General features: G+C 65.1%; 230 protein-coding genes and 1 pseudogene (2 of these 231 cut by a window edge). 117 read left to right on the plus strand and 114 right to left on the minus strand.

Features of this window, described 5'->3' with window-relative positions:
• On the minus strand, nt 1-291 hold the start of the coding sequence (locus QA635_RS23910) for a septal ring lytic transglycosylase RlpA family protein (protein WP_283061759.1). The gene continues 291 nt to the left of window position 1, outside the view; 291 of the gene's 582 nt are visible here — the first part of the coding sequence; it begins with the start codon at nt 289-291; its stop codon lies beyond the left edge, outside the window.
• A 582-nt stretch (nt 292-873) separates the two neighbouring features.
• Here QA635_RS23910 and QA635_RS23915 point away from each other — a divergent pair.
• Nucleotides 874-1,749, plus strand: coding sequence for a hypothetical protein (locus tag QA635_RS23915; RefSeq protein WP_283061760.1), 876 nt, complete (start codon nt 874-876; stop codon nt 1,747-1,749).
• 74 nt (nt 1,750-1,823) lie between these two features.
• Here the strand turns inward: QA635_RS23915 and QA635_RS23920 are convergent, their stop codons facing one another.
• A complete protein-coding gene (locus tag QA635_RS23920; protein WP_016843930.1) occupies nt 1,824-2,453 on the minus strand; it encodes a L,D-transpeptidase in 630 nt (209 codons plus the stop codon).
• Between the two features lie 174 nt (nt 2,454-2,627).
• On the opposite strand from QA635_RS23920, the gene QA635_RS23925 reads away from it, so the two are divergent.
• Nucleotides 2,628-3,011, plus strand: a complete 384-nt coding sequence (locus QA635_RS23925) for a hypothetical protein (protein WP_016843931.1) — start codon at nt 2,628-2,630, stop codon at nt 3,009-3,011.
• Nucleotides 3,012-3,094: 83 nt separating this feature from the next.
• On the opposite strand, the gene QA635_RS23930 is transcribed toward QA635_RS23925, so the two are convergent.
• Nucleotides 3,095-3,877, minus strand: a complete 783-nt coding sequence (locus tag QA635_RS23930; protein WP_283061761.1) for an SDR family NAD(P)-dependent oxidoreductase — start codon at nt 3,875-3,877, stop codon at nt 3,095-3,097.
• 34 nt (nt 3,878-3,911) lie between these two features.
• On the minus strand, nt 3,912-4,502 hold the full coding sequence (locus tag QA635_RS23935; protein WP_283061762.1) for an NADPH-dependent FMN reductase: 591 nt from the start codon (nt 4,500-4,502) through the stop codon (nt 3,912-3,914).
• Nucleotides 4,503-4,691: 189 nt separating this feature from the next.
• Here QA635_RS23935 and QA635_RS23940 point away from each other — a divergent pair, with 189 nt between their 5' ends.
• Entirely contained in the window at nt 4,692-4,943 is a 252-nt protein-coding gene (locus QA635_RS23940) for a hypothetical protein (protein ID WP_283061763.1), read from the plus strand.
• Between the two features lie 165 nt (nt 4,944-5,108).
• Nucleotides 5,109-7,190: a methyl-accepting chemotaxis protein gene (locus QA635_RS23945; protein WP_283061764.1), complete on the plus strand. Its 2,082-nt coding sequence runs from the start codon at nt 5,109-5,111 to the stop codon at nt 7,188-7,190.
• A 149-nt stretch (nt 7,191-7,339) separates the two neighbouring features.
• Here QA635_RS23945 and QA635_RS23950 read toward each other — a convergent pair whose 3' ends face one another.
• Together QA635_RS23950 and QA635_RS23955 are read right to left on the minus strand one after the other, a co-directional pair.
• Nucleotides 7,340-8,503: an acyl-CoA dehydrogenase family protein gene (locus QA635_RS23950; protein ID WP_092086311.1), complete on the minus strand. Its 1,164-nt coding sequence runs from the start codon at nt 8,501-8,503 to the stop codon at nt 7,340-7,342.
• A 235-nt stretch (nt 8,504-8,738) separates the two neighbouring features.
• Complete coding sequence (locus QA635_RS23955; protein WP_092086314.1) at nt 8,739-9,416, minus strand: nitroreductase; 678 nt, start codon at nt 9,414-9,416, stop codon at nt 8,739-8,741.
• 149 nt (nt 9,417-9,565) lie between these two features.
• Between QA635_RS23955 and QA635_RS23960 the strand changes: the two genes are divergently transcribed.
• Nucleotides 9,566-9,814: a hypothetical protein gene (locus tag QA635_RS23960; RefSeq protein WP_021079659.1), complete on the plus strand. Its 249-nt coding sequence runs from the start codon at nt 9,566-9,568 to the stop codon at nt 9,812-9,814.
• A gap of 125 nt (nt 9,815-9,939) precedes the next feature.
• On the opposite strand, the gene QA635_RS23965 is transcribed toward QA635_RS23960, so the two are convergent.
• Both QA635_RS23965 and QA635_RS41580 read right to left on the minus strand, forming a co-directional pair.
• Complete coding sequence (locus QA635_RS23965) at nt 9,940-10,185, minus strand: PilZ domain-containing protein (protein WP_026192700.1); 246 nt, start codon at nt 10,183-10,185, stop codon at nt 9,940-9,942.
• Between the two features lie 70 nt (nt 10,186-10,255).
• On the minus strand, nt 10,256-10,876 hold the full coding sequence (locus QA635_RS41580; protein ID WP_341850382.1) for a helix-turn-helix domain-containing protein: 621 nt from the start codon (nt 10,874-10,876) through the stop codon (nt 10,256-10,258).
• Nucleotides 10,877-10,888: 12 nt separating this feature from the next.
• Between QA635_RS41580 and QA635_RS41585 the strand changes: the two genes are divergently transcribed.
• The 4 genes from QA635_RS41585 to QA635_RS23985 all read left to right on the plus strand — a co-directional run bounded on the left by QA635_RS41585 (nt 10,889) and on the right by QA635_RS23985 (nt 13,199).
• Entirely contained in the window at nt 10,889-11,212 is a 324-nt protein-coding gene (locus tag QA635_RS41585; RefSeq protein ID WP_341850383.1) for a hypothetical protein, read from the plus strand.
• Between the two features lie 471 nt (nt 11,213-11,683).
• Nucleotides 11,684-12,646 (plus strand): DUF2336 domain-containing protein, encoded by a 963-nt coding sequence (locus QA635_RS23975; protein WP_283061766.1) that lies wholly within the window; start codon nt 11,684-11,686, stop codon nt 12,644-12,646.
• 8 nt (nt 12,647-12,654) lie between these two features.
• A complete protein-coding gene (locus QA635_RS23980) occupies nt 12,655-12,957 on the plus strand; it encodes a PilZ domain-containing protein (protein ID WP_028332307.1) in 303 nt (100 codons plus the stop codon).
• A 50-nt stretch (nt 12,958-13,007) separates the two neighbouring features.
• Nucleotides 13,008-13,199, plus strand: a complete 192-nt coding sequence (locus tag QA635_RS23985) for a hypothetical protein (RefSeq protein ID WP_283061767.1) — start codon at nt 13,008-13,010, stop codon at nt 13,197-13,199.
• A gap of 25 nt (nt 13,200-13,224) precedes the next feature.
• Here QA635_RS23985 and QA635_RS23990 read toward each other — a convergent pair whose 3' ends face one another.
• Nucleotides 13,225-14,100: an MBL fold metallo-hydrolase gene (locus QA635_RS23990; RefSeq protein WP_283061768.1), complete on the minus strand. Its 876-nt coding sequence runs from the start codon at nt 14,098-14,100 to the stop codon at nt 13,225-13,227.
• Between the two features lie 110 nt (nt 14,101-14,210).
• Here QA635_RS23990 and QA635_RS23995 point away from each other — a divergent pair, with 110 nt between their 5' ends.
• The 4 genes from QA635_RS23995 (at nt 14,211) to QA635_RS24010 (ending at nt 17,513) form a co-directional block, all read left to right on the plus strand.
• Nucleotides 14,211-15,119, plus strand: a complete 909-nt coding sequence (locus QA635_RS23995; protein WP_283061769.1) for a dienelactone hydrolase family protein — start codon at nt 14,211-14,213, stop codon at nt 15,117-15,119.
• Nucleotides 15,120-15,184: 65 nt separating this feature from the next.
• The gene (locus tag QA635_RS24000) at nt 15,185-16,159 is read left to right on the plus strand and encodes a glycerophosphodiester phosphodiesterase family protein (protein WP_283061770.1); all 975 of its coding nucleotides are present in this window, start codon (nt 15,185-15,187) and stop codon (nt 16,157-16,159) included.
• A 76-nt stretch (nt 16,160-16,235) separates the two neighbouring features.
• Nucleotides 16,236-16,868 carry a DapH/DapD/GlmU-related protein gene (locus QA635_RS24005; protein ID WP_225163032.1) on the plus strand — a complete coding sequence of 211 codons (633 nt, stop codon included), beginning with the start codon at nt 16,236-16,238 and terminating at the stop codon, nt 16,866-16,868.
• Nucleotides 16,869-16,976: 108 nt separating this feature from the next.
• A complete protein-coding gene (locus QA635_RS24010) occupies nt 16,977-17,513 on the plus strand; it encodes an REP-associated tyrosine transposase (protein WP_283061771.1) in 537 nt (178 codons plus the stop codon).
• Nucleotides 17,514-17,569: 56 nt separating this feature from the next.
• Here the strand turns inward: QA635_RS24010 and QA635_RS24015 are convergent, their stop codons facing one another.
• On the minus strand, nt 17,570-19,192 hold the full coding sequence (locus tag QA635_RS24015; protein WP_283061772.1) for an ABC-F family ATP-binding cassette domain-containing protein: 1,623 nt from the start codon (nt 19,190-19,192) through the stop codon (nt 17,570-17,572).
• 159 nt (nt 19,193-19,351) lie between these two features.
• On the opposite strand from QA635_RS24015, the gene QA635_RS24020 reads away from it, so the two are divergent.
• Nucleotides 19,352-19,795, plus strand: coding sequence for a DMT family transporter (locus tag QA635_RS24020; RefSeq protein WP_016843015.1), 444 nt, complete (start codon nt 19,352-19,354; stop codon nt 19,793-19,795).
• A 10-nt stretch (nt 19,796-19,805) separates the two neighbouring features.
• Here QA635_RS24020 and QA635_RS24025 read toward each other — a convergent pair whose 3' ends face one another.
• Entirely contained in the window at nt 19,806-20,510 is a 705-nt protein-coding gene (locus QA635_RS24025) for a GrlR family regulatory protein (RefSeq protein ID WP_283061773.1), read from the minus strand.
• 285 nt (nt 20,511-20,795) lie between these two features.
• Here QA635_RS24025 and QA635_RS24030 point away from each other — a divergent pair, with 285 nt between their 5' ends.
• From QA635_RS24030 to QA635_RS24045, 4 genes are all read left to right on the plus strand, one after another.
• The gene (locus tag QA635_RS24030) at nt 20,796-21,887 is read left to right on the plus strand and encodes a hypothetical protein (RefSeq protein ID WP_283061774.1); all 1,092 of its coding nucleotides are present in this window, start codon (nt 20,796-20,798) and stop codon (nt 21,885-21,887) included.
• 145 nt (nt 21,888-22,032) lie between these two features.
• A complete protein-coding gene (locus QA635_RS24035; protein ID WP_283071783.1) occupies nt 22,033-24,807 on the plus strand; it encodes a xanthine dehydrogenase family protein molybdopterin-binding subunit in 2,775 nt (924 codons plus the stop codon).
• The gene (locus QA635_RS24040; RefSeq protein WP_283061775.1) at nt 24,804-25,328 is read left to right on the plus strand and encodes a (2Fe-2S)-binding protein; all 525 of its coding nucleotides are present in this window, start codon (nt 24,804-24,806) and stop codon (nt 25,326-25,328) included. The genes QA635_RS24035 and QA635_RS24040 overlap by 4 nt, the downstream gene beginning before the upstream one ends.
• Nucleotides 25,329-25,339: 11 nt before the next feature.
• Nucleotides 25,340-25,969 carry an Isoquinoline 1-oxidoreductase subunit gene (locus QA635_RS24045; protein ID WP_283061776.1) on the plus strand — a complete coding sequence of 210 codons (630 nt, stop codon included), beginning with the start codon at nt 25,340-25,342 and terminating at the stop codon, nt 25,967-25,969.
• Nucleotides 25,970-25,991: 22 nt separating this feature from the next.
• Here QA635_RS24045 and QA635_RS24050 read toward each other — a convergent pair whose 3' ends face one another.
• From QA635_RS24050 to QA635_RS24070, 5 genes are all read right to left on the minus strand, one after another.
• On the minus strand, nt 25,992-26,141 hold the full coding sequence (locus QA635_RS24050) for a hypothetical protein (protein WP_092086355.1): 150 nt from the start codon (nt 26,139-26,141) through the stop codon (nt 25,992-25,994).
• Nucleotides 26,142-26,204: 63 nt separating this feature from the next.
• Nucleotides 26,205-27,026, minus strand: coding sequence for a tetratricopeptide repeat protein (locus QA635_RS24055; RefSeq protein ID WP_283061777.1), 822 nt, complete (start codon nt 27,024-27,026; stop codon nt 26,205-26,207).
• 32 nt (nt 27,027-27,058) lie between these two features.
• Nucleotides 27,059-27,745: a substrate-binding domain-containing protein gene (locus QA635_RS24060; RefSeq protein WP_283061778.1), complete on the minus strand. Its 687-nt coding sequence runs from the start codon at nt 27,743-27,745 to the stop codon at nt 27,059-27,061.
• A 5-nt stretch (nt 27,746-27,750) separates the two neighbouring features.
• Nucleotides 27,751-28,455: a hypothetical protein gene (locus tag QA635_RS24065; protein WP_283061779.1), complete on the minus strand. Its 705-nt coding sequence runs from the start codon at nt 28,453-28,455 to the stop codon at nt 27,751-27,753.
• Nucleotides 28,456-28,653: 198 nt separating this feature from the next.
• The gene (locus QA635_RS24070; RefSeq protein ID WP_024581543.1) at nt 28,654-29,688 is read right to left on the minus strand and encodes a glutamine synthetase beta-grasp domain-containing protein; all 1,035 of its coding nucleotides are present in this window, start codon (nt 29,686-29,688) and stop codon (nt 28,654-28,656) included.
• Between the two features lie 539 nt (nt 29,689-30,227).
• Here QA635_RS24070 and QA635_RS24075 point away from each other — a divergent pair.
• Nucleotides 30,228-30,440: a DUF2735 domain-containing protein gene (locus QA635_RS24075; protein WP_283061780.1), complete on the plus strand. Its 213-nt coding sequence runs from the start codon at nt 30,228-30,230 to the stop codon at nt 30,438-30,440.
• A gap of 90 nt (nt 30,441-30,530) precedes the next feature.
• On the opposite strand, the gene QA635_RS24080 is transcribed toward QA635_RS24075, so the two are convergent.
• Complete coding sequence (locus QA635_RS24080; RefSeq protein WP_028332324.1) at nt 30,531-30,842, minus strand: MliC family protein; 312 nt, start codon at nt 30,840-30,842, stop codon at nt 30,531-30,533.
• An 85-nt stretch (nt 30,843-30,927) separates the two neighbouring features.
• On the opposite strand from QA635_RS24080, the gene QA635_RS24085 reads away from it, so the two are divergent.
• Nucleotides 30,928-31,671, plus strand: coding sequence for a tyrosine-protein phosphatase (locus QA635_RS24085; protein WP_283061781.1), 744 nt, complete (start codon nt 30,928-30,930; stop codon nt 31,669-31,671).
• A gap of 72 nt (nt 31,672-31,743) precedes the next feature.
• On the opposite strand, the gene QA635_RS24090 is transcribed toward QA635_RS24085, so the two are convergent.
• A complete protein-coding gene (locus QA635_RS24090; protein ID WP_035634033.1) occupies nt 31,744-31,950 on the minus strand; it encodes a hypothetical protein in 207 nt (68 codons plus the stop codon).
• Between the two features lie 134 nt (nt 31,951-32,084).
• A complete protein-coding gene (locus QA635_RS24095) occupies nt 32,085-32,774 on the minus strand; it encodes an SGNH/GDSL hydrolase family protein (RefSeq protein ID WP_253608883.1) in 690 nt (229 codons plus the stop codon).
• A 125-nt stretch (nt 32,775-32,899) separates the two neighbouring features.
• Between QA635_RS24095 and fabG (QA635_RS24100) the strand changes: the two genes are divergently transcribed.
• The gene (gene fabG / locus QA635_RS24100) at nt 32,900-33,580 is read left to right on the plus strand and encodes a 3-oxoacyl-ACP reductase FabG (protein WP_028332327.1); all 681 of its coding nucleotides are present in this window, start codon (nt 32,900-32,902) and stop codon (nt 33,578-33,580) included.
• Here the strand turns inward: fabG (QA635_RS24100) and QA635_RS24105 are convergent.
• Nucleotides 33,577-33,921 (minus strand): hypothetical protein, encoded by a 345-nt coding sequence (locus tag QA635_RS24105; RefSeq protein ID WP_283061782.1) that lies wholly within the window; start codon nt 33,919-33,921, stop codon nt 33,577-33,579. The genes fabG (QA635_RS24100) and QA635_RS24105 overlap by 4 nt on opposite strands.
• A 134-nt stretch (nt 33,922-34,055) precedes the next feature.
• Here QA635_RS24105 and QA635_RS24110 point away from each other — a divergent pair, with 134 nt between their 5' ends.
• The 3 genes from QA635_RS24110 (at nt 34,056) to QA635_RS24120 (ending at nt 35,543) form a co-directional block, all read left to right on the plus strand.
• The gene (locus QA635_RS24110) at nt 34,056-34,739 is read left to right on the plus strand and encodes a DUF2161 domain-containing phosphodiesterase (RefSeq protein WP_283061783.1); all 684 of its coding nucleotides are present in this window, start codon (nt 34,056-34,058) and stop codon (nt 34,737-34,739) included.
• A 106-nt stretch (nt 34,740-34,845) separates the two neighbouring features.
• Entirely contained in the window at nt 34,846-35,145 is a 300-nt protein-coding gene (locus QA635_RS24115) for a putative quinol monooxygenase (RefSeq protein WP_283061784.1), read from the plus strand.
• A gap of 89 nt (nt 35,146-35,234) precedes the next feature.
• Nucleotides 35,235-35,543: a hypothetical protein gene (locus QA635_RS24120; protein WP_016843036.1), complete on the plus strand. Its 309-nt coding sequence runs from the start codon at nt 35,235-35,237 to the stop codon at nt 35,541-35,543.
• Nucleotides 35,544-35,679: 136 nt separating this feature from the next.
• On the opposite strand, the gene QA635_RS24125 is transcribed toward QA635_RS24120, so the two are convergent.
• Nucleotides 35,680-36,303, minus strand: coding sequence for a GNAT family N-acetyltransferase (locus QA635_RS24125; RefSeq protein WP_283061785.1), 624 nt, complete (start codon nt 36,301-36,303; stop codon nt 35,680-35,682).
• 140 nt (nt 36,304-36,443) lie between these two features.
• Entirely contained in the window at nt 36,444-36,842 is a 399-nt protein-coding gene (locus QA635_RS24130) for a PaaI family thioesterase (protein WP_283061786.1), read from the minus strand.
• A 149-nt stretch (nt 36,843-36,991) separates the two neighbouring features.
• Between QA635_RS24130 and QA635_RS24135 the strand changes: the two genes are divergently transcribed.
• Complete coding sequence (locus tag QA635_RS24135) at nt 36,992-37,780, plus strand: cobalamin-binding protein (RefSeq protein ID WP_283061787.1); 789 nt, start codon at nt 36,992-36,994, stop codon at nt 37,778-37,780.
• Between the two features lie 105 nt (nt 37,781-37,885).
• On the opposite strand, the gene QA635_RS24140 is transcribed toward QA635_RS24135, so the two are convergent.
• On the minus strand, nt 37,886-39,163 hold the full coding sequence (locus QA635_RS24140) for an ArgE/DapE family deacylase (RefSeq protein WP_283061788.1): 1,278 nt from the start codon (nt 39,161-39,163) through the stop codon (nt 37,886-37,888).
• A gap of 54 nt (nt 39,164-39,217) precedes the next feature.
• Complete coding sequence (locus tag QA635_RS24145) at nt 39,218-39,910, minus strand: pyridoxamine 5'-phosphate oxidase family protein (RefSeq protein WP_425249204.1); 693 nt, start codon at nt 39,908-39,910, stop codon at nt 39,218-39,220.
• A 105-nt stretch (nt 39,911-40,015) separates the two neighbouring features.
• Between QA635_RS24145 and pdxR the strand changes: the two genes are divergently transcribed.
• The 3 genes from pdxR to QA635_RS24160 are packed head-to-tail and all read left to right on the plus strand — an operon-like array spanning nt 40,016 to nt 41,983.
• The gene (pdxR, locus tag QA635_RS24150) at nt 40,016-41,530 is read left to right on the plus strand and encodes a MocR-like pyridoxine biosynthesis transcription factor PdxR (protein WP_283061789.1); all 1,515 of its coding nucleotides are present in this window, start codon (nt 40,016-40,018) and stop codon (nt 41,528-41,530) included.
• Between the two features lie 46 nt (nt 41,531-41,576).
• The gene (locus QA635_RS24155; protein WP_016843044.1) at nt 41,577-41,726 is read left to right on the plus strand and encodes a hypothetical protein; all 150 of its coding nucleotides are present in this window, start codon (nt 41,577-41,579) and stop codon (nt 41,724-41,726) included.
• 11 nt (nt 41,727-41,737) lie between these two features.
• On the plus strand, nt 41,738-41,983 hold the full coding sequence (locus tag QA635_RS24160; protein WP_425249049.1) for a DUF6719 family protein: 246 nt from the start codon (nt 41,738-41,740) through the stop codon (nt 41,981-41,983).
• Between the two features lie 51 nt (nt 41,984-42,034).
• Here QA635_RS24160 and QA635_RS24165 read toward each other — a convergent pair whose 3' ends face one another.
• Nucleotides 42,035-42,442 carry a hypothetical protein gene (locus QA635_RS24165; RefSeq protein ID WP_283061790.1) on the minus strand — a complete coding sequence of 136 codons (408 nt, stop codon included), beginning with the start codon at nt 42,440-42,442 and terminating at the stop codon, nt 42,035-42,037.
• A 41-nt stretch (nt 42,443-42,483) separates the two neighbouring features.
• Nucleotides 42,484-42,864 carry a hypothetical protein gene (locus QA635_RS24170; protein ID WP_283061791.1) on the minus strand — a complete coding sequence of 127 codons (381 nt, stop codon included), beginning with the start codon at nt 42,862-42,864 and terminating at the stop codon, nt 42,484-42,486.
• A 212-nt stretch (nt 42,865-43,076) separates the two neighbouring features.
• On the opposite strand from QA635_RS24170, the gene QA635_RS24175 reads away from it, so the two are divergent.
• Nucleotides 43,077-43,301, plus strand: a complete 225-nt coding sequence (locus QA635_RS24175) for a hypothetical protein (protein WP_076832039.1) — start codon at nt 43,077-43,079, stop codon at nt 43,299-43,301.
• Nucleotides 43,302-43,344: 43 nt separating this feature from the next.
• On the opposite strand, the gene QA635_RS24180 is transcribed toward QA635_RS24175, so the two are convergent.
• Nucleotides 43,345-43,902 (minus strand): CreA family protein, encoded by a 558-nt coding sequence (locus QA635_RS24180; RefSeq protein WP_283061792.1) that lies wholly within the window; start codon nt 43,900-43,902, stop codon nt 43,345-43,347.
• A gap of 223 nt (nt 43,903-44,125) precedes the next feature.
• On the opposite strand from QA635_RS24180, the gene QA635_RS24185 reads away from it, so the two are divergent.
• From QA635_RS24185 to QA635_RS24200, 4 genes are all read left to right on the plus strand, one after another.
• On the plus strand, nt 44,126-45,856 hold the full coding sequence (locus tag QA635_RS24185; RefSeq protein ID WP_283061793.1) for a L,D-transpeptidase: 1,731 nt from the start codon (nt 44,126-44,128) through the stop codon (nt 45,854-45,856).
• Between the two features lie 107 nt (nt 45,857-45,963).
• Complete coding sequence (locus tag QA635_RS24190; protein ID WP_283061794.1) at nt 45,964-46,533, plus strand: glutathione peroxidase; 570 nt, start codon at nt 45,964-45,966, stop codon at nt 46,531-46,533.
• Nucleotides 46,534-46,704: 171 nt separating this feature from the next.
• Nucleotides 46,705-47,706: a polysaccharide deacetylase family protein gene (locus QA635_RS24195; protein ID WP_283061795.1), complete on the plus strand. Its 1,002-nt coding sequence runs from the start codon at nt 46,705-46,707 to the stop codon at nt 47,704-47,706.
• 17 nt (nt 47,707-47,723) lie between these two features.
• Nucleotides 47,724-48,281, plus strand: a complete 558-nt coding sequence (locus QA635_RS24200) for a dihydrofolate reductase family protein (RefSeq protein ID WP_283061796.1) — start codon at nt 47,724-47,726, stop codon at nt 48,279-48,281.
• A gap of 115 nt (nt 48,282-48,396) precedes the next feature.
• Here QA635_RS24200 and QA635_RS24205 read toward each other — a convergent pair whose 3' ends face one another.
• Entirely contained in the window at nt 48,397-48,849 is a 453-nt protein-coding gene (locus tag QA635_RS24205; protein ID WP_283061797.1) for a DoxX family protein, read from the minus strand.
• Between the two features lie 156 nt (nt 48,850-49,005).
• Entirely contained in the window at nt 49,006-51,315 is a 2,310-nt protein-coding gene (locus QA635_RS24210; RefSeq protein ID WP_057019906.1) for an NADP-dependent malic enzyme, read from the minus strand.
• 232 nt (nt 51,316-51,547) lie between these two features.
• Here QA635_RS24210 and QA635_RS24215 point away from each other — a divergent pair, with 232 nt between their 5' ends.
• A complete protein-coding gene (locus QA635_RS24215; protein ID WP_283061798.1) occupies nt 51,548-53,539 on the plus strand; it encodes a hypothetical protein in 1,992 nt (663 codons plus the stop codon).
• Nucleotides 53,540-53,656: 117 nt separating this feature from the next.
• On the opposite strand, the gene aspS is transcribed toward QA635_RS24215, so the two are convergent.
• Nucleotides 53,657-55,432, minus strand: coding sequence for an aspartate--tRNA ligase (aspS, locus tag QA635_RS24220; RefSeq protein ID WP_283061799.1), 1,776 nt, complete (start codon nt 55,430-55,432; stop codon nt 53,657-53,659).
• A gap of 200 nt (nt 55,433-55,632) precedes the next feature.
• Between aspS and QA635_RS24225 the strand changes: the two genes are divergently transcribed.
• Nucleotides 55,633-57,105, plus strand: coding sequence for a protein adenylyltransferase SelO (locus QA635_RS24225; RefSeq protein ID WP_283061800.1), 1,473 nt, complete (start codon nt 55,633-55,635; stop codon nt 57,103-57,105).
• A 15-nt stretch (nt 57,106-57,120) separates the two neighbouring features.
• Here QA635_RS24225 and QA635_RS24230 read toward each other — a convergent pair whose 3' ends face one another.
• Nucleotides 57,121-58,110 carry a zinc-dependent alcohol dehydrogenase family protein gene (locus QA635_RS24230; protein WP_283061801.1) on the minus strand — a complete coding sequence of 330 codons (990 nt, stop codon included), beginning with the start codon at nt 58,108-58,110 and terminating at the stop codon, nt 57,121-57,123.
• Nucleotides 58,111-58,211: 101 nt separating this feature from the next.
• Between QA635_RS24230 and QA635_RS24235 the strand changes: the two genes are divergently transcribed.
• The 6 genes from QA635_RS24235 (at nt 58,212) to QA635_RS24260 (ending at nt 63,543) form a co-directional block, all read left to right on the plus strand.
• Entirely contained in the window at nt 58,212-59,111 is a 900-nt protein-coding gene (locus QA635_RS24235) for a LysR family transcriptional regulator (RefSeq protein WP_076832014.1), read from the plus strand.
• A gap of 116 nt (nt 59,112-59,227) precedes the next feature.
• Nucleotides 59,228-59,431 (plus strand): hypothetical protein, encoded by a 204-nt coding sequence (locus QA635_RS24240; protein ID WP_076832011.1) that lies wholly within the window; start codon nt 59,228-59,230, stop codon nt 59,429-59,431.
• 36 nt (nt 59,432-59,467) lie between these two features.
• Nucleotides 59,468-59,962, plus strand: a complete 495-nt coding sequence (locus tag QA635_RS24245) for a YciE/YciF ferroxidase family protein (RefSeq protein ID WP_225159060.1) — start codon at nt 59,468-59,470, stop codon at nt 59,960-59,962.
• A 280-nt stretch (nt 59,963-60,242) separates the two neighbouring features.
• Nucleotides 60,243-60,764 carry an OsmC family protein gene (locus tag QA635_RS24250; RefSeq protein ID WP_057019900.1) on the plus strand — a complete coding sequence of 174 codons (522 nt, stop codon included), beginning with the start codon at nt 60,243-60,245 and terminating at the stop codon, nt 60,762-60,764.
• A 336-nt stretch (nt 60,765-61,100) separates the two neighbouring features.
• Nucleotides 61,101-62,324, plus strand: coding sequence for a chromate efflux transporter (gene chrA, locus QA635_RS24255; protein WP_283061802.1), 1,224 nt, complete (start codon nt 61,101-61,103; stop codon nt 62,322-62,324).
• Nucleotides 62,325-62,394: 70 nt separating this feature from the next.
• The gene (locus QA635_RS24260; RefSeq protein WP_283061803.1) at nt 62,395-63,543 is read left to right on the plus strand and encodes an acyltransferase family protein; all 1,149 of its coding nucleotides are present in this window, start codon (nt 62,395-62,397) and stop codon (nt 63,541-63,543) included.
• Nucleotides 63,544-63,695: 152 nt separating this feature from the next.
• Here the strand turns inward: QA635_RS24260 and QA635_RS24265 are convergent, their stop codons facing one another.
• Nucleotides 63,696-67,163 (minus strand): ATP-binding protein, encoded by a 3,468-nt coding sequence (locus tag QA635_RS24265; protein WP_283061804.1) that lies wholly within the window; start codon nt 67,161-67,163, stop codon nt 63,696-63,698.
• A 414-nt stretch (nt 67,164-67,577) separates the two neighbouring features.
• Nucleotides 67,578-68,276 carry a GNAT family protein gene (locus QA635_RS24270; RefSeq protein WP_283061805.1) on the minus strand — a complete coding sequence of 233 codons (699 nt, stop codon included), beginning with the start codon at nt 68,274-68,276 and terminating at the stop codon, nt 67,578-67,580.
• Nucleotides 68,277-69,020: 744 nt separating this feature from the next.
• Between QA635_RS24270 and rnd the strand changes: the two genes are divergently transcribed.
• Nucleotides 69,021-70,169 carry a ribonuclease D gene (gene rnd, locus QA635_RS24275; protein ID WP_283061806.1) on the plus strand — a complete coding sequence of 383 codons (1,149 nt, stop codon included), beginning with the start codon at nt 69,021-69,023 and terminating at the stop codon, nt 70,167-70,169.
• 356 nt (nt 70,170-70,525) lie between these two features.
• Nucleotides 70,526-70,729 carry a cold-shock protein gene (locus QA635_RS24280; protein WP_016847412.1) on the plus strand — a complete coding sequence of 68 codons (204 nt, stop codon included), beginning with the start codon at nt 70,526-70,528 and terminating at the stop codon, nt 70,727-70,729.
• Between the two features lie 77 nt (nt 70,730-70,806).
• Here the strand turns inward: QA635_RS24280 and purN are convergent, their stop codons facing one another.
• The gene (purN, locus tag QA635_RS24285) at nt 70,807-71,457 is read right to left on the minus strand and encodes a phosphoribosylglycinamide formyltransferase (protein ID WP_225159066.1); all 651 of its coding nucleotides are present in this window, start codon (nt 71,455-71,457) and stop codon (nt 70,807-70,809) included.
• Nucleotides 71,454-72,527 (minus strand): phosphoribosylformylglycinamidine cyclo-ligase, encoded by a 1,074-nt coding sequence (gene purM / locus QA635_RS24290; RefSeq protein WP_141340454.1) that lies wholly within the window; start codon nt 72,525-72,527, stop codon nt 71,454-71,456. The genes purN and purM overlap by 4 nt, the downstream gene beginning before the upstream one ends.
• A gap of 160 nt (nt 72,528-72,687) precedes the next feature.
• On the opposite strand from purM, the gene QA635_RS24295 reads away from it, so the two are divergent.
• From QA635_RS24295 to ppx, 4 genes are all read left to right on the plus strand, one after another.
• Entirely contained in the window at nt 72,688-73,230 is a 543-nt protein-coding gene (locus QA635_RS24295; protein WP_016847415.1) for a CDP-alcohol phosphatidyltransferase family protein, read from the plus strand.
• An 88-nt stretch (nt 73,231-73,318) separates the two neighbouring features.
• On the plus strand, nt 73,319-73,996 hold the full coding sequence (locus QA635_RS24300; RefSeq protein WP_028332359.1) for a P-loop NTPase family protein: 678 nt from the start codon (nt 73,319-73,321) through the stop codon (nt 73,994-73,996).
• A gap of 132 nt (nt 73,997-74,128) precedes the next feature.
• A complete protein-coding gene (locus QA635_RS24305) occupies nt 74,129-76,333 on the plus strand; it encodes an RNA degradosome polyphosphate kinase (RefSeq protein ID WP_092086447.1) in 2,205 nt (734 codons plus the stop codon).
• 12 nt (nt 76,334-76,345) lie between these two features.
• Complete coding sequence (gene ppx, locus QA635_RS24310; protein ID WP_057019891.1) at nt 76,346-77,848, plus strand: exopolyphosphatase; 1,503 nt, start codon at nt 76,346-76,348, stop codon at nt 77,846-77,848.
• Between the two features lie 3 nt (nt 77,849-77,851).
• Here ppx and QA635_RS24315 read toward each other — a convergent pair whose 3' ends face one another.
• Nucleotides 77,852-78,691: a TerC family protein gene (locus tag QA635_RS24315; RefSeq protein ID WP_057019890.1), complete on the minus strand. Its 840-nt coding sequence runs from the start codon at nt 78,689-78,691 to the stop codon at nt 77,852-77,854.
• A 112-nt stretch (nt 78,692-78,803) separates the two neighbouring features.
• Nucleotides 78,804-79,226: a nucleoside-diphosphate kinase gene (gene ndk, locus QA635_RS24320; RefSeq protein WP_016847423.1), complete on the minus strand. Its 423-nt coding sequence runs from the start codon at nt 79,224-79,226 to the stop codon at nt 78,804-78,806.
• Between the two features lie 347 nt (nt 79,227-79,573).
• Here ndk and QA635_RS24325 point away from each other — a divergent pair, with 347 nt between their 5' ends.
• The 3 genes from QA635_RS24325 to QA635_RS24335 all read left to right on the plus strand — a co-directional run bounded on the left by QA635_RS24325 (nt 79,574) and on the right by QA635_RS24335 (nt 82,200).
• Nucleotides 79,574-79,837 carry a hypothetical protein gene (locus QA635_RS24325; RefSeq protein WP_018271306.1) on the plus strand — a complete coding sequence of 88 codons (264 nt, stop codon included), beginning with the start codon at nt 79,574-79,576 and terminating at the stop codon, nt 79,835-79,837.
• A 222-nt stretch (nt 79,838-80,059) separates the two neighbouring features.
• Complete coding sequence (locus QA635_RS24330; protein WP_225159071.1) at nt 80,060-80,230, plus strand: hypothetical protein; 171 nt, start codon at nt 80,060-80,062, stop codon at nt 80,228-80,230.
• Between the two features lie 107 nt (nt 80,231-80,337).
• Entirely contained in the window at nt 80,338-82,200 is a 1,863-nt protein-coding gene (locus QA635_RS24335; RefSeq protein WP_283061807.1) for an ABC-F family ATP-binding cassette domain-containing protein, read from the plus strand.
• 267 nt (nt 82,201-82,467) lie between these two features.
• On the opposite strand, the gene QA635_RS24340 is transcribed toward QA635_RS24335, so the two are convergent.
• The 3 genes from QA635_RS24340 to QA635_RS24350 all read right to left on the minus strand — a co-directional run bounded on the left by QA635_RS24340 (nt 82,468) and on the right by QA635_RS24350 (nt 85,094).
• Nucleotides 82,468-83,022, minus strand: coding sequence for a hypothetical protein (locus QA635_RS24340; protein ID WP_083715152.1), 555 nt, complete (start codon nt 83,020-83,022; stop codon nt 82,468-82,470).
• 101 nt (nt 83,023-83,123) lie between these two features.
• The gene (locus QA635_RS24345; RefSeq protein WP_057019887.1) at nt 83,124-83,576 is read right to left on the minus strand and encodes a DNA polymerase III subunit chi; all 453 of its coding nucleotides are present in this window, start codon (nt 83,574-83,576) and stop codon (nt 83,124-83,126) included.
• Nucleotides 83,577-83,591: 15 nt separating this feature from the next.
• Nucleotides 83,592-85,094, minus strand: a complete 1,503-nt coding sequence (locus QA635_RS24350; RefSeq protein WP_283061808.1) for a leucyl aminopeptidase — start codon at nt 85,092-85,094, stop codon at nt 83,592-83,594.
• 370 nt (nt 85,095-85,464) lie between these two features.
• Here QA635_RS24350 and lptF point away from each other — a divergent pair, with 370 nt between their 5' ends.
• From lptF to QA635_RS24390, 8 genes are all read left to right on the plus strand, one after another.
• Nucleotides 85,465-86,631 (plus strand): LPS export ABC transporter permease LptF, encoded by a 1,167-nt coding sequence (lptF, locus tag QA635_RS24355; protein WP_016847429.1) that lies wholly within the window; start codon nt 85,465-85,467, stop codon nt 86,629-86,631.
• Nucleotides 86,628-87,725, plus strand: coding sequence for an LPS export ABC transporter permease LptG (lptG, locus tag QA635_RS24360; protein ID WP_028335173.1), 1,098 nt, complete (start codon nt 86,628-86,630; stop codon nt 87,723-87,725). Before lptF ends, lptG begins: the two co-directional genes overlap by 4 nt.
• 77 nt (nt 87,726-87,802) lie before the next feature.
• Nucleotides 87,803-90,220: an LPS-assembly protein LptD gene (locus tag QA635_RS24365; RefSeq protein ID WP_225159076.1), complete on the plus strand. Its 2,418-nt coding sequence runs from the start codon at nt 87,803-87,805 to the stop codon at nt 90,218-90,220.
• Nucleotides 90,221-90,307: 87 nt separating this feature from the next.
• The gene (locus tag QA635_RS24370; protein WP_092088232.1) at nt 90,308-91,255 is read left to right on the plus strand and encodes a SurA N-terminal domain-containing protein; all 948 of its coding nucleotides are present in this window, start codon (nt 90,308-90,310) and stop codon (nt 91,253-91,255) included.
• Nucleotides 91,256-91,272: 17 nt separating this feature from the next.
• The gene (pdxA, locus tag QA635_RS24375; protein ID WP_283061809.1) at nt 91,273-92,274 is read left to right on the plus strand and encodes a 4-hydroxythreonine-4-phosphate dehydrogenase PdxA; all 1,002 of its coding nucleotides are present in this window, start codon (nt 91,273-91,275) and stop codon (nt 92,272-92,274) included.
• The gene (rsmA, locus tag QA635_RS24380; RefSeq protein WP_283061810.1) at nt 92,275-93,129 is read left to right on the plus strand and encodes a 16S rRNA (adenine(1518)-N(6)/adenine(1519)-N(6))-dimethyltransferase RsmA; all 855 of its coding nucleotides are present in this window, start codon (nt 92,275-92,277) and stop codon (nt 93,127-93,129) included. It abuts the gene before it with no gap.
• Between the two features lie 19 nt (nt 93,130-93,148).
• A complete protein-coding gene (locus tag QA635_RS24385) occupies nt 93,149-94,207 on the plus strand; it encodes an alcohol dehydrogenase (protein WP_283061811.1) in 1,059 nt (352 codons plus the stop codon).
• A gap of 201 nt (nt 94,208-94,408) precedes the next feature.
• Nucleotides 94,409-95,725 carry a caspase family protein gene (locus tag QA635_RS24390; protein WP_283071787.1) on the plus strand — a complete coding sequence of 439 codons (1,317 nt, stop codon included), beginning with the start codon at nt 94,409-94,411 and terminating at the stop codon, nt 95,723-95,725.
• Nucleotides 95,726-95,771: 46 nt separating this feature from the next.
• Here QA635_RS24390 and QA635_RS24395 read toward each other — a convergent pair whose 3' ends face one another.
• Complete coding sequence (locus QA635_RS24395; protein ID WP_283061812.1) at nt 95,772-96,320, minus strand: hypothetical protein; 549 nt, start codon at nt 96,318-96,320, stop codon at nt 95,772-95,774.
• 117 nt (nt 96,321-96,437) lie between these two features.
• Between QA635_RS24395 and QA635_RS24400 the strand changes: the two genes are divergently transcribed.
• A complete protein-coding gene (locus tag QA635_RS24400; protein WP_283061813.1) occupies nt 96,438-97,565 on the plus strand; it encodes a hypothetical protein in 1,128 nt (375 codons plus the stop codon).
• Between the two features lie 59 nt (nt 97,566-97,624).
• Here the strand turns inward: QA635_RS24400 and gmk are convergent, their stop codons facing one another.
• The 9 genes from gmk to QA635_RS24445 all read right to left on the minus strand — a co-directional run bounded on the left by gmk (nt 97,625) and on the right by QA635_RS24445 (nt 106,468).
• Nucleotides 97,625-98,278 carry a guanylate kinase gene (gene gmk, locus QA635_RS24405; protein ID WP_283071789.1) on the minus strand — a complete coding sequence of 218 codons (654 nt, stop codon included), beginning with the start codon at nt 98,276-98,278 and terminating at the stop codon, nt 97,625-97,627.
• A 3-nt stretch (nt 98,279-98,281) separates the two neighbouring features.
• Entirely contained in the window at nt 98,282-99,169 is an 888-nt protein-coding gene (locus QA635_RS24410; RefSeq protein ID WP_283061814.1) for a YicC/YloC family endoribonuclease, read from the minus strand.
• Nucleotides 99,170-99,383: 214 nt separating this feature from the next.
• The gene (gene mltG / locus QA635_RS24415; protein ID WP_016844279.1) at nt 99,384-100,634 is read right to left on the minus strand and encodes an endolytic transglycosylase MltG; all 1,251 of its coding nucleotides are present in this window, start codon (nt 100,632-100,634) and stop codon (nt 99,384-99,386) included.
• 226 nt (nt 100,635-100,860) lie between these two features.
• Complete coding sequence (gene fabF / locus QA635_RS24420) at nt 100,861-102,126, minus strand: beta-ketoacyl-ACP synthase II (RefSeq protein WP_057019881.1); 1,266 nt, start codon at nt 102,124-102,126, stop codon at nt 100,861-100,863.
• A gap of 96 nt (nt 102,127-102,222) precedes the next feature.
• Nucleotides 102,223-102,462 carry an acyl carrier protein gene (locus QA635_RS24425; protein ID WP_002716125.1) on the minus strand — a complete coding sequence of 80 codons (240 nt, stop codon included), beginning with the start codon at nt 102,460-102,462 and terminating at the stop codon, nt 102,223-102,225.
• 289 nt (nt 102,463-102,751) lie between these two features.
• A complete protein-coding gene (fabG, locus tag QA635_RS24430) occupies nt 102,752-103,489 on the minus strand; it encodes a 3-oxoacyl-[acyl-carrier-protein] reductase (RefSeq protein ID WP_076831958.1) in 738 nt (245 codons plus the stop codon).
• Nucleotides 103,490-103,510: 21 nt separating this feature from the next.
• Nucleotides 103,511-104,464, minus strand: a complete 954-nt coding sequence (gene fabD / locus QA635_RS24435; protein ID WP_141343069.1) for an ACP S-malonyltransferase — start codon at nt 104,462-104,464, stop codon at nt 103,511-103,513.
• A gap of 265 nt (nt 104,465-104,729) precedes the next feature.
• Entirely contained in the window at nt 104,730-105,755 is a 1,026-nt protein-coding gene (locus QA635_RS24440; protein ID WP_092088248.1) for a fatty acid desaturase family protein, read from the minus strand.
• Nucleotides 105,752-106,468 (minus strand): TetR/AcrR family transcriptional regulator C-terminal domain-containing protein, encoded by a 717-nt coding sequence (locus QA635_RS24445; protein WP_283061815.1) that lies wholly within the window; start codon nt 106,466-106,468, stop codon nt 105,752-105,754. Before QA635_RS24445 ends, QA635_RS24440 begins: the two co-directional genes overlap by 4 nt.
• A gap of 338 nt (nt 106,469-106,806) precedes the next feature.
• Here QA635_RS24445 and rpsF point away from each other — a divergent pair, with 338 nt between their 5' ends.
• From rpsF to rplI, 4 genes are all read left to right on the plus strand, one after another.
• The gene (rpsF, locus tag QA635_RS24450; RefSeq protein WP_163155312.1) at nt 106,807-107,274 is read left to right on the plus strand and encodes a 30S ribosomal protein S6; all 468 of its coding nucleotides are present in this window, start codon (nt 106,807-106,809) and stop codon (nt 107,272-107,274) included.
• A 6-nt stretch (nt 107,275-107,280) separates the two neighbouring features.
• Nucleotides 107,281-107,520, plus strand: a complete 240-nt coding sequence (rpsR, locus tag QA635_RS24455; RefSeq protein WP_016844287.1) for a 30S ribosomal protein S18 — start codon at nt 107,281-107,283, stop codon at nt 107,518-107,520.
• A gap of 126 nt (nt 107,521-107,646) precedes the next feature.
• The gene (locus tag QA635_RS24460; RefSeq protein WP_283061816.1) at nt 107,647-108,615 is read left to right on the plus strand and encodes a DUF2232 domain-containing protein; all 969 of its coding nucleotides are present in this window, start codon (nt 107,647-107,649) and stop codon (nt 108,613-108,615) included.
• A 51-nt stretch (nt 108,616-108,666) separates the two neighbouring features.
• On the plus strand, nt 108,667-109,269 hold the full coding sequence (gene rplI / locus QA635_RS24465) for a 50S ribosomal protein L9 (protein ID WP_283061817.1): 603 nt from the start codon (nt 108,667-108,669) through the stop codon (nt 109,267-109,269).
• 48 nt (nt 109,270-109,317) lie between these two features.
• Here rplI and QA635_RS24470 read toward each other — a convergent pair whose 3' ends face one another.
• The 3 genes from QA635_RS24470 to QA635_RS24480 all read right to left on the minus strand — a co-directional run bounded on the left by QA635_RS24470 (nt 109,318) and on the right by QA635_RS24480 (nt 111,451).
• Nucleotides 109,318-109,779, minus strand: a complete 462-nt coding sequence (locus QA635_RS24470; RefSeq protein WP_283061818.1) for a PaaI family thioesterase — start codon at nt 109,777-109,779, stop codon at nt 109,318-109,320.
• Complete coding sequence (locus QA635_RS24475) at nt 109,776-110,381, minus strand: TetR/AcrR family transcriptional regulator (protein WP_283061819.1); 606 nt, start codon at nt 110,379-110,381, stop codon at nt 109,776-109,778. The genes QA635_RS24470 and QA635_RS24475 overlap by 4 nt, the downstream gene beginning before the upstream one ends.
• 89 nt (nt 110,382-110,470) lie before the next feature.
• Complete coding sequence (locus QA635_RS24480; RefSeq protein ID WP_283061820.1) at nt 110,471-111,451, minus strand: hypothetical protein; 981 nt, start codon at nt 111,449-111,451, stop codon at nt 110,471-110,473.
• 258 nt (nt 111,452-111,709) lie between these two features.
• Between QA635_RS24480 and QA635_RS24485 the strand changes: the two genes are divergently transcribed.
• Nucleotides 111,710-112,963, plus strand: a complete 1,254-nt coding sequence (locus QA635_RS24485) for a cyclopropane fatty acid synthase (protein WP_283061821.1) — start codon at nt 111,710-111,712, stop codon at nt 112,961-112,963.
• Between the two features lie 20 nt (nt 112,964-112,983).
• Here QA635_RS24485 and QA635_RS24490 read toward each other — a convergent pair whose 3' ends face one another.
• A complete protein-coding gene (locus QA635_RS24490) occupies nt 112,984-113,154 on the minus strand; it encodes a hypothetical protein (RefSeq protein ID WP_194295401.1) in 171 nt (56 codons plus the stop codon).
• 184 nt (nt 113,155-113,338) lie between these two features.
• Between QA635_RS24490 and QA635_RS24495 the strand changes: the two genes are divergently transcribed.
• The 13 genes from QA635_RS24495 (at nt 113,339) to QA635_RS24555 (ending at nt 127,615) form a co-directional block, all read left to right on the plus strand.
• Nucleotides 113,339-113,461, plus strand: a complete 123-nt coding sequence (locus tag QA635_RS24495) for a hypothetical protein (RefSeq protein WP_256520498.1) — start codon at nt 113,339-113,341, stop codon at nt 113,459-113,461.
• 292 nt (nt 113,462-113,753) lie between these two features.
• Nucleotides 113,754-115,256, plus strand: a complete 1,503-nt coding sequence (locus QA635_RS24500) for a replicative DNA helicase (RefSeq protein ID WP_057019871.1) — start codon at nt 113,754-113,756, stop codon at nt 115,254-115,256.
• Between the two features lie 49 nt (nt 115,257-115,305).
• The gene (alr, locus tag QA635_RS24505; RefSeq protein WP_283061822.1) at nt 115,306-116,610 is read left to right on the plus strand and encodes an alanine racemase; all 1,305 of its coding nucleotides are present in this window, start codon (nt 115,306-115,308) and stop codon (nt 116,608-116,610) included.
• Nucleotides 116,611-116,640: 30 nt separating this feature from the next.
• Nucleotides 116,641-117,411: an exodeoxyribonuclease III gene (locus QA635_RS24510; RefSeq protein WP_283061823.1), complete on the plus strand. Its 771-nt coding sequence runs from the start codon at nt 116,641-116,643 to the stop codon at nt 117,409-117,411.
• Nucleotides 117,412-117,770: 359 nt separating this feature from the next.
• A complete protein-coding gene (locus QA635_RS24515) occupies nt 117,771-118,496 on the plus strand; it encodes a sulfite exporter TauE/SafE family protein (RefSeq protein WP_283061824.1) in 726 nt (241 codons plus the stop codon).
• A 452-nt stretch (nt 118,497-118,948) separates the two neighbouring features.
• Entirely contained in the window at nt 118,949-119,236 is a 288-nt protein-coding gene (locus QA635_RS24520) for a hypothetical protein (RefSeq protein WP_283061825.1), read from the plus strand.
• Between the two features lie 174 nt (nt 119,237-119,410).
• Entirely contained in the window at nt 119,411-120,025 is a 615-nt protein-coding gene (locus tag QA635_RS24525; protein WP_283061826.1) for a hypothetical protein, read from the plus strand.
• A 96-nt stretch (nt 120,026-120,121) separates the two neighbouring features.
• Nucleotides 120,122-121,612 (plus strand): DNA repair protein RadA, encoded by a 1,491-nt coding sequence (gene radA / locus QA635_RS24530; protein ID WP_283061827.1) that lies wholly within the window; start codon nt 120,122-120,124, stop codon nt 121,610-121,612.
• A gap of 204 nt (nt 121,613-121,816) precedes the next feature.
• Nucleotides 121,817-122,452: a CvpA family protein gene (locus QA635_RS24535; RefSeq protein WP_283061828.1), complete on the plus strand. Its 636-nt coding sequence runs from the start codon at nt 121,817-121,819 to the stop codon at nt 122,450-122,452.
• A 34-nt stretch (nt 122,453-122,486) separates the two neighbouring features.
• Nucleotides 122,487-124,013 carry an amidophosphoribosyltransferase gene (gene purF / locus QA635_RS24540; protein ID WP_283071791.1) on the plus strand — a complete coding sequence of 509 codons (1,527 nt, stop codon included), beginning with the start codon at nt 122,487-122,489 and terminating at the stop codon, nt 124,011-124,013.
• A 152-nt stretch (nt 124,014-124,165) separates the two neighbouring features.
• The gene (locus QA635_RS24545; RefSeq protein ID WP_283061829.1) at nt 124,166-124,906 is read left to right on the plus strand and encodes an SDR family NAD(P)-dependent oxidoreductase; all 741 of its coding nucleotides are present in this window, start codon (nt 124,166-124,168) and stop codon (nt 124,904-124,906) included.
• A gap of 193 nt (nt 124,907-125,099) precedes the next feature.
• Nucleotides 125,100-126,239, plus strand: a complete 1,140-nt coding sequence (locus QA635_RS24550) for an NHL repeat-containing protein (RefSeq protein WP_283061830.1) — start codon at nt 125,100-125,102, stop codon at nt 126,237-126,239.
• 149 nt (nt 126,240-126,388) lie between these two features.
• Nucleotides 126,389-127,615, plus strand: coding sequence for an ABC transporter substrate-binding protein (locus QA635_RS24555; protein ID WP_028335143.1), 1,227 nt, complete (start codon nt 126,389-126,391; stop codon nt 127,613-127,615).
• Between the two features lie 123 nt (nt 127,616-127,738).
• Here the strand turns inward: QA635_RS24555 and QA635_RS24560 are convergent, their stop codons facing one another.
• The 4 genes from QA635_RS24560 to QA635_RS24575 all read right to left on the minus strand — a co-directional run bounded on the left by QA635_RS24560 (nt 127,739) and on the right by QA635_RS24575 (nt 130,506).
• Complete coding sequence (locus tag QA635_RS24560; protein ID WP_283061831.1) at nt 127,739-128,308, minus strand: DUF2147 domain-containing protein; 570 nt, start codon at nt 128,306-128,308, stop codon at nt 127,739-127,741.
• Between the two features lie 51 nt (nt 128,309-128,359).
• On the minus strand, nt 128,360-129,022 hold the full coding sequence (locus QA635_RS24565) for a DUF3313 domain-containing protein (RefSeq protein WP_283061832.1): 663 nt from the start codon (nt 129,020-129,022) through the stop codon (nt 128,360-128,362).
• Nucleotides 129,023-129,413: 391 nt separating this feature from the next.
• Nucleotides 129,414-130,088, minus strand: coding sequence for a TetR/AcrR family transcriptional regulator (locus QA635_RS24570; RefSeq protein WP_283061833.1), 675 nt, complete (start codon nt 130,086-130,088; stop codon nt 129,414-129,416).
• Between the two features lie 157 nt (nt 130,089-130,245).
• Complete coding sequence (locus QA635_RS24575) at nt 130,246-130,506, minus strand: hypothetical protein (RefSeq protein WP_159109494.1); 261 nt, start codon at nt 130,504-130,506, stop codon at nt 130,246-130,248.
• 194 nt (nt 130,507-130,700) lie between these two features.
• On the opposite strand from QA635_RS24575, the gene QA635_RS24580 reads away from it, so the two are divergent.
• On the plus strand, nt 130,701-131,093 hold the full coding sequence (locus tag QA635_RS24580) for a nuclear transport factor 2 family protein (RefSeq protein ID WP_283061837.1): 393 nt from the start codon (nt 130,701-130,703) through the stop codon (nt 131,091-131,093).
• Nucleotides 131,094-131,130: 37 nt separating this feature from the next.
• Here the strand turns inward: QA635_RS24580 and QA635_RS24585 are convergent, their stop codons facing one another.
• The 9 genes from QA635_RS24585 to QA635_RS24625 all read right to left on the minus strand — a co-directional run bounded on the left by QA635_RS24585 (nt 131,131) and on the right by QA635_RS24625 (nt 139,809).
• Nucleotides 131,131-132,378, minus strand: coding sequence for an MFS transporter (locus QA635_RS24585; RefSeq protein ID WP_283061838.1), 1,248 nt, complete (start codon nt 132,376-132,378; stop codon nt 131,131-131,133).
• On the minus strand, nt 132,375-133,757 hold the full coding sequence (gene der, locus QA635_RS24590; protein WP_283061839.1) for a ribosome biogenesis GTPase Der: 1,383 nt from the start codon (nt 133,755-133,757) through the stop codon (nt 132,375-132,377). Before der ends, QA635_RS24585 begins: the two co-directional genes overlap by 4 nt.
• Before the next feature lie 51 nt (nt 133,758-133,808).
• Nucleotides 133,809-134,366, minus strand: a complete 558-nt coding sequence (locus QA635_RS24595; RefSeq protein ID WP_225159102.1) for a hypothetical protein — start codon at nt 134,364-134,366, stop codon at nt 133,809-133,811.
• Nucleotides 134,367-134,399: 33 nt separating this feature from the next.
• Nucleotides 134,400-135,056, minus strand: a complete 657-nt coding sequence (locus QA635_RS24600) for a tetratricopeptide repeat protein (RefSeq protein ID WP_057019854.1) — start codon at nt 135,054-135,056, stop codon at nt 134,400-134,402.
• Nucleotides 135,057-135,324: 268 nt separating this feature from the next.
• The gene (locus tag QA635_RS24605) at nt 135,325-136,923 is read right to left on the minus strand and encodes a class I adenylate-forming enzyme family protein (protein ID WP_283061841.1); all 1,599 of its coding nucleotides are present in this window, start codon (nt 136,921-136,923) and stop codon (nt 135,325-135,327) included.
• A gap of 10 nt (nt 136,924-136,933) precedes the next feature.
• Nucleotides 136,934-137,755, minus strand: a complete 822-nt coding sequence (panB, locus tag QA635_RS24610; RefSeq protein WP_016839889.1) for a 3-methyl-2-oxobutanoate hydroxymethyltransferase — start codon at nt 137,753-137,755, stop codon at nt 136,934-136,936.
• A 2-nt stretch (nt 137,756-137,757) separates the two neighbouring features.
• Complete coding sequence (locus QA635_RS24615; protein ID WP_092088328.1) at nt 137,758-138,342, minus strand: NnrU family protein; 585 nt, start codon at nt 138,340-138,342, stop codon at nt 137,758-137,760.
• 70 nt (nt 138,343-138,412) lie between these two features.
• Complete coding sequence (locus QA635_RS24620; protein ID WP_225159105.1) at nt 138,413-139,024, minus strand: hypothetical protein; 612 nt, start codon at nt 139,022-139,024, stop codon at nt 138,413-138,415.
• Between the two features lie 98 nt (nt 139,025-139,122).
• Complete coding sequence (locus tag QA635_RS24625; protein WP_283061843.1) at nt 139,123-139,809, minus strand: TetR/AcrR family transcriptional regulator; 687 nt, start codon at nt 139,807-139,809, stop codon at nt 139,123-139,125.
• 86 nt (nt 139,810-139,895) lie between these two features.
• On the opposite strand from QA635_RS24625, the gene QA635_RS24630 reads away from it, so the two are divergent.
• Nucleotides 139,896-141,041: an FAD-dependent oxidoreductase gene (locus QA635_RS24630; protein WP_283061845.1), complete on the plus strand. Its 1,146-nt coding sequence runs from the start codon at nt 139,896-139,898 to the stop codon at nt 141,039-141,041.
• Nucleotides 141,042-141,101: 60 nt separating this feature from the next.
• Here QA635_RS24630 and QA635_RS24635 read toward each other — a convergent pair whose 3' ends face one another.
• Complete coding sequence (locus tag QA635_RS24635) at nt 141,102-142,721, minus strand: peptide chain release factor 3 (protein ID WP_283061846.1); 1,620 nt, start codon at nt 142,719-142,721, stop codon at nt 141,102-141,104.
• Nucleotides 142,722-142,874: 153 nt separating this feature from the next.
• Between QA635_RS24635 and sugE the strand changes: the two genes are divergently transcribed.
• On the plus strand, nt 142,875-143,189 hold the full coding sequence (gene sugE / locus QA635_RS24640; RefSeq protein WP_283061848.1) for a quaternary ammonium compound efflux SMR transporter SugE: 315 nt from the start codon (nt 142,875-142,877) through the stop codon (nt 143,187-143,189).
• Between the two features lie 60 nt (nt 143,190-143,249).
• Here sugE and QA635_RS24645 read toward each other — a convergent pair whose 3' ends face one another.
• From QA635_RS24645 to QA635_RS24675, 7 genes are all read right to left on the minus strand, one after another.
• Nucleotides 143,250-144,254: an inorganic phosphate transporter gene (locus QA635_RS24645; RefSeq protein ID WP_092088304.1), complete on the minus strand. Its 1,005-nt coding sequence runs from the start codon at nt 144,252-144,254 to the stop codon at nt 143,250-143,252.
• Nucleotides 144,255-144,353: 99 nt separating this feature from the next.
• Nucleotides 144,354-144,998: a DUF47 domain-containing protein gene (locus QA635_RS24650; protein WP_092088306.1), complete on the minus strand. Its 645-nt coding sequence runs from the start codon at nt 144,996-144,998 to the stop codon at nt 144,354-144,356.
• 145 nt (nt 144,999-145,143) lie between these two features.
• Nucleotides 145,144-146,112: a branched-chain amino acid ABC transporter permease gene (locus QA635_RS24655; protein ID WP_057019845.1), complete on the minus strand. Its 969-nt coding sequence runs from the start codon at nt 146,110-146,112 to the stop codon at nt 145,144-145,146.
• 1 nt (nt 146,113) lies between these two features.
• Nucleotides 146,114-146,977 (minus strand): branched-chain amino acid ABC transporter permease, encoded by an 864-nt coding sequence (locus tag QA635_RS24660; RefSeq protein WP_016839880.1) that lies wholly within the window; start codon nt 146,975-146,977, stop codon nt 146,114-146,116.
• Nucleotides 146,978-147,041: 64 nt separating this feature from the next.
• A complete protein-coding gene (locus tag QA635_RS24665) occupies nt 147,042-148,271 on the minus strand; it encodes an ABC transporter substrate-binding protein (protein WP_057019844.1) in 1,230 nt (409 codons plus the stop codon).
• A gap of 40 nt (nt 148,272-148,311) precedes the next feature.
• Complete coding sequence (locus tag QA635_RS24670; RefSeq protein ID WP_016839878.1) at nt 148,312-149,055, minus strand: ABC transporter ATP-binding protein; 744 nt, start codon at nt 149,053-149,055, stop codon at nt 148,312-148,314.
• Complete coding sequence (locus QA635_RS24675) at nt 149,048-149,803, minus strand: ABC transporter ATP-binding protein (protein WP_016839877.1); 756 nt, start codon at nt 149,801-149,803, stop codon at nt 149,048-149,050. The genes QA635_RS24670 and QA635_RS24675 overlap by 8 nt, the downstream gene beginning before the upstream one ends.
• A gap of 339 nt (nt 149,804-150,142) precedes the next feature.
• On the opposite strand from QA635_RS24675, the gene QA635_RS24680 reads away from it, so the two are divergent.
• Both QA635_RS24680 and QA635_RS24685 read left to right on the plus strand, forming a co-directional pair.
• The gene (locus tag QA635_RS24680) at nt 150,143-150,304 is read left to right on the plus strand and encodes a hypothetical protein (protein WP_283061851.1); all 162 of its coding nucleotides are present in this window, start codon (nt 150,143-150,145) and stop codon (nt 150,302-150,304) included.
• Nucleotides 150,305-150,307: 3 nt separating this feature from the next.
• Entirely contained in the window at nt 150,308-150,925 is a 618-nt protein-coding gene (locus tag QA635_RS24685; RefSeq protein ID WP_283061853.1) for a hypothetical protein, read from the plus strand.
• Between the two features lie 45 nt (nt 150,926-150,970).
• Here QA635_RS24685 and QA635_RS24690 read toward each other — a convergent pair whose 3' ends face one another.
• From QA635_RS24690 to QA635_RS24700, 3 genes are all read right to left on the minus strand, one after another.
• A complete protein-coding gene (locus QA635_RS24690) occupies nt 150,971-151,339 on the minus strand; it encodes an ArsC family reductase (protein ID WP_141713431.1) in 369 nt (122 codons plus the stop codon).
• Nucleotides 151,340-151,673: 334 nt separating this feature from the next.
• Nucleotides 151,674-152,183, minus strand: a complete 510-nt coding sequence (locus tag QA635_RS24695; RefSeq protein WP_283061855.1) for a cytochrome P460 family protein — start codon at nt 152,181-152,183, stop codon at nt 151,674-151,676.
• A gap of 76 nt (nt 152,184-152,259) precedes the next feature.
• Complete coding sequence (locus QA635_RS24700) at nt 152,260-153,300, minus strand: alpha/beta fold hydrolase (protein ID WP_283061856.1); 1,041 nt, start codon at nt 153,298-153,300, stop codon at nt 152,260-152,262.
• A 163-nt stretch (nt 153,301-153,463) separates the two neighbouring features.
• Here QA635_RS24700 and QA635_RS24705 point away from each other — a divergent pair, with 163 nt between their 5' ends.
• Nucleotides 153,464-155,017, plus strand: a complete 1,554-nt coding sequence (locus QA635_RS24705; RefSeq protein WP_283061858.1) for a winged helix-turn-helix domain-containing protein — start codon at nt 153,464-153,466, stop codon at nt 155,015-155,017.
• Between the two features lie 37 nt (nt 155,018-155,054).
• On the opposite strand, the gene QA635_RS24710 is transcribed toward QA635_RS24705, so the two are convergent.
• The 5 genes from QA635_RS24710 to QA635_RS24730 form a co-directional block, all read right to left on the minus strand.
• Nucleotides 155,055-155,819: an SDR family NAD(P)-dependent oxidoreductase gene (locus tag QA635_RS24710; protein WP_283061859.1), complete on the minus strand. Its 765-nt coding sequence runs from the start codon at nt 155,817-155,819 to the stop codon at nt 155,055-155,057.
• Between the two features lie 331 nt (nt 155,820-156,150).
• Complete coding sequence (locus QA635_RS24715; RefSeq protein WP_283071706.1) at nt 156,151-157,395, minus strand: IS4 family transposase; 1,245 nt, start codon at nt 157,393-157,395, stop codon at nt 156,151-156,153.
• Nucleotides 157,396-157,836: 441 nt separating this feature from the next.
• On the minus strand, nt 157,837-158,232 hold the full coding sequence (locus QA635_RS24720) for a (R)-mandelonitrile lyase (protein WP_225159202.1): 396 nt from the start codon (nt 158,230-158,232) through the stop codon (nt 157,837-157,839).
• 110 nt (nt 158,233-158,342) lie between these two features.
• Nucleotides 158,343-159,134: a carboxymuconolactone decarboxylase family protein gene (locus tag QA635_RS24725; RefSeq protein WP_283061860.1), complete on the minus strand. Its 792-nt coding sequence runs from the start codon at nt 159,132-159,134 to the stop codon at nt 158,343-158,345.
• Nucleotides 159,135-159,218: 84 nt separating this feature from the next.
• Nucleotides 159,219-159,986: an SDR family oxidoreductase gene (locus QA635_RS24730; protein WP_283061861.1), complete on the minus strand. Its 768-nt coding sequence runs from the start codon at nt 159,984-159,986 to the stop codon at nt 159,219-159,221.
• A 235-nt stretch (nt 159,987-160,221) separates the two neighbouring features.
• Between QA635_RS24730 and QA635_RS24735 the strand changes: the two genes are divergently transcribed.
• Entirely contained in the window at nt 160,222-161,118 is an 897-nt protein-coding gene (locus QA635_RS24735; protein ID WP_283061863.1) for a LysR family transcriptional regulator, read from the plus strand.
• A gap of 158 nt (nt 161,119-161,276) precedes the next feature.
• Here QA635_RS24735 and QA635_RS24740 read toward each other — a convergent pair whose 3' ends face one another.
• Together QA635_RS24740 and QA635_RS24745 are read right to left on the minus strand one after the other, a co-directional pair.
• Entirely contained in the window at nt 161,277-161,921 is a 645-nt protein-coding gene (locus QA635_RS24740; protein ID WP_283061865.1) for a glutathione S-transferase family protein, read from the minus strand.
• 346 nt (nt 161,922-162,267) lie between these two features.
• Nucleotides 162,268-163,596, minus strand: a complete 1,329-nt coding sequence (locus tag QA635_RS24745; protein ID WP_283061866.1) for a dicarboxylate/amino acid:cation symporter — start codon at nt 163,594-163,596, stop codon at nt 162,268-162,270.
• 140 nt (nt 163,597-163,736) lie between these two features.
• On the opposite strand from QA635_RS24745, the gene QA635_RS24750 reads away from it, so the two are divergent.
• Both QA635_RS24750 and QA635_RS24755 read left to right on the plus strand, forming a co-directional pair.
• On the plus strand, nt 163,737-163,895 hold the full coding sequence (locus QA635_RS24750; RefSeq protein ID WP_016842788.1) for a DUF5993 family protein: 159 nt from the start codon (nt 163,737-163,739) through the stop codon (nt 163,893-163,895).
• 8 nt (nt 163,896-163,903) lie between these two features.
• Nucleotides 163,904-164,449, plus strand: coding sequence for a disulfide bond formation protein B (locus QA635_RS24755; protein WP_283061867.1), 546 nt, complete (start codon nt 163,904-163,906; stop codon nt 164,447-164,449).
• A gap of 5 nt (nt 164,450-164,454) precedes the next feature.
• Here the strand turns inward: QA635_RS24755 and QA635_RS24760 are convergent, their stop codons facing one another.
• On the minus strand, nt 164,455-165,159 hold the full coding sequence (locus tag QA635_RS24760; protein WP_283061869.1) for a glutathione S-transferase family protein: 705 nt from the start codon (nt 165,157-165,159) through the stop codon (nt 164,455-164,457).
• 94 nt (nt 165,160-165,253) lie between these two features.
• Between QA635_RS24760 and QA635_RS24765 the strand changes: the two genes are divergently transcribed.
• Nucleotides 165,254-166,135 (plus strand): SDR family oxidoreductase, encoded by an 882-nt coding sequence (locus tag QA635_RS24765; protein WP_283061871.1) that lies wholly within the window; start codon nt 165,254-165,256, stop codon nt 166,133-166,135.
• 32 nt (nt 166,136-166,167) lie between these two features.
• On the opposite strand, the gene QA635_RS24770 is transcribed toward QA635_RS24765, so the two are convergent.
• Nucleotides 166,168-166,512: a Lin0512 family protein gene (locus QA635_RS24770; protein WP_076831854.1), complete on the minus strand. Its 345-nt coding sequence runs from the start codon at nt 166,510-166,512 to the stop codon at nt 166,168-166,170.
• 62 nt (nt 166,513-166,574) lie between these two features.
• A complete protein-coding gene (locus QA635_RS24775) occupies nt 166,575-167,798 on the minus strand; it encodes an MFS transporter (RefSeq protein WP_283061874.1) in 1,224 nt (407 codons plus the stop codon).
• A gap of 96 nt (nt 167,799-167,894) precedes the next feature.
• Here QA635_RS24775 and QA635_RS24780 point away from each other — a divergent pair, with 96 nt between their 5' ends.
• Nucleotides 167,895-168,836: a LysR family transcriptional regulator gene (locus QA635_RS24780; protein WP_283061875.1), complete on the plus strand. Its 942-nt coding sequence runs from the start codon at nt 167,895-167,897 to the stop codon at nt 168,834-168,836.
• Nucleotides 168,837-168,884: 48 nt separating this feature from the next.
• Here the strand turns inward: QA635_RS24780 and QA635_RS24785 are convergent, their stop codons facing one another.
• The 5 genes from QA635_RS24785 to QA635_RS24805 form a co-directional block, all read right to left on the minus strand.
• Nucleotides 168,885-169,589 carry a PA1136 family autoinducer-binding transcriptional regulator gene (locus QA635_RS24785; RefSeq protein WP_283061876.1) on the minus strand — a complete coding sequence of 235 codons (705 nt, stop codon included), beginning with the start codon at nt 169,587-169,589 and terminating at the stop codon, nt 168,885-168,887.
• Nucleotides 169,590-169,745: 156 nt separating this feature from the next.
• Complete coding sequence (gene hchA / locus QA635_RS24790) at nt 169,746-170,621, minus strand: glyoxalase III HchA (RefSeq protein WP_283061882.1); 876 nt, start codon at nt 170,619-170,621, stop codon at nt 169,746-169,748.
• A gap of 101 nt (nt 170,622-170,722) precedes the next feature.
• The gene (locus QA635_RS24795) at nt 170,723-171,418 is read right to left on the minus strand and encodes a GNAT family N-acetyltransferase (protein WP_283061883.1); all 696 of its coding nucleotides are present in this window, start codon (nt 171,416-171,418) and stop codon (nt 170,723-170,725) included.
• 123 nt (nt 171,419-171,541) lie between these two features.
• Nucleotides 171,542-172,186 (minus strand): O-methyltransferase, encoded by a 645-nt coding sequence (locus QA635_RS24800; protein ID WP_283061884.1) that lies wholly within the window; start codon nt 172,184-172,186, stop codon nt 171,542-171,544.
• Nucleotides 172,187-172,209: 23 nt separating this feature from the next.
• Nucleotides 172,210-172,842 carry a PadR family transcriptional regulator gene (locus QA635_RS24805; RefSeq protein ID WP_283061885.1) on the minus strand — a complete coding sequence of 211 codons (633 nt, stop codon included), beginning with the start codon at nt 172,840-172,842 and terminating at the stop codon, nt 172,210-172,212.
• A gap of 184 nt (nt 172,843-173,026) precedes the next feature.
• Here QA635_RS24805 and QA635_RS24810 point away from each other — a divergent pair, with 184 nt between their 5' ends.
• Complete coding sequence (locus tag QA635_RS24810) at nt 173,027-173,380, plus strand: MmcQ/YjbR family DNA-binding protein (protein ID WP_253608966.1); 354 nt, start codon at nt 173,027-173,029, stop codon at nt 173,378-173,380.
• Between the two features lie 21 nt (nt 173,381-173,401).
• On the opposite strand, the gene QA635_RS24815 is transcribed toward QA635_RS24810, so the two are convergent.
• Both QA635_RS24815 and QA635_RS24820 read right to left on the minus strand, forming a co-directional pair.
• Nucleotides 173,402-173,968, minus strand: coding sequence for a hypothetical protein (locus tag QA635_RS24815; protein ID WP_018271230.1), 567 nt, complete (start codon nt 173,966-173,968; stop codon nt 173,402-173,404).
• A 90-nt stretch (nt 173,969-174,058) separates the two neighbouring features.
• A complete protein-coding gene (locus QA635_RS24820; protein ID WP_283061886.1) occupies nt 174,059-175,024 on the minus strand; it encodes a GlxA family transcriptional regulator in 966 nt (321 codons plus the stop codon).
• Between the two features lie 205 nt (nt 175,025-175,229).
• Between QA635_RS24820 and QA635_RS24825 the strand changes: the two genes are divergently transcribed.
• Complete coding sequence (locus tag QA635_RS24825) at nt 175,230-175,871, plus strand: HD domain-containing protein (RefSeq protein ID WP_283061887.1); 642 nt, start codon at nt 175,230-175,232, stop codon at nt 175,869-175,871.
• 7 nt (nt 175,872-175,878) lie between these two features.
• Here QA635_RS24825 and QA635_RS24830 read toward each other — a convergent pair whose 3' ends face one another.
• Nucleotides 175,879-176,337, minus strand: coding sequence for an SRPBCC family protein (locus QA635_RS24830; RefSeq protein WP_028344737.1), 459 nt, complete (start codon nt 176,335-176,337; stop codon nt 175,879-175,881).
• A gap of 77 nt (nt 176,338-176,414) precedes the next feature.
• Between QA635_RS24830 and QA635_RS24835 the strand changes: the two genes are divergently transcribed.
• Entirely contained in the window at nt 176,415-177,506 is a 1,092-nt protein-coding gene (locus tag QA635_RS24835) for an adenylate/guanylate cyclase domain-containing protein (protein ID WP_283061888.1), read from the plus strand.
• 5 nt (nt 177,507-177,511) lie between these two features.
• On the opposite strand, the gene QA635_RS24840 is transcribed toward QA635_RS24835, so the two are convergent.
• Complete coding sequence (locus tag QA635_RS24840; protein WP_283061889.1) at nt 177,512-177,760, minus strand: hypothetical protein; 249 nt, start codon at nt 177,758-177,760, stop codon at nt 177,512-177,514.
• 92 nt (nt 177,761-177,852) lie between these two features.
• On the opposite strand from QA635_RS24840, the gene QA635_RS24845 reads away from it, so the two are divergent.
• Entirely contained in the window at nt 177,853-179,073 is a 1,221-nt protein-coding gene (locus QA635_RS24845; RefSeq protein ID WP_283061890.1) for a helix-turn-helix domain-containing protein, read from the plus strand.
• 133 nt (nt 179,074-179,206) lie between these two features.
• Nucleotides 179,207-179,854 carry a Vgb family protein gene (locus QA635_RS24850; RefSeq protein ID WP_092089832.1) on the plus strand — a complete coding sequence of 216 codons (648 nt, stop codon included), beginning with the start codon at nt 179,207-179,209 and terminating at the stop codon, nt 179,852-179,854.
• Between the two features lie 28 nt (nt 179,855-179,882).
• Here the strand turns inward: QA635_RS24850 and QA635_RS24855 are convergent, their stop codons facing one another.
• On the minus strand, nt 179,883-181,100 hold the full coding sequence (locus tag QA635_RS24855; protein ID WP_283061891.1) for an MFS transporter: 1,218 nt from the start codon (nt 181,098-181,100) through the stop codon (nt 179,883-179,885).
• Between the two features lie 132 nt (nt 181,101-181,232).
• Nucleotides 181,233-182,399: a substrate-binding protein gene (locus QA635_RS24860; protein ID WP_283061892.1), complete on the minus strand. Its 1,167-nt coding sequence runs from the start codon at nt 182,397-182,399 to the stop codon at nt 181,233-181,235.
• 228 nt (nt 182,400-182,627) lie between these two features.
• Between QA635_RS24860 and QA635_RS24865 the strand changes: the two genes are divergently transcribed.
• Complete coding sequence (locus tag QA635_RS24865; RefSeq protein ID WP_283071793.1) at nt 182,628-183,179, plus strand: AAA family ATPase; 552 nt, start codon at nt 182,628-182,630, stop codon at nt 183,177-183,179.
• Nucleotides 183,180-183,187: 8 nt separating this feature from the next.
• Here the strand turns inward: QA635_RS24865 and QA635_RS24870 are convergent, their stop codons facing one another.
• Together QA635_RS24870 and bamA are read right to left on the minus strand one after the other, a co-directional pair.
• Nucleotides 183,188-183,739, minus strand: coding sequence for a carboxymuconolactone decarboxylase family protein (locus QA635_RS24870; RefSeq protein ID WP_283061893.1), 552 nt, complete (start codon nt 183,737-183,739; stop codon nt 183,188-183,190).
• A 136-nt stretch (nt 183,740-183,875) separates the two neighbouring features.
• Complete coding sequence (gene bamA, locus QA635_RS24875) at nt 183,876-186,386, minus strand: outer membrane protein assembly factor BamA (protein ID WP_283061894.1); 2,511 nt, start codon at nt 186,384-186,386, stop codon at nt 183,876-183,878.
• Between the two features lie 42 nt (nt 186,387-186,428).
• Between bamA and QA635_RS24880 the strand changes: the two genes are divergently transcribed.
• Genes QA635_RS24880 through QA635_RS24890 form a run of 3 tightly spaced genes read left to right on the plus strand, consistent with a single transcriptional unit; the run spans nt 186,429 to nt 188,733 of the window.
• Nucleotides 186,429-186,650 carry a hypothetical protein gene (locus QA635_RS24880; protein ID WP_283061895.1) on the plus strand — a complete coding sequence of 74 codons (222 nt, stop codon included), beginning with the start codon at nt 186,429-186,431 and terminating at the stop codon, nt 186,648-186,650.
• A 20-nt stretch (nt 186,651-186,670) separates the two neighbouring features.
• Entirely contained in the window at nt 186,671-187,393 is a 723-nt protein-coding gene (locus QA635_RS24885) for a response regulator (RefSeq protein ID WP_229159687.1), read from the plus strand.
• Nucleotides 187,390-188,733, plus strand: a complete 1,344-nt coding sequence (locus QA635_RS24890; protein WP_283061896.1) for an ATP-binding protein — start codon at nt 187,390-187,392, stop codon at nt 188,731-188,733. The genes QA635_RS24885 and QA635_RS24890 overlap by 4 nt, the downstream gene beginning before the upstream one ends.
• Before the next feature lie 114 nt (nt 188,734-188,847).
• On the opposite strand, the gene QA635_RS24895 is transcribed toward QA635_RS24890, so the two are convergent.
• On the minus strand, nt 188,848-189,315 hold the full coding sequence (locus QA635_RS24895; RefSeq protein ID WP_283061897.1) for a MarR family winged helix-turn-helix transcriptional regulator: 468 nt from the start codon (nt 189,313-189,315) through the stop codon (nt 188,848-188,850).
• A gap of 148 nt (nt 189,316-189,463) precedes the next feature.
• Between QA635_RS24895 and QA635_RS24900 the strand changes: the two genes are divergently transcribed.
• Entirely contained in the window at nt 189,464-189,865 is a 402-nt protein-coding gene (locus QA635_RS24900; protein ID WP_057019809.1) for an Ohr family peroxiredoxin, read from the plus strand.
• Between the two features lie 96 nt (nt 189,866-189,961).
• Nucleotides 189,962-190,366 (plus strand): cupin domain-containing protein, encoded by a 405-nt coding sequence (locus QA635_RS24905; RefSeq protein ID WP_283071794.1) that lies wholly within the window; start codon nt 189,962-189,964, stop codon nt 190,364-190,366.
• A gap of 51 nt (nt 190,367-190,417) precedes the next feature.
• On the opposite strand, the gene QA635_RS24910 is transcribed toward QA635_RS24905, so the two are convergent.
• Entirely contained in the window at nt 190,418-191,935 is a 1,518-nt protein-coding gene (locus QA635_RS24910; protein ID WP_283061898.1) for an MFS transporter, read from the minus strand.
• Between the two features lie 214 nt (nt 191,936-192,149).
• Here QA635_RS24910 and QA635_RS24915 point away from each other — a divergent pair, with 214 nt between their 5' ends.
• Nucleotides 192,150-193,058 (plus strand): LysR family transcriptional regulator, encoded by a 909-nt coding sequence (locus tag QA635_RS24915; RefSeq protein ID WP_283061899.1) that lies wholly within the window; start codon nt 192,150-192,152, stop codon nt 193,056-193,058.
• A 181-nt stretch (nt 193,059-193,239) separates the two neighbouring features.
• On the opposite strand, the gene QA635_RS24920 is transcribed toward QA635_RS24915, so the two are convergent.
• Nucleotides 193,240-194,151 (minus strand): LysR family transcriptional regulator, encoded by a 912-nt coding sequence (locus tag QA635_RS24920; protein ID WP_283061900.1) that lies wholly within the window; start codon nt 194,149-194,151, stop codon nt 193,240-193,242.
• A gap of 125 nt (nt 194,152-194,276) precedes the next feature.
• Here QA635_RS24920 and QA635_RS24925 point away from each other — a divergent pair, with 125 nt between their 5' ends.
• Nucleotides 194,277-195,716, plus strand: a complete 1,440-nt coding sequence (locus QA635_RS24925) for an MFS transporter (RefSeq protein WP_283061901.1) — start codon at nt 194,277-194,279, stop codon at nt 195,714-195,716.
• A gap of 20 nt (nt 195,717-195,736) precedes the next feature.
• Here QA635_RS24925 and QA635_RS24930 read toward each other — a convergent pair whose 3' ends face one another.
• Both QA635_RS24930 and QA635_RS24935 read right to left on the minus strand, forming a co-directional pair.
• Entirely contained in the window at nt 195,737-196,927 is a 1,191-nt protein-coding gene (locus tag QA635_RS24930; RefSeq protein WP_283061902.1) for an MFS transporter, read from the minus strand.
• Complete coding sequence (locus QA635_RS24935; protein WP_283061903.1) at nt 196,924-197,706, minus strand: GNAT family N-acetyltransferase; 783 nt, start codon at nt 197,704-197,706, stop codon at nt 196,924-196,926. Before QA635_RS24935 ends, QA635_RS24930 begins: the two co-directional genes overlap by 4 nt.
• A gap of 103 nt (nt 197,707-197,809) precedes the next feature.
• Here QA635_RS24935 and QA635_RS24940 point away from each other — a divergent pair, with 103 nt between their 5' ends.
• Nucleotides 197,810-198,709, plus strand: coding sequence for a LysR family transcriptional regulator (locus tag QA635_RS24940; protein ID WP_229159697.1), 900 nt, complete (start codon nt 197,810-197,812; stop codon nt 198,707-198,709).
• Between the two features lie 129 nt (nt 198,710-198,838).
• Here the strand turns inward: QA635_RS24940 and QA635_RS24945 are convergent, their stop codons facing one another.
• Nucleotides 198,839-199,636: a DUF899 domain-containing protein gene (locus QA635_RS24945; RefSeq protein WP_283061904.1), complete on the minus strand. Its 798-nt coding sequence runs from the start codon at nt 199,634-199,636 to the stop codon at nt 198,839-198,841.
• Nucleotides 199,637-199,853: 217 nt separating this feature from the next.
• On the opposite strand from QA635_RS24945, the gene QA635_RS24950 reads away from it, so the two are divergent.
• The 6 genes from QA635_RS24950 to QA635_RS24975 all read left to right on the plus strand — a co-directional run bounded on the left by QA635_RS24950 (nt 199,854) and on the right by QA635_RS24975 (nt 205,646).
• On the plus strand, nt 199,854-200,363 hold the full coding sequence (locus tag QA635_RS24950) for a MarR family winged helix-turn-helix transcriptional regulator (RefSeq protein WP_225159149.1): 510 nt from the start codon (nt 199,854-199,856) through the stop codon (nt 200,361-200,363).
• Entirely contained in the window at nt 200,360-201,220 is an 861-nt protein-coding gene (locus tag QA635_RS24955; RefSeq protein WP_283061905.1) for a DMT family transporter, read from the plus strand. Before QA635_RS24950 ends, QA635_RS24955 begins: the two co-directional genes overlap by 4 nt.
• A gap of 165 nt (nt 201,221-201,385) precedes the next feature.
• Nucleotides 201,386-203,482: a YncE family protein gene (locus QA635_RS24960; protein WP_283061906.1), complete on the plus strand. Its 2,097-nt coding sequence runs from the start codon at nt 201,386-201,388 to the stop codon at nt 203,480-203,482.
• A 91-nt stretch (nt 203,483-203,573) separates the two neighbouring features.
• Nucleotides 203,574-204,041 (plus strand): carboxymuconolactone decarboxylase family protein, encoded by a 468-nt coding sequence (locus tag QA635_RS24965; RefSeq protein WP_283061907.1) that lies wholly within the window; start codon nt 203,574-203,576, stop codon nt 204,039-204,041.
• Between the two features lie 165 nt (nt 204,042-204,206).
• Nucleotides 204,207-205,079: a bifunctional helix-turn-helix transcriptional regulator/GNAT family N-acetyltransferase gene (locus QA635_RS24970; protein WP_283061908.1), complete on the plus strand. Its 873-nt coding sequence runs from the start codon at nt 204,207-204,209 to the stop codon at nt 205,077-205,079.
• Between the two features lie 69 nt (nt 205,080-205,148).
• Nucleotides 205,149-205,646, plus strand: a complete 498-nt coding sequence (locus QA635_RS24975; RefSeq protein ID WP_283061909.1) for a peptide deformylase — start codon at nt 205,149-205,151, stop codon at nt 205,644-205,646.
• 125 nt (nt 205,647-205,771) lie between these two features.
• On the opposite strand, the gene QA635_RS24980 is transcribed toward QA635_RS24975, so the two are convergent.
• A complete protein-coding gene (locus QA635_RS24980; RefSeq protein WP_283061910.1) occupies nt 205,772-207,028 on the minus strand; it encodes a serine hydrolase domain-containing protein in 1,257 nt (418 codons plus the stop codon).
• A 188-nt stretch (nt 207,029-207,216) separates the two neighbouring features.
• Nucleotides 207,217-207,690 (minus strand): VOC family protein, encoded by a 474-nt coding sequence (locus tag QA635_RS24985; protein WP_283061911.1) that lies wholly within the window; start codon nt 207,688-207,690, stop codon nt 207,217-207,219.
• Nucleotides 207,691-208,120: 430 nt separating this feature from the next.
• On the opposite strand from QA635_RS24985, the gene QA635_RS24990 reads away from it, so the two are divergent.
• Complete coding sequence (locus QA635_RS24990; RefSeq protein ID WP_283061912.1) at nt 208,121-208,774, plus strand: glutathione S-transferase family protein; 654 nt, start codon at nt 208,121-208,123, stop codon at nt 208,772-208,774.
• Between the two features lie 78 nt (nt 208,775-208,852).
• On the opposite strand, the gene QA635_RS24995 is transcribed toward QA635_RS24990, so the two are convergent.
• The gene (locus QA635_RS24995; RefSeq protein WP_283061913.1) at nt 208,853-210,028 is read right to left on the minus strand and encodes a serine hydrolase domain-containing protein; all 1,176 of its coding nucleotides are present in this window, start codon (nt 210,026-210,028) and stop codon (nt 208,853-208,855) included.
• 412 nt (nt 210,029-210,440) lie between these two features.
• On the opposite strand from QA635_RS24995, the pseudogene QA635_RS41800 reads away from it, so the two are divergent.
• From QA635_RS41800 to QA635_RS25010, 3 genes and pseudogenes are all read left to right on the plus strand, one after another.
• Nucleotides 210,441-210,494: pseudogene (locus tag QA635_RS41800) on the plus strand (hypothetical protein); the annotation flags it as partial.
• Nucleotides 210,495-210,655: 161 nt separating this feature from the next.
• Nucleotides 210,656-211,555: an FAD-binding oxidoreductase gene (locus QA635_RS25005; protein ID WP_283071795.1), complete on the plus strand. Its 900-nt coding sequence runs from the start codon at nt 210,656-210,658 to the stop codon at nt 211,553-211,555.
• 394 nt (nt 211,556-211,949) lie between these two features.
• Nucleotides 211,950-212,186 carry a hypothetical protein gene (locus tag QA635_RS25010; protein WP_253608999.1) on the plus strand — a complete coding sequence of 79 codons (237 nt, stop codon included), beginning with the start codon at nt 211,950-211,952 and terminating at the stop codon, nt 212,184-212,186.
• A gap of 281 nt (nt 212,187-212,467) precedes the next feature.
• Here the strand turns inward: QA635_RS25010 and QA635_RS25015 are convergent, their stop codons facing one another.
• Entirely contained in the window at nt 212,468-213,364 is an 897-nt protein-coding gene (locus tag QA635_RS25015) for a LysR family transcriptional regulator (RefSeq protein WP_283061914.1), read from the minus strand.
• A 316-nt stretch (nt 213,365-213,680) separates the two neighbouring features.
• Here QA635_RS25015 and QA635_RS25020 point away from each other — a divergent pair, with 316 nt between their 5' ends.
• Nucleotides 213,681-214,415 carry an SDR family NAD(P)-dependent oxidoreductase gene (locus tag QA635_RS25020; protein ID WP_283061915.1) on the plus strand — a complete coding sequence of 245 codons (735 nt, stop codon included), beginning with the start codon at nt 213,681-213,683 and terminating at the stop codon, nt 214,413-214,415.
• Between the two features lie 36 nt (nt 214,416-214,451).
• Nucleotides 214,452-215,051: an NADPH-dependent F420 reductase gene (locus tag QA635_RS25025; protein ID WP_283061916.1), complete on the plus strand. Its 600-nt coding sequence runs from the start codon at nt 214,452-214,454 to the stop codon at nt 215,049-215,051.
• A 171-nt stretch (nt 215,052-215,222) separates the two neighbouring features.
• Here QA635_RS25025 and QA635_RS25030 read toward each other — a convergent pair whose 3' ends face one another.
• Nucleotides 215,223-215,876, minus strand: a complete 654-nt coding sequence (locus tag QA635_RS25030; RefSeq protein ID WP_283071796.1) for a glutathione S-transferase — start codon at nt 215,874-215,876, stop codon at nt 215,223-215,225.
• 107 nt (nt 215,877-215,983) lie between these two features.
• On the opposite strand from QA635_RS25030, the gene QA635_RS25035 reads away from it, so the two are divergent.
• Entirely contained in the window at nt 215,984-216,547 is a 564-nt protein-coding gene (locus tag QA635_RS25035) for a TetR/AcrR family transcriptional regulator (protein WP_283061917.1), read from the plus strand.
• Between the two features lie 1,008 nt (nt 216,548-217,555).
• On the opposite strand, the gene QA635_RS25040 is transcribed toward QA635_RS25035, so the two are convergent.
• Both QA635_RS25040 and guaA read right to left on the minus strand, forming a co-directional pair.
• Nucleotides 217,556-221,569, minus strand: coding sequence for an NACHT domain-containing protein (locus QA635_RS25040; protein WP_283061918.1), 4,014 nt, complete (start codon nt 221,567-221,569; stop codon nt 217,556-217,558).
• A gap of 71 nt (nt 221,570-221,640) precedes the next feature.
• Nucleotides 221,641-223,254, minus strand: a complete 1,614-nt coding sequence (gene guaA, locus QA635_RS25045; RefSeq protein ID WP_283061919.1) for a glutamine-hydrolyzing GMP synthase — start codon at nt 223,252-223,254, stop codon at nt 221,641-221,643.
• A gap of 137 nt (nt 223,255-223,391) precedes the next feature.
• Here guaA and QA635_RS25050 point away from each other — a divergent pair, with 137 nt between their 5' ends.
• A complete protein-coding gene (locus tag QA635_RS25050) occupies nt 223,392-223,763 on the plus strand; it encodes a nuclear transport factor 2 family protein (protein WP_283061920.1) in 372 nt (123 codons plus the stop codon).
• A 188-nt stretch (nt 223,764-223,951) separates the two neighbouring features.
• Nucleotides 223,952-224,240: the 5' portion of a DHCW motif cupin fold protein gene (locus QA635_RS25055; protein ID WP_283061921.1), read on the plus strand. Its footprint extends 44 nt past the window's final position; the window shows 289 of its 333 coding nt (coding positions 1-289); the start codon lies at nt 223,952-223,954; its stop codon lies off the right edge, out of view.

Genomic DNA, 224,240 nt, shown 5'->3' on the forward strand with positions numbered 1-224,240 from the left:
GCCGGTCCTGCGCGAGGCATACGGCGTATGCTTGCGCGCCGTGGCGACACGTGTGCGTGTCGCAGATGACGCAGCCCGCGTCGGTTCGATCGACGCAGGCCGGCTCGCGAGCGCCTGTGAGCGCTGGCTGACAACGGAGGACTGCGCGCACGCCGCGAGCGATGCCGCGCCGATCATCACGGCAAGCAGCCGGAGCGGCTTTCGGGCATGCGCAAACGGAATCGGGGCCGCAGCACCATGCGCGCTGCATTTGACGCCGACGTACGAGTTGACTGCATCGTCGCGTGACATGTTGCACCCCCAACTTGCGCCCCCAGCCCAAGCCGAAAATCCAACGGCCTATCAGCCGAATCCAATCGGGGCGGAACGGTGGCGGAGCGCGGTCAGACCTGCCACACGCGATGCGATTTCCCCTCAGATGTGGTGGATGCGCCACACAACCCGGACGCTTCACCCGGAAATGCCGGCTTGAAGCGCCGCACTCGGGCCGTGGATGGCCACGCCCCCTCGCCCCCGGGTTTCGGTTCCCCAAACTCCCCAACCTCTCCACCCTCTCGCCTTGCTTTGGTCAAACCGGACTGGAGTCGTGGGGACAGGGTCAGGGGTCAATACAGAGCGTAAATTTGCCGGCCGCCCATTTGCGGTTGACCTTGGAATGAAACGGGGACCGCCATGCAATCGACACTGAAAGACGCAGATCCACACGATATTTTCGCGATCGAACCGAGCTTCGCTCCGGTACGTCCGGACAACGCCGCAGCGCCAGCCGGAAGGGCAGCGCCGGGGCAACGCGAGCCCTATTTCGGCTCAAGCCTCGCGCCTACGTCCACACCCCCGGTCGCGGCCGTCGCCTCGGTGCCGCCGGTCACGCCAATGTCAGTGGCGGCCGAGCCGGCCTATAGCGCGCCAAGCCATGACGGCCGACTGGACGACATCAGATTGGACCGCGCGCCGCGCCCCACCAGCAAATGGGCGATCCGCGCCTTCTGGTTCTGCTTCGCGATCGCTGGCGCCATGGGCACCGCGGCGTGGCAGCACTACGGCGATCGCGCCAAGCAGATCGCCGCCGAGTGGGCGCCCCAGATCGCTGCACTGACTTCGCTGATCCCAGGCAAGGCAGCCTCCGCCTCGGATCAGGCGAGTGCGCTGCCAGCACCGGCGGCGACAACCGATCAGGCGGCGGCTGAAGCTGCACCGGCCACTCCGCCACAGGACGTCGCCACGGCCGTGCCCGCCGCAGCAGCGCCGGCGCCCGCCCCTGTCGCGGCCCCGGCTGCCACAGCAGCACCGGTTGCGCCCGCTACCGCGGCGGCACCAGCCGCAGCGGCACCCGACCAGACGCAATTGCTGCAATCGATGGCGCGCGATCTCACGTCGATGGGACAGCAGATCGAGCAGTTGAAGACCAGCATTGATCAGCTCAAGGCCGGCCAGGATCAGTTGGCACAGCGCGTTGCGAAGACGACCGAGACCAGGGCCGTCGAGCCGCGGCCGGTCGCTCCGCCGCGCCCGCGCGCCGCGGTCACGCCGCAGGCGGCGCCGCATGCCGCCGTTGCGCCGCCACCGGTGCGCCGGCCGGCGCAGGCCTATATCCCGCCGCCTCCACCGCCTGCATCAGCAGCACCGCTGCCGGCTCCCGCCGCCGCCCCGCAGGCGGTTGCGGCACCGCGGCCGGTGCAGCAGCAGTCCTCGGTTGTTGACGCGGATGATGGCGGCCCGGTGGTTCGGCCGCCGATGCCGCTGCGCTGAGCCTGACCGACCGGTAAAAAAGCGTGCGGCCGATCGCGATGACGCGATCGGCCGCAATACGCTTCGTATTCGAATTAGGCGCTCTGTCCCGGCGGCAACACAACCACGGTGGCACCCGGCTTGACCCGCTGATAGAGGTCGATCACGTCACCATTGGTCATGCGAATGCAGCCCGACGAGATCGCCTGCCCGATATATTCGGGCTGGTTGGTGCCATGGATGCGATACAGCGTGTCCTTGTTGCCCTGGTAGAGGTAGATGCCGCGGGCGCCGAGCGGATTGGCCGGTCCACCGGCGACACGCTTCGGATACGGCCCGAGCCGCTCCTGGATATCCTGGGTCGGAACCCAATCCGGCCATTCGGCCAGGCGGCCGACGGTGGCGACGCCGGAGAAGGCCATCGCCTCCTCGCCGACGGCGACGCCGTAACGGATCGCCTTGCCGCCGGGCAGCACGTAATAGAGGTAGCGCGCATCGGTATCGACCAGGATCGAGCCCGGCTGCTCCCGACGGGTGTACTCGACAATGTGCCGCTGGAACTGCTGCGGGATCTTGGCATCCGCATAGGGCGGATGCGCCAGCAATTGCCGATCGCGCGACGTCATCGCGACATCCGTCGCCGGCGACAGCGTCGCCTGCATGCAGCCGCCAAGCGCAAGCGATCCTACCAGCACCGCAGCAAGCCCCAACTTTGACACGATCATTCTCCCCTGCGTCAACTTGTGCCACATGCTGCCGAAATCGTGCTCAAATCGTGGCAGCGAGGTTGGAACACGTCTGTTTGATCGGTTCTTTCCGTGAGTGTGTCCTGGCGGTTGCACTCGGTTCCCTTGGACGCTAGCCTCGCAAAAAACGTCCAAAACCTCCGGAGGAAATTCATGCGTTACGCTCTGCTGATCGGCGGCCTGATTGTCGCAGCAACCCCTGCCCATGCCGATCCGCGCGCGGCCTATGTCACGATGGTGCTGCAGGCCTTTGCCGCCAAGGTCGAGTGCCCCGGTACCGATCTGGTCTATCAGGACCTCGTGCAGCGGGCGCAGGACATGCATCTGCCCGACGGGACCACCGAGAAGGTGCGCAAGGCGATCGCCTTCATGCATACCGGCGGCAAGATGGGCGAGAAGCAGGCCGACGACCTGATGACGGAAGTTGCGATCGCAACCCAGACCACCGACCTCGATCAGCGCCGCGCCGGCAGCATGACGACCTGGTGCCAGGACCAGAAGACTCGGCTCGCGGGTTACATCAGGACGAAGGAATAGAAAGCGTTTTCGAGCGAAGCCTGTCCCGCATTTGATGCGGGATGGGCCGGTTCGCGTGAAGAAAACGCGTCAGACAAGAATCCTCAATCGAGCTCCGGCGGCGCGAACCAGTTGGTCAGCGACAGGCCGCCATCGACCACGATCGACGCCCCGGTGACGTAACCGGAGAGCTTGTGCGAGAGCACGGCAAGCGCCATCGGCGCGAGATCGTCCGCCTGGCCAAGCCGTCCGAGCGGAATGTGCTTTGCCAGCGCGGGATCGGCGACGAAGCCGCCGGCCGCGATCGCGCCGGGCACCAGCGCATTGACGCGGATGCCATAGCGGCCCCAGCTCTTGGCAAGCTCCTTCACCAGCATCGCCATGCCGGCCTTCGCGGTCGAGTAGTGCGGCAGGTTGCGCGGCGTGCCGGCATGCAGCGAGGTGAGCAGCAGGAACGAGCCCGGCGTCTTCGATGCGATCAGCCTGCGCGCCAGTTCACGCGACAAATGAAAGCCGGCATCGAGATTGACCGCATGCATCTGCCGCCAGGTCTCTTCGTCGACGGCCATCGCATGATCGGCTTCGCGGCGCGGCGGCGAAGCACTGTGGACGAAATGGGTCACCTGTCCGAGCGAGGCTTGCGCATGCGCCAGCAGGGCGTCGCACGCCGCGCGCTGCGCGAGATCGCCGACCCAGCCGACCGCGAGTTCGGGACGCGGCGCGGCCTTGATCGCCGCCAGAACCCTGTCCTCATGCAGATCGGCAAACACCGTCCGCACACCTTCGCCGACCAGGGCCTGCGCGATGGCGCGGCCGATGCCGTTGCCCGCGCCGGTCACCAGGGCTGTCTCCCGCGCGGGATCGAACGGCGATGTGAAGAGGCTCATGATCGCGAAACTCCCGGGATTGGCAGACCTGCGCTCAGTATGGCGGCGCCTTGCGCGCCCGCTGTGCCTTGGCGGCTTCGATCCACCAGGAAAAATCCTCGGCAAAGCGCGGAAAGGCGCGTTCGAGCGCCTTGCCGCCTTCGCCGATCGGCTTGCCCTCGGCCGACAGCGTCTGCGCGATCGGCCCCGCACCGATCGTGCTCGATACCACCACCATGCCCATCTCGGACAGCGTGCCGTGCCAGGCGGTCGCGGCGCGCACGCCGGCGAACCGCCCGGCCGAATAGCTTGCGATCGCCGCGGGACGCCAGAACCATTCCTCAAGGAAATGGTCAGTCAGGTTCTTCAGCCCGGGCTGGATGCCCCAATTGTATTCGCCGGTGATGAACAGGAAGCCGTCGGCGTCGCGGATTTTTCCGGCGAGCGTTTCGAGCACGGCCGGTGCCTGCCCCTTGGGATGTTCCTTGTACATCCGGTCGAGCATCGGCAGGCCGACCTCCTTGGCATCGATCAACTCGACATCGTCGCCGCGGGCGCGAAGGCCGTCGACGACGAAGTGTGCCAGCCGGATGCCCATGCGATCCGAGCGGTAGGAGCCGTAGAACACGAGAATGCGGTGGGTCATGACAAGCCGATCCTAGCACGGTGCGGCAACAGCGTCCTGCGGCGCGGCGCGCCGCCGCGCACAAGTGTTAACCGGCATTCCGGCTCGCTTCGCCGGCATTAAGCAATTCGTCGCAGGCCCTTCGCCGTGGCCAAAAATCGCCAGATTTGTTTTCTGGATATGTTTTCGCTTCGAGAAGGAGGAACCGACATGCGGATCGCAAAGCTGGTTTTCGCAGGCTCGCTCGCAGCCATCGCTGCCGTTGCTACGCCTGCGCTGGCGAAGAGTACCGAGCGGCAGAAGGCCGACGACAAATCCACGACCACCACCTCGTCCGGCTGCCAGGCCTATCAGCAGGCCGCCGATGGCACCTGGAACCAGCTCCCCTGCGGCGAAGCGGGCTCGAACGGCGCCACCCAGCACCGCCCCGCGGCCAAGGGCGCTGACGACGACGAGCACTGACGTGTCACGCCTGCCGCCCCACGCGGCCGGGGCGATGCGGCGCCTTCGACTTTCGGACCAAACTGCCGGGACCGTTGTGGCGGCTCCCGCATCATAAACCCAAGCTTAATGCACGCCCGCTACGGTTGAGGCCTCCCCTCTCTCGTCAACAATGGCGCGCATCCCATGAAAATCGGTACTCTCCTGACGGCCGCGATCGTCTCATTGTCCGCGGTCGGTGGCGGACTGGCGGCCTATGTCGCGGTGACCAAGTACCAGACCATGGACAAGGTCTCGACCGCGCAAAGCCGGCTCGAAATCGTCCGCGCCGTCGGCGACATCCCGCGCTACATGAACTCCGAGCGCGGCATGTCCACCAACCTCTTGTTCAGCACTGGCGCGATCGAGCAGAAGCAGATCGCCGATCTCGACAAGCTGCGCAAGCTGACCGACGGCGCGCTCGCCAAGGTCAATCAGGTCCGCGCCACGCTGCCCGGCTCGCTCGACGACGGCGAAGCGGTTGCGAGCGCGATCGATGCACTGAAGGCCAAGTTCGCCGCGCTCCGCGATGCGATCGAGAAGGCGATCGCAGGTCCGGTCGACGCCCGCCGTCCGGCGGCAACCAAGATCGTCGCCGACAACTCCGTCTTCAACGCCGGCGTCACCGTGCTGCTCGATGAGCAGGTGCGGCGCCTCGCCGGCCTTGACGGCAACGCCTACCGTCAGGCCAGCTACGCCAATGTCGCCTGGACGCTGCGCGACACTGGCGGCCTCAATGCCAGCCTGCACAAGGCGCTGGTCGGCGCCAAGCGCGTCGCGACCGAACAGGAAAAGCTGGAGCTGTTCCGCAGCACCGGCCGCACCGAGCAGATCCTCTCGACGCTGCAGGAGTTGCACAACAATCCGGCGACATCAGCCAATGTCCTGACGGCGCTGGGCAAGATGCAGGCCGACTATGTCGAGCGTTTCGGCAAGGCCCTGAAGCTCGCCAAGGAGGGCGCGATCTCCGGCAAGTATGAGCAGGACGTCGAGACCTACTATGCCGAGTCCCAGATCGGCCTCGCCTCCATCATCACGGTGCGCGACGCATTCTACGAGAATGCCGAGCAAGGCCTTGCGGGCGCCTATTCGTCGGCACGCTTCAGCTTCGTGGTGGCGCTGATCGGGCTGCTCGCGGTCGTCGCCGTCAGCGCCGGCCTGATCGTCATGGTCCGCCGCCGCATCCTCAACCCGATCGCGGCCCTCACCGGCCGGATGTCGCGTCTTGCCGCGGGCGAAGTTGCCGAGACGATCCCGGGCGCCGCGCGCAAGGACGAGATCGGCGCGATGGCCGCCGCCGTGCAGGTGTTCAAGGACAACAAGATCGAAGCCGATCGCCTCGCTGCCGAGAAGGAAGCCGAGAACGACGTCAAGATGCGCCGCGCCCGCGTGCTCGACGACCTGACCCGCGCCTTCGAAGCCAAGGTCACCGAGCTGGTCGGCGGGTTGTCCGCGGCATCCTCGGTGATGGAGGAGACGGCGCAATCGATGTCGGCCACCGCCGCCGCCACCAACCGCCAGGCCGCCGTCGTCGCCGCGGCGTCCGATCAGACCTCGACCAACGTGCAGACGGTGGCGAGCGCCACCGAGGAGCTGACCTCCTCGATTTCGGAGATCGCCCGCCAGGTCGCGACCTCGACCGAGATCGCTGCGCGGGCGGTCGACCATGCCCGGCGCACCGGCGACACCGCGCGCTCGCTGGCCGATGGCGCGCAGAAGATCGGCGACGTCGTGACGCTGATCCAGAGCATCGCCGCACAGACCAATCTGCTCGCGCTCAACGCCACCATCGAGGCGGCCCGCGCCGGCGAGGCCGGCCGCGGCTTTGCCGTGGTCGCGTCCGAGGTGAAGTCGCTGGCCGGCCAGACCGCGAAGGCAACCACGGAGATCTCCGAACAGATCACCGCGATCCAGACCGCGAGCGACGAGACCGTGACGGCGATCCGCAGCGTCATCGACGTCATCACCGAGATCGACCAGATCGGCACCGCGATCGCCGCTGCGATCGAGGAACAGGGCTCGGCGACCAAGGAGATCTCACGCAGTGTTCAGGAAGCCGCGCGCGGCACCCAGGAGGTCAATTCCAACATCTCCGGCGTGCAGCGCGCCGCGGACGACACCGGCGGCGCCGCGAACCAGGTGCTCGGCGCAGCCGAACAGCTCTCGACGCAGTCCAAGGACCTCGCCGGCCAGGTCAATCGCTTCCTGTCCGACGTGCGGGCGGCATAACCGAGAGCACGTGGTGACCACGTGGCAGGTTTTCTCCTCGTCATTGCGAGGAGCGACAGCGACGAAGCAATCCATGTCTCCACTGCGGCACGATGGATTGCTTCGCTTGCGCTCGCAATGACGGGTTTGCCTGAGGGCCGCGCGCCCTGCTAGCCGCCGCGCAGGCCGAGCACGCGGCGGGCGATCGCCTGGCGATGGACCTCGCTCGGGCCTTCGTAGACCCGCATCAGGCGCGCCTTCTGCCACAGCGCGTTGAGCGGCAATTCCAGCGTCACGCCGAGCGCGCCGAGCGTCTGCATGGCGTGGTCGCAGGCGTCATAGGCCATCTCGGTCGCGAACACCTTGATCATCGAGGCCTCGTGGCGGATGTCCTCGCCGCGGTCGGTCTTGTCGGCAGCCTCGCGCACCATCAGCCGGCACGCATGCATGCGCGTGGAGATATCGGCGATCCACCACTGGATCGCCTGGCGCTCGGCGAGCTTGACGCCGAAGGTCTCGCGCTGCCTGGCGTGCTCGCACATCATGTCGAGCGCACGCTTGGTGATGCCGACGCAGGTCGATCCCATCTCGAGCCGCCGCGTCCGCAGTCGCAGCTGCATCGGCGCGTAGCCCTTGCCGACCTCGCCCAGCACGGAGTCCTTCGGGATGCGGCAATCCTCGAACACGATCTCATAGGTCGAGCCGCCGCCGACCATCGGAATCTCGCGCTCGATGATGAAGCCCGCCGTGCCCTTCTCGACGATGAAGGAGGTGATGCCGCCCTGGCGCTGGTCGTTGCCGACCCGCGCCATCACGATGATGAAGTCGGCGGCGCGCGCATTGCTGATCCAGATCTTGCGGCCGTTGAGCACCCACTGTTCGCCTTCGAGCACCGCGCGCGTCTTCATGCCCGCGGGATCGCCGCCGGCGCCGGGCTCGGAGATCGCGATCGCCGAGGCCATCCGGCCCTCGATATAGGGCTGCAGATATTTCTTCTTCTGCGCGTCGGTACCGACCGCCTGCAGCATGCGCAGGTTCGGCGAGTCGGGCGGCAGCACGAACGGCACGCAGCTGCGGCCGAGTTCTTCGTGCACCGCAGCCATCGTGCGCGTCGGCAGGTCGTGGCCACCGAGATCCTCGGGCGCATCGAGGCCCCAGAGGCCGAGCTCCTTCGAGACGTCGCGCAGCCGCTTGCGCTGTTCCGACGTGAGCTCGGGGTGATCGCTGCCGGGCAGCTTCGATTTCAGATAGTGCGGCTCGAGCGGGATCAGTTCGCGATCGACGAATCTCGCGACGGTCTCGCGGATCATGGCTGTCTGTTCATCGTCGCTCATCTGGGATTCCTCGCCTGCGCTGTTGTGCTTCAAAAAACCAGTAGCGCATTTTTTATCGGCGGGAATAGCGGAAACGCGCAGCCGCACTCACGCTCGCGCGATGGTTTCACGGCGCGGAATTCAATATCCCGCGGCGTGGTCGATGCGTGCGCAAATGCACCGGACACGCCCGTGCATCGCGCAACCGAGCGTGCCGCACGAGGTTGTTGCCCCTGAGCAAGCGAACGACGCGGCGCTAATCGGCAAAGCCGACGTAGCGGACAAAATCGTTGTTGGCCTCGCGGTCGGAGCGCACCGCATTGGCGGCAAAGCCGTCGTCGGGATAGCCCATCGCGACGCAGGTCATGATCACCTCGTCTTCCGGGATGTCGGCGACCTCGCGCACGATGTCGGAGCGCATGATGCCCTGGCCGTTGATCACGCTGCCAAGGCCGCGATCCCAGGCTGCCAGCACGATGCCGTAGCAGAGCGCGCCGAGATCGAAATGGCAGACCGCGCCCGGATCGAGGATCCGGTCGTAGGTCAGGACCAGCGACACCGGGGCATCGAATTGGCGGAAGCCGCGCAGCACCCAGTCCTGCCGCATCGGCTTGTCGTCGCGGGCAATGCCCATCGCGCCGAACAGCTTCTTGGCGATGTCGACCTGGCGGCCGCGATGCACGCCCTGGTACTCGCCGTGGCTGACGATGTCGCGCTTCACCTTGGCACCGGCGACCATCTCTTCCATGTTGCGGCGGCGCACTTCCTCCAGCGGCGCCCCGGTCAGGACGTGGACGTGCCAGGGCTGGGTGTTCATCGAGGACGGTGCGCGCTTGGCCACCTCGATGATCTCCTCGACCGTTGCCCGCGACACCGGCTGCTTCTTGAACCCGCGCACGCTTTTGCGTGACTGTACCAGCGTCTCGAATTCCATTCCGCGCTTCCCCGATTTTGTTCCGCGCTGCACGCGGATTTCCTTGATCTGATCGGGGTATTTTATCGACAAAATCGGCCATGGGAACTTGATCGGGCCAAGAATCCCGTATCCAATCCGGCCACTGGTTTGGTTTAGGGAGAACCCAGATGAAGCGGATTTTCTTGGCGGCCGTGATCGCGACCTTTGCCGCCGGTTCGGCATTTGCACAGGACGCCTCCTGCGAGACGAAAGCCGTCGGCAAGGATGGCAAGCCGCTGGCCGGCGCGGCCAAGACCTCGTTCATGAAGAAGTGCACGACGGATGCCTGCGAGACCAAGGCGGTCGGCTCCGACGGCAAGAAGCTCGCCGGCGCGGCCAAAACCTCGTTCATGAAGAAGTGCCAGAGCGGCGCCTGAGCCCCTCGCCGACGCCTTTTCACCCGTCATCGGGACAGACTTCAATCGGGACAAACCATCGGGTCGCGCAGGGCGCGGCCCGAACGGCTATTGGCCGGTGAATCGCCCCTGATCGGCGGGCGCCCTCAGAACGAGACGCCGACCCGCACGCCCCTGCTCCAGACCCGCCGGCAACGCTTCCTGGTGTTGCCGTGAAACATTTCGAAACGTTCCGGCAACTGGATCGGCTTGGCAAACTCCAGGCAGGCCCCGCCGGCCGAATAATCCACCAGCCGGCATTCGATCAGCGGCGCCTTCGGTTCAAGCTGGAGCTTGACCACGCTGGACACGCATCCGCTCGGACGAACACGCGCAAATCTCCGGGGATGCATCAGGCCGCCTCTGGTGAAATCGTACCCACAGGCTCGTCGGCGGCCGTTAAGATTCCGTTCAGATCGATGGTTACGAACCGTGTCCGCGGGACGGATCGGCGCGGGTGGCGCCCGGACGGCGCGAGGCGGCCAGCGTCTCCGACGGCGCTTCCCCGAACTGCGACCGATAGCTGCGCGAGAAATCGCTTAAATGCCAAAATCCGTAGGCCAGCGCGCACGTCTTGACGCTGGGCGCACCGGCCAACAGTTGCTGGCGCACCAGCCAGAGCCGGCGCAACCGCAGATAGCGATGCAGGCTGACGCCCCGGTAGCGCTGGATAGCGTCATGCAGCGTGCGCACCGACACGCCGATCTGCCTGGCGAGTTCGCCGCTGTAGATCGGGTGCGCCACGTCGCCTGCCAGAATTGCGCGCGCGTCGTTGAAGACCTTGAACTGGCGCGTCGTGTTGGCCCGCGTCGTCCACTTGGCCGGCACGATCTCGGCGAAGGCGTTGTCGATCGCCGCAAGCAGCGTCTCCTTGATCGACTCGCCGCTAGCGAACGGGGCATCCTCGGTCGGCTGCGAGGTCACGAGCAGGATGTGCCTTACCACTTCACGCAGCCGATCCTGCGCGCGTTGAGAAATTTCGTGAATGCTGAAATGAAGACCCGCCTGCGGCCAGCCGCGGTCGACAATCTCCGGCGTGAACATCACCGAGGCATATTGGCGGGGCGTCTGCTCCACCGACGAGTAGAACGCGCCGCCGCCACCGAGCACAATGACCGCGCGATCGCGCTCGACGCCGTTGAAGCGGATCGGGACTCCGTCATCCATCGTGAAGCCGACCGCGGTGGTGTGCGGCGCAAGCTGCGCGTCGACGATCCGCGGAAAGGACTGCGTGTAGTTGAGCTCGCATCCCGGCAAACTCAGGATGACCTGCTCGGCCGAAATCTTCCGCGCAAGTGGCGTGAAATCAACATCCAGATTTCGGATCGAACTCCGGAATGCATCAACATCGTCAAAACGAAAGACTCTCGGCACCGGTAATGGCGCCGTCAAATGACCGCTCCCGTGAAATGCTCTTGAAAAATTGCGCGCGACGCGGCGCCTTGCGCGCCGGCCGCATCAATAAATTCCATGCACAAAATGCGAATCGTCCAATAGGTTCAATCAGGAAAAATGCGGTCCGTTCGTCGCACCGGACAATCCGCCAATGTAACGCGGCTGCCGAATTTCGATAGTCTTTAGCGGGATATCCACCGCCGCGATCGGCCCTCCCCATCAATTTCTATACCCCTATTAAAGATTCGAGGAGCAGATTGGCATCGGGAACGATGATGTTCCTCGTCGCGGACCATTTTAGAGACCGCAATGACAGTCATTGCCTCGCCCGATCTTATTGCCAAACTCGACCATGTCTTGAAAGCTGGCTCGCCCGACCTCCGCACGCGCATGCTGCAGGAGGTGGCCGGGTTGTTTCTCGAAGACGCTCACCGCCTCAGCGCGCACCACGTCGAGATGTTCGACGGCATCCTGGTTCGCCTGACCGAGAGCGTCGAACTGCGGACCCTGACCACGCTCAGCCGCTCGCTTGCCGATTTGCGCCTGGTGCCGCGGGAACTCGCGCGCCGCCTGGCCAACCACGACGACGCCGACGTCGCCGCTCCGATCTTGCGCAAATGCGAATGCCTCCCCGATGCCGACCTGATCGACATCGCCTGGATGCGGGCCGAGGGACACCTCTGCGCGATCGCAGGACGCAAGGCCGTCAATGCGGAGCTCACGGACATTCTCCTGATGCGAGGCGACAGCAGCGTGCTTCGAGTCCTCGCGCGCAATCCCGGCGCTGATCTGACCAGCGCGGGCCTCGCCATGATGGTCGATGCCGCCGAGCGCGACGACGACATCGCCGACGCGCTGATATCGCGCAGCGACCTGCCCCACCGCGTTCTTGTCGACCTCGTGATGCGATCAACGCCGCGCCAACAGGCCGGGCTGCTCAAACGCGCACGCCCCGACATTCAGGACGCGATCCGCGCTGCGATCGATGCCAGCGCAGCCCGCGCCTCCGCAACCCCACCAGCCACAATCGACTATGCGGAGGCGCGGGCCACCGTGCTGGCCTTGAACAGAACCGGGCAGTTGAACGATTCCAGCGTCAACCGTTTCGCGATCAGGCGAGAGGTCCGCAACGTCGTTGCGGCGCTGGCGCAGCTCGCAACCGTTCCGATCGAGACGATCGCACCGCTGATGGAAGCCGCCGACATCAGCGGGCTCGTGATCGCCTGCCGCGCATCGCGACTGAGCTGGAACACGACGGCTGCCATCGTCAGCTACCGGAAGGCCGGGCTGACGGTTGCACCCGATGAGCTGCAGCGCGCACGGGACATGTTTGAAGGACTGGCGCTATCCAACGCGCAGCGCACGATCCGGTTTGGTTCGCTTAGCGAGCTGACCGCGAAGCGCTCCCAGGCAGTGTGAGTGATGCAATGACGTATGGTGACCGCAGGGCGGAACGCGTGAGGCTCGAGACGCGCTATCCCGTCAACCTCATGGGTGTCGACGGCACGTGGCGGCGGAGTTGCATCCTGCTCGACGTCTCGCAGAGCGGGGCCCGGCTCGAGGTCGACGGAACGCTCGATGTGCTGAAGGCCCAGGAGTTCTTCCTGGTGCTGTCCTCGCGTGGACTGGCCTTCCGCCGCTGCGAACTGGTTCGCGTCGACGGCGCCGAGATCGGCGTGAGGTTCATCGAAGAGAGACGGCGAAAGGGACGCCCGGTCATTCCAAGGTGAGGATTGCCAAATGTGGATTGGCGCAACCGGCCCGAAGGGAAGTTGACGACATGACCGTGCAGAGAGCGACCAACATCACGGTATCGACCGCCTCCGCCGCACCGTTGCGCGGGACCATCGAGATCGACTGCGCCGGCACCGTCGCGACGTTTGCGATCGACGAGGAAATGGCGCATCGCCTGTGCGCCGATCTGGAACGGTTCCTGACCCAGGTCCCGCGCCGGACCCGCGCAGCGCGGTGACCTTGAGCTGCCGACTGTCGCGCGCCTACTCCCGCTTGAAGCGATAGTCGAAGCGATCGCCATCCGCCTTGATCAGGCCGACCGTCGGGGCCGGAAAATGGATCGGCAGGATCAACGTGTCGGTCTCGGCAACGGAGGCAAAGAATTTCCGCCGCGATAGTGCCGACTGCTTCGGGTCCCAATCGGGCTTGGCCGACCATTCCGGTTCGCGGCACTGGATCGCATGGTGCATCAGGTCGCCCGCGACCACCGCGCGCTGCCCCTTCGAGAAGATATTGACGCAGCAATGGCAGGGCGAATGGCCGGGGGTCGGCGTCAGCGTCACGGTGTCGTCGAGCGCGTAGTCGTCGTCGACCAGGAGCGCCTGCCCGGCTTCGACGATCGGCAAGCAATTGTCGCGAAACACCGTGCCGGGCGGATTGGCTCCCTTGGCGTTCTCGGCCTCCCAGGCCGCATACTCGCCCTTGTGGAAGACGTATTTGGCGTTCGGGAAGGTCGGCACCCAGCGCCCGTCGCGCAGGGTGGTGTTCCAGCCGGTATGATCGATATGCAGATGGGTGCAGAACACGTAGTCGATCTGCTCATAGGAGATGCCGAGCGCGAACAGCTCGTTGCGCCAGCGCTCCTTGCCCGGGAAGTCGAACGGCGGCGGGTGCCCCTTGTCCTCGCCGGTGCAGGTATCGACCAGGATGGTGTAGCGCGGCGTCCGCACCACGAAGGTCTGATAGGTGATCACCATCATGCCGCGCGCGGCGTCGAAGACCTCCGGCTCCATGGTCTTCAGATGATGCTTGAACACATCGTCGTCATAGGTCGGGAAGAAATCCTGCGGCCGCCGCCACGGTCCTTCGCGCTCGATCACCGCATCGATCGTGATGTCGCCGATCCTGATCTGCTTCATGGTTGTTTCGCTCCCGGTTTTTTGTAAAGCGTAGCGGGCGGCACTTCGCCTCACAAGCCGAGCGCCGTGCAGCACGCCATGCGGCTTTGCATTGCTGGAGGGAAACAACCATGCCGCAATTCATCCGAAATCCTGCTCATGCTGCGGGAATGACCCATCGCGCGATTCCGATCGTCCTCCTGATGCTCGCGACATTGCCGACAGCCTCGGCAGCCGCGCCCGACACCGTTTTCTTTTCGAGCGCCGACGGCAAGACCGAGATCGTCGGCTACCTGTTCAGGCCGCAAACGCCGGGTCCGCACCCCGCGATCGTGCTGCTGCACGGCCGCGGCGGGCCCTATTCGATCAACGTCAACAGGGACTGCACGCTGGTGTCGCGGACCAATCCGTCGGCGGCCTGCAATGCCGGCAGCCTGTCCAAGCGCCACGCGATGTGGGGACAGTATTGGGCCGACCACGGCTATTTCGCGCTGCTGCCGGACAGTTTTGGGCCGCGCCGCAAGGCGCACGGCTTCGGCCGCTTCACGCATGACGATCCTGATCGCACCGACGTCAATGAAAAGACCGTGCGGCCGCTCGACGCCGAGGGTGCGCTGAGCTGGCTGCGCAGTCAGAACGAGATCAGCGGCAACCGCATCTTCCTGCAGGGATGGTCGAACGGCGGCAGCACCGCGCTGAACGTGATGCAGCGGCAAGGCGCGACGTCGGGCTATCGCGCCGCGCTCGTGTTCTATCCGGGCTGCGGGCCGGCCGCGCTGCTGGCGCAGACGCTCAGGTCGGCAGCACCGATCACGATGTTGCTCGGCACGGACGACGAGGAAGTATCGCCCGACCGCTGCCGAGACGTCGCCAGCCGCTCCGTTGCTGCCGGCAGCAAGATCGACGTCGTGGTTTATCCGGGTGCCACCCACGATTTCGACGATCCCGGCCGTCGCCGCCAGTCGAATCCCGTCAACAGCGCGGCACTCCAGGACGCGATGGTGCGGGCGATTGCCGCAGTGGACGGCTTGAAGGATTAGGCCGCCGCAAATCGACCAGAAAGCCCCCCTACCCGGGCCGGCGATCCAGCAAGGAACCGAGTCGCTTGGGCAGGAAACTGAAATACGCGGCAGCGGCGATCGTTGCCGTCGCCGCCGCAATCTACCTCAACAACACGAGCCTTCTCGCAACGCATGCCGACGGCAAGCCGGTGCTGCTCGCCCATCGCGGCATGGCGCAGCGTTTCGACGAGCGCGACCTCAAAAACGACACCTGCACCGCGGCGCGCATGCTGCCGCCGACCCACGACTATCTCGAGAACACGATCCGCTCGATGCGGGCGAGCTTCGATCGCGGCGCCGATATCGTCGAGCTCGACGTCCATCCGACGACCGACGGCGAGTTCGCGGTGTTTCACGACTGGACCGTCGATTGCCGCACCGACGGCCAGGGCGTCACCCGCGAGCAGCCGATGGCGCGGCTGAAGATGCTCGATATCGGCTTTGGCTACACCGCCGATGGCGGCAAGACCTTCCCGTTCCGCGGCAAGGGCATCGGCCTGATGCCGTCGCTGGACGAGGTGCTGAAGACGTTTCCGGATCGCCGGCTCTTGATCAACGTCAAGAGCCGTGATCCCGCCGAGGGCGAGAAGCTCGCAACGGTCTTGAGCCGGCTCCCCGCCGAACGGCGCAGGCTGATCATGGTCTATGGCGGCGACGAGCCGATCGAGACGATCCGGCGGCTTTCGCCGGAGACCCGGACCATTTCGCGCGCGGCGCTCAAGAGTTGCCTCGTCCGCTATATCGGCTATGGCTGGACCGGCATCGTGCCCGATGCCTGCCGCAACGCCATCGTGCTGGTGCCGATCAACTACGCGCCCTGGCTCTGGGGATGGCCGGACCGCTTCCTCAGCCGCATGGCCGCGGCCAACAGCGGGGTCTTCGTGCTCGGGCCTTATCAGGGCGGCGAATTCTCGACCGGGGTCGACGATGCCGATCTGTTCCGCCGCCTGCCCGAAAGCTATTCCGGGGGGATCTGGACCAACGAGATCGAGACCATCGCCCGCCTCGCCGGGCGTTAGATCCGGCCTCCTCCTGTCATCTCTCCGTCATAGAAATTGTGCGACTGAAGCGGCTCGTCGCATCGAGGACAACGCTATGAACGCACCGAGCCTGACTCGCCCCAAGATCGCCGAAACCGTCATCGAGCCGACGGTCAAGCTGCGCGAGGTCAAGGTCGGACGTTGCTGCGAGGTGCTCGGCGACACCGCGATCGAATACACCGAGCTTGGCGACTACTCCTATCTCGGCAGCGGCTGCATCGTCGCCGACGCCGTGATCGGCCGCTTCTGCGCGATCGCGGCGCAGGTCCGGATCGGCGCGCCCAATCATCCGCTCGAGCGCCCCTCCCAGCATCGCTTCACCTACTGCCCGGAATACTACACGGCCACAGCCGAGCGCGATCATGACTTCTTCAGGAACCGACGCGCGGATCGCGTCGTGATCGGTAACGACGTCTGGATCGGCCACGGCGTGATCGTGTTGCCCGGCGTCTCCGTCGGAGACGGCGCGGTGCTGGCGGCCGGCGCCGTGGTCTCGCGCGATGTCGCACCCTACACCATCGTCGGCGGCGTGCCGGCCCGGCCGATCAAGGAGCGGTTCAACCGCAAGATCGCCGCCGAGCTGTCGCAGATCGCCTGGTGGAACTGGCCGGCTGAAACCATCTGGGAGCGCCTGCCCGAATTCCAGTCCGGCGATGTCGAGGCGTTTTGCGCGCGGTGGCGGGCTTGAGCACAGGACTGACCCGGATTTCGCTTCGCTTCATCCGGGCTGCGGGATAGAGCCGTTTGACTTCGTAGCCCGGATGGAGCGAAGCGAAATCCGGGGTAAGCTAGCCGCATGGTACAATATCGGCGTAACTTCATACCCGGCGGCACGTTCTTCTTCACGGTCACATTGGAAGATCGGACTTCGTCGCTACTGGTCGAGCAAGTCGGGCTGTTGCGCGATGCCTTTCGCGCATCGCGCGCCAAAAAGCCGTTCACGCTGGATGCCATCGTGATCCTGCCAGATCACCTGCATACGGTCATGACGCTACCACCCGGCGACAGCGACTTCCCGGATCGCTGGCGGCAGATCAAGAGTCACTTCACGCGCGCCGTTGTTGCCGCCGGCGTGCCGCTCTCGGTAAACCACCGCGGCGAGTACCCGCTTTGGCAGAGACGGTTTTGGGAACACACCATCCGCAATGAACGCGATCTCGAACGTTGCGTCGACTACGTCCATTACAATCCGACCAAACACCGCCTCGTTTCCTCGCCTGTCGACTGGCAACACACGTCTCTTCACCGATATGTCCGGGATAGGATATTGCCGGCTGATTGGGGCGGTGGCGGAGCTATGGATAACGACGACTTCGGCGAGCGGAAGGACTGACCCGGATTTCGCTTCGCTTCATCCGGGCTACGAAGTGGACGGGGTAATCGCGAACGCTAGCTCCGCAGTCCCGGCGCTTCCTGGCCGGTACGCGCGACATATTCAGTGTAGCCGCCGCCATATTGATGGATGCCGTCAGGGGTCAGCTCGAGCACGCGGTTGGAAAGCGCGGCGAGGAAGTGCCGGTCGTGCGAGACGAACAGCATCGTGCCCTCGAACTCGGAGAGCGCATTGATCAGCATCTCCTTGGTGGCGAGATCGAGATGGTTGGTCGGCTCGTCCAGCACCAGGAAGTTCGGCGGATCGAACAGCATCTTGGCCATCACCAGCCGCGCCTTCTCGCCGCCCGAGAGCACCCGGCACTTCTTCTCGACGTCGTCGCCGGAGAAGCCGAAGCAGCCGGCGAGCGCGCGAAGGCTGCCCTGCCCGGCCTGCGGAAACGCGTCCTCCAGCGACTGGAACACGGTGCGCTCGCCGTCGAGCAGGTCCATCGCATGCTGGGCGAAATAGCCCATCTTGACGCTGCCGCCGACCGCGACCGCGCCGTCGTCGGGCTCGGTTGAACCGGCGACCAGCTTCAGGAGCGTCGACTTGCCGGCACCGTTGATGCCCATCACGCACCAGCGCTCCTTGCGACGGATCATGAAGTCGAGGCCGTCATAAATGCGCTTGCTGCCATAGGCCTTGTGGACTTTCTTCAGGCTGACGACGTCCTCGCCGGAGCGCGGTGCCGGCTGGAATTCGAACGCCACGGTCTGCCGCCGCCGCGGCGGCTCGACCCGCTCGATCTTGTCGAGCTTCTTCACCCGGCTCTGCACCTGGGCTGCGTGCGAGGCGCGCGCCTTGAAGCGCTCGATAAACTTGATCTCCTTGGCGAGCATCGCCTGCTGCCGCTCGAACTGCGCCTGCTGCTGCTTGTCGGAGAGCGCGCGCTGCTGTTCGTAGAACTCGTAATTGCCGGAATAGGTGGTGAGCTGGCCGGCGTCGATCTCGACCACCTTGTTGATGATCCGGTTGATGAACTCGCGGTCATGCGAGGTCATCAGCAACGCGCCCTCATAGCCTTTCAGGAACTGCTCGAGCCAGATCAGGCTTTCGAGATCGAGATGGTTGCTCGGCTCGTCGAGCAGCATGACGTCCGGACGCATCAAGAGGATGCGCGCCAGCGCCACCCGCATCTTCCAGCCGCCGGAGAGTTTGCCGACGTCGCCGTCCATCATCTCCTGGCTGAAGCCGAGACCCGCCAGCGCCTCGCGCGCGCGGCCGTCGAGCGCATAGCCGTCGAGCTCCTCGAACTGATGCTGCACCTCGCCATAGCGCGCGATGATATCGTCCATCTCGTCGGCCTTGTCGGGGTCGGCCATCGCGGCCTCGAGTTCCCTGAGCTCGGCCGCGACCACGCTGACGGGTCCTGCCCCATCCATCACCTCGGCGACCGCGCTGCGGCCGGACATCTCGCCGACATCCTGGCTGAAATAGCCAATCGAAATGCCGCGATCGAGCGAGACCTGGCCCTCGTCCGGGATTTCCCGGCCCGAGATCATCCGGAACAGCGTGGTCTTGCCGGCGCCGTTCGGCCCGACGAGGCCGATCTTCTCGCCCTTCTGGAGCGCCGCGGAGGCTTCGATGAAGAGGATCTGGTGGCCGACTTGCTTGGAGACGTTATCGAGGCGGATCATGCTCTGATACTGGCGAACTGGGGGTTTGCGGCCTCTTATTCGATCTGGGACGTGGGTGGAAGCCCATTCCGCAGGTTCGTGCCGCGTTTCGTGCATGCCACGATCGTTGCCAATCGAATATGACATGAAGCGGTTCGACGATCGGTTTTGGGGCATCTTATGCAAGTCTGGTTTCTCTATCTGCTCGCGCTCGGCGCCGGCATTTGCGTTGCCGTTCAGCAGGTCCTGAACGGCAATCTCAGGTCCGCCCTCAACTCGCCGGCCTGGGCCGGGCTCGTCAGCTATCTCGGCGGGCTCGTGACGATGGCGGTCGTGCTGGTCGCGACGCGCGAGCCGGTGCCGTCCTGGAAGCTGGTGACGGCGGTGCCATGGTGGGCCTGGAGCGGCGGCGTCCTCGGCGGCATCTTCATCCTGCTGATGATCCTGCTGCTGCCGCCGCTCGGCGCCGCGACCCTGCTGGCACTGGTGGTTGCGGGTCAAATGCTCGCGGGCATCGCGATGGACCATTTTGGCCTGTTCGGGCTGGCGCAGCACCCGGTGTCGGTTTCACGGCTGGCCGGCATCGCGCTGATCATCGGCGGCGTGCTTCTGATCAAGGATTGACGGGCTCTCGTCAGGCGCGGCGCATCAGCCGCAATTCGGCGGACAGGCGAAGGCTGCGCTTGCCGGCCAGCGCGATGCCTTCGAGCTCGGCACCGTCCGCACCGCACGAACCGGCAAAGCCGATGCCGACTTCATAACCGCCGAACACCGGGTACTCGCCCTTCGCCGGCGTATGCTCCTGGTTGACGATCTCGCCTCGCCAGCGGCCATCCGCTGACGAATACGAACCGAGATAGTAGAAGAACGCATCGCCGCCGAGGATGCGGCCGTCCATCAGCAGCATGACCCCGGTGAGCCCGGCATCGACACCGTCGAGCGCGCGCAGATGGATCGAGTACAGTCCGTTGACGATGCCGCCGGGACCGACCGCGCCGCGCGGCGGCAAGGCCTCGTCGTCGAGCGGCGCCAAATTCGCCCAGAACACGCCGTCCGGCATGGCGTCGGCCTTGCCCTCGAGCAGGATGGTGGAACCCTCGCTCCTGCCGCGCACCTTGATGACGGTGACGTCGACGCCCATCAGCGGCTTGTAGTTCGGATCGTCATTGTGGCGCTCGGTGATCACCTCGGCGGCGATCTCGCCTTCCGTCACCTGATAGGTGCCGAGATGGGCAAAGGCCGAATTGCCGCCCAGCATCTTGCCGTCATGCATGCACATGATGCTGCGGCCGAATGCGCCGTTGATGCCGTACTCGACCTTGTAAAGTCCGTTGAGCACGCAAAAATCCAAAAAATAAAATTGATTCTGTTCGCCACATAGCACCAGGCCGAACGCCGCACCATTGCGTCTTTTGGCGCAGGCAAGCCCGCAATGTCCGGGTGTGGACAGCAGCCGATTCGTCGCTTAGCTGTAGGCACCGCCCGCGTCGTGCTGCGTCACGCGGGATCCGGTCTGCCGGTTCTCTACTCTCCCAGTTCATTGTGTCCAAGCATTTGCGCATTCCGCCAATGGTCGCGCGGCCGCACCCGGCCTCGACACAGGCGAGGCTTCGAGGAGCATCACATGATCAATCGCTTTGGTCTGGCCGCCGCGCTGGCGCTGCTGCTCGGCAGCAGCGGCACAGCCCTGGCCCAGTCGCTGCCCGACTATATGGGGCCGATCTCCGGTAAGACCTCATCAACTCCGGCCGACGTCGCGACCAAGGACGTGCTCGCGCTCAACACCGGCATGTTCGAGCTCTATGGCGATGCGGCGCGGATCTTCCAGAAGAACATCCTCGACAAACACCCCGTGATCCTCGGCCTGTTCTCCGGCGCCGGCGGCCGCCTGATCCTGTACCGGCCGGGCAAGCCGCCGACCGAAGCGCCGCAGGTGCCGATCGTCTATCAGCTGCTCAAGTCGGTCGGCCACAGCACGATGGCGTTGGCCGAGGTGGTCGGCCCCTATGTCAACAATCCCGACGACAAGGCGTGGCGCGGGTCGATGCAGGCCTATCGCAGCCGGATGCAGTCGGCGCTCGACGGGCTCGATGCCACACCGATGCAGGCGGACTGGCGCGACAACAACCGTGCCATCCTCAAGAACAACATCGCCTTCATGGATGAATGCCTCACCGCCGGCGCGATCCCCTTCGCGACGCTCGAGGCGTTCGGCAAGAAGCAGGCGCCGCTGCTCGCCAGGAACGTCGCCTGGGCCGCACAGACCCAGGTCGCGCACTGGATGACGGTCATGGCCGACTGGAAATCCCAGCTCGGCGCCGACTGGGACAAGACCTACGGCGCGAGCAACACGATCTATGTGGCGCGGCAGAACAACGTGATCTTCAGCGTGCTGGCGCAGTTCTTCGGGCCTGACGCCATCAACAGCCGCCTGATGCTGATCGAGACGATCTCCTTCACCACCACGCCGTCGGACATGCTGGAGTCGCTGACCCGGATCATCGCGGACCGCTCGGTCGGCGCGCTGTTCTTCGGCAGCTATCACCTGATGGACTATGAGCTGATGGGGGGCGACGCGCGCGAGGCGATCATCGCCGAGACCAAGAAGCGCGGCATGACTGCCTTCCTGCCGCCGCTGGTGCCGTTCGGTTCCAAGCAGTGGCCGACGCTGATCACGCCGGGTCCGGGACCGGCCACCATCGCCGACCTGAAGTGAGACCAAAGCTACAAGTGAGGCAGCTACGACCTATTGCGGCGTTGCGGTTGCGCTCGCTTTGCCGCAATACTTTCGCGTGTATTGCACCAATTGTTAAACCCCGGCGCGATATGCCGTCGTCGAGGTGTCGATGAAAGATCAGACCATGCGGCCTTCGCGACGCGATTTCGTGAAGTGGTTGTCGGCAGGCGGCATCTCGGTCAGCCTGTCGCATCTGGCGCTGGCGAAGGAACCGGCTTTCGCGACCCGCGAGACGCTGCCCGGCCGCGGCCATTTCAACCCGGCGGAAAAGGGCGCCGGCCGTGTCGACGGCGTCGCCAAGGTCACTGGCGCAAAACTCTACGCGTCCGACTTCCGCGCCGCCGACATGCCGGGCTGGCCCGCGACCACCGCGCACGCCATCCTGGTCCGAGCCGATGACGCGACGCATGTCTATGCCGGCATGGACCTCGCCCGTCTCGATGGTCCGGCAAAGCCGTCGGTTATCGTAACCGCTGCCGATCTCGACCGGATCGGCACGCGGGTCCCGGAGTTCTACACCGGCGACCTGTTCTGCCCGGTCGGCAAGACGCCGCTCTATCTCGGACAACCGGTCGCGCTGTTGATCTTCGAGCAGTTCGACGCCTTCGACCGCGCGCGCCTCGCGCTCCGCGACGGCGGCTTCGTCAAATTCGGCGACGAGACCGGGCCGGTCATCCTGCCGAACTACGGCGCGTATCGCTTCACGCGCGTGGCGGGCGCCTCGCCTGACGCGCCCGACGTCTATTCGCCGATCCAGGCCGGTTGGGTTTCGCCGAGCCGCATCCAGAACGCGGCGCTGCCGGTCTGGCTGCCGCTCGCCAAGGAGACCAAGGCCGACTACGCCAAGGCCGCAACCCATGGCGAAGCGATCCGCGCCCAACTCGCCAAGGACGATCCGACACAGCTCGTGCTCGACCGCGAGTTCGAGACCCAGTCGGTCGATCCGATGTTCCTGGAACCGGAGAGCGGGCTCGCCTGGTACAGCGACAACAGCGGCAATCTCGAACTGGTGCTCGGCGTGCAGTCGCCCTATGAGGCGACCGAGTCGATCGCCTTCATGCTCGGCAAGGCTCGCCCGCCGTTCCGGCCCTCGCACATCAACGCGCAGTTCGCCCATGTCGGCGGCGGCTTCGGCGGCCGCGACCATACCCCGTTCGTGCTTTACGTGGCGCTGGCGGCGATGTTCTTCCCGGGCCGGCCGGTGCGGCTGGCGCAGGACCGCTACCAGCAATTCCAGGGCGGCATCAAACGCCACCCGATCAAGATGCGCTCGCGGATCGGCATCGATCGCGCCACCGGCAAGATCACGGCATTTGCCGCCGATCATGTGCTCGACGGCGGCGGGCTCGCCAACTTCTCCGCCAATGTCGCGGTCGTCGCCGCGACCGCTGCGATCGGCATCTACGACATCCCGAAAGTCGACGTCACCACCGTGGCGCTGCATTCGCGCGGCGTGACCGCGGGCTCGATGCGCGGCTACGGCACGCTACAGACCATGACCGCGCTCGAAGTCCTGATCGACGAGGCGGCGAGCGAGCTCAAGGTCGATCCGATCGTGTTCCGGCGCAACAATGCGCTGAAGCAGAACGGCCGGACCATGACCGGCAATCCCTACATCGTATCGGTGCGCACGCCTGACATCCTCGACAAGCTCGAGAAGCATCCGATCTGGCAACAGCGCGCTGGCTTCAAGCAGAAGGCGCCGGAAGGACGGCTGGTCGGCACCGGCGTCGCCTGCGTCACCAAGGATTACGGTTCGGGCGCGGATTGCTCGCTCGGCCGGGTCGAGATCGATCCCGACGGACGGATCGCGATCCACTGCGACCATGTCGAGATGGGTAATGGCGTCGGCACCGCGCTCGCCAACCGGGTCGCGAGTCATCTCGGCGCCGTCGCCGATGAGGTCGCGGTCTCCCGGGTCGACAGCTATGACGCGCTTGGCCTCGTTACCTCGGGCGATCCCTACACGATGGATCAGAAGACCCAGGATATCGCCGAGAGGAACCCGCGCTGGGTGCCCGCGATCAGCTCGGCGACCAGCGCGTCGATCGGCGCCCATGTCGGCACGCACTCGTCGGCCGAGGCGGCCCGCGTCATCTTCCGCTTCGGCCTGTGGCCGGCGGCGCTCGAGCTCTGGCACATCGCCAAGGCCGATCCCCGCGCCCGCCAATGGGACAAGGCGCGCTGGAAGGATGGCCAGCTGGTGCTCGACGATCTCGCGCCGCTGCCCTTGCCGAAGCTCGCCGCGACCGCGCATGCGCGCGGCTTCGTCACCGGCGCCATCGCGCATAGCTTCTCGCGCTGGGCCTGGTCGCGCGCCCGCTTCCCTCTGGTCGGCGAACAGTATCGCGCCGAGATCGACGCGCTCGCTGTTCGTCGTGGCCGGAGCCAATTCGAGCGGATCGACCGAACAAGCGTTAAATTCCCGCCGACCGACAACAACCGGATCGGCACCGCCTACACCTCGATGTGCGGCACGCTGGTCCGCATCGAGATCGAGCGCGCGACCGGAATCCTGCGCATCGCGAAGGCCTACAGCGTGTTCGAATGCGGCCAGGCGCTGGTGCCTGAAGTGGTGCTCGGCCAGTCGCATGGCGGGTTCGCGATGGGCGTCGGCTACGCCCTGCTGGAAACCCTGCCGCCGTTCGAAGGCGGGCCCGGCAACGGGCAGTGGAATCTCGGCCAGTACCTGATCGCGCGCGGCTCCGACCTGCCGCTGCACGATCTCGAGATCGAGATGCTGCCGCCGCTGACGCCGGACGAGCCGCCGAAGGGCATGGCCGAGGTGGTGATGATCCCGATCGTGCCGGCGCTGCTCAACGCCATCAACGATGCCACCGGCCACCGCTTCCGCTCACTGCCGGTGACAACGAGCCTGCTCAAGGGAGCGCTGGCGTGACGACGCTCAACCTTACCATCAACGGCCAAAAGCACGGCCCGATCGAGGTCCGCGACGACCTCTCGATGAACGATTTCCTTCGGGAAATGCTCGGGATGACCGGCACCAAGTTCGGCTGCGGCGCCGCGCAATGCCTGAGCTGCGCCGTCATCATCGATAATCCCGACGGCACGAGCTACACCACCCCGACCTGCGTGGTGCCGGCCGCGAATTTCGACGGCAAGGCGATCCGCACCGTCGAGGGCCACACCAGGGACGGCGAACTCTCGGCGTTGCAGCGCGCCTTCATCGACCACTTCGCGTTCCAGTGCGGCTATTGCACCGCCGGCTTCCTCAACGAAGGCCAGGTGCTGCTCGAACGGCTGGCGAAAACGCCGGTGGCGCGGGACCAGCTCGAGAGCGTCATTGCGGAGGCGCTCGACGGCCATCTGTGCCGCTGCACCGGCTACATCAAGTATCACCAGGCGGTGCGCGACGTGATCCTCGCCGATTCCAAACGCTATCTGACCGCCAGCAAGTGAGCGCGCGAGCAATGCCATCGGAAACGCGGTTTCGGATCGTTGCGGTGCTGACGGCGCTCGCGACCAGCCTGTGCGCGGGCTACGCGGCGTCGGAAAGCGCGAGCCACGCCCTCGCCTCGCCGGAAAGCTTTGCCGGCATCGAGAATGTCGAGCAACGCTCGGCGGCGATCTTCACCGAGCTCGGCAAGGTTCTGACGCATCCGCGCTGCACCAATTGCCATCCCGCCGGCGACAGCCCGCGGCAGGGCGACACCGGCCGCATGCATCAGCCGCCGGTGACCCGCGGTGCGGACGGCCACGGCAAGGACGCCATGCGCTGCTCGATCTGTCACCAGCACGCCAATTTCGACCCCGGTCGGGTGCCGGGCCACCCGGAATGGCACCTTGCGCCGCGCGAGATGGCATGGGCCGGCAAGACCGTCGGCGAGATTTGCGCGCAAATCCGCGACCCGGCACGCAATGGCGGCCGCAAGGTCGAGGAGCTGATCGAGCATATGATCGAGCATATCGGCAAGGACACGCTGGTGGGCTGGGCCTGGCATCCCGGCTTCGGCCGCGCACCGGCACCGGGCACGCAGGCGCAGGCCGGCGCGCTGGTCGAGGCCTGGGTGAAGACCGGCGCGGCCTGCCCAGCGCCTTAAGTCGCGCAACGTCCGAACTAGACTAGTGGCGCTTGAAATACTGCACGTCGCGCTCGTGCTTCTCCGCTGCCGCGCGCGACTTGAAGGTGCCGAGATTGCGGCGCTTGCCGGTCTTCGGATTGACCTTGCGGGAATAGAGCCGGTACTCGCCGGAACTTAGTTTGCGGATCATCGCAGCACCTCGCCAATGCCTTTCGCATGTCAACGACATGCCGCGGCGAGCGTTCCAGTTCGGTTAGAAGCAGAGATTGGTCACGGGATTGCCGCGCTTGTCCTTGATGACATAGGGACAGCGGGCCCGCTCCAGCGCCTTCTTGGCATCCTCGTCGCCGAGCGCCGCCGCCCGCTCGTAATAAGCTTTCGCGGCATCGCTGTCCTTCGGCCCGCCGCGACCGGCCTGTGCGAAGGCGCCCATCCGCTCCAGCGCGCCCGGATGGTTCTGCGCAGCGGCCTTCTCGAACAGCGCCCGCGCACCGACATCGTCCTGCGCGCCGCCCTTGCCTTCGGCCAGCATCATGCCGAGCTGGTACTGCGCTTCGGCATTGGTCTCGGCGGACTTGGCAAGCAATTCGCGCGCGCGTGCCGGATCAGCTGCCGCGCCGCCGCCGCCGAGCGCGGCGAGATTGCTGACGCCGCGCGCATTGCCGGCCTGCGCCGCGCGCTCGAACAATTTGCGGGCCTGCGCCTCGTCTTTGGCAACGCCGGTGCCGTTGCCGTAGAGCACGCCGAGTTCGACCATCGCCGAGGTCGAGCCCTTGTCGGCCGCCTTGCGCCAGGCGGCGACTGCTTCCGCGGTCTGCCGGTTGGCAGCATAGGCCCGGCCGAGCTGGTACATCGCCCGGCGCGACGATCTTGCGGCCACCGCGCAGTACTTGATCGCGGTCGCGATGTCGGCCGATGCGACGTCGGGCACGCCCTTCACGTCGGCCGGCTTGTCGGGATCGGTGGGATCGGCGGCAAGCCGGTCGCACAGCACGAGGTCGGCCGATTGCGCATGGGCAAGCACGGGCGCGGCCAGCGCCACAGCGAAGACAATCGCGTGAAGTGGTTTGAACATGACCAGCAGGTTGCGTCGCGGTGCGGGCGAATTCAAGGCTCGAGCCCGGTCTCGCGCAGCACCGGCGCGACATCGGCCGACGACAGATAGCGCAGCAGATGATCGGCGGCCGCCGCGCGCTGCGACGCTGCCATGCGGCCGGCGGAGAACACCGCCGGGGTCTGCAAATCCAGCGGAATCGGCCCGACGACCTCGATGCCCTGGATCTGCTTCAACTCGCTGATCTGCTGGATTGCGAGGTCGGCGTCGCCGGTGACGAGCTTCTCCGCGGTGAAGCCGCTCGGAATGATCACCGCCCGCGCGTTGATCGCCTCCACAATGCCGAGACGCGCGATCAGCTGCGCGAACAGGATGCCGCTGGCGCCGAGCCGCGAATAGGCCACCGCCCGCGCACCGAGCAGCGCCGCACGCAGCGCGGCTTCAGTCGCGATGTCGGGATGCGCCGCCCCCGCCTTCACCGCGACGCCGACATGGGAACGCGCAAGATCCACTGCGCTCTCCCGCGCAACGCGGCCCTCGCCGATCATCTCATCGAGGCCTTCGCGGGTCAGGATCACGAGGTCGGCGCCCTCGCCGCCGCGCAGGCGTTCGAGCAGCGCCAGCGTCGGCGCAAAATCGGCGTCGATCGCAACGCCGCTCGCCGCCTGATAGGCAGCGGCAAGCCGCGCGACCGCGCCCTTCAACGCCAGTGTCGAAAGAACACGAACCGAATTGCTCATATGGCCTATGCCCGCCGCATCAACTTGAGCGCGGCCGTGAGGCGCAGGCTGCGCTTGCCGGCAAGCGCGGTCGCCTCCAGCACGGCGCCCTCGGCGTCGCAGGTGCCGGCAAAGCCGATGCCGACCTCGTGGCCGCCGAAGATCGGATTCTCGCCCATCGCCGAAGTGTGCTCCTGATTGAGGATCTGGCCCTTCCAGCGGCCTTTCTCGGAAGTGTAGGTGCCGAGATAGTAGAAGAAGGCGTCGCCGCCAAGGATGCGGCCGTTGTTCAGCAGCATCACGCCGGTGAGGCCGCCGTCGACCCCGTCGAGCACGCGGATGTGGATCGAATAGAGCCCGTTGATGACGCCGCCCTCGCCGACCCCGCCGGCGAGCGGGATGTCCCCCTCGGTGATCGGCGTCATCACCGACTGGAACGGCACGCCGGGCAACTCCTTCAGCTCGCCCTTGAAGCGATAGAGGTCGCCGTCCGGCCGGCCTTTGGCAATCAGCGTGGCGTCATCGGTACCGGCCATCGCGCGGTAGTTCGGATCGGGGTTGTGGCGGACGGTCTGGATCTCGACTGCGACCTCGTCGCCGGCTTTCTCGTAGGTGCCGATATGGGCGAACGCCGAATTGCCGCCCAGCATCTTGCCATCGCCGACATACATCACGCTGCGGCCGACGGCGCCGCCGAGTTCGAACCGGACTTTGTAAAACCCCTCAAACAAGCGCCGCGTCCCCGGCAGCCAAGATGCACCCGTTATCTAGCGCGGTTCATAACGCAGCGAAACCGGTTTCGGCGGAACGCCGCCTGCAAAGGGTATCGCTAAATAGCGAAGGTCCGCCAAGGCTGTCGCCCTGGCGGACCCGATTTGCGGTACCGGATGGCTTCAGCCGGGTCCGATAGCAGCTTAGGCCGCAGCCATTTAAGCCGCAGCCTTGGCGCCGGTCGGAACCTCGGAGATCGTCTTCAGGATCTGCGAAGCGATCTGGTAGGGGTCGCCTTGCGAGTTCGGGCGACGGTCTTCCAGATAGCCCTTGTAGCCGTTGTTGACGAAGGAGTGCGGCACGCGGATCGAGGCACCACGGTCAGCCACGCCGTAGCTGAACTTGTTCCACGGCGCGGTCTCGTGCTTGCCGGTCAGGCGCTTGTCGTTGTCCGGGCCGTAGACGGCGATGTGATCCATCAGGTTCTTGTCGAAGGCCTTCATCAGGCTCTCGAAGTACTCCTTGCCGCCGACTTCGCGCATGTACTTGGTCGAGAAGTTGGCGTGCATGCCCGAGCCGTTCCAGTCGGTGTCGCCGAGCGGCTTGCAATGGAATTCAATATCGATGCCGTAGCTCTCGGTGAGGCGCAGCATCAGGTAGCGGGCCATCCACATCTGGTCAGCGGCGGTCTTGGAGCCCTTGCCGAAGATCTGGAATTCCCACTGGCCCTTCGCCACTTCGGCGTTGATGCCTTCGTGGTTGATGCCGGCGGCGAGGCAGAGATTGAGATGCTCTTCGACGATCTTGCGGGCGACGCTGCCGACGTTCTTGTAGCCGACGCCGGTGTAGTACGGGCCCTGCGGCGCCGGATAACCCTCTTCCGGAAAGCCGAGCGGACGGCCGTCCTTGTAGAAGAAGTATTCCTGCTCGAAGCCGAACCAGGCGCCTTCGTCATCCAGAACGGTGGCGCGCTTGTTCGAGACATGCGGCGTCTTGCCGTCGGGCATCATGACTTCGCACATCACCAGCACGCCGTTCTCGCGCGCGGCGTCGGGATAGCAGGCGACCGGCTTCAGCACGCAGTCAGAGCTGTGGCCTTCAGCCTGCTGGGTGGACGAACCGTCAAAGCCCCACAGCGGAAGCTGTTCGAGGGTCGGGAACGACGCGAATTCCTTGATCTGCGTCTTACCGCGCAGGCTCGGCGTCGGCGTATATCCGTCGAGCCAGATATACTCGAGCTTGTACTTGGTCATTGAACCTCTCTGTTGATGATGCAAAACCGTGAGGAACCGAAAGCCAGTCGGCCGCCGCACGCGTACCCGGCCACCATCGGCCGGCTCTTACTAAGCAATTAAAATGCCAGTCGCTGCACTGCGGCGGCCGCCCGGCCGCGGATGTCCACAGCGGAGATCGCATTTTTTTCTGCGACATAGCAGCGCGGCTGGCATGCGCCGCGGTCAGTCAAAATCTTCTCTCAACGCTCTCCACCGCCCGTTTCTGCAGCAAATTCGGCTACGGTATCGCCTGCCGCTTAATGCGGCGGCAGCGCCATGTGACAGTTCGTGTCCAACGATCGGGTGCCCCGCAACCATCGTCGCGGCTCAAGCGTTGGTCAGCTACATCCTGCCTCACAGGAAGCAAACCCGAATCTGCCCACGAATTGATCAAACGATGACTATTTCTTGTTCACTTGCACCCCGCCGAGCCCGGGCCGATATCGAAAACACGGTAACCACACGCGAATGAGTCGGGCGCACCATGGAGGCTCGCTCCGGCCAAAGGAGACTTTGACATGATCACCACGGGCCAAAACCAAGGACCGATCCAGGGATCGGCAACAATCTATCAATTCCCGGCAGGGGGCCGCGCGGCTCTCGGCGGACGCCGCTACGGCGAGGCGCAGACCGCGCTCGAACTCGCCGCTGAAGTCGAGACCTCGGCCTGCAGCGAGAGCTGGTACCATCAGGCGGCCATCGACGACGCCAAGCCGGGCCGCGATCACTGATGCCGATGCGATCGAGGGGCGCGACGCAAAAACGTCAGACAGCAGCAGAACAATAACAAGGGTCGGAACGCGAGCGTTTCGGCCCTTTTTTCATGCCAGTTCGCAGGCCGTCGCCGGCCGCCTTGCATGCCGGAGCCTGGCAAGCCCGGCCCGGCTGATCTCGAGCGTGACCCCGCCGCCCTTGTAGCGCGTGCCCGTCAGCGACAGGCGCTTCTTCAGCGTCACCGCCTTGCCGTCGAGTTGCAGATGTGCGCGCGTATCCCCGTTGAAGAACCCGGCAATGAACTGCGTGCCGTCAGCGCAATGATAATTCCGGAAGGCGGACTGCGCCGACACGTTCGAGGAACCAAAGAGCTCGAAAAGAATTGCGCCGATGACAATGGCGCCCCCGCGATAAGTCATATTCTCCCCCCAACGGGCCGGTTATAGACCTGTCTGCGCCGCTATTCCTGCGCCAAGACCTCATCAGCTGCAACAGGCCCGCCCGATGTCCGAAGCCCCTGCCCGTCATCTCAATCTCGCCGGCGCCAGCAATTTTCGCGACCTCGGCGGCTACCAGACGCGCGACGGGCGGACGGTGCGCTGGCGCCAGATCTTCCGCTCCAACCATCTTGCGCATCTTACCGAGCAGGACGTCGCCGTGGTGCGCTCGCTCGGGGGCAGAAGCGCGTTCGATTTTCGCGGCGTCGCCGAGCGCGCCGAGGCGCTGTGCGGCATGAGCGACGTCACCGTGCATTCACTTCCCGTCGAGCCGACCGTGGTGGCTTCGCTGCGCGAGATCGCCGGCAACCGTCAGCTCTCGGAAGCCGATGCGATCGACGTGATGCGGGACTCCTACCGGGGCTATGTGCAGGACAACACCGCGCGCTACCGCACGCTGTTTGCCCATCTATTGGAAGACCGCGCGCCGCTGGTGATCCACTGCACCGCCGGCAAGGATCGCACCGGCTTTGCCTGCGCGCTGATCCTGCACGCGCTCGGCGTGTCCGAGCAGGTGATCGCGGACGACTATCTCCTGACCAACCAGTTCTACAAGCGCGACCCGGCCCACAGCACCGAGCTGCCTGACGACGTCAAGCAGGTGCTCGGCACCGTGCGCGCGGCATTTCTGGAGGCTGCATTCGAGGCGATCGATGCAGACTATGGCAGCCTCGACGGTTATTTCCGCGAAGGCCTCGGGCTCGGCCAGGCCGAGCGCAAGGCGCTTGAAGGCCGCTATCTGCAGGCCTGATCAGTTCGCCCGACTTTTCGAGCGACGTGCACACCGGTTCGCGTGAAGAAAACGCGGCTGAACTAGAAAAGCTCAGGCCGCTGCGGCCTCGAGCTCGAGCTCCGCATCGAGGTCGGCAATCACATCCTCGAACGCCGAGATCGCCTGCTGGATCGCAGCGATCTGCATCAATTCCCAGCTGCCCACTGGTCCCTTGCGGTTTTGCAGCGCCACCACGAGATCGCGCCGCTGCTCCTTAAGCTGAACCAGCGGTAAACCGTGATCCGGAAGATTTCCCATTCGCATAACCCCTACCTTGGCTGGAGTTCCGCTTCTAAGGAAAGGGTTCTGCAAACGACTTACAGAACTGCTGCAAATTTTATCCAACAGGCCCTACCCCGTAGTCTTACGTAGTCGGGCCGACGTCGTTGGGCTTACGTGATCGCCTCCGGCTTCAGGGCGTCGTCGATCGCGCCGAACAGCGACTGGGTTACGCAATTGGTCGCCCATTCACTGGTATGAAGCTGCCCGCCATCGTCGAGCTCGGCGAGTGGAATCCCGTCATCGGTCCAGCGCTTCATCAGCGCGAAGCGGCTGAACAGATTCACCTTCTTGCTTGCGGTCACTTCGGCGATCATCGGCATGATCACGTTGGCGAGATTGAGCGCAGCTTCCGTGCCGACGATCGCCTGCGTGTACTGGGAATCCATCACGACGACGTCAAGCGGAAGCGCTGTGAGCACGTCGAGCCCGGCCTCCAGCGTCGCGCGCACCTCGGCCGGATTGTAGCCCTTGTAGACGGCGTTGGTGCCGACCTGCCAGATCACCAGCACCGGCGCCTCAGCCGTCACGTCGGACTCGATGCGCGAATATTCCTCCGGCGCCTCCTGCCCACCGATCCCGCGATTGATCACGTCGATCATCCGGCCGAAGAAGCGTTGCCGCAGCAGCATCTCGAGCCGCGGCGGAAACGGCAGGATGTTGTCGGCACCCGCGGTCGAGGACGATCCAAGCGCCACCAGCTTGATCTTGCGCTGATGCCGCAGCGCATCCGCGAAGTGCGGCAGCTTATGTCCGAACCTGACGAGATCGGGATGGGTTTCGCACGGTCTGGGTGTCGGCATCGCAAACATCCTTGAGGTGAATGAATTGATGAATGCGCGCAGTAGGCGGCGAAATTGGCGGCATTGCAAATGAATTCCGCCTGATCATAGTGGGCATTCGTTTGCTCGCGAATGCGGAGACCGCCATGCACGGAAAAGCCATCGTCATCACGGGCGCCCTTGGCGCGCTTGGCAAAGTGGTCGCCACAGAGGCGCTGGCGCGCGGCGCGCGCGTCGCCGGCATCGATCATGCCGCGTCAACGCTTGCGGCGACGGCCGACCATATCGAGCTGGGCGGTGTCGACCTCACCGACACTGCGCAGGCGACGGCCGCGATCGACAAGGCGGCCGCGCATTTCGGCCGGCTCGACGGGCTGATCAACATCGCCGGCGGCTTTACCTTCGAGGCGGTCGGCGACGGCGATCCGGCGACCTGGCAGCGCATGTACGCGATGAACGTGATGACGGCGCTCAACACCTCGCGCGCCGCCATCCCACATCTCACCAAGTCGGGCGCCGGGCGGATCATCAATATCGGCGCGCTCGGCGCCTTGCAGGCCGCCTCCGGCATGGGTCCCTACGCCGCCTCGAAGGCCGGCGTGCACCGCCTGACGGAGTCGCTCGCCGCGGAACTCAAGGGCAAGGTCACGGTCAACGCGGTGTTGCCCTCGATCATCGACACCGCCGCCAATCGCGCCGCGATGCCGAAGGCCGACATCTCCAAATGGGTGACGCCGAAAGAGCTCGCCGACGTGATCTTGTTCCTCGCCAGCGATGCCGCGAGCGCCGTCACCGGCGCGCTGCTGCCGGTGAACGGGCGGGTTTAGTCCGCAACCAGCAGCCGCAGCTTCGACCGGAAACGGATGCTCTGCTTGCCGGCGAGCGCCATGCCGTCACCTTCGGCGGTCTGGTCGGTGTAGGTGCCGGTAAATCCGATCGTGACCACCTTGCGTTCCCATACCGGGCGCTCGCCATAGGTCGGCGAATGCTCCTCGTTGGTGACCTCGCCCTTCCACTTACCATCGGCTGCGGTGTAGCTGCCGTAGGCAAAGAAAAACGAGTCGCCGCCGCGCATCTGTCCGTCGCGCAGCACCATGACGCCCTGGTTGCCGCCAGAGACGCCGCCGAGAAATTCGACGGTGATATGATAGAGCCCGTTCCGGATCATGAGCTGCGCCTGGTCCCGGTTCCGACAATAGCCGTTCGGCCGTGCCTTGCGCAAATTCCATCCGCCCTCGGCGGGCCCAATTCCGCGCTATGCTGGCGCACCGAGTCGCGGCCGATGCCGCAGGAGCCTGCCTGTTGGAAACCGCGCTTTATCTGCCCGTCAAACGCTTCCTGGAAAAGCTCGGCTTCACGGTGAAGGGCGAGATCGGCGGCTGCGATCTCGTGGCGCTGAGCGGCGATGATCCACCGGTCGTCGTGATCGGCGAACTCAAGCTCGCCTTCAATCTCGAACTGATCCTGCAGGCGGTCGATCGCGCCGGCGCCGCCGACGAGGTCTGGATCGCGGCAAAGGTGTCGGCCCGCGGCAAGGGCCGCGAGAGCGACGCGCGCTATCGCAATCTGTGCCGGCGGCTCGGCTTCGGCATGCTCGGCGTGACCGATCGCGGCGACGTCGAGGTGCTGGTGCCGCCCCCGACCGCGGCGCCCCGCCGCAATCCGAAGAAACGTTCACGGCTGATCACCGAGCACCAGAAGCGCAAGGGCGATCCCGCAATGGGCGGATCGACGCGGGCGCCGATCATGACCGCCTACCGGCAGCAGGCGCTGGCCTGCGCCTGTGCGCTTTCGGATGGGCCGCGGCGGGTGCGCGAGCTCCGCGCGGATATTCCCGACGCCGGCAAGATCCTGCTGCATAATGTCTATGGCTGGTTCGATCGCGCCGAACGCGGCATCTATGTGCTGACCGATGCCGGCCGCGCCGCGCTGAAGCGCTGGCCGCAGCAACAGACGAGTGCATCCGGGGCAGAAGCCACCCCGTAGACATGATCCGGAAAAGTGCGAAGCGGTTTTCCGAAAAGATCACGCTCAAACAAGAACCTAAAGCGCGATGATGACTTGGCTTCATCGCGCATTGGAGGGGGAAATCATGATCGTCGTCACCGGCAGCGTCACCGCCCGCCCCGACTCGCTCAACGAGGTGCGGCGGCTGAGCCTTGAACATGTTCATCGCTCACGCACCGAGCCCGGCTGTATCTCCCACGCGGTCCATGTCGACTGCGAGAATCCGCTCAGACTGGTGTTCTTCGAGCAATGGGCCGACCGCGCCGCGCTGGCGGCGCATTTCGCGGTCCCTGCGTCACGCGATTTCGTCCGCTCGCTGCAATCTCTCGCGGCCGCGGCGACCACCATCGAACTTTATGACGCTCACAAGATTGAGAGACTCTAGCTGCATGGCTGGATTGCCATCTCACATTCATATTGCAATGCAACATTGGGGACCTTACGTATCTCCCGCGATTCAATGATGAGGCGGCGATGAGCGGAGACTGGAACACCAAGTATGGCACCCGGCGCGTGCGGCATGATCCGCCGACGCTGGAAGAAGCAATCTTCGCTGCCATCGGCATCACCGATGACGTGGAGGCCCAGGCCGAGATCGCGTCGGCCCTGATGGGGCTGCCCTATGACGACGTGCTCGCCGAGGTGAAGAAGACCGCGCGCGTCAGTGCCCGCACCGGCACGGCAACCCGTGTCATCGCCGGCGAACAGGGCGCGCAGCGCTCCGTGGTAGTCGAGCGCCGCGTGGTCCGCCGCTTTGCGACTGACAAACGCACCGGCACCTGAGACGCACCATCCAATTGCTGAAAGAAAAAGGGCAATCCATTGAGTGGATTGCCCTTTTTCGTTTGATCCGAGATTCTTGTTGGACGCGTTTCCTTCACGCGAACCGGTATCCACTTCGCTTGGAAACGCTGCCGATTCAGGCCGCCCGGCCCCAGCCGGAGATCTGCATCACCATGCGCCAATACGCGCGGTTCATTTCGACGATCGCGTGCGCAGCCTCGACCGGCGTCACCGCGGCGACAGCCGGCGCCGCTTCGGGCTGCTGCTGCTCGCTCAGGTCGATGCTGCCGGTCGACTCGCCATGACGGAAGGTCAGCTGGGCACCGAACTTGGTGGCGAGCGCCCGCATCGCATCGTTCTGCGCGCCGGTGGTGATGCGCAGGCTGCTATAGCCCTTGGCATGCGCCTCGGCGATCAGCTTGCGGAACAGGGTGCTGCCAACGCCCTTCCGCCGCGCCGACCGCTCGACGCTGAAGGCGATCTCGGGCTGGGCATCCGGTGACTGCTCCGGCGGATGCAATTCGGCCGCGCCGCGGACCACGCCGTCGTCGAAATAGGCGATGATGACCGTGCCGTCATTGGCGCAGCGCTCGGCGTAGCGGCGGATGAAACTGTCGTCGATGAAGCCATGAAAACGATCATGACGGCTGGTGCGATCCAGCCGCAACAGGTGATCGCGCAGCAGCGGAAGCTCTTCCTGCTGGCTCAACGTCCGCACGGTGCCCTTGGCGGGCGTCGAACGAATGGAATCATAGTTCATTTCATAACTCCTCTTGGTAGCCCTCGAGGAGGCGTCGAGTCCCTAGCAACTCCTATATTGTGCGACGCACCATAAAATTCAAGTGTCGAGATTCATTCAATTAAGGCATGTGGTGATTGGTAAATCACATTATCGCCCCATCATAGTACCAGCTGTGTCTGGGTCACCACCGCGACCAGCTTGCCGTCTTCGGTCTCCAGCCTGGTCTGCCACACCTGGGTCCGTCGCCCGCGGTGAACCGGTGTTGCGGTCGCAATCACGGTCGTCCCCTCCTTGGCGCCGCCAATGAAGTTGGTCTTGCTCTCCAGCGTCGTGGTGCCCTTGGCGTCCCCAGGCAGGTTGATCACGGTCGCGGCGGCGCCGACCGAGTCCGCAAAGGCCATCACCGCGCCGCCATGGATCGTGTTGCGGAGGGTGCAGAGGTCCGGCCGCACCACCATTTTCGCGACCACCCGGTCCTGATCGGCCTCGGTGAAGGTAACGCCCTTCAGTTCCGCGAACGGCATCTTCATCGACTGGATCTTTTCGAGCGGCGTCATGGGCACTCCCTGCTGTGTGGCCTTCTTCGAGGTTGATATCGGGCATGATGGATTGCCAGAGCGGGCCCGGCAATGACGTCTGAGGTAATGGCGCGAATGACGTCGTGACATCAGTGACAATGTGCCTCGGAGCCTGCATACCGCCCGCCATGCGCGACTTCCCTCCCCGCCGGATCGTCTGCCTGACCGAAGAGACGGTCGAGACGCTCTATCTGCTCGGAGAGCAGGACCGCATCGTGGGCGTCTCCGGCTATGCGGTGCGGCCACCGCAGGTCCGCCGGGAGAAGCCGCGCGTGTCGGCGTTCATCTCCGCCGACATGCCAAAGATCCTGGCGCTCGACCCCGATCTGGTGCTCGCCTTCTCCGATCTGCAGGCCGACATCGTCGCCGATCTCGTGCGCGCCGGCGTCACCGTCCACGTCTTCAACCAGCGCGACGTCGCCGGCATCCTCGCGATGATCCGCAGTCTGGGCGCAATGGTCGGTGCCGCCGACCGCGCCGATCGGCTCGCGCAAAACCTCGAACAACGGCTGGCGACGATCGCGGCAACGCCGCGTCCGGCACCGCGGCCAAAAGTCTATTTCGAGGAATGGGACGATCCGCTGATCAGCGGCATCGGCTGGGTGTCCGAACTGATCGAGATCGCCGGCGGCTCCGATGCGTTGCCGCATCTGCGCGCGCACCAGGCGGCCAAGGATCGCATCGTCACGCCTGACGCGGTGCGCGCGGCGATGCCCGACGTGATCCTGGCGTCCTGGTGCGGCAAGAAGGTCGTGCCCGACCGCATCCGCAGGCGTGAGGGCTGGAGCGACATCCCGGCGGTGCGCAACAACCGCATCGTCGAGATCAAGTCGTCGATCATCCTGCAGCCCGGCCCCGCGGCGCTGACCGATGGGCTCGATGCGATCGTGAAGGCGTTGTGGGCGGAGCCCCCTTAAGCTCTCGCCGTCGTCATTGCGAGCGAAGCGAAGCAATCCATGTCACCGCTTGCCGAGAAATGGATTGCTTCGTCGCTTCGCTCCTCGCAATCACGGAGAGACTACCTACGCCTTCTCTACGCCGCACCATTCCGCGATGAACAGCGCCATCGCCTTGGTCGCTTTGCGCAGCGACTCCAGCTCGACATATTCGTTGAAGCCGTGCATCGCCGCGCCGGTGGCGCCGAAGCAGAGGCTCGGGATGTTGTGGTTCAAGCCGTAGAAGCGCGTGTCGGTCAACGCGGTGAAGGCGCGGTCTTCCACCGCGCCGCCATAGACGACCTGGTGCGCCTTGGCGAAGGCAGCTTCCGGTGCCTCGGAGTTCACCAACTCGTAGCCTTCCGACAGGAAGCCCGACCATTCGACCTGCGGCGGATTGTTGGAGAGGAAGCGATGATCGCGCGCCGCCGCCGACACGCAGGCCAGAATCTCCTTCTGGCACTCCGCGATCGACCAGCCCGGCAAGACCGCGATGCGGCAGTCGACGTCGCACCAGGCCGGCACGCTGGAGGCCCAGTCGCCTCCCTTGATGATGCCCGGATTGAAATTGATCGGGTGATTGACGTCCTTGAAGTGGCGGTCGGCCTTGGCGCGCTCGTTCCAGGCGATCTCGAGTTTCTCCAGCGCGTGCACCAGATGATACGCCGCCATGATTGCGTTCGAGCCGGCGCCGGCCTCGAACACATGCACCGGGAAACCGCGCACCTTCAGGCGGAACCAGATCACGCCGACCTGCGAGCGGATCATCGTGCCGTTGGTCGGCTCCGGGATGAAGCAGGCATCGGCGCGATACCCGCGCTGCAAGGTCGAGAGCGCGCCGACGCCGGTGCTCTCCTCCTCGATCACGGACTGGAAGTGAATCCGCGCCGTCGGCTTCAGGCCGGCCTTCCTGATCGCATCCAGCGCATAGAGCGCGGCGATGGTGCCGGACTTCATGTCGCAGGCGCCGCGGCCATACATCCTGCCGTCCTTGATGACGGGCGAGAACGGCGGCGTCTCCCACATCTCGAGCGGGCCGGTTGGCACCACGTCGCAGTGGCCCTGCAGGATCAGCGATTTGCCGGCATTGGTGGCCGGGCGGTAGGTGCCGACCACCGTGCGCGCCTTCGAGAAATCATGCTCGATCGGGCCAAAGCCACGCAGGTCCTTCAGTTCGTCGAGATTGATGTGCCAGTCGTCGACCTCGTAGCCACGCTCGCGCAGGAGATCGCCGATCATGTCCTGGCACGGCCCCTCGGCGCCGCGGGTCGAGGGGATCGCGACAAAGGCCTGCGTCGTCGCAAGCTGCGCATCGAATCCCTCGTCAACGGCGGCAAGGATTCGTTGTTGCGTCTCGGCAGTCATGCTTTGGCTCCATCGGGAAAACAGATCAGGCGGGAGCCGCAACGTAGCCCGATTTCACTCCGCCTTGTATTGTGCAAAATAGGCGTCCCGCAATGCATCTTCGAGCAGCCGGCCTTCCGAATAGCCATCGAGCGTCTTCGGCCGCGTCACGCCGTCGAGCAGCCGCGGGCACGGCTCGGGCGCGCCGAGCACGGTGCGCACCGGAATGCGCTCAGCATAGATCGGCAACTCGTAATCCTCGTCATCGTCGGCGACGCCCTTGGCGCGAATTTTCGCCGAAGCCTCCTCGATCTCCATCGCGATGAACGAGGTCGCCTTGATCTCCTGCTTGTTGCTGGCACGCAGGCTCGCGGTGCGCTCGGGAAAGAAACGGTCGACCATCGCGACGATCGCGCGTTCCTTCTCTGCGGAGTCGGTGACGAGATAGGCTGACCCGAACGCCATCACCGCGCGATAGTCGGCCGAGTGGTTGAAGCCGCAGCGCGCCAGCACCAGGCTGTCGAGATGGGCGACCGTCAGGCACACGCGTTGCCCTTCGGACTGGTTCTCCAGCATCCGGCTCGCGCTCGAGCCGTGCCAGTAGAGCCTGGTGCCCTCGCGCCAGAAGAAGGTCGGCGTGCAATAGGGCTGGCCGTCGATCACGTAGGAGACGTGGCACAGCATCGAGGCGTCGAGGATCTTGTGCACGGTGACGTGGTCGTAGAAGCCGCGGTCGTGGCGCCGCTTCACGCGGTTGCGGGACGACATGGGATAGGACGGAGCGGATGCGCCTTCGGTCACGGTGAGCCTTTCGAAATCTGGAATCTGCCCAGAGTTGTAGCGGCTCATTTGGTCTGCGATAGTGCCAATTCCATGCGAAATATTCCGACCAATTCCCGGGAGCCCGCGGCGCGCAAGGCCGAGCTGCCGCTCGATCTCGCCGGCCCGCACGTCACCCCCGGCGCGGCCTCGCAGCAGCGGCTCTATCAGGCGCTGTGCCACGCGATCGTCGGCGGCCTCGTCAAGCCGGGCGAGCCGCTGCCGCCGTCGCGCGCGCTCGCCAAGCAGACCGGCTTCCGCCGCAACGCCGTCACCACGGCCTATGAGCGGCTGATCGCCGACGGCTTTGCGGTGGCAACCACGGGCTCCGGAACCTTCGTCGCGGCGCGCATTCCGGCGCAGGCCGCCGCGCCGCGCCGTGCAAGGATCGCGATCGAACCGCCGCAGCACAATGCGCTGTCGCTCGGCTGCACCCATATCGACGAGCGCGCGCTGCAGCGCTTCCGCGCCTTTGCCGGCCGCAGGCTGCGCGCGTTCGGGTCCGAGCATCTGCATTACGGCGATCCCCGCGGCAGCAGCGAGCTGCGCGCGGCGATATCGGACCATCTGCTGTCGGCGCGCGGGCTGCGCTGCGACCCCGACCAAATCATGCTGGCGTCCGGCACGCTGCATGCCCTGCGCATCGTGCTCGGGGCGATCCTCAAGCCCGGCGACCAGGTCTGGTGCGAAGACCCCGGCTATCCGGCGGCGCGGCGCGCGATCGAGCATTGCGGCTATCGTCCGGTGTCGGTGCCGGTCGACATGTCGGGCATGCGCATCGACAAGGGGCGCGCGTCCGCGCCGCAAGCGCGCGCTGCCTATGTCACGCCCTCGCACCAGTTTCCGCTCGGCGTGCAGATGTCGATGCCGCGCCGGCTCGAGCTGCTCGACTGGGCACGGGACGCCGGCGCCTTCGTGTTCGAGGACGACTACGACAGCGAGTTCCGCTACGACGGCGCGCCGCTGTTGTCGCTGGCCGGCATCGATCATCTGCGCCGCGTGATCTACATGGGCACGTTTGCGAAGACGCTGTTTCCCGGATTGCGGATCGGCTATTGCGCCCTGCCCGAAGCCTTGATCGGCCCGGTGACGGCGGCGCGCGCCGCGCTCGACCGCTTTCCCGCCACTTTGATGGAAGGCGCGGTCGCCGACATGCTGAACTCCGGCGCCTTCGCGGCCAACTTACGCAAATCGCGCAAACTCTATCGCGAGGCGCGCGACGTCCTGGCGTCGACGCTTGTGAGCGCATCCGAAGGCGAGCTCACGGTTCCCGTGCCCTCGCAGGGCCTGCACCTCGTGGCGCGGCTCGATCCCGCGACCGATCCGCCAATTGCCGCGCAGGCAAAGGCTAATGCCGGCGTCGGCGGCTGGCTGCTCGCCGAGACCTATCATCGCGCGCGCCCATTGCCCGGCTTCGTGCTGGGATTTTCCGGCCATCCGGTTCCGCAACTCGTCGCGTCGGCGGAACGACTGGCGAAGACTACGCTCGCCGCGCTGCGCGCGACGCGCAAGACATCGGTCAAGCCATCCGCCAAGCCGCAGCGCTCTAGGAGAATCGCAGTCACCTGACTAAGGTCGCCCGCGTTCAGTCAGTGTCCGCTTACGGAGATACCGGATGCCAAATCGCAACGTCCTGTATCTCGTGATCGCCGCGCTGGTCGTGATCGCAGGCATGCTCGGCTACAATCTTTATCAGGCGAAGAAGCAACCTGAAGGCCTTCAGATCAATGTCGGCCCCGACGGGCTCAAGATCCAGAACAAGTGAAGGAGGCTGCGATGCCGCGCTTGGGATTCGTCGCGCTGGTCAGCGTCGCAGCTCTTGGCGCGATGACTCAATCCGCCGCAGCAGAGCAGTCCTACATGCGTGAGGGCGACATCGTCGATCTGCGGGTCGGCCAGCGCGTCCTTGTCGATGACGGCTCGTGCCCGGCCGGGCAGATCAAGCAGGTCGTCGGCTCCAGGCTGAGCCAGAACGGCGTGGTGCGGACCAGCAGCTGCGTGCCGCGCCTCGCCAAAAAGTAAAACGCCCCGCTGACGCGAGGCGCTGCGGTCCTCATTGCTTTGACGCGCGGCTCAGTTCGAGACCGGCTCGAACATGCATTGCAGGGTCGGCTTGGCGATCTTGGTGAAGGTCGGGCCGATCTCGCCCTGCTTGGACGGCGGCACCCAATCGGTCTCGATGGTCGGCACGCCGGTCTCGCTGATGCCGCGCAGCAGCGCCTGGCGAAGGTCGGGATCGTCCACAGTCGCCGCGGCGTGGTCGTGCAGGCAGCCGCACACCGCCTCGGGATGCGCCCAGCGGCCGAGCATATGCGGCGCGCATTGCCGCACGAACTCGTCGCGCGGTTCAGGCACGCGGTACAGCGAGCGGATCTGCATCGATTCGAGGGGGAGCTGGGATTGGGCCTGCACAACGCCCGCAAAGGGCCCCATCAGGACGAGCGATGCCAACATCGCGGCGGAACAGATACGGAGCACCATTGGGAGAGCCTTTACCGGCGGTTCTGTTTTTTGCGTCGCGCTCAGTTGGCCTGTGCCATCACCATCGGGACCGGGGTGACTACCGGCGAGCCGTTATAGGAGAAGGTGCCGATACCGGGCAAACCGCTGTCCGGGGAGCCTGCCATCGACGAACCAGCCATCACAAAGGCGAAGGCGAGGATCAGGCTCATGGTTCGCATCTGACAGTCTCCGTTATTCCGCTCGTCGGCGTCCGGCGCCGTTGTGTGACGGTCTGATAACGATCTGCCGTTTCCGGAGTTCTGCGGAACAAGCCGAAAATGGTTTCGTCGGAACTCGAATTGTTTCGTCGACCAGAGGTCCACGAAACATTCGGCGGAAAACACCAATGATTTCAGCGGCAGGAGCGTGACTGAAAAGCTGTTGAAAACTTCGCGCGACAACGCCGGACCCCGGCCACTGCCGGAGCGATGGCCAATTATGCGTGCAAACTGAACGAGCTACCGCGCTTTGTTAACTTTCCTCTGCTGAGAGAGGAAGCAGCACAGCAGTGGCGGCGGTGAACCGGGCGGCGGTTTCGTCGACTCATATCTGGGCACCGTGCAACCATCTTCGCGGTGGCACGTTGTAGTAATCCCTCCCGATCCAACGAAGGATGTCAGTCGTGGGTAATGGCAACATCGGTGTTGGCAATGAATCCGCGGCGAGCAAATCCGGCCAGCAGCAGATGACGGCCGCGATGCCGCAGCAAGGCGCCTACGTGATGGGCGACAATGAGTGCGCGCCGCAGAAGCTGGTCCGCCTCGTCGGCTGCCGGGACTCGAAGGTCAAACCGGGCCTTGGCATCAGCGCGAAGCAGTTCGGGCAAACCGAGCGCTAGCTCGCCCACCGCCTCAGCCGCCTGGGCCAAGCCCCTGCTCCAGCTATTGAATGAACTCGCCGCACTTCTGCACGGCAGCGTCGGCCGCGCCCCAAGGCATGACCGGCACGGACGACGTCGAGTTCTTTGGCGAGCCCTCGATCAGGCGGTCCGAATAGACCATGTAGACCAGCACATTGCGCTTGGCGTCGCAGCCGCGCACGATCTGCATCTTCTTGAAGAACAGCGACCGGCGCTTGCTGAACATGTCGTCGCCCTGCCCGAGCTTGGTCTTGAAGCGGATCGGCCCGATCTGCCGGCAAGCCAGCGAGATATCGGAGACTTCCTCGGCAAGGCCGAGCCAGCCCTTGAAGCCGCCCCTCTCCGGCACCGTGAAGTGACAGGCGACGCCCTCGACCTCGGGATCGTCGACGCCATAGGTCGCGAGCTTGTCGTTGGGGCTCACCCATTTGAACACGGTGGAGCGGCGAAAGATCAGGTCCGGCTCGTCGGCCGCGACCGCAGGACCCGCCTGCCCCAAAGCCAGCAACATCAGCAGCACCGCGCATCCCCATCGAGACAACCGTCGCAGGTCACACAAGCTCACAGTTCTCGATGTCATTGAGGTCTCCGCGGGGTGGGTCCCGCCTATGTAGTGCGCAAACGCCGCACAGGAAGGCGCTGACAGTTCGGTGATCGAACGCGGCGCTTTAACCTCTTGTGAGGCTTTTTTGTTACTCTTTCGTCGAAAATACCGCCCTCACGGAAGGGTTAGATCGCTTGCGCTGGTGAACGCGTTGTGCGTCTGCGACAACCAACAGGTAGTTTGGACTGGGATTCGGAATATGCGCGCAGGTGGACGGCGGATTTCGGTTTTTGACTTCGCGAATGAGCGGTTCTGGCAGCTGGCAATTCTGACGACCGCCGGCACCGTCGCCGCCTCCACGCAGGCCGATGCAGCGCTCTATTACTGGAACCGCGACTCCGCCTTCTACGGCGACTACGAGCCGATGCCGCAGCCGCACCGGCAAAAGCCGAAGCGCAACACAGCCAAGAAGAATCCGGCGATCGAGAAGGAGGCCGGCAGCAAGCCGCAAGGTCCCCTGATCATCTCGGTCTCGATCGACCAGCAGCGGGTCAGCCTCTACGACGCCAACGGCCTCTATGCCGAGAGCCCGGTGTCGACCGGCATGAAGGGGCATTCGACCCCGATGGGTGTCTTCAGCGTCATCCAGAAGCAGAAGTATCACCAGTCCAACATCTACAGCGGCGCGCCGATGCCGTATATGCAGCGCATCACCTGGTCGGGCATCGCCATGCATGCCGGCGTGCTGCCAGGATATCCGGCGTCCCATGGCTGCATCCGCATGCCGATGTCATTCGCGGTCAAGATGTACAATTGGACGCGGATGGGCGCCCGCGTCTTCGTCACGCCGGGCACGATCTCGCCGGAGAGTTTCTCGCACCCGCTGCTGGTCACGCAGAAGGTGGCGCCGCAGCAGCCGGTTGCCGACGACATTCTGAAGATGGATGCGCCGCTCGGCGTGAAGAGCGACAAGGGCGCCGACAAGCAGTCCAGTCTCGATTTGCGCAGCAGCGTCGGCCATGCCGCCGCGTCGCTGCGCGACAACACCCACACCGCCGACGCCAGCAGCGCGATGCCGGCAGCGAGTGCGTCGGTGACAATGTCCGATGCGTCCTCTTCCACGGCGCGCGACGCCATCGCCGAGAAGATCGCAGCGGACAAGTCCGAGACAGTGAAGCCCGAGACGGCCGCCGCCGACAAGCCGGCCGAGAGCAATTCCGCCGGCCACGACAGCAACGCGACCACAGATGACAAGACGGTCGGCGAAACCACCGCCAGCACCGACACGCCAAGGAGCGAGGTCTCCGCAAGCGATCCGGTGAAGGCGGAAGCCAAGGCCGACGAGCCGAAGGCGGACGCCGCCAAGCCTGGTGTTGCCGAGGCGCCCAAGATCGATGCACCGAAGACCGACGCACAGAAGGCCGATGCATCGAAGGCCGCTGACAAGCCCGCCGAGGCAGCGACCGCCGCCGATGCGCCCGACGCCAAGAAGGATCCGGCGCGGCTGCCGGGCACCGCCAGGATCGACGTGCCGAAGCGCGCCGGCCAGATCGCGGTGTTCATCAGCCGCAAGGATTCCAAGCTCTACGTGCGGCAGAATTTTGCACCGCTGTTCGAGGTGCCGGTGACGATCGCGGCAAGCGACCGGCCGCTCGGCACCCATGTGTTCACCGCACAAGCCGACAAGACCGATACGAACCTGCTGCGCTGGTCGGTGGTGACGCTGCCGACCCGCAACGTCGCCCGCATCGACGTCGAGGAGCGTACCTCGCATCGCCGCAAGGTCGCGGCCGCAGCGGTGGCCGAGGCCAAGCCGCAGCCGGTGACCAACAGTCCGGCCGAGGCGCTCGACCGCATCTCGATTCCGGCCGACGTGATGGCGCGGATTAGCGAAGCGCTCGGCACCGGCGGATCGATCATCGTCTCCGACCTCGGTGTGAACCAGGGCGAGACCGGCGAAGGCACCGACTTCATCCTGCCGCTGCGTTGAGGTCTCCGTTCGGGCGACTCACTGGGCCCGCCCATAACGCCTTCTTGAAAGCCTGAGCCGGCCCGCTGGATTATGATGTCCATGACATCTGTTCCGGGGACGAGACCATGATGGACCGCAGGACCCTGATCGTGACCGCGATCGCCGCAGCCGCGGCATTCCACCCGCTGCATGCCGAGCAGCCCGCGATGAGCCGGATCACCGCCTACGCCTTCTCATTTCCGGCACTCGGCGGCGGCGATATCAGACTTGCCGACTATGCCGGCCGTCCCCTGATGATCGTGAACACGGCCTCGCTCTGTGGCTTCACGCCGCAATATGCCGGCCTGCAGCAACTCTGGACCGAATTCCGCGATCGCGGGTTCGTCATCATCGGCGTCCCCTCCAATGATTTCGGCGGCCAGGAGCCCGGCGGCCCGACCGAGATCGCCGAGACTGCGCAGCATCAATATGGCGTCACCTTCCCGATCGCGGCGAAAGCAATCGTCCGCGGAACGAGCGCGCATCCGTTCTACCGCTGGGCGGCGGAGGCTCGGCCGAAGGACGTGCCGCGCTGGAATTTTCACAAATACCTGATCGGCCGCGACGGCTACATCGCCGACGTTTTCGCTGAGTCGGTTGCGCCCGACGACACGCGCATCAAGACCGGGATCGCACGGGCATTGGCGGCCGCCTGAGATATGACGATAATCCCCGGAATTAACTGATCCGACGAGGATTTTGGACACGCGCTCGCCACGTTCATTGCCTTGGCGTCACCACTGCGACTAGGGTACGATCGGTTGGGGGCGAAGCGACCCGGTCGCGGCAATGCCGGCGCCGGGAGCGCGAGCAGCAGGGAACACGCCATGCGCATTGCGACAGGTCTGATTTTTGCGGGGACCGTATCGTTGCTCGCGTCGAGCGCAGCTTGGTCGCAGACGTCGCCCCCCAAGGGCGCCACCGCGGCACCGGCAGCACCAGCGGCCGCGGCTCCGTCGCCCGCCCCCGCAGCACCGGCCCCGGCAACCGCAACCGCAGCCCCGGTTCCGCCGAAGCAACCGCCGCAGCCGGCGCGCGCCGCCTGCAACAATCCGAACGCGCTCGGCGTCGGCCGCACGGTCGAGATCGATACCACCGGCGGTCCGGGCTTCGGCTTCGAGCATTTCAAGCAGCTCGACTTCCTGCGCGACCATGAGGTGGTGCTGACCTTCGACGACGGCCCGTGGCCGGGCAACACGCCGGCAGTGCTGAAAGCGCTCGCGGATGAATGCACCACGGGCATCTTCTTCCCGATCGGCAAGCACGCGACCTATCACCCCGAAATCCTGCGGCAGGTCTATGCCGCCGGCCACACGGTCGGCGCCCACACCTGGTCGCACGCCAATCTGAACAACAAGAAGCTGACCGAGGATCAGAAGAAGGACGAGATCGAGCGCGGCTACGCTGCGGTCAAGTGGGCGCTCGAGACCTCACCCTCGCCGTTCTTCCGCTTCCCGGCGCTGCAGCATCCGCCGGAGATGGTGACCTATCTCGGCAACCGCAACATCGCGATCTTCTCCTGCGACCTCGACTCCTTCGACTTCAAGGCGAGCAAGCCGCAGCAGGTGATCGACACCGTGATGAAGAAGCTGAACAAGCTCGGCAAGGGCATCATCCTGATGCACGACTTCCAGAAGCACACCGCGGAAGCGCTGCCCACGCTGCTGACGCAGCTCAAGGCCGGCGGCTACAAGGTGGTCGCGATGCGCGCCAAGTTCCCGGTAACGGTGCTGCCGCAATACGAGCAGGAGCTCGCCAAGGACGTCAAGCTGCCGACCGTAAGCTCGCGCCCGGTGAACAGCGTCGTCACCACCGTCGATCAGCAATAACGCCGGCGACAATCCTGGTGCCGGCGCTGCGTATCGAAGGCTTCGTCATCGTCTCCGCCGATGGCCGGCTGGCGAATGCGCGGAATGTGATGCCCGACGATCTCAAGATCGAGGGCGACAAGCGGTTCTTCACCGCGGCCCTCGACCGCGCCGACCTCGTCGTGCATGGCCGTCACTCCCAGGAAGAGCAGCCGAACGCGCCGAAGCGGCGGCGGCTGATCCTGACCAGCAAGGTCGCGGCCACCGCGCCCGACCCCGACAATCCGAAGGCGCTGTTGTGGAATCCCGCCGGCTGCCCGTTCGAGACGGCGAGCCGCGAGGCCGGCGTGACCTCGGGCATGGTCGCGATCATCGGCGGCCCCGGCGTGTTCGGCATGTTCATGGATCGCTACGACACATTCTGGCTCTCGGTCGCCCCGAAGGTGCGCATCCCCGACGGTGAGCCGTGCTTTCCCGGCGTTCCCGCTCGCACCCCGCAGCAGGTGCTCTCGGCGCACGGCCTGCACGCCGGCGCGCCGCAGCTGATCGATGCTGCGCATGATGTCAGCGTGACGCCGTGGCGGCGCGTGGGGTGAGGGATCGCTGTTCGTAGTCCATAGGATGGGTAGAGCGACGCGAAACCCATCGCTACGTGCCAGCCTGACGAATGATGGGTTTCGCTGCGCTCTACCCATCCTACTCTGCCGCGTCCTACACGTCCCCATAGGCCGGATCGTCGCGGCGCGGGCCGCGGCCGTAGCCGGCGATGATGAACAGCGCGCCGATCAGCGACAGGTTCTTCAGCGCATCGATCAGCGTCCTGAGGTTGTCGGGCGCCGGCTGATTCCAGAAGTCATGGAAGTAGAAGGTGGCGAAGCACACGAAGATGATCAGGAGAATCGCGAAGAACCGCGCCAGCACGTTCACCGCGATCATCAGCCCCGCGACGATCTCGAAGCCGCCGATCGTGATTGCCAGCAGCTGCATGAAGGGCATGCCGACGGCAGTTTCGATCTGCTGCGTATAGGGCGCGACCACGGCCGGGATCGTCACCTTGGCCGCCAGCAGATCCGCTGTCGCCTGGATGCCGAACAGCTTGCTCGCTCCCGAATAGAGGAACAGCACGGCGAACAGGATCCGCCCGAAGGTGATGAACGCTGGCATGGGTCGGCCTCACTGGATGGCAGAAATCGGACGAAGCAGGCGAAGCGATTATGGTCGCTCCACCTGCCTCGATCAAATCGAATCCATCTCGGTTCAAACACGATGCGGAAAACCGCGCTGCGGTTTTCCGAACATAACGTGCTCAAACAACGGCCGTCAGCCGAACAGCGTCGGCTGCGCGCGGCCGGCGCGCTCCTGGGCTTCGACGGCGGCCACCGCCGTCATGTTGAGGATGCCGCGCGCCGTCACGCCGGGGGTAAGGATGTGCGCCGGGCGCGCCGGACCGATCAGGATCGGCCCCACCGGCAATGCGTTGGCCAGCGATTTGATCATCTGGTAGGCGATGTTGGCGGCATCGAGGTTCGGCATGATCAGGATGTTGGCCTCGCCTTCCAGCCGCGACTGCGGCAGCACCAGGCGCCGCGCCGCCGCCGACAGCGCAGTGTCGCCCTGCATCTCGCCGTCGGCCTCGATCTCCGGATGCTTGTCCTTCAGGAGCTGGGTCGCCCGCCGCATCTTGCGCGAGGAATCCGTGTCATAGCTGCCGAAGTCGGAATGTGACACGAAGGCGACCCTCGGCTTGAAGGCGAAGCGCTGGACGTGGATCGCCGCGAGCGATGCCACTTCGGCGAGTTCCTCCGCGCTCGGGTTCGGCCGCACCTGGGTATCGGCGAGGAAATGGGCGCCGGTGGAGGTGATCATCAGCGCCAGCGCGGCATAGTCGCTGACCCCCGGCAGGAAGCCGATGATCTCGCGGACATGGCGCAGATGGCTCATGTAGCGGCCCTCGACGCCGCACAGCATCGCGTCGGCCTCGCCGCGCGACACCGCAAGCGCCGCGATCACGGTATTGTTGGTGCGGACCACGGTGCGCGCGGCCTCCGGCGTCACACCGCGCCGGCCGGCGACGTCGATATAGGACTGCACATAGGAACGGTAGCGCGGATCGTCCTCGGGATTGATCAGGTCGAAATCGCGGCCGGCCTTGATCGACAGGCCGAAGCGCTTGATCCTGGTCTCGACCACCGACGGCCGGCCGACCAGGATCGGCCGCGCCAGCTTTTCCTCGAGCACCACCTGCGTCGCGCGCAGCACGCGCTCGTCCTCGCCTTCGGCGTAGATCACGCGCACCGGCTGGGTCTTCGCCTTGGCGAACACCGGCTTCATGGTGAGGCCGGAGCGGAACGCGAAGCGTTCGAGATTGGCAGCGTATTCGTCGAAATTGGTGATCGGCCGGGTCGCGACGCCGGACTCGATCGCGGCCCTGGCCACCGCCGGCGCGATGCGCAGGATCAGGCGCGGATCGAACGGGCTCGGGATCAGCGAGCCCGGGCCGAACCCCTGGGTCTCGCCGCTCTCGAAACCATGGGCCACCGCATCCGACGGCGGATCGCGCGCGAGCTGCGCGATCGCGTCCACCGCGGCATGCTTCATCGCCTCGTTGATCGCGGTGGCGCCGACGTCGAGCGCGCCGCGGAAGATGAAGGGGAAGCAGAGCACGTTGTTGACCTGGTTCGGAAAGTCCGACCGTCCGGTGCAGATCATTGCGTCGGGACGCGCCAGACGCGCCTCATCCGGCATGATCTCCGGCACCGGATTGGCCAGCGCCATCACCAGCGGCTTGTCGCCCATCTGCTTGACCATTTCGGGCTTCAGCACACCCGGCGCCGACAGGCCGATGAAGATGTCCGCGCCCGGAATGACGTCGGCGAGCACGCGTGCGTCGGTCTTCTGGGTATAGACCGCCTTCCAGCGATCCATCGTGGTGTTGCGGCCCTCATAGACCACACCGTCGATGTCGCAGACCCAGATGTTCTTGCGCTGCGCCCCCATCGAGACCAGCAGATTGAGGGTTGCGATCGCGGCGGCGCCGGCGCCCGAGCAGACGATCTTCACGTCAGACAGTTGCTTGCCGTTCAACAACAGCCCGTTGACGATCGCCGCGGCGACGATGATGGCGGTGCCGTGCTGGTCGTCGTGGAAGACCGGGATCTTCATGCGCTCCTTGAGCTGCGCCTCGATCTCGAAGCACTCAGGTCCGCGGATGTCCTCGAGATTGATGCCGCCGAAGGTCGGCTCCAGCGCGGCAACGGTCTCGACTACGCGCTCGATCGTGTCGGCCTTGATCTCGATGTCGAACACGTCGATGCCGGCGAATTTCTTGAACAGCACCGCCTTGCCTTCCATGACGGGCTTGGAGGCCAGCGGACCGATATTGCCGAGCCCGAGCACCGCGGTGCCGTTCGAGACCACGGCGACCAGATTGGCGCGCGCGGTCAGCGTCGCGGCCTCGGCCGGGTTCTTGGCGATCTCGGTGCAGGCGGCGGCCACGCCCGGCGAATAGGCCAGCGCCAGGTCGCGCTGATTGGCAAGCGGCTTGATCGCCTGGATCTCGAGCTTGCCCGGCCGCGGCAGCCGGTGATAGGCGAGCGCCGCGTTGTGGAGTTCTTCAGACGATGACGACATGCGTGCTCCCCGCGTTTCCGGCCCAAATTTCTTGTTTCTGTGCTAATCCAGGCAAAAGTCAGTTGTCCGGCAAATCGAGCCGGATGTGAAGCATGTCCAACCACTTGGATGCAACATCCGATAATATCCCCGTCAACAGGCCTGGGCCGGCCGTTCATCGACGCCTGCCCCTCCCCGCGCCTTTCGGCCGGGATTGGCAATTTTTTTCCCTTGATGATCCGGAGTTGACCGAATGAAGAAAATTCTGCTCGGCCTGATCGCCGTGGTTGTGATCGCGGCCGCCGGCTTCTTCGGTTTCGACTTTTACGCCCAGCGCCGGGTCACGCGCGACGTCGAGGCCGCCTTCGAGCAGGTCCGTGCCACCGGCGCCAAGGCGAGCCACGGCAAGATCACGTTCGACGTCAAGAGCCGCACCCTGACGATCGCGGACGTCGCCACCGAGTCGGGGACGCAATCCCCGGTCAGCGTCAAGATTGCCAGTCTCACGATGACCGGCCTCGGTCAAACCGACGCGGCACGGGTCTCCGCCGGCAATGTCGAGTTCAGCGATGTCGAGATCGGCGTGGCAGGACCTACCCCGACGATCACCTCACTGACCTACAAGGCGCCGCGGATCACGGTGAAGGATTATTCCGGCCCCGCCAGCCTGCCCCAGCTTCCGGCGTCGTCGTCGATCTTCGAGCTGTACCGGTCCGCGTTCGGACTGCTCGCGAGCATCAACGCATCATCGGTCGCTGCGCCCAGCCTGACCGGAACGATGACCTTCAGCGCCGCCGCAAAAGCCGGCGACGGCGCCGGCGGCGAATTCGTCTATTCGGGCATCGCCATCGAAAACATGAAGGACGGAAAAATCGCGTCCAGCAAAACCGACAAGGTCGTGTTCACGATCAACCAGCAGGCGGCAGGCAAGCCGATCAAAATGACCGGCGAGCTCGCCAACATCGCCGCGACCGATATCGACGTCGGCGCGATGGCGGCGATATTCGATCCAGGCAAGGCCAACGATGACAGGGAGTATCGGGTCCAGGGACACGTTTCGGCCGGTCCTTATGTCATTACCGCCGCGCCCGGTGTGAACATGCGGATCGAGGGAGTGACCGTCGACGACACCAGGATCAATCCGTCACGGATGCAACTGCCGGCGCTGCTGGCAATGATCCCGCCGCAAGGGAGTCCGCCGCCGTCTGCCGCCCAGGCACGCGAACTGCTGGACAAGATCGCCGGCCTCTATTCGGGCATCGGAATTGCAAATGCCGAGATGCATGGGCTCTCGGTCGAGACGCCGCAGGGCCCACTCAAGCTCGCCTCGATGCGGTTCAACTTCGAACACGGCAAGATCGGCGAGCTTGCGGTCGAGGGACTCGATACCCGTGCGCCGAACGGTCCTATCAAGGTCGGACGCTTCGCGCTGAAGTCGCTCGACGTCGCCAGCTTCATGCGGCTCTCGGCGCAGTTCGCCGCGCAGAAGCCGTCGGCCGAACAGGCGCTGGCGCTATTCCCGCTGATCGAAGGCGTCGAGATCAAGGGCGTCGCGTCGCCCTACAAGGCCACCGGCAAGCCGGTCAACATCGACGTCCTCAGCCTCGACTGGGGTCAGTTCGTCGGATCGATCCCGAGCAAGCTGCGGCTGACCGCAAAGCTGGCGGCGCCGCTTGATGCGGCCGATCCGCGGCAGCAACCGCTCGTCGCCGCCGGGATCGACCGGATGGCCGTCGACGCCGATCTCGGCGCCGTCTGGACCGAGACCTCACACGCGTTCGCGCTCGAGCCGGTCAAGCTCGACATGGCGGGCCTGTTGAACGCGTCGGCAAAGGTCACGCTCGACAACGTGCCGCGCGAGGCATTCTCGACCAGCGCCGCGGAAGCGATGGGCGCGGCCGCGCAGATCGAAGCCGGCACGATCGAGCTCACGGTCCACGACCTCGGCGTCATCGATCTCGCGGTCGCTCAATTTGCGCGCACCCGGAACATCAGCCGCGACGAGGCGCGCAAGGTCATCCTCGACGCTATCAAGGCGCAAGGCGGCGAGATCGGCGGGGGCAATCCCGACGCCACCGCGCTCGTCACCGCGATCGGCCAGTTCATCGAGACGCCGGGACAGACGCTGGTCATCAAGCTCACTCCGCGCGCGAAGGCGCCGGCGCTTCAGCTGATGCAGTTCCTCAAGACCGATCCGCAATCGGCGCTGGCGCAGTTCCGGATCGAGGCCTCGACGGGGTTGTGATTCTCCCGCCCGTAGCCCGGATGGAACGAAGCGCAATCCGGGAACAGCGTCGCCGCAGGAGGGACCGCCCCGGATTTCGCTTTCGCTCCATCCGGGCTACGCACCTCTCCTGCCCGCCTACCCCTTCGCCGGCAGGTTGGTGCGGATGTGCAGCTCCTTAAGCTGCTTCGGCGTTGCTTCCGACGGCGCGCCCATCAGCAGGTCCATGGCCTGCTGGTTCATCGGGAACAGCGAGATCTCGCGCAGATTGTTGGTGCCGCAGAGCAGCATCACGATACGGTCGAGGCCGGCCGCCATGCCGCCATGCGGCGGGGCGCCATACTGGAACGCACGGTACATGCCGCCGAAGCGGTCGATGACCTCCTGCTCGCCATAGCCTGCGATCTCGAACGCCTTCACCATCGCTTCCGGCTTGTGGTTGCGGATGCCGCCGGAGGCGATCTCGTAGCCGTTGCAGGCGATGTCGTACTGGAACGCCTTGATCGTCAGCGGATCCTGCGTCTTCAGCGCGTCGAGGCCGCCCTGCGGCATCGAGAACGGGTTGTGCGAGAAGTCGACCTTCTTGTTCTCCTCGTCATACTCGTACATCGGGAAGTCGACGATCCAGGCGAGCTCGAACCGGTCCTTGTCGATCAGGTTCAATTCCTCGCCGAGCTTGGTGCGCGCAAGACCCGCGAACTTCCAGAATTTCTCGGGATCGCCGGCGACGAAGAACGCCGCATCGCCTTCCTTGAGGCCGAGCTGGTCGCGGATCGCAGCGGTGCGCTCCGCTCCGATGTTGTTCGCCAGGGGGCCTGCGCCCTCGCCGCCCTCGCGCCACATGATGTAGCCGAGGCCCGGCTGGCCTTCGCCCTGCGCCCACGAGTTCATGCGGTCGCAGAAGGCGCGCGAGCCGCCGCCGGTGCCCGGGATCGCCCAGACCTGGTTCTTCGGGTCTTCCAGCATCCGCGCGAACACCTTGAAGCCGGAGCCGCGGAAATGCTCGGAGACTTCCTGCATCACGATCTTGTTGCGCAAATCGGGCTTGTCGGAGCCGTATTTGCGCACGGCTTCCGCGAACGGAATCCGCGGCCAGTTCTTCGTGACCGGCTTGCCCTTGGCAAAGTCCTCGAACACGCCGGTGATCACAGGCTCCATCGCCGCGAACACGTCGTCCTGGGTGACGAAGCTCATCTCGACGTCGAGCTGATAGAACTCGCCCGGCAGACGGTCGGCGCGCGGGTCCTCGTCGCGGAAGCACGGCGCGATCTGGAAGTAGCGGTCGAAGCCCGACATCATCAACAGCTGCTTGTACTGCTGCGGCGCCTGCGGCAGCGCGTAGAACTTGCCGGGATGGATGCGCGAGGGCACCAGGAAGTCGCGCGCGCCTTCCGGCGAGGATGCCGTCAGGATCGGGGTCTGGAATTCGAAGAAGCCCTGCTCCTTCATCCGCTTGCGCATGGAATCGACCACCGCGCCGCGGGTCATGATGTTCTGGTGCAGCTTCTCGCGACGCAGGTCGAGGAAGCGATATTTCAGCCTGATGTCTTCAGGGTATTCCTGCTCGCCGAACACCGGCAGCGGCAGCTCGGCCGCCGGGCCCAGCACCTCGATTTCCTTGATGTAGATCTCGACCATGCCGGTCGGCAGTTCGGGATTGTCGGTGCCGGCGGGACGGCGGCGCACCTTGCCGTCGATCCGCACCACCCATTCGGAGCGGAACTTCTCGACTTCGGCGAATGCCGGCGAGTCCGGATCGGCCACGCATTGGGTGATGCCGTAATGGTCGCGCAGATCGACGAACAGCACGCCGCCATGGTCGCGGACCCGGTGAACCCAACCCGAAAGCCGGACCGTCTGGTCGATATCGCCCTCTCGGAGCGCGCCGCATGTGTGTGACCGGTAGCGATGCATAGTCGTTCCAAAAACTGATGTCGGAGGAGAATCGCGATAGGAAACTTCCTATCCGAAGGCGCAGGGTTTACCCGAGCCCGCTCGGGGCGGCAACCAAGGGAACGCCCGCTTTTGGCCCGAAACTGCAGATTTTGCTGCGATCCGGCGCCAGATGGGCGCCAATCGTTTGCCTATTCAGCCCGCAGGCCTATCTTCGGGATATGACCATTCATTTCCCGTTCCAGAACACCTATTCGGCGCTCCCGGCGAACTTTTTCGCCCGCGTCGCGCCGACCCCGGTGGCCTCCCCCCGGCTGATCAAGCTGAACCGGCCGCTCGCGGTCCAGCTCGGGCTGGACCCGGACCTGCTCTCGACGCCGGAGGGCGCCGAAATCCTTGCCGGAAAGCGGCTGCCTGACGGCGCCGATCCGATCGCCATGGCCTATGCCGGCCATCAATTCGGGCACTTTGTTCCCCAGCTCGGCGACGGCCGCGCCATCCTGCTCGGCGAGGTCATCGACAAGGACGGCGTCCGCCGCGACATCCAGCTCAAGGGATCCGGCCCGACCCCGTTCTCCCGCCGCGGCGACGGCCGCGCCGCGCTCGGTCCGGTCTTGCGCGAATACATCGTCAGCGAGGCGATGTTCGCCTTGGGCATCCCGACCACCCGCTCGCTCGCCGCAGTCGTCACCGGCGAGCCGGTGATGCGCGAGACCGCGCTGCCGGGCGCGGTGCTGACCCGCGTCGCCGCGAGCCACATCCGCGTCGGCACCTTCCAGTTCTTCGCCGCACGCGGCGACACCGAGGGCGTACGTGCGCTCGCCGACCACGTCATCGCCAGGCACTATCCCGAGCTGAAGGACGCGGCCCAGCACTATCACGCCCTGCTCGCCGGCGTGGTGGCACGGCAGGCCGCGCTGGTCGCGCGCTGGCTCCTGGTCGGCTTCATCCACGGTGTGATGAACACCGACAACACCTCGATCTCGGGCGAGACCATCGATTACGGTCCCTGTGCCTTCCTTGATGCCTACAATCCGGCGCAGGTGTTCTCCTCGATCGACGAGATGGGCCGCTACGCCTATGCCAACCAGCCGCGCATCGCGTTGTGGAATCTGACCCGGCTCGCCGAATGCCTGCTGCCGCTGTTCGCGGACGAGCAGGAGAAGGCGATCGAACAGGCGCAAGTGATCCTCGGCGAATTCCCCGAAAAGTTCACCGCAGCCTATAACGCCGGGCTGCGCGCCAAGGTCGGCCTGTTCACCATACGCGACGGTGACGAGGCGCTGATCCAGGATCTGCTCGACGCGATGGCCAAGAACGCGGCCGACTTCACACTGACCTTCCGCCATCTCGGCGAGGCCGCAAGCGACGACGCCGCGGACGTCCGCGCGCAGTTCACCGATCCCGCGGCGTTCGACGAATGGGCCGCCCGCTGGCGCACCCGCCTCGCGCTGGAGCCGCAAGCGCCGGCCGAACGCAAGGTCGCGATGCAGGCGGTCAATCCGGCCTTCATCCCGCGCAACCACCGGATCGAGGCGGTGATTGCGGCTGCGGTGAACTCGGATGACTACGCGCCATTCGAGGAACTGCTGACGGTGCTGGCCAAACCCTATGAGGACCAGCCGCAGTTCGCGGCCTACGCCGATCCGCCGCTCCCCGAGCAGCGCGTGACGCAGACGTTCTGCGGGACGTGAGCCCATCCTGCGCATTCACACCGTCACCACGATCTTGCCGAACTGCGTGTTCGACTCCAGGTACCGGTGCGCCTCGACGATCTCCTCGAACGGAAACGTCCTGGCGATGATCGGCCTCAAGGTGCCATCGGCAAGCCCGTCGAGGATGAACGCCTTCGCCGCGGCAAGGCGCGCGGGATCGCGCACGATCTCGTGGACGAGGTAGCCGCGCAGGGTCAGGCTCTTGCCGAGCACGTTGGCGAGCGGGAACGGCGTCGGCTCAGGACTGAGTCCACCATATTCGATCAGGATGCCGCCGGGTGCCATCGCCGCCGTCAGCGGCACGAAGGCGGGGCCGCCGACGGCATCGAGCACCACGCGCACGCCGCTCGGTGCCGCGATCTGCTCCAGCCTTGATTGCAGATCCTGCTCCGCCGACGCGATCACGTGCGCCGCGCCGGCCTCGCGCAGCGCCTGCGCCTTGGCCGATGTCCGCGTCACCGCAATCGGGACCGCGCCGATACGGTTGGCGATCTGGATCGCCGCGAGCCCGACGCTGCTCGACGCCGCTGTGATGACGACGAACTCGCCTCGCCCGAGCCTTGCAAGATCGACCAGCGCACCGAACGCGGTGAGATACTGCATCCACACCGCAGCGGCCGTTTCAAAACCGAGCGCGGGCGGATGCTTGACGACAAGCTCCGCCGGAAAGGTCGCGAGCTCGGCATGGGCCGGCCAGCGCACCATCGAGACCGGCGGCACGATGCTCACGGCATCGCCCGGCGCAAATTCTTCGACGCCCTCGCCGATCGCCGCGACAATCCCGGCGGCTTCCAGCCCGAGGCCGGACGGCAGCGTCGCGGTCTCGATATAGCTGCCCCGGCGCAGCGAGGCCTCGGCGCGGTTGAGCCCGAGCGCCTTGACTCGGATCTGAACCTCGCCGGGCGCCGGCGGCGCAACCGCGATCTCCTCGATACGCAGCACCTCGGGACCACCATGCTGGTGAAAGCGGACGACGCGGGCCATGGGCGAACTCCAAAACAATTGAATGGAATGCCGCTATGCCCGGCGGCGATCGCCGGATAAATCACCCGCTAGCTCCGACAATCGAAACCAGGAGTTTTGAATTGGATCGCCTCACCAGCATGGCCGTCTTCGTCAGGGCGGTCGATCTCGGCTCGTTCGCGGCCGCCGCCGATGCGCTCGAGATGTCGGCCCCGATGGTCGGCAAGCATGTGCGCTTCCTCGAACAACGGCTCGGCGTCCGCCTGCTCCATCGCACCACGCGGCGGCAGAGCCTGACCGATTCAGGGCAAGCCTATTACGAGCGCTGCCGCATCGTGCTCGGCGAGGCCGAGGCCGCCGACGCGCTCGCCTCCGATCAATCGTCGCAGCCGCGCGGGCGGCTGCGGGTGACGATGCCGGCGCTGCTCGGCCGCTACTGCATCGTCCCCACGCTGCTGAAGCTCGCGCAGAAATATCCCGCGCTCGAGCTCGATCTTTCGTTCGGCGATCCGATCGCCGATCTGATGGAGGGCGGTCACGACCTTGCGATCAGGACCGGCGAGCTCAACGAGCAATCCGGCGTGATCGCGCGGCGCATCGCGCGCCAGCGCATGGTGGTGTGCGGCTCGCGCGCCTATCTGAAGGCCCATGGCAGGCCGCGCACGCTCGACGAGCTCGGCCGGCACCAGGCGATCGTCTACCGCCGCTCGGGCCGCGTTCGCCCCTGGCTGTTCCCGCGCGACGGTCTTGCGCCGCACGAGGTCTGGCCGGCCGGGCGGCTCAGGCTCGACGACCTCGAAGCCATCGCGGATGCCGCAGCGCGCGGCATGGGGCTGGCGTGGCTGCCCTCCTGGCTGGTGCGCGAACGCCTCGACACCGGCGCGCTGGTCCGCGTTCTCGGCGACAGCGGGGAATTTCCCTACGATTGCCACGCGCTGTGGCTGCCGACGCCGCGACTGCCACTCAAGATCCGCTTTGCGGTGGATGCGCTCGCGGCCGCGCTGCCGAAGCTCGTGGCGTAGCGCCGCGCCCCCGATTTGTTTGCAACGATTTCGCGCGCGCATCGTTGGCCGGTCAGCGCGGAACGTGCGGCCTCGTCCGATCCAGGTTCCGTGCCGCCTGTTGATGGAGCGCCAGTATGAACCAGCGCGATGACGACCTGAAAACCGCGATCGAGCGCAGCAACCCGAACGGCGTCGAGCCGCCCTTCTCCGAGGACGATCTGCAGCGCCGGCAACTCGGGCCGCGCGGCGTGCCCGGGCAACCGGACCCGGCGAAGATGACGCCGCAACGCGCCAAGAAGACGCCGGTCGATTCCGGTTCCGGCGGCCACACCGCCTGAACGCCGAAACAACGAAGAAACAAGAAAGGTTTCACGATGAGGATCACCAGCTTCAAGGACATGTATGTCGCCGAGCTTCAGGAACTCGCAAGCGTCGAGGATCAGCTCGCCGTGGCGCTGGCGCGGATGGCGGAGATCGCCTCGCATCCGTCGCTCAAGGATGCATTCAGCCGTCATCACCGCGAGACCATCGTGCAGGGCGAGCGGTTGAAATCGCTGCTGCGGATGCACGGGGCCGATCCGCTGGAGCACACCGACCAGGCCATGCAGGCGCTGATCCACGAGACCGCCAAGATGGTCTCGCTGCTGCCCGACGACAATCTGCGCGATGCCGGCCTCGTCGCGTCGGCGCAGAAGCTCGCGCATTATGAGATCGCCGCCTATGGCAGCGCGGCCGCCCTCGCAGGCCAGCTCAACCTGCGCGACGACCAGCGGCTGCTGCACGACAGTCTCGACGAAGAGCGGCACGTCGACACGCTGCTGACGGCGCTCGCCAAGGGTGAGATCAATCAGGACGCCCTCGCCGCGTGACACGGCAGGATCGGTAGCCCGTAGGATGGGTAGAGCGCAGCGAAACCCATCAGCTCATCTCGCGAGCGGCACCACTATGGGTTTCGCGGAGTTCTATCATCGGGCCGCGCCTTGCGCGGCCCCGTTGGCTCTACTCATCCTACGCATCGACGCGCGCGGGAAAAATGCTGCTGCAAATTTCGCGCTTCGCGGAGCTGCTGTCGTTTTTATCCCGCGACTATTGCCCTGCATGGGCCGTTCGATCAGCCTCTCGTGATTGATGCCATGGGGAAGACGAACGATGAGCTTCAGGTTCAAGCAGGTTTTCGCAGACACCCAGCAGGCGCTCGGCGCCGATCCGGCGCAGGCGCAGGCCGTGTTCCAGGCGACTTCGCAACTCGGCGACGGCGTCAATAGCCGCGTTGCCGTGCGGCAATTCAACGTCAGCGTCGACGAGCCGCCGGCGCTGGGCGGCAAGGACACCGCACCGAACCCGGTCGAGTACATCCTCGCCGCGCTCGGCTCATGCCAGGAGATCACTTATCGGCTCTATGCCGACGCGCTCGGCATTCCCCTCAACGGCGTCTCCGTCAAGCTGTCGGGCGCCATCGATCTGCGCGGCTTCTTCAGCGTCGATCCAGACGTGCGAGCCGGTTTCCAGCAGATCGAGGCCGAGGTCGCCATCGACAGCCCGGCCTCCGCGGCCGACATCGCTCGGCTGAAGGAAACCGTCGATCGTCACTGCCCCGTGCTGGACATCCTGCGCAACCCGACGCCGGTGGATCTGAAGCTGCGCACCGGACCGCTCAGCGTAGCCGCCTAGCCTCGCGATGTGAGCGTTAACTCACTCTCCACCATGCGCCGAGGCCGGCAGCGGTAACCATAAGGCTTAACAGCGCGTCAACGCTCCCCCAACAAGTCTAACTGTTTCTGATGGGGGAGAATGGCCCGTGGACGCATTTGCATTCGAATTTATGGGATTGGCGATGATCGCGCTCTGTCTCGTCGTGCTGGCGATGCCCGCAGCGCGCCGGCCGTCGAAGAACATCCGCTGCGAGTGAGAGCCGCGAGAAACAGCGCGCTCAAACGTCATCGAATGGCGATACACTCGCGCTGACGAGTCCTGACCTGGGACGCAAATTGCGGGAATTGACGACGCTTGAACGACACCGACGTCCCGCAGCCCGGCACACCGCCCTCCACCGCGAGCTCGACGCACTCGCCGCTCGAGGTGCTGCTCATCTTCTTCAAGCTCGGCGTCAGCTGCTTCGGCGGCCCGATCGCCCATATCGGCTATTTCCGCGACGAGTTCGTCACCCGCAGGCGCTGGCTTGACGAACAGGCCTATGCGGATCTGGTCGCGCTCTGCCAATTCCTGCCGGGCCCTGCGAGCAGCCAGCTCGGCTTTTCGCTCGGCCTGATGCGCGCCGGGTACCTGGGGGCGCTGGCGGCCTGGACCGGATTCACGCTGCCCTCGGCGATCGCGCTCGTGCTGTTTGCCTTCGGCGCCAGCGGATTGAGCGGCCCTGCGGGTAGCGGCCTGGTGCATGGCCTCAAGCTGGTTGCGGTGGCGATCGTCGCCCAGGCGGTCTGGGGCATGGCGCGCTCGCTCTGCCCCGACCGCGAACGCGCCTCGATCGCGACGGTCGCGGCACTCGTCATCCTCGCTAGTTCGTCGTCGATCGCGCAGATCGGCGCCATCGTGCTCGGCGCTATCGCCGGGCTTTGGCTCTGCCGGGCGCAACAGGCCAACGGGGTCACCCATATCGCGATGCCGGTATCGCGCCGTGTTGGCGTCGCGGCGCTGATCCTGTTCGTCGCGCTGTTGGTCGGACTGCCGCTGCTGTCGCGGACATGGGCCGGCCTCGGCCTGTTCGAGGCCTTCTACCGCTCGGGCGCATTGGTGTTCGGCGGCGGCCACGTCGTGTTGCCGCTGCTGAGCGAAGCCGTGGTGACGCCGGGCTGGATCGGCGACGATGCGTTCCTGACCGGCTACGGCGCCGCGCAGGCGGTGCCGGGCCCGTTATTCACCTTTGCCGCCTATCTCGGCGCCGTGATCGGCGGCGTGCCGGGCGCGATCGTCGGCCTCGTCGGCATCTTCCTGCCGGGACTTCTCGTGCTGCTCGGGGCGCTGCCGTTCTGGGATGGCTTTCGCAAACGGCCGGCGGCGCAGGCGATGATGCGCGGCGTCAACGCCGCCGTCGTCGGCCTTCTGGGGGCCGCGCTCTACAACCCGGTGTGGACCAGCAGCGTGCACCGTCCGCTCGATTTCGGCATCGCGCTGGCCGGCTTTGTCCTGCTCACGGTATGGCGCGCGCCGCCGCTCGTGGTGGTCGTGCTCAGCGCGGCCGCCGGCATCGCCACGGGGCTCCTGCAATCGTGAACGATCGCGCGGTCGTTTCGCCGCGCGGATTAAGAACGCCTTCATGCCTCGCCGCCACGATAGCGGATATATGCCGAGCGCTTCTAAACAACCGACCCGGGTTCCCGTGCTGGACCTGCTGCGGCTTGCCGCGGTCGGGGCCGTGATCCTGTACCATTACGGCTTCTGGGGCACCGCGTCGCACGGCGTTCAGCAAGTGGCGTTGCCGTACCTCGCCCCGGTCGCGCAATACGGCTTCCTCGGCGTACCCGTGTTCTTCGCGATCTCCGGCTTCGTCATTGCCTATTCCGCCGCAGGCCGCACGCCGATCGGTTTCGCAATCGCCCGCTTCAGCCGCATCTATCCGACCTTCGTCATCTGCATGACGCTGACCTTCCTCGCGACGCTGCTGCTGGGCCACGCGTACTTCCACGTGACGTGGGGGCAATGGCTGGCAAACCTGTTCATCGCGGCCCCGATGCTCGGTCAGCCCTACATGGACGACGCCTACTGGTCGCTGGTGATCGAGGTCGTGTTCTACGTCTGGATCGCGCTGTTCCTGGCCTGGGGCATCTTTCCGCGGCGCATCGACACGATCATCGTGGCGTGGATCGCAATCACCTTCGCCAACGAGCTGACCCTCGACGTTCCCCTGTTCGAGAAACTGTTTATGGCCGACGACAGCGGCTTCTTCGCCGTCGGGCTCCTGATCTATGAGCATTACCGTGGACGGCGCGACACCAGGCTCTACAGCCTGCTGACGCTGGCGATAGGCACGGCGACGTTCCAGGCCGTGCACAAGCTGGAGCGGCTCGGCGTCCACACCCATGGCAGCTTCGATCCCCGCGTCGTCACGGTGATCTGCATCGTCTCGCTCGGCATCGTGTTCGCCGCCACCCGCATCGAGTCGGTAGCCCTGCCGGCGGGCCTCGTCAGGGCCGTCGGCGGCATCACCTATCCGCTCTATCTGCTGCATCTGCAGCTCGGCTACGTCATCCTGCTGCTGATGACGCCAGCGCCGGACGCGCTGTCGACCGCGCTGGTTGTGACGGGCATGGTGGTGCTGGCATGGTTCGTCTGGCGCTTCCTCGAAGGCCCGGCGCATTATCTCGTCAGGGACAGGCTGACGACGCTGGCCTCGCGGCACGGATGGCCGTCACGCATTCGCGCGAACGAAGCGCGGATCGATCGGGACGAGGTTGCCTCGTCAATCGAGGCCAGCAGCATCGCCAACCGCTGATCAGTCCGGCGCACATCGCCGGAATAGCATCCACCCAACGTTGCTGCCGCCGCGAACCTTGGGCGGAAGCGAACACCATCATTCATCTGCGATGTGTGGTGACGACGCTCAGGCGTAAGCGGGCGGATGGCGCCCGGGGCGCCTCGGTATCCTCAGACCCGCCCGCTCCATTCATGATCTCCGGGGATTTCCATTGCCAGTTCATTCGCCAGCTCGAGCGCTTCCTTGACGTCAGGCGTAGACAGACCTTCCGTGAACGTTCGGACGACGGGTAGCAACAGCTCGGCCGCTCGTGCCCGTTTGCCGGAATGTCGCCATAGACGCGCCAGGCTGACAGCTGACCGCAATTCTAAGGACCGCGCGCTTTGCCTGCGCGCCAGCTCGATCGAGGCGAGGAACATTCGCTCGGCGGATTCGACGGACGATGATTTCGCGTGATTGAGTGTCATCTCACCTTGCAGACGATAGATCTCGGCTTCGTAAAAATGCTCTCCCGTTCTTCTCCCGATCGCCAATGCGCTGTCGAGTTCGTGCAAGGCAGCATCCGGCAAGCCGGCACTTGCATAAGCCTTCGCGAGCAGGCTCCTGAACCAGCAACTGGCTAGCCGGGCGCTCATGCCCTCGTAACCGTCGATAGCCATTCGCATCTGGTTCAATCCCTCATCGACATTCCCGAGCTCGGTCATCGCCCATCCTCGCAGGATGGTCGTCTGATGCTTCCAATGCAGGAAGCCGTGTTCCGATGAGAGAGCCAGTGCCCTGTTGGTGTAGTCGTGGGTCCCTTCGACATCGCGGAGATGCTGGCAAACGTAAGCGCCGAATGTCAGCGCAAACGACAGCGTGAAGGGGTGGCGAAGGTCTTCCGCTTCCGAAATAGCCTGCTGGCTATATCGGCGCGCCGCGTCAGGACGGCCCAGAAACCACGACACGTACCCGAGATACGAGAGCGAGACGATGCCAGGATGGATGCCATGCGTTGCCGTCAGGGCGCCGTGTAGATCAGGACTGTACAGATTCCTGAAGCGATGAAGGTGATGTTCGGCGGCGACAAACCGCCCGCGGTACAGCATGGTCATCGCGATCGCCCGATGCGCCTCGATCAGATATCCCGTCTGTTGCGTCGCGGACGAACTTTGGTTCGATGCCTCGCGCCTTGCGAACTGCAGGAGCTCCGCGCTCAGCTCATGCGCCCGTGCGAGATCGCCGCGGATGAAGTGGCACACCCAAAGTCCGCGCGTCGCCGCAAAGACCTTCGCCATGTTGCCAAGATTCCGGCCGAGTTCGAGCGCGCGAACATAGTTCTCCTCGACCTCCTGGACCGCGTATCCCTTTGCCGCGATCAGGGCGGTGCCCAGGGCGATGCGAAGCTCAAGCTCGGACTCGTTTCGGCCCTGCATGCCGGGTGAGGCTTGCAGAACCCCGAGCCCACGACGCAAATGACCGATCGCCTCCAGAGTCGCACCCTTCATTGCGGCCTGCTTTCCGGCCTTGAGCCAGAAGCCAGCAGCCGGCTCGCTTTGGCCAGACTCGGTCAGATGGTAGGCAAGAAGCTCCGGTTCGCGCTCGATCTTTTCCGGATATTTTTCGGCCAGCACGCGTGCGATCTTGGCGTGCAGCGTCCGTCTTTCCCTGTGCAACAAGCTTTCATGCGCCGCATTCTGGATCATCACATGCTTGAACGAGTACAGCGCCTCCGGCAGAAAGCCGAAGCGGACGATCAATCCGGCTGCCTCCAGATGGTTCAGGGCGGCTTCGATCTGATCCGCCGGCGCTTCGGCAACCTCGCGAAGGATCTCATAAGAGAACTCGCGGCCGATGGTGGCGCCGATCTGCGCGATTTTCTTGAATGATCCCATCCGGTCGAGGCGGGCCATCAGGGAATCGTTCAATGTCGCGGGAATAGCGAGCTGATGCCACGGACCGGACAAGACGTAACGTCCATGTTGCTCAGTCAAGACGTCGGATTCGAGAACGGCCTTGGTCAGCTCTTCAAGGAAGAGCGGCACGCCATCGGTTTTGACAATGATGTCCTCAATCACCTCTCGGGGAAGCTCCTTTTCGCCAGCCACACGTTCGACCAATATCGTGCGGACCTGTCGGCCGAGACGCTTGAGGTTCGCACTGATGGTGTGCGCGTGATCCTTCCAGCCCGGCTGAAACTCCGGACGACAGGTGATCACGACAAGGATCGACGTGGTGCGAACGTTCTCCACCAGCAGATCGAGCACGGCCCGCGAGGTGGGATCGATCCAATGTGCGTCCTCAAAATCGATCAGGAGGGTCTGCCCGCGCGCTTGCGCGAGCAGATGGTTGACGAGCGTGGCGATCGTCGCATCCTTCAGCTGTTGCGGCGAGAGATCCAGGGCCGCGTAGCGGTCCCCGGTGGGAATTGAAAGCAACGCCGCAAGGATCGGCACCACTGTCGCTGCCTCGCCGTTCGAGGCGGCGACACCGGCTTCAAGCTTTGTCAGCCAAAGCGCAGACGCGTTCTCGCCGTCAAGGCCGAGTGCGAATTTGAGATGCTCGATGAAGGGGTGAAAAGCGGTGCTGCTGTAATAGGGAGAGCACTGGAACGAAACTTGTCCGTGCTGATCACCTGCGATCCGCTCCCGCAATTCCTGAACGATTCTGGACTTTCCAATTCCCGGCTCGCCCGTCAGCAGCACGACCTGCCCCTCATGGGCTTTCGCTTGCTGCCATCGCGTGAGCAGCAACGCAACCTCTTCGGTGCGGTTGACCAGCGGCGTCAATCTGGAGCCCATGGCTGCGGCAAATCGCGTCTCGGCGCGGCAGGGCCGAACCACGAGCCAGGCCTGGGCCTTCGCGGATATCCCCTTCAGCGCGTGCAACCCGAAGTCCTGGTAGTCGAACTTTCCTCTCAGCAGGGATTGCGTCGAAGACGCAATGACGACGCCGTCCGGAGGCGCCAAGGCCTGCAGACGGGCAGCCAGATTTGGCGTCTCGCCGACTGCGGAATCGTGCTCCTCGGTGTCCTGTCCAACCAGGTCTCCGACGACAACAAGGCCGGTCGCAATCCCGATGCGCACACTGGGCCCATGACTTGCAACGTCGCGGGCGTCACTCGCTCTCGCCGACGACAGGCTCCGTACAATTTCGAGCGCCGCACGCACCGACCGCTCGGCGTCATCCTCATGGGCATTCGGATAGCCAAAATAGACCAGAATGCCGTCCCCGAGGTAGCGGGCCGCGAAGCCTTCGTACCGCTTGACCACGCTGACGCACTTTTCCCTGAAGCTCGCGATCATGTCGCGGACGTCTTCGGGATCGAACTGTTCGGACAGCGAGGTCGAACCGACCATGTCGCAGAACATCACGGTCAGCTGGCGCCTCTCGGCGCTCACCGCCGCGCCTTCCGCGACGCTCCTGCCGCCGGCGGGGCCTTTTGCCGAACGGGTCAGGGAAGCAACCGCGCGCCGCAAGCGCTTGCGGTCTCCCAGCGGAAGTCCAAGTTCGACCAGATCCTGCTCGGTCAAATCGGGCAGGATGTCCAAACCGATGCGATGCAGGACAAAGAGGTCGCTGTACTGGCCGAGATCAACGGTTTCGAGCCAGTGCTTGAGAGCAGCCTCCATATCGGCGCTTGGCTGTTTCTCCGGCATTGTGATCCGTCCGACTGCGGGCCATTGGCGGCAATGGGCCTCGTTCGACGATGCCAAGCGGCTTGTTTACCCCAGACTGGACGCGTTCACAAAGTGCGAAAACAAGGAGCAGGCCGATCGAAGACGCACTCTGCCCTCGGTCGCTCGGATATTCGAGATAGCGCACGCGCTGGTATTTTGGCCCTTCGCCGACTGCGATGGCGTTCGCCAAGTCTGTAGGCGAAACCAGAGTCGCCCCTCGGGCGCCACCATCCGACCTCCGGCATGCTCGGCACTCGGCGCGACAAAGGCGCCCGGCGAACGATGGCGTGACGTACGAATTTGCGCGCGGAGCCATTCGATTTTGCGCGCCATGACAGGCCCCCCTGCCACTGAGTTGCCCGTCCTGGGCTATCCAGTCGTTGGCAACGCTGCTCAGCGCCGTGACCAGCGATTGCTCGCCAATCCGGCACAGAACACCGCATCAGCGCTGTTGGGGATGGTCTGCGCGAACCATCGGTCGACATCCGGCGAGGTTTGGGTCGTCGGCTCATCGCGATAGCGAAGCCGGCCATAGGCCCTCCGCATCACCATCGTCGTCTTCTCGACGGTTTGACGAGGGTACAGGGTTGCAGCCAGTTTGAGACAGAGATCGTCGAGATCATCCGCGTGCGTGTCGTCCGAGATAGCCGGCACGACGCTGCGGCACTGCGCGCGACCCAGCACGTAGATGACGGGATTTCTCGTTCGCCAGCACAAGCAGGATTCAGCCGGCGCCGCCGGGTGACCGAACTCCGCCGTCATAGCGGTATCGAACAGCCGCTTGAAAGAGCCGCGACCACGATGCGTGTCTCTGACGGCGGTACCCGAGAGATAGATCACCGACGTGCTGGCAACGGCGAGGCGCTGAATGATGAGGTAAGCCACGCATTCACCGCCGTGATGGAGCAGGACAATGCCGTGGTCGGGCTTGAACGGAGAGTGTTCGTGGGACCAGAACTTTTCCTCCGTCAGCCAATTCGTGTCGATGATGCTGTTGATGCTCTCGAGCACTGCATCGCGGCGTTGTTCTGGGACTTCAGAGGCGATTTGAAACAGCTCGCTGGTGACAGCCCCGGGCTGCGTCGCGATCACGATAGCGGCTCCTCGTTGGTCATCGACTTCAGGTTGCTTTGGCAGAGTACGGCACCCATGATCGGCCAGGCAAGCCGGCCCCGAGAAAGCTCAGCACTCCGGTTGACCCAAATCGCCATCCCGACGGCGCAAGCTCCCGCAGCGGCGCGCCCCCACTACGACTGTCATCGTCCGCGAAAGCGGGCGATCCAGTACGCCGCGGCCTCTCGGTTCGAGCACAACTGTCTCTGGAATACTGGGCGGATTCAACCGGTCGAGCCGGGCGATCAAAGCTGCAAGTGGGGACGCAATGACGGCGCGGTGCGCCTCGTCATCATGACGGGTCGGTTGCAGAAGTCCGCAAATGTCCAGCCCAACCGTGGCGACGCATGACTTCGGAATAATGGAAAAATATCGCTGATTTGCCCGACGTGTCAAGTTGCCGTGTCGAACACCGCTAGCTGTCGGCTCCTTTGCATGGGGTTGTTTTCAATATTTTGGTCGTGCGTCCCGGCGCCAGCGGGCTATCGCCTGTGGCGCTCAGCCCCCGTTCGTCATGCCCGGTCAAGCCGGGCGGTGACACCGAAGATGGCGGACGACCGACGAACTGCCGGCACGACCGGGCCGAAAACACCCTCGAATCAGGCCCAATCAATTCAAAAACGGCCCGTCCCTCACCCCGCGCAGGGCCAAAATCCCTGCAAGACCCTTGACATAGCTGCCCTTTCGGCAGAACGCGTGTGGTCAAGCCGTTATGGACACTTCATGGATTTGATTAGCACGACCTCCGACCTCGCCGCCGCCTGCGACCGGCTCGCCAAACACAAGGTCATCACTGTCGACACCGAGTTCCTGCGGGAGACGACCTACTATCCGCTGCTCTGCGTCGTGCAGATGGCGAGCGCGGATGAAGCGGTCGTGGTCGACGCGCTGGCACCCGGCATCGACCTCAAGCCGTTCTTCGACCTGATGTCGAACGAGGCCGTGCTGAAGGTTTTCCACGCCGCGCGGCAGGACATCGAAATCGTCTGGCACCTCTCCGGCACGATCCCGCATCCGATCTTCGACACCCAGGTCGCCGCCATGGTGCTCGGCTATGGCGACAGCATCGCCTACGACCAGCTCGTCGACCGCGTCACCGGCCACCGCCCCGACAAGACCCATCGCTTCACCGACTGGTCGCGCCGCCCGCTGACCAACGAGCAGCTCCACTACGCCGTCTCCGACGTGACCCATCTGCGCGAAGTGTTCGCAGCCCTCGATGCCGATCTGAAGAAGCGCGACCGCAGCGACTGGGTCAGCGAGGAGATGGAGGTTCTGACGTCGCCGAAGACCTACGACTTCCATCCGGAGCGCGCCTGGGAGCGGCTCAAGACCCGCGTCCGCAAGCCGCGCGAGCTCGCGGTGCTGATCGAGGTCGCGGCCTGGCGCGAGCAGGAGGCGCAGAGCCGCGACGTGCCGCGCTCGCGCGTGCTCAAGGACGATGCGGTCGGCGATATCGCCACCCATGCGCCGACCTCGCTGGAGAAGCTCGGCAATCTGCGCTCGCTGCCGAAGGGCTTTGAGCGCTCGAAATGGGGCGCCGACATCATTGCCGCCGTGCAGCGCGGGCTCGCCCGCGACCAGGCCATGCTGCCCAAGCTGGAAAAGCCGAGAAACAATTCCAACGGCGCGGCGACCGTCGAGCTGTTGAAGGTGCTGCTGCGCATGACCTCGGAGCGGCACGGCGTCGCCAGCAAGGTGATCGCCACCGTCGACGACCTCGAGCAGATCGCGGCCAGCGATCAGGCCGAGGTCGGCGCCCTGCACGGCTGGCGCCGCGAACTGTTCGGCGAGGCCGCGCTCAAGCTCAAGCACGGCCAGCTCGCGCTGGCGATCGACAAGGGCCGCGTGGTGCGGGTGGACCGGGGTTAGCGCGTCCGCCTGATGCGCGCCAGGTTCCACCGGCAGTCGGCCAGTGGCCGAACGCGTTGCCCCGGAGTTCGACCGGCACAGGCTGAGGTTGCGTCACGCAAAACCACCGCGCTTGCTAAGGCGCAATTTTCGTGTTGCAATCCGTTCACAATCGGATTTGCGGCCGTTCGACTGTGCGTTTCGCGACGTTGATATCCAAGGCTTCGATGTACAGGGCCTCGAGAGGCGAAACTTCGGACTTGAAGACTTTGGATCTGACGACCCGGGAAGTGAACAGACAGCGCAAAGTCCGCTTGTGGCGTGGCACGTGGAAAACGTGGCCGCGTCTTTTTTATGTCTAAACTGGGAGAGAGACGATGCCGAAGGGTACCGTCAAATGGTTCAACCCGACCAAAGGTTACGGGTTCATCAAGCCAGCCGTCGGCGACAAGGACGTGTTCGTCCACATCTCGGCGGTCGAGCGCGCGGGCCTCAGCACATTGAACGAGAACCAGTCCGTCGAGTACGAGCTGGTGGAGAACCGCGGCAAGGCGTCGGCAGAGAACCTCAAGGTTCACTGAACGCCGCTGCCGGCGGAATTCATCCTGATGCCTCCCCCGGCCGCATCACCCCGGGGGATGTCTCCTGCAACCGCGCGCTAAGGCGCCGGCGCGATCAGGGTATGGTCGGTTGCGCCGCTGCCCAGGGTCTTGCAGAGATCGCCTTCGAGCTTGAGCCGGCCGCTTGCCAGCAGCCGCAGCGCCTCCGGATAGATGCGATGCTCGATGGTGATCACGCGCGCGGCGAGCGTCTCGGCCGTGTCGTCGTCAGCGACCGTGACCGCGCCCTGCATCACGATCGGTCCGGCGTCGGTCTCCGGGATCACGAAATGCACCGTCGCTCCGGACAGCTTGACCCCTGCGCGCAACGCCTGGCCGTGCGGATCGAGACCGGGAAAGCAAGGCAGCAGCGAGGGATGGATGTTGAGCATCCGCCCGTACCAGTGTCGCGCGAACTCGGCGGTGAACAGCCGCATGAAGCCGCCGAGGCAGATCAACTCGACCTGCCTGTCATCGAGCGCGCGCTGCAGCACGGCCTCGAAGCCGGCGCGGTCCTTGCCGAACGGCTTGCTCTCGATGACGATGGTCGCAATGCCGCTGGCGGCCGCCTTCTCGAGCCCGGCGGCATCGGCGCGGTTCGAGATCACGGCCACGATCTCGGCTGGGAAATCCGCAGCCTTCGCAGCCTCGATCAGCGCGGCCATGTTGGAGCCGCGGCCGGAGATCAGGATGGCGACGCGGCGCTTCATCGCGAGAGATCGAGATGACCGTTATAGACCACGCGATGCTCGCCTTTGGCCTCGATCACCTCGCCGAGCAACGTCACCGTCTCGCCGCCGGCGGTGAACGCCTCGGTCACGGCGTCGACCGCATCAGCCTTGACGATCGCGATCATGCCGATGCCGCAGTTGAAGGTGCGCAGCAGTTCGAGTTCGGCGATGCCGCCCTGCTCGGCCAGCCATTTGAACACCGGGAGCACCGGCAGCCGCGCCAGATCGATGCCGACGCCGAGATGCTTCGGCAGCACGCGCGGAATGTTGTCGGTGAAGCCGCCGCCGGTGATGTGGGCGAGGCCCTTCACCGCGCCGGTGTCGCGGATCGCGCGCAGGCAGGATTTCACATAGAGCCTAGTCGGCGTCAGCAGCGCGGCGCCGAGCGTCATGACCGGCGCGAACGGCGCCGGCGCGTCATAGGCAACGCCGGACTGCTCGACGATCTTGCGCACCAGCGAATAGCCGTTGGAGTGCACGCCGGAGGAAGCCAGCCCAATCACGGCATCGCCCGCCGCGATATCCGCGGTCGGCAGCAAGGTGCCGCGCTCGGCCGCGCCGACCGCAAAGCCGCCGAGGTCGTAATCGCCATCCTTGTAGAGGCCGGGCATCTCGGCGGTTTCGCCGCCGATCAGCGCGCAGCCGGATTCGCGGCAGCCCTCGGCGATACCAGCGACGATCTGCGCGGTGGCCTCCGGGTGCAGCTTGCCGCAGGCGAAATAGTCGAGGAAGAACAGCGGTTCCGCGCCCTGCACGACGAGGTCGTTGACCGACATCGCGACCAGATCGATGCCGATGCCGCCATGAATGCCGGTCTCGATCGCGATCTTCAGCTTGGTGCCGACGCCATCGGTCGCGGCCACCAGGACCGGATCCTTGAAGCCGGCGGCCTTGAGGTCGAACAGTCCGCCGAAACCGCCGATCTCGGCGTCCGCGCCAGGCCGCGCGGTGGCCCGCACCATCGGCTTGATCAGATCGACCAGTCGATTGCCGGCGTCGATATCGACACCCGAATCCGCGTAAGTGAGCCCGTTTTTGCGCTCGGTCATGCCCAATTCCAGATGATCAGGGGCTGGTTACGAGGAATTCCGCCCCCGCGCAATGGCTCGCGGCGCTGCCGCCGCGATACTATGTAGATAACACAAGGCGGCTGCGCAAAAGAGCCGGATATCGAGTAAAATCAGGCTTCTAGCCGGGAAGCGATCCAAGTTGAGCATTCCGAACATCATCACCCTCGGCCGCATCATCCTGGTGCCGGTGATCGTCTGGGCCATCGTGTCCAGCCAGATGGAGATTGCGTTCGCGATCTTCGTGATCGCCGGCGTCTCGGACGCGGTCGACGGTTTCCTCGCCAAGCGCTTCAACATGACGAGCGAGCTCGGCGCCCTGCTCGATCCGCTCGCCGACAAGGCGCTCCTGGTGTCGATCTATGTCGCGCTCGGAATCTGGGGCGCGGTGCCGCGCTGGATCGTGATTCTCGTGGTGTCACGCGACATCATGATCGTCTCCGCCGTGATTGTGTCATGGTTGTTCGACAAGCCGGTCGAGATGAAGCCGCTGATGGTGTCGAAGCTGAACACGGTGGCGCAGGTCGCGTTCGCGGCGCTGGTGCTGGCCTCGCTCGGCTTCGGCTTCGAGCCGCACCCTTACGACTGGATCCTGATGGGCCTGGTCACGATCTTTACTTTGGGTTCGGTGTCCCTCTATCTCGTGGAGTGGGTGCGGCACATGAGCACGATCGAAGCTCGGTAGGCGGGATCCGGAAAAGTGGAAGCCGGTTTTCCCGCGATAAACGCGATGCGTTTGCGCATAGCTAAAATAAGGTGGTTTGGAGACTTGCGTGGCCAGTAGCGTTCAACCTCGTCAATTGGCCTTGGCCCTGCCGCACGAGGAGAAGCTGACCCGCGACGACTTCCTCGAGGGCCCCGCCAATGAGGCGGCGCTGGCGCTGATCGACGGCTGGCCGGACTGGCCGAACCGAATCATGCTGCTGGTCGGGCCTGACGGCTCCGGCAAAAGCCACCTCGCCGCGATCTGGGCCGAGAGCGCCGGTGCGCGCTCGACCGCGGCGCATGCGCTGACCGCCGACACGGTGCCGACCGCGCTTGCGACCGGTGCGCTGGTGGTCGAGGATCTGAGGCCGTCGGATTTCGACGAGCGCGCGATGTTTCATCTGATGAATCTGGCGCGCCAGGACGATGCCTACGTGCTGATCACGGCGCGCGTTCCGCCGTCGGCGTTCGAGATCGAATTGCGCGACCTCCGGTCGCGGCTCCGCGCGGTGCCGACCGTGACGCTGCTGCCGCCGGACGACCAGCTGTTCCGCGGCCTGATCGTCAAGTTCTGCGCCGACCGCCAGATGAGCGTGGACGAACCGCTCGTCAGCTATCTGAGCAACCGGATCGAGCGTTCCTACGTTGCCGTCCGGCAAGCGGTCGAGCTCCTGGATACCGAGGCACTCCGGCTCGGCCGTCCGGTCACTCGGGCGCTGGCGGCGGAGCTGTTGCGCGATGCCTGATCCATCCCCGCGGCTTGACGGCGCAGGTGAGCGGAACATCAATGTCATCGAAACGTCATCGCAATATCACATGGTCTCTGCGGCTCTCGGCTAGACCGCCCTGGCCCCTGCCCTAAATTGGACCAGCACTTGATGGACTCGGTACAAGCTACTGAAATCAAAGAAAAAGAGGCGGAATTTCCCGCCATTCCCGCAATCGCGACCAGCCCCGAGCGCTTCATTAACCGGGAGCTCTCCTGGCTGCACTTCAACCGGCGGGTGCTCGAGGAATCGGTCAATCTCGGCCATCCCGTGCTGGAGCGGGTCCGCTTCCTGTCGATTTCGGCGAATAACCTCGACGAGTTCTTCATGGTCCGTGTCGCCGGCATCAAGGCGCAGGTCCGCGAGGGCATTACCGAGCGCAGCCCGGACGGCCTGCTGCCGGCCGATCAGCTCGTGATGATCAACAAGACCGTCTCGCAGCTCGCCTCCGACCAGCAGGCGATCTGGAGCGACCTGCGGGATATCCTGGCCAAGGTCGGCATCCAGCTGGTCGACGGCCGCGACGTCACCAAGTCCGAGCGCAGCTGGATCGAGGATCACTTCCTCCACAGCATCTTCCCGTTGCTGACGCCGCTGGCGATCGACCCGGCGCATCCCTTCCCGTTCATCCCGAATCTCGGCTTCACGGTGGCGCTGCAATTGTCGCGGATCTCCGACGGCAAGGCGATGAACGCGCTGATCCGCATGCCCGGCAAGATCGACCGCTTCATCCGCATCCCCTCCACCAAGGAAGGCGCGCCGGCGCGGCTGATCACGCTGGAGCAGGCCACCGGTCTGTTCATCGGCCGCCTGTTCCCCGGCTACACCGTCAAGGGCCAAGGCGCATTCCGCATCATCAGAGACTCCGAACTCGAAATCGAGGAAGAGGCCGAAGACCTCGTTCGCCTGTTCGAGACCGCGCTCAAGCGGCGACGCCGCGGGTCGGTGATCCGGCTCGAGATCGAGGCCACGATGCCAGAGGAGCTGCGCATCTTCGTGCAGCACGCCTTGTCGGCCGCAGACGACGAAGTGATCCTGGTCGACGGCGTGCTGGCGATGAACGAGCTGTCGCAGCTCACCCGCCTCAATCGCCCCGACCTCGAATTCCCGCCCTATGTGCCGCGCCACCCCGAGCGGGTGCGCGATCATGGCGGCGATATCTTCGCCGCCATCCGCCAGAAGGACCTCGTGGTCCATCACCCCTACGAATCCTTCGACGTCGTGGTGCAGTTCCTGCAGCAGGCGGCACGCGATCCCGACGTCGTCGCGATCAAGCAGACGCTCTATCGCACCTCGAACAACTCGCCGATCGTGCGGGCGCTGGCGGAAGCCGCCGAGGCCGGCAAGTCGGTGACCGCGCTGATCGAGTTGAAGGCGCGCTTCGACGAGGAAGCCAATATCCGCTGGGCCCGCGACCTCGAACGCGCCGGCGTGCAGGTGGTCTACGGCTTCATCGAATTGAAGACGCATGCCAAGCTGTCGATGGTGGTGCGCCGCGAGGGCGGCAATCTCACCACCTATGTGCACACCGGCACCGGCAACTATCACCCGGTCACCGCGCGCATCTACACCGACCTCTCCTACTTCACCTCGGATCCGATCATCGGCCGCGACGTCGCGCGGGTCTTCAACTACATCACCGGCTATGCCGAGCCGAGCGACATCGAGAAGATGGCGGTGTCGCCGCTGACGCTGCGCAAGCGGATCATCGAGCACATCCACGGCGAGATCGCCCACGTCAAGCACGGCCGGCCCGGCGCGGTCTGGATGAAGATGAATGCGCTGGTCGACCCTGATATCATCGACGCGCTGTACGAGGCCTCGCAGGCTGGCGTCTCGGTCGAGCTCGTGGTGCGCGGCATCTGCTGCCTGCGGCCGGGGCTGCCGGGACTGTCGGAGAACATCCGCGTCAAATCAGTGATCGGCCGGTTCCTGGAACACGGCCGAATCTATTGCTTCGGCATGGGTCAGGGCCTGCCGAGCACAAAAGCTGCTGTGTATATCTCGTCCGCTGACATGATGCCGCGAAACCTCGACCGCCGCGTCGAGGTTCTCTGTCCGCTGCAAAATCCCACGGTGCATCAGCAGGTTCTCGAACAGATCATGGTCGCGAACCTGAAGGACACCGAGCAGAGCTGGCAATTGTTGCCGGATGGGTCGTCAACGCGTATGAAGGCCGCGAAAGGCGAAGAGCCCTTCAATCTGCATGACTACTTCATGACAAATCCGAGTCTGTCCGGCCGTGGTAAGTCTCTCAAGGAATCTTCACCGCGCCGTCTCACGCGTCGCAACGAGCGACAGCAGCCATCGTCTTAAGGGGGCCTTACGGTGAAGCGACCGCGGAAGCGCGCTTCCAGCGTCGCTGTCATCGATATCGGCTCGAACTCGGTTCGTCTCGTGGTTTACGAGGCGATGGCGCGCAGCCTCATCACCATCTTCAACGAGAAGGCACTGTGCGGGCTCGGGCGCGAGGTGCAGAGCACCGGCCTGCTCGCAACCGATGCCGTCAACAAGGCGCTCACCGCGCTGCGCCGTTTTCGCGCGCTGTGCAGGATCCAGCAAGTCGGCCGCGTCTACGCGATCGCAACCGCGGCCTGCCGCGACGCCAAGAACGGTCCGGACTTCATCGCCAAGGCCGAGCGCATCTGCGGCGCCAAGATCGAGATCCTCACCGGACCGCGTGAAGCGAAGCTGTCCGCGCTCGGCGTCGTCTCGGGCGTGCACAATCCGAACGGCATCGTCGGTGATCTTGGCGGCGGCTCGCTTGAACTGATCGATGTCAAGGGCAGCCGCGTGCGCAGCGGCGTGACGCTGCCGCTCGGCAGCCTCGCGCTGCAGGACCTCTCCAACAAATCGCTCAAGCGCGCCGAACGCATCGTCAAGAACGAGCTGCTCGGCGTCGCCCAGCTCAAGACGGGGCGTGGCCGTACCTTCTACGCGGTCGGCGGCACCTGGCGTGCGCTGGCGCGCATTCACATCATCCAGAGCGGCTACCCGCTCAAGGTGATGCACGGCTATTCGATCCCGGCGGCCGACGCACTCGACTTCGCGCAGCGGCTGCGACGGCTGGCGGCCACCAACATGCTGGCCAATATCGAGTCGGTCGCCGATGCGCGGCGGCCGCTATTGGCCTATGCCGCGCTGGTGCTCGAATACATCATCCGCGTGGCCCAGCCGAAGACCATCGTGTTCTCGACCTTCGGCGTACGCGAGGGCCTGCTCTACGAGATGCTGCCGCAGGCCGAACGCGCCAAGGACGGACTGCTCTGCGCCGCGCAGAACCTCAACGAATTGCTGTCGCGCTCGGCCCGCCACGCCCAGGAGCTGACGGCGTGGACCGACCGGCTGGTGCGCGTCGTCAGGCTGCGCGAGACCGAGGAAGACCGCAGGCTGCGGCACGTCGCCTGCCTGCTCTCCGACATCGGCTGGCGGGTGCATCCCGATCATCGCGGCGAGGAAACCCTCAGCCTGATCATGAACGGCAATTTCGGCTCGATCACGCATCAGGGCCGCGCCTTCGTCGCGCTCTCGGTGTTCTATCGCTACGCCGGGCTTAGCGAGGAAAACGAGCCGCCGCCGCAGATCCGCGCGCTGGTGACGCCGGCGATGGACGAGCGCGCCCGCGTGCTCGGCGCCGCATTCCGCGTCGCGCATCTGATCACGGCGGCGCGCACCGGCGTGCTGCCGGCAACCCATTTCCGCACCCAGGGCCGCAAGCTGATGCTGGTGTTCGAGCACCGGATGGTGGATCTGGTCGCCGACCGCGTCGGCAGCCGCTTCAAGCAATTGGCGCGGCTGGTCGGGCGCGCCGGCTCGATCGTGCGGCGCTAGACCTCACGCCGCCTTGGCGGCGTGCTTGGCCTTGCGGAGTGCGTGGCGGCGCCAGATCGACCCCACGACCAGCACCACGATGATACCGAGCACCGCGAGCGCGATCTCGCCGCCATTGCCGCCATGCGCGAATTGCGGCGACATCCCGACCGACGTCAGCCAGGAATCGAGCTTGGTACCGAGCGGTCCGGCGAACAGCGCGTCCAGCTTCGGATGCACGGCGGGATCGGTCGCGATGACGTCGCCCGCGATCCAGCCGAGCAGCGCGGCGCCGGCCCAGACCAGGACCGGCAGCTTGGTGAGCAGCGCCATGATCAGCGCCGCGCCGGCAACGATCAGGGGAACGCTGATCGCAAGTCCGAGCACCAGCAGCGGCACGCTGCCGTTGGCGGCGGCGGCCACCGCGATCACATTGTCGAGGCTCATCACGATGTCGGCGACGACGACGATCTGAACCGCGGCCCACAGATGCGAGGCCGCGTGCACGCTGTCCTCGTCCTCCTGCTCCGGCACCAGCAGCTTGGCGGCAATCACGATCAGCGCCAGTCCGCCGACCAGCTTCAAATAGGGAAGCTCCATCAGGCTGGCGACGATGCCGGTGAAGATGACGCGCAGCAGCACTGCCGCGGCGGCGCCGAGAATCATGCCCCACAGGCGCTGACGCGGCGCGAGCCCGCGGCAGGCGAGCGCGATCACGAGCGCGTTGTCGCCCGACAGCAGGACGTTGATCCAGATAATCTTGCCAACGGCGACCCAGAACGTCGGCGTCGCCATCTCGTTCTTGAATTCGGTGAAGAACGCGCCGATGTACGCCGGATCAAAGATCTGCCACAGCCAGTCCACAGCGAGTCCTATTCGGCCTTGCGGCCGCCCCTGGCGGCGGTCGTCCGCCGCTCCCCGGTTCTACTTCGACGCGGTCTCCTCGGGAGACCGCGCCACTTTCAGCAATACGGCGTCAGCCGACGATCTCGTTGCCGGCGAAGAACTGCGCGATCTCGATCACCGCGGTCTCCGGCGCATCCGAACCGTGCACCGAATTCTCGCCGATCGACTTCGCATAGAGCTTGCGGATGGTGCCTTCGGCAGCCTTCGACGGGTCGGTCGCGCCCATCACGTCGCGATATTTCAGGATGGCGCCCTCGCCTTCCAGCACCTGGACCACGACCGGGCCCGAGGTCATGAAGTCGACCAACTCGCCGAAGAACGGACGCGCCTTGTGGACGGCGTAGAAGGTCTCGGCCTGGCCGCGGGTCATGCGGATGCGCTTCTGCGCCACGACCCGCAGGCCCGCCTTCTCGATCACCGCATTGACCGCGCCGGTCAGGTTGCGCTCGGTGGCGTCGGGTTTGATGATCGAAAAGGTGCGTTCAATCGCCATGATTTCGTCCTTGTAAACGGTGGCTGGGAGTTGCCGGGGCTTATATCGGCGCGATGGGATAACGGCAAGCGACCCTGTGACGCGTTAGCCTTTAGTTTTGACGCATTTTCACGACGAAAATCATCGTTTGGGCGCCCTCCGGACAGCGGCCGGCTCGGCCAACTTACCGCGATTTCACCTAGGTGAACCCTTTCTGTCAGCGCCGTGCCGCTGCCGTTCAGCTCAAGCCACATAGGCTCTGCAGCGATCGGACGCCTTGCTGGCCCCCCATCCGCAAGCCTCACAGGACGTCTCGGGAAATGTCACCGCGGGCGCGTCGCGCGCGCCCATACCTCGAGGAGACGATCATGTTACGCAAACTCTCGCTTGCCGCCGTCGCCGCGGTTTCGCTCGGTGCCGCCGCGCTCGCCCCGACCTCCGCTTCTGCGTGGGGTGGTTGGCATGGCGGCTGGCACGGTGGATGGCACCACGGCTGGTGGGGCGGTCCGCGCGTCATCGTCGGCGGCCCGGCCTATTACGGCGGTTATGGCTACGGCGGCGGCTGCTACGTGCGCCGCGTGGTGCCGACGCCGTGGGGCCCCCGCTGGCGCCTGGTCAACCGCTGCTACTGATCCATCGAATCTACGGCTGCTCCCCTGACTTGCTTCTCGCCCCGGCCCTCGCGCCGGGGCTTTTTTCAGGCGCGCCGGGGAACCCGGGCATATGAGGGGACCCACTACCTCAAAGCGAGAGCAAGGCGCGGAAACCAAATTCGGGGTCGCGACTTGTCATGGCGAGGAGCTACTCGAACATGCGAGGTGGAACTCGCCGAGAGACATGCCATGACGATGACAATGAGCAAGATCGACAGGGACGCCGATCAGATTGATCACAAGACCTGCCGTTACATCTGCGATGCCGTGGGTGAACGGCTTCAGCAAAGCATGCGGCCAGAGCCCGCGCTTTCGTCTCGCCTCCAGCAACTCCTCGATGAGATGCAACGACGGGAAGCCGATCGCCATTAGATGTTGGGGGCTACGAGCAGCCCAATTGCGTTTTTGCAACAGCCCTTCGGGAGAGATTTTACAAACAGACGGGTTGCGTTTAGCGGCGTGTCCGGTGACAACGCTGCATGCTTTCCATCACTGACATCTCGGTCCGGATCGCCGGACGGCTGTTGATCGATCACAGCTCGGTGCAAATTGTGCCCGGAGCCCGCGTCGGATTTGTCGGCCGCAACGGCGTCGGCAAATCGACGCTGTTTCACGCCATCCGGGGCGACATCCCGACCGAGAGCGGCAGCATCGCGCTGCCGCCGCGCTGGCGTATCGGCAGCCTCGCACAGGAAGCGCCCGACGGGCCCGAAAGCCTGATCAATGTCGTGCTGAAGGCCGATCTCGAGCGCGACGCGCTGCTGCGCGAGGCCGAGACGGCGCACGATCCGCACCGGACTGCCGAAATCCAGACCCGACTGGTCGACATCGACGCCCATTCCGCGCCCGCCCGCGCCGCGGCGATCCTCTCCGGCCTCGGCTTCTCGACATCAGACCAGGCGCGGCCGTGCGCGGAATTTTCCGGCGGCTGGCGCATGCGCGTGGCGCTGGCGGCGACGCTGTTCTCCGCGCCCGACCTTCTGCTGCTTGACGAGCCGACCAACTATCTCGATCTCGAAGGCACGTTGTGGCTCGAGAACCACCTCGCCAACTATCCGCGCACCGTGATCGTGATCAGCCACGATCGCGACCTGCTGGATACCTCGGTCGATCAGATCCTGCACCTCGATCGCGGCCGGCTGACGCTCTACAAGGGCACCTATTCCTCGTTCGAGGAACAGCGCGCCGCGCGCGAATTGCTCGACGCCAAGCACGCCAAGCGGCAGGCCGATGAGCGCAAGCGCCTGCAGGACTTCGTCGACCGCTTCAAGGCCAAGGCCTCAAAGGCGCGGCAGGCGCAGTCGCGCGTGAAGATGCTGGAGCGGATGAAGCCGATCACCGCGCTGGTGACCCAGGATGTTCATGAGATCTCGTTCCCGGCGCCGGAGAAGCTGCTGTCGCCGCCGATCATCGCGGTCGATGACGTCTCGGTCGGCTACGAGCCCGGCAAGCCGGTGCTCAATCGCGTGACGCTGCGCGTCGATACCGACGACCGCATCGCGCTGTTAGGGGCCAACGGCAACGGCAAGTCGACGCTGGTCAAGCTGCTGGCGGGCAAGCTCGCGCCGTTTGCCGGCAGGATCACGAGAGCCGACAAGCTGTCGGTCGGCTATTTCGCCCAACACCAGGTCGACGAGCTCAATCTCGACGGCTCGCCCTATGATCACATCCGCAAGCTGATGCCGGAGGCGCCGGAGAGCAAGGTGCGCGGCCGCGTCGGCGCGATCGGCTTCTCCGGCAAGGCCGGCGACACGCTGGTGAAGAGCCTGTCGGGCGGCGAGAAGGCGCGGCTGCTGCTGGGGCTTGCGACGTTCTACGGCCCCAACATGATCATCCTGGACGAGCCGACCAACCACCTCGATATCGACAGCCGTGCGGCGCTCGCGGAGGCGATCAACGAATTCCCCGGCGCCATCATCATGGTCTCGCATGATCGCTATCTGATCGAGGCCTGCGCCGACCGCCTGTGGGTCGTGGCCAACCAGACCGTCACGGCCTATGACGGCGATCTCGACGAATATCGACGCATGATCCTGTCGGCCAATGACGGCCGGCCGGCCTCGCGCGAGCGCGTCAAGGAGGCCGCGAAGCCGGAGCGCATCCGCAACGAGAAGCGTGCTTCACCCAGGCAGCGGGTCGCGCAAGCCGAGGCCGAGATCGAGCGCATCAACGCCATCATCGCCAAGATCGATACCGCACTCGCATTGCCCGATATTTTTACCCGCGACCCCAAGCAGGCCGCGCAACTGACCAAGGCGCGCGCCGGCGCCGAGAGCGCGTTACAGCGCGCCGAGGAAGACTGGCTGGAAGCCAGCGCCGAACTCGACGAAGCTGCGAGTTAGACCGGGCGGAGCCACATATCCGATGTCGTCCCTGCGAAAGCAGGGACCCATAACCACAGATGGTCGTTGCTGCGCGATCGTCGAACGACGAGTCCGCTCAACCACATCGGCCGCGGCGTATGGGTCCCTGCTCCCGTGCGCAATTGCGCACTAGGCAGGGACGACGTGTGGAGAGAGTCGGGGCTCTCATCTATCCGGTGTGATGTCCGCGCGTCCGGTGTCATGCCCGCGCATGCAGGCATCGACTGCCGCTGCGGCGAAAACGCTCTAGCCGTGCGAGGTCTTTTTCTTCTTCGGCTTCGCCTGCTTCGGCTCGGGCACGGGATCCGGGCCGCGTTCGACGGACGACAGGCGCCCCGAGGTAAAGGTGTAGATGCCGGCACGCGCGCCGCGCGACCAGGTCACGACCGCAACGCGCCCGCCGCCCGGAGCACTGGACAGGTTGACGCTGTCGGGCGCGCCGATGCCGCGCACGACGTCGCATTCAGTGTGGCCGAGTGCAACGCTGCCGCCCGTTGGCTGCGGCGGCGGTGCACCGCCGGCCTGCGCGTTGGCATCGGTGGCGCCCGGCGGCGGTGCCATGCCTGGACAACTGCCGTCGGCACTAACGAGATCGTCGTTCGTTACCGGCTTGTCCGGCGTCAGTGGCGGCGATTCGATCGAGATGTTGCGGATGAACACCCGCCCGGGACGCGAGAACCATTCCGCATCGCGCGAAAACAAATCGGATCCGGCGCCCGAACAGCCGGCAAGTCCCGGTGCAAGCACCAGCAACGCCAGCAGCGACTTCCGACTGAATGTTCCGTCCCGCACGATCGACAAAGCTCCTACCCCTTACCTAAGGGCTTGTCCGAACATCACTTTGCGGCATGACCGTGGCCCACCCCAAGAAACGTCGAATTATCATTAATTAGTGGCTATCGCTATTGGCGCCGCTGCCAGCGTCCCCGCTCGTCGGTCTGCCAATAGGTGACCTCGAAGCCGCGCGCCTTGCAAGCGGTCCAGCTTTCCCTGGCCGAGGCCACCGCGTCGGGGTCGTCGCCGTTGAACACGAGGACCACCCGCTCGTAGCTGTCGCAGTCGGCCGGCAGCGCCGCGTTGTCGACCAGGAAGCGGACATTGGCCCGATTCGGATTGCTCTCCTCGATCGACAGGATGATCGGCTGGTCCTGCGCGTCGGCGACGCGCGAGGTCGCGTGCGGCAGGAACGAATCGTCGCTGTAGGTCCACAGATGCGCGTCGAGCGTCTCGGCACGCTCCTGTGACGTCGATTGCACGACCACGCGCCAGCCGCGCTCGAGCGACTTCTCGAGCAGCGGCGGCAGCACGCTCTCCAGCGTGATGTTCTGCAGGTGGTAGAACAGAACCTCGGTCATGCGCCGGCCGACACTCTATTTCCTGGCTTCATAATAGTCGGAGACCAGCCGCTCGAGCAGCCGGACGCCATAACCCGAACCCCAGCTCTGATTGATCTCGGTCTTCGGCGCGCCCATCGCGGTGCCGGCGATGTCGAGATGCGCCCACGGCGTGCCGTCGACGAAACGCTGCAGGAATTGCGCTGCCGTGATCGAGCCGCCGTTGCGCCCGCCGGTGTTCTTCATGTCGGCGAATTGCGAATCGATCTGCTTGTCGTATTCGGGACCGAGCGGCATGCGCCACACCTTCTCGCCGGTCTCCAGGCCGACCTTGGCCAGGCGCTCGGCGAGTTCGTCATTGTTGGAGAACATGCCTGCGTGATCGGTGCCGAGCGCGACCATGATCGCGCCGGTCAGCGTGGCCAGATCGACCATGAATTTCGGCTTGAACTTCTTGGCGACGTACCAGAGCACGTCGGCGAGCACGAGGCGTCCCTCGGCGTCGGTGTTGATGATTTCGATGGTCTGGCCGGACATCGAGGTGACGATGTCGCCCGGACGCTGCGCATTGCCGTCGGGCATGTTCTCGACAAGGCCGATGGCACCGACCGCATTGACGCGGGCCTTGCGCGCCGCCAGCGCGTGCATGAGGCCGACCACGCAGGCCGCACCGCCCATGTCACCCTTCATATCCTCCATGCCGCCGGCCGACTTGATGGAGATACCGCCGGTGTCGAAGCAGACGCCCTTGCCGACGAACGCGACCGGCGCCTCGCTCTTCTTGCCGCCGTTCCAGCGCATGATCACGGTGCGGCCGGGTCGCGCCGATCCCTGCGCGACGCCGAGCAGCGCGCCCATGCCGAGCTTGGTCATCGCCTTGACATCGAGCACCTCGACGCTGACGCCGAGCTTGCGAAGCTGGCTGGCGCGGCGTGCGAATTCCTCGGGATACAGCACGTTCGGCGGCTCGTTGACGAGCTCACGCGCCAGATTCACACCGTCGACGACGGACGCTTCAGGCGCATAGGCCTGCCTGGCGGCGGCAACATCGTCGACGGCGATCGAGACGTCGGCCCGCAGGGCGCCGTCCTCGCCGTCCTTCTTCTTGGTCTTGTAGCGGTCGAACTTGTAGGCGCGCAGACGGATGCCGGTGGCGATCGCGGCGGCCTGGCCGGCGGCCATCGCGGCATCGGGCAGTTCCGCGACCACGGTCATCGAACCGCTGCCGGCATTGAGCTTGCCGGCCACCACGCCGCCGAACTTGAGAAAATCCTTCTCCTTGAGGTCGGCCGCCTTGCCGGTGCCGATCACCATCAGCCGCTCGACCTTGATTCCCTCCGGCGCCAGGATGTCGAGGACCGCCCCGCTCTTGCCCTTGAACTGGTTGGCGGCCGCGGCCCGCTTGACCGTCTCGGCGGCGGCTCCCAACGCCTTCCGGGCGGCGGCTCCCAGCTTCAATTGGTCGTCGCAAAAGACCACCAGAATACCGCGAGCGGACGCGGAGATCGGAACAAAGCCGACCTTGACGGCGTCGGACATAGGAAAATCCTCCAGAACTCAGGGTGTTGCTCGGACCTGAGGCGGTCCTTCCGGCACGCGGGGTGAGCATGGCGATGGCGGTCCGGAACCAGTCCGGACCGGGCTTGTCATACACTATGACCTGCCGGCTGCGCCGCTGCCAAGCGCCGGAGTGGCCGGAAGGCCACAAAAGCGATTAATTAACCATAAATTAAGCGTGCCTTGGCCCGGCCATTTTGTTGACGGATCAAAGGGATGGTAGTGAGAGAGTGACTAGAGAGTGAGCCGGACGGGTCCGCGGCTCGACCATAGGGGAACCCGGGTTGACGGGGATGGTCGAAAGCCGTGCGTTTGGTTGCGTGCAGGGGGCCTTGGGGGTCGTGCGGTAGCGATGGGGTCGATCGACAAGTACATCTTTAAAACGACGCTGGCGTCGTTTGCGCTTGTCCTGGTCAGCCTCACCGGCGTGATCTGGATTACGCAAGCGCTGCGCGGCATCGACCTGATGACCAGCCAGGGTCAGACCATCCTCACCTTCCTTGGCATCACCGGTCTCGTGATTCCCGCCCTGGTGCTGATCATCGCCCCGATCGCGCTGATGATCGCGATCTCCCATACGTTGAACAAGCTCGCCACCGATTCCGAAATCATCGTCATGAACGCGGCGGGCTTCTCGCCGATCCGGCTGTTCCGGCCGTTCTTCCTTGCCACCTGCGTGGTGGCGGCGCTGGTCGCCTTCATCGGCGCCTATCTCGCCCCCGATGGCATGCGCCGAATCAAGCAGTGGGACGCCGAGATCACCGCCGACGTGCTGACCAACATCCTGCAGCCCGGCCGCTTCGCCCAGCTCGACCAGAACCTGACGATTCGCATCCGCGAGCGCCTGCCCGGCGGCGTGCTCGGCGGCGTCTTCGTCGACGATCGCCGCGATCCGCAGGAGCGCGTCACCATCATCGCCGACCACGGCACCGTGCAGAAGACCGACCGAGGTTCGTACCTCGTGCTCTATGACGGCAATCTGCAGCGGTTCGAGGTCGGCAAGCGCGATCCGGCGCTGGTCGCGTTCGCCCGTTACGCCTTTGACATGTCGAAATTCTCGCAGGGCCGCGACGTCACGCTCGGGATTCGCGAGCGCTATCTCTGGGAGCTGATGTGGCCGGACGAGGAAGACAAGACCTATCAGCAGCTGTCGGGCCAGTTCTTCGCGGAGCTGCATGATCGCTTCATGGCGCCGATCTATCCGTTTGCGTTCGCTGCCCTCACCTTCGCCTTCCTCGGCGCGCCGCGCACCACGCGCCAGAGCCGCAATTTCTCGATCGGCGGCTCGGTATTCGCGGTGTTCGGCCTGCGCATGGTCGGGTTCGCCTGCTCGGTCATGGCGGTGAAGACGCCGCTCGCGGCGCTGGTGCAGTATCTGATGCTGTTCGGGGGCATCGGCATCGGCATCTGGATGATCGTCGGCGGCGTGGTCGTCGAACCGCCGCCGCGGCTGATGGAAGCGATCAACAGGAATAACGAGCGCATTGCGCGCCTCTTCCGGAGGCCGGCAACCGCATGAGCATGGTCACAAACACGCTCGGGCGTTATTTCGCCGGCCGCTTCGTGGTCGCGGCGGTGGGCGTGTTCGCGGGCATCTTCGTGCTGCTCGTGCTGGTCGATTACATCGAGATGGTGCGCAAGACGTCGGGCCTCGTCTCGGCCTCCGCGATCACGGTCGCGGAGACTTCGCTATTCCGGGTGCCGCAGCTGCTCGAGAAGCTGATGCCGTTCTGCGTGCTGATCGGCGCCATGACCTGCTACCTCGCCTTGTCGCGTCGGCTGGAGCTCGTCGTGGCCCGCGCCGCCGGCGTCTCGGCCTGGCAATTCATCTCGCCGGCGCTGGCTAGTGCGATCATGCTCGGCATCTTCGCGACCACCGCCTACAATCCGGTATCGGCCAATCTGCGCGAGCTGTCCAAGCGGATGGAAGCCGAGCTGTTCGGCTCGGCGCCCGGCGGCGGCATTCAGGACGCGTCCGGCTTCTGGCTGAACCAGATCAACGACGAGGGTCAGGCGATCATCAATGCGGCCCGCAGCGAGCAGCAGGGCGTGCGGCTGACCGGCCTCACCGTGTTCCGATTCGATACGGCGCTCCAGTTCAAGGAGCGAATCGAAGCGCGCGAAGCGGCGCTCGAAGACGGTCGTTGGGTGTTCAAGGGCGTGCGCCGATTCACCCTCGATAAGCCTCCGGTGGATCAGGACACCTTCTACCTGACCACCACCCTTACCCCGGCACAGGTGCGCAACAGTTTCTCCACCCCGGAAACTGTGTCCTTTTGGCAACTGCCGAACTACATCCGTTCGTCGGAGAGCTCAGGGTTCGCGACGGCTGGCTATCGCTTGCAGTATCACAAGCTCATCGCACAGCCGTTTTTGCTGGCTGCGATGGTGATGTTGGCGGCTTCTGTGAGCCTCCGCTTCTTTCGGATGGGCGGCGTGCAGAAGATGGTTTTGAGTGGCGTGGGCGCAGGCTTTCTGCTCTACGTGCTGTCGAAAGTAACTGAAGATTTGAGCAAGGCTGAGTTGATGCATCCCATCGCTGCGGCGTGGTTGCCTGTCGTTGTGGGCAGCCTCACCGGTTTCTTAGCCTTGCTGTACCAGGAGGACGGGTAGTGGCTATCGTCGCCGCCCGCCAGTTGAGGTCGCCTGCTCTCGGGCGGCGCAGTGTCCTGCGCCGTCAACGGAGCCGCATGGCCGCGTTTGGCGTTTCGATCTCAGCTCTCCTCGCCGCGTTCGTCGTGGTCAGCGCGCTCGACGTTGTCGCGTCGACGCCGGCTGCCGCGCAGGCCTTCACCTACAATCCGCGTCCGCCGAAGCCGCCCCGCCCGCCGGCCAAGAATGACGGGCAGATGCTGGTTCAGGCGACCGAGGTCGATTACGACTACAACAACCAGCGCATCTCGGCCGTCGGCAACGTCCAGATGTTCTACAACGGCACCAGCGTCGAGGCCGACAAGGTCATCTACGATCAGAAGACCAAGCGTCTTCATGCCGAAGGCAACATCCGCATGACCGATGCGGAAGGCAAGATCACCTACGCCAACATCCTTGATCTCAGCGACGACTACCGCGACGGGTTCGTCGATTCGCTGCGCGTCGACACGGAAGACCAGACCCGCATGGCGGCGACCCGCGCCGATCGGTCCAGCGGCAATTACACGGTGTTCGACAACGGCGTTTATACCGCCTGTGCGCCCTGTAAGGATGATCCGAAGAAGCCGCCGCTCTGGCAGGTCAAGGGCGCGCGCATCATCCATAACCAGACCGAGAAGATGCTCTATTTCGAGAACGCCCAGCTCGAATTCTTCGGCGTTCCGATGGCGTATCTGCCCTACTTCTCGACGCCCGATCCGACCGTGAAGCGCAAGAGCGGCTTCCTGATGCCGGGCTTCACCACGTATTCGGCGTTCGGCGTCGGCGTCGAAATCCCCTATTACTTCGCGCTCGCGCCGGACTTCGACGCGACGTTCAATCCGCGCATCACCTCGAAGCAGGGCGTGCTGTTCCAGGGTGAATTCCGCCAGCGTCTGTCGAACGGCGCCTACCAGATCCGGCTCTACGGCATCGACCAACTCGATCAGGACGCTTTCAAGGGCCAGCCCGGTGACCGCCAGTTCCGCGGCGGCATCGAGACCAAGGGTCAGTTCGCGCTGAACGACAAATGGACCTGGGGCTGGGACGGCGTGCTGCTGTCCGACTACTACTTCATGTCCGATTACCGGCTGGCCCAGTACAAGGATCCGTTCGGATCGTTCCTGTCGCTGCCGACCGAGGCGATCTCGCAACTCTATCTGACAGGCGTCGGCAACCGCAGCTTCTTCGACGCACGCGCGATCTATTATCTCAGCTACTCCGGCAACCAGAACCAGGTTCCGGTGGTCGCGCCTGTTATCGACTACAACAACGTGATCAACAGCCCGATCTTCGGTGGTGAGTTCAGCTACAAGGTGAACTTCACCAACCTGACCCGCGAGACCGCGGTGTTCGACCCGATCACGACGACGGCCAACACCAACGGCCTGTGCCTGACCACATCCGCTGATCCGATGGCGCGCACGCCGTCGCAGTGCCTGCTGCGCGGCATGCCGGGCACCTACACAAGGCTGACCGCCGAGGCGCAGTGGCGTAAATCCTATACCGACCCGCTCGGCCAGATCTGGACGCCGTTCGTCGGCGTCCGCGCCGATGCCATCAACGCCGACATCTCGAACCAGCCGGGCGTTTCCAACTTCCTGCCGGTCGGCGACACCCAGACGGTCCGCCTGATGCCGACCGTCGGCTTCGAATACCGCTACCCCTTCATCAACGTGCAGCCGTGGGGCACGACGACCATCGAGCCGATTGCGCAGGTCATCATCCGGCCCGACGAACCCAGCGCCGGCAAGCTTCCGAACGAGGACGCGCAGAGCCTGGTGTTCGATACCTCGAACCTGTTCGCGATCGACAAGTTCTCCGGCTACGACCGCGTCGAGGGCGGCAGCCGCGCCAATGTCGGCGTGCAGGCCACCACGCAGTTCGATCGCGGCGGCAGCGTCAAGGCGATGTTCGGACAGTCCTACCAGATGTTCGGGCTGAACTCGTTCGCGGTCGCGGACGTCACCAACACCGGCATCGATTCCGGCCTGCAGAATCCGCGCTCGGACTATGTCGCGAGCCTCGCCTACTCGCCCAACCGCACCTACACGTTCAGCGTCCGCTCGCGGATGGACGAGGCGACCTGGAACATCAACCGGTTCGAGGCCCAGGCCAGCGCGAACTTCGACCGCTGGTCGGTCAGCCTGATGTACGGCGACTATGCCGCGCAGCCGGAGCTTGGCTATTTGACGCGCCGCGAAGGCATCCTCGCCAGCGGATCGATCAAGGTGGCGGCGAACTGGGTGGTTCAGGGCGCGGCGCGCTGGGACCTTGAAGCGAACAAAATCAACCAGTACGCGTTCGGGGCGGGCTATGTGGACGACTGCTTCGTGCTGGCCGCCAACTATGTCACGTCCTATACCTATCAGGCCGGCTCGACGCCGCCCGTCCTCAGCCACGCGTTCATGTTCCAGATCGGGCTGCGGACGATCGCGCAGACCTCCACGTCCAGCAGTTCGGCTGGCATGCAGTAGCGAGCGAGCGGGTCTGGCGGGGTGCTTGGATTGCCTGCGGGCCTGTGGCTCCGGCTTGAATTGGTTTAAACGGCTGACATGACGATAATGACGACCGCTAGCCTGCCAACGCGCCGCCATCAGCTAGTGTTGAGTTCCCTGCTGGCTCTTTTCCTCCTGCTCGGAGGCGGTGCGCGACTGCATGCCCAGACCATCGCCGTGATGGTCAATGGCGAGCCCATCACCAATTACGACATCGAGCAGCGCGCCAAGCTGAACGCCCTGACCGGCGGCAAGACGCCCGATCGGAAGACCGTCCTCGACGAGTTGATCGATGAGAAGCTGAAGATCAAGGAAGCCAAGAAATTCGGCGTCGATCCCTCCGCCGGCGATATCGACCAGTCCTTCGGCGGCATGGCGCAGCGGATGCGGCTTTCCGGCGACCAGCTCACCAAGGTGCTCGAGGGCAAGGGCATCCGCCCGGACACGCTGAAGCAACGCATCAGGGCCGACATGGTCTGGACCAGCCTGGTCCGCGGCCGCTTCAAGGAAAGCCTGCAGGTTGGCGAAAAGGACGTGGCCAACGCGGTCAAGGAGACCGGAGGCGCGGCTGAGGCCGAGGCATTCGAATACAGGATGCAGCCGGTCGTTCTGATCGTGCCCCGCGGCGCGCCGCAGTCGGAGTTCGAGGGACGCCGCAAGGAAGCGGACAGCCTGCGCGAGCGCGTCACCAGTTGCGAGGAAGCCAACACCTTCTTCAAGTCGATGCGCAACGCCGCGATCCGCGAGATCGTCGTGAAGACCTCGGCTGACCTGCCGCAGTCGCTGCGCGACATCCTGGACAAGACCCCGGTCGGCCACCTCACCCCTCCCGAGGTCACCAAGCAGGGCGTTGAAATGGTCGCCCTCTGCGGCAGGAAGGCAACCACCGTCGACACGCCGAAGAAGCGCGAGATGCGCGACAAGATGTACGTGCAGAAGTACGAGGCGAAGTCGAAGGCCTACCTGCAGGAAGTCCGAAAAGCCGCGATGATCGAATATCCAGGCGGGCGATGATCGACTATCGTTGACGCATGGCTCAACCTCTCGCACTTACATCCGGCGAGCCCGCAGGCATCGGCCCCGACATCACGCTCGCCGCATGGCTGCGCCGCCGCGAACTCGATCTCCCGCCGTTCTATCTGCTGGGCGACCGCGCCGCGCTTGCCGAACGCGCCAAGACGCTCGGGCTTGCCGTCGAGTTGGCCGAGGTCAGCGCCGCGGAGGCATCCACGACGTTCGCACGCGCCCTTCCCGTGGTTGCGACCGGCAAGACGGCGACGGCGCGACCGGGCCAGCCCGACGGCACGAGTGCCGATGCGGCGCTGGCATCGATCCGGCAGGCCGTCGCCGATGTCGCCGCCGGTAAGGCCAGCGCCGTCGTCACCAATCCGATCGCCAAGAACGTGCTGTACCGCGCCGGCTTCCGGCATCCCGGCCACACGGAGTTCTTGGCCGAGCTTGCCGCAAGCGGCGGGCGCGCGCCGCAGCCGGTGATGATGCTGTGGTCACCGGCGCTCGCCGTTGTCCCGGTGACGATCCATGTGTCGGTCCGCGAGGCGCTGGCGCAATTGACGACCGACCTGATCGTGTCGACCGCGCGGATCGTCGTCGGGGACATGAAGGCGCGGTTCGGCCTCGCAGCGCCGCGGCTCGCCATTGCCGGCCTCAATCCGCATGCCGGCGAAGACGGCACGCTCGGCATGGAAGACGTCGAGATCGTCGCGCCCGCGGTCGAGATCCTGCGCCGCGACGGCATTGCCGTCCGGGGCCCGCTGCCGGCCGACACCATGTTCCACGTGGCCGCGCGCAAGACCTATGACTGTGCGATCTGCATGTATCACGACCAGGCGCTGATCCCGATCAAGACCGTCGCGTTCGAGGATGCCGTTAACGTCACGCTGGGGCTGCCCTTCATCCGGACCTCGCCCGATCACGGCACCGCATTCGATATCGCCGGCGCCGGCAAGGCCAATCCGTCGAGCCTGATCGCCGCCCTCCGGCTTGCCGCGCGCATGGCCGCGGCATCAAGCTAAGTGAGCACGATCGACGATCTGCCGCCGCTGCGCGAGGTCATTCGCGAGCATTCGCTGTCGGCGCGCAAATCGCTCGGCCAGAATTTTCTGCTCGATCTCAACCTCACCGCGCGCATCGCCCGCGCCGCAGGCCCACTGGAAGACTCCACCGTGATCGAGGTCGGCCCCGGTCCCGGCGGCTTGACGCGCGCGCTGCTTGCGCTGGGTGCCAAGCGCGTGATCGCCATCGAACGCGACGAGCGGGCGCTGGCCGCGCTCGACTACATCGCCAAGCGCTATCCCGGCCGCATCGAGATCGTGCATGGCGACGCGCAGCGCTTTGACCCGCGTCCCTTGCTCGATGGCGCCAAGGCCAAGATCGTCGCCAACCTGCCCTACAACATCGCGACCCAGCTGCTGGTCGACTGGCTGTCGATCGAGCCGTGGCCGCCCTGGTATGACATGATGGTCCTGATGTTCCAGCGCGAGGTCGCCGAGCGCATCGTCGCCCATGAGGACGAGGAGGCGTATGGCCGGCTCGCGGTGCTCGCCAACTGGCGCGCCGAGACCAAGATCCTGTTCGACATCTCGCCCGCGGCCTTCGTGCCGCAACCGAAGGTTACGTCCTCGGTGGTACGATTGATACCGCGCGCCGCGCCCGAGCCGTGCGACCGCCGCATGCTCGAGCAGGTCGCGGCCGCCGCCTTCGGCCAGCGCCGCAAGATGTTGCGCCAGAGCCTGAAATCGCTGTCGGTCGATCCGGCGCGGCTTGCGGCCGCAGCCGGTATCGACGCGACGCGGCGCGCCGAAACCATTCCGGTCGCGGGCTTTGTTGCCATGGCCCGGGAATTGGCCGATATACGGGCCACAAAATAGAACAACAGGAGAAAACGTAATGGTGCGTATGGTTCGCCAATCCCTCGTCAAATTCGATGCACCGCTGTGCGAAACCATCGTCGACACGCCGAAGCCCCAGGGACGCGAAGTGCTGGTGCGCATCGAGCGCTGCGGCCTGTGCCATTCCGATCTCCACATCCAGGACGGCTACGCCGATCTCGGCGGCGGCAAGAAGCTCGACACCACCCGCGGCATGACCCTGCCCTTCACGCTCGGCCATGAGATCGCGGGCGTGGTCGACGAGGTCGGCCCCGATGCGCCGAAGGACCTGATCGGGACGAAGAAGGCCGTCTTCCCCTGGATCGGCTGCGGCCAGTGCCGCGACTGCCTCGCCGGCGACGAGAATCTCTGCGTCAAGCAGCGCTTCCTCGGCGTCTCGATCGACGGCGGCTTCGCCACCCACGTGCTGGTGCCCGACGCGAAATACCTGCTCGATTACGATCCGCTGCCGGTCAACCAGGCCGCCACCCTGATGTGCTCCGGCGTCACCGCCTATGGCGCGCTGAAGCGCCTGGTCGATCGTCCGCGCCAGCGCAATCTGCTGCTGATCGGCCTCGGCGGCGTCGGCATGATGGGCCTGTCATTCGCGCAGGCGATGTTCAAGCAGCCGATCACGGTTGCCGATCTCAGCCCCGCGGCGCGCGAGACCGCGCTGAAGAACGGCGCGGCGGCCGCCTATGACCCGGCAGAGCCCGATGTCGTCAAGCGCATGCTGAAGGAGAGCGACGGCGGCTTCGACGGCGTCGTCGACTTTGCCGGCAACGAGAAGTCGATGGCGTTTGCGGTGTCGACGGTCGCGCGCGGCGGCAAGATCGTGGTGTCCGGCCTGATGGGCGGCCAGTTCACGCTGCCGATGGTGCAGTGGGTGTACAAGCGCATGACCATCGAAGGCTTCATGGTGGGCACGCTGGCCGAAGGTCAGGAATTGATGGCGCTCGCCCGCGCCGGCAAGATCAAGCCGACGCCGATGAAGGAAGAGCCGATGGCCGACGTCCAGAAATGGATCGACGAGCTGCGCGCCGGCAAGGTGGTCGGACGCATCGTCCTCACGAACTAGCCAAAGCAATCCCGCCGGCCACCAACCACCGGCGGGGTTACTCCCTGTGTGACGTCTCCGAGCTCAATTGGCCGCGCCTTGCGGCCTTGACTGCCGCTTTTGTCCTCTCCCGCGCGCTGGTAATCTGGCAGCGAGGCTGAGAGGATCGCGGGGATGCACGGGGCTGTGCAAGGCAGGCGCTTGGCGGCTGCGGCGGTGCTGATGCTGCTGTGGCAGGCGCTCGTCGGCGTGGCGCAGGCCGCGGCCGAAAAGCGCGTTGCGCTGGTGATCGGCAATTCCGCCTACCAGAACGTGACGCGACTGGACAATCCCCGCAACGATGCCGCCCTGATGGCCGAGACGCTGGCGGGCCTCGGCTTCACCCTGACCGGCGGACGCGCCCAACTCGATCTCGACAAGCCGGCCATGGACGTCGCCGTCCAAAGCTTCGGCCGGCAGGTGCAGGGCGCCGACGTCGCGCTGTTCTATTATGCGGGCCATGGCGTCCAGGTGTCCGGCGCGAACTATCTTGTGCCGGTCAGCGCCAATGCCACCCGCGAAGCCGACGTCGACTTCCAGATGCTCGACGTCAACCTGGTGCTGAGGCAGATGCAGGGCTCCGGCACGCGGCTCAACATGGTGATCCTCGATGCTTGCCGCAACAACCCGTTCGGCGGACGCGGGCTACGCGCGGCCGACGGCGGCCTCGCACAGATGCGCGCCCCAGAGGGCACGCTGATCTCCTATGCCACGCAGCCCGGCAACGTCGCGCAGGACGGTACCGGCGGTCACAGCCCCTATACCAAAGCGCTGGCCGCCACGATCAAGCTCGCCGGTCTCGACATCTTCCAGACCTTCAATCAGGTCGGGCTTGCCGTGAAGCGCGAGACCGGCGGTTCGCAACAGCCCTGGGTGTCCTCGTCGCCGATCGACGGCACCTTCTATTTCGTGCCGCCGGCGGCTCCGGCCGGGCAGAAGGTCGCGGTCGCTCCGCAGCCCGAGCCGCAGTCGCCGAGCACGTTGCGGCCCGATCCCGACCGTATTCCGATCAAGGACCCGGCGCTGCTGCGTGAATTGAGCGATCGTCTTTATGAGCACAATTTCGATCCCGAGCCGCTCGAGAGCAGGAACGGGATGCGCGCGGCGATCAGCAAATTCCAGGAGAAGGTCGCCATGACGCCGACCGGCGAAGCAACCGAGGGCGTGCTGTCGCGGCTGCGCAAGATGGACGACCTGCAGCCCTGGGGATCGATCGTCTATGGCCCCGACATCGACAAATGGGGCATCTCCTGGAAGCATGCGTCACGGCGCGCCGCGGTCGAGGACGCGCGCGCCAAATGCGGCGGCGCCAAGTGCACCGTCGAGCTTTCCTTTTACGGCTCGCGCTGCGGCGCGTTCGCGATATCAGCCAAGTCCTGGTCGCTGATCCAGCGCGACGCACTTGATCGCGCCAAGGCTGCCGCGCTTGACGAATGCGGCAAGGCCGGGAAATCCTGTCGCATTATCGATGCCGTCTGCGCCGACGGCACCGGACACTGAATTTGATGACGAGTACATTGGACACAGTTGCAATGAAGAACATGTTTCACCTGCTGCCTCGACCCATGCTGCTTTCCGCGATGCTCATTTCCGCGCTCGGGTCCACGGCCGCGCTGGCGCAGTCCGGCAGCAGCGGCGGTAGTATCGGCAATGACGAGAAGTCGCTGTCCGGGACCCGCACAGCGCCGCGCACCGTCACGCCATCGAAGCCGGCGCAAAGCAAGAGTTCGGAGGCGCCACGCCGCGCCGCGCGGAAAACCAGCAGCGAGGGCGGTGGCGGCAATTTCGACGGTTCATGGGTGGTTGTCGCCCAGGGTTCGCCTTGCGGCTCCAGCACCGAAAGACTGGTGATATCGGGCGGCTCGATTTCGGGAGAACTGAGTTCCGGACATGTCAGCCCCAACGGATCCACGACGGGCAGCGGATCCGCCGGAGGTTTGAGCTGGACGAGTTCGGGCCGTTTCTCGGGCCGCAGCGGTTCCGGCTCGTTCGTGCGATCCGATGGCTGCAAAGGCCACTGGACCGCGTCCAAGCGATAAACCGCCGTATCGAGCCAGCGAACGCCCTGGCCTTCGGCCCGCCGCAATTGCGGCACGCTGGGAGCCCCAATTAAGCCCTACCCATTCCGGATTTGCGGCGCATTGCGACCCAACTCTTTGCCGAGATTGGGATCTCCAGCGTTTGCGTTAAAAAAGAGATACCGGGGACGCGTATGTCAAATCGTTCAGCGAAATTCGCTGCGGCGCTTGCCGCCAGCATCCTGGCCGGCGCCGGTTGCAGCGCCATGGCCCAGACCGCCGCCAATACGGCCAATAGCACCAACACGGCGGACACCTGTTTGTCCGCGCCCAAGGGAACCGCGCCTGCGGGAAGTCACTGGTTCTACCATCTCGATCGCAGCAAGAAGAAGTGCTGGTATCTCGGCGAGGCCAAGAACGAGGCGAAGAACAAGGCGGCCAAGACGGCGACCACGAGCACGCAGCAACCGCCAGCGGCAGCCGCGCCCGATACCACAACGGCCGACGCGGCGCCGCCGCAGAGCCAGCCGACGCCGCAGAGCCAGCCCGCGCCGCAGCAGCCGGCGATGCGCAAATCAGTCGCCGATGCCCATGCCGAATGGCCCTCGCCGCAGGTCGTGGCCGTGCCGGCGCCAAACGCCGACGCCAGCCAGGCCGGCGGAACGGCAGCGACGCCCGACCCGGCAGCCACGCCTGCCGGTGCCAACGCGCAGTCGTCCGACGTGAACGCCAGATGGCTGGATTCATCGAGCATGGCCGGAACCAACGGAACCCGGCGCGCCGCGGACCAGCCGACCGCTGTCGCGCAGGCAGACGCGACACCGCAACAAGCGGCCGCGCCGGTGCCTGCCGCGCCCGCCTCGGCCGAGGCATCCGTGGAGAAGTCACCGTCGTCGACGCAGATGCTGCTGATCGTGATGGTTGGAGCCCTGGCGCTGGCCGGCCTGGTCAGCACGCTGGTGTTCCGGCTGACCCGCACGCGTACGCCGCCTTACGAGACCGAGGACGAGTGGCAGGCGCCGTGGGATTCGCTGCACACCGAGCCCGCGCCCCCGATGGCAGTTGTCAGCCGGGACCGTCCGCTGCGGCTGTCCGAGGCCGCGCCGCGCCGCGCCGAGACGCCCGTTCCGCGCCGCGTCGAGACGCCCGTTTCGCGCCGCGCCGAGACACCGGTTCCGCGCCGTGCGGAGACGCCCGCTCCACGCCGCGCCGAGAAGCCAGCTCCACGTCGCGAGATTACGCGTGATCGGGATCAAAGGGAGCAAGACAACAAGCAGATCGCCGCGATGCTGCAGCGGCTTGCGCGCAGCGCGACGAATTAAGGTCCGCTTGGGAAAAAATGCAAACGGACGTGATGCGGTCGCATCACGTCCGCAACGCGCTACTTCTCGAGCTGACGCTGCAGGCCGCGCACGAATTCGGTAAGGCCGGTGCGGCGCTCGCGCTTGAGGCGCTCGGCCTTCAGGATCGACTGCACCTCGGCAAAGGCATCGTCGACGTTGTGGTTGACGACGATGTAGTCGTATTCCGCCCAATGGCTCAGCTCATGACTGGCGCGGCTCATCCGTCCGCGGATGACCTCTTCCGAATCCTGCGCCCGGGTATGCAGCCGCCTCTCGAGATCGGCGGCCGACGGCGGCAAGATGAACACCCGCACCACATCGGCGCTGGCTTTCTGGTGGAGCTGTTGCGTGCCCTGCCAGTCGATATCGAACAGAACATCCTGCCCCACCGCTAGGGCGGCCTCGACCGGCGCACGCGGCGTGCCGTAGCGGTTGTCGAATACGGTGGCCCATTCGAGCAGTTCACCGTGCTCGACCATCTTTTCGAACTTCTTCATGTCGACGAAGAAATAGTCGCGGCCCTCGACCTCGCCCGGCCGCATCGCCCGCGTCGTCGCCGACACCGACATCTTCAGGCCCGGCTCGCGCTCCAGCAGCATGCGCGACAGCGTCGTCTTGCCGGCGCCCGACGGCGACGACAGGACGAACATCAGTCCGCGCCGCTCTACGCCGTCAAAACCCTGCGCCGTCATCATTCACTCCAGATTCTGGACCTGTTCGCGGAACTGCTCGACCACGTTCTTCATTTCAAGCCCGGTGTTGGTCAGCTCGACGTCGTTCGACTTCGAGCAGCAGGTGTTTACCTCGCGATTGAATTCCTGGGCGAGGAAGTCGAGCCGGCGCCCGACCGGACCGCCCTTGCCGATCATCTCGCGCGCCTGGGCGATGTGCGAGGCGATGCGGTCGAGCTCCTCGCGGATGTCGGCCTTGGTGGCGATCAGGATCGCCTCCTGGTTCAGGCGGTCGGCATCGAAGCGGTCGGACGTCTCGAGCAGGGCCGCGATCTGCTCGGCGAGCCGCGCCTTGATCGCCTCGGGCTTGCGGCCGGGAGCGGTCTCGGCGCGCCTGGCGAGCCGCTCGATCTCGTCCATCCGCTGCATCAGGATCTGCCCCAGCGCATCGCCCTCGCGGCGGCGCATCTCGACAAGGCTGCCGAGCGCCTGCTCGAAGGCCATCGCCGCCGCCTCGCGCGCCGCCTTGTCCTCGTCCTCGTTGCTCTCGGGCTCGACCACCTCGATGACGCCCTTGATGCCGAGCAGTCCGTCGATGCTCGGTGCCACCGCATCGATCCGCTGCGCGAGCGTGCCGGCGACCTTCACCACGGCGGCGAGCACGTCCTCATTGATGCGGATCGTCTGCGCCGCGTCGGTGCGCTTGACGATGAGATTGGCGTAGACCGTACCGCGCGACAGCAGCTCGCCGGCCCGCTTCTTGGCAAGCGCTTCCAGTTCGTCCCAGCCCGGCGGCAGCCGCAACCGCAGGTCAAAGCCCTTGGCATTGACCGATTTCAGCTCCCACTCGAACGTATAGGGACCGCTTGCGCCATGGCTTCGGGCAAAGCCAGTCATGCTCGACAGCGCCATCGCGTGAAACTCTCCAACAGAAGGATATGGGACTCACCCGGAGCCTGCGAGACTCGTGGGGGAGCCGATGCGACCTTAAAACGGATTCCGTGAAAGTGGAATTACGTTCCACCGCCGGAAAATGCAGAGCTACAGCATGATCCGGAAAAGTGTGTGGCGGTTTTCCGAAAGATCATGCTCAAACAAGAAGCTAAAGCGCGATGACGATCGCGCTTTAGCGCTGCACCACCGGCGGCGAATTGGTCTGCTGGGCTGCGCCCTGCCGACCGCGCGGCGGCTTCTTTTGATTGGTGGGCTTCGGCGTCGTCGCCGTGGGATTGGTGTCGGCGCCGGGCGCCGCGGCGGCAGGCGCCGGATCATCCGCGGGCTCGACGGTGTCGTTCTGGATCTGCTTTTCCGACGCGCGCAGCTTGGCGACGTTCTTCGCGTGCTGGTCGTAGGTTTCGGTGAAGGCGTGGCCGCCGGTTCCGTCAGCGACGAAGAACAGGTCGCGGGTGCGCGCCGGGTTGGCGGTCGCCTCCAGCGAAGCGCGGCCGGGATTGGCGATCGGTCCGGGCGGCAGGCCGTCGATCACATAGGTGTTGTAGGGCGACGGCTGCGTGATTTCGCTGCGCTTGATCGGACGGCCCAGCGTTCCCTTGCCGCCCACCAGTCCGTAGATGATGGTCGGATCGGACTGCAGCTTCATCCGCTGGCGCAGGCGGTTCACGAACACGGCGGCCACACGGCTGCGCTCGTCGGCGCGGCCGGTTTCCTTCTCGACGATCGAGGCCAGCGTCACCAGCTGGTCCGGCGATTTCAGCGGCGTGTCGGTGTTGCGGCGTTCCCAGATTTCGGCGAGCACGCGCTTCTGCGCCTGCTGCAGGCGCTGGATCACCTGGTCGCGCGTGGTGCCGCGCGGGAATTTGTAGGTCTCCGGCAGCAGCGTGCCCTCGCGCGGGATCTCGCGCACCGAGCCGGTGAAGATGTCGTTGTCGGAGAGCCGCGTCACGATCTGCTCCGAAGTCAGGCCTTCCGGTATCGTGATGGCGTGCTGCACCACCTTGCCATCGACGATGGTGGCGATGACGTCGCGCAGGCTGGCATTCTTCTGGAACGAATATTCGCCGGGCTTGAGATCGGAACTTGCCTTCAGCGCGAACACGCCGCCGATGAAGACCCACGGATTGACGTTGATCACGCCCTCACGCGAGAGCACGTCGGCGATGTCACGCTTGCCGGCGCGCGCCGGGATGTTGACGATCTTGTCTTCCTGCAGCGGTCCCGGCGATTCCAGCGCCTGCTTGCCGTAGTAATACGTCGCGCCGGCGCCGATCATCAGGATGATCAGGATGGTGAAGATGGCATTGCCGACGATCACGAAGGGATTGCGGGCGCGATCCGAGCGCTTGGGCGGCGGCGGAAGCTGTTCGGGCTCCAGCGCGGCGCGTGGACTCCTCGGTGAAATGGGCGGCCTCTCACTCATCGATGCAAACCAATATCCTGCCGGTTGAATCGTGGCCGGACAAACCCCTGCCCTGCCAATAGCATACGCCCGCTATTAGGAGTCACCGCGGAATACGGCAAAATGGTGGACTAGTTCTAAAGTCCCGTCCCGATCGAATCGGAACGGGACTTTGGATTCTCTTTTTCGACGCGTTTCCTTCACGCGAACCGGCACCCACTTCGCTCGAAAACTCTCTAACGACCTACTAATTGGTCACGCGCTGCACGATCACGGAAGCGTTGGTGCCGCCGAAACCGAAGGAATTGGACAGCGCCACATTGACGTCACGCTTGCGCGACGTATGCGGCACAAGATCGATCGCCGTTTGCACCGACGGATTGTCGAGATTGATGGTCGGCGGCACCACGTTATCGCGAATCGCCAGGATCGCGAAGATCGCCTCGATCGCGCCGGCCGCACCGAGCAGATGTCCGGTGGCGGACTTGGTCGACGACATCGAAACCTTCGATGCCGCATTGCCGAGCAGGCGCTCGACCGCGCCGAGCTCGATCTCGTCGCCGACCTGCGTCGAGGTGCCGTGCGCATTGATGTAGTCGAGATCGGATGCCGCGAGGCCGGCGCGCTTCAGCGCCATCGTCATGCTGCGGAAGCCGCCATTGCCGTCCGGCGGCGGCGAGGTGATGTGGAAGGCATCGCCCGACAGGCCATAGCCGGTGACTTCGGCATAGATCTTCGCGCCGCGGCGCTTCGCGTGCTCGTATTCCTCCAGCACGAGGACGCCGGCGCCCTCGCCCATCACGAAGCCGTCGCGATCCTTGTCGTACGGCCGCGATGCCTTTTGCGGGGTCTCGTTGAAGCCGGTGGACAGCGCACGCGCCGCGCAGAAGCCGGCGATGCCGATGCGCGAGATCGGCGATTCGGCGCCGCCGGCGACCATCACCTCGGCGTCGCCGAGCGCGATCAGCCGCGCCGCGTCGCCGACCGCATGCGCGCCGGTCGAGCACGCCGTGACCACTGCATGATTGGGCCCCTTCAGGCCGTGCTCGATCGAGACATAGCCGGAGGCCAGATTGATCAGGCGGCCCGGAATGAAGAACGGAGAGACCCTGCGCGGTCCGCGCTCCTTCAGCAGCACCGCAGTCTCGGCAATGCCGGTGAGGCCGCCGATGCCGGAGCCGATCATCGTGCCGGTGGCGAACTGGTCCTCGTCCGACTTCGGATGCCAGTCGGCATCGTCCAGCGCCTGCTTGGCCGCGCACATCGCATAGACGATGAAGTCGTCGACCTTGCGCTGGTCTTTCGGCTCCATCCACTGATCGGGATTGAAGGTGCCGCCAGTGCCGTCGCCGCGCGGAATGTAGCAGGCGACCTGGCTCGGCAGGTCGGACACGTCGAACGTGTCGATCTTCTTGCCGCCGCTGTCTCCGGCGAGGATGCGCGCCCAAGTTGCGTCAACGCCGCAGCCGAGCGGTGTAAGCATGCCCAGCCCCGTGACGACAACTCGTCTCATTTCCACGTCTCCGGCCAGCAATGCGCGGCTGATAATAAGAAGCCGGGGGACCGCTCGATCACGGTCCGTCCGGCCCCGTCAACTTCGCGATCGGCGTCAGCTCTTCGCGTTCTTCTCGAGAAACTTGGTCGCGTCGCCAACGGTCAGAATCGTCTCCGCCGCGTCGTCGGGAATCTCGCAACCGAATTCTTCTTCGAATGCCATCACGAGCTCGACGGTGTCGAGGCTGTCGGCGCCGAGGTCATCGATGAAGCTCGCGCTATCGACCACCTTCTCGGGTTCGACACCAAGGTGCTCGACCACAATCTTCTTAACCCGCTCGCCAATCTCACTCATCGTTCAACCTCGTTGTTCCATTGGACCCGACCCCAAGACGATACGAGCCATCGTGGTCGTCTCGATTACTCAGTCGCGCATAGTCTTGATTCGGCCCGGTCGTAGCCGATTAAAGCCCCGGCGAACGGCAGGCATCGCCACGCCAATATACAGGGTTTCAAAATCCTGCAATGGCGTTCTTCGCCCATCCACGGGGGGTTCAGCTACCATACTTCCAAAGCCTTGACTACACGCCTGAACCGGCTCCCGAAAACGGCTTTTCGCCGCATTGCGAGAGCCGGCCAGTAGCTCAAATCATAGCCATCCCGCCGTTGACGTGGATCGTCTGTCCGGTGACGTAGGCGGCCTCGTTTGAGGCCAGATAGACCGCCGCAGCAGCGATATCCTCGGGCGTTCCGAGCCGCGCCGCAGGAACCTTCGCCAGGATAGATTCGCGCTGCTTGTCGTTGAGCGCATCGGTCATCGGCGTCTTGATGAAACCCGGCGCGATGCAATTGGCGGTCACGCCGCGCTTGGCGTATTCGGCGCCCAGCGTCTTGATCAGGCCGATGATGCCGGCCTTCGACGCGGTGTAGTTGCCCTGCCCCGGATTGCCGGTGACGCCGACGATCGAGGTGATCGCGATGATGCGGCCGAAGCGCTTGCGCATCATCAGTTTGGTCGCCGCGCGCGCCAGGCGGAACGTCGCGGTCAGGTTGACCGCGATCACGTCGTCCCAATCCTCGTCGCGCAGCTGCACGAACAGGTTGTCGCGGGTGATGCCGGCGTTGGCGATCAGGATGTCGACCTGTCCCATCGCAGCTTCCGCTGCCGGCACCAGCGCCTCGACGTCATCCTTGCTGGATAGATTGCACGGCAGCACGTGCACGCGCTCGCCGAGCTTGGCCGCAAAGCCGTCCAGCACCTCGCGCCGCGTCCCCGAGATCGCCACCGTTGCGCCCTGCGCATGCAGCGCCTGCGCGATCGCGCCGCCGATGCCGCCGGTTGCGCCCGTGACGAGCGCCGTCTTGCCAGTCAGATCAAACATCGAATTCTCCTTCCGGCTGCTTCACGCCGAAGCTGCAAGCGCGTCCTTGGCCGCAGCGATATCGTTCGGACCGCCGACGGACACGCCGACCGCGCCGTCGGCAATGCGCTTGACGAGGCCGCTCAGCACCTTGCCGGCGCCGATCTCGAAGAACCGCGTCACGCCCTGCCCTGCCATATAGGCAACCGACTCGCGCCAGCGCACGGTGCCCGTGACCTGCTCGATCAGGCGGCGGCGGATCTCGTCGGGATCGGTGATGGCGGAGGCCAGCACGTTAGAGACGAGCGGCGCTGCGGGCGCCTTGATGGTCACGCCGGACAGCGCCTCTGCCATCGCATCGGCCGCCGGCTGCATCAGCTTGCAATGGAACGGCGCCGACACCGGCAGCAGCATGGCGCGCTTGGCGCCTTTGGTCTTGGCGATTTCGACCGCGCGATCGACGGCGGCCTTGTCGCCGGAGACCACCACCTGGCCGCCGCCATTGTCGTTGGCGGCCTGGCAGACTTGTCCCTGCGCCGCCTCGTTGGCGACCGCCACGGCGGTTTCGTAGTCGAGACCGAGCAGTGCGGCCATCGCACCGACGCCGACCGGCACCGCCTTCTGCATCGCGAGCCCGCGGGTGCGAAGCAGCCGCGCGGTGTCGCTGACGGAGAGGCTTCCGGCGGCGGCCAGCGCCGAATACTCGCCGAGCGAGTGCCCGGCAACGAAGGCCGCGTTGCGGCCGACCGAAAAGCCGGCTTCGCTCTCGAGCACGCGCAATGTGGCGATCGACACCGCCATCAGGGCGGGCTGGGCATTTTCGGTGAGCTGCAATGTCTCGCCGGGACCATCCCAGATGATCGCGGTCAGCTTCTCGCCCAGCGCGGAATCGACCTCGTCGAACACTGCCCTGGCCGCCGGAAAGGCGTCGGCCAGGGCCTTGCCCATGCCAACCGCCTGCGAGCCCTGCCCGGGAAACGTAAATGCTGCCGTCATCGGCGATCCCTACCTTGTTGAGCGTGATCTCCGCGCAGGCGCTTTAGGCCTGCCGCAGGGGAAAACGGTATCCGCGTCGCGCAAAACCGCGCCACAGCGGGTCCGGGCCAATCCCTTGCACAAGCCTTCGCAATCAGGCCTTGGCAACCAAGCCTTGGCAGCCCAGCCTTGCAACCGGCCCCGGACCGGGCCGTAAGACACTGACGGAGGCGGTGCTGTCAAGCCGCGCCGGAGGAACCCTGGGGATGCCGGTCCCGGCTCCGGGCTAGAACCCGCCGGCATTCTGGTCGGCGTTAACCTCGGCGCCGGCCCTCGCCCGGCGTGCGCTGTTGACCAGCTGGCCCGGGCGATCCTCGCTGGCGGGCCTGGCGGTCGCCAGCCGCAGCACGGCGCCATAGCCCGGCTGCACTTCCATCCGGCCGGCATAGCGGCTTTCGCTCAGGATGCGGTGGACGCGCGGCAGGTTGTAGCAGGGCACGTAGAACAGCAAATGATGTTCGAGGTGATAGTTCACATAATACGGCGCGATGAAGAGACGCTCGAGGACATTGGCCCGTGTGGTGCGGGTGTTGCGCAGGGGATCGGAGCTGTCAGGCACGACGGCGTGTTCGGCGATGTTGCGGATGCGCGTGATCACCATCATCCAGGTCAGCAGCGGCACCAGCCACAACAGCGGATAGGCCCACCACACGCCGGCGGCGGCGAGGCCCGCGAACAGCAGCGCGTTGGTGACGCATTGCGGCCCGAGCTTCTGCCAGAAGTTGGCGGCGCGCCGCGACAGCGGCCACTCCTTCGGCCCGATCGCATTGAGCAATTGCGCCTTGCGCTGCTGGTAGCCGGTCTGCCCGGTGATGTCGCGGAAGAACTTTCGGCGGTAGCTCAGCTTCGTGATCGGAAACGGCGCTGACAGCACGAGATCGGGATCATCCTCCTGCTGCGTCCGCGCATGATGCTGCAGATGATAGCGGCGATAGCCGCGGGTCTCCGCGAAGATCGGATAGGCGCAGAACCACTGGCTCAGCGTCAGATTGGTCCTCTCGTCCGCCGACAGACAGCCGTGCGCCCCGTCATGCATCAGGATCGCAAGCCCGAGCTGGCGCGAGCCGATGATCGCAACGGCGAGCAGATAGGTCAGCGGATTGGGCCACCACGCGACCAGCGCGATCGCGCCCAGGATCAGCGCCCAGGCGTGCACGATCAGGGCTGCGCCCTTCCACGTCGTGCGCTCGCGCACCGCGACCAGTTCGTCCTCGGTCAGGAAATCGCGGGCTCGCATGCGAAGCGCGGTCATGAGCTTGTCTCCCCGTCCGTTGAGGATGAAGTGCTGTGATCGCCGACCAGGCGCAGCCGCGTCCCGTCATTGGCCGACGTCGAAGTTGATGTCGCCTGCTCGCCGAGCGCGCGCAGCAATTCGCGGCACATTTCCTCGGAGCCGCGGCCCATCGCGAAACCTTCGACGATTACACCGATCGCAATCGCCCAGAACCGCCGCGAGCTCTCCTCGGGCGCGCGCAGCGAGCGCCAGCCATGCCGCTCGACCTGGCCCGCATAGGCGCGCGCGCCCTCGCTGTGCAGGCGTTCGATGGTGCGCTCGACGAGGGGCGCGAGGTCCTGCCGGCGCCGCGTAAGGGTCAAGGCCTCCGCGAAAAAGGCGACCGTGTCGGTCGCGGTCACGGTCTCGGCCAAAGCGTGGGTGTAGTCCCGCGGGGTGTGCGCATTCAGGGCGGCCTGCTCGGTCGCGCGCGCGAGATAGAGCATGTCGCGGCTGGCGGCTTCGACGAACAGCGCTTCCTTGGTGCGGAAGTAATACGTGATCTGGCTCGGAAAGGCGTCCGCGGCCGCGGCGATATCGGAGATCGATGTGCCCGAGAGCCCGCGTTCCTTGAATAGGCGGCTGGCGGCATCGAGCAGCAGCGAGCGCATCTTGCGCCCCGCCGACCGCGTCGCGCGGACCGCGTGCTTCGGATCGGGCGCAGACATGCCGCTGGCGGTCTCCGAACCCATATCTCGTCCTCCCAAAGATGTTTGTATGATATACAAACAAAGAAATCAACGGGAAATCGCCCGAGGTTGCGCCAAACGGCCTGGAGGGCTACGACGCCTCGCACATCCGGGGGCCGAGAACCCTTGCTTTCGCGGCCAAAATCCGTATAAGCGCGCCATTCGTGGGCTCCGGCCGGGAGCTGAACGGACGGTCTCAGCAAATTCACCCGTTGATTTTGATGTGGCAGGGCCAGTCGGCCCGTCGTCCCGTGCTCCCGCCTTCTGAGCAGCTCGAGTCCTTTCCGAAGGTCTCGAAGGGCTTGTCGCCGGAAGCCGCGCCAACACAGGAAAGGACAACCATGCCTCTTTATGAGCATGTTTTTCTCGCGCGTCAGGATGCGAGCACCCAGCAGGTGGATGAACTGACGGCCCAGATGACGGGGATCGTCGAACAGGGCGGCGGCAAGGTCACCAAGACCGAGAGCTGGGGCGTGCGCTCCCTCACCTACCGCATGAACAAGAACCGCAAGGCGCATTTCGTGCTGATGAACATCGACGCACCGTCGGCTGTCGTCACCGAGATCGAGCGTCAGGAGCGGATCAACGAAGACGTCATCCGTTACCTCACCGTGCGCGTCGAAGAGCACGAGGAAGGCCCGTCCGCGATGATGCGCAAGGCCGACCGCGATCGCGAGCGCGATGACCGTGGTGGTGGCTTCCGTGGCGACCGCGAAGGCGGCTTCCGTGGTGACCGCGAGGGTGGCGGTTTCCGTGGCGACCGTGGCCCGCGCCGTCCGCGCGAAGAAGAAGCTGCGACCGAGGAGTAATGAATCATGGCTGATGCTGGTGCCCGCCGTCCGTTTTTCCGTCGTCGCAAGTCCTGCCCGTTCACGGGCGCGAATGCGCCGAAGATCGACTACAAGGATTCCAAGCTGCTGATGCGTTACGTCTCCGAGCGCGGCAAGATCGTGCCGAGCCGCATCACGGCCGTGTCCGCCAAGAAGCAGCGTGAGCTCGCCCGCGCCATCAAGCGCGCGCGCTTCCTCGGCTTGCTGCCTTACGTGATCAGGTAATCGTTTCCGGCCGGCGGCATACGTCGCCGGCCGCTCATTCTCATAAGGCTTCCGGGTCGTCCGGTCGCCGATGGTTGGGGTTCTCGAAACAGGACCCCTAACCGCTCGAAGGGGGCGGGACAGCTGATGACCGGGATACTCATTGTTGCACTTGCCGCCGGCGCCGCGTCGGCGCTGATGTTCGCCTCGATCAGTTCGGGCGCGGCGATCTCGATATTGCTGTTCTATCTCGCACCGCTGCCGATCATGGTGGCGGCGCTCGGCTGGGGCCCCCTCGCCGCCGCTATTGGTGGAGTGGGTGCGGCATCCGTGCTCGGCACGCTCTTCGGCCTTCCCTACAGCATCGCGTTTGCCATGATGGTCGCCGTGCCCGGCTGGTGGCTCGGCCACCTCGCCCTGCTCGGACGGCCGGTCGCGGGCGCAGCCGGCGACAGCGCCAAGCAGCAGCCGCCAGCGATTGAATGGTACCCCGTCGGCCGCATCCTGCTCTGGATTGCAGCCTTCGCCATCATTACCACGACCGCCGCGCTGCTCACGCTCGGCACCGATACCGACACGATCACCGGCACGCTACGGCGCGGCCTGCTCAAGATGCTCAGCGCCGGCGAAGCGCAGCCCAGCGGTGACATCGAACGGCTGGTCGACGCGTTGGTGATCTTCGCGCCGCTCGCGGCAACGGTCATCTCCATGGTGACGCTGACGCTGAACCTTTGGCTCGCCGGCAAGATCACGCAAACCTCGGGGCGGTTGAATCGGCCGTGGCCGGATTTCCGCACCACGGCGCTTCCCGCCGTGACGTTGGTCGCGCTGCTGGCGGCGGTCGCCGTCAGCTTCATCGGCGGCATGCTTGCGCTGCTGGCGCAGATCGTCACCGCGGCACTCGTAATCGCCTATGCGCTCGTCGGCTTCGCCGTTCTGCACACCTTGACGCTGTCGCTCACCAATCGCGGCTTCTGGCTCGGTGGCATCTATGCGGTCGTCGTCATGTTCGGCTGGCCGATCGTGGCGATGTTCGCGCTCGGCATCGCCGACGCCGTGTTCGGGCTGCGCCAGCGCTATCTGCAGACAAGACCGCCGCCTTTGCCCGCGGCTTGAGATTCGATCCAACCACTTAAACCCGTACTTTGCATCTAAAGGAGAACGAAAATGGAAGTCATTCTGCTCGAACGCGTCGCCAAGCTTGGCCAGATGGGCGAAGTCGTGCGCGTCAAGGACGGGTTCGCCCGCAACTTCTTGCTGAAGCGCGGCAAGGCGCTGCGCGCCACCGAGGCGAACCGCGCCAAGTATGACGGCATGAAGGCCGAGCTCGAGGCCAACAACATCCAGGCCAAGGGCGAAGCCGCCAAGGTTGCCGAGAAGATCGACGGCCGCGACATCGTCATCATCCGCCAGGCCTCCGAATCCGGCCAGCTGTTCGGCTCGGTCACGGTGCGCGACATCGTCGCCGCGCTGGCTGCCGACGGCGTGACGGTGACCCGCCCGCAGGTCTGGCTCGACTCGCCGATCAAGGTGATCGGCGCGCAGAAGGTGACGATCGCCGTCCACCCCGAGGTCGAGACCAGCGTCACCGTGACGGTCGCCCGCTCCGCCGAAGAGGCCGAGCGGATCAAGCGCGGTGAGGACATCTCGACCCGCCAGGAAGACCAGGACGCTGCCGCCGAGGCGCTCGCCGCCGCCGGCGAATTCTTCGATCCGGAAGCCCAGCACGACGAGGAAGCCGCGCCGGCTCCGGCCGCCGAAGAGAAGTAAGCCTCTCGTCATCGTCCAACCGACTAAACGCTACGAAGCCCGGCCCCATCAGGCCGGGCTTTGGATTCGTGCCGCCGCCTTGTCGTCGAGCATGGCGATCGACGCCAATGCGGTCGCGGTGTGCTTCTCCTTGCCGTCGATCACGCAGAACACGTCGGCTGCAACGACGGCGACCTGGCGTCCCGGCTTGATCACGCGCGCCCGGCAGATCAGACGATCGCCCGAGGCCGGCGACAGCAGGTTCAGCTTGTACTCCGCCGTCAGCGCCGGCTGGCCGCGCGACGTCGCCGCTGCGATCGTGGTGGCGTTGTCGACCAGAAACGCCGTCACTCCGCCGTGAAACAGGCCATGCTGCTGCAACAGCTCCGGCCGGCGGTCGACCGCGAGCGTGCAGGTGCCGCGCGACAGCTCGGCCACCTCGGCCCCGACAAGACCCATGAAGCCCTGCCGGCCGACATTGTCGCGAATTCGCGTCGCGATCGGTGCAAAGTCGGGATCGATCTCGCTCATGAAGTCCCTCCTGTTCGTCCCGGCGCACCCGGCGCCACCACCGCGCGGATCGCGCAGGCGATCAGCGTCTCGACCTGTTCGCGCGGATCGCCGGTGTGGCGGCCCGATAGCCAGGCGCGGCAGAAGATCTGTGCCGGCCCGATGATCTGGCTGAAGAACAGCACGGCGCTCATCGGCAGCAATTCGCCGCGCGCGAGCAGCGGCGCGCGCCAGCGCTCGATGCCATCGGTGAGCCGCGAATTCTCGCTGCGCTGCGCGCCGCGCACCTCCTCGCCCCACTCACTGCGCGAAATCTCGAACAGGAAGCGCGCCTCACGCCTGAAGGTCACGACCCAATCGAGATGGGCGTGGATCAGCCGCGCAACGCCCTCGCCGGCGCCGCAGCTGTCGTCGACCGAGGTGATGATCGCGGCGTGATAAGCCTGCAGGATTTCCAGGAACAGGGTGCCGGCGAGCTCCTTCTTCGAGGTGAAGAAGTGGAAGAAGCTGCCGTTGGACGCGCGGGCGCGGGAGCGGATCTCGGCCACCGTCGCGCCCTCAAATCCGTCGCGGTCGAACACCGCCAGTCCCGCTGCCAGCAGATCTTCGCGCGCCGTGCTCAAGTCGTCCTCCTGACTAGATTAACACTCTAGAGTATTACTCTAATGATGGTCAAACGAATACGCCGGACCTTGCGGCCCGGCGTTGGCGATTACTTCGAGGTCGGAGCTTCCGGCGGGCCGGAGCCTGGCGTCGTGGGCGGTGGCGGCGGCGGCGCCGTCGCAGTCACCGGCGGCGCAGCTGGCGCCGGAGCGGGAGATGCGGCTGCGGCCGGCTCGGACGCCGCAGGCGCAGCCGCGGCAGGCGCCGGTGTGACCTGCGGAACCGGATCGGATCGCACGGCAGCCGGCTCGCCGCCGCCATTGCTCTTGGGCGCGTCGACCTTTGCCGTGTCGGGCTCGGCGGCAGGCTTCGCCGGCTTCTCGGCTTCACCCTTGTCATCATGCCTGGTGGAGGTCTTGGGGTCTGTCTTCGGCTCCGTCTTGGGCTCGTCGCTGGTCGCCGCGCCCTTGGGCGGCTCCTCGGACTTCGGCTCCTCGACGGGCTTGCCGCGACGGCCGTGCTTATGACGCGACGGCTTGCCCTCGCCCAAGGCCTGCGGCGTCTGGCCGTCGTCCGGCTTCGCGCCCTCCGGCGCCTCGCTCGGGCGGGCCATCCGCTTGCCGCGGTGAATTGGACGTCCTTCGGGATTCAAACCGTCGGTGTCAGGCTTGGCACCTTCCTGCGGCGCTGCATCCTGGTGCCGTCGGCGGGCTGGACGCTCGGACGGCTGCTCCGGAGACTGGTTCGCCTCCTGCCTGCCTTCCCGGCCCTTGGCCCCCTCCTTAGTCCCCTTGGGCTGATCCTTGGCCTGGTAGCGCGGGTCGTTGGCGCCATTCGAAATCAGATAGGACGCAAGCACGCCGGCCATGTCGCTGGACGTCGTGTAGTGCTGGCGCAGGAAGCCCGGCAGCGAACCGGCCGGCACCGATTTCAGCAGGCCGCGCGGGCTCTTGTGGCAAGCTGTGCAGGTGCTTGCGAAGATCTGGGAGGGGCTCTTGCCGGCCTCGAGGTTTTGCGCCTGCGCCGATACGGCTGACAGGCAGCCAATCAGAAGCGCCACCGTCGCCAGACTGAGGGCTCGGCTCAACATTCCTTAAGTCTCCAGATTCCGGAAAAATCGCCGCCAGCGCCTGATGGATCGGCCGCGGCGGTCACCTTTTAGCCGATTATCGCGCGAATGGAAGCGCGCCCATGACGCATCCACGCAATTGTCACATTTTGGAATATCGGCTTTGACCACAACGCTATAGCGCGATCTAATTCCCTGCCTATCTTGAGGTTGGGGACACATTGGAGTGATCAACTCCGGTGGTGTCGGTGTGCAGCTTGCCGTTCCGTTGGTGTTTCGATGGACCGATTGTTGCGATACTTCTTGGGGCGCTTCATCCGCCGCGGTTCGATCACGTTCACGACCGCGAGCGGCGCTCAGTTCACCTGCGGTGACGGCACGGGCGTACCGGTTGCCGTGCGCTTCATGACGCGAGGGGCTGAACTCCGCGTCCTGGTCGATCCCGAGCTCTATCTCGGCGAAGCCTTCATGGACGGCACGTTCGTGGTGGAGCAAGGCACCGTTGCCGACGTGTTGGCGGTGCTTATGGGTCAGGCAGCCATGCTGCCGAACTTTGCCAGGCTGCAGGCCTGGGTACGCTTCCTCGGACGCCGCGCCCAGCAGATCAATGTGCGCGGCCGATCCAGAAGCAACGTCGCCCGTCATTACGATCTCGACGGCCGCCTCTATTCGCTCTTCCTCGACGCGGACAAGCAATACAGCTGCGCCTATTTCGAGACGCCGGACGCGACGCTGGACGATGCCCAGCTCGCCAAGAAGCGTCACCTCGCCGCAAAACTCCTGATCAAGCCCGGGCACCGCATCCTCGACATCGGTTCCGGCTGGGGTGGCCTTGGGCTCTATCTCGCCGAGATGAGCGGCGCCGAAGTCACCGGCGTCACGCTGTCGACCGAGCAGCTGCAAATTTCCAACGCCCGGGCGGCGGAGCGGAACCTGGCGCAATCGGCGCGCTTCCTGCTGCAGGACTACCGCGACATCCCCGGGCCGTTCGACCGCATCGTCTCGGTCGGCATGTTCGAGCATGTCGGGGTCGCCTACTATGAAACCTTCTTCGCGCGCTGCGCCGAACTCTTGAGCGACGACGGTGTCATGGTGCTGCATTCGATCGGCCGCTCGACCGGCCCCGACGTCACCAGCCCCTGGATCCGCAAATACATCTTCCCCGGCGGCTACATTCCGGCGCTGTCCGAGGTCATGCCGGCGATCGAGAAGGCCGGATTGCTGATCTGCGACATGGAGATCCTGCGCCTGCACTATGCCGAGACGCTGAAGGCATGGCGCGAGCGCTTCATGGCGCGGCGCGAGGAGGCCGTGCGGCTCTACGACGAGACCTTTGCCCGGATGTGGGAATTCTACCTGGCTGCCTCGGAGATGTCGTTCCGCGTGCAGAATATGATGAACTTCCAGCTCCAGCTCACCAAGCGCCAGGGCATCGTCCCGATAACCCGCGACTATATCGGCGGCGAAGAAGCCCGCCTGCGGCTGAAGGAGGCCGGCGCGGCCAAGCCCCGGCTACAACTGGCCGGCGAATAGGTCTGAAGGAACGGGTGCGGCTAGTTGCGCAGGCTGTAGGCCGACCCGCAATGGCCAAAGGTCGGCGCCGGACGCGCCAGATGGGCTGCGGCGGCCGAAATCAAGCTGGCATCGCAGGGAACATTGCGGACCTCGGGACGCGCCGCCTGCTCCATGGCATCGACAAGCGCCGCCAGCCAGCGGCGGTCCATGCCATCTGCCCGGCCAAGCCCTGATCGCGCTGTCTGAAACTCTCGAGCCATCGCCGCCGTATCTTGCCTGAGCGTAGACAACCCGGAATCCGCCGGGTCGTTCCCGCGAACCTGCCGCAAAAAAAGTGCGGCGCATGTGATCTGCTTCACAGAGGTCTGTCCCGGACTGTCGTAGTGGTCCGGAATGACCCGAGAAACACACCAGACGATGTTGGACCCGCAGCGCGATATCGCGACTGACTACGCCCTGATCGCCACTGGCGTGGTGGCCGCCTTGATCGCGCTGGCCTTCCTCATCCTGGTCTGAGAAATCGACGCCAACAGCCGCCTCGCCTCTCCATGGGTCCGCTCGCCTGGCAAAAGGTTCAGGCGGCGTCCAATTTTTGCCAACGACCGTGCTGATCGGCCGGCTCCCGCCCGGTTTCGGACAAAACCCCAGTCAAGCGGAATGCATCCGGCTGTTTCGGATTCACACCTCGCGTTGTGTGAATCGTGCATAAGAAACATCCGTCCTTTCGCTTCGTGCCGGGCTGGCGCTTCATCGCCGCCCCACAGCCGAAAATCTCAGTAACGACGAAATCAGAAGAATAAGCTCGTCCATGGCCTTGATTGATTCGAACGTCCACAAGCTCGCGCCCGACGCCGCATCCCCGGCCTACCGAAGTGCGCCGCACAACATCGAAGCGGAACAGGGCCTGCTGGGCGCGATCCTGGTCAATAACGACGCCTTCTACCGGGTCTCCGATTTCCTGGAGCCGAAGCACTTCTTCGAAACCATCCATCAGCAAATCTATGAAACCGCCGGAAGCCTGATCCGGATGGGCAAGGTCGCGAACCCCGTGACCTTGAAGACGTTCCTGCCGGCCGAGCTCGACATCGGCGGCATGACGGTCGGCCAGTACCTCGCCCGGCTTGCCGCCGAGGCGACCACCATCATCAACGCGCAGGACTACGGACGCACCGTTTACGATCTCAGCCTGCGCCGCAACCTGATCCAGATCGGCGAGGACATCGTCAACGTCGCCTACGACGCGCCGGTCGACTTCGCGCCGCGCGCCCAGATCGAGGATGCCGAGCGGCAACTCTACGGCCTTGCTGAAACCGGCCGCTATGACGGCGGCTTCCAGCGCTTCGCACAGGCACTGACGATCGCCGTCGACATGGCGGCGAAGGCGTTCCAGCGCGACGGCAAGCTGTCGGGCATCTCGACCGGTCTGCGCGACCTCGACGCCAAGATGGGCGGCCTGCAGCCGTCCGACCTCATCATCCTCGCCGGCCGTCCCGGCATGGGCAAGACATCGCTCGCCACCAACATCGCCTACAACATCGCCAAAGCCTATGTGCCGGAAGTCCAGGCGGACGGCACCACCAAGGCAGTCAATGGCGGCTGTGTCGGCTTCTTCTCCTGCGAAATGAGCGGCGAACAGCTCGCCACCCGTATTCTCGCCGAGCGCACCGGCATCCCCTCGAGCTCGATCCGTCGCGGCGGCATCTCCGAGCTCGATTTCGAGAAGATCCGCGACTGTTCGATCGAGCTGCAATCGCTGCCCTTCTACGTCGACGAAACCGGTGGTCTCTCGATCTCGCAGCTCACCGCGCGGGCGCGACGGCTCAAGCGCCAGAAGGGCCTCGACCTGATCGTGATCGACTACATCCAGCTGCTGCAAGGCTCGGGCAAACGCGGCAACGACAACCGCGTGCAGGAAATCACCGAGATCACCACCAACCTGAAGGCACTGGCCAAGGAACTGAACGTACCGATCATCGCGCTCTCGCAGCTGTCGCGTCAGGTCGAAAACCGCGACGACAAGCGGCCGCAGCTGTCCGACCTGCGTGAATCCGGCTCGATCGAGCAGGACGCCGACGTCGTGATCTTCGTCTATCGCGAGGAATACTACCTCGCCAACAAGGAGCCGCGCGCGGGCACGCCGGAATATGAGAAGTGGCAGATGGACATGGACCTTGCCCACGGCAAGGCCGAAGTCATCATCGGCAAGCAGCGCCACGGCCCGACCGGCACGGTCGATCTGCACTTCGAGGCCAGCGTCACGCGCTTCGGCGATCTCGCACCCGACGGTCAGGTTCCGGATCACGGCCACTGAGATCCGGACCTCGGTTGAACGACGCAAGGCACCCGCGTACAACTGAGCCATGAACATCGTGACTGACGCGAAATCGCAGCTGACACCCGAGGCCAGTTTGCTGGCGGCCCACCCGACCGCCAGCGGTATCCTCACCATCGACCTCGACGCCATCATCGCCAACTGGCGCAAGCTCGAGAAGACCGCGGTGCCGGCTGAATGCGCCGCCGTGGTCAAGGCCAACGCCTATGGCTGCGGCGCCGAGCAGGTCGCGCGGGCGCTGGCCAAGGCCGGCTGCAAGACCTTCTTCGTCGCCAGCGTCGAGGAGGCCGCCGCGGTGCGCGCGGCCGCTCCCGAGGCGACGGTGTATTCGCTCGGCGGTTTTTTCCAGAACACCGGCGACGCCTACGCCAGGATCGACTGCAAGCCGGTGATCGGCGATCTCAACGAGCTCGCCGAATGGGACGTGTTCTGCCGCCGCTCCGGCTGGTCCGGCGGCGCCGGCATCCATATCGACACCGGCATGAACCGGCTGGGGCTCACGGTCAGCGAGGCACAGGGCATCATCCCGCGGATCAATGCCGGCGATCACGGCATCACGCTGGTCATGAGCCACCTCGCCTCCGCCGAATTGCTCAACAATCCCGCCAACGCCAAGCAGCTTGCGAGCTTCCGCGAGATCGCGAGCCTGTTCACTGGCGTGCCGGCCTCGCTGGCGAATTCTTCCGGCGTGTTTCTCGGCGCGCAATTCCAGTTCGAGATGGTGCGGCCGGGCTGCGCGCTCTATGGCGTCAATCCGACGCCGGAGGCCGACAACCCGATGCAGCAGGTGGTCGACCTCAAGGCGCGCATCGTGCAGATCCGCAACATCGACCGCGGCGAGACCGTCGGCTATGGCGGCACCTGGACCGCGCGCCGGCCGACCCGGCTTGCGATCGTCGCCGCCGGCTATGCCGACGGCTATTTCCGCGCCGCCAGCGCCAATGACGGCACCCGCGGCGCCGAGGTCGTGGTCGCCGGCAAGCGGTGCCCGATCGCCGGCCGCGTCTCGATGGACCTGATCGCGGTCGATGTCACTGACCTCGACAAGAATGCCGTGCGTCGCGGCCACATGGCGACGCTGATCGGCGAAGGCATCACGGTCGACGAGGTCGCGCATCATTTCGGCACCATCGGCTACGAGGTGCTGACCAGCCTCGGCCGCCGCTTCGTGCGCATCTACAAGGGCGGCGATGCCGTCGCCGCGAGAAGCGACGCGGTCGCCGAGACGAGCGGGCCGGCTGCCAAACCCGCAGCACCGCCAGCCTTGCCAACAGCCGCGCCCGCTGCGCCGCCGCCACTGCCGGCCGCAGAGCCAACGGCGACGTCCACCTGACATGATCAAGGTCCGCGATTGCCGGTGCGCATGAAGATCGCGACCTTCAACATCAACAACGTCAACCGCCGCCTGCCCAACCTGTTGCGCTGGCTCAAGACCGCCAAGCCCGACGTCGTCAGTCTGCAGGAGCTGAAGGCAAGCGACGCCGAGTTTCCCGCGGCCGCGATCGAGCAGGCCGGCTACGGCGCGGTGTGGCAGGGACAGAAGACCTGGAACGGCGTCGCCATTCTCGCGCGCAAGGCCGAGCCGGTGCTGATCCGCACCGCCCTGCCCGGCGATGCCGGCGATCACGAAGCGCGCTACATCGAGGCCGCGGTGCGCGGCATCGTCGTCACCAGCCTCTATCTGCCGAACGGCAATCCGCAGCCTGGGCCGAAATTCGATTACAAGCTCGCCTGGTTCAAGCGACTGCGTACCCATGCCGCCAAGCTGCTCAAAGAGGACGTCCCGGTGGTGCTCGCCGGCGACTACAATGTCGCGCCGACGCCCTTCGACATCTACCCGACGCGGTCCTGGGACAAGGATGCGCTGATCCAGCCGAAGAGCCGCGCCGCCTTCAAGGCGCTGGTCGATCAGGGCTGGTGCGATGCGATCCGCACCCTGCATCCGGACGCGCCGATGTTCACCTTCTGGGACTACAAGCGCCAGCGCTGGCCACGCGATGCAGGCCTGCGGCTCGATCATCTCCTGCTCAGCCCCGCAGTGGCGCCGCGGCTTGCGAAAGCCGGCGTCGACCGCACCATCCGCGGCGAAGACGGCGCCAGCGATCACGCGCCGGCGTGGGTGGTGTTGAGGTGATGGGTTTGCGTGTCGCGCTCGCGCCACAATCACTCTGTCGTCGCTGCGAAAGCAGGGACCCATACTCCGCGGCCGATGTTGTGAACGGGACTTGTCGTTCCGACGGCGCGCAATAATCAGCATTCGTGGTTATGGGTCCCTGCTTTCGCAGGGACGACATCAAATGTGTTGCGCGGTCTGTGAGTCTTACCTCCGCATTCTCGCGACATGATTTGTCCAAGTCTTGCTGCGCTGCGCACGATGACGTGTCGATGGTTCGGCGGCGCCCTTGCGCGGTCTCGAACCATGAGGTCACACTGAGCTCCTGTCCCGGGACACGCATTCAGCATGGCTCGGGATCACCTCACCGGAGCGCGCAGGTGGGCTTTCTCTTCGTCCTCATCGTCGGCCTGGTCGCCGGCACTATTTCCGGCATCGTCGGCACCGGCTCGTCGATCATGCTGATGCCGGTGCTGGTGTATCAGTACGGACCGAAGCAGGCGGTGCCGATCATGGCCGTCGCCGCCGTGATGGCCAATCTGTCGCGCATCCTCGCCTGGTGGCGCGAGGTCGACTGGCGTGCCTGCATCGCCTACTCGATCACCGGCATTCCGGCCGCCGCACTCGGCGCGCGCACCCTGCTCGCGCTGCCCTCGCATGCTGTCGATGTCGCGATCGGCGTATTCCTGATCGCGATGGTGCCGGTGCGGCATTGGCTGGCGCGGCACAGGCTGAAAGCCAATCTCTGGCATCTCGCAATCGGCGGTGCGCTCATCGGCTACCTCACCGGCATCGTGGCCTCGACCGGCCCGCTCAGCGTGCCGCTGTTCCTGTTCTACGGTCTCAGCAAGGGCGCGTTCCTCGCCACCGAGGCGGCGAGCTCGCTCGGGCTCTATGTCAGCAAGTCGGTGACGTTCGAGCGTTTCGGCGCACTGACACCGGACATCGCACTGAAGGGCCTGATCGCCGGCGCCTCGCTGATGGCCGGCGCCTTCATCGCCAAGCGTTTCGTGCTGCAGCTGAAGCCGGAGTCATTCCGCCTGATCATGGACGGCATCATGCTGGCAGCGGGCACGGCGCTATTGTGGTCTGCAATGACGCAGTAGAATTCCGACATCCACTGCGTCAGACCAAGCCTTGGGCAAACGGATTTCACCGTGACGAACACCAATATCCTCCCGATGATGTCGTAATTCTACGGGGCTTTGCGCATCGGGTGGCGTGTACCCCGAAAGAGTTTTGTTGAGCGCTCACCTTCCGTTGTTATCCGGATTGCCACCGTCCGGCCACTGCGTTTATGACAATCTCATTACTTGCACTTGATCGTTTGCGGAAAAGAACTTTGCTCCAGCAGGCATCACAGGGTTGATCGACGACCCGGATGCGAGTCCCGAGAGTTCAGGCGACACGAGTTCAGCGACAGATGGCGTGCAGATCGGGCGCACAGCCCGGCGCCTGATGTCGCCGATGTCGGCCTGACGAATTCGGGATCGCAAGTCGAAGCATTGGGAGTCGCGGGTCGTCAAAGCCCACGACAGGCGGGAAAGGCAGGCGCGCGATGCGCAAGATGATGATCACGACTGCGGCGATTGTGACGTTCGCTGTTGCCGGCTCGGCGTTGTGGCCGACGGCAAGGCCCGATGTCGCGCAGTTCGGCGACAGCGTTTACGAGACGATCTGGGTCTGGCGAATTCCGGCCTACGCCAACAATCCGTCGTGGCGGGTTCGCTGGAGCTGGAGCGATCCGTTGCGCGCGCAGGCGAGATGCTGCCGCGCTCTGCCGACGAGTCTGACGCCGCGCGAGAAACCGCCGCTGCTGCTGTCGCGGCGGGACATCCACATTTGACCGCGCGTACAAACGAGAGAGCAGTTCCCTTGCGCGAAGCGCATTTGATTCAAATTCGCGCTGTAGTTGAACTTACTTTTTATCCTTAACCAGAAACCTGATCTTTGATTTACATCTGCAAGATGCGGTTTACCTTGTCTCCGCGAGCACAGCGGATTCAGGGACAACAACAATATGCGCCAACCAAGCCTCACCCTGTGGTTGACCGTTGTTCTGGCAATGCAGGGTTTGAGCGTCGCGGCAGACGAGACGAGACCGGGACAACCGGGTGCCGTTGCCGCTGCTGACCGCGTTGCATGTTCCCTGCAGCCGAAAAGCGAGGAACCGTCCGATCCGTCGTCGACCTCGGCAATTCCCCACGCCGAAAAATTCGTCGCGCGGGAACATTTCAAGGAGGACATTGCCTCGAGCGCGCCGGTCAGGATTTCCTGGTTAGGCGCGACCTTCGCGCAGCGTTTCACGAACAAGATCGAGGACGATAGCGGCGGCGCATCCTTGCAGACCTTCATCCTGAGCGCAGCCTCGAGCGACAAGGAGATCCTCGCCAAACTCGGTCAGAGCCACGAGAGCAGGCTGGCCGACGTCTGGTGCGCGTTGAGGCGACAGCCGAGCGGCAGCAATGGCCCGCTGGAGGTCAACGCCAAGCCCAACGTGTTCTACGTCCGCGACAGCGCGGGAGAGCTTGGTGCCGTCGACGTGCTGTGGGGCGGCGTCGGCTGGGAAATCGGCGCAAGCCCGGTCGGCGACAAGCCGCGCTGGCCGGGCGGAACGCGGGTGTTCTCGCGCTGAGCCGGCCCCGCCATCTGGCGCTCCGTCTTCGATGGATCGTGCGCGGCGGCCGAACCGTGTTATGCATCGTGCTCGATAGCGCGACTCACCTGCTCCATGGCCAAATCCACCCTCTCCTTCGTCTGCCAGAATTGCGGCGCGGCGTATAATCGCTGGCAGGGCAAGTGCGATTCCTGCGGCGAGTGGAACACGCTGGCCGAGGAAGACACCACAGGCTCGGTGCCGGTCTCGATCCGCAGCAAGCGCAAGGGGCGGACGTTTGCGCTGGAATCGCTGTCCGGCAAGACCCAGGACGCGCCGCGGCTGTCCTCCGGGATGGCCGAGCTCGACCGCGTCACCGGCGGCGGCTTCGTCCGCGGCTCGGTGCTGCTGGTCGGCGGCGATCCCGGCATCGGAAAATCGACGCTGCTGACCCAGGCGACCAGCATGATGGCGCGCGCCGGCCACCGCGCGGTCTATATCTCCGGCGAAGAGGCGGTCGCCCAGGTGCGGCTGCGCGCCGAACGGCTCGGCCTCGCGGACGCGCCGGTGCAGCTGGCTTCGGAAACGTCGGTCGAGGACATCGTCGCCACGCTGTCGGAAGGCGCGGTGCCGCGCCTGATCGTGATCGACTCGATCCAGACCATGTGGACCGACACGGTGGAATCCGCGCCCGGCACGGTGACCCAGGTCCGCGCCTCGGCGCAGGCCCTCATTCGCTTTGCCAAGAAGACGGGTGCCGCGATCATCCTGGTCGGCCATGTGACAAAGGACGGCCAGATCGCCGGTCCCCGCGTGGTCGAGCACATGGTCGATGCGGTGCTGTCGTTCGAGGGCGAAGGCTCGCAGCAGTTCCGCATCCTGCGCTCGGTGAAGAACCGCTTTGGCGCGACCGACGAGATCGGCGTGTTCGAGATGACCGGCCTCGGCCTGCGCGAGGTCACCAATCCCTCGGAATTGTTCCTCTCCGAGCGCGAACTCGGCAGCCCCGGCACGGCGGTGTTCGCCGGCATCGAGGGCACCCGTCCGGTGCTGGTCGAGTTGCAGGCGCTGGTGGCACCGACCTCGCTCGGCACGCCGCGCCGCGCCGTGGTCGGCTGGGATCCGAGCCGGCTGTCGATGGTGCTCGCGGTGCTTGAAGCGCATTGCGGCGTCAAATTGTCCGGACATGACGTCTATCTCAATGTCGCCGGCGGTCTGCGCATCCAGGAACCGGCCGCGGACCTTGCCGCGGCGGCCGCGCTGGTCTCCTCGCTGGTGAATGCGCCGCTGCCGACGGATGCAGTCTATTTCGGCGAGATTTCGCTGTCGGGCGCGATCCGCCCGGTGGCGCAAACCCCGGCCCGGCTCAAGGAGGCCCTCAAGCTCGGCTTCGCCCGCGCCATCCTGCCCGAATCGGCCCGCGGCGAGAGCGGCGGCGATTCAGGGCTCACCCTCAACAGCGTCGGCAATCTCACCACGCTGGTCGCCGAAATTGCGGCACGCGGTACGCCAAGAGGCGACCGGGGAACACCGCGAGGCGGCCGGCGCGACCAGGACGGCTCCGGAGGCCCTGATGCGGCTGAGAAAAATGCCACACCGGCCCGATTCCGTCGCGAGACCAGCTAAAGCGGGCGTGACGTATCAGCCCCCCGCCGCTATACATCCGCCGCGCGGGACAGGTGGCGCTCTGGCCTTGCCGGATGCCCCCAATGCGCCTCAGTTAGGACGGCACCGACTTTGCCGATTCGCGAGAGCCCTTAGCAGCGTAGGCCCTTAACAACGTAAGCCCTTAACAGCGTACCGAAACGTACCAGCGGACCTGACCAGCCGATGCCCATAACGATACTTGATCTCGTCCTGCTCGGCGTGATGCTGATTTCGGGCCTGCTCGCGATGGTGCGCGGCTTCATGCGCGAGATCCTGTCGATCGCGGCCTGGGGCGCCGCCGCGCTGGTCACGCTGTATGCGTTCTCGAAACTTTTGCCCACCGCCAAGACCTATTTCAACAACGACACGGTCGCCGCCGTCGTCGTGGTGGCCGGCGTCTTCATCGGCACGCTGATCGTGGTCTCGATCGTCACGGTGCGGATCTCGGACATGATCCTGGATTCCCGGATCGGCGCGCTCGACCGCACCCTCGGCTTCCTGTTCGGGCTCGCCCGCGGCCTCCTGATCGTGGTCGTGGCGTTCATGTTCTTCACCTGGCTGGTTCCGGACAAGCAGCGGCCCGATTGGGTGACCGGGGCGAAGTCGCGGGTGGTGCTGCAGGGAACCGGGGATTGGCTGATGTCGCTCTTGCCTGACGACCCCGAGAACACCATCTTAAAGAAGTTCAAGAAGAATAAGCCAGACGACGATTCTGCGGCCGATACCAATGATCAGGCGACGCCGGCGTCGGGTGATGGCTATAGCAAACCTGCGCGTGACGGCTTGAAGAAGCTGATCGAGAAACCCGCGGGCCGATAAACTATTTGGGCCCTTACGAGAGGCAATGAACGAGATGCAGACCCCTTCGGATCATACCGACCAAATGGATCTCGACCTCGGCCCGATCGAACTGCAAGACCCTCTCAGATACCACCCCGACCTCGATGGCGACACGCTCCGCGAGGAATGCGGCGTGTTCGGCATCTTCGGCCATCCCGAGGCTGCCGCGATCACCGCACTCGGCCTGCACGCCCTGCAACACCGCGGCCAGGAGGCCGCCGGCATCGTCTCCTTCGACGGCAGCCGCTTCCACAGTGAACGCCGCCTCGGCCTGGTCGGCGACGCCTTCTCCCGCCGCGACGTGATCGAGCGCCTGCCCGGCAACGCCGCGGTCGGCCATGTCCGCTACTCCACCACCGGCGGCACCATCCTGCGCAACGTGCAGCCGCTGTTCGCCGAGCTCAGCGCCGGCGGATTTGCGGTCGGCCACAACGGCAACCTCACCAATGGCCTGACCTTGCGCCGCGAGCTCGTCAAGGGCGGCGCCATGATGCAGTCGACCACCGACACCGAGGTGATCCTGCATCTCGTGGCGCAGTCCAAGCGCACCCGCTTCATCGACCGATTCATCGAGGCGCTGCGCACCATCGAGGGCGCCTATGCGCTGGTCGCGCTGACCAACAAGAAGCTGGTCGGCGCGCGCGACCCGCTCGGCATCCGCCCGCTGGTGCTCGGCGATCTCGACGGCTGTCCGATCCTGACCTCGGAGACCTGCGCGCTCGACATGATCGGCGCAAAATACGTCCGGGACATCGAGCCCGGCGAGATCATCGTGTTCGACGAGCGAGGGGCGCACAGCCACAAGCCGTTCCCGCCGAAGCCGGCCCGGCCCTGCATCTTCGAATACATCTATTTCGCGCGGCCGGATTCGATCGTCGGCGGCCGCTCGGTCTACGACGTGCGCAAGGCATTCGGCGCCCAGCTGGCGCGCGAGAGCCATCCCGAAGTCGACGTCGTGGTGCCGGTGCCGGATTCCGGCGTGCCCGCCGCGGTCGGCTACAGCCAGTATTCCGGCGTGCCGTTCGAGCTCGGCATCATCCGCAACCACTATGTCGGCCGTACCTTCATCCAGCCGACCCAGAGCGTGCGCGAGCTCGGCGTGCGCATGAAGCATTCGGCAAACCGCGCCGCGATCGAGGGCAAGCGCATCATCCTGATCGACGACAGTCTGGTTCGCGGCACCACCTCGAAGAAGATCGTGCGCATGATGCGCGACGCCGGCGCCCGTGAGGTGCATTTCCGCCTCGCCTCGCCGCCGATCCTCTATCCCGACTATTACGGCATCGACCTGCCGGACCGCGGCGGCCTCCTCGCCGCGACCCATTCGCTCGAGGAGATGCGCGACATCATCGGCGCCGACTCGCTCGCCTTCCTGTCGATCGACGGCATGTACCGCGCGATGGGCTATGAGGGGCGCGACCCGGCAAATCCGAGATTCGCCGACCATTGCTTCACCGGTGCCTACCCGACCCACCTGACCGACCAGAGCGAAACCGAAGCCCCGCCGCGCCAACTCTCGCTGCTGGCGGAGGCGAGCTAGCCACATCCGCGCTGTCGTCCCTGCGAAAGCAGGGACCCATAACCACCGGCCTATCTGGCTGGCGACAGTGTTAGACACGAACTTCCATTACCGCCGTCACGGCGTATGGGTCCCTGCTTTCGCAGGGACGACGATTTGTTAGAGTCCCTTCCATGACAAAACCCCTCGCCTCCCGTATCGCCCTCGTGACCGGCGCCTCGCGCGGCATCGGCTTTGCGACCGCGGTCGCACTGGCCAAGGCCGGCGCGCATGTCGTGGCGGTGGCGCGCACGCAAGGCGGGCTGGAAGAGCTCGACGACGAGATCCGCACGGCCGGCGGCAGCGCCACCCTGGTGCCGCTCTCGCTCACCGATTACGACGGCATCGCGCGGCTCGGGCTCGCGCTGCATGAGCGCCACGGCAAGCTCGATATCCTGGTCGGCAATGCCGGCACCGCAGGGCCGTCGTCGCCGCTCGGCCATATCGAGCTGAAGCCATGGAACGACGTGTTCGCGATCAACGTCACCGCCAATTTTCAGCTGATTCGCTGCATGGACCCGCTGCTGCGCCAATCCGACGCCGGCCGCGCGGTGTTCGTGACGTCGGGCGTGGCCCACAAGGCCAACGCCTATCTCGGCCCCTATGCGGCCTCGAAGGCCGCGCTGGAGGCACTGGTGCGCTCCTGGGCCAACGAGACCGCCAACACGGCGCTCCGCGTCAACCTGTTCAGCCCCGGTCCGATCCGCACGCGGATGCGCGCGCAGGTGTTTCCCGGCGAAGACCCGATGACGCTGGATACGCCCGACATGGCCGCCGAATTCATCGTGCCGATGTGTTCGCCTGATTGGACCAAGACCGGCAAGCTCTACGACTACAAGGCGCGCACGCTGCGCAGTTTCCAGCCGCCGGCGTGAGCGCGGCTCTCTCTCCCGTAGCCCGGATGGAGCGAAGCGCAATCCGGGATAGTCTCTACGCGGAGAAACCAGCCCCGGATTTCGCTTCGCTCCATCCGGGCTACGCACCTCCTTGCGATTGACTCGCTCGCGTCCCCACGATTGACTGCGCTTCCCAGCGGGACGCCCGCCAAGAAAAATTTCGGGAGGCAACATGACGCCGACGTTCAATCGCGCGCGCTTCATTCTGTCCGGATTGTTTCTCTCCGCCTGCATCGCATCATCAGCCCTCTTCGCTACACCAACCCCCGCGAAAGCCGGCGACATCCCGACCTTCTCCGTGGATGCATCATGGCCGAAGCCGCTGCCGAACAACTGGATCCTCGGCCAGGTCGGCGGCATCACGGTGGATTGGCAGGGCCACATCTGGATGATTCACCGGCCGCGCTCGCTGACCGACGACGAGAAGGGCGCGAGCCTCAATCCGCCGCGCTCGAAATGCTGCGTCTCGGCGCCGCCGGTGCTCGAATTCGACGCTGACGGCAATCTGCTGCGGTCCTGGGGCGGTCCGGGTGACGGCTATGAGTGGGTTGGCCGCGAGCACGGCATCGAGGTCGACGAGCGCGGCTTCGTCTGGATCGGCGGCAACGCCGACAATGACAATGCGATCCTCAAGTTCACCCTCGACGGCAAGTTCGTCTCGCAGATCGGCTCGATCGCACCGAGCAAGGGCAGCAACGACACCACCCAGCTCGGCAAGCCCGCCGAGACCGCGATCGACAAGGAGGCCAACGAGATCTACGTCGCCGACGGTTACGGCAACCGGCGCGTCATCGTGTTCGATGCCACCACCGGCGCCTACAAGCGGCACTGGGGCGCTTATGGCAACAAGCCCGATGACGCCAAGCAGCCGCCCTACGATCCGAAGGCGCAGGTCGCGCAACAGTTCGGCAATCCCGTGCACTGCGTGAAGATCGCCAATGACGGACTGGTCTATGTCTGCGACCGCATCAACAACCGCATCCAGGTGTTCAGGAAGGACGGCAGCTTCGTGAAGGAGTTCTTCTTCGAGAAGAGCACGCTCGGCAACGGCGCGGTGTGGGACATCGCGCTGTGGCCCGATCCCAAGCAGACCTACCTGCTCTCCGCCGACGGCGAGAACAACGAGATCCGCATCATCAGGCGTGACGACGGCGCGGTGGTCGGCAGCTTCGGCCGCAACGGCCGCAACGCCGGGCAATTCCACTGGGTGCACGCGCTCGCGGTCGACGCCAAGGGCAACGTCTATACCGCCGAGGTCGACACCGGAAAAAGGATCCAGAAATTCAAGCTGACCTCCGACGCGCTCAAGTAAGGATTTCACCGGATGACGCTTCGACGCAGGCCCACCCGGCTTTAGGCGGATTGCCGCCTCCCCCGGGAAAGGGTAAGCGGGAACTTGAGCGACCGGCAAAAAGGCTCCGCAAGAGGGCTGTCCGGGCTTTAGACAGTGGAGGGAATTTCATGACAACGACGTTTGCGCGGCGCTGCGCCGCGCTTCTTGCTTGCGCCGCACTCGGCCTTTCAACTTCTGCGTTCGCGCAGGACAAGACCGTCAAGATCGGCGTGCTGAACGATATGTCGAGCCTCTATGCCGACATCGGCGGCCCGAACTCGGTGGTCGCGATCAAGATGGCCGTGGAGGATTCCGGCCTGCTCAAGAAGGGCTGGAAGATCGACGTCCTGAGTGGCGACCACCAGAACAAGCCCGACGTCGGCGTCAACATCGCTCGGCAATGGGTCGACAACGAGAAGGTCGATGCGATCGCCGACACGCCGAACTCCGGCGTGGCGCTTGCGGTCAACAATCTCGTCAAGGAAAAGAACATCGTCCTGCTGAATTCGGGCGCGGCGACCGCCGACCTCACCGGCAAGGCCTGCACGCCGAACACGATTTCATATACCTACGACACCTACATGCTGGCCAACGGCACCGGCAAGGCCCTGACGAAAGCCGGCGGCGACACCTGGTTCTTCCTGACGGCCGACTATGCATTCGGCCACGCGCTTGAGCGCGACACGACCGCGGTTGTCAACGCCAATGGCGGCAAGGTGCTCGGAAGCGTCAAGCATCCGATCAACACCGCCGATTTCTCGTCGTTCCTGCTGCAGGCACAATCGTCCAAGGCCAAGGTGGTCGGCCTCGCCAACGCCGGCGGCGACACCACCAACGCGATCAAGCAGGCGGCTGAATTCGGCATCGTTTCCGGCGGCCAAAAACTCGCGGCGCTGCTACTGTTCATCAACGACGTGCATTCGCTCGGGTTGAAGACCGCGCAAGGCCTGACGTTCACGGAATCCTTCTACTGGGACATGAACGACCAGACCCGCGCCTGGTCGAAGCGGTTCTCCGCTTTGGCCAGCAAGAACGCGATGCCGTCAATGACCCAGGCCGGCAACTACGCGATGGTGCTGCACTATCTCAAGGCGATGGAAGCGCTCGGCGGCAATCCGCATGACGGCGCCAAGGTCGTCGCCAAGATGAAGGAATTGCCGACCGACGATCCGCTGTTCGGCAAGGGCCCGCTGCGCGCCGACGGCCGGCGCCTGATTCCGGCCTATCTGTTCGAGGTGAAGAAGCCCGAAGAGTCCAAATATCCCTGGGACTATTACAAGCTGATCGCCACGATCGCGCCGGAAGACGCCGCGAAGCCGCTTGAGGCCAGCGACTGTCCGCTGCTGAAGAAGTGACCGCGTAGCGGTCATTCCGGGGCGCGCAACGCGCGAACCTCAGATGCGCAATTGCGCATTGGGGAACCTCGAGATTCCGGGTTCGATGCTGCGCATCGCCCCGGAATGACTTTCTGCATCTTCTTACTTCGCCGCCGACTTCGCCTTGACGGGCGGCGGCAACGATGCCCATTCCCTGTCGGCGCGCGGGCCGCCGACATCGCCGGTCAGGCCGACGAGCTGGCCCGGCTGCACGTCCAGCGTCTGCGTCCAGGTCTGGGTCTGGCACAGCAGCTTGAGCAGGCATCCCTTGAGCTTCAGCCGGTCGGACTTGTCGCGCCACAGCGAGACCGCATAGGACTTGCCGTCCTCGGCGTTGTAGATGTCGCCGTCGAACCTGCCCTCCGGTGTCAGCTTCAATCCGAGGATCAGCTGATGGCCGAGCAGCACACGCGTCCGCTGGTCGGGGTCGGGATTGAAGCTGTCGCGGAGCGGCTGGCCGTGTGAATCGAGCGGATCCTTCATCCACACGATGAAGCCGCAGATGCGGTCATGCGCGGTGCCGCAGCGCTCGAGGCGGATGCGCGCGCGGCCGTCTTCGGTCAGCCAGGTGCCGCTGGGATCGACCGGGGCGATCGTCTCGGCGCGGCCGGTCGAGCTCATCAGCAAGGCAGCGACGAGGCTGCGCAGAAACATGCGAACCAGAAAGTTCATGGTAAAGGACCTTTCAGCGTCTGGATGGTTTGCGGACGCGCGCGGCGCACGTCACTTCAATTGCGCCACGAAGGCATCGGCACCCTTATCGATGCCGGCGGTGGCCGCGGCGAGATCGCCGATGCTGGCCTTGATGTCGTAGGCGTTGGGATATTGCTTGCTGACATAGGCGCCGAGCAGCCGCGAGGTCGAGCTGTCGAACATCTCGACGGCATAGATGACGGAGCCCGTCATCGTGCCCTCGCCGTCGCGCGCGGCTTGCACGCCGTTGTACACCGCGCCTGCCAGATCGAAACGCGACAGCGTGCCGAGCACCGGCGTGTTGGCGACCGCGCCGGTCAGCGTCAGCCGCAGGCGGAACGTGTTCGGCCCGCGCGTGTTCACCAGCGTGAAGCGGCCGCGCAGCTTGTCGGCGAAGCGGGTCTGCATGTAGGCGGCGAGCGTCTGCTTGTCCTTCTCGGACATGTCGCCGAACTGATGATCCGCGCCGCGATAGATCACGACCGGATCGATCATCACCTTGTTGTAGCTGCGCCAGTCGACCGGCGGCGCATAGCGATACGGCACACGCCCCGAAGAATCGGACGTGTCCGGCGTCATGTAGGCCGACGATGCTACATCCGAATAGGCCACCGGCGTGACGGCGGCACATCCTCCCGCGAGGACGCAAAGCGCCATCGCTCCCAGACCGCGCGCGGCGATCGAGCTCTCCATTCCAATCTCCTCATCCGACCTGGGCGGAAAAGCAGCTCGGCCGCAGCCGCGTCCGGGGCTGAAAGTACGGCTGCGGCCGTCACTGCCGGTCTGACTCGCCATCGCGGCGCCGCCAGACCTTGCCTCAGTGCGATCAGCTATAAAACCGACCAGTTGGTTTGTAGAGTTGCAATCGCAGGAAACGCGTCGGAAAAATGCGGCGGTCGAAAATGTCGTGTTGGCTGGCGAGGCGGCTTCGCGAATGGCGGCCGCGCGCTGTCACAAACCCGCGACATCTCGTGTGGTACGGCAGAAATCGCCGGGGGATTTCAGGGGCCCGGTGCCGATCCAACGCCGCCAAGCGATCCATATTCCGCTTGGGCGGCGTTGCGCTTTCGAAAGCGCCGGAAATTCAGCCGCGCTTGCGCTCCGATGCCGGCTTTGCCGCGCGCGCGCCGGCCGGAGGCGAAGATGCCGTACGCGCCGCCGTTGTCTTGGCTGGCTTTGCTGCCTCCGTCGCCCCCTGCTCCATCGCGGTCCACTTGCTGTCGTCGAGCAATCGCTCGAACAGGCGATCCCGCTCCGCCTCGGTCAGCGACAACATGCCGAACAACGAACTGAGCAGCAGCCCCCGCGCCGCCGCCCAGCGCAGCAGCGCGAGATCCGGATCCCTCGCCTCGGCCTTCATCAGCGCGACCTTCTTGATGTCGACATCGCGCGGCATCGCCATCAATTCGGGGTTCTCGTTCATCGCCGCCAGCAGTGCGAACGCCCCTGCCCGCGGCGTTGAGATCGCCTCCCGGAGCGTCGCGATCTGCGCCGACAGTTCGGGCTGGTCCGTGGTCCCGCGTACCTTTTCGATGTAGCGGTTCGAGAATTCCTCGAAATGCGCCATCTGCTGCTCGAGCAAGGCGCGCAGCACCGCTTCCTTGGTGCGGAACTGATGCATCACGCCGCCCTTGCTGAGACCGCTCTCGCGCGCAATCGCGTCCAGCGTCAGGCGTCCCGGACCATCGCGCGTCACGATGGTGATCGCGGCGTCGAGTGCGGCGTTGCGGGAGCGTTCCGAGCGGGAAGGATTATCCATGGTGTACTCAGGAAGGAGTCGCTTGAGATCACAGTATCTCAGCGGCTTCGGTCAATCTCAAGCGCTGCGAGGCAGCGAGAACGGCGTCCCCGGAATGGCGGTGTCGCCCTCGGAAGACGCATCAATTCAGGAATCGGTCATCAACCTATCCGATAGCTCACGCGCACAAACGAACCTTCTGCAGCAGGCCATGAAGGAAGCCGTAGGCCATTCGGCCGACGACACGTTCCCCTCGACCGCGCGCGCGGGCGATGGCCTGCGCCTCGGCATGACTGGCGGCGACGATCGTCCCGTGCCTGCCGCCATCAAGCTTCAGGTCGGTCAGGTAGACAAGGCCGCGCGACGTCAGCAGCGCCGCCTGCGCGGCGCTGAAGCGGGTCAACTCATCGCAGATATCAACGGCCTCGTCGGTCACCATGCTGCTCCTGGCAGAGCGCCCCGCAGCGGGGCGCGTCTTCATCCGGTATCAGCTCTTATACAAACCAACCGGATGGTTTGTATATAGACAATATGACGCAATCCGACAGGTGCGGCCGGACGCATCAGCGTTGTCGGATCGGCGCGCTCGCATTCGTCCTCGAAGCATCAGCCAGCATTCGGAGCACGCGAGCGATGACACAGCAGAAACAGAAAGCGGAAACCGAAATCAGGACGCTCATCGACGCCTGGACGGACGCCGTCCGCAGGCAGGACTATCCCGGCATTTTCGCCCGTCACGATCCGGACATCGTGATGTTCGACGTTCCCCCGCCATTGCAGTCACGCGGATTGGATGAATACCGGAAGACGTGGGACTTGTTCTTCAGGTATCACCGCCCATCCTACGCCTTCGATATCGAGGAGATCGCGATCACGGCCGGCAGTGATGTGGCCTTCGCGGTCGCGGTGATGCGGTGCGGGCCACCTGATGCCACGTTCCAGTTCAGGCTGACGATCGGATTGCGCAAGGTCGACGGCGCGTGGCGCGTCACGCACGAGCACCATTCGGTGCCGGCGACGGAATAGAACGTCTCGTGGTGGATCCGTCGGCGGCTTGCCCGCCCTAGGCTTGCTTCGCCGCTGTCGCGCGCCAGGCGATGGCGAGCGCGAGCAGCAGCAGCGCGCCGGCCAGATAGAACGGCGCGCCGGGCATCTTCACCGGCACGTTGTCGCCGATGAAATACGCGAACGTCAGCGTGAACAGGAACGGGCCGATCAGTTCCGACATGCTCTGCACGCTTGATGTCGCGCCCTGCAACTGGCCCTGCTGGTCGGCGGCGACGAGCTGCGTCGTCAGCGCCTGCGTCGCAGCGCCCGAGAGGCCCCACAGCGCCATCACGGGAATGCCGATCCAGAACAGCTGGCCTGATGGCGCGGCGCCGAAGATCACGAAGCCCAAGGCGCCGCAGACGAGGCCGAGGAACAGCGCGTTGCGCTCGCCGAGGCGCTGCACGATCGGGCCGATCGCCGCGCCCTGCACGATCATGCCGCAGAGCCCGACCAGCGCCAGCGTCGCGCCGACGGTGCCAGTGTCCCAGCCATAGCGATAGGTGGCGTAGAGCACGAACACCGAGGGCAGCACGACATGCGCGAGCTGGCCGAAGAACGTCGCCAGCGACAGGCCGGCGAGCGTCCGGTTCGAGCGCAGGAAATGCAGCGCGCCGATCGGATTGGCGCTCTTCCATTTGAACGGCGCGCGCCGCTCCACGGGCAGCGATTCCGGCAGGATGAACAGGCCATAGAGCCCGTTGACGAAGCTCAAGCCCGCCGCCGCCCAGAACGGCAGCCGCGGATCGATCTCGCCGAGCAGGCCGCCCAGCGCCGGTCCGAGGATGAAGCCGGCGCCGAAGGCGACGCCGATCTTGCCGAACATCGCGGCGCGCTGCTCCGGCGCGGTGACGTCGGCGATATAGGCGAACACGGTCGAGATGCTCGACGAGGTGATGCCCGAGATCGCCCGCCCGATGAACAGCCAGATCAGGTTCGGCGCCAGCGCCATCAGCACATAGTCGGCGGCGAGACCGAAATTCGACAGCAGCACCACCGGCCGGCGGCCGAAGCGATCGGACAGCGCGCCCAGGATCGGCGAGCAGACGAACTGCATCAAGGCCCAGATCGAGCCGAACACGCCGAAGATGCGCGCCGCATTTGCAGTGTCGTTGTTGACGAAGCCCTCGATCAGCTTGGGCAGGATCGGGATGATGATCCCGAGCGCGAGCATGTCGAGCAGCAACGTGATGAAGATGAAGATCACCGCGCCACTGCGCGGTTCCGCAACAGCAACCGTGTCACCCTCCGACCTTTCGCTCACGACGGCCGTTTGCGCTTGTGGGCGAACGGATTGGCCTTCTCGCGCAGCGTAATCCGGATCGGCGTGCCCGGCAGATCGAACGTCTCGCGCAGCGAGTTGATGAGGTAACGCAGATAGGATCGCGGGATCGCGTCGGCGCGCGAGCAGAACAGCACGAAGCTCGGCGGGCGCGCCTTCACTTGCGTGATGTAGTTCAGCTTCAGCCTGCGGCCCGAAACCGCCGGCGGCGGGTTGGCCTGGATCGCCTGCTCGAACCAGCGATTGAGCGCCGAGGTCGGCAAGCGCCGGTTCCAGACCGCATAAGCCTCCTGGATCGCCGTCATCAGGCGGTCGATGCCTTCGCCCATCAGGCCGGAGACGGCGACGATCGGCGCGCCCTTGACCTGCGGCAGCCAGTGGTCGGCATCGGTGCGCAGTTGCGAGATCTGGTTCGGCTTGCGCTCGACCAGGTCCCATTTGTTGACCGCGAGCACGATGGCGCGGCCTTCGCGCTCGATCAGGTCGGCGATGCGCAGGTCCTGCTCCTCGAACTTGTTCTGCGCGTCCATCATCATCACGACGACTTCGGCAAAGCGCACCGCGCGCAACCCGTCGGCGACCGAGAGCTTCTCCAGTTTCTCTTCGATCCGCGAGCGGCGGCGCAGGCCGGCGGTGTCGAACACCCGGAACTGGCGGCCCTGCCAGGTGATCTCGACCGCGATGGAGTCGCGCGTGGTGCCGGCCTCGGGGCTGGTCAGCAGCCGCTCCTCGCCGAGCAGATGGTTGATCAGCGTCGACTTGCCGGCATTCGGCCGGCCGACGATGGCGACGCGGATCGGGCGCTGCGCGGCCTCCTCCTCCGAGATCTCCTCATCGTCCTCAAGCTCGTCGTCTTCCTCCGGCGTCTCCGGCACCAGCGCGCTCAGCGCCTCGTGGAGGTCACCCATGCCCTCGCCATGCTCGGCCGAGATCTGGACGGGATCGCCGAGCCCGAGGGCGTAGGATTCCATCGCGCCGATCTCGCCATGCTTGCCCTCGGCCTTGTTGGCGACCAGCACCACCGGCTTGTTGGCTTTTCGCGCGAAGTCGGCGAAGGCACGGTCGGTCGGCGTCAGGCCGACGCGGGCGTCGATCACGAACATCAGGGCGTCGGCAAGCTCGATCGCGGTTTCGGTCTGCTCCTGCATCCGCGCCGTCAGCGAACCCTTGGCACCTTCGTCGAGGCCCGCGGTGTCGATGATGGTGAAGTCGAGATCGTAGAGCCTGGCCTGACCCTCGCGACGGTCACGCGTCACGCCGGGCTCGTCGTCGACCAGCGCGAGCTTCTGGCCGACCAGCCGGTTGAACAGCGTCGACTTTCCGACATTGGGCCGGCCGATAATGGCGATGGTAAAAGACATGGATCACCAGGCGCCGCGTTGCGGCGCGCGTCAATGAATTGAAGCAGGAGCCTAGCGGCTAAATCCGCCGCTCGGTAGCGGTGCGGGGAAGGCGCCGCCGGATTGTTGCGTGGTCTGGGTCTGCTGGGCCGGCGCTGCAGGCTGAGCCTGCTGATCGTCGGCGGGTGGCGCGGTGGTGCGGCGGCGGACGATCTTCTTCGGCTTCGGCTCCGGCGGCAGCGCGGCGGGCGCGCCCTCCTCGGCTGCGGCATCGGGAGCAGCCGCCTGATCCGCGGCCGGCGCTGCGCTGCCCTTGGCGTGCTTCTTGGCGCCCTTCGGCGGCTCCGGCGGCGGGGCCGGCTGGGCAGCGGCGGCTGCCGCGGCGTTCTGCTGATCGAGCTGTTCCTGCTGCGAGCCCTTGTACAATTCCTTCGGCACGCCCTGCTCCAGGCCGGGCACGCCTTCGGGGAATACCGGCTTGCGGTCGCCCTGCAGCTTCTTCTTGGAATCGAGGAAGTCGAGCAGGTCGCTCGGATCGAAATTGGACATGCCGCCACCGCCGCACCCCGCCAGCACGCTGCAAAGCGCTGTCAGAACTGCGGCTGCGATCAGGCGTTGCGAGCGGCGCATGGTCGATCTCTCAAACTCGGGTTTCGCGCCAAGTCAGCTTTTCGCGACCGGCGGCAACAAGGCCTGCAGCGCTTCGGCACGCGAGCGCAGGCTCGGCGGCGTCTCGCCGTCATTGGCAATCTGGTCGAGCCATTGCCGCGCGGCGGTGGCATCGTTGGCGCGCCAGGCCGACAGCGCCAGCAGCTCGCGGGCGGAGTGACGGAACGTCGAGTCCTTCGCCGTTGCCGTGGCCTCGAGCCGTTGCAGCATGTTCGGATAGGTGGTGGTTTCCATCGCGAGCTGCGCGGCGCGGATCCGCGCCAAATCCTGCTCGGGACCGCCGACGCTGCGGTCGGCTGCGATCTCGTCATAGAGCTTCGCGGCAGCCGGCTGATCGCGGGTCGCGACCTCGGCGGCCAAGCGCAGCCGCGCCAGGTTGCGGTAGCCGGACGGTGCCTTGGTGATGAGAGCGGCGAACGCAGCCTCGGCCTCGGCGTGCTTGTTCTGATCGGACAATTCGACGGCGCGGTCGAACGCCGCACCGGCCTCGGCGGCCTTCTTGGCCTCGAGATACTGGTAGCCGCGCCAGCCACCGACGCCCGCAACGATCAGGATCGCCAGGGCGATGATAAAGAGCGAGTACTTGTCCCACAGCTTCTTGAGCTGATCGCGACGGACTTCCTCGTCGACTTCGTCAAATAATTCAGACACTTAAGGCTATCCCATCCCCTCGGGACCGCTGCTATCGGTGGGGCCCAGCCCTACCCGATCCCCACATCGCGGCGGCGTTACCCTAATGGTGTGGCGGAGGCAAGGCAAAGCGAGGCGGATCAAAGCGTTAACGGGGGACGTTTGCGACTGGCCGCAACGGGCCCCCAGCCCGCGCTGCACGTGCCGACCTAAGAGCGAGCTTCGCTCGTCTCGACCCCCGCAAGCGGGAGAGGTCGACCGAATTCGCGGATGGTACGTCCACGCCTCGCTACGCGCCTACCGCGGACAGGCTCTCCCTGATCTGGCGCTTGATCACCTTGCCGTTGGCGTTGCGTGGCAGCGGCTCTGATGTCAGCGCCATGGTCTCCGGCACCTTGTAGTCCGAGAGCCGCTCGGCGCACCAGGCGCGCAGGCTCTCCGCATTGACCTCGGTGCGGGTCACGATCACGGCGTGCACGCGCTCGCCGAGCACCGGGCACGGCTTGGCGATGATCGCGCTCTCGACCACGGCGGGATGGCCGGCCAGGACAGACTCGACCTCGGCGGAATAGATCTTCAGGCCGCCGCGGTTGATCATGTCCTTCTGGCGATCGAACACGCGGACGAAGTTTGCCGCGTCGATCGAGCCGAGATCGCCGGAATGCCAGAAGCCGGCCGTAAAACTCTCCGCGGTCGCCTTCGGATTGTTCCAATAGCCCTTGATGACCGAGGCGCTGCGGATCCAGAGCTCGCCGATCTCGCCGCGCGGCAGTTCGCGGCCGTCAGCGCCCATCACGATGATCTCGGCACCGGGGCACGGCAGGCCGACACTGTCGATATGGGCGGCGGTCAGTTCGCCCGGCATCAGCGTCGAGGGCGACGTGGTCTCGGTCGCGCCGTAGCAATTCGCAAGCTTCAGCCCGGGAATCTTGGCGTCGAGCTTTTCGATGGTTGCGACCGGCATCGGCGCGCCGCCGAAGCCGCCGATCCGCCAGCTCGACAGATCGTAGCTGTCGAAATCCGGCTGCATCAGGCAGAGATTGTACATCGCCGGCACCATCACCGTGTAGCTGACGCGCTCGCGCGCCGCGACCTTCAGATATTCCGAGGCCTTGAACTCCGGCATGATGATCAGCGCGCCGGCGCAGCGTGCCATGGTGGTGATGTTGGCGACCGCACCGGTGACATGCGCGAGCGGCACCGCGGCGATCGAGCGATCGGCCTTGGTCAGCTTCAGGCACGACACGAACACCATCGAGGAGTGGATGATGTTGCAATGGGCGAGCATGGCGCCCTTCGGCCGGCCCGTGGTGCCCGAGGTGTAGAGGATCATCGCGGTGTCCTCTTCCCTCACCTCCGCCGGCGCTTGGGCTGGAGCGTTGTCGGCGAGTCCGGCGAATTGCGATGCGCCCTCGTCGCTGACCGAGATGCGATGCTTGAGGCCGGGAACGCCGGCCGCATCAGGGATGCGGTCGGCGAGCGTGGCCTCATGGACCAGAAGCGTCGCGCCGCAATCATTCAGCACATAGGCGATCTCGGGCTTCTGCTGGCGCGTCGAGAGCAGCACCGTGACCAGCCCGGCATGCGCGGCGGCAAACATCGTCAGCACGAATTCGATCCGGTTGCCGAGCAGGATCGCGACGCGGTCGCCGGGCGCAAGGCCGAGCTTTGCAAAGCCCGCCGCGACCTTGGCCGATTTCTCTGCGACCTCGCGCCAGCTCAGGCGCGTCGCGCCGCAGACCAGCGCCTCGCCGTCGCCGTTCTGCGCGACGGCGTCCGCGATCATCCCCCACAGGCTGCCCGGCCGCTCCGGGAAAGCCGGCACGACGCGGTCGCCGAACCGCGGCTCGAGCCGCATCGGCGGAATTGCGTGCTGCGACCAGTCCATGCGCGCCCCGTTAGCTCTTCTTCATGCCGTAGACGTGCTCCGGCCCCGGGAAGGCGCGGCTCTTCACGTCGCGCGCATAGCCCGCGATCGCCTCCTCGATCATTGGACCGAGATTGCCGTAGCGGCGCACGAATTTCGGCGCCCGCGGCGACAGGCCGAGCATGTCCTCCAGCACCAGCACCTGGCCGTCGCAGGCCGCGCTGGCGCCGATGCCGATGGTGGGCACGGCGATCGACTGCGTGATCTTGCGCGCCAGCGGCTCGGCGACCGCCTCGACCACGATCGAGAACGCGCCGGCTTCCGCAATCGCCCTGGCGTCGTTCTCGATCGGCGCCCAGGTCTCCTCCTCCCGGCCCTGCGCGCGGAACGAGCCGAGCGTGTTGATCGACTGCGGCGTCAGGCCGATATGGCCCATCACGGGAATGCCGCGCTCGGACAGGAACGCCACCGTCTCCGCCATCCGTGCGCCGCCCTCGAGCTTGACCGCGCCGCACAGCGTCTCCTTCATGATCCGCACCGCGGATTGAAACGCCTGCTCCTTCGAACCCTCATAGGAGCCGAACGGCATGTCCACCACGACGAGCGCAGCTTGCGAGCCGCGCATCACCGCGCGGCCCTGCAGGATCATCATGTCGAGCGTCACCGGCACGGTCGTCTCGAAGCCGTGCATGACGTTGCCGAGGGAATCGCCGACCAGGATGGCGTCGCAATGACGGTCGACCAGCGCCGCGGTGTGCGCGTGATAGGACGTCAGCATCACGATCGGCTCGCCGTTCTTGCGGGCGCGGAGATCGGGCGCGGTCTTGCGCTTGATGGCGGATTGAACAGACATAGTCAGGCTCCCATGACAGGCACGCCGATCACGACCGGGTGGAACGCAAACGCCAGCGCCAGATAGACGATGACACCGACCGCGATCGCGATCAGGTCGTTGGTTGGGCCGCCCACCGGAATCGGCGGCGCGCCGGCATCCGTGCGGCGCTTCAGCGAGATGCGGTCATAGACCGCCCAGCCGAGAAACGAGCCGAACAGGATGATCGAGCCGAGGTCGCCGTTGGCGAGCAGATGCGCGAACGCCCACAGCTTCACGCCGGCGAGCATCGGATGCTTCAGCGTGGTGTAGATGCGGCCGCGGATATAGGAGGCGACGACGAGGATGACGGCGGGCAGCATCAGCGCCACCGTGATGTGCTTGAACGCTGTCGGCGGGGTCCAGACGTCGATCCATCCGCTCGCGCGATAATGCGCAAAGCCCCAGATGATCAGCACGAGCCCGGCCGCGGAGGCGAGCGAATAGGCGATCTTGTAGCCGCCCTCGCCCATCGCCTTGATCAGGCCGGCGCGCATCTCGCGCAGGCTGGACAGCACATGGACGCCGAGGAACAGCACGAGACCCAGGATCATGACGAGCAGTCCCACGATGTTCCTCCTCTGATCGATCAATGCCTTCGCGTATCACCTTCGCCGGGCGGGTGGCAATGCGTCAGCTTCACGGCTTGTTGGCCGATTTGGCCAGCTCCCGGTTATCGACATAGCGGATCATGATCGGCCGGCCGGCCAGCGCGCCGCCCAATCCGCCGGTGAATTTCAGGGGCAGGCAGGCATCCAGCGAGGCGTTGATCGCGTTGAGGTAGGTGGTGCGGGTGTCGGCCGGGATGCCCCGCGTCGAAAACGTCAGGCGCGGCGCGCCGATCATCTCGCCCGATCGTTTGAAGCTGAAACGCACCGACATCTGCATGCCCGCGCGCGCATCGTCCGGCGGTGGCGGCGCCCAGCAGGCGCGCAGCGCGGCGAACAGATCGCCGATGGTATTGAGATCATGATCCGGCTTGCGGTACTTCTCGGCCTGATCCTGCGGTGGCACGGTCAGGATCGTGAGCTGGAGATTTTCGCCGTACGGATAATCCATCTCGGGCAGGCATGGCCCGTGGTTGAACACGCTGCAATAGGACGGGATGCAAGGCCCTTCGTCGAGCACGCTGCAAGGCGTGTGTGCGAAGGGCGCCGGGTTAGTTTGTTGCCGCTGCTGCGCAGAGGCCGCGCTCGCGAGCGCAAAGGCCGGCACGGCAAAAGCGAGGCAGATGGCGACGCGTCGGAGCATGCAGGCGGACCCGGATTGCACTCCGGAGAAAATGGGTCCGCGGCCGGACCGCATCAAGCGGGGCGGCGTTCAATTCCTCGCGCTTGTCATACTAAAACCTAGGTTCGACCGGTTCGTGTCCCCTTGATACCGGCGAGGATGAGATCGATGCCGGCGAGATAGTCGACACGGTCGTCGTGGTCCCGCATCGCGCCGGCCACGCTGCGTGCAAACGGGTAGTCGCTTGCGTCGAGCGCGGACCAGTCGGTCGCCACCGCATCCAAGAAGCTCGATCGGTCCAGGCCATGCGTCCGCGCGAACTGCGCGTTGGCTGCGTTCTGGCCACCGACGCCAAGGATGTAGTTCAGCAGGACCGAGACGATCGTCCACTGCGTGTCGGCAGCCACGCCAAGCGCGCGAACCTGCTGGCCGATGCACTCCAGAACGCGCACGGTCGGCAACTGCCCGGCAGCACGGATCAGCGCTGTCCCGACCCACGCATGCGCCTCCATTGCGTCGAACATGCCGAGCGCAAGGGCGCGAATGGTGGCCTTCGGCGATCCGCTGACCACGTGCTCATCGACCATGCGCGCGACAATGGCGTCGCAGGCGGCGACCAGCAGATCACTCTTGTTGGCGATATGCCAGTAGATCGCGCCGGGACCGGTCACGAGCCGTTCGGACAGGGCGCGGAACGTCAGACCGTCCTCGCCGCTTTCGTCCAGGAGCTCGATCGAAGCCTCGATGATGCGATCCCGCGAGAGCGAGTCCTCGCGTCGCTGGCTGCTGCGCGCCTTCTTGACCATGCCGCACCTTGACACGTCTGGAACGGCATTCCAAGTATTGGAACGACGTTCCATAGCTCTCAGCCTCCGCGCCGGAAGGACTCCGCATGAAATCTCCCGTCACGATCGTCGGTGCCGGCCTCGGCGGCCTGACGCTTGCCCGCGTCCTCCACGTCCACGGGATCGCAGCGATCGTCTACGAAGCGGAAGCCTCCGCAGAGGCACGAACGCAGGGCGGCATGCTCGATATCCATGAGCACAACGGCCAACGCGCGCTGAAGGCCGCAGGCCTGTTTGAAGAGTTCCGCGAGCTGATCCACCCCGGCGGCCAGGAAACCCGCGCGCTCGATACCCAAGGCAATGTCCTGCTGCATCATCCGGATGACGGCACGGGCGGGCGGCCCGAGGTGCCGCGGGGCGAGCTGCGCCGGATCCTGCTCAATTCGTTGCCCGAAGGCACGGTGCGGTGGGGACACAAGGTCATAGCGGCCTCTCCGCTCGGCGGCGGGCGGCAGGTATTGAGCTTTGCCGACGGCACGACGGTGACGACCGACCTTCTGGTCGGGGCCGACGGTGCCTGGTCGCGCGTGCGATCGCTTCTCTCCGCAGACGAGCCGACCTATGTCGGCACTTCGTTCATCGAGACATATCTGTTCGACGCCGATGTCCGTCACCGAGCGAGCGCGGAAGCGGTTGGCGGCGGCGCCATGTTCGCGCTGGCGCCGGGAAAGGGCATCGCCGCGCATCGTGAGCCGAACGGCGTGCTGCACACCTATGTGGCGCTGACCAAGCGTGAGGAATGGTTTGCCAACCTCGACTTCTCCAACCCTGCGAGCGCCCTCGCCCGCGTCGCCGAGGAATTCGATGGCTGGGCCCGGGCGCTGACCGCGCTGATCACCGACGGCGAGACCGCGCCGGTGCTGCGTCTCATCCATGCGCTCCCGGTCGATCACCGATGGGATCGGGTGCCTGGTGTGACGCTGCTCGGCGATGCCGCGCACCTGATGGCGCCATCAGGCGAAGGGGCCAATCTCGCAATGTATGACGGTGCCGAACTCGGCGCGGCGATCGCTGCCAACCCAGGTGACGTCGAGGCCGCCCTCGCCGCCTATGAAGAGGACCTGTTTCCCCGCAGCGCGTCCGAAGCGGCTGATGCGGAGGAGCTCCTCGAGTTGTGCTACGGCGCTAACGCGCCGCAGAGCCTGATCGACTTTTTCGGCAGTCACCTCCCCGCCGAGAACCGTAGCGAGTAACGGAGAAGCCGCGGCGTACCGGGTCCCCCGCCTTCCCGGGGGACGACACCGCAAGCGCCACTACGCCTTCTTCTTCACGTCCTTGACGTTGGAGAAGGTGATGCCCTCGGCGCGCTCGCGGGTGTAGCCAAGATAGAACTCGTTCTTGGCCATGAACACGGGATCGCCGTCGACGTCGTCGGCGATGCCGGAATTGTTGGCGGAGATGAAGGCGTCAAGCTGCTTGCGGTCGTCGGACGAGATCCAGCGAGCCAGCGAGAACTCGGAGATCTCGAACTCGACCGGCAGCGAATATTCCGCATCGAGCCGCGCCTTCAGCACATCGAGCTGCAGCGGGCCGACCACGCCGACCAGCGCCGGCGCACCGTCGCGCGGACGGAACACCTGCACGACGCCCTCCTCCGACATCTGCTGCAAGGCTTCCTTCAGCTTCTTCGCCTTCATCGCGTCGGTCAGCCGAACGCGGCGGACGATTTCCGGCGCGAAGCTCGGCACGCCGACAAAGGTCAGATCCTCGCCCTCAGTGAGGGTGTCGCCGATCCTGAGCGTGCCGTGATTCGGAATGCCCACGACGTCGCCGGCAAAGGCCTCGTCGGCGACCGAGCGGTCCTGCGCGAAGAAGAACTGCGGGCTCGACAGGCTCATGTTCTTGCCGGTGCGTACCAGCTTGGCCTTCATGCCGCGGCTGAGCTTGCCCGAGCACAGCCGGGCGAAGGCGATGCGGTCGCGGTGGTTCGGATCCATGTTGGCCTGGATCTTGAACACGAACGCGCTCATGCGCGGCTCCGATGCCTCGACCTTGCGCAAATCCGAGTCCTGCGCGCGCGGGGCCGGCGCGAATTTGCCGAGGCCTTCGAGCAAATCGCCGACGCCGAAATTGCGCAGCGCGCTGCCGAAATAGACCGGCGTCAGGTGGCCCTCGCGGAACGCCGCGAGCTCGAACGGCTTGCAGGCTTCCGAGGCCAGCGCGAGCTCGTCCTTGACCTCGGTGACGTCGAGATTGGGATTGCGCTTGCCGAGATCGGCGATGTCGATCTGCTCGGTGGCGCCGGTCTTGGCGCCGCCGCCCTCGAGCAGCCGCACGCCGCCATTGACGACGTCATAGGTGCCGAGGAAGTCGCGGCCACGGCCGACCGGCCAGGTCATCGGCGTGGTGTCGAGCGCCAGCGTCTTCTCGATCTCGTCCAGAAGCTCGAACGTGTCGCGGCTCTCGCGGTCCATCTTGTTAATGAAGGTGATGATCGGGATGTCACGCAGCCGGCACACCTCGAACAGCTTTCGGGTGCGCGCCTCGATGCCTTTCGCGGCGTCGATCACCATGACGGCGGAGTCGACCGCGGTCAGCGTGCGATAGGTATCTTCCGAAAAGTCCTCGTGGCCCGGCGTGTCCAAGAGGTTGAACACGAGGTCGTTGAACTCGAAGGTCATCACCGAGGTGACGACCGAGATGCCGCGCTCGCGCTCGATCTTCATCCAGTCCGAGCGCGTGTTGCGCCGCTCGCCCTTGGCCTTGACCTGGCCCGCGAGGTTGATGGCGCCGCCGAACAGCAGCAGCTTTTCCGTCAGCGTGGTCTTGCCGGCATCCGGGTGCGAGATGATCGCAAAGGTGCGCCGTCGCGCCACTTCCTCTGAAAGCGGCGAGCGGGACGGCGATTCGGCTGAAACTGAAATGTCGGACATGGCGGGGCATTTGGCAGGGAAAACGGGCGCAATCAAGGGCGTTTTGTCGCAATGCGGAACGCCCGCACCATCCCCATATAGGCGCCGGAAGGACGACCTTCTCCTCACCATACCATTCGCGGGGACGACCCTGCCTTATCTGGAGGGTTCGTGATGGCTTGGACCATTCTGTTCATCGCTGGCCTGCTCGAGATCGGCTGGGCGATCGGGCTGAAATATACCGAAGGTTTCTCGCGGCTGGTGCCGTCGGTGCTGACGCTGGCGGCGATGGCCGGCAGCGTGATCCTGCTCGGCCTCGCGCTGAAGACGCTGCCGATTGGAACCGCCTATGCGGTCTGGACCGGGATCGGCGCGGTCGGCACCGCGGCGCTCGGCATCATCCTGCTCGGCGAACCCGCGACCGCGATGCGGCTCGCCAGCATCGGACTGATCGTTGCCGGCATCGTCGGGCTGAAGCTGGTCGGCTGATTACTCCTTTTTGGGACGCGTTTTCTTAACACGAACCGGCTCCCACTCCGCTCGAAAACGCTACTTCAGAATCTGCACCGCCCAATAGCTCGCGGCTGCGACCGCGGCCGACGCCGGGATCGTGATGACCCAGGCGTAGACGATCGAGCTCGCCACATTCCAGCGCACGGCGGAAAGCCGCCGTGCGGCGCCGACGCCGACGATTGCGCCGGTGATGGTGTGCGTGGTCGATACGGGAACCCCGAGATAGGTCGCCATGAACAGCGTCACGGCGCCGCCGGTTTCGGCGCAGAAACCCTGCATCGGCGTCAGCTTGGTGATCCGCAGCCCCATGGTGCGCACGATCCGCCAGCCGCCCATCAGGGTACCCAGCGCCATCGCGCCCTGGCAGGCCAGCACCACCCAGAACGGAATTTCGAAGGTGTCGCCGAGATGGCCCTGCGAATAGAGCAGCACGGCGATGATGCCCATGGTCTTTTGCGCGTCGTTGCCGCCATGGCCGAGCGAATAGAGCGACGCCGAGGCGAATTGCAGGATGCGGAATGCGCGATCGACCGCGAACGGCGTCGAGCGCACCGAGAGCCAGGACACGATCGCGACCAGCACCAGCGCCAGCAGGAAGCCGACCAGCGGCGACAGCACGATCGCGAGCAAGGTCTTGGAGAGCCCGCTCCACACCGCCGCCGAAATCCCCGCCTTCGCCATGCCGGCGCCGACCAGGCCGCCGATCAGCGCGTGCGAGCTCGACGACGGAATGCCCAGCGCCCAGGTGATCACGTTCCAGACGATCGCGCCGACCAATGCTGCGAAGATCACGGTCGCATCCACCACCGACGGCTCGATGATCCCGGTGCCGATCGTGTTGGCAACGTGCAGGCCGAACACCAGGAACGCGACGAAGTTGAAGAACGCCGCCCAGAACACCGCATATTGCGGCCGCAGCACACGGGTCGAGACGATGGTCGCGATCGAGTTCGCGGCATCGTGCAGGCCGTTCAGGAAGTCGAACAGCAGCGCGACCGCGATCAGGATGGTCAGAATTGGAAGACCCAGCGTGGCGTCCACGTGATGCCCCGCTCTATTGTGCTTTGTTGAGCATGATCGCCGCGCAAACACTTCGCGTTTGTCGCAGGGAAAACCGCATCACACTTTTCCGGATCATGCTCAGACTTGCTCGATCACGATCGAGTTGATCTCGTTGGCGACGTCGTCGAAACGGTCGGCCACTTTCTCGAGATGGTCGTAAATCTCCGCGCCGACGATGTAGTCCATCGTGTTGGCGTCGCGGTGCTTCAGGAACAGCTCCTTGAGCCCGATATCCTGGAGATCGTCGACCCGGCCCTCGAGCTTGGTCAGTTCCTCGGTGATCTGGGTCAGCATCGAGACGTTGTGGCCGATCGACTGCAACAGGGGCAGCGCGCGGCCGACCAGATTGGCGCATTCGACGATCAGGCCGCCCATCTCGCGCATCGGCGGCTCGAACTCGCGCACCTCGAACAGCATGACCGCCTTTGCGGTCGCCTGCATCTGGTCGACCGCGTCGTCCATCGAGGTGATCAGGTTCTTGATATCGCCACGATCAAACGGGGTGATGAAGGTGCGGCGAACCGCGGTCAGGACCTCGCGGGTGACGCTATCGGCGTCGTTCTCGAACTGATTGACGCGCTGGCAAAAGACCGGAGTCTCCTCCCCGCCCTTCAGCATGTCCTGCAACGCCAATGCGCATTGCACGGAGGTCTGGGCGTGTCGGGCGAACAGGTCGAAAAACCGCTCTTCCTTGGGCAGGAAGGCGCGAAACCAGCGCAGCATGTCTCAGTTCCATCATTCCGGGACAGCCCTTTTAGCGACTGTCACAGAACTGTCATAGAGCATCTGGCGGGGAAAGCATCGGGATCGACCGCCCGAGCGGGCGGTCGTCCACCGCTATGTCGGCCGAAAGTCGCCGAGACCTGCCCTACAGCGACCGCCGCAACAAATGGGCCAGCTCACCGACCAGGCCGCGCCGGAACAGCAGCACGCAGGCCACGAAGATCACGCCCTGGATCACCGTCACCCACTGGCCGAAACCGGCGAGATATTGCTGCATGGCGATGATCACGAAGGCGCCGACCACCGGGCCGAAGATGGTGCCGAGACCGCCGACCAGCGTCATCAGTACGATTTCACCGGACATCGACCAGTGCACGTCGGTGAGCGAGGCATTCTGCGCCACGAACACCTTCAGCGAGCCGGCAAAGCCCGCCAGCGTGCCCGACAGGATGAAGGCGAGCAGCTTGTACTGGTCGGTCTTGTAGCCGAGCGAGATCGCCCGCGGCTCGTTCTCGCGGATCGACTTCAGCACCTCGCCGAACGGCGAGTTGATGGTGCGGTAGATCAGCAGGAAGCCGGCGAGGAAGCCGACCAGCACGACATAGTAAAGCACCAGCGGCTTCGAGAGATCGAAGATGCCGAGCAGGTGGCCTTGCGGAATGCCCTGGATGCCGTCTTCACCATGGGTGAACGGCGCCTGCAAATAGAGGAAGTAAAGCAGCTGCGACAGCGCCAGCGTGATCATCGAGAAATAGATGCCCTGCCGCTTGATCGAGATGTAGCCGGTGACCAGGCCGAGCAAGGCCGCGGCCGCGGTGCCGACCAGGATGCCGAGCTCCGGCGTCAGCCCCCACACCTTCAGCGCGTGGGCCGAGACGTAGCCGGCAGTGCCGAGGAACATCGCGTGGCCGAACGACAGCAGGCCGCCATAGCCGATCAGGAGGTTGAAGGCGCAGGCGAGCAGCGCGAAGCACAGCGCCTGCATGACGAAGAACGGATAGATCCCCGTCCACGGCACGATCGCCAGCAGCAGCGCCATCGCGGCGAATACGATCATCTCGTCGCGCATCGCGCGCGGCGTGATCGGAAGTGTATCGTCGGTCAATGCTGACATATCAAGCCGCCCGTCCCGTCAGTCCCGTTGGCTTCACCAGCAACACCACCACCATCAGGACAAACACCACGGTGTTGGAGGCCTCGGGATAAAAATACTTGGTCAGTCCCTCGATCACGCCGAGCGCGAAGCCGGTGATGATCGAGCCCATGATCGAGCCCATGCCGCCGATCACGACCACCGCGAACACCACGATGATGAGATCGGCGCCCATCAGCGGGCGGACCTGGTTGATCGGCGCCGACAGCACGCCGGCAAGCGCGGCAAGACCGACGCCGAGCCCGTAGGTCAGCGTGATCATGCGCGGCACGTTGATGCCGAACGCGCGCACCAGCGTCGGGTTCTCGGTCGCGGCGCGCAGGTAGGCGCCGAGCTGCGTCTTCTCGATCAGGAACCAGGTGGCAAGGCACACCACGAGCGAGAAGATGACGACCCAGCCGCGATAGATCGGCAGGAACATGAAGCCGAGATTGACGCCGCCCTTGAGCTGATCCGGGATCGAGTAAGGCAGGCCCGAGGAGCCGAAATAGTTCTGGAACACGCCCTGCACGATCAGCGCGATGCCGAAGGTCAGCAGCAATCCGTAGAGATGGTCGAGGCCGGTCAGCCATTGCAGCATGGTCCGCTCGAGGATCATGCCGAAGATGCCGACCACGACGGGTGCGATGATCAGCGCCCACCAGTAATTGATGCCGCCCAAATTGAGCAGGAAATACGCCACGAAGGCGCCCATCATGTAGAGCGCGCCATGCGCGAAATTGATGATGTTGAGCATGCCGAAGATGACGGCGAGCCCCAGACTGAGCAGCGCGTAAAACGAGCCGTTGATCAGTCCCACCAGAAGCTGTGCGTAGAGAGCCTGCATCGAATGAGCTTTCGCTAGATAGATGAAGCCCGCCGGCCACGCGCATGGCCGGCGGGCATGATCGTCACTTCTTCAGAAGCGCGCAGGCGCTCTTGTCGAGCGGCGTGAAGGCCTGGTTGCCCGGCACGGTGCCGACCAGCTTGTAGAAGTCCCACGGTCCCTTGGACTCCGAAGGCTTCTTCACTTCGAACAGATAGGCGTCGTGGGTGACGCGGCCGTTGGCCTCGACCTCGCCCTTGCCGAACAGCGGATCGTCGGTCGGGATCGTCTTCATCTTCGCGACCACTTTGGCGCCGTCATGCGGATTGCCGCCGAGCGCTTCCAGCGCCTTGAAGTAATGCATGAGACCCGCATAGACGCCGGCCTGCACCATGGTCGGGGGCGCGCTGTTCTTCATCCGCTCCGAGAAGCGCTTGGAGAAGGCGCGGGTCTTGTCGTTGAGGTCCCAGTAGAACGTCTCGGTGAAGTTGAGGCCCTGCGCGGTCTCGAGCCCGATCGCCTTGACGTCGGTGAGGAACAGCAGCAGCGCCGCGAGCTTCTGGCCACCCTTGACGATGCCGAACTCGGCCGCCTGCTTGATCGAGTTGGTGGTGTCGCCGCCGGCATTGGCGAGGCCGATGATCTTGGCCTTGGAAGCCTGGGCCTGCAGCAGGAAGGAGGAGAAGTCAGCGGTGTTGAGCGGATGCTTGACGCCGCCGACCACCTTGCCGCCATTGGCGGTGACGACGGACGTGGTGTCGCGCTCGAGCGCGGCGCCGAACGCGTAATCCGCGGTGAGGAAGAACCAGGTGTCCCCGCCCGCCTTCACCAGCGCCTGGCCGGTGGCGTGGGCGAGCATGTAGGTGTCGTAGGTCCAGTGCACGGTATTCGGCGAGCACTGCGCGTTGGTGAGATCCGAGGTGGCGGCGCCCGAATTGATGTAGACGCCGTTCTTTTCCTTCACGACGTTGTTGACCGCGAGCGCGACGCCGGAATTCGGCACGTCGACGATGGTGTCGACCTTGTCGACGTCGAACCACTGGCGGGCGATGGTGGTGCCGATATCGGGCTTGTTCTGGTGATCGCCGGAGATCAGGTCGATGGTCCAGCCCTTGGCCTTGAGGCCGGAGTCCTCGATCGCCATCTGCGCCGCCAGCGTCGAGCCGGGGCCGGCGAGATCGGCGTAGAGGCCGGACTGATCCGACAGCGCGCCGATCTTGACCGTCTTGTCGAGCTTTTCCTGGGCGGAGGCGACGCTTGCAGCCGAGAGCACCATCGCGGTGCCGAGCAGGAGCGCCGAAATCTTGTTCTTCATGTCGTATTCCCTCGTCCTAAATTTTCTGGTTCTGGCGATATCAGACGCCGAGATAGGTATGGAGCTTGTCCATGTTGGCCGACAGCTCGGAATTCGCGAAGCCGTCGATCACCTTGCCGTGCTCGACAATGTAATAGCGGTCCGCAACGGTCGAGGCGAAACGGAAATTCTGTTCGACCAACAGGATCGTGAATCCCTGCGACTTCAGGCGCGCAATGGTGTGCCCGATCTGCTGGATGATGACCGGCGCCAACCCTTCGGTCGGCTCGTCCAGCATCAGGAAGCGCGCGCCGGTGCGCAGGATGCGCGCGATCGCCAGCATCTGCTGCTCGCCGCCCGAGAGCTTGGTGCCCTGGCTGGTGAGGCGCTCCTTCAGGTTGGGAAACAGCGTGAAGATCTGGTCGAGCGGCAGGCCGCCCGGCCGCACCACCGGCGGCAGCAACAGGTTCTCGCGCACGTCGAGGCTGGCGAAAATGCCGCGCTCTTCGGGACAGAATGCGATGCCGAGCCGCGCGATTTTGTCCGAGGTGGCGCGGATGATTTCCTGATTGTCGAAGCGGATCGAGCCGGAGCGCTTGCCGATCACGCCCATCACCGACTTCAACGTGGTGGTCTTGCCGGCGCCGTTGCGGCCGAGCAGCGTCACCACCTCGCCGGCCTTCACGTTGAAATTGATGCCGTGAAGGATGTGGGATTCGCCGTACCAGGCCTGCAGATCCTTGACCGTCAGCACGTCGGCGCCGGCCGCAGCGACGGGCTTCTCCGCCAGTTTTGCCTCAGCCATGACCCGCTCCCAGATAGGCTTCCTTCACGCGCTCGTCCTTGGAGAGGTCGGCGTAGTTGCCCTCCGCCAGCACCTGCCCGCGCGTCAGCACGGTGATGATGTCGGAGAGGTTGGCCACCACCGAGAGGTTATGTTCGACCATCAGGATGGTGTATTTCGCGGAGATCCGCTTGATCAGCGCCGCGATCTTGTCGATGTCCTCGTGGCCCATGCCGGCCATCGGCTCGTCGAGCAGCATCATCTCGGGGTCGAGCGCGAGCGTCGTTGCAATTTCAAGTGCGCGCTTGCGGCCGTACGGCATCTCGACCGCCGGCGTATTGGCGAATTCGCTCAAGCCGACGTCGTTCAGGAGCTCGTGGGCGCGCGGATTGAAGCGGTCGAGCACGCTTTTCGAGCGCCAGAAATCGAACGACGAACCGTGTTGCCGCTGCAGCGCCACGCGAACGTTCTCAAGCGCGGTCAGATGCGGAAATACCGCCGAAATCTGAAACGAACGGACCAGCCCGAGGCGCGCCACGTCGGCCGGCGGCATCGCGGTGATGTCGTGGCCCTTGTAGCGAATCTGGCCTGCCGACGGCTTCAGGAATTTGGTCAGCAGATTGAAACAGGTCGTCTTGCCGGCGCCGTTCGGCCCGATCAACGCATGGATACTGCCCCGACGCACTTTCAACGCGACGTCGCGAACGGCGAAGAAACCCGCGAATTCCTTGGTCAATCCGCTGGTTTCGAGGATGAACTCATCGGCCAAATAGATTCCCCCATACGCCATCGCTGCGAAGCCCCTCGCCCGCGTGGCCAGCTTTTTTCGTGTCCGACAGGCGTCCGATACGTCTTGGAAACCGTCCAGGGCCCGTCGCCTCCGGGCCGGAATATGCCGTCATCTGCGGCGGTTACGCAAGGTGGAAAGCTGTGCAGTGCGGCATCAGCGTGACCGGTTCCGGTTGATCCTTAGTCGAATGGCATTTCGGTGCGCTTTGCGCCTCGGGAAAGCGGTCGTTAACGGTGTTTTGCTCCGGACTCCCACTTTCATAGAATATTTGCGCCTCTCGCCGAAGCTCCGGCCATTGCATGATGAACGGCTAGAGCCTTGCATTTCGAGCGCGCCAATCCTTCAGTCGTCAAATCGATCCCGCAACGTGATTTCCCCGGCACGTGGCTGCGACTTTATGCCCGCAGCCAAACCATCCCGCAGATCGATGAACTTGTCCCTGGCCGCATCCCGTTCGGGGATGTGCCTGAATTCGGCTAGCCGATGCAATTCAGAAGTGCCGATCCATCGGTGGTCAAATCGATCACGCAGCGTGTGCTGCTGAACTCCTGGCTGCGCGCGCTGCGCATGCCGGACGCGCTTCCCCCATTGTGCGACTTCCACACCGAGGGCACCGCCGACGAGCGCGCCGACATGATGAGCTTTGACGTGGTCGGCAGTGGCGAGGCCGCACGTTTCCTGATTACGCAGGAAGGCGCGAGGCTGACGACGGCCTATGGCAACGAGCACATCGAGCCGCCGCTGCGCACCAACCGCTATCTCGATGATGCGATCGGACCCGAGCGCTATGCCGGCGTGATCCTGTCCTATCGTGCTTGCCTCGCGCGCAAGCGTCCGACCTATACGGTTGCGGAGGTCACGGACGCCGACGGCAAGGACGTTTCCTATGAGCGGCTGCTGCTGCCGTTCGGACGCGGCGACAGCGTCGAGCACATCATCGGCTCCTACAAGGCGATCAGCATCGACGGCGGCTTCCGGCTGCACAATCTGATGGGCGTGGCGGCGAAGTCGGCCCCGGTGGTCACGGAGCGGGCCGTGATCGACCGCAGGTTCGTGCCCGCGGATGGTCCGGCGAGCCATGAATCAGTCGAGCTGATCTAGACTCGTCACTTCTCGCGAAGCGCTCACCCCATCACTGGAAGCGCCTCACCCCTTCTTGCGCACCTTCGCCGGCACTTCCTTGGCGTAGATGTCCGGCTTGAAGCCGACCACGCGCTTGCCCCCGAGATCGAGCACCGGACGTTTGATCATCGAGGGTTGCTCGGCCATCAGCGCCAGCGCCTTGCGCTCGTTCAACCCTTCCTTGTCGGCATCGGGCAGCTTCTTGAAGGTCGTGCCGGCGCGGTTGAGCAGCGTCTCCCAGCCGACCTCGTCGCTCCACTGCTTGAGCTTGTCCTTGGCGATCCCGGCGGTCTTGTAGTCGTGGAAGTCGTAGGCGACGCCGTGATCGTCGAGCCAGGCCCGCGCCTTCTTCATGGTGTCGCAGTTCTTGATGCCGTAGATGGTGATGGTCAAAGCCGTTCCCCGCATGCGATTGCGGCGGGGAAATTAGCCTCGCGGCAACGGCAACGCCAGATCAGACCGCGCCGCGAGGACGTGAAGAAGGCGTAGTGCCATCCTCGGTGTCGTCCCCCGGCTCGACCGGGGGACCCAGTACGCCGCGGCATCTCCGTGATTGGTGCATGGCGCTCGCCAGAAACACCGCCGTCGTCCTGGCGAAAGCCAGGACCCATAACCACCGCAGTTGATTGTGAATGGGAATCGCGGCCCCAGCGTCGCGCAATGACTGAGATTTGGGGTAATGGGTCCTGGCTTTCGCCAGGACGACGATGAGGGCGGTTGATCGCACTCAATGCGCATAATGCGTAAAGACGAAATCGTGATCGCTGGCGTGGGCCTTGTGGCAGGCAAAACACGTCTCGTGCTGCGCGGCATCGACCGGCTTGCCGTCGATGAAGCGGCCAAAGCCCCAGCCTCCGGTCGAGGCATATTTGGCGGCGTCCTTGACCATCACCTGGACCGTGGTCGCCGGCCCCGTGATGAAGGCGCCGTCGAGGCCTGCAACCGGCGTGCGCTTCCAGGCGAGCTTGACCAGCACGGTGCCGTCGGGGAAACGCGCGGCGCCGTCCTGATAGGCCTTCACGGCGGTCGCGTTGCCGAGCACGCTGCGAAGTTCATCCAGCCCGGTCTCCTCGCCGACCGCGATCAGCTTCCAGTCGCGATAGCCGTCAGGAATTTTCACGCCGAAGATCGGCGATGCCAGTGCCGCATCGTCGGCATGCCCGGCGGCAAACGGCAATGACGCGCTGATGCAGGCTGCCGCGATCGCGGCAGCTGCCCATTTCAAAACCTGTCTCATGATCCCTCGTCCGCGCTCGCTCTTGTTTGACGCGTTTTCTTCACGCGAACCGGTACCCACTTCGCTCGAAAACGCTCTAGGCCTTGCTGACGTCGATGATGGCCTGGACGAAGGCCTGCGGCGCTTCCTGCGGCAGATTGTGGCCGATGCCGCCGGTCAGGAGCCGATGCTCATAGTGGCCGGAGAATTTCTTGGCATAGGCCGCGGGCTCGGGATGCGGCGCGCCGTTGGCATCGCCCTCCATCGTGATGGTCGGGATCGCGATGACAGGCGCTTGGGCGAGCGTCTTCTCGAACGCGTCGTACTTCGCCTCGCCTTCGGCGAGACCAAGCCGCCAGCGGTAATTGTGGATTACGATGTCGACGTGATCGGGATTCTCGAAGGCATCAGCGCTGCGGTCATAGGTGGCGTCGTCGAACTTCCACTGCGGCGAAGCGAGCTGCCAGATCAGCTTGTTGAAATCATGCCGGTTCTTGGCATAGCCCTCGCGGCCGCGCTCGGTCGCGAAATAGAACTGGTACCACCATTGCAGTTCGGCCTTCGGCGGCAGCGGCATCTTGCCCGCGGCTTGGCTGCCGATCAGATAGCCGCTGACCGAGACCATGGCCTTGCAGCGCTCGGGCCAGAGCACCGCCATGATGTTGGCGGTGCGCGCGCCCCAATCGTAGCCGCCGAGCACGGCCTTCTCGATCTTCAACGCGTCCATCAAGGCAATAATGTCGGCGGCGACCGCGACCGGCTGGCCGCTGCGCATCGTGTCGCTGGCGAGGAAGCGCGTCGTGCCGTAGCCGCGCAGATGCGGCACGATCACGCGGTAGCCGGCCTCGGCCAGCGCCGGCGCGACGTCGGCATAGCTGTGGATGTCGTAGGGCCAGCCGTGCAGCAGGATCACTGCGGGACCGGACGCAGGACCCATCTCGACATAACCGGTATCAAGCACGCCGGCATTGATCTGCTTGACGGGACCGATCGAGGTGTGGGCGCCGGCCTTGATCGCAGGCAGCGCCGGCTTGGACTGGGCCTGAGCCGAACCGATGAAGCCGAGCCTGGAGGCGGCAAGGATCCCGCCGGCGATGCCAAGGAAGCGGCGGCGTTGCTGGTTGATGGACTGCGACATGGCGATCTCCTGCATCTGGTGTCGGGATGGAATATTGCAGAGACCGCCCCCGTCCGCTTTCAGAGGACGTGGATTTGTCCTTCAGACCGTCGTGATTTTGGCTCCGGGCGGCCTGTGCTAGGTTCCGCCACCGATTCAGCCGCCGGCCGCCGGACCATCGAATTTGACTTACCATTTCAACGACTTGACCCTCGACTCCGAGCGCCGTGAGCTGCGCCGTGGCGATGCTCTGGTGGCCGTCGAGCCGCAGGTCTTCGACCTCATCGAGTTCCTGATCCGCGCCCGCGATCGGGTGGTCAGCCGCGACGAGGTGCTGGCCGCGGTCTGGCACGGCCGGATCGTCTCGGAAGCGACGCTGAGCAGCCGGATCAACGCCGCGCGGACGGCGATCGGCGACAATGGCGAGGAGCAGCGGCTGATCCGCACCCTGCCCCGCAAGGGTCTCCGCTTTGTCGGCGATGTCAGGGAGGACACCGCGCACGATCGTCCGGTTGCAGACAATGCCAGCCCGCCGCGGCCGAGCGAGGGCCCGTCGATCGCGGTGCTGCCCTTCACCAATATGAGCGGCGACCCCGAACAGGATTATTTCGCCGACGGGATTGCCGAGGACATCACCACGGCGCTGGCGCGTTGCAGCCGCCTCACCGTGATCGCGCGCAACTCCGCCTTCACCTACAAGGGCAAGGCGGTCGACATCCGCCAGGTCGGCCGCGATCTCGGCGTCGGCTATGTGCTCGAAGGCAGCGTCCGCCGCGGCGGCGATCGGTTGCGCATCACCGGGCAGCTGATCGACGCCGTCTCCGGCGCGCATCTGTGGGCCGACCGCTTCGATGGCGCCGCGACTGATGTGTTCGACCTGCAGGACCGCATCACCGAGAGCGTGGTCGGCGCGATCGAGCCGACGCTACTCGTCGCGGAAGCCGAGCGGGTGCGGGCAGCGCCGCCCGACAGGCTCGACGCCTACGATCTGCTGCTGCGCGCCTATAGCCTGCGATACGAGTTCACGCCCGAGAGCATGGCAGCGGCACTCGATTGCCTCGATCAGGCGCTGGCGCTCGACCCCACCTACGCGCCCGCGCTGGCAGCCTCGGCCTATTGTCATGCGATGCGCCATGTCCAGGGCTGGCTGAAGCCGAACGACGCCTATCGCGAACGCGCGGTCGCGCAGGCCTGGCGCGCGGTCGAGCTCGCGCCTGGTGACCCGCAGGTGCTGTGGATGGCGGCGTTCGCGATCTGGAACATGGCCGACGAGATCGAGCCCGCGCGCGACCTGTTCGAGCGCTCGCTGGCGATCAATCCGAACTCGGCGATGGCGCTCGTGCTCGGCGGCTGGATCGAGGCGATGCGCGGCAATCAGAAAGCCGGACGCGCCATGATCGAGCGCGCGCAGCGGCTGAACCCGCGCGACCCGCGCGGCTGGTTCGCCTCCGCGGCGCTGGCGATCTGCGCGGTGCTCGACCAGAATTTTGCCGAGGCGGTGATGTGGGCCGACAAGGCGCTGGCGCAGAACCGCCGCTTCGCGGTGGCGCTGCGCGTCCTGATCGTGGCGCTGGTCAAGACCGGCGACACCGCGCGTGCGGCCCAGATCGCGCGCGAGCTGCTCAGGATCGACCCGGAGTTCACGATCTCCGGCTTCCTGTCACGAATCCCGTTTCCGGTGGAAGCGATGTCCGCGACTTATCGTGAGACACTGAAGGCGGCCGGCGTCCCGGACTGACACCGCTCGGAGGACGCGACGATCATTCACCCGCTGGTTAGGCCAAAATACCTCCATCGACCACCAAGGCATGGCCGACCACAAAGCTTGCCGCCGAACCGCATAACCATAGAACAGCCGCAGCGATTTCTTCAGGTTCGCCAAGGCGTCCGATCGGTTCGGCTGCTACGAACGCCTTGACGATCTCTGGATCGTTGCTCTTTGTTACCCGCTTCGCCATCGGAGTATTGCCGATAATGCCCGGGCATACCGCGTTGATACGGATGCCCTTCCCGGCATAATCGAGTGCGGAGGCGCGGGTGAGACCTATCACCCCGAACTTGCTGGCGGAATAGGCGGCGCGCCCTTTGGAGCCCCTCATCCCGCCGATCGACGAGCAGTTGACGATTGCGCCGCTTCTTTGTGCGGTCATGTGGCGAAGCTCGGCCTTCATGCAGTTCCACACCCCCCGCAGATTGACATCGATGATGTTGTCAAACTCGGCATCTTCCGTTTCAACCAATGGCGCAGCATCGCAGTTGATGCCCGCATTGTTGAATGCTGCATCGAGCTTCCCGTAAGTCTCGAACGCCTGCTCGATCATTGCGTTCACCTGGCCCCGATCCGTTACATCGCAGCCGATGGCAAGGACGTCATGACCCGCGGACCGCAGTTCCGCAGCGGCAGTTTCGAGCAACGCTGTGTTGCTGTCTGCAACGACCACGGACGCTCCTGCAACACCAAATGCCCTGGCTGTCGCCAGACCAATGCCACCAGCGGCGCCGGTAACAAGCGCAACCTTTCCTTCGAAGCTGTCTACCATTGCTGACCTTTCAAAATGCTGGATCTCGTCGAATAGGCGGCGCTGCTCAGAGTGACGGAATTGGCTTACTCAGCTTGCTCAGTGTCATCACCCGCGCATGCGGGTGTTGAGCCGAGAGGCCGCGGCGTACTGAGTCGCCCGGTCGAGTGCCGGGCGATGACAGGTGTAGGGGACAAGGCTCTCTCCACTTGTCGTCCCTGCCGAGTGCGCTATTGCGCACGGAGCAGGGACCCATATTCCGCGGCGGATGTTGTGGACGGGACTCGTCGTTCTGGCATCGCTCGACGATGACCATCGGTGGTTATGGGTCCCTGCTTTCGCACTAGTGCATCTACACGTTTGTCGGGCCATTTGCGAGGATTTGGAAGCGGGCCATTCCGGTGTGGAAGGTGATTGGTCCAGGTGGACGGTGGGAGGCGTAGCCGGTCCATCCGCCGAGTTTTGCGATGATCCATGCCGCCCAAGCAAGAGTGTTGGGGCGATGGTGGTTTTTCTGAAGCTCGGTGCGACCTTTCATGGTTTTGTTGATGGCCCTGAGCGTCTCGATCTCTTCTGCGGTGAAGACAAATTCAGCCGGCAATTCTTCGCCACTGTTGCGGGCCTGAACGAGTTGAATGACGATACATGCCGCTCTGGTGGCGACCGCCACGAGCTTGATCAGGCCTTCGGCGCTCTCGATCTGACTATCCTCGATGCGCAAACCCTGGCTCTTCAGCGAGCGAAAGAGTTGCTCAATGATCCAGCGCTGGCGGTACCAGGAGACGATCTGCCAGGCGTCTTTAACGGTGGCGACCGTATGAGTGGTCAGGAGCAGCCAGCGAATGGGCTCCGCACCTCTCGGCGGATGCAACTCGACCACTTCTACGAAGCTGAGTTTGATGCCCTCCGCCAAGTCGGTGACGCCGGGCCTCTGCGGCCGCTTGAGCACGACGGTTCCGAAGCGCATCGAGAGATGGGCCTGCCGGCCGCGCCGATCCATTCGCTGCGGCAGATCGATCACCGCGTTGTCGCAGAAGCGGCTCCGCTCGACCGCCTGATAAAGTGTGTCGCCATCGACCAGCGCATGGTCGTGCATGGCACGCGACAGAAGATGGACATTCTCAGCTGGCGTCAGCGCCCAGTGAGCAAAGAAATCCCCCTCGCGGTCGTTGACGACGGTGATCATGCGGGCATCTGCCAGGACGTCGCGGCCTTGCTCGGCGGCCGTCACCCAGCGCGCCGACTCCTTGTCGGCCAAGGCGCGCCGCTCATGCGGGATTTTTACCTTGCCTTTGCGCGTCCAAACGTTGCCGCCAGTAAGGCCAAGACAGACCCCGCTGTCGGCATCCACCGCCATCATCGCATGCAACAGCACGCCGCGAGCATTGCCCTTGCCGACTTTGCCCAGCCCGCGCCGCCGTCCCGCCTGGGTCTGGAACTTGACCTCGCTCGTATCCTGGATCGCCAGCACATGACGCCCGCTGACCGCAGTCCGCGTCTGCGCGCTCCAGCCCTCAATCAATTTATCGATCGTGACTTGGGGGTTGTTCACAAACCGCCAGAACGCCATATTGGCAGCCCAATCGCCCCGGGCCATCTGGCGCAAGCAGACGCTGCGCGTGCAAAGCATAGCCCGGAGAAGCGTCGCCCCCTTTTGTCGAGACGAACGTCCCCGAACTCACCCAAAGACAAATCCGGCTGCATCGCTGGCGCTCCTTCGAATCAAAGCGCCCGTGAGAGAATCATACAACATGCTGCAGAGACGCCACTTCTTGCTGCACCGAGTCAATCTGTCGCGCCCCAAAACCGTGTAGAGACGCTAGTGCTTTCGCAGGGACGACGGTGAGGATGAGTCGCAATTCAAGATGTCACACCCCGCGGCGTCATCGCCCGGCCGGGCGACGACAACGGTGGGTGAGGACAAAGCTTTGCATCCTCTCAGAGTCCGTCCGCGGTGTGCCTTCGGGAGCGACGCGAGGGCGTCCGCGTCACATCGGCGGAGGCGTCGATCATTTCGTCTTTGCGCTGAGCCCTCAACTCACCTTCGATACTGCTCATCGGAGACCTTCTCCATCCAATCCACGTTCTTGCCATTCACTGATTCCTGGATGGCGATATGCGTCATTGCGGTGGTAGTCGAAGCGCCGTGCCAGTGCTTCAGCCCGGGCGGAAACCATACGACGTCGCCTGGACGGACCTCCTCGACGGGCCCGCCCTCGCGCTGCACCCAGCCGAGCCCCGCCGTGATGATCAGCGTTTGCCCGAGCGGATGCGTGTGCCAGGCGGTCCGGGCGCCGGGCTCGAACGTGACTTGGCCGGCGCCGACGCGTGCGGGATCCGGAGCTTGGAACAGAGGGTCGATGCGGACCGATCCGGTGAACCAGTCCGCAGACCCCTGGGCGGCGGGACGAGAGCCGTTTCGTTTGATGTCGATATCCATATCCGAACTCCTTCGCTGCACGTTCGAGCTTTCCGCGCCGGCGCTCGTCGCGGCAAATGCAGCAAACGCTGCGGTGGCGACGACGACTTGTCGACGTGAATACGTCATTGCGAGCGGGGCCTTTTCTCGATGACTTCCTTGACCACCGCTGCGGCCGAGAACGCGTTGGGCCAACCCGCATAGAAAGCAAGATGGCCGACGACCTCTCCGGCCTCCTCTTTCGTCAACCCGTTGTCCATCGCCCGGTTCAAATGATAGGTGACCTGGGCGACCTGGCCGGTCGCGATCAAGGCGCTGACGGTGACCAGGCTCCTGTCCCGCGGCGCGAGTCCCGGCCTCAGCCAGAGGTCTCGGAACAGCACGTCGGTCGTGTACTGCACGAGGCTGGGCGTGATCTGTCCGAATTGCTGCCCGACGCGCGTGGCCCGCTGCGACTCCGCCGCCTCGTCCAGCGGAAGTTGTGGTCCGGAAGCCGACGGCAGTTGATCGGCTCCGATATTGCGGCTCCTGAACACGTCCTTTGTTGCCGGAACGGCGTCAATGGCGTTGGCCCAGCCGGTATAGAATGCAAGATGCGTGATGATCTCCGAGATCTCAGCGGGCTTCACGCCGCTGTCGAGCGCGACATTGAGATAGTACGGCAGTTCGACCGTCTGATCGCGCGCGATCAGAGCAGCGACGGTAACGATGCTCCTGTCGCGCGCCGACAGTCCCGGGCGCTTCCACAGATCGCCGAGCACGACGCCTTTGGCATATTTTTCGAGGACGGGCGCGACGGCGCGAATGTCTTCTGTCGTAGGCATGACCTTGGTTCCTTCCATCCTGGTCGCCGCCGTCCGGGCAGAGGCCTGTGCCACCAGGCAAAGCGTAATGGCGACCGTCGCGAGGGCTCTCATCAGAAACTCTTTCTTGTTGAACGTGCCCCCGCCCGGCTGAATCCGTGCAAATGCCTAATATCGGCATACCCCGCGGTATGGTCCTCAGTGCGCGGTGAAGCCGCCGTCGACCGGCAGGCCCACGCCGATGACAAAACTCGCGGCCGGACTGCATAGCCACAACACGGCGGCTGCGACCTCCTCGGCCCGGCCGAGACGGCCGATTGGCTGCTGCTTCATGATTTCGGCCATCGCGTCGGCCTGGCCTTTGAGCATGTCGGCGACCATCGGCGTATCGATTGTGCCGGGGCAGACCGCGTTGATGCGGATGCCGCGCGGGGCATATTCGACACCCGCGCTCTTGGTCATTCCGAGCACGGCGTGTTTGGTGCCGTGATAGGCTGCGCGTTGCGGGAGGCCGACGAGACCGCCCAAAGAAGAGCAATTGACGATCGCGCCGCTCCCTTGATCGCGCATCACGCGCAACTGATGCTTCATGCAGGCCCAGACGCCGCGCTGGTTTACCGCGGTGACGCGCTCGAAATGCTCGATCGGCTCCTCGGCGGCGTCCGATGGCGGCACTTGGATGCCGGCGTTGTTGAACGCCATGTCGAGCCGTCCGTATTCTGCGACCGCGCGATCGACCGTCGCCGCCACCTGCGCCTCTTCGGCGACGTCGCAGACCAAGCCGATTGCGGTGCCGCCGTCTCGGACGATCCGCTCCGCCTCCTTCGCGGCGAGATCGCCGTCCAAGTCGGCCAGCACGACGGAGGCGCCGCTCTCGGCGAACATCCGCGCCGTTGCCAGTCCCATGCCCTTGGCGGCACCGGTGACCAGGGCCACCTGTCCTTTGAAGTCATAGACGGGGTTCATTCAGCTCCTCATTTCATCTTGCAAGATCATTCGATCCGTTCGGTTGTCATGCCGGTTTCAGCGCCTCCGCCTCGAATGCTCCTCGGCCAGACACCGGGCACTGCCGCTCTCGTGACGAGTGCCATCGAAAGGCGCTCCCTGCCGCCGCGTCGCGCCGACCAGGCTGAACCTAGGTCTTTCGGACGTTAAAGATTAGGTGATAGAACCTAATTGGAATCATTAGTGGAGGTTATGAATGAACCGCGAGAACGCAGGCGACCTCCTCGCATTTCTGGCGGTCGCAAGGGAGCGCAGCTTCACCGGCGCGGGAGCCAAGCTCGGTATTTCGCAATCCGCTCTCAGCCAGACCGTTCGCGGCCTGGAGGAACGGCTCGGGGTGAGGCTGCTCAACCGCACCACGCGAAGCGTTGCGCCGACCCCGGCGGGAGAGCGCCTGCTCCGGAGCATCGGGCCGAAATTTGAGGAAATGGATGCCGAGCTGTCGGCCCTTGGCGAGCTGCGGGAAAAACCGGCTGGCAGCATCCGGATCACCGCGACCGAACACGCCGCCGAAGCGATCCTGCTGCCCGCCCTGGCGAAGATCCTGCCGAATTACCCGGACATCACCGTGGAAGTCATTGTCGACTACGGCCTGGCGAACATCGTCGCGCAGCGATACGACGCCGGCATCCGACCTGGCGAACTCGTCGCGAAAGACATGATTGCCGTTCGCGTTGGACCGGATTTGCGGTCGGCGGTCGTCGGCGCCCCGTCATATTTTGCCAACCGAAAGAGGCCGCGCACCCCCCAGGATCTCACCAGCCACAACTGCCTGAACCTGCGCCTGCCGACCCATGGCGGGCTCTACGCTTGGGAATTCGAGAAGGACGGCCGTGCGCTCAACGTGCGGGTCGACGGCCAGCTCGTCTTCAACGGCGCAGGACCGCTCTTGCAAGCGGCGTTGAACGGCTTTGGCCTCGCATACCTGATGGAGCGTAACGTGCAGCCCTACGTCTCCGACGGACGGCTCGTTCGGGTGCTGTCGGATTGGTGTCCGCCATTTTCCGGATACCACCTGTACTACCCTAGCCGTCGTCAACCTTCACCGGCATTCTCGCTGCTGGTTGAAGCTCTTCGGTATCGAGGGAAGTAGGCGGCACTTCTGCTTGTGGGCCTTCGGCGATCTCGCGAGATGACCACTTTTTCCGCCGCTGTGGGGGTTAAGCGGGGATCAGGCGCCAACCGCTTATGAGTACACGGCCCGGGCAGTAGACTTGTAAGCGCGGAGCCACAGCCGGATTGAAGCGGGCACTACAATCCCGGTGATCTCGCCGCCCAAGCCTTGGTGGCCTGGCAGCTCTCCATCGCTCGCGCGTAGGCAGGGCGTGCCGTCGTGCGGGCGAGATAGTCCCGCTCGGTAGGACCGGGGACGTAGTTGCCGGTTCGCATGCCGAGCAGGAGCGCGTAGCTCACCGAGATATCGGCAGCAGTGAATCGGTCGCCGGCGAGATAGGGGCAATCCGCGAGACGGCGGATGACCAACCCCAGCCGGCTCTCGAAGGTCTCGAGAGCCCAGCAGGTAACCCGGGCATCTCGCTCGGCTGCGGGCGCCAGTTGGCGACCGACAATGACGGCGTTCATCGGCCCGGCGAGCCCGGCCTCGCCCAAGTGGAGAAATTGCAAATAGGACGCGAAGGCGGGATCGTCCGGAGCGACGGCAAGCGAACCTGCGCCGGGGCGGGCGAGCAGGTACTCGAGAATCGCGATCGATTCGACCATGATCGTCTCGCCGTCCTGCAGTGCAGGAATGAAGCCGGCGGGGTTGATCGCGAGGAAATCGCGATCAACCCCGCCGGCTGCGAGCAGATCTACCGGGCGCAGCCGATAAGCCAATCCCAACTCCTCGAGCAGCCAGACAACACGGAAGCCACGACCTTCGCCATAGACGGTGAGCATTGTTAAGCGTTCCTGGATTGGGCTGGATGGACGAACTCGCAGAGGTGAGTCAGTCCCGCCACGGACTATCGATGGAGCATCATGCACGCAAGGCTGCGGCCACGAACGAGACGCGTTCCCTCTCCCGCCTGCGACGCGTCAGTTGCAGAAGCCCGCAAATGCCATATGCGACCGCCTTGGGAAGAGCGGACGCCTGCGCAATTTCGGAATATTAGAAGAATATCCCTGAGTTGCCCGACGTGTCAAGCTGCTTGGTCGAACACCGGCCGCCGCCGGTGCTTTGCATGGGGTTGTTTTCGATATTTTGGCAGCGCCCCCTGCGACGGCCCCATCACTTCATAGTGCTCTAGCCTGAGCCGCCCGGCTCGAGCGCCTCGCCGAGCTCGAGCGGATGCGCCATCGTCTCGTGCAGCGCCTGCTTGTCGAGCTCGCCTTCCGACAGACTGATCACGACGCAGGCGACGCCGTTGCCGATCAGGTTGGTGAGCGCGCGGCACTCGCTCATGAACTTGTCGATGCCGACCAGGATCGCGATCGACTGGATCGGAATGTCGGGCACGATCGACAGCGTCGCGGCGAGCGTGATGAAGCCGGCGCCGGTGACGCCGGAAGCGCCCTTCGAGGTGATCATGGCGACGCCCAAAATGCCGAGCTCCTGCCAGATCGTCAGATGCGTGTTGGTGGCCTGCGCCAGAAACAGCGTTGCCAGCGTCATGTAGATGTTGGTGCCGTCGAGATTGAAGCTGTAGCCGGTCGGCACCACGAGGCCGACCACCGAGCGCGAGGCGCCGAGATGCTCCATCTTCTGGATCATCTGCGGCAGCACCGTCTCCGACGACGACGTGCCGAGCACGATCAGGAGCTCGTCCTTGATATAGGCGATGAAGCGGATGATCGAGAAGCCGGCGAGCCGCGCGATGGCGCCCAGCACGATCAGCACGAACAGGATGCTGGTGAGATAGAAGGTCGCGATCAGCGCTGCCAGATTCAACAGCGAGCCGAGGCCGTAGGCGCCGACCGTGAAGGCCATCGCGCCGAATGCGCCGAGCGGCGCGACGCGGACGATGATCCGGATGATGCCGAAGAACATCTTGGCGGCCGTGTCGATCGCGGATGCAATCGGCTCGCCGACCTTGCCCATGAGAGCGATGGCGAAGCCCGAGAGGATCGAGATCAGCAGCACCTGCAAAAGGTCGCCGCGCGCGACCGCGCCGAGATAGCTGTCCGGAATGATCGCCATCAGATGAGCGACGATGCCCTGCTCTTTGGCCTGCGTGACGTAGTTGGAGACCGATTTCGGATCGATCGTGGAAGGATCGATGTTGAAGCCGTGGCCGGGCTGCAGCAATTCGCCGACCAGAAGACCGACCGCAAGCGCCACCGTCGACACCGCCTCGAAATAGATCAGGGTCTTCAACCCGACCCGGCCGACGCGCTTGAGGTCGCCCATCGAGGAGATGCCGTGCACCACGGTGCAGAAGATGACCGGCGCGATCATCATCTTGATCAGCGCGATGAAGCCGTCGCCCAGCGGCTTCAGCTCCTTGCCGAGATTCGGATAGAAATATCCGATCAGGACACCTGCCACGATCGCGATCAGTACCTGGACGTAGAGGATCTTGTACCAGGGCTGATGACGGGGATGGGCAACGGGCTTGATCGCGGCTGTGGTCATGAGGTGCCCCGGCTGGGATGAACTCAACTGGTGATGCCATCTTGGCGGAGCCGTGCGCAAGCGACAATGCCCATTCGCACCGTCGCGAGCGCACACGAATCTGTCATAGACTGCGGCCGGCTCGCATCGGGAGGCTGGGAATGGAATTCACGGCATTGTTTCTCGCCATCACCATCGCCATGCTGGTGGCCTGGCGTGGCCCGCGCCCCGTCGCGATCGGCCTGTTCGCGGTGATCCTGATCGCCTGCGTCGCGACCTTGCTGCACCACGCCACCGACCGTCTCACTTTGTCGTTCTGAGGCCAATCATGAACGACACGCAGGCCGTCACCCTCAATGCCGTCGCGCTCTATGGGCTGGCGCTGGTACTGGCCGCCGCCTTCGCCGCGCAGCTGCTGCTCCACGAGCTGCCCTGCCCGCTCTGTCTGTTGCAGCGCATCCTGTTCGCCCTGCTGGCGATCGGGCCGATCCTCAATATCCGCTTCGGGCCACGGCCGAGTCATTATGCGTTGTCGCTGCTGACGGCCGTCGTCGGCGCCACGGTCTCGACCCGGCAGGTGCTGCTGCACATCCTCCCCGGCGACGCCGGTTACGGTTCGGCGCTGCTCGGCTATCATTATTATACGTGGGCGCTGATCGGATTCATCGCGGCGATCGTGCTGCTCGCGGCGATGCTGCTGTTCGACCGCCAGTTCGCGCACCGCGCGGCGCCGGGCAGCTCGCCCGGCAGGTTCGCGCAAGGTGCGGTGTGGCTGGTGGTCGGGCTGACGGCGCTGAATGTGCTCTCCACCCTGCTCGAGTGTGGCTTTGCCGCCTGTGCCGACAATCCCATCGTCTATGAGCTGCTGAAGTAGGTTGCTTAGGGACGCTTCGGAATGTTCAATCCGCGCTCCACCGCCGGCCGCTTGAGACCGCGCTCCAGCCAGGCCGCGACCTGCGTGAACTGGTCGAATTCGACGAGCTCGCGAGCACCGTAGAAGCCGATCAGATTGCGCACCCAGCCGAGCATCGAGATGTCGGCGATGCTGTATTCATCGTCCATGAACCACTGCCGTCCGGCGAGATGCGTCTCCATCACGCCGAGCAGGCGCTTCGACTCGGCGACGTAGCGCTGCAGCGGCCGCTTGTCCTCGTAATCCTTGCCGGCGAATTTGTGGAAGAACCCGACCTGGCCGAACATCGGTCCGATGCCGCCCATCTGGAAATGCACCCACTGGATCGCCTGATAGCGGCGCGCCGCGTCCGCCGGCAGCAGCTTGCCGGTCTTGTCGGCAAGATATTGCAGAATGGCGCCGGATTCGAACAATGGCAGCGGCTTGCCGCCTGGGCCGTTGGGATCGAGGATCGCCGGGATCTTGCCGTTCGGGTTCAGCGACAGGAACTCCGGCGTCTTCTGGTCATCCTTGCTGAAGTCGACGAGATGGACCTCGTAAGGCAGCCCGATCTCCTCGAGCATGATCGAGACCTTCACGCCGTTCGGCGTCGGCAGTGAATAGAGCTGCAGGCGGTCCGGATGCTGGGCGGGCCAGCGTTTGGTGATGGGAAAGGCAGACAAGTCGGTCATGTCGACATTCTTTGCACGGTTGTTGCTTTGCAGGGTTGTTGATGGACGGCTAATGTACGGAGCTCAGTGAAAGCCGCAAGGTCTGCAACCGGCCATGAACGATCAACAGACAGGCGCAACAACAGGCGCAACGCTCGGCCTCTCCGATGACGAACTCGCAACGCACCCGACCGTGTTCGCGGCCGATGCGCTCGCCGATCAGGTAGTCGTGGTGTCCGGCGGCGCCGGCGGCATCGGCCGCGCCATCGCATGGCTGTTCGCCCGGCTCGGCGCGCATGTCGTCGTCGCCGGCCGCAATGCCGGCAGGCTCGACGCACTGGTCGATCATCTCGGCCATCGCGGGCTCAAGGCGTCCGCGCATGTCGCCGACATCAAGGATCCCGACGCGGTCAATGCGATGTTCGAGGCGCTGTGGACCGAGCACGGCCGTGTCGATCATCTCGTCAACAGCGCCGGCGGCCAGTTCCCGCAACCCGCGATCGACGTCTCGATCAAGGGCTGGAATGCGGTCATCAACACCAACCTCAACGGCACCTGGTACATGATGCAGGCCGCGGCGCAGCGCTGGCGCGACCGCAAGCATCCCGGTAGCATCGTCAATATCGTCGTGGTCACGACGCACGGCCTCTACGGCATTGCGCACTCGATCGCGGCACGCTCCGGCGTGATCGGCCTGTCGCGCGCGCTCGCGGTCGAATGGGCGCCGCTGAACATCCGCATCAACTGCATCGCGCCCGGCGCGATCGAGACCGAGGGCTGGAACGTTTACAGCGAAGCGGCGCGCGCCGCCTATCCGCGCTCCAATCCGATGATGCGCCCGGGCACGCCATGGGACATTGCGGAGGCCGCCGTCTACCTCGCCGCGCCCTCCGGCAAGTTCATCACCGGCGAGACGCTGACCGTCGACGGCGGCGGCCAGCATTGGGGCGAGACCTGGACGACCGGCAAGCCCGACTATTTCAGAGGCGGCGAATAACGCACGCATGCCGGTCGCCTGACGCGCTTGCGTCACTTGCCGTCGTCGAAGCTGACGATGACGGCGGCGTTCGCGATCAGGATCGGGTCGTTGCCGAGATCGGACGGAATCTCAAGCCCGCCCGCGATCGCCTTCACGGTCTTGGTGCCATAGGGCAATTCCTTCGCGACCGCTTCGATGTCGACATCTTCGGGATTCGGCACGGCGATCGTGACGTCGACGAACATGTCGTTGGCGGTCTTGCCGAGCATGCGGAAGAAGCCGAGGCTGGAATGACGGATGGCGTCTGAGACGGCCCGCTTGGCGGCCTTGGTGGCGTCGCGGCCGTGGACGTCGACGCCCATGCCCATTTCGGTGATACAGCGCACGCGTGTCATGAAGGTTCCTGTTGTCGTTGGCGTGAGAGACCTTCACTCCTTCGGCCCCTGCGCGCGCGGCGTCAAGCCGGGTCCCTCGCCTCGCTTACGCTGTCGTGATCGCCGCGCGCCAGCATCCACGCCGCGAGACCGGCAAGGATCGCCGCAGCCACCACCATGATGCAGGCCGCGCCCCAGCCCCATGCCGAGACCACGGCGCCGACCGCGATCGGACCGGTGACCTGGCCGAAATTGCTGCCCGTCATCAACAGGCCCATCATGACCGGTACCATCGCCGCCGATCGCGCCGCGGCGGGTGCGGTTGCAAGCAACGTCGCCGGGATCAGGCCGCCGATGGCGGAGAACAATAGGCACAGCCAGAATGCGTCCCAGCCGCCGAGCACCGGCAGGAAGATTCCGAGCGCGGACGCGCCCATCACGAATGCCGCCACGGCAATCAGCAGGTTGCGGCTGACGCCGCGCGCAAGCAGATGACCGGCGGCGAGATTGCCGACGATGTTGCCGGCCGCGGCCAACGCACTGAGCCCGCCGGCGCCTTGGCTGGACACGCCGAGCCGCTCGGTCAGCAGGATCGGCAGGAAGCTGAACAACGCAAAGAACATCAGGCTGTAGAGCGCAAACAGCACCATCAGAAGCGCCGGAGTGCGGCGCTGTGCCAGCGCGGTGGCTTCCTGCATCAGGCCGCTCCGCGCCGGGCCGGTCCGCGATGCCACTTCAGGCACAATGACGCCGGCAAGCACGAACAGCAGGGCGACAAAGGCAGCACTGGCCCACCAGATCGTGCGCCAACCATCGAAGATCGGGCCGGCGACCAGCGCCAGCGCGATTCCGAACGGCATCACGCAGCTCCACACCGCCATGGTGACGTCACGTGCGCTCACATCGACGACACGATCGAGCAATGCAGGAGCCGCGACCATCACCAGCAGGAAGCCGAGCCCTTCCAGCAGGCGCGATGCCAACAGCACCGCTAGCTGTGGCGCGAGCGCGCCCGAGGCTGCCCCCAGCGTGACGGCCGCGAGCCCGCACAGCAGCACCTTGCGCGCACCAACCGCGGCAATCACCACGCCCGCCGGCACGCTGCCGACAAGGCCCAGGACCGCAAAGATGCCGGCAATCGTTCCGACCGTGGCAAGGTCGATGCCGAGGCTCTGTTGCAGCATCGAGGCGGCAATCGGAACCTTGCCGACCTGCAGCGCCGCGCCGATCCCGCAACCGATCACGATGGCGACCGTGGCCCATCGCTTCGCCTCGCTCTGCTGCATCACGGCCGTCTCGATCGTCATGCGTCCACTCCGCCCTGGTCAGAGTACAGAGATAGCGTTTCCCGACCATCGACAGGAGTGATATGTTTTGCATCCGATTGATCGATTTCATAGATCATGCTCGACAACCTGACGCTCGATCAGATCCGCACCTTTGTCGCCATCGCCGAGAGCGGCAGCTTTCGTGCCGCCGCGACCAAACTGGCGCGGGTGCAATCCGCGGTCAGCCATGCCATCGCCAACCTCGAGGCCGAGCTCGGGCTCACGCTATTCGACCGCTCCGGCCATCGCCCGACGCTGACGGCCGAGGGCAAGGCATTGCTGGGCAACGCGCGCGACCTGCTGCTGCGTGTCGACGCGATGCGGGCGCGGGCGCGCGGTCTGGGCGATGGGGTGGAATCGGAACTCTCGCTCGTCGTCGATACGCTGTTTCCGATCGCCGCCGTCGGCGCGGCGCTGACGGAAATGCGGGCGGCCTATCCGTCTGTCAGCGTGCGGCTCGCGGTCGAACCGATGGGCGGGCCGATCGCTGGCTTGACCGAACGGCGCAGCGCGCTCGCGGTTACGGTCGGCGAGGATTTTCGCGATCCCCGCCTCGCGCTCGATGCGATCTGCGCGGTGCAGATCGTCGCCGTCGCCTCCGCCGGCCATCCACTCGGCCGCCGCGGCCGCAAGAGCGTGGCTGATCTCGCCGATCATCTGCAGATCGTGCTGTCGGATCCGACCCCGCTGTCGGAGGGCCGCAGCTTCGGCGTGCTCTCGCCGCAGATCTGCCGGGTGAGCAATCAGGACACCAAGCACGCCATGATCCTGGCCGGGCTCGGCTGGGGCCGGCTGCCGCTCTGGCAGGTCGCGCGCGACCTGAAGGAGCGCCGCCTGGTGCGGGTCGAAACCGGCGCGCTCGGCCGCAACGCCGCGCTTGCGATGGAGGCCTATCTCGCCCACCGGCTCGACGAACCGCTGGGACCTGCGGCACGTGCATTTGCCGATGCATTGACGCGGATCGCTGCGGGCACGCATGCGCCGAAGATCAGGGCGAAGACGGCGAAGAAACACTGAGCCGCAGCGATCGCTCGCCCGGCCCTGTGGCGGCCGGCCGCAAGCGCCTCAGTCCTCGATCTCGCCGCTGCGGATCGCAAGTCGGATGGCCTGCGCTGTCGTGGCGACGCCGAGCCGAAGCCGCGCACGCCGCACATGGTTCTCGACCGTGCGTTCCGACAGGCCGAGCGATGCCGCGATGTCGGCCTGGCGCCGTCCGGCGGAGATCCAGCGCAGCACCTCGCGCTCGCGCGGCGACAGGCTCGACGCACCGTTCGGCTCGTGCGCTTCCATCAGCCCGCGGGCGGCGCGGAAGGCCGCCGCGCCGATCATCGTCAGCGCCGCACGCGTCCGCGCCGACGCATCGATCCGCGTTCCGGCGAAGCTCATCGCGCCTTCGAGGCCGGTGCGCCCGAACACCGGAACCTGCAGCCCATGGAAACCGGGCCCGCGCGGCGTGCGCACCACGCGGTACTTCTCGCCGCGCGCCGACATCACCTTGGTCCAGAAAAACGCCTGGTCCACATCGAGGAAATTGCGCGTCACCGGACAATGCCGGACATAGGTTTCGGCATCGACGGTCACGCCTTTGCCGAACCAGTCGCCTTCGACCCAGTAGATCCGGTCAACCAGGTCCTCACGTGCCGGCGACGCCGAGAACATCACGAACCGGTCGTAGCCGAGCGGCACGCTCGCGGACCGCACCGCCGCCTGGATCGCGGGCAAGCTCTCGCTGCCCTCGATCGCAACCACGGCTTCGATGTAGCGGTCCATGCGGTGCCATCGTGTCGTGCGGAAGGCCGGTCGCGCGCGGCCGAGCGCGTTGAGGATTTTCCCTCAGGCGAGGTCGGCCTGCAAGGCGCGCGACATTGGCCCGCCACCGGCGGCGGGGCGCGGTTCACCCCGCCCGCAGGTTGAGCCGCCGCCCGCTCAGCGCCCGCCGAGCGTATCGAGCAGAGCCTTTGCGGCTGCCTTGCCGACATTATTGGCGGCGAAGGGGCTGTCACCGGTGATCAGCTTGCGATCCTGATGGGTCTTGCCGGTGATGTCCTTGTTCAGGATCTCAACCCCGAGCGCCTGCAACTGTTCGCCGAACGCCCAGGTCAGCGCGCCCGGCATGTAGCCGATATCGGGCGTGGTCCGATCGATGGCGTCGGGAAATGCGCAGATCTTGTAGCCCTTGAAGGGATAGTCGCCCTTGGCTTCGCCGACCGCGGACGCCAGCAGCGCCGCCGGGCCATGGCAAAGCGAGATGATGTGCTTGTCGTTGTCGAGCGCCCATTTCAGGGCGGCCTTCACGTCGGTGCTTTCGGGCAAGCCGATCAGCGCACCATGGCCGCCCGGGATGAACACCGCGATATAGTCGGAATCCTCGCCGAGCTTGTTTTCGATCACGTCGGAGAGCTTGAGCGGCTGCTTCAGCCTGGCGAGATATTTCTGGTAGATGCTCTTGACCGCGTCGTCCTCCTTCGGAAACGCCCAGAGCTCGAATTTGACCGGATTGCCCGACACCGTCGCGATATCGAATTCGAAGCCCGCCTTGTCGAGGTGATACATCGGCAACAAGGTCTCGACGGGATGGTTGCCGGTCGAGAACATCGTGCCGTTCTGCAACAGCAGATAGCGCTCGTCCGCGGCGATCATCAGAATTTTCCAGCGGCCGCCCCTGTAGGCGTTGGGATAGTCTGCGCCGGAGAGATCCGACTTGGCCGAGGTGAATTGCCCAAGCGAGTAAGGCGACGGAAAGAAAGCATTGTTCTCCGCCGGATCGGGTACGGGACGCTTGTCCTGGGATTGCTCGGACATCGAGATATCCTCTCTCATCGTGTTGCGATCCGGCAAAGGTAAGCACGAGATCCACGATGAGGAATGAGGGATTTCCCTCAACCCACTTTGCCGCGCATTCCCTACCCCTGCTTCTGCAACACCTTGATGTGCAGGCGGCGGCGAATCTCCATGCCCTGGCGGCGATAGAGCGCGATCGCCGAGACGTTGCTGGTGAAGACGTGCAGGAATGGAATTTCGCCGCGCGCCACGATCTGGCGGGCGACCGCCGACAGCAACGCCTGCGCGTAGCCACGGCCGCGATGCTCCGGATGCACGCAGACGGCGGTCATCTCGGTGTAGTTCCCCGGCTTCATCCGTTCGCCGGTCATCGCGACCAGTTCGCCATTGATGCGGATGCCGAGAAAGCTGCCGAGCTCATGCGTTCGCGCACTGAACGGGCCGGGCTTTGTCAGCTCCGTCAACGCCATCATCGCAGGAACATCGGTAGCGCCGAGCGTGACGATCTCGACGCCGGGCGCAGAATGGTCCGCGGGCACGCCGATCATCTGCTCGCCGGTCTCGGCCAGCAGCACCTTGAACTGCGGCGGCACCGGGACAGGATCAGGCGTGAACAGCACCGCAATGTCAGGTCCCGACAGTAGCGCACCGAGCGCGGCAAAGCTCCTTGGCGACATGTCGACCATGTCGGCGAAGGGTGCGATCGCGAGCGGAAAGCGCCTTGCATCGGCGCCGCCTTCCGCCAGCTCGCGTTGCCTCGTGGTCAGCGCGCTCCAGATCGGGCGATCGAGCGGATGAATGGGCGGGACTTCGGACATGCGGCGCTTCGCTCCTGATTTTCCTCGAACAGAGCAAGAAGCGCCGGCAAAATCCAGCATGGCATGGTGTGGTTGCGGCTCACAATCACGACAGCCGGCGATCAAGTGATGCCGTCCACCAGGTCAGGCCACCTTCAGGCAGAGCTCGGTGCCACCCTTGAGCGGCAGCGTGATCGACACGAAGCCGTTGTCGGGATCGCGCACGAACTCCAGGAAATCCGCCTCGGCATTGTCGTTCATGACGTAGCCGCCGACGCGAAGCTGCGGCGCGACGATCTCGATCACCTGGCGCGCCAGCGTCGGCCCCTTGTCGCCCGGCCAGCCGTCGATCAGGATGAAGTCGACGGGACCACCGAGATCGCGCAGCGTCTTGCGCGCATCGCCCTCGCGGATGTCGGCGTAGTCGGCAAGGCCGGCCTCCGCAAGATTGCGCTTCGCCGCTGCGACCTTGGCCGGCACGATCTCCGACCCGATCACGGTGCCGCCGCCATTGTCGCGCATCGCGGCGGCGAAATAGAGCGTCGACATTCCGACCGAGGTCGCGAACTCGGCGACGCGCTGGGCACGCAGGCCGCGGCACAACAGATAGATCAGCTCGCCCTGCTCCGGGTGGATCGAGAATCCCTGCTCGGCGTAATCGTGCGGGTCGCGGCTGCCGCTCTGCATCGGATTGCCGCGCATGGGCGCCCGGCGGGTGGCCTGCAGACGCTCGATGACGGCGGTGACGCGGGTATCACGGATCACGCTGTGCGGTTCGGCGTTGTACATGAAAGGTCTCCTTTGCGACGGCGTCATTGCTGCAGGATCTCAGCGGCCGCGCGGTCGAGGATCTTTGCGATCCGCCGCGCCTCGGCGGCATCGCAGCCGCGCTTCTGGCGCAGCGCGCTCTTCAGCGCGTGACGGGCGCGATGCACCTCGTCGGACGCTTCGCCATCGAGATCGCTCACGCCGGCGAAGGCTTCGCGCACCTCCTCCATGCGGCGGCCGATCCGCGACAGCGCTTCGAGAATGGTATCCGCGGTCGCGCGGTTCTCGCCGAGATACGCCCTGCCCTGCTCGGTGATGCTGTAGAGTTTGCGTGCCGCGTCCTGGGTGACGCTGGCATGGCCGATCTCCTCGAGGAATGTCAGCGCCGGATAGATCACGCCCGGGCTCGGGCTGTAGAAGCCGTCCGACCGTTCCTCGATCCGCTTGATCAGCTCGTAGCCGTGTGCCGGCTGCTCGCCGAGCAGCGCGAGGATGACCAGTTGCAGATCCTGCGACGAAAGCCGCCGCGATCCCGGAAAGTCACCGCCGCCGCCTCGCCCGAAGAAGCCATGACCGCCGCGGCCAAAGCGGTGGCCGCCCCTGCCGTGCCGGCCCATGGCGAAAAACCCAAACCGGACTCCGTCGTCGTCCCGGTCGCGAAACATCGATCGTCTCATTTGTACGTTCCTTACTGAAAACATATCTTACGATATATCTACAGATGGAACGACGGCAACCCACGTTTTCGTGAGGCCTTGAGGGACGAGATCGGTGCCCAGCTTGGATGGCTGGCTCACGCCAGACTTGTCGACCCTCGCGCGGCTGGCCTATGGCTTTGAACGCCTTCCAGCCCTGCGACTCATGCGCCCCAAGACCTTCGAAGCCCATTGTCTGCGCCTGCCCGCCGCCACCAAGGTGGTGCAATGGGAAGGCACGTCGGTGTTCAAGGTCGGCGGCAAGATGTTCGCGCTGGCCGGCGGCTACATCGAGAGCACCGGCGGCTTCATGTTCAAGACCTCGAACATGGCCTACCAGCTGCTGATCGAGCAGGGCCTGGCGCGGCCCGCGCCATATCTGGCGCGCGCCACATGGGTGCAACTGGTGAGGAACGACTCCCTGCCCGACGCTGAGCTCAAGGCCTATCTCGGCCAGGCGCATGCGCTCATCGTCGAAAAGTTGACGCGGAAGTCGCGCAAGGCGCTCGGGCTCGACTGATCGGCCAAGCTGCGACGCTATTCAGCCACCCAGCGGCTTGTCGGAATCGCCCGACAGCAATTTCGGAAACAGCTCCTTGAAGGCGAACTTGTCGTCGCCCTTGGCGCGGTCGAAGCGCAGCACGACGTCGAACCGGCTGCCCTCCCATTTGGTCGGCGGGGTGCCCTTGCTGACCGGGATCAGCGGAAGGATATCGGAGATGATCGCCTTGTGCTCCCAGCACAGCAGCACGACGCCCTTCAGCGCCAGCACCGCAGGCACCAGCCTCGGCTCATCGCCCTTGCCAAAGCTTTCGTTCGGGGTCAGGCCGCGCCGTGCGGCAAGCGCCGAGATCGTCTCGGCCGGACGGCTCGACGGCGGCTGATTGGCCGTGGTGCCCGGTGTCGCGGCATAGATTGCATCGGGCTTGGCATAGTCACCGCCGGTGAGATCGGTGCCGAACAACGCGGTCCACGCTCCCGCACGCTCCCACCCACGCAGCACAAGCGACTCGGTGTCGGAGACGCCATCCGCGGTGAAACCGGGTCCCGGCCAGGAATCGCCCGGCTTCTCGGCATGACGGATGATGAAGAGCGTGAGCGCGTCCATGGGCGGCCTCTCGGGAGAAGATGTGTGGCAGGATCCGGCGTCGGCGACGTCGATCCTATCCCCGATACAGCCTCCGGTTGATGAACCGCATCACAGTTTGCGAAAACTCGCGCGGTACTGCGCCGGCGACACGCCGAGCCGCTCGGTGAACACGATCCGCATCCGGTCGGCCGAACCGAAGCCGCAGTCGAATGCGACCGCCTTGAGCGGCCGGTCTGAGCCCTCGAGCAGCCGGCGCGCGGCGTCGACCCGCGCCCGCTCGACGAATTCGTGCGGCGTGATTCCGGTCTCCTGCGCAAAGGCGCGGCCGAAATTGCGCACGCTCATGCCGACGGCTTCCGCCAGCGACTGCAGCGTGTGGCGCTCGCCGACATGCTGCATGACATGCGCCTGCGCGCGCGCAATCGGCGAATCCTCATCGACCGGCGCGGTGAGATAGGGACTGAATTGCGACTGCCCGCCCTGGCGCTGCGCCACCACGACCAGGCGCTTGGCCACCGCGACCGCAACCTGCGGCCCGTGCCGCTCGGCGACCAGCGCGAGCCCGAGATCGATCCCCGCGGTCACGCCGGCCGAGGTCATCAGATGTCCGTCGCGAATGTAGATACGGTCGAAGATCACCTCGGCTGCCGGAAAGCGCGCCGCCAGCCGCTGCGCGTTCTGCCAATGCGTCGTCACCTTGTGGCCGTCGAGCAGCCCGGCATGGCCGAGCGCGAAGGCGCCGGTGCAGATCGAACCATAGAGCTCGGCGCGCGCGGGCGCCCCACGCAACCACTGTGTCAGTTCGGGATCCGGCGCGGCGTCGGGCAATGCCGGCCCGCCCGCCACCAGCAGGATATCGAACCTCTCTTGTGCGTCGGCGAAGTTGAGGTCGGCCGATATCTTCATGCCGTTCGACGCGCGCAGCGGTTCGCAGCCGGCGCCGACCAGCACGGTCTCATAGCCATCGCCCGCCGGCACAAAGCCGTTCGTCTCCGCGAACACATCGACGGGACCCGCGACATCGAGCGCCTGAACCCCTTCGTGAATCGCGATCGCGACCCTCTGAACCGCCATACCTTCTCCCTGCCCGCTGGCGCGAAACGACGTCTGGTTGGCCCGATCCGGCGGCGCGCGATCGTTGCGGGATCCGGCCCAAACGGGCGACAAACGCACCACGGATCGCGCCACCCGGCGATCCGCACACACCGCAGAGACGAGCGCCGGGCTCGCGTGTTCGCACGCCACGGCATCGTCTTGCCACATCGAGGAGCGTCTTGAAATGACCGAGATCATCGCCGGCATCCGCGTACCCGACAGCGCGATGGCCCGCGCCGCCACCCAATTGGTGCGCGATACCGAGGACGATCTGCTCTACAATCACAGCCGCCGCGTGTTCTTCTGGGGCGCGCTGACCGGCAACCGCCGCAAGCTGAAATTCGACCCCGAACTGCTCTATATCGGCGCCATGTTCCACGACATGGGCCTCACCGCTGCTCACGCGAGCCCCGATCTGCGCTTCGAGGTCGACGGCGCCAACGCTGCACGCGACTTCCTCAAGGGCTATGGCGTTCCGGAGCGCGACATCGAGGACGTCTGGACCTCAATCGCCTTGCACACCACGCCTGGCGTCCCCGAGCATATGCGTCCGACCATTGCGCTGGTCACCGCCGGCGTCGAGATGGACGTGCTCGGCATCGCCTACGACGATTTCTCACACGAGCACCGCGACCACGTCTGCGCGCACCATCCGCGCGAGGCGAACTTCAAGGAGAACATCATCGATCATTTCGCCGCCGGCACCATCAGGAAGCCGCTGACGACCTTCGGCAACGTCAAGGCCGACGTGCTGGCGCTGAAGGACATGAACTATACCAGGACGAACTTCTGCTCGATCATCCTCGGCTCGAAATGGCCGACATGACGCGACGTCAATGGCGGTTGGCAGGACCGTGGTCGGGGCCGGGATCCCGACCGGCGGCCGCGTGCGAGAGCCGGCTCATATAGTGCGCCCACCCCTTGTCGTGGCTCTCGCACTGCGCGGCGTTCGGCAGGCCGCTATGGGTCATGCGGAGCAGCGTGCCGTTGTCCTGCTCCATCAGGTCGATCTCGATCAGGCTCGATCCCGGCGGCACTTCCTCGCTGCCCTCCCAGCCGAAGCTGTAGGCCAGACGATGCACCGGCACGACCTCGCGGAACGCGCCGCGCGCGGCTCGGCTGCGATCGCTGCCGAGCCCCTTGAGGAAGTAGAGGCCCCCGGGATGCGTCTCGGTCGCGGCTTCGAGCCCCATCCAGCTCACGATCTTCTGCGGATCGGTCAGGAAGGCGAACACGGTTGCAGCCGGGGCTGCGATCTGGATCTCGCGTTGAACGATGAAGGCTTCAGTCATCGATCCATGCTCCATTGACGGTCGGTGCTCAGGGATAATTCGTGACAAGAGTGGTGCGTCAACCCCATGATGGCGTGATGCAATTGTCCTCGACGTTGAGCTGGCTGGTCGACGCCGCCGCCGAGACCGCGGGCGCCAACCGGTTGTTGGCGGACCTCGGTAGCCACCTTATCACGGATGGCCTGCCGCTTGCCGGCGGCGCTCTGACGCTCGAGGTTCCGCACCCCCTGATTGCAAGACGAACCTGGCTGTGGCGTGCCGACAATGGCGAGGTCATCGAAGCGCTCGGATTCGCGCCGGAACAACCTTTTGCGATGCCCGACTTGGTGGGATCCGGCGACGCCGGCCGGCGCTGGCTCGGAACTCTCGCGCCCGGCCCGATCCACGAGGGCACGATTGGAACGCGGCCGGATGGCCCGACCCTCGGCTGGATCGGGACACGCCCGTTCACACCTGCCGAGGCGGATCAATTGCGCGAGGCGGCGCGGTTCATGGCCGCGCCGCTCGCCGCGCTCGCGGCGCGCGCGACACTGACGGCGGCGCTGGAGGCCTATCTCGGCCGGCGCAGCGCGGCGCGCGTGCTGGCATCGCCATTGCGGCGCAATACCGGCGAAACCATCCGGGCCGCACTGCTGTTCGCCGACCTCCGCGGCTTCACCGCCCTGTCGGAAAGCCATCCGCCTGCCGAGGTGATCGCGGCGCTCGATGCCTGGTTCGACCGCATTGCGGGCGCCATCCACGCCTTCGGCGGCGAGGTGTTGAAATTCATCGGCGACGGCCTGCTGGCGATCTTTCCGGTCACGACCAGCGCGCGCAGCGCATCCGAGGCGGCATTGCGCGCGGTGTCGGCGGCGCGCGTCGGCATGGCCCATCTCGATGCAGAGCGACGCAAGCAGGGCTTGCCGCCGTTGCCATTCGGCGCGGCGCTGCATCTCGGCGAGGTGCACTGGGGCAATATCGGCGCCGCCGACCGCCTCGACTTCACCGCGATCGGCGCCGCGGTCAATCTGGTGAGCCGGCTCGAAGGGCTGTGCAAGCCGCTGGAGCAGACCGTGCTGGTTTCGGGTGCCCTCGCCGCCGAGAGCGAGACGACGCTGGTCGCGCTCGGCAGTCATGAATTGCGCGGCATCGCGCGGCCATGCGCGGTCTTCACTTTGCCGGAGGGCTGAGCCAGTCATCTGAACAGGCGCAGCCATGGCGCCAGATGAAATGCGCTCATCAGCGCGTACATCGGGACCATGCCCTGCAATGACAGCGGTCCCTGCATCGCGCCGCAGATCATGTCGGCCGGCGCCATCGCGGCAATCAGCGCCATCACGGCGAAGGTCGGCGCCGCCGCCAGCGACAGAAAGCGCGCCACGACGGGCCCGCGTCCGCTGAGCCGCCCCCTCACCCAATCTTCTCGTGTTTCAATACCGGTCATCGTTCGATCTCTCTGGAGATGATCCATGTCGTCATGTGCTAGGTTAGGACCGGGCCTCGGAGGGTGAGAGTGACAAGTGTGTCGGGATTCGAATGGACTCGCTGATAACGGCTGCGGCGCGCGCGCTCGCGGCGGGTGATCCCCTCGGCGCACTGAAACGGGTGGCCCTGCGCGACGATGCGCCGGCGCTGGCGCTGCGCGGCATCGCGATGGCCCGGCTCGGCGATTTCACCCGCGCCAAGGAGCTGTTGCGGCGCGCCGGCCGCGCCTTCGGCCCGCGCGAAGCCGTCGCGCGGGCGCGCTGCGTGGTGGCGGAAGCCGAGATCGCGCTGGTGTCGCGCGACCTTTCCTTTCCCGGGAAGAGCCTCGCCGCGGCACGCGCAACGCTCGCGGCACGAGGCGATGCACTCAATGCCGCCCATGCCGGCTATCTCGAAATCCGCCGCCTGCTGCTGATCGGGAGCCTCGATGCGGCCGAGCGCATGCTTGATGGCCTCGACCCGGCGCCGTTCCCGCCGGCGCTGCGGGTCGGCCATGAACTGGTCGTCGCCGGAATCGCGATGCGGCGGCTGCGGACCAAGCCGGCACGCGAAGCGCTGGCCCGCGCAAGGGAAGCAGCGCGCCGCGCCGGCATCGCCGAGCTCGCGGCCGAGGTCGAAAGCACCGCGCGCCTGCTCGCGACGCCCGCGGCGCGTCTGATCGCGCGCGGCAGCGAGCGGCCCCTCGTTCTGGAGGAGGTCGAAGCCCTGATGGCGTCGAGGGCGCTCGTCGTTGATGCCTGCCGCTATGTCGTGCGCGATATCGGCACGACGGTCTCGCTGACCCGACGGCCGGTGCTGTTCGCGCTCGCTCGCGCGCTGGGCGAAGCGTGGCCGCAGGACGTGTCGCGCGGCACGCTGATCGCACGGGCGTTTCGCGGCAAGCACGCCGATGAATCACACCGGGCGCGGCTGCGGGTCGAGATCGGACGGCTGCGTCGGGCGCTGCGGCCGCTGGCCGATCTCAGCGCGACGCCGGACGGCTTTGTGCTCCAGCCGCATGGCCGGCGCGAGGTGAGCGTTTTGGCGCTGCCGGTCGAGGAGGAGCATGCCGCGGTGCTGGCCTTTCTCGCCGACGGAGAGGCCTGGTCGAGCTCGGCGCTGTCGGTCGCGCTGGGGGCGAGCCAGCGCACGGTGCAGCGTGCGCTCGACGCGCTGGCCGCCACCGGCAAGGTGCAGTCGGTCGGCCGCGCCCGCGCCCGGCGCTGGATGACGCCGCCGGTACCGGGATTCACGACGACGTTGTTACTCCCTGCCCCGCTGCCGAACGGCTAGCATCAGGGCGCAATTGGAGCGATTTCGAGCGAAGCGGATACCGGTTCGCGTGAAGAAAACGCGTCAAAACAGGAAATCCGGAGATTCGATTCTGATTCAGTCAGAACCGAAGCTCCAGGCGACAGGAGCGCACATGAAAAAGGCCACGGCCGAGATCATCAGGGAATACGGCCCCTTCGACGGCGTCGAGAACGTCGGCGGCGTCAGCTTCGACGGCGAGCAGGTCTGGTTCGCGGCCGGCGATCGCCTGGTCGCCTTCGATCCCGACAGCGGCAACACTACCCGCACCCTCGATATCGCGGCCCATGCCGGCACCGCCTTCGACGGCAAGCACCTCTATCAGATCGCCGAGGACCGCATTCTGAAGATCGAGCCGAACAGCGGGCGCGTGATATCCACCATCCCCTCACCCGGCGGCGGCCGCGACTCGGGCCTCGCCTGGGCGGAGGGCTCGCTGTGGGTCGGCCAGTATCGCGACCGCACCATCGTTCAGATCGATCCGGAAACCGGCAAGGTTCTGCGCACCATCGAAAGCAACCGGTTCGTCACCGGCGTCTCCTGGGTCGATGGCGAACTCTGGCACGGCACCTGGGAAGGCGATGAAAGCGACGTGCGGCGCATCGACCCGCAGACCGGCGAGGTCATGGAAAAGCTGGAGATGCCGCAGGGCGTGTTCGTCTCTGGCCTCGAGTCCGACGGCGCCGACCGCTTTTTCTGCGGAAGCGGCTCCGCCAACAACAAGGTGCGTGCCATCCGGCGACCGAAGCGCAGCCGCGCGTGAAGCAGATCGCTTCACGCACGCACCGGCCTCACGCCGGCGCCGGCACCGCCGCGGGCCGCGCCGCCGGCATCGGGCGGAACGTCATCATGATCAGGAACGCGCCGATGCCGACCGCCCAGGAGCCGACATAGAGCCACGTGTAGCTCGCGAAGGTGTCGTAGATCAGCCCACCGGCCAACGGCCCGGTCGCCATGCCGAGGCTGCCGGCCATCGCGGTGCCGCCGATCACCGTACCCATCATCCGCAGCGGAAAATTCTCGCGGATCAGCACGGAATACAGCGGCATGGTGCCGGCATAGATGAAGCCGAAGATCGCGGCCACCGCGTAGAATGCGGCAAGCTCGCGCACGAAGACGTAGCCGAGCGCGCCGAACGCCTGCGCCAGCAATCCGAGCACCAGCACGCGCTTGGCGCCAAAGCGGTCGCCGAGCAGGCCGAACGCGATGCGGCCGCCCATCCCGGCGAGCCCTTCGACGCTGTAGATCGTCACCGCAGCAACCATCGGAATGCCGCAGGTGACCGCATAACTCACGGTATGGATGATCGGGCCCGAATGGGTGGCGCAGCAGAAGAAATTGGTCGCGATCAGGATGATGAATTGGGGCGAGCGCAGCGCCTGCGCCAGCGACATCGGCGGTTCGCCGTTTTCGGAGACCGCTTCAGCGTGGTCGCCCTGCAGCGCCGGCGGGCGGCGCACCAGGAACGAGACCGGAATCATGATTGCGCCGACCACGCCCGAGACGATCAGCATCGCGGTGCGCCAGTCGTGGTGGGAGATCAGCCAGGCCGCAAGCGGCGACATCGTCATCGGCGCCATGCCCATGCCGGCCGACACCAGCGAAACGGCGAGGCTTCGATGGGTGTCGAACCAGCCGGTGACGCAGGCCATCATCGGCGCGAAGATCGCCGCCGTTGCCGCGCCGACCACCGCGCCGAACACGAACTGAAAGGCCAGCAGCGATGTTGTCTGGCTGGCCAGCGCGAGGCTTGCCGCCAGCACGACCGATCCGGTCAGCACCACCGGAAGCGGCCCGAAGCGGTCGGACAGCGTGCCCCAGATCATGCTGGTGAAGGCCATCGCGAGGAAGCCGATCGTCATCGCGCTGGAGATGCCGGTCACCGACCAGCCGGTCTCGCGCGCCATGGGCTGGAGGAACACCGGCAGCGAAAACATGCCGCCGATCGCGACGCAGCCGAGCAGGCCGCCGGCCGCGACGATCACCCAGCGGTAGGTCGAATTGCTCATTCCGGAACTCCCATGCAGCTCGTTCTGGCTGCAAGACGAACGGACCGGAGTGGAACCGACAGCCGGCGTGCCCGCCAGCTCACTTTTTTGCGAGCATGCCGTCTGGCGCGGCTACCGAGATATTCCTTCTGGTCAGCGGCCAGCCAGACTGCACCCCGGCTCCGGCGCGATCTCACCGAGCGCGCGGACCTGCACAAGCTCGGAACCTTGTGTCTTGGCAATGAACATGTTCATCGCCGCGTGATGATCCTGGCCGAGCGTGACAGGGCCGGTCGGCGACGGAATGGCGAGGTCCGCCATCGCGTCGATGATCGCCTCCTTGTCGAGCTTGCCGGCCTTCTCGGCCGCCGCCTTGAGCGCGATCAGCGTGTTGTAATGCGTCATCACATAGTTCGACACCGCGACACCCGGCTCTGCGGCGGCGCGCGCCTTCGCCACGAACGCCTTGACGGCCGGATCCTCGCTCGCCGCGACCGCCGGCACCACTGTGACCATGTTCTGGCCCTTGCCGCGGAAGATGCCGAGGTCGACCTCGGACAGTCCGAGGAATGCCACGGTGATGTCCTTTAGCAATCCGGCCTCGTCGGCCTGCCGGATGAAATCCATCCCGTCGCCCTTCAGCGCGAACAACAGAACCTTGGCCTTGCTCGCCGCGACCTCCTTGATCAGCGGTGAAAAGTCGGTCTCCGTCCCCAGCGTGTATTTGGTCCCGACCACCTTGCCGCCGAGCTTCTCGATCAAGGGCTGCGCGATGTCGAACATCTGGTGCGGCCAGACCCGGTCGGCGCCGAGCAGGAAGTACGTGTTGCCGAAGGTCTGCGTCATGTAGGGCAGCAGCTGGCCGAGCTCCTGGTTCGGCACCGCGCCGAACGAAAACAGATAGCGGCTGCATTTGCCGCCCTCGTAATTGGTGGCGTAGAGCAACGGCGTCTTCGAGTTCTCGGCAAGCGGCACCAGCGCATTGAGGTTGCGCGAGGTGATCGGACCGACCACGGCCAGCACACCGTCCTTGTCGACCAGCGAACGCATGGCGTCAGCGGCCGCCTCCGGACGCGTCTTGTCGTCGGCAAAGATGATTTCGACCGGCCGGCCGAGAATGCCGCCGGCCGCGTTGATGTCCCTGGCGGCGAGATCGAGCCCAAGTTTCGCCTGCTGGCCATAAAGCTCGACCCCGCCGGAAAACGGCAGCACCGCGCCGACGCGGATCGGTTCGCCGGATTCCGCGGCGCGCGAAGGCTGCAGCACCGCGCCGCAGACTAGCAGCGCGAGCGTCGTGCAGATGATCGAGCGTGATGCCATGTACGTCGTCCCTTCAAGCTTGATACAACCATGCTTGATCGAGGTTATCGGCGTGGCACTGAAGAATTCGTCAAGCGCGCCCCCATTTGCGTCACATTCGAGGCTATGCTCACTCTGCGCGTCGAGACATTTCCGCGCGCCTTCTTCCCCAAGATTTCAGGCCTATCGGGCAACCCGCGTTCGCGGAGTGCTCGTTCATGCGGTGTGACGATTGATGAAAGGACTCCCTTGCAAAACCGCTTCGTCCTGATCTCCGGCTGCTCCGGCGGCGGAAAATCGACCTTGCTGGCCGAACTCTCTGCACGCGGCTATCCAGTCGTCGAAGAGCCCGGCCGCCGCATCATCGCCGATCAGCGCGCATCCGGCGGCACCGCGCTGCCCTGGGTCGATGCGGCGGCGTTCCTGCGGCGCGCCATCGATGTCGCGGTGAACGACATGACGGCGGCCCGTGCTCAATCCGGATGGGTGTTCTTCGATCGCGGCCTCATCGACGCGGCGTCGGCGCTGGAGGCATTGACGGGCGAGCCGGTGCTGCACCCGACCTGCTCCGTCCATCGCTACCACAGATGCGTGTTCATGACGCCGCCGTGGCCCGAGATTTACGTTACCGATTCGGAGCGGCGGCACGGCTTCGAAGCAGCCACGGCGGAGCATCGGCGGCTGATGGAGACGCTTCCAGCGCTCGGCTACGACGTGATCCACCTGCCGAAGACATCGCCCGCAGAGCGGGCCCATTTCGTGCTGGCGACGCTCAGCGGCGGCGTCCTACCTAAGGCCTGATCAGGCCGTCACTCCGCGGCCTCGCGATGCGAAACGCCCTGCTCGACATCGAGCTGCAAGATATCGTTGAAGCGATTGAATGCGCCGCACAGCGCGATCCGCCAGGTGAGCTCGACGATCTGCGGTTCCGAGAAGTGTTCTCGCAGGCGTGCGAAGACCTCGTCGCGGGTCTTGTTCCAGTTGTTGGTGACGGCGATCGCATACTCGACCACGAGCTTGTCGAGCGCATCGAGCTCGGGATGATCCTGATAGTCGAGCAGCCGTTCGGCGCCCGCTTCCGAAACTCCCTGGATCGCGAGCTTCGGCGCATGGTGCGACACGCAATAATCGCACTTGTTGAGCAGCGACACCGTTACCAGCGCGAGCTCAAGATGCCGCTTCGAGACCACCGCCTCGTCGGCGAGATCGACCAGCAGCGACCACATGTGCTTGAAGATCGGCGGGCGCTGCGCCATGACGCCGGCCTGGTTCTCGAACGCGCCATAGGTGGTCATCTTGTCCCACAGCGGCTTGAGCTCGCTCGGCAGGTCGTTCCTGGTCTTGATTGACACGCGTGACATGGATTGCCTCGGATCGGAAATTGAACCAATGCAGCCTGCCCCGCTTCGCCTGATACCGCAAGCGGCAGGACGGCATGGCAGGCGTCACGCTGGCCGCAACCCGCGGCACGGTCCAGCAAGCGGAGCAACTGTCGGCTCAGAACGACGCCCCGCCTCCGAACCGGAACTCCTGCACGATGTCGTATTTGCCCTTCGTGATCGGCACGGCGTAATCGAACCGCAGCGGGCCGAACGGCGAGGCCCAGATCAGGCCGACACCGACCGAGGTTCGCACCACGTTCCCATCGTCGTATTGAAGGCCGCATTTGCAAGCAGCCGTATTTACCTCGCCGGTTGCGGCCCACGACGTCGGGCCTTGATAGCCCCAAAGCGAGCCGGCGTCCGCATAGACAGCCCCCTTCAGCCCAACCTCGGAGGGCAGGAACCAGAACGGCATCTGCAGCTCCATCGACGCGCCCCAGTATTTGGTGCCGCCGAGCGCATCCCCGACTGCGCCAAGGCTCGCATAGGTGATGTCGCGCGGGCCGATGCCGTTGGTGGCAAAGCCACGCACCAGGTTCGGCCCCATCTGGAAATGATCCAGCATCCGCAGATCATTGTCGCCGACCTTGGTGAGCAGGCCGCCCTGCAGGTGGATCAGTCCGATCAGGTCGGACACCAGCGGCGTATAGTATTTCGCGTCGACCGCGCTCTTCAGATATGTCACGTCGCCGCCGACGCCGGCAAAGTCCTGCTTGAAGTCGATCAGCAGGCCATCGGTCGGGTTCTTGTTGTTGTCGAGAGTGTTGTAGCTCAGGGTGTAGCCGATCTGCGAGGTCCAGGTCGCCCCCGCGGCCAGTTCCTTGCGCACCGGCAAGGTGGATTCTCCGTCGCCGTAGCAGCCATATCCATACAGCCCGGACGAGACCGAGTTCGTGGGATCGACGCCGCCAAGCACACTCTGGATGTAGGCAGGCGTCGGATTGAACGCGAGCGACGGGTTGGACGGATTGTTGTTGCAGTTCGCGTAGGCGCTATCGAGCGAGATTTCCTGCTGATAGAGCGAGTATCGCAACTGGAGGGTCAGGTCTTCGCGTAGCGCCAGGCCGAGCCGCGGCGAGAACCCGATCGTCTTCACGCCATAGGTCGTGTAGTCGGTCGGCAATTGCTCCTTGTAATACGCATCGAGCCCGAGCGCGACGCGATAGTCGAGCAAATACGGCTCGACAAAGGACAGCGACAGGCCGCGCGAGTACTGGCCGTAGCTGACCGTTGCCTTGGCGAACAGGCCGCGGCCGAGCAGATTTCGCTCCGAGATGCTGACCTCGGCAAGCGCGCCGTCCGTCGTGGAATAACCGCCCGACACGGAGAAGTCGCCGGTCGACTTTTCCTCCAGGTTGACGATCAGAACGACGCGATCGCTCGTCGAGCCGGGCTCGGTGGTGATCTTGACGGTCTTGAAGTAGTCCAGATTCTTCAGCCGCCGCTCGGCGCGATCGACCAGCGCGCGGTTATACGCATCGCCCTCGGAGAGATCGAACTCGCGCCGGATCACGTAGTCCCGGGTGCGGCCGTTGCCGCGAATGTCGATCCGCTCGATATAGGTGCGCGGCCCCTCCTCCACGCGAAACATGATCCCCACCGTGCGGGCCTCGAAATTCCGTGCGCCGTCCGGACGGACCACCGCGAAGGCGTAACCGCGGCGTGACGCTTCGATCTGCATGTCCTCGACCGACTTCTCGACCGCCTCGACATTGTAGAGCGAGCCTTCGCTGACGCGCGACAATGAACGCAGCGTCGTCGGATCGAAGCCCGCAATGTTCGAGCGGAAACCGACCGTCGCAACGCGGTACTGCTGCCCCTCATCGATCTTGAACGTCACCTGAAAGCCCTTGCGCTCCGGATCATATTCGGCGAGTGCAGCCACGACCTGGACGTCTGCGTAGCCGTGCTTCAGATAGAAGCGGCGGATCAGGTCACGATCGGCCTCGACCCGGTCCGGGTCATAGATGTCGGCATTGCCGAGAAAGCTCAGGAAGTTCGTCTCATGGGTCTTGATCACGTCCTTCAGGCGCGCCGCCGAAAAACTGTTGTTGCCCATGAACTCGATGGTCTTGATGCCGGTCTTCGCTCCCTCGTCGACGGTGAAGACGAGATCGACGCGATTGTTCGAGCGTTCGATGATCTCCGGCGTGACGTGCACGTCGTAGCGGCCTGAGCGCCGATAAATCTCGGCGATCCGCAGTGCATCCGACTGCACCATCGGCCGCGACAGGGTGCCCCGCGGCTTGGACTGCATTTCGGCCGAGAGCTGCTCGTCCTTGATCTTCTTGTTGCCCTCGAACGCGACGCGGTCGATCACTGGATTCTCGATCACGGAAACGACGATCCTGCCGCCCGCCTGATTGATCTTGACGTCCTGGAACAACCCGGTCCCGACCAGCTCCTTGAGGGCGTCGTCGATGGCAGCTTGATCGAGATGGCCGCCGGGCCCCGGCCTGAAATAGGAGCGGATGGTCTCCGCCTCTACCCTCCGGTTGCCTTCGACCGTGATCGCATCAAGCGATTGGGCCGCCACCGGAGCCAACAATGGCCATATCACCGGCGTCCCCGGGATCGAAAAGCCCGACAGCACGATCGCCGCGACAAAGCCCCGCCACGTCTTCATTCCACACCTCGCGAACAACAAGCCCGTTGTGACGGGATGGTGATGGCTGCGGTGTGGCTGCAGGATTGCGGAATTATTTCCAGTGGTTTGGGACTGTTAGCGCGACGCGACGCCGCCGGCGTCGCGGATTGTTTCGGGCTGCGCGCGACGCTTACAGTTCAGAAACACTATGCTTACGAAAAGGCGCAATGCCGCCCACAAGCGACGCGTATGCTGGTCAATTGGTGGCTGAGCGCGCTGGAACGCGCGCCAATGACGTTATGATGAGGACCCAGTCGCTGACCATGCTTGCACACACTCCGAAGATCCTGGTCGTCGAGGACGATCTGCCGACCAGAGACTTGATCGCCCGCTACCTGCGCGACCAATCCTGCCTGGTGGCCACCGCCTCGAACGGCAGGGAAATGGATCGTTACCTTGCCGGGCATTCGCTCGATCTCGTCGTCCTCGATCTGATGCTGCCCGGGGAGGATGGACTGACCCTGTGTCGCCGCCTGCGCGGCGACTCGACGATCCCGATCATCATGCTCACGGCAAAGGGCGAAGACCTCGACCGGATCCTCGGGCTCGAGATGGGCGCGGATGATTATCTCGCCAAACCGTTCAATCCGCGCGAGTTGCTGGCGCGGATCAACGCGGTGCTGCGCCGCCAGGCCCAGGCCGGCCTTGCCGGGCGCTCGGGCCAGAGCGCCGCCCGCCTGCGCTTCCAGGACTGGACCATCGATCTTCGCCTGCGCGAATTGCGCGATCCCGACGGCGCCCAGGTCCCGTTGACCAGCGCGGAGTTCGACCTGCTACAGGTGTTCTGCGAGCGGCCCGGCCGGATCCTGACGCGGGATGGCCTCCTGACCATGACGCGCAGCCGGCCGGCCAGTCCGTTCGGGCGCAGCATCGACGTGCTGGTCAGCCGGCTTCGCCGCAAGCTCGATACGAGCGAAGGATCGTCGGTGATCCGGACGGTACGCACCGGCGGCTACATCTTCACACCGCATGTGGAGGACGCATGAGCTGGACCCGCAGGATTGCCGCGCTTTTCAGCTTCCACCGGATCAGTGGCCAGATCGCCGCGCTCATCCTGCTGTCGCTGGTGCTCATCCATGCGCTGATCGGGCTTTATTTCGTCAGCCAGAAGCCGAGATCGTTCGCGGACAGGCCGATCCATCAGTTCCAGCTGGTTGCCAAGCTTCTGGCCGAGGCCCCTGCGGCCGATCGCGCAACGCTGTTGCGCGCGGCCGATCGAGCCTTTCCTCGCCTGCACCTCACATTGCGCGACGCAGGTCCGGGCTCGTCTGACGGTGCTTCGTCAGAGCCGCCCGGCGTCGACGATATCGACGAGTTTTCCTCGAAGACCGCGCCGGCGGCGGCTCGGTTGCCGGACGGAGTCCTGTTCGAAGCGACGATCGGCCCGACGAAAATGCCGCCCTTCTTCGGCGGCTTCTGGGTCAGCACATTCCTGTTCCTGTTCGTCAGCGTCACCCTGCTCGGCGTGTGGGCCGGCCGCGCGCTCAGCGCGCCGCTCTCCGCGTTCGCCCGCGCCGCCGAGAATTTCAGCATCAGCCAGGCGGCCGCGCCGCTGCCGGAGACCGGCCCGGAGGAAATCCGCGCCGCAGCGGTCGCGCTCAATCGCATGCGCGAACGCATCACCACGTTGATGAATGACCGCACGCGGATGCTCGCCGCCATCAGTCACGACCTGCGAACGCCGATCACCCGGCTGCGGCTCAGGTCCGAATATATCGAAAACGATGCCCAGCGCGCGGAGACCCTGCATGACCTCGACCAGATGCAGGCCATGCTGGAGTCGGTGCTGTCATTCCTGAGCGGCGGCGGCGCGGCGAAGCCGACGCTTGTGAACGTCGCTGCCCTGCTGCAGACGATCTGCGAGCAATTCTCCGATTGCGGTCACGTCGTGCGCTACCAGGGCCCGGTCAGGGCTTCGCTCCTGATCCGCCCGAGCGAGATCAGCCGCACCGTGACCAACCTGGTGGAGAACGCCCTGAGGTTCGGTAGCGAAGTCGATATCCGGCTGACCGCGTCAGCCGATCAGGCCACCATCGATGTCTCGGACGACGGTCCGGGGATTCCAGAGCACCGCCGGGCCGAAATGCTGAAGCCGTTCGTCCGGGGCGACGAAGCCCGCACCATGGATGAGAAGAGCGGGTTCGGACTTGGCCTTTCGATCGCGCAGGCCATGGTGTGCGGACATGGCGGCGAGCTGTCGCTGCACGACAACACGCAGCACGGCCTTCTTGTCCGCATCAAATTGCCGGGGCCCGTGCACCTCGGATCGGATCGAAGCGGGACGAGCGCGTCGCGACCCGTACTTCCTGAGCTCGTGTCCGGCTAGAGCAAGATTCAGAATCGCTTGCCCCTGCCACCCGGCCGCTTTTGATCGGACCCGGACTGCTTCAGTTCGTCCGGCGTGACGCGGATACAGCGCGTTACAATTCGGCCCGCAGGATCAGCCCTTCTTCGGATCGGTGCGCGTGTTGCGCAGCAGATTGTCGCGCAGCCTCGCGACGGTCTTCTGCACGACGGGAAATTCGTCTCCGAGCCCGGTGGCTTCGACCAGGGACACATTGATGTCCTTGTCGAGCAGGCGCCGGCCCGCCGCCGTCAGGCTCACCCGAACCTGCCGCTCATCGGCGGGATCTCTGACGCGGCTGATATAGCCGCTCTGCTCGAGCTTCTTGAGGATCGGCGTCAGCGTGTTGGATTCCAGAAACAGCTTTTCGCCGAGCGCGCTGACGGTCTGCTCGTCCTCTTCCGACAGCGCCACCATGGCGATGTATTGGGTGTAGGTCAGGCCGACCGCATCCAGGATCGGCTTGTAGGCGCGGCCGAAGGCCAGATTGGCCGAATAGACCGCAAAGCACAGAAAATTCGAGAGTTTTCGGCCCTTGGTCTCGGCCTTGGAGGAGCGGGTCACGGACGTCTCCGGAGCTTGTGATGTCGCGGTCAATATAAATCGTATCCGATTAAATCGGAAGTGCTTGACACAATCAAGCCTCGGGCCTATTTCAGCACGTACACGATTAGATCGGACACGATCTATATTCATCCCAAAGGAGCTCGCCATGACCGCCAATGCAAAGGTTCTCGTCACTGGAAAGACCCACGTCACCGCCGGCCCGAACGGCGCCGCCCGCTCGCGCGACGGCTTCCTCGACGTCAAGCTGCCGCAGCCGCACCCCGCCGCGGAAAACCTGTTCGCGGCCGCCTGGTCGGCCTGCTACATCGGCGCGATCCAGCTCGCCGCCGGTCAGCGCAAGGTCAAGCTCGCGAGCGAGCCCGAAGTCGACGCCGAGATCGATCTGAACCAGGCCGGCAGCGCCTTCTTCCTGAGCGCCCGCCTCAACGTCCACGTCCCCGGCGTCGAGCGCGAGGTTGCGCAGGAGCTGATCGAAGCCGCGCACGGCATCTGCCCCTACTCCAAGGCGGTTCACGGCAACATCGATGTCACGACAACCCTCGTTTGAAACGAGCACATGACGATTTCCGACGCGCGCCGGCCGCTTGCCGGCTCGCGGTCGGGCAAGTCCAGAAGACTGGAGTTCAAGATGACCAGCAAGCTGATGAAGGCAACGCGCCTGCTCGCAAGGACGGCCTTATTCACCGCAAGCCTCCTGACCATACCGAGCGCACAGGCGCAGCAGCCGGCCGGCTTTGCGCGAACCGACCTGCAGCGCCACGACCTCAGCGTCGGCGGACGTGAAGCCGTGCAGGTGCGTGTCGACATCGCGCCGGGCAAGGCCTTCGGCCGCCATACACATCCGGGGGAAGAAATCATCTATGTGCTCGCCGGCACGCTCGAATACGACGTCGACGGCAGGCCGCCGGCAAGGCTGAAGGCCGGCGACGTGCTGTTCATTCCCGCCGGCACGGTCCATGCGGCGAGGAATGTCGGCGACGTCACCGCCAGCGAACTTGCGACTTACATCGTCGAGAAGGACAAGCCGCTGCTGACCCTCGTGAAGTGACCGGTACCGCCTGCCCGCCCCGGCGCCTGGGCAGGCACGGCGACATCGTGTTCACTTCGTGCCGTGAGCCTCGGCCTGCCGCACCGGCCGCGCATTGAAGATCAGGAAGCTGAGCGCGGCCATGATCCACACCCCGATGCCGCCATAGAGCATCACCCAGCCGAAGCCACTCGCCAGCGCCTGATGCACGACCGGGCCGGTCAGCTCCGGCGTCGATGCGACGTCGCCGGCCGCGATCCGCTCGGCGATTGCCCGAAGTTGCGCGCAGTCCAGCGCCGGCAGCACCGCCTTCAGATGCGCCAGCACGCCGCTTGCCAGGATGAAGCCCATCAGCGCGATGTTGACCGAAAGCGAAACCATCCGCGCGCTCATGTCGATGCCCGAGGCCATACCGGCGCGGTCGCTCGAGACCGAGCCGGTCGTCGTGTTGGTCACCGGCGTGTTGGTGATGCCGAGACCGATTCCGGCGAGCAGGCAGCCCGGCAGCATCGTCAACCAGTCCGGCTGCGCGGCGGCGATGCCGAACTTCATCAGCATGAATCCGGCGCCGATCGTGAACAGCCCGACCGGGATGATCAGGCCCGGCTGATAACGCAGCGACAGGCGCTCGGCGAAGGGCGGCATCACCAGCGTCGGCAGCGTGTAGGCCAACAAGGCAAGTCCCGCGGACACGCTGTCATAGCCGAGGCCGGCGTGGAACCAGATCGGCAGATAGATCATGAACGGCCAGTAGCTGAGGTTCATCGCGGCGGAGCCGACGATCGAACCGGAGAAAGCCGGAATCCGAAAGACAGAGAAGTCAAACATCGGTCGCCGGCTGATTCTCTCGGCTACAAGGAACGCTGCGAGGCTCGCTGCTGAGACGCCGAGAATCGCAAGCCCCTTCGAGCTGACGAAGCCGAGATCCGGCCCCTGCGTGATGTAGTAGGCGAGACAGAACACCGCGAGTGACATCGTCACGATACCGGCGACGTCGAGGCTGCTGGCCTTCGGGTCCTTCGATTCATGCACGCCGCCGATCGTGAGCACGAACGCCGCGGCCGCGAACAGCACGTGGACGAGGAACACCCACTGCCAGCTCAGCACCGCGACAACGGCGCCGCCGATGATCGGGCCGAAGCCGAGGCCGATGCCGAAGATGACGCCCCACCAGCCCCAGGCGACGGCGCGCACCCGGCCGCCCTGGAATTCGTGCGAGAGCACCGCGATCTGGCAGATCAAGAGCGCGCCGCCGCTCAGGCCCTGCAGGAACCGGGCGAAGATCAGCATTTCGACGCTCGAGGCAATGCCGCAGATCAGCGAGGTAATGCCGAACGCCGCGATCGCGACCAGGAAGATGCGCTTGCGTCCGTAGCGGTCCGCGACCGTCCCGATCGCCATCAGTACCGTGGTGACCGCGATGGTGTAGGCGTTCATGATCCATTGCAGCGCCTTGAAGTCGGCATGCAGCACCCGCTCCAGCGTCGGCAGGATCGCGGGGATGCTGGAAATCTCCAATCCGAACATCAGGCAGGCAAGACATACGGCAGACAGCACGACAGCGCCGCGGCGGCTCAGTTCAGTAGACATGATCAGGCCTTTTGTTGTGGCAAGCCAACGGACTACCGCACGCTGTTGCCAGGGTGCTGGCAGCAGCGTCGATCGATCGACTCACGATGTATTGAGGCAGCAGCGGCAGGAATCGGGTGGCCACGGCGCTTCACAACGCAAAGCTAGTCATGGCTTGAGCATTGGTGAATTGGATGACTAGATATTTCAGAGACAACAAATCCGGATGACTGACATGACCACGCTCGACGTCGACGCCGTGAAGACATTCGTGACCATCGCCGATCTCAAGAGCTTTACGCGCGCCGCCGAAACGCTCGGCACCACGCAGGGCGCGATCAGCGTCAAGTTGAAGCGGCTGGAAAGCCAGCTCGGCCACAGGCTGATCGAACGGACACCGCGCCTGGTGCGCCTGTCGGCGCAGGGCGCAGCTTTCCTCGCCCCCGCGCAGGAATTGCTCGCCGCGCATGATCGCGCCATCGCGGCGTTGTCGCCCATGCGCCCGCGTCGCTTCTCGCTCGGCATTGCCACCCATGTCGGAGGCGCGGAGGTTCCGACCTTGCTGGCGCGGCTGCATGCGCACGACCCGGCGCTCACCATCGAAGTCCGGCTCGAGGACTCCCGCGACCTGCTGAATGCCTTCGATCGCGGCGAGATCGATGCCGCCATCATCCGCCGCGAGGACGACCGCCGCGACGGCGAGATGCTGGCGACGGATCACTATGGCTGGTTCGCCACGCCGGACTTCGTCCATCGCGCGGGCGAGCCGCTGCGGCTCGCCGCCTCCTCGCCGTCCTGCGGCGTGCTCAACATCGCGACGCGCGCGCTGGCGGCGGCGAACATCCCGTGGACGGAAAGCTTCCTGGGCTGTGGGTCCTTTGCTGTCGCCGATGCGGTCGCCGCAGGCCTCGCTACGTCGGTATTCTCGCGCCGGCTCGCCCCGGCCGGGACGATCGAGGTCAGCCGGCGGCTCGGCCTGCCTGCCCTGCCGCCGTCCGAGATCATGCTGCTGTCGGCGCTGTCCGATGCAAAATCACGCGCGGTCCTGAAGACGATCGTTGGTGCCTTTCGCGAGCATCATCGGATGCCTGCGAATCGCGCGGCAGAGGACATCCGTATCGTCACGGAAGTTATCGGGTCCTGAACGATCTGCGCGCCGGCCGGCTAGTGTGCTGAATGCGAAGTTCGTGCGATTTCGCGGCAGCCACTTTCACGAACTTCGCATTCACAAAGCACACTAGAATCATAAGTTTGCTAGTGTCCTTATCGAATCCGAAGTTCGCTCCGAAGGTGCGGCAAATGATGCGAACTTCGGATTCGGGACACTAGCGGCGCGCGCTTCCGGCGTGCTTTCCCTCGAACAGCGCACGCTCCGAGGCGAGCGCCCTGGCGAGAAAATCGAGCGTCGCGCGGATGCGCGCCGTGCGCTTGAGATCGTCATGGGTCAATAGCCACAGCGCCGAGCGCGGCTCCGCCAGTGCTTTCGGCGTCAGGCGGCGCAGCGCGGGCGCGAGATCGCCGACATAGCAGGGCAGCAGGGCAAGCCCCAGTCCCGCCGCAGCAGCATCGCGCAGCGCCGGAAGCGCATCGACCCGGCAGGTGATCCGCGCCGAACGCACGTTCTCGCGCATCCAGCCCGCGATGACGGTCCCCGCCAGCGCATCGTCGAGCCCGATCCAGTCGTGCATCGACAGATCCCTGTCGATGCGGCGGGCGAGATAGGCGCGCGATCCGTAGACCGCATGGGCAATATCGGCAATGCGCCGTCCGACCAGCAGTTCGGATGGCGCCGGTGTCGGCCGGATCGCGATCTCCGCCTCGCGGCGCGTCAGGTTCGCCATCGCATTCGAGATGATGATCTCCGGCTGGATCTCCGGATGCGCGGCGCGCATCGCCGGCAGATGCCGCATCAGCACCGCGCCGAGCGTGTCCGTCGTCGTGATCCGCACCGGCCCCGACGGCCTGAGGTCCTGCCCCGCCAGCTTGCGCTCGAGCGCAAGCACCTCGTCCTCGAGCCGGGCTGCCGACGCCGCCGCGATCTCGCCGGCCGGTGTCGGCGCGTAGCCGTCGCGGAAGCGCTCGAACAGCCGCGTTCCGATCGCATCCTCGATCGTGCCGAGGCGGCGAAACACGGTGGAATGCGTGACGCCGAGCCGGCGCGCCGCCCCCGAGAGGCTGCCTTCCCGCGCGACCGCAAGGACCAGCCGAAGGTCGTTCCAGTCGAGGACACTGTGCATTTTTGCAAACTTACTTCGCATGGCTGGATAATATCTTATCACAAACGGACAGGCCATCTTCCCGGAGGTTCAACCGACGGACACCCCTCGTGAGGGCGCCGTCGATTGCCGAGAGGAGCTGGCAGGTGACGAGCGAGACCACCGAGACGTTGCGATTGCACGGCGCGCGGCCGGCGACGGTCGACCCGCGGCGATGGCTGGCGCTGCCGGTGCTGCTCACCGGCGCCTTCCTGCCAATCCTCGACTTCAACGTCGTCAACCTCGCACTGCCAGCCATTCGCGACGATCTCGGCGCCAGCCCGAGCGAGGTGCAGTTCGTGATCTCGGCCTATGCCGCGACCTACGCCGTCTTCCTGATCACCGGCGGCAGGCTCGGCGACCTCCTGGGGCGGCGGCGGATGTTCCTGGCCGGCGTCGCCGGCTTCACGATCGCATCCGTGCTGTGCGGCATCGCGTGGTCACCGGCCATGCTGGTCGCCGGACGGATCCTGCAGGGCCTCACCGCCACCGTGATGGCGCCGCAGGTGCTTGCCTCGATCCGCGTGCTGTTTCCGGCGGCCGAACAGGGCCGCGCGCTTGGCTTCTATGGCGCGACCTTCGGCCTTGCCAATATCTGCGGCCAGCTGCTGGGCGGCGTGCTCGTCTCGGCGCATCCGTTCGGACTGGCCTGGCAGGCGATCTTCCTGATCAACGTGCCGATCGGCCTCGCCGCCTTCGTCGGCGGCCTGCTGTTCTTGACCGACTCGCGCGCCGCGCACGCGCAGCGGCTCGACGTCGGCGGCGTCATCCTGCTGTCGCTCACGCTCGGCCTTCTGGTCTATCCGCTGATCGAGGGCCGGGAATCCGGCTGGCCTATCTGGATCGTCGCGATGCTGCTGGCCTCTCCGCTGATGCTCGCCGCTTTCGTCCGCTTCGAGGCGCGCCTCGAAGCCCGTGGCGGCGATCCGCTGGTCGCGCCGCATCTGCTGCGCAACAGCGATTTCGTGATCGGGCTGGTGATGGCGCTCGCCTTCTACATGCTGTCGTCGTTCTATTTGACCTTCGCGGTCTACCTGCAAAGTGGCCTGCACCAATCTCCGCTGGAAGCCGGCCTTGCCACCCTGCCGTTTGCCGCCGGCTTTTTCGTCAGCTCGCTGGCATCATCGCTGGTGATGCAATGGCTCGGTGCCCGCACGCTGCCGCTGGGCTTTGCGCTCCAGGTTGTCGGCTTCGGTGTCGTGATGCTGTCGGTCGGCGGTGCGCTTCCGCAAAGCCTCGAATTCGGTCTGATCTGCGGCGGGCTCGGCTTCGGCACCGTGATGCCCTCGGTGATCAAGGCCGTGATCGGCAGCATCGATCCGCGCCATGCCGGGCTGGCATCGGGCATGATGATCTCGACCTTCCAGATCGGCGCCGCACTCGGCGTCGCGATCATCGGCGGCGTCTTCTACAGCCTGCTCGGGCCGCATCCACAGGCCGACGACTACGCGCACGCCTTCACGATCGCGCTCGGCTGCAATGTCGCGCTACTGGCGCTCGGCGGCTGGCTGTCGCTGTGGCTGCCGCGCGAGCCGGCGGCGGGTTGAGATCGACACCGCCGACGCGGCTATTGCTTCGCGGCCGCGAGCGGCGGCGGAAACAGCAGCTTGAGCAGGATGGCGGCAAGCAGCGTCACCAGGGCGAGACCGGTGGAGAGATAGAGCGCGCTCGCATCGCCGAACCGGTCGATCATGATTGCATAGATCAGCGGCGCCGCCGCCGGCAGGATGAAGCTCGGGACAATGAGCCGGCCGACCAGCGTGCCATAGCTGCGATGATCGAACAGGATCAGCGGCAGCGTTCCCCTGGTGATGGTCAGAATGCCGTTGCAGGCGCCGTAGAGCAGCGCAAACGCGATCCCCATCTCCCGCGCTGATCCGCTGAACAGGCCGGCGATGAAGGAGAGCGGCATGATCAGGCAGGCCATCAGGTTGAGCGCGAGCGGATCGATCCGTCCGCCGAACATGACTTCGCAGAGACGCGCGGCGGATTGCCCGATTCCCCGCAGCGTTGCGATCCAGACCGCAACGGTGGCGGTGAGCCCGAGGCCGGTGAGCACCGCGATCATGTGCGCGGACATGCCGGCGTTCAGGAAGTTCGCGCCGGTCATGATCACGGCATAGAGCCCGCTCGCCGCCGCAAGCTGCCGCCGCCCCACCGCGCGCGGTTGCCTTGATGCCACCGCAGAGCCCGGCACGCCGGCAAATCGCTGGTTCGGAATCAGCAGATGCAGCGGGATCGCCAATAGCGCAATGCCGGCATAGGCCAGCACCGCGATGCGCCAGCCGAAATGGTCCGAGAGCGTATGGCCGAGCGGCCAGAACACGGTGGCGGCCAAGCCACCAAGCAAGGTGATTCCGGACATCGCACGGCGCGCCTCCGGCCCGCCGATCCGGGCCAGCGCCGCGAAGGCGGCATCGTACAGCGTCAGCCGCATGCCGAGGCCAAGAACGATCCAGGATGCGAAATAGCTGCCGATCTGGTGCGAGAGCGCGAGACCCGCGCAGCCGAGCGCGTTGATCACCGCCCCCGCGACCATGACCTGCCGGCCGCCGCTTTTGTCTACCCACCTGCCCGCAAGCGGCGACGTCACGCCCATCACCAAGAGCGCCGCGGCAAATCCGCCGTAGACGATGTCGCGGCTCCAGCCGAGATCCGCGGCGATCTGCTCGCCGAACCCGCCGATCAGATAGTAAGTCGCGCCCCACGAGATCAGTTGAGCCAGCCCGAGGGCAATCACGACCCGGCGTGCGATCACCGGGCCGTTTCCCTGTCTGACGGAAGCGTGGAAGCGCCCGGCCCCAGCGGCCGCTGCATCAGCACGGTGTCGACCCATTGCCCGAGCTTGAAGCCCACCGACCTCAGCGTCCCCACCATCTCGAAGCCCATGCGACGGTGCAGCGCGATCGATCCGGCGTTGCCGCTGTTACCGATCACGGCGATCATTTGCCGCCAGGGTCCCGCCTCCGACCGTTCGATCAGCGCACGCAGCAGCGCCGCGCCGACGCGGCGGCCACGCAGGGCTTCCGACACGTAGACCGAGTCTTCAATGGTGTTGCGATAGGCCGGCCGTGGCCGGTACGCCGTCGCGTAGGAGTAGCCGGCCACCCGTCCGTCGATATCGGCCACGAGATACGGCAGCCCCGCGGCCAGCACGGCGGCACGGCGCCCGAGCATCTCGTCGAGTGTCGGTGGCACTTCCTCGAAGGTCGCCAGCCCGTTGAGCACGTGGTTCGCGTAGATGCGCTGCACCTCCGCCATGTCGACCTCTGTGGCGTCGCGGATCACGGTGTCTTCGTTGTCTCTCATCCTTGCCTCGTCTAGCGGCATCATGCCTGTGCTTCGACTGCGCGTCGGTGCACGCTGCGGGCACCACGGGCTCATCTCGACATCGCTGCGCGACAGTCCGACATCCGCCGGCAGGCGATCATCGAGCTCGCGCAGCGCCTGCCGGCGGCGGATGCGCGAATGCGGCGAGACCGCAAGATAGCGCCCCAGCTCGACGATGACACCGCCAATGGACTTAAGGGCGGACAATGCCTGCTCCCGGTCTGCCGAAGCCGTCGCTTGCCGGACTATGCGCCCCGGCGTTATATAAGTGAAGCTTTGACAGCTTATGCGCAGCATAAGAGATACTTTGATGAAGAACCTCAACCTCGATTATCTCGAAAGCTTCGCTGTCGTGATCGACTGCGGCAGCTTCTCGGCGGCGGCCGAGCGGTTGCAACTCACGCAGCCCGCGGTGAGTCTGCAGGTGCGCCAGCTCGAGCGCAGCCTGAATGCGACCTTGATCGAGCGGGTCGGACGCAAGGCCAGACCGACCGCAGCCGGCGTCGCGCTGCTCTCCCATGCGCATCAGATCAATGCGGCGGTGGCGTCGGCGGTCGACGCCGTTGCACAGCAGACGACGGGAACGGCAGGCCGCGTGCGGCTCGGCACCGGTGCGACCGCCTGCATCTTCCTGCTGCCGCCGATCCTGAAGGAGCTGCGCGCCGCGCTGCCCTCGCTGGAGATCACGGTCACGACCGGCAACACCGCGGAGATCGCAAGGGCGGTCGAGGAAAACACCATCGACATCGCGCTTGTCACGCTGCCGGTGTCGGGACGCAGCTTCGAGATCACGCCGGTCATGAACGACGAGTTCGTGCTGATCGCGCCCCGCGACATGCAACTGCCGGCGCGGATCACGCCGGAGGTGCTGGCGACCAGGCCGGTGCTGCTGTTCGAGCCGGGCGGCAACACCAGGCGCACCGCGGACGAGTGGCTGGCCCGCGGCGGCGTGTCCTTGAAGCCGTTGATGTCGCTCGGCAGCGTCGAGGCGATCAAGGAGATGGTGCGCGCCGGGCTGGGCTGTGCGGTGCTGCCCGGCATGGCCGTCCCCGCCAGGACCAAGCAGCGCGACCTGGTCGTCCGGTCGCTGTCACCAAAGCTCTACCGCCGGCTCGCGGTGGTGATCCGCCGCGACAAGCGCCTCGATCGCGGGCTGCGGCAGACCTTGTCGGCGCTGAAGGCACTCTCGGCCAAGGACAATGGCCGCTAGAGCGTCGAGCGAGGCGGACGCCGGTCCGCGTCAAGAAAGCAGGCAAGACAAGAAGCGGGAGCTTCGGTTCTGATCCAATCAAAACCGAAGCCCTCGGAAGCACGCCGCGCGTTCTCCCCGTTCTACCCCTTACGTCGCCTTGCGCTCCTGCTCCGCGATCTTGCGGAACGCGGCCTCGCCGGCATCGGTCACCGCCGCCCATTTTGCGTTCGGCGTGGCCTCGGCGTCGTAATTGTCGTGCCAGTTCCACCATTTGTAGGTCGGGCTCTGCGGATAACCCTTCGGCGAGTCCTCCCAGAGCTCCTGGCGGCCGAGCGGCGTGATGTCGAGATAGCTCCACACCGTACCCATCGCCTCGTCGCCGCGGCTGTTGACGAAATAGGTGCGGAAGATCCGCTCGCCGTCGCGGATGAAGACGTTGTGGCCGTGCCACTCGGCAACGCCGAAGTCGGTGTCAAAACTGTCGGTGATCGTGTACCACGGCATGTCCCACTCCATCCGCGCCTTCAGCCGCGCGATGTCGGCCTGCGGCGCGCGCGAGGCGTAAGCCAGCGTGGTGTCGCGCTGGTTCAGATGGGAGAGGTGACTGACCTGATCGGCGCCGAGCGAACAGCCGCGGCAGCCATGGTCCGGCCAGCCGAACACGCCGGGCTCGAAGAAGGCGCGGTAGATGATCAGCTGCCGGCGGCCCTCGAACAGGTCGAGCAGGCTCGCCTTTCCGTTCGGTCCTTCGAAGACATACGGCTTCTCGACCGCCATCCAGGGCATCCGCCGCCGCTCCGCCGCAAGCGCGTCGCGTGCCCGCACCTGGGCCTTTTCCTTCACCAGCATCTCCAGGCGCGCCGCCTCCCACGCCTCCCGTGACACCACCGGCGGCGTCTGCATCGCTGCCAGTCCGCCACGATCGTTTTCAGCTGATTTATTCATGATGGTCTCTCCATCTCCGATTTGGACGAACTCCGCTCCCCGAGCGCGGTTCCAGCGCCGGCGGCCGTTCGTCATTGGCCATGCCGCAATCTGGCTCGGCAGTGCTGGCGAGCGGGAGTGACAAGTGTGTCGGGATTTTTCGCGCAGGTGGTCAGACCGCATCACCATATTTGTGATATGCTTGCACTTTGCAATTAACTATGCGAACCTCGCCGGCATGAAGCAAACCGCTGCCCCCGCGTCCGATGATGGTCTCAAGCTAAGCGCCTGGCTGCCTTACCGCCTGTTCCTGGTCGCGGCGCAGGTCGCCCGCCCGCTCGAGCGCTTCTACGGCGAGACGTTCGGATTGAGCCAGGCGGGCTGGCGCATCCTCGCCGTCATCGCCGAACGCGACGCGGCCAACGCCTCCGAGATCGGCCGCGCCTGCGCGCTCGATCCGTTCGCGGTCAGCCGCGGCATCGGCCAGCTCACAGAGCTCGGCTTCGCGGTGCGACGCTCCGGCAAGTCCGACCGGCGCTTTGCCGCCGTCAGCATCACCCGCAGCGGCCGGGCCGCGTTCAACCGGATCGCCGCACTCGGCAGCGCGATCGAGGCGCGGCTGCTGGCGCGGCTGTCGGAGAGCGAACGCGCCACGCTCGATTCCGCCCTCACCCGGCTTGAGGGAGAAAGCGCGCGGATCGACGCCGACGGCTGGCGCGCACTGCGCGATGACGCCGGCGCGCCATGACGGCCCTGCTGTTCGCAGTGACCGCGCTGCTCTGGGGCGGCGGCGCGCTGGCAACGGCAATGCAGGCCGGCGTGACGCCCGCGCCGTGGTCGGTCGCGCTGCGCATGGTGCTCGCGGGCGTCATCCTGCTCGGCTACGGACGGCTGCGCGGCGTGACGCTCTCGATCCCGCGCAAGGACCGGCCGGCGGTCGCGTTGCAGGGGCTGCTGTTCTTCGCCATTGCCTTCATCGCCTTCTATGAGGCGACCGCACGGATGCCGAGCGGGCTTGCCGCACTCGTGCTGTCGACATCGTCGCTGTTCGCGGCCGTGATCGCGCGTGCCGTGCTCGGTGTGCCGATCTCTTCCGGATTCGTGTGGGGCGCGCTGTGCGGCATCCTCGGACTGGCGATCATCTTCCTGCCTGGCGCCGCCGCGCACGGCGCCGCGCCGGTTGCGGGATTCGCCTGGGCGCTCACCGCGGCCATCGCAACCGGCGCGGGAACGACGGTCGGTGCACGCAACCAGCGCGCCGGACTGCCTGTCGTCTCCGTGCTCGGCTGGGGTGCGTTCGTCGGCGCGGCGGCGAGCGCGCTGTGGGCCGTCGCGACGGGCACGCCGTTTGCAGCCGACATCTCGCCCTCCTACGTGGCGAGCTTCCTCTATCTCGCGATCGCCGCGTCCTGCATCACCTTCATGCTCTATTTCGAACTGGTGCGCCGGCTCGGTCCCGGCCGCGCGGCCTATACGCTCGCATTGGTGCCGCTCGTCGCGCTCGTGCTGTCCGCGCTGTTCGAGCACCTTGCGCTGGGCTGGCCGGTGCTCGCCGGCGCCGCCGCGATCCTTGCCGGCAACGTGCTGGTGCTGGCGCGCGCTTGACCGGCTCGTCGGCGCACAGCAAGAGGCATGCGGCAAGTTGTCCCGCACCGGCGATCGCCGGCCAGTCAACCTCTTATTTCCCGATCGCATTAATCGGACGTTGTCCGGCTCGCATATAAAGAAGCAACCCGGGACGACGAGGCGGCTTCGCAGGGTTACCCGATCGTGAATTCCATCCGCAGAATCGGCAACACCGAGTACTTCGCAATCCAGGTCGACGGCCAGGATGACTGGATCATGCGTCCTGCCCTCGGCCAGCGGCCCGCGCGGAATGCCGGGCTGCTGCCGGATGGCATCGCCTGGTTCTTCAACACCGACGCGGGATTCATCTTCTATGATCTCGCGCGTCGCCAACTCGTCGATCGGCTGCAAACGCCCTGGGCGCGCGGCCACGACGGAAAGGACGCGCGCGACGATTATCTGAGTTACGGATTTCTCCAGAGCAAGGATGGCCGGTTCGTCTATCTCCTGCTTTATCACGCCGCGAACGCGACTGACCTGCATGTCATCGACCTCGAGCGCAGGGCGATCGTCCGCTCGGTTCTGGACATGCCGAGCGGCAACTCGCTGTGCCCGCTGGTTCTGGACCAGGCTGGCCGGATTCTGGTTTCGGCGTTCCGGCACGACAATGGAATTATCGCGCTGCTGCTGCGCATCGATCCGCAGACAGGCGCTTACGATGTGTCGAGCTGCGAGGGATCGCGTGCCAGATCGTTTCTGATCCGCTCGAGCCCGTGCGGCCGCTATTGGCTGCGCGCCGACAATTCCCGGCTCCCCATGATTACCGAGGAGAGCTCGCTCGTCTCCCGGTTGCTGGGTAGGGACACCACGGCGCAGCGGGAGTATTTCAGCTTTGCCGTCGAGATCTGGCAGGCGTTTCCGCTGCGGCGGCTGCACTCCGTCGCGCCGATGTGGATGCAGGCGGAAGGGTTGCCCGACACGACCCAGCTCGACCTCGACAGGCGGAAGCAGGGATTGCCGCCTCGGCGAGGCGAGATCTACCGCAAGGTGTCGCAGTTGCTCGATCGCGAGGCCACGCTGACGACCAACCAGATCAACGCGAAATCGCATCCCGATCTGTGGCCGGATCCGAACGGCCACTACGCCAATGTCAGCAGCAATCTCCGCGACTTCGAACTCTCCGAGCGCGACGTGATCGGCTGGCAAGGCGATAGCCAGGCTTTCTGGTTGAAGCGGCATGACTTCGTCGCCTGCGTCGGTGTGGACGGGACGGTTTCGCCCAAGATCATGCTGGAGCGGTTCGGGATGGACGACCGTCCTTGGCTGGCGCGCGCCCGCGGCTGGTCGAAGACGACGCCCCTGCCCGACCGTCGCCTCGATATGCGGTTCACGGAGGGGATGGTGACGGTCTCCGGCGCGCCGGGCGATCCGGTACACCGCGTCCGGGCGGTGCCCGTAACCGAGGATCATTTCAGGACCGCGCCACCCGAGCCGCAAGACGAGGACAGGGATGCCGCACTCGCCAAGAAGGCCGAGACGCTCGCCAAGCGGTTCAGCACCTACACCGTCGATCTCGCCTCGATGAGCGAGCCCGATTGTATCGCGGCCGTCGATGCGCTCACGGCGCAGATCGGCCCCGATATCAACGAGCGCCCTCACGACAACCACCTGCAGGCAGTGTTCCGTTGCGATGGCAAGCGGCTCAACGAGAAGAAGTTCTTCTCGCATGTTGCGAAGCACTGCCCCGGCGCCGCACCTGCGATCCGAAGGCTGATCGACGCGGTATGCACGCACATCGGACCGAATGCCAACGCCTGGTACGATCCTTACGGAGACGAGATTCCGACCGCGCTGTTCGGCTACGCCGCGTGGTGCCTCGCGCGCCTGGACAAAGCGAGCAACGATGTCCTGCTGCGCTACTACGGGCTGGTCGATACCGACCACGAGAACTTCTTTTTCGAGAAGATCGCTCCGTTGATGCTGGAGAACGCAGGCGATGCGAGTGCTCGCCTGGAGCTCGCGGAACAATTCTATTTCGGCGATCTCGGCAATGCCATCGATCACTCGGCGCTCTGGCGAATGGCGAAGATGGCCGAGCATGCGGCGAGCCTGATGACGGCGCAGCAGTACGCGGCGCGATTGCTGGCGCGCGCAGCCGCGACCTCCGCCGCGCGATCGAAGTCGGAGTTCGGGTATTATTGTTTCGACAATCTCGCGCGGTTCCTGACGGATCCTTCGCGATGGGAAACAGAGCTGCTGCAAGAACTTCGGCAAGCGGCGAGCGATCTCGCGCCCCGGTAGCGCCACGGCAGATGAAAATATCGCGCCGGCATGTCACATTCGCGGTTCCTCGTTCGTCATGATGTCGTCAACCAACCCAGGGAAACCGACCATGACTGTCAGACTTGATCCGCTCGCCGCCGCCCCCAAGATCATGAAGATCTGGTTCGACGCGTCGGTCACGATCTCCTCCAGCCTCGAGCCGAAGCTCGCCGAGCTCGTGAAGATCCGCGCCTCGGAGATCAACGGCTGCGCCAATTGCATCAACTTGCACACGACATTCGCCCGCGATGAGGGTGAGACCGAGCAGCGCATCTACCTGCTGTCGGCCTGGCGCGAAGCGCCCTGCTACACCGATCGCGAGCGCGCCGCGCTCGGCTGGACCGAAGCCCTGACGCGGATCTGCGAGCAGCATACCCATGTCGCGGCCTACGAGACGCTGAAGGCGCATTTCACGCCGGAGGAGCAGGTCAAGGTGACCTTGCTGATCAACATCATCAACGGCTGGAACCGGATCGCGGTCGGCTTTGGCGGCTTCGTCGATCCGCACGTGATCAAGGCCAGGATGGCCGCGGCGTGACCGCGGAAACGGCACGAGACGACGCAGCGGCTGACTTCGCGCCGCTGCGTCCCGGGCTGATGCGCGTCGCCTATCGCATGGCCTCTGCACTAGGCGACAAGGCTCCATTCGGTCCGGATCGCCGGCCGATTGACGCGGCGACGATCTCTGACTAAAGTCAGATATATGCTCGACCCCGTGTCCCGCGTCCGTCGCTTCAACCGTGCCGTGACCTCCGCCGTCGGCGCGCTCGACACCTCGTTCCTCGGGCGCGGCCGGCCGCTCGGCGCGGCGCGCGTGCTGAACGCGATCGGGCATGGCCGCGCCGATGTCGGCGAGATCAGGGATTATCTCGGGCTCGATTCCGGCCTGATGAGCCGCCTGCTGCGCAGCCTCGAAGACGAGGGACTGATCGAGACCACGGCGCATGGCGACGATGCGCGCCGCCGCATCGCACGGCTGACGGCGGCGGGGAGGCGCGAGTTCAACGCCTATGAGGCGATCTCCAACCGGCAGGCCAAGGACTTTCTCGCCCACCACAGCCAACGCGAGGCGCTGCTGGCGGCGATGGACCTGATCGCCTCGGCGCTCGGCCGCGACGGCACCGCCCTCGATGAGATGGACCCGCGCGGCGACGAGGCACGCTACTGCCTCGGCGAATATTACACCGAGCTGGCGCGGCGGTTCGAGAAAGGCTTTGACGTCAAGCTGTCGCGCGACCCCGAGGCCAAGGATATGGTGCGGCCGCGCGGCAGCTTCATCGTGGCCATGTCGGACGGGCTGCCGATCGGCTGCGTCGGGCTGAAGGGCAGCGGCGCCGAGTTCGCCGAGATCAAGCGGCTCTGGGTCGCACCCGGCGCGCGTGGCCTCGGCCTTGGCCGCCGCCTGATGGACGCCGCCGAGAAGGCCGCACGCGAGCTCGGCATCGCGGTGCTGCGGCTCGACACCAACAGCGCGCTGCCGGAAGCCGGCCAGCTCTATCGCAGGACGGGCTGGACCGAGATCCCGCGCTTCAACGACGACCCCTACCCCGACCTGTTCTTCGAAAAGCATCTTTGAACGGCGCGCCGCGCACCGCGCCCGCATCGGCATGTTGTCCGGCGCGATGCGCTGGCCTAAGACACGGGCATGACCATTCGCCCCATCGTGCGCTATCCCGATCCGCGGCTTGCACTGCCGGCCGAGCCGGTGACCATGTTCGACGAGGCGCTGCGCGAACTGGCGCAGGACCTGCTCGAGACCATGCATGCGGCGCCGGGCATCGGCATCACCGCACCGCATATCGGTGTGTCCCTGCGCGTCGTGGTGCTCGAGCTCAATGCCCGCGAGGGGCCGCGGACCTATGTCAATCCGGAGATCATCCGGACCTCGCCCGAGATGATCCTGCACAAGGAGGGCAGCGTCTCGATGCCCGGGGTCAATGACGAGGTCGAGCGCCACGCCCGCGTCCGCATCCGCTATCAGGATCTCGATGGCAACATGCAGACCGAAGAGTCCGACGGCCTGCGCGCGGTGTGCCATCAGCACGAGATCGATCAGCTCGACGGCATGTTCTGGATCAGGCGGCTGTCCCGCCTGAAGCGGGAGCGCCTGATCAAGCGCTTCGACAAAATCTCGCGGACGTGATCGTAGCCCCGCATGAGCGAAGCGACATGCGGGACAAGCCGCGATCAGCAGACGGAAAGGCCCCGGATATCGCTGCGCTCATCCGAGCTACGCGTCTTGCGCGAGCGAACCAACCTGCCTTCGTCCTACCCTCCCGCCATCAAATCCTTGGCCAACGCCATGTAGGCCGGCAGCGTCACGGGGTCGTTGGCCGCGTTGCCGGCAGCCGGGTGCGAGGCGTAGCGCGCGATCACCATCTCGGCCTTCGGATCGATATAGAGGCCCTGGCCATAAACGCCGCGCGCCATGAAGGCGCCGTGCGCATTGTGCGTCACCCACCATTGATTGCGGTAGGACGCTCCCGGCAGTGTGGTGTAGCCGGCAGGCTTGAATTTCTCGGGATCGCCGCCGCGCGCGATGTCCTCGACCACTTGGGACGGTACGATCTGGCGGCCGTTGAAGCGGCCATGGTTGCGGATCGTCTCGCCGAAGCGGGCGAGATCGCGCAGCGTCGTCGACAATCCGCCGCCGCCGCTTTCGGTGCCGATGCGGTCGACGTGATAATGCGCATCCTCCTCGGCGCCCATCGGCGCCCAGATCCGCTCGGAGAGCAGGTCCGACAGCGTCATGCCGCTGGCACGGCGGCAGATCCAGGCCAGCACGTCGGTGTTGACGGTCTTGTAGGCGAACGCCTTGCCGTGCTCGCCCTGCTTCTGCTGCGCGCAGAGGAAATCGAAGATATTGGTCGCGCCCTCATAGCCCGGCTCGATCGGCGCCATGCCGTTGGCGCGCCGCAGCCCCCACACGTCGGAATTCTTGTCGGTATAGACCTCGGTGTATTTGAGGCCGGTGGTCATATCCATCGCCTCGTGCACGCGGGCATCGCCGAACGCGCTTGCCTTCAGCTCCGGCACGTAATCGGTGATCGGCGCCTGCGGATCGATCTTGCCCTCGGCGATCAGGATGCCGGCGAGCGTGCCGGTGAACGATTTGGTCACCGACATCGCGATATGCGGCTTGTGCGGCCTCAACGCGCCGAAATAGCGCTCGTAGATCAGCTTGCCCCGGTGCAGCACGGCGATGCCGTCGGCATAGGTTTCCTCGAGCATGCGCGCGAAGGTCATCGGGCGGCCGTCCATCGTCACCGATGCCGACGCGCCGATATCATGGTCTTCGCGCGGCAACACCGACGCCGGCCCTGCCCCGCGCCAGACATTCACGGTCGGCACCAGCTGGCGGATGTTGCTCCAGGCCCAGCGCAATTCGGGGAAGCTGCGGAACGAGCCGTTCTGGAAGGTGATGGTCCTGTCCTGCGGCGGCGGAAAGCCCTGCATCCAGCCAAGCGTCTGCGGATCGGATTCGGCGGCGGTGAGATTTTGATTGGCGGCGGCTGCGACGGACATCAGGGCTGGCTCCAGAGCTGCGAATGCGAATTTCGTATCACGCGACAGCACCAGGCACATCCCGCGTTTGCGCCGGGGTGATCGTCGCGGCGAGCGCACGCCGCAACGCGAATGGCCGCGCGCCGCACATACCGGCTCGATCGGACACCTGACTATCGAGCCCGGGCCAAATCATTCCACCACGCGGATTACCCCGCCGCCGCGCGCTCGATCGCGGCGATGTCGATATTCTTCATCGTCATCATCGCCTCCATCGCGCGCCTGCCGGCGCCGCGGTCGGCGCTGTTGACGAGCTCGAGCAGCCGCCGCGGCGTGATCTGCCAGGCAAAGCCCCAGCGATCCCGGCACCAGCCGCACGGCAATTCCTTGCCGCCGTTGGACGTGACCGCGTTCCAATAGCGGTCGGTCTCCTCCTGGCTGTCGGTGAGCACCATGAAACTGACCGCCTCGTTCGGCACGTAGTTCGAGCCGCCGTTCAGCCCCACGAAGCGGCGGCCGAGCACGGTGAACTCGACCGTCAGCTCCTCGCCCTGCCCGATGCCCGGTATCGGCGATTGATGGCCTGCGCCGACATGGCTGTCGGGAAACGTCGCAGCATAAAACTCCGCCGCTTCGCGCGCCCGGCCCTGATCGAACCAGAGGCATGTAACGAGATCGGTCATGGCAGTCTCCTTGTTTGCGCGCAAAGGACGATTGGCGAGGACGCCTGCCGACATCACGGCAACACGCGAACGAAAAATATTTGCGGAACCGCGTTTATCACAACACCCGCCTCTACACCCGATCGTCGTCCTGGCGAAAGCCAGCACCCATAACCACCGCAATTGATTGGGAACGGGATCGCGACCCCAGCGTCGCGCAACAATTGAGATTTGGGGTAATGGGTCCTGGCTTTCGCCAGGACGACAGTGTGTGTGTGGCATGGCCTCCATCCCCAATCGTCGTCCCTGCGGGTTCTTGCCCTTGGCGGGACCGGCCCCGGATTTCGCTGCGCTTCATCCGGGCTACGCTTGGCCAAAATATTCCGGAATCGGGCTGTCGGGGCGCGCGCCGCCCGCTCGTCCTCGGACGCAAAGGACATGGAGAGAAACGATGACCCCCATCATTACCGCCTTCGAACGGTCGCCCGATGGCGGCAAGGGACTGGCGCGCGACACGCGCGTTCGCTGGGCGCTCGAGGAAGTCGGCCAGCCCTACGAGGTTCGCCTTGTTTCGTTCCAGGCGATGAAGGAACCCGCGCATCTGGCGCTGCATCCCTTCGGCCAGATTCCGACCTATGAGGAAGGTGATCTCGCGCTGTTCGAGACAGGCTCGATCGTGCTCCATATCGCCGAGCGTCATGCGGGCCTGCTGCCCGGCGATGCCAATGCCCGCGCGCGCGCAATCACCTGGATGTTTGCCGCGGTCAACACGGTGGAACCGCCGATCCTCGAACTCATGACCGCCAGGATTCTGGAGAGCGACAAGCCCTGGACCAAAGACCGCCTGCCGCTGGTCATGGATCGCATCCGCGACCGGCTGAAGCAACTCTCCGCCCACCTCGGCAAGGCCGACTGGCTCGACGGCGCGTTCAGCGCGGGCGACCTGATGATGGTGTCGGTGCTGCTCAGGCTGAGAGCATCGGGCATTCTCGACGAATATCCGAGCCTGTCCGCCTATGTCGCCCGCGGCGAGGCCCGGCCGGCTTACCAGCGCGCTTTCGAGGCTCAGCTGGCGGTCAACACGGGTAAGCGACCGACCGGCTGACGTTGGCGACAACAGGGACAGGCCCTCGCGCAGACGGCAAAGCCCCGGACATCGCTGCGCCTGTCCGAGCCAGGTTTGCTAGTCGAACGGATCGTGTTCCGGCAGCGGTTCGGTCAGTTCGAATCCTGGATGAAGCTGCGAAATAATCTCCAGTGCGGTGCGGCCGGGTGCGATCCCCGCGGGGTGCACGCCCGACGCATCGAAATACTGGTTGCTCAGCACCGCGACACCGCATTGCAGTTCCGGCACGACGATCACGATCGCTTCGAATCCGCCTCTGCTCGTCGCGCCGTTCTTTGTGAAAACGGTATGGCCCTGCGTGTCCGTGGTGATCTGCCAGGCGAGGCCCATGGTGACGCTGGTCTTCTCCCCGCAGATGGGGAATGTCCCCTGGTTCTGCTGCGTCAGCGCGATTTGCGAGCCGAGCGGCCCCTTCGGTGCCGCGATCTGCGCCGCAAGGAACTTGATCATGTCGTCGCCGGTGGTCTTCAGATCAAAGGCCGTGCCGCCGGTCGGCGTGTTGCGGTCGAAGACGATCGGATATGGCGGCTCGGAGCTCTTGCTCCAATGCCCGATACATCCCTGCGCGATCTTCCACGACGAATTGAGCACGGCTCCGGTCTGCTTCATGCCGAGCGGACCGGTGATGTATTCGGCCAAAATTTCGTTGTAGTTATGGCCCTTGTCTTTCGCAAACATCTGCGTGACCGCAAAGCCCAGGGTCACGAAGCCGATGTTGGAATACTGCCAGCAGCCCTGCGGCGGCGTATCATATTGATTCCACCAGTTGATGAGTTCACTGGAGGGCGGCTCGTCCGCAAACAGCTGCTCGCTGTAGCCAGTCAAGCCGTCCCCCGGCTGCTCCGGCATGCCGGAGGTATGGGTGGCGAATTGCACGAGCTGGATGGCGTCCAGCACCGGTGTTCCCACCGCGTTCGCGCTGAAGAGGTTCAGATAAGGGCCGATGGTATCGTCAAGAGTGGGCCCACCAGCCTTGACCGCCACCGCCAGCAATGTGCTGGTGAACACCTTGGTCACCGATCCGATCTCGAACACCGTGTCGGTCGTGACACTGAATGGCGCGGGCGAAGAGCCGGCCACGCCTGACAGTCCCTTGGGGTAGACGTAGCCCTTGGTGCCGAACGACTTTTCGTCATAGACCGCGATGCAGCAGCCAGGGGCGTTGCTGATGCCGAGATATTTTTCGGCCGCCTGTTGAACGATCTGTGCCGGACTTGTCGTCGCCTCGATCATCTGGTCGCTCATTTCGCCCTCCTGCCGGTGAAGATGCACCATGTTGACCTTTGGTTGTATCATCTCATATAACGCCGTTCAGCGCGAGTGAAATCACTGTGACTATTTGTTTCAAGTTCGCTCGGTGGAACGTTCGCGCGGAAAACAGCGTCGTCAGACGCCGGCTTGCGCCGACTTCCCGGCAGTCGCGAAGAGTCTGGCGCACATCGCAGGGCGGGTTAACGACGCGCAATCCGCCGCCTCGCGCGTGGCTTCAAGATGCGGCGGATCACGCTTCGCCAGTCCTACTGCGCGCTCAGCTGGATTATGCTTGCTGCCGGAGCATCGGAAATGACATGGTCGATCTCACACCGCCGATGCAGGCAGAGCGCAGGACTTCTTCGTGAGCAACAATCAAGCGATCAAACTTGCGGTGATCGGACGCGGCCTGATCGGATCGGCAGCTGCGCGGCATCTGAGCAAGATGGGCCACGATGTTGCGCTGATCGGGCCCGATGAGCCGGCGGATTTTTCGCGCCATGACTCCGTGTTCGGCAGCCACTATGACGAGGGCCGCATCACGCGGAGTTACGATCCAGGCCGTTCTGGCGGCAAGCGAACCGCGCTGCGATTTCGCGCTACGGCGAGATTTCAGCGGAGAGCGGCGTGGAGTTCTATCGGGAAGCCGGTGCGCTTCACATCGGCCGCAGCGAAACCACCGATGTTGCTTCGATCGGCAGGATCTGTGCCGAAGACGGGATCCGGTGTGAAGCCTATCATGATGCGGGGCTCGCGGAGCGCTTTCCGTTTCTGAAATCGACGGCGGGAATGCAGGGTTATTTCGAGCCGCGCAATGCCGGATACATCAGCCCGCGCCGTCTGGTCCGCGCGCAGACGATCGCGGCGGAGCGCGCCGGCGCCCGGATTATCGACGAACCCGCGCTGGGGATTTCGGAAAGCGGCTCCGGCGTGACGATCCGGACGCGATCGGGCAGCGTCGAGGCCGAGCGCGTTCTGGTTGCGGCGGGCGGGCACACCCAATCGCTGCTCGGCCGCTCCCTGGGCTTTACGGTCTATGGGCGGACCGCAGCGCTGTTCCGGCTTGGTGCGGCGGAGACCCAACGCCTGGCGGGAATGCCATCGATGCGTTGTCTCGGGCCCAAGGGCGACAACCCCTACATCCTGCCGCCGATCCGCTATCCGGACGGCCAGACCTGGCTGAAGCTCGGCGGCGATCCGGTCGATCTTCCGCTCGACAGCGAGGCCGATATCAAGGACTGGTTCCGCTCGGGCGGATCGATTGAAGTCGCCGATCGGCTTCAAGGACAGATCCTTGACCGCATTCGCGACCTCGCTCTCGAGGAACGCCGCGTCGTGCCTTGCATGACCACCTTCGGCGACAGCGGCCTGCCCTGCATCGGACCGCTTTCAGAGCGCGTCACGGTCGCCTTCTGCTGCTACGGCAAGAGCGCAAAATGTTCGGACGAACTCGGCCGGCTCGGCGGCATGGCGCTGCTCGGCGAGGTCCGAGCCGAGCTCGCGCCGTGACGGAGTTTTGTGCGGCGTTTGCGTCCGAAAGTTCCTGGGCACGCGGGACGGATTCGCCGGCGGGTAGCCCGCACGAGCGCAGCGATATGCGGGACGCTACGACACGCCCCGGATATCGCTTCGCCCGTCCGGGCTACGCTTGCTGAACCCGTAGGAGTGCCAACGCGGACGTAACGCACCCTCACGATCATCACCCGAAGACGTGATAGATTACGCTTCGTTCATCCGGTCTGGCGGTGATGGTCTGCATCGCGCAACACAACGGCGAGGATCTCGTTGCTCACGCAGCGTTGAGCCGGCGTGAGTGATGATTGCATTTAAGTCCGCCGTTGCCGTGCACAAATATCTGACGAGGCCAGACTCCTTGGCCCCATAAACAAAACGGAGAAACTCCATGACGAACGTCAAACTCCTGTCGGCTTCTTTGATTGCGGTTGCCATGATCGCGTCGCCGGCAATGGCGCGTGAAACCCACGCGATGTCCCGCCACGTCGCGGAGGCGAGCGCTGCCGCGCCGACCGAGCCCGTCTATGTCGACGGTCGCGCCTGCATCCCGGCGCCGCGCGTCGGTTCATTCGCCACTGCGCCCTGGACCGGCAACAATGTCCCCTGCGAGCCAGGTCCGTATTGATCGCTCCGCGCACATCGATCGGTCGGGCTGCCCCCTAACCGCTTGACCGCCGTGGTGTGCCATCGCGACGCTGAAACAGCGAGTAGCCCGCATGAGCGCAGCGATATGCGGGACGCCACGCGAACACACGGATAGAAATGCCCCGGATATCGCTTCGCTCATCCGGGCTACGCTTGCCACCGTCGGCAGCGCAAGGGATTGACCGCGATTTTCGCTTGGTGCAATCGCAGTTCGGCTTCCGATCGGATTGCGGCAAGCACCATCGGCCACCTGCCCGCGCCTCAGTCGCGTGATACGGACAGCCCGGCGAGAAGCGGAGCGTATGCGGTGAGCCTGCGGGATACGAACTCGGTGAAGAGCCGCACGCGCTTCGTCTTGCGTGTCTCTCCTTGTGTGAGAAGCCAGAGCGTTCCGTACATGTGCAGGTCGGTGCCCGGCACTCTCACCAGCAGCGGGTCGGCATCTCCGACGAAGCACGGCAGCGTCGTCATGCCGATCCCGTGCCGCACCGCGACGATTTGCGCCGCGGCATCTGTGGCCCTGAATGGAACCTCGGCGGCGCGAACCTCGCCCTCGTGGGCCCAGTCCGGGATTCCGTGAATACTTATGACAATCCACCTGACGGGATCAGGCGCGCCCGCACGCCACGCGGCCAGTCGATCGCGTGATATGTAGATGCCGCCGAACAGCTCCGGTCCCTTCAGGCCGTGAAGATTGAGCGGCAGGGTTTTGCGGTCGTAGACGACGCGGATCGCGACGTCGGCCTCCCGGTTGGTCAGATTTGCCAGCTCGCCGGACGACAGGATTTCCATCTCGATGTCCGGATGCAGTCGCGCGAAATCGGCGAAGTCCGGCATGAGCAGGTGTGTCGCGAGGGTCGGTGCCAGTGTCACCCGCAGACGCCCGCGCACGCCCTGGTCGCGGCCGAAGACGCGCGTCTCCAGCTGGTGCGACGACGCTTCCATCTGGTCCGCGAGCTCGAGGACCTCCTCCCCCGCAGCCGTCAGGCGGTAGCCCGAAGGCAGCTTCTCGAACATCTGCGCTCCGAGCCGTTCCTCCAGCTGGGCGACGCGTCGCAGCACGGTCGAGTGGTTCACCGCGAGGCGCTCGGCGGCAGCCCGCACCGAGCCTCCGCGCGCGACGGCAAGGAAGTAGCGAACGTCATCCCAGTCGATCATGGTGCAATCCAGCACCGCCGGGGTGCGCCTTCCAAAGCCCGTCTCCAATACATCGAACAGCATCTCGTATGTGGGTAGCACGGGCGATCATCATAGCCCAAGCCGAATAGCCACGCCGACCAACGCGACCCAATTCCGAACGGCGGACACCGATCGTCGCGGCTGGCGTCAGTCATCCGGCCGGATCGATTTCGCACCACCGATGTGCGCGCTTCCGCACTCAACGCCTGACGCCGGCGGAGCTACGTCGAGGTTCTCGAGGGCCATCTCGCAAATGGGGCCAGAGACGCTGTCCGACACGACGAAAGGAGAAGTCATGGGAAAGCTTGAGGGTAAGGTTGCAGTCATCACGGGTGGATCGAGCGGCATGGCGCTGGCGAGCGCCAGGCGGTTCGTTGAAGAAGGCGCCTATGTTTTCATCACCGGCCGAAGGCAGGAGGCGCTCGACCAGGCCGTCAGGTTGATCGGCCGCAACGTGACCGGCGTGCGCGGCGACGCGGCCAATCTCGACGACCTCGACCGCCTGTTCGATACGGTCAAGCGGGAAAAGGGCAAGATCGACGTCCTGTACGCAAGCGCCGGCATCGGCAACGCCGTCCCACTGGGCGAGATTACCGAGCAGCATTTCGATGCGACCTTCGGCCTGAATACGCGCGGCACGCTGTTTGCGGTTCAGAAGGCATTGCCGCTGTTCAACGATGGCGGCTCGATCTTCATGACCGGGTCGGTTGCGTCGGTAAAAGGTTTTCCCGGCTACGGCGTGTATGCGGCAAGCAAGGCGGCGTTGCGCTCATTCGCACGCACTTGGCTCAACGAACTGAAGGACAGGAATATCCGGGTGAACGTGCTGAGCCCGGGGCCGATCGCCACTCCGATGCAGGACCAGGTCCTCACCGAGGAGGCGAAGCGGATGTTCGAATCCCTGATCCCGCGGGGAAAGATGGGTCGCCCCGAGGAAATTGCGGCGGCCGCGCTGTTTCTTGCTTCGGACGATTCGAGCTTCGTGAATGGGGTGGAGTTGTCTGTCGACGGCGGTTTTTCGGCCATCTGAAATCGAATCAACACCAACACGGATCGGAGAAGCACTATGAGCTACGCGATTGTAGGATTCGGTAAGATAGGCCAGGCCCTCGCCCACGCCTTCGCCCGTAAAAACATCGACGTGACCGTCGCGAGCCGCCGGCCGCCCGAGGCGTTGGCGCCGCAGGCTCGGGCGATTGGACCCACGGTCGTCGCCAGGTCGTTGCGGGAAGCGCTCGAGGCCGACACAATCATCCTGGCGGTCCCGTTCGGGGAGCATCGCGAGGTTGCGAAGGCCCTGCCGAGCTGGAAAGGCAAGACGGTGATCGACGCGATGAACGCGTTTCCAGTCCCTGAAGAGCTGGACGGCCTGCCGTCCTCCGCCTTCGTCGCGAAGGCGTTCACCGGCGCCAAGCTCGTCAAAGGGTTCAATCACCTGGTTGCGGCCAAGCTGGCTGCCGATCCGATCGTCGAGGGTGGCCACCGGGTGGTCTTGCTGTCGAGCGACGACGAGGATGCGATGGCTCCCGTCGCGGATTTGGCCAAACAACTCGGATTCGCACCCGTCAAGCTGGGAAAGCTCAACGAGGGTGGCGCGCTGGTGCACGCACGCGGCCGCACTTGGGGCCCGCTCATCTTCCAGGATTTGTTCAAGAAGGAGCAGTAACGGATTTGCGACCCGTAGCCCGCATGAGCGGAGCGACATGCGGGACAAGACGCGGAGCGCCGATCGGAAAACCCCGGATGTCGCTTCGCTCATCCGGGCTACGCTTGCTGTCCTGGCGACCCGCCCTCGCGTAAGACTCACGAGGGCGGTGTTCGCAAACGACGATCTCAATCAAGATGCCTTGATCGGCTCGGACATCGTTATCCGGTTCTTGACGCTGGGACGCTCCTGCATCGCTGCATACCATGCCAAAAGAGCCTCGCACTCCATCGGCACCGGCACCTTCACGAGTCCCGCGAATATCAAGCCGCCGATGAGAGTGATATCGGCCATCGTGAATGCGTCGCCGGCAACGAACGGCTGTCCTTTCAGAATGCCGTCAAAGTAGTGCATCCCCCTGAGGGCCTTGTCGCGCTGACGGAATCCCCATTCGGGGTTCTGATAGATCTCGACATGAGGCCCGAGACCCGGCGTGGCGTGGTGGAAATAGACGCTGATGGCATCGAGCAGTTCCAGTTCGGCGCGCTTGCTCATCATGTGGATCAAGCCCTTTTCGCGCGGCGTCCTGCCGGTCAGCGTCGGCGCGCCATTGAGCGTGTCAAGGTACTCGGTAATGGCCGTGCACTCGCCAATGAAGGTCCCGTCGTCGAGTTCGAGCACCGGCAGCGTGCCGGAGTAGTTCTTGGCGAGGAATTCGGGCTTCTTGTGCTCGCCCTTGTAGAGATCGACCAATACGAACTCCACTTGCGACCGCAGGTTCTTCTCGGCCAAAGCGATGCGAACGCGGGCCGGATATGGGCCAGTTGGCCAATCGTAAATCTTCATCATGACTCCTGTCTACCTGTCACTTGGTAGGGTAAAACTAACCTTCAAATCCGGCCGGTCAACGCCTATCTGTCACTTGGTAGATAACGAAGCAGTGAGGCGACGAAGTGAGTTCGAGCTCTCGGGAGGCCATCCTGGCGGCAGCAAAGCGGACCGCGCAGGCACGCGGCTATGGCGGCTTGAATTTCCGCGATCTCGCGGACGAAGTCGGGATCAAGGCCGCCAGCATCTATCACCATTTTCCGAGCAAGGCCGATCTCGGCGTGGCCGTCGCGCGGCGCTACTGGGAGGACACCGCCGCCCAACTCGAGGCGATGCTGGCAGAAACGACCGATCCTGTCCGCTGCCTGCGTCGATATCCCGACGTGTTTCGCAAAGCGCTCGAGAGCAACAATCGCATGTGCCTCTGCAGCTTCATGTCGGCGGAAGTCGACGACCTGCCGGACGCAGTGAAGAAGGAGGTCCAGACCTTTGCCGACGTCAACGTGGCGTGGCTGAGCAAGCTGTTGGTGGCCGCGGGCCTGGTCAGCTCGAGAAAGAGCGAACAGCGGGCCCGCGCCATCTTCGCCGCCGTCGCCGGCGCGCAGCTCATCGCCAGAAGCCGGTCGGATATTTCGCTCTACGACTCGATGATCGACAGCTATCGCGCCGCGGGTCTTCTGCCGGCATAGATGGCCCGAATGTCAGGTCGACGTGAGGCGGCGACGCCCTACTCCCACTCGATCGTTCCAAGCCATGGTAGCGAGTAGCCCGCATGAGCCAACGGGTCGCGCGAACGCGCGCCCGATGACGGGCTCCGCGATATGCGGGACACCACGCGACACGCTGACAGGAAGTGCCCCGGATATCGCGGAGCCTTCATCCGGCGCGCGTTCGCGCGCCCCGTTGGCTCATCCGGGCTACGCTCGCTGGTGCACGCACGCGGCCGCGTTTGGGCCCGCTCATCCTCCAGGATTTGTTCAAGACGGAGCAGTGATCGGCGCACGGGCGCCGTTCGAAGGGCGGGGAGACGCCCTGGCCGCGCCGGATGGGCAGCGCGCAGTTCGGATCAACGGTTTCAAACAGCGTCAGATATGACAACGCATTCTCGCGACGACAATCGTCCGAGCCTTGATGTTGGTTTCACCCTCTTCGAGCAGAGGGCGCAGGGAAGACCGGGTGCCGATCGCACCCATGGGCCCCGAGCGATGGGTAGAGAGCTCGGGGGTAGGACCACAGGTGTAACCGGAAACATCCGGCCTTCCCTGCGCGATGGTTGTGCGGCTTACTTCGTGCTCTCCCCGGCGAGACTGGGCTTTTTTGTCACCGTTTCGCGAAGATGCTTCGCATCTCGCGGAAGACACCTACCACTAGGGCGTCAGGACCACACGACTTCGCCGTCCACTTCATGCGCACTCGTCAGTCGCGCACTCAGCGTCCACCGCATCCCACACCACGTTCGTGACGACCGCGATCCGCCCCTCGTGTCGGGTGAGACGCGCATATTGAACATCTGAGTTGGGTCAAATACCAAGCGGAATATTTTCTTATCGCGGGATTGACAGGTTTTGCTGAGTTGCCCGTCGGGGTGATTTGTCGCAGGTGATGAAGGTGGATTTGATTTGCGGCGAGGGCAAATCAGTTGCGCTGCTAAGCGGGAAGGAGTGTAGGCACAAGCACTAGCCGCCGATACCCGTTGGCTAAACCGTCCCAGACACATCGATGACGACGACGGCCAGACGCTGGCGCACATCCTGCGGCATGAGGTTGATGAGCATCTGCTCCATTTCGGCGGCGGTTTGTGGCCGGCTCATGCCTTGGGGTGGAGCGGGGATGGGGTTGGGTCTCTTGTCGCCAAACCAGAACACACAATAGACTCCGAAGCCCTTGGCATCAGGATCATGCGCGTAGAACCGCTCGAGCTGCCCCTCAATCGCGGTCCACACATCGGCATGATAGTCGCGCTTCAGCTCGCAAGGCACCTTGCGCGCCGGCATCGCTACCGAAATATCCGCTCGCTTGTCGGCGACCATATGGCCTTCCGGCTCGACCGTAATGCCGAGCGGAGCGAGGGACGGCCGTATCAACGTCACGACATCGTCACGGCATGCCTCCTCCGGGCGCGGCTCCGTCAGGCGGGCATAGCCGTCAAGATTCCAGAACTGCTTGAATATATCGGTGCTCGCATGACCGATCCGGTGCTTCAGATCGAGAAGATGGGCGACGAGCAACACGTGAAGGTCAGCCACCGTCGCCGGCGGGCCATTGTCCAGAGCCGCGATGGTTTGAGACCAGTCAGGACGGTCATACTCCGCATCCCTGCGCCGCTGCCGCTGGTTGGCCAGAGCATGAAGGATGTGCGGTTCGTATGATGCGAGCTTGCCATCGTCCCGCAAGCGTTCGAGCGTCGTGGTCGCATCCTGGCTTGGCGATGCAGAAATCGCGTTGATGAGCGCACGGACCCAGTCGGCCGCATCCCAGGCATTGTTGTCGCCGCTCCAGCCGCTGGACGGAGGCGACGTGTCGGGAAAATGGCTCCCGGCCAAGCGGACCATGAATTCCATCATCGGCAAAGGCAAGGCCTGCGATGGCTGGCCCCTGCGCGCAAAGCCGCTCTTATCACGCAAGTCAAACACGAATGCCTTATGGGCCGCGGCCCGTTGCCGAACATCGTTCTCAAATGTTGCCGGCGAGAGCATGTAAGCGGTAGCCAGCCAGAGATCGCGCTGCCGTTCCTCGACGGCCTTGCCGGCTAGTACGGTGCGGGCCAAGGCCAGCAAGCGGTCATGCACCACCGGCAGCTTCACGGCCGCGCCCAGCAACTCGTCGAGACGGAAGCGCGAGGCGTTGGGATAGTCCCGAAGCAAATCCAGCACGATATCGGCGCGGTAGGGTTCAAAGGCCGCATCCGTCAGGAGTTCGTACAGCCCATCGACAAATTCATGTCCCTTGGCTAGACGAGCCCGCGCGATAGTCAGATAAGCGTCACGCACGAGTTCGGGGCGACGCTCCAGCAATTCCTTGCGCCAGGGGTGGACCATCGGCGATTCGACCCCGTCGCGCGGCTCATAGACCGGGCAAGCGACATCGAAGACCAGCATGCCCTTGAGAAAATCATTGGACAGGTTGGAGAGGCCCTGCCCGGCCGACATGCGTTGGTCGAGGCCCGCCGCAAGCACGTACCACCAACCCGCGTGCCGCTGCTCGGCAATCGAGGCCACGATATCGGCGAAACTCGGCAGGTCATCGCGGGAGAGCGACGCGGCGAGCCCTTCGAGCGCTGCATCGGTGCGTTCTTCGCCCACCCATGCCGCCACGCGCGCGCGAGGCGCGGCCTGGCGGTCCGCCTCATCGAAGAAGGCGAAATAGAACCGCATCAAATGGATCAGCCAGCCTGCGTGACGCCCGCTGCGGATTTGCTCGATATCGCGGTCAAAATCCTGCCGCTGCTTCTCGCGGCTTTCCTCAACGTCGACCTCGTCCCGGCTGTGGCGCCCGTCGAAATGCCTGTCTGGAACGTTCGTGACCGTTGCCCGCTTGCGGACGGGTGCAAGAGACGTATCAGTATCGGGCAAGGCGAAGACCTGCTCAAACACCCGGCTCGCCTGCGCTTCGGTCGCCTGATAACAGAGGCTAAATGCGATCTCGCACAGGAACACGCGGCGGTTGCTTCCCGGCGCGGCCGCAAGCAGCTCGGCCAGCGCGATATCCAGCAACGCATCCGCGTTCAGCTCGAACAGCAGCGCCTCACGAAAACGGTGCCAGGAAAGCCACTCGCTGCCGTCCAGCGCCACGGTCCTAAAGAAATGCTCTGCCAGCGGCGCCAGCCGCTCAGGTGTCTCGCGCATGGCCGCGCGCATATCCCGCCCGCGGCTTTCGTTGGTTCCGCCCTTGAAGGCGGCGCGCTTGCGAAGCCAGCCGATGGCACGAGCCGGATCAAGCTGACCAGGCGCGGGCCAGGCACGAACCAGTATCCGCGCATAGAACGATCCTACTTCCCAGCCGCGTTTATCGAACCCCCCGGTGTTTCCGTCCGGGACGGCAATAGCATCGAGCACCGCCGGCAGATCAGCGAGCGGGATGTCATCGGCAAGCCCCCAGAACAGGCCCGTGCCAGAAGTATCGTCGCCCGTCTGAGCATCGTTGATAAGGGCTGCCACCTCCGCGGCGCCATAGGGACGGCCATAAAGAGCTCGAATGATCTCGGCACGGAGGCGTATGTCGTTGGCCGTCTTGCCGAGCTGGCTGGCCGCGACCTGCTTGATGGCCGCCTCGCCGTCGGCACCGTAACGCTGCAACGCGACGAGTGCATATAGGCGCTCGGCGTAGGGCGAGGCCTGCCGCGCGAGCACGGCGGCAAGGTCCGGAACCATGGCCGGGATCGGCGGGCCAAGCGCGAGCGCATCGACCACGACAGAACGAACGCCGAAGCCCGAATCCGGATTGTTCAAGATAGCGCGGAATTCTCCGACCATGTCGGACCGCGCCAATCCGCCGATGGCCTTTGACTCCCAGTTGCCCGATCGGAACCACGGATTCTCCTTGGAAAGCCGATCCAGCGCACGCACAAGGCACGCGCAGGATGACGGCGTCAGCGAAGCCGCATCGCCGTAGGTCAGGACACCATAGGGGTCGGCCTCGATGAGCTCATCCGCCCCCTCCGGCAAGTGGACAGCAAGCCAGGCATGAAGGCCGCGCAATTCAGACGCCGGATGCCCGTCGCCCCCCATCAGCGCAACGACGCGACCGAAGGGCAAACCCGCACGGACCCGTGCCGCGAGAAATTCAGCCGCCAGATATTCCGCCGTGGTGCGATGTGAATAATCGACCGTCTCCGGCTCTTGTCCTGCATCGAAAACACGGCGCCCCAGAGCGGCCTGCACCCTCTCTGGCGGAAAGAACGTAACGGAGCGATATCCCGGGATGTCAGGCGTGCCCTCCTGATCCGTAAGGCTTACGGCCTCGATATCGCTGATGAGGCGCGCGGCGCAGACCCCGCCCGCGATGAGCCGCAGTTCGGCGGCGGAGTACGAGCCGCTACCCGCCCGCGCGCGCTCCCGGTCGAACTCCTGCAACAGGAGGTTGGTCGAGACCTCAAAAAGTGCCTTGCGCGTCGCCGGCCAGTCGCCCGCCTGCACGGCACGCCAAAGCATGATGAGGTTCTGCGGGTTCTCAAGGAAATCGCCAAGGCCGCGATCGGTCGCTTGCGCCAGGAATGCATCCGCTTCGGCCTGCCCGGCCCCTTGTGCGGCCAGAACCGCTAACTGCTCTGTGCGGGAAAGGCTCTCGAGCAGAAGAACGGGCGTCTCGCCATACTGCTCGAAATAGGGCTGCAGCGCCGCAAGATCGCTTTCCCCCAGCCAATCCGCCACCCGGCAAGAAATCCGTACCTTGGACGGATTGACCTCGAAGAGCTTGATCACCAGGGCATCGACCGTATCCCGGTCGCCGCGACCGGCCCGCTTCTCATCAAGGCCGTCGATGAACAGCGTCTGCCCGGCGAGCGTGGAGGCCGGCGTCGAGAGGAAAGCCCGGGCCTTGATGAACCGGGCGCCTTCAGCCGCTGCTGCCTCCTTGAAAACATACGTTTTACCGGCGCCGGGATCGCCCAACAGCACGAGGTTGCGCGCCCTCCCAAAATCCTGGAACGGACGTGGCGCCCCATCCTCAGGCTGGTTGGGGTTGATATTGGTCTGGCGAACAGTGCGGGTCATTTGTTGGTCGGCAGCTCTCCCTTCGACCGCCGAAAGCCTTCAAGCAACATGCGAGGGCCGCAGTGCATGCCCTACTCCCACTCAATCGTCCCCGGCGGCTTGCTGGTCACGTCGTACACCACCCGATTGACGCCCTTCACCTCGTTGATGATGCGGGTCGCGGTCTCCCCTAAGAACTTCATGTCGAACTGGTAGAAGTCGGCGGTCATGCCGTCGGTCGAGGTGACGGCGCGGAGGCCGACGACGTATTCGTAGGTGCGGCCGTCGCCCATCACGCCGACGGTCTTGACCGGCAGCAGCACGGCGAAGGCCTGCCAGATCGCGTCATAGAGGCCGTGCCTGCGGATCTGGTCGATATAGACCGCGTCGGCGTTGCGCAGGATGTCGAGCTTCTCCCTGGTGATGTCGCCGGGGCAACGGATGGCGAGGCCGGGGCCCGGGAACGGGTGGCGGCCGACGAAGACTTCGGGCAGGCCGAGCTCGCGGCCGAGCACGCGCACCTCGTCCTTGAACAGCTCGCGCAACGGCTCGACCAGCTTCATGTTCATGCGCGCCGGAAGGCCGCCGACATTGTGGTGCGACTTGATGGTGACCGACGGGCCGCCGGTGAAGGAGACGCTCTCGATCACATCAGGATAGAGCGTGCCCTGCGCCAGGAACTCGGCCGGACCTTCACCTTTATTTGCGATCTTCTTGGCTTCCGCCTCGAACACGTCGATGAACAAGCGCCCGATGGTCTTGCGCTTCACCTCGGGATCGGTGACGCCTTCGAGCTCGCCCAGGAACTGCTTCGACGCGTCCACATGGACCAGCGGGATGTTGTAGTGGTTGCGGAACAGGTCGACGACGGTCTTGGCCTCGTCGAGCCGCAGCAGGCCGTGATCGACGAACACGCAGGTGAGCTGGTCGCCGATCGCCTCGTGGATCAAGACCGCCGCGACCGCGGAATCGACGCCGCCGGACAGGCCGCAGATCACCTTGCCCTTGCCGACCTGGGCGCGGATCTTCTCGATCGCCTCCTCGCGGAACGCCCGCATGGTCCAGTCGCCGGTCAGCCCCGCGACCTTGCGCACGAAATTGCGCAACAGCTTGGCGCCGTCGGGCGTGTGCACCACCTCGGGATGGAACATCAGGCCGTAATATTTGCGCGTCTCGTCCTGGATGATCGCGAACGGCGCGTTCGGCGAGGTGCCGGCGACGGAGAAGCCGGGCGGCATTTTTGTGATGCGGTCGCCATGGCTCATCCACACCTGGTGCTTCTCGCCATGACCCCAGATGCCGTCGAACAGCCGGCTGTCGGTCTTCACCTCGACATCGGCGCGGCCGAACTCGCGATGGTGCCCGCCCTCGACCTCGCCGCCGAGCTGGGCCGCCAAGGTCATCTGGCCGTAGCAGATGCCGAGCACGGGAACGCCCGACTCGAAGATCAGCTGCGGGGCGCGCGGCGAGCCGGTCTCATGCACGGATTCGGGGCCGCCGGAGAGGATCACCGCCTTCGGCTTCATCTCCTTGAAGGCGGCCTCCGCCTTCTGGAACGGCACGATCTCGGAATAGACGCCCATCTCGCGGACGCGGCGGGCGATCAGTTGCGTCACCTGGCTGCCAAAATCGACAATCAGAATCTTGTCATGCGCCGAGGCCACGGAGGGCGTCGACGGTTCGCGGGCTGTGTGCTGGGCTGTCATGGCAAGCAGATACGCGACGGCGCCCGCCCCCGCAACCGCGCTCGAAGGCGCGCCCACATTCTTCTTTGGGCATGGACAAATCCATATAGGTCAGTATTATTGACCTAATTTGGCCATAAGCGCCATGGAGGAAACCAATGCCGGATTTTCACGAGCCGTCGCGCCTCACAGCGCTCGGCCGCGACTGGATCGCCGCCTGGAACGCGCGCGACCTCGAGCGGGTGCTTTCGATGTATGCCGAGGATGCCGAGATGACCTCGGACCGGATCCCGCCGCTCGGCTTCGGCGCGTCAGGCACCGTGCGCGGCAAGGCGACCTTGCGGGCCTATTGGAGCGCGGCGCTGGCGAAATTGCCCGAGCTGCATTTCGAGCTGATCGACCTCTATGTCTCGCCGGACAGCGTCGTCGTGTTCTACCAGAACGAACGCGGCAAGAAGATCTGCGAGTATCTGCGGCTGGATGCCGAGGGGAAGATCCGGCAGGGCTCGGCGAACCATCTGGTGGGTTGAGACGCTGCGGCATCCAGTCATCCGTCACCCTGAGGAGCGCGCTCTTGCGCGCGTCTCGAAGGGCGACGGCCCGGCTCCAACCATCCTTCGAGGCTCGCCGCGCGCTGCTGACGCACCGCCCGGCGCGCACCTCAGGATGACGTCAGTAGTTGGGAATACAGACGCACAAATCGAACATAGGACGCCACATGAAAATCCCGACCCTGCCCTTCACCGTCACCGACTGGAACAAGCTCGAGCCTTCAGTGTATCCCGGCGAGACCGGACAGGCGCTGTGGCGCACGCTCAACATCGGCGAGCTGCGGGTCCGAATGGTGGAATATTCGCCCGGCTATCTCGCCGATCACTGGTGCGATCGCGGCCATGTGCTCTACGTCGTCGCGGGCGAGCTCGACACTGAGCTGCGCGACGGCCGAAGATTCACGCTGAGGCCGGGCATGAGCTACCAGGTCTCCGACTTCGGCGACGCTGCACACC

Source organism: Bradyrhizobium brasilense, from assembly GCF_029714345.1.
Taxonomy (GTDB): domain Bacteria; phylum Pseudomonadota; class Alphaproteobacteria; order Rhizobiales; family Xanthobacteraceae; genus Bradyrhizobium; species Bradyrhizobium australafricanum.

Bases quoted from the DNA above. Each gene is read 5' to 3' on its own strand.
- QA635_RS24980 (WP_283061910.1), bottom strand. From the start codon at position 207,028: ATGTCCGTCGCAGCCGCCGCCAATCAAAATCTCACCGCCGCCGAATCC.
- QA635_RS24975 (WP_283061909.1), top strand. From the start codon at position 205,149: ATGACCATTCGCCCCATCGTGCGCTATCCCGATCCGCGGCTTGCACTG.
- QA635_RS24900 (WP_057019809.1), top strand. From the start codon at position 189,464: ATGACCGCCAATGCAAAGGTTCTCGTCACTGGAAAGACCCACGTCACC.
- QA635_RS24565 (WP_283061832.1), bottom strand. From the start codon at position 129,022: ATGGAGAGCTCGATCGCCGCGCGCGGTCTGGGAGCGATGGCGCTTTGC.
- QA635_RS25050 (WP_283061920.1), top strand. From the start codon at position 223,392: ATGCCGGATTTTCACGAGCCGTCGCGCCTCACAGCGCTCGGCCGCGAC.
- QA635_RS24845 (WP_283061890.1), top strand. From the start codon at position 177,853: ATGGACTCGCTGATAACGGCTGCGGCGCGCGCGCTCGCGGCGGGTGAT.
- QA635_RS24970 (WP_283061908.1), top strand. From the start codon at position 204,207: ATGCTCGACCCCGTGTCCCGCGTCCGTCGCTTCAACCGTGCCGTGACC.
- QA635_RS24985 (WP_283061911.1), bottom strand. From the start codon at position 207,690: ATGACCGATCTCGTTACATGCCTCTGGTTCGATCAGGGCCGGGCGCGC.
- QA635_RS24370 (WP_092088232.1), top strand. From the start codon at position 90,308: ATGACGACCGCTAGCCTGCCAACGCGCCGCCATCAGCTAGTGTTGAGT.
- QA635_RS24525 (WP_283061826.1), top strand. From the start codon at position 119,411: ATGCGCCAACCAAGCCTCACCCTGTGGTTGACCGTTGTTCTGGCAATG.
- QA635_RS24990 (WP_283061912.1), top strand. From the start codon at position 208,121: ATGACCCCCATCATTACCGCCTTCGAACGGTCGCCCGATGGCGGCAAG.
- QA635_RS24770 (WP_076831854.1), bottom strand. From the start codon at position 166,512: ATGACACGCGTGCGCTGTATCACCGAAATGGGCATGGGCGTCGACGTC.
- der (WP_283061839.1), bottom strand. From the start codon at position 133,757: ATGTCTTTTACCATCGCCATTATCGGCCGGCCCAATGTCGGAAAGTCG.
- QA635_RS24030 (WP_283061774.1), top strand. From the start codon at position 20,796: ATGATCAATCGCTTTGGTCTGGCCGCCGCGCTGGCGCTGCTGCTCGGC.
- QA635_RS24265 (WP_283061804.1), bottom strand. From the start codon at position 67,163: ATGCCGGAGAAACAGCCAAGCGCCGATATGGAGGCTGCTCTCAAGCAC.
- QA635_RS24510 (WP_283061823.1), top strand. From the start codon at position 116,641: ATGAAGATCGCGACCTTCAACATCAACAACGTCAACCGCCGCCTGCCC.
- QA635_RS24550 (WP_283061830.1), top strand. From the start codon at position 125,100: ATGACGCCGACGTTCAATCGCGCGCGCTTCATTCTGTCCGGATTGTTT.
- QA635_RS24155 (WP_016843044.1), top strand. From the start codon at position 41,577: ATGCCAAATCGCAACGTCCTGTATCTCGTGATCGCCGCGCTGGTCGTG.
- QA635_RS25040 (WP_283061918.1), bottom strand. From the start codon at position 221,569: ATGACCCGCACTGTTCGCCAGACCAATATCAACCCCAACCAGCCTGAG.
- QA635_RS24535 (WP_283061828.1), top strand. From the start codon at position 121,817: ATGCCCATAACGATACTTGATCTCGTCCTGCTCGGCGTGATGCTGATT.
- QA635_RS23930 (WP_283061761.1), bottom strand. From the start codon at position 3,877: ATGAGCCTCTTCACATCGCCGTTCGATCCCGCGCGGGAGACAGCCCTG.
- QA635_RS24815 (WP_018271230.1), bottom strand. From the start codon at position 173,968: ATGGACGCGCTCACGCTCTTCATCATCCGTCATGCCGAGAAGCCGGGC.
- QA635_RS24490 (WP_194295401.1), bottom strand. From the start codon at position 113,154: ATGGACCGCCGCTGGCTGGCGGCGCTTGTCGATGCCATGGAGCAGGCG.
- QA635_RS24725 (WP_283061860.1), bottom strand. From the start codon at position 159,134: ATGAGAGCCCTCGCGACGGTCGCCATTACGCTTTGCCTGGTGGCACAG.
- alr (WP_283061822.1), top strand. From the start codon at position 115,306: ATGAACATCGTGACTGACGCGAAATCGCAGCTGACACCCGAGGCCAGT.
- QA635_RS24630 (WP_283061845.1), top strand. From the start codon at position 139,896: ATGAAATCTCCCGTCACGATCGTCGGTGCCGGCCTCGGCGGCCTGACG.
- QA635_RS24105 (WP_283061782.1), bottom strand. From the start codon at position 33,921: ATGATCCGGAACGGGCTCTATCATATCACCGTCGAATTTCTCGGCGGC.
- QA635_RS23985 (WP_283061767.1), top strand. From the start codon at position 13,008: ATGACCGTGCAGAGAGCGACCAACATCACGGTATCGACCGCCTCCGCC.
- QA635_RS24805 (WP_283061885.1), bottom strand. From the start codon at position 172,842: ATGAGACGATCGATGTTTCGCGACCGGGACGACGACGGAGTCCGGTTT.
- QA635_RS24810 (WP_253608966.1), top strand. From the start codon at position 173,027: ATGCGCCCCAAGACCTTCGAAGCCCATTGTCTGCGCCTGCCCGCCGCC.
- QA635_RS24905 (WP_283071794.1), top strand. From the start codon at position 189,962: ATGAAGGCAACGCGCCTGCTCGCAAGGACGGCCTTATTCACCGCAAGC.
- QA635_RS24060 (WP_283061778.1), bottom strand. From the start codon at position 27,745: ATGAGCAATTCGGTTCGTGTTCTTTCGACACTGGCGTTGAAGGGCGCG.
- QA635_RS24090 (WP_035634033.1), bottom strand. From the start codon at position 31,950: ATGGGAAATCTTCCGGATCACGGTTTACCGCTGGTTCAGCTTAAGGAG.
- QA635_RS24180 (WP_283061792.1), bottom strand. From the start codon at position 43,902: ATGACATCGAGAACTGTGAGCTTGTGTGACCTGCGACGGTTGTCTCGA.
- mltG (WP_016844279.1), bottom strand. From the start codon at position 100,634: ATGAGTGAGAGGCCGCCCATTTCACCGAGGAGTCCACGCGCCGCGCTG.
- rpsR (WP_016844287.1), top strand. From the start codon at position 107,281: ATGGCTGATGCTGGTGCCCGCCGTCCGTTTTTCCGTCGTCGCAAGTCC.
- QA635_RS24260 (WP_283061803.1), top strand. From the start codon at position 62,395: ATGCCGAGCGCTTCTAAACAACCGACCCGGGTTCCCGTGCTGGACCTG.
- QA635_RS23925 (WP_016843931.1), top strand. From the start codon at position 2,628: ATGCGTTACGCTCTGCTGATCGGCGGCCTGATTGTCGCAGCAACCCCT.
- QA635_RS24560 (WP_283061831.1), bottom strand. From the start codon at position 128,308: ATGAACTTTCTGGTTCGCATGTTTCTGCGCAGCCTCGTCGCTGCCTTG.
- QA635_RS24520 (WP_283061825.1), top strand. From the start codon at position 118,949: ATGCGCAAGATGATGATCACGACTGCGGCGATTGTGACGTTCGCTGTT.
- gmk (WP_283071789.1), bottom strand. From the start codon at position 98,278: ATGACGGCGCAGGGTTTTGACGGCGTAGAGCGGCGCGGACTGATGTTC.
- fabG (WP_028332327.1), top strand. From the start codon at position 32,900: ATGCACGGAAAAGCCATCGTCATCACGGGCGCCCTTGGCGCGCTTGGC.
- QA635_RS23975 (WP_283061766.1), top strand. From the start codon at position 11,684: ATGTTCGACGGCATCCTGGTTCGCCTGACCGAGAGCGTCGAACTGCGG.
- QA635_RS23915 (WP_283061760.1), top strand. From the start codon at position 874: ATGTCAGTGGCGGCCGAGCCGGCCTATAGCGCGCCAAGCCATGACGGC.
- QA635_RS24470 (WP_283061818.1), bottom strand. From the start codon at position 109,779: ATGAGCGAGATCGATCCCGACTTTGCACCGATCGCGACGCGAATTCGC.
- QA635_RS24400 (WP_283061813.1), top strand. From the start codon at position 96,438: ATGTCAAATCGTTCAGCGAAATTCGCTGCGGCGCTTGCCGCCAGCATC.
- QA635_RS24855 (WP_283061891.1), bottom strand. From the start codon at position 181,100: ATGAGCAATTCGACCTACCGCTGGGTGATCGTCGCGGCCGGCGGCCTG.
- QA635_RS24665 (WP_057019844.1), bottom strand. From the start codon at position 148,271: ATGAAGAACAAGATTTCGGCGCTCCTGCTCGGCACCGCGATGGTGCTC.
- QA635_RS24910 (WP_283061898.1), bottom strand. From the start codon at position 191,935: ATGTCTACTGAACTGAGCCGCCGCGGCGCTGTCGTGCTGTCTGCCGTA.
- QA635_RS24160 (WP_425249049.1), top strand. From the start codon at position 41,738: ATGCCGCGCTTGGGATTCGTCGCGCTGGTCAGCGTCGCAGCTCTTGGC.
- QA635_RS24095 (WP_253608883.1), bottom strand. From the start codon at position 32,774: ATGCCGACACCCAGACCGTGCGAAACCCATCCCGATCTCGTCAGGTTC.
- QA635_RS24460 (WP_283061816.1), top strand. From the start codon at position 107,647: ATGACCGGGATACTCATTGTTGCACTTGCCGCCGGCGCCGCGTCGGCG.
- QA635_RS24870 (WP_283061893.1), bottom strand. From the start codon at position 183,739: ATGTCACGCGTGTCAATCAAGACCAGGAACGACCTGCCGAGCGAGCTC.
- QA635_RS23965 (WP_026192700.1), bottom strand. From the start codon at position 10,185: ATGCATCCCCGGAGATTTGCGCGTGTTCGTCCGAGCGGATGCGTGTCC.
- QA635_RS24620 (WP_225159105.1), bottom strand. From the start codon at position 139,024: ATGCTCCGACGCGTCGCCATCTGCCTCGCTTTTGCCGTGCCGGCCTTT.
- purF (WP_283071791.1), top strand. From the start codon at position 122,487: ATGCAGACCCCTTCGGATCATACCGACCAAATGGATCTCGACCTCGGC.
- QA635_RS24130 (WP_283061786.1), bottom strand. From the start codon at position 36,842: ATGACGCCGCTCGAAAAGATCCAGTCGATGAAGATGCCGTTCGCGGAA.
- pdxR (WP_283061789.1), top strand. From the start codon at position 40,016: ATGCGAAATATTCCGACCAATTCCCGGGAGCCCGCGGCGCGCAAGGCC.
- QA635_RS24480 (WP_283061820.1), bottom strand. From the start codon at position 111,451: ATGTTGAGCCGAGCCCTCAGTCTGGCGACGGTGGCGCTTCTGATTGGC.
- fabG (WP_076831958.1), bottom strand. From the start codon at position 103,489: ATGTTTGATCTGACTGGCAAGACGGCGCTCGTCACGGGCGCAACCGGC.
- QA635_RS24210 (WP_057019906.1), bottom strand. From the start codon at position 51,315: ATGTCGTCATCGTCTGAAGAACTCCACAACGCGGCGCTCGCCTATCAC.
- QA635_RS24280 (WP_016847412.1), top strand. From the start codon at position 70,526: ATGCCGAAGGGTACCGTCAAATGGTTCAACCCGACCAAAGGTTACGGG.
- QA635_RS24885 (WP_229159687.1), top strand. From the start codon at position 186,671: ATGCTTGCACACACTCCGAAGATCCTGGTCGTCGAGGACGATCTGCCG.
- QA635_RS24245 (WP_225159060.1), top strand. From the start codon at position 59,468: ATGAGGATCACCAGCTTCAAGGACATGTATGTCGCCGAGCTTCAGGAA.
- QA635_RS24710 (WP_283061859.1), bottom strand. From the start codon at position 155,819: ATGGTAGACAGCTTCGAAGGAAAGGTTGCGCTTGTTACCGGCGCCGCT.
- QA635_RS24755 (WP_283061867.1), top strand. From the start codon at position 163,904: ATGAACGACACGCAGGCCGTCACCCTCAATGCCGTCGCGCTCTATGGG.
- QA635_RS24085 (WP_283061781.1), top strand. From the start codon at position 30,928: ATGTCCGAAGCCCCTGCCCGTCATCTCAATCTCGCCGGCGCCAGCAAT.
- QA635_RS24345 (WP_057019887.1), bottom strand. From the start codon at position 83,576: ATGACCGAGGTTCTGTTCTACCACCTGCAGAACATCACGCTGGAGAGC.
- rpsF (WP_163155312.1), top strand. From the start codon at position 106,807: ATGCCTCTTTATGAGCATGTTTTTCTCGCGCGTCAGGATGCGAGCACC.
- QA635_RS24495 (WP_256520498.1), top strand. From the start codon at position 113,339: ATGACCCGAGAAACACACCAGACGATGTTGGACCCGCAGCGCGATATC.
- QA635_RS23990 (WP_283061768.1), bottom strand. From the start codon at position 14,100: ATGAAGCAGATCAGGATCGGCGACATCACGATCGATGCGGTGATCGAG.
- QA635_RS24860 (WP_283061892.1), bottom strand. From the start codon at position 182,399: ATGGCATCACGCTCGATCATCTGCACGACGCTCGCGCTGCTAGTCTGC.
- QA635_RS24335 (WP_283061807.1), top strand. From the start codon at position 80,338: ATGCTTTCCATCACTGACATCTCGGTCCGGATCGCCGGACGGCTGTTG.
- QA635_RS24250 (WP_057019900.1), top strand. From the start codon at position 60,243: ATGAGCTTCAGGTTCAAGCAGGTTTTCGCAGACACCCAGCAGGCGCTC.
- QA635_RS24010 (WP_283061771.1), top strand. From the start codon at position 16,977: ATGGTACAATATCGGCGTAACTTCATACCCGGCGGCACGTTCTTCTTC.
- rnd (WP_283061806.1), top strand. From the start codon at position 69,021: ATGGATTTGATTAGCACGACCTCCGACCTCGCCGCCGCCTGCGACCGG.
- QA635_RS24780 (WP_283061875.1), top strand. From the start codon at position 167,895: ATGCTCGACAACCTGACGCTCGATCAGATCCGCACCTTTGTCGCCATC.
- QA635_RS24175 (WP_076832039.1), top strand. From the start codon at position 43,077: ATGTCAGTCGTGGGTAATGGCAACATCGGTGTTGGCAATGAATCCGCG.
- QA635_RS25025 (WP_283061916.1), top strand. From the start codon at position 214,452: ATGAGCTACGCGATTGTAGGATTCGGTAAGATAGGCCAGGCCCTCGCC.
- QA635_RS24920 (WP_283061900.1), bottom strand. From the start codon at position 194,151: ATGCACAGTGTCCTCGACTGGAACGACCTTCGGCTGGTCCTTGCGGTC.
- QA635_RS24225 (WP_283061800.1), top strand. From the start codon at position 55,633: ATGACCATTCATTTCCCGTTCCAGAACACCTATTCGGCGCTCCCGGCG.
- QA635_RS24115 (WP_283061784.1), top strand. From the start codon at position 34,846: ATGATCGTCGTCACCGGCAGCGTCACCGCCCGCCCCGACTCGCTCAAC.
- QA635_RS24840 (WP_283061889.1), bottom strand. From the start codon at position 177,760: ATGACCGGTATTGAAACACGAGAAGATTGGGTGAGGGGGCGGCTCAGC.
- QA635_RS24555 (WP_028335143.1), top strand. From the start codon at position 126,389: ATGACAACGACGTTTGCGCGGCGCTGCGCCGCGCTTCTTGCTTGCGCC.
- QA635_RS24390 (WP_283071787.1), top strand. From the start codon at position 94,409: ATGCTGCTGTGGCAGGCGCTCGTCGGCGTGGCGCAGGCCGCGGCCGAA.
- QA635_RS24330 (WP_225159071.1), top strand. From the start codon at position 80,060: ATGAGCAAGATCGACAGGGACGCCGATCAGATTGATCACAAGACCTGC.
- QA635_RS24365 (WP_225159076.1), top strand. From the start codon at position 87,803: ATGGCCGCGTTTGGCGTTTCGATCTCAGCTCTCCTCGCCGCGTTCGTC.
- QA635_RS24950 (WP_225159149.1), top strand. From the start codon at position 199,854: ATGAAGCAAACCGCTGCCCCCGCGTCCGATGATGGTCTCAAGCTAAGC.
- QA635_RS24835 (WP_283061888.1), top strand. From the start codon at position 176,415: ATGCAATTGTCCTCGACGTTGAGCTGGCTGGTCGACGCCGCCGCCGAG.
- QA635_RS25010 (WP_253608999.1), top strand. From the start codon at position 211,950: ATGACGAACGTCAAACTCCTGTCGGCTTCTTTGATTGCGGTTGCCATG.
- QA635_RS24715 (WP_283071706.1), bottom strand. From the start codon at position 157,395: ATGGCCCGGGGCGATTGGGCTGCCAATATGGCGTTCTGGCGGTTTGTG.
- QA635_RS24350 (WP_283061808.1), bottom strand. From the start codon at position 85,094: ATGTCCGACGCCGTCAAGGTCGGCTTTGTTCCGATCTCCGCGTCCGCT.
- QA635_RS24240 (WP_076832011.1), top strand. From the start codon at position 59,228: ATGAACCAGCGCGATGACGACCTGAAAACCGCGATCGAGCGCAGCAAC.
- QA635_RS24145 (WP_425249204.1), bottom strand. From the start codon at position 39,910: ATGTCGTCCCGCAACCGCGTGAAGCGGCGCCACGACCGCGGCTTCTAC.
- QA635_RS24305 (WP_092086447.1), top strand. From the start codon at position 74,129: ATGGACTCGGTACAAGCTACTGAAATCAAAGAAAAAGAGGCGGAATTT.
- bamA (WP_283061894.1), bottom strand. From the start codon at position 186,386: ATGAAGACGTGGCGGGGCTTTGTCGCGGCGATCGTGCTGTCGGGCTTT.
- QA635_RS24940 (WP_229159697.1), top strand. From the start codon at position 197,810: ATGAAGAACCTCAACCTCGATTATCTCGAAAGCTTCGCTGTCGTGATC.
- QA635_RS24830 (WP_028344737.1), bottom strand. From the start codon at position 176,337: ATGACTGAAGCCTTCATCGTTCAACGCGAGATCCAGATCGCAGCCCCG.
- QA635_RS24800 (WP_283061884.1), bottom strand. From the start codon at position 172,186: ATGTACAACGCCGAACCGCACAGCGTGATCCGTGATACCCGCGTCACC.
- lptG (WP_028335173.1), top strand. From the start codon at position 86,628: ATGAGCATGGTCACAAACACGCTCGGGCGTTATTTCGCCGGCCGCTTC.
- QA635_RS24785 (WP_283061876.1), bottom strand. From the start codon at position 169,589: ATGGACCGCTACATCGAAGCCGTGGTTGCGATCGAGGGCAGCGAGAGC.
- QA635_RS24730 (WP_283061861.1), bottom strand. From the start codon at position 159,986: ATGAACCCCGTCTATGACTTCAAAGGACAGGTGGCCCTGGTCACCGGT.
- QA635_RS24825 (WP_283061887.1), top strand. From the start codon at position 175,230: ATGACCGAGATCATCGCCGGCATCCGCGTACCCGACAGCGCGATGGCC.
- rplI (WP_283061817.1), top strand. From the start codon at position 108,667: ATGGAAGTCATTCTGCTCGAACGCGTCGCCAAGCTTGGCCAGATGGGC.
- QA635_RS24580 (WP_283061837.1), top strand. From the start codon at position 130,701: ATGACACAGCAGAAACAGAAAGCGGAAACCGAAATCAGGACGCTCATC.
- QA635_RS24915 (WP_283061899.1), top strand. From the start codon at position 192,150: ATGACCACGCTCGACGTCGACGCCGTGAAGACATTCGTGACCATCGCC.
- QA635_RS24695 (WP_283061855.1), bottom strand. From the start codon at position 152,183: ATGAGACAGGTTTTGAAATGGGCAGCTGCCGCGATCGCGGCAGCCTGC.
- QA635_RS24035 (WP_283071783.1), top strand. From the start codon at position 22,033: ATGCGGCCTTCGCGACGCGATTTCGTGAAGTGGTTGTCGGCAGGCGGC.
- QA635_RS23945 (WP_283061764.1), top strand. From the start codon at position 5,109: ATGAAAATCGGTACTCTCCTGACGGCCGCGATCGTCTCATTGTCCGCG.
- QA635_RS24440 (WP_092088248.1), bottom strand. From the start codon at position 105,755: ATGACCGCGCTTCGCATGCGAGCCCGCGATTTCCTGACCGAGGACGAA.
- QA635_RS24995 (WP_283061913.1), bottom strand. From the start codon at position 210,028: ATGATCGAGGCGACGACAAGTCCGGCACAGATCGTTCAACAGGCGGCC.
- QA635_RS24570 (WP_283061833.1), bottom strand. From the start codon at position 130,088: ATGGATAATCCTTCCCGCTCGGAACGCTCCCGCAACGCCGCACTCGAC.
- QA635_RS24745 (WP_283061866.1), bottom strand. From the start codon at position 163,596: ATGACCACAGCCGCGATCAAGCCCGTTGCCCATCCCCGTCATCAGCCC.
- QA635_RS24850 (WP_092089832.1), top strand. From the start codon at position 179,207: ATGAAAAAGGCCACGGCCGAGATCATCAGGGAATACGGCCCCTTCGAC.
- QA635_RS24185 (WP_283061793.1), top strand. From the start codon at position 44,126: ATGCGCGCAGGTGGACGGCGGATTTCGGTTTTTGACTTCGCGAATGAG.
- QA635_RS23995 (WP_283061769.1), top strand. From the start codon at position 14,211: ATGCCGCAATTCATCCGAAATCCTGCTCATGCTGCGGGAATGACCCAT.
- QA635_RS24140 (WP_283061788.1), bottom strand. From the start codon at position 39,163: ATGACTGCCGAGACGCAACAACGAATCCTTGCCGCCGTTGACGAGGGA.
- QA635_RS24045 (WP_283061776.1), top strand. From the start codon at position 25,340: ATGCCATCGGAAACGCGGTTTCGGATCGTTGCGGTGCTGACGGCGCTC.
- QA635_RS24190 (WP_283061794.1), top strand. From the start codon at position 45,964: ATGATGGACCGCAGGACCCTGATCGTGACCGCGATCGCCGCAGCCGCG.
- QA635_RS24165 (WP_283061790.1), bottom strand. From the start codon at position 42,442: ATGGTGCTCCGTATCTGTTCCGCCGCGATGTTGGCATCGCTCGTCCTG.
- QA635_RS24775 (WP_283061874.1), bottom strand. From the start codon at position 167,798: ATGACGATCGAGACGGCCGTGATGCAGCAGAGCGAGGCGAAGCGATGG.
- QA635_RS24575 (WP_159109494.1), bottom strand. From the start codon at position 130,506: ATGGTGACCGACGAGGCCGTTGATATCTGCGATGAGTTGACCCGCTTC.
- radA (WP_283061827.1), top strand. From the start codon at position 120,122: ATGGCCAAATCCACCCTCTCCTTCGTCTGCCAGAATTGCGGCGCGGCG.
- QA635_RS24230 (WP_283061801.1), bottom strand. From the start codon at position 58,110: ATGGCCCGCGTCGTCCGCTTTCACCAGCATGGTGGTCCCGAGGTGCTG.
- QA635_RS25015 (WP_283061914.1), bottom strand. From the start codon at position 213,364: ATGATCGACTGGGATGACGTTCGCTACTTCCTTGCCGTCGCGCGCGGA.
- QA635_RS25020 (WP_283061915.1), top strand. From the start codon at position 213,681: ATGGGAAAGCTTGAGGGTAAGGTTGCAGTCATCACGGGTGGATCGAGC.
- QA635_RS24015 (WP_283061772.1), bottom strand. From the start codon at position 19,192: ATGATCCGCCTCGATAACGTCTCCAAGCAAGTCGGCCACCAGATCCTC.
- fabF (WP_057019881.1), bottom strand. From the start codon at position 102,126: ATGAGACGAGTTGTCGTCACGGGGCTGGGCATGCTTACACCGCTCGGC.
- QA635_RS24965 (WP_283061907.1), top strand. From the start codon at position 203,574: ATGACTGTCAGACTTGATCCGCTCGCCGCCGCCCCCAAGATCATGAAG.
- QA635_RS24650 (WP_092088306.1), bottom strand. From the start codon at position 144,998: ATGCTGCGCTGGTTTCGCGCCTTCCTGCCCAAGGAAGAGCGGTTTTTC.
- QA635_RS24385 (WP_283061811.1), top strand. From the start codon at position 93,149: ATGGTGCGTATGGTTCGCCAATCCCTCGTCAAATTCGATGCACCGCTG.
- QA635_RS24050 (WP_092086355.1), bottom strand. From the start codon at position 26,141: ATGATCCGCAAACTAAGTTCCGGCGAGTACCGGCTCTATTCCCGCAAG.
- QA635_RS24740 (WP_283061865.1), bottom strand. From the start codon at position 161,921: ATGCTCACCGTCTATGGCGAAGGTCGTGGCTTCCGTGTTGTCTGGCTG.
- QA635_RS24545 (WP_283061829.1), top strand. From the start codon at position 124,166: ATGACAAAACCCCTCGCCTCCCGTATCGCCCTCGTGACCGGCGCCTCG.
- QA635_RS24005 (WP_225163032.1), top strand. From the start codon at position 16,236: ATGAACGCACCGAGCCTGACTCGCCCCAAGATCGCCGAAACCGTCATC.
- ndk (WP_016847423.1), bottom strand. From the start codon at position 79,226: ATGGCGATTGAACGCACCTTTTCGATCATCAAACCCGACGCCACCGAG.
- QA635_RS25030 (WP_283071796.1), bottom strand. From the start codon at position 215,876: ATGAAGATTTACGATTGGCCAACTGGCCCATATCCGGCCCGCGTTCGC.
- QA635_RS24020 (WP_016843015.1), top strand. From the start codon at position 19,352: ATGCAAGTCTGGTTTCTCTATCTGCTCGCGCTCGGCGCCGGCATTTGC.
- QA635_RS24075 (WP_283061780.1), top strand. From the start codon at position 30,228: ATGATCACCACGGGCCAAAACCAAGGACCGATCCAGGGATCGGCAACA.
- QA635_RS24135 (WP_283061787.1), top strand. From the start codon at position 36,992: ATGCGCGACTTCCCTCCCCGCCGGATCGTCTGCCTGACCGAAGAGACG.
- QA635_RS24120 (WP_016843036.1), top strand. From the start codon at position 35,235: ATGAGCGGAGACTGGAACACCAAGTATGGCACCCGGCGCGTGCGGCAT.
- QA635_RS24890 (WP_283061896.1), top strand. From the start codon at position 187,390: ATGAGCTGGACCCGCAGGATTGCCGCGCTTTTCAGCTTCCACCGGATC.
- fabD (WP_141343069.1), bottom strand. From the start codon at position 104,464: ATGACGGCAGCATTTACGTTTCCCGGGCAGGGCTCGCAGGCGGTTGGC.
- QA635_RS24670 (WP_016839878.1), bottom strand. From the start codon at position 149,055: ATGGCTGAGGCAAAACTGGCGGAGAAGCCCGTCGCTGCGGCCGGCGCC.
- panB (WP_016839889.1), bottom strand. From the start codon at position 137,755: ATGTCTGTTCAATCCGCCATCAAGCGCAAGACCGCGCCCGATCTCCGC.
- QA635_RS24055 (WP_283061777.1), bottom strand. From the start codon at position 27,026: ATGTTCAAACCACTTCACGCGATTGTCTTCGCTGTGGCGCTGGCCGCG.
- QA635_RS23960 (WP_021079659.1), top strand. From the start codon at position 9,566: ATGAAGCGGATTTTCTTGGCGGCCGTGATCGCGACCTTTGCCGCCGGT.
- QA635_RS24660 (WP_016839880.1), bottom strand. From the start codon at position 146,977: ATGCAGGCTCTCTACGCACAGCTTCTGGTGGGACTGATCAACGGCTCG.
- QA635_RS24445 (WP_283061815.1), bottom strand. From the start codon at position 106,468: ATGGGTTCGGAGACCGCCAGCGGCATGTCTGCGCCCGATCCGAAGCAC.
- purN (WP_225159066.1), bottom strand. From the start codon at position 71,457: ATGAAGCGCCGCGTCGCCATCCTGATCTCCGGCCGCGGCTCCAACATG.
- QA635_RS24125 (WP_283061785.1), bottom strand. From the start codon at position 36,303: ATGAACTATGATTCCATTCGTTCGACGCCCGCCAAGGGCACCGTGCGG.
- QA635_RS24080 (WP_028332324.1), bottom strand. From the start codon at position 30,842: ATGACTTATCGCGGGGGCGCCATTGTCATCGGCGCAATTCTTTTCGAG.
- QA635_RS24820 (WP_283061886.1), bottom strand. From the start codon at position 175,024: ATGGCGGTTCAGAGGGTCGCGATCGCGATTCACGAAGGGGTTCAGGCG.
- QA635_RS24635 (WP_283061846.1), bottom strand. From the start codon at position 142,721: ATGTCCGACATTTCAGTTTCAGCCGAATCGCCGTCCCGCTCGCCGCTT.
- QA635_RS24655 (WP_057019845.1), bottom strand. From the start codon at position 146,112: ATGTCAGCATTGACCGACGATACACTTCCGATCACGCCGCGCGCGATG.
- QA635_RS24760 (WP_283061869.1), bottom strand. From the start codon at position 165,159: ATGACCGACTTGTCTGCCTTTCCCATCACCAAACGCTGGCCCGCCCAG.
- QA635_RS24070 (WP_024581543.1), bottom strand. From the start codon at position 29,688: ATGACCAAGTACAAGCTCGAGTATATCTGGCTCGACGGATATACGCCG.
- QA635_RS23955 (WP_092086314.1), bottom strand. From the start codon at position 9,416: ATGGAATTCGAGACGCTGGTACAGTCACGCAAAAGCGTGCGCGGGTTC.
- purM (WP_141340454.1), bottom strand. From the start codon at position 72,527: ATGACCGAGCGCAAAAACGGGCTCACTTACGCGGATTCGGGTGTCGAT.
- QA635_RS24195 (WP_283061795.1), top strand. From the start codon at position 46,705: ATGCGCATTGCGACAGGTCTGATTTTTGCGGGGACCGTATCGTTGCTC.
- QA635_RS24945 (WP_283061904.1), bottom strand. From the start codon at position 199,636: ATGAATAAATCAGCTGAAAACGATCGTGGCGGACTGGCAGCGATGCAG.
- QA635_RS24750 (WP_016842788.1), top strand. From the start codon at position 163,737: ATGGAATTCACGGCATTGTTTCTCGCCATCACCATCGCCATGCTGGTG.
- QA635_RS24485 (WP_283061821.1), top strand. From the start codon at position 111,710: ATGGACCGATTGTTGCGATACTTCTTGGGGCGCTTCATCCGCCGCGGT.
- sugE (WP_283061848.1), top strand. From the start codon at position 142,875: ATGGCTTGGACCATTCTGTTCATCGCTGGCCTGCTCGAGATCGGCTGG.
- QA635_RS41580 (WP_341850382.1), bottom strand. From the start codon at position 10,876: ATGTTCACGCCGGAGATTGTCGACCGCGGCTGGCCGCAGGCGGGTCTT.
- lptF (WP_016847429.1), top strand. From the start codon at position 85,465: ATGGGGTCGATCGACAAGTACATCTTTAAAACGACGCTGGCGTCGTTT.
- QA635_RS24625 (WP_283061843.1), bottom strand. From the start codon at position 139,809: ATGGTCAAGAAGGCGCGCAGCAGCCAGCGACGCGAGGACTCGCTCTCG.
- QA635_RS24410 (WP_283061814.1), bottom strand. From the start codon at position 99,169: ATGGCGCTGTCGAGCATGACTGGCTTTGCCCGAAGCCATGGCGCAAGC.
- QA635_RS24205 (WP_283061797.1), bottom strand. From the start codon at position 48,849: ATGCCAGCGTTCATCACCTTCGGGCGGATCCTGTTCGCCGTGCTGTTC.
- QA635_RS24500 (WP_057019871.1), top strand. From the start codon at position 113,754: ATGGCCTTGATTGATTCGAACGTCCACAAGCTCGCGCCCGACGCCGCA.
- QA635_RS24955 (WP_283061905.1), top strand. From the start codon at position 200,360: ATGACGGCCCTGCTGTTCGCAGTGACCGCGCTGCTCTGGGGCGGCGGC.
- QA635_RS23950 (WP_092086311.1), bottom strand. From the start codon at position 8,503: ATGAGCGACGATGAACAGACAGCCATGATCCGCGAGACCGTCGCGAGA.
- QA635_RS24795 (WP_283061883.1), bottom strand. From the start codon at position 171,418: ATGTCCGAAGTCCCGCCCATTCATCCGCTCGATCGCCCGATCTGGAGC.
- QA635_RS24700 (WP_283061856.1), bottom strand. From the start codon at position 153,300: ATGTCGCAGTCCATCAACCAGCAACGCCGCCGCTTCCTTGGCATCGCC.
- QA635_RS24685 (WP_283061853.1), top strand. From the start codon at position 150,308: ATGCAATTCAGAAGTGCCGATCCATCGGTGGTCAAATCGATCACGCAG.
- QA635_RS24215 (WP_283061798.1), top strand. From the start codon at position 51,548: ATGAAGAAAATTCTGCTCGGCCTGATCGCCGTGGTTGTGATCGCGGCC.
- aspS (WP_283061799.1), bottom strand. From the start codon at position 55,432: ATGCATCGCTACCGGTCACACACATGCGGCGCGCTCCGAGAGGGCGAT.
- QA635_RS23920 (WP_016843930.1), bottom strand. From the start codon at position 2,453: ATGATCGTGTCAAAGTTGGGGCTTGCTGCGGTGCTGGTAGGATCGCTT.
- QA635_RS23940 (WP_283061763.1), top strand. From the start codon at position 4,692: ATGCGGATCGCAAAGCTGGTTTTCGCAGGCTCGCTCGCAGCCATCGCT.
- QA635_RS23980 (WP_028332307.1), top strand. From the start codon at position 12,655: ATGACGTATGGTGACCGCAGGGCGGAACGCGTGAGGCTCGAGACGCGC.
- guaA (WP_283061919.1), bottom strand. From the start codon at position 223,254: ATGACAGCCCAGCACACAGCCCGCGAACCGTCGACGCCCTCCGTGGCC.
- QA635_RS24735 (WP_283061863.1), top strand. From the start codon at position 160,222: ATGAACCGCGAGAACGCAGGCGACCTCCTCGCATTTCTGGCGGTCGCA.
- QA635_RS24595 (WP_225159102.1), bottom strand. From the start codon at position 134,366: ATGCGCCGCTCGCAACGCCTGATCGCAGCCGCAGTTCTGACAGCGCTT.
- pdxA (WP_283061809.1), top strand. From the start codon at position 91,273: ATGGCTCAACCTCTCGCACTTACATCCGGCGAGCCCGCAGGCATCGGC.
- QA635_RS24325 (WP_018271306.1), top strand. From the start codon at position 79,574: ATGTTACGCAAACTCTCGCTTGCCGCCGTCGCCGCGGTTTCGCTCGGT.
- QA635_RS24880 (WP_283061895.1), top strand. From the start codon at position 186,429: ATGGCTGCGGTGTGGCTGCAGGATTGCGGAATTATTTCCAGTGGTTTG.
- QA635_RS23935 (WP_283061762.1), bottom strand. From the start codon at position 4,502: ATGACCCACCGCATTCTCGTGTTCTACGGCTCCTACCGCTCGGATCGC.
- QA635_RS24765 (WP_283061871.1), top strand. From the start codon at position 165,254: ATGAACGATCAACAGACAGGCGCAACAACAGGCGCAACGCTCGGCCTC.
- hchA (WP_283061882.1), bottom strand. From the start codon at position 170,621: ATGTCCGAGCAATCCCAGGACAAGCGTCCCGTACCCGATCCGGCGGAG.
- QA635_RS24425 (WP_002716125.1), bottom strand. From the start codon at position 102,462: ATGAGTGAGATTGGCGAGCGGGTTAAGAAGATTGTGGTCGAGCACCTT.
- QA635_RS24605 (WP_283061841.1), bottom strand. From the start codon at position 136,923: ATGGACTGGTCGCAGCACGCAATTCCGCCGATGCGGCTCGAGCCGCGG.